This window comes from Tateyamaria sp. LSS28 (genome assembly GCF_059611725.1).
Window position 1 is genome coordinate 167,619 of record NZ_JCAPFI010000001.1, and the last position, 221,853, is coordinate 389,471.

General features: G+C 59.4%; 237 protein-coding genes, 2 tRNA genes and 1 pseudogene (2 of these 240 running past the window's edge). 110 read left to right on the forward strand and 130 right to left on the reverse strand.

Annotation, left to right across the window (positions count from 1 at the left end; genetic code table 11):
• The 4 genes in view from AC53L6_RS00925 to AC53L6_RS00940 are tightly spaced (at most 47 nt apart) and all read left to right on the forward strand, a layout consistent with a single transcriptional unit that may run on beyond the window.
• Positions 1–1,230, forward strand: the 3' portion of a protein-coding gene (locus AC53L6_RS00925) for a DNA polymerase III subunit gamma/tau (protein ID WP_496906470.1). 522 nt of this gene lie to the left of the window's left edge; only the last 1,230 of its 1,752 coding nucleotides appear in the window; its start codon lies beyond the left edge, outside the window; its stop codon occupies positions 1,228–1,230.
• Positions 1,230–1,646 (forward strand): hypothetical protein, encoded by a 417-nt coding sequence (locus tag AC53L6_RS00930; RefSeq protein ID WP_496906471.1) that lies wholly within the window; start codon positions 1,230–1,232, stop codon positions 1,644–1,646. The genes AC53L6_RS00925 and AC53L6_RS00930 overlap by 1 nt, the downstream gene beginning before the upstream one ends.
• A 47-nt stretch (positions 1,647–1,693) precedes the next feature.
• Positions 1,694–2,044, forward strand: coding sequence for a hypothetical protein (locus AC53L6_RS00935; protein WP_496906472.1), 351 nt, complete (start codon positions 1,694–1,696; stop codon positions 2,042–2,044).
• Positions 2,045–2,389: a YbaB/EbfC family nucleoid-associated protein gene (locus AC53L6_RS00940; protein WP_189368109.1), complete on the forward strand. Its 345-nt coding sequence runs from the start codon at positions 2,045–2,047 to the stop codon at positions 2,387–2,389.
• Here the strand turns inward: AC53L6_RS00940 and AC53L6_RS00945 are convergent.
• Complete coding sequence (locus AC53L6_RS00945) at positions 2,386–2,967, reverse strand: hypothetical protein (RefSeq protein WP_496906473.1); 582 nt, start codon at positions 2,965–2,967, stop codon at positions 2,386–2,388. The genes AC53L6_RS00940 and AC53L6_RS00945 overlap by 4 nt on opposite strands.
• A 142-nt stretch (positions 2,968–3,109) precedes the next feature.
• On the opposite strand from AC53L6_RS00945, the gene recR reads away from it, so the two are divergent.
• Positions 3,110–3,703, forward strand: a complete 594-nt coding sequence (gene recR / locus AC53L6_RS00950; protein WP_299208575.1) for a recombination mediator RecR — start codon at positions 3,110–3,112, stop codon at positions 3,701–3,703.
• A gap of 282 nt (positions 3,704–3,985) precedes the next feature.
• A complete protein-coding gene (locus tag AC53L6_RS00955; RefSeq protein ID WP_496906474.1) occupies positions 3,986–4,879 on the forward strand; it encodes a DMT family transporter in 894 nt (297 codons plus the stop codon).
• Here the strand turns inward: AC53L6_RS00955 and ltaE are convergent.
• A complete protein-coding gene (ltaE, locus tag AC53L6_RS00960) occupies positions 4,867–5,907 on the reverse strand; it encodes a low-specificity L-threonine aldolase (protein ID WP_496906475.1) in 1,041 nt (346 codons plus the stop codon). The two genes, AC53L6_RS00955 and ltaE, sit on opposite strands and share 13 nt — an antisense overlap.
• Before the next feature lie 77 nt (positions 5,908–5,984).
• Complete coding sequence (locus AC53L6_RS00965; protein ID WP_496906476.1) at positions 5,985–6,668, reverse strand: isochorismatase family protein; 684 nt, start codon at positions 6,666–6,668, stop codon at positions 5,985–5,987.
• A gap of 141 nt (positions 6,669–6,809) precedes the next feature.
• Here AC53L6_RS00965 and AC53L6_RS00970 point away from each other — a divergent pair, with 141 nt between their 5' ends.
• The gene (locus AC53L6_RS00970) at positions 6,810–7,706 is read left to right on the forward strand and encodes a LysR substrate-binding domain-containing protein (protein WP_496906477.1); all 897 of its coding nucleotides are present in this window, start codon (positions 6,810–6,812) and stop codon (positions 7,704–7,706) included.
• A gap of 20 nt (positions 7,707–7,726) precedes the next feature.
• Here the strand turns inward: AC53L6_RS00970 and AC53L6_RS00975 are convergent, their stop codons facing one another.
• Entirely contained in the window at positions 7,727–8,479 is a 753-nt protein-coding gene (locus tag AC53L6_RS00975; RefSeq protein WP_496906478.1) for a DUF1013 domain-containing protein, read from the reverse strand.
• A gap of 126 nt (positions 8,480–8,605) precedes the next feature.
• Between AC53L6_RS00975 and AC53L6_RS00980 the strand changes: the two genes are divergently transcribed.
• Complete coding sequence (locus tag AC53L6_RS00980) at positions 8,606–9,232, forward strand: ribonuclease T2 family protein (protein ID WP_496906479.1); 627 nt, start codon at positions 8,606–8,608, stop codon at positions 9,230–9,232.
• Here AC53L6_RS00980 and AC53L6_RS00985 read toward each other — a convergent pair.
• From AC53L6_RS00985 to AC53L6_RS00995, 3 genes are all read right to left on the reverse strand, one after another.
• On the reverse strand, positions 9,212–10,081 hold the full coding sequence (locus AC53L6_RS00985) for a sterol desaturase family protein (RefSeq protein ID WP_496906480.1): 870 nt from the start codon (positions 10,079–10,081) through the stop codon (positions 9,212–9,214). The two genes, AC53L6_RS00980 and AC53L6_RS00985, sit on opposite strands and share 21 nt — an antisense overlap.
• The gene (locus tag AC53L6_RS00990; protein WP_496906481.1) at positions 10,078–10,626 is read right to left on the reverse strand and encodes a TetR/AcrR family transcriptional regulator; all 549 of its coding nucleotides are present in this window, start codon (positions 10,624–10,626) and stop codon (positions 10,078–10,080) included. Before AC53L6_RS00990 ends, AC53L6_RS00985 begins: the two co-directional genes overlap by 4 nt.
• Before the next feature lie 350 nt (positions 10,627–10,976).
• The gene (locus tag AC53L6_RS00995; RefSeq protein ID WP_496906482.1) at positions 10,977–11,966 is read right to left on the reverse strand and encodes an NAD(P)H-quinone oxidoreductase; all 990 of its coding nucleotides are present in this window, start codon (positions 11,964–11,966) and stop codon (positions 10,977–10,979) included.
• A 57-nt stretch (positions 11,967–12,023) separates the two neighbouring features.
• On the opposite strand from AC53L6_RS00995, the gene AC53L6_RS01000 reads away from it, so the two are divergent.
• The gene (locus tag AC53L6_RS01000; protein ID WP_496906483.1) at positions 12,024–12,326 is read left to right on the forward strand and encodes a hypothetical protein; all 303 of its coding nucleotides are present in this window, start codon (positions 12,024–12,026) and stop codon (positions 12,324–12,326) included.
• 29 nt (positions 12,327–12,355) lie between these two features.
• Here the strand turns inward: AC53L6_RS01000 and AC53L6_RS01005 are convergent, their stop codons facing one another.
• Entirely contained in the window at positions 12,356–13,051 is a 696-nt protein-coding gene (locus tag AC53L6_RS01005; protein ID WP_496906484.1) for a COQ9 family protein, read from the reverse strand.
• Positions 13,052–13,359: 308 nt separating this feature from the next.
• Between AC53L6_RS01005 and AC53L6_RS01010 the strand changes: the two genes are divergently transcribed.
• The 6 genes from AC53L6_RS01010 to AC53L6_RS01035 all read left to right on the forward strand — a co-directional run bounded on the left by AC53L6_RS01010 (position 13,360) and on the right by AC53L6_RS01035 (position 17,847).
• A complete protein-coding gene (locus AC53L6_RS01010) occupies positions 13,360–14,553 on the forward strand; it encodes a CAP domain-containing protein (RefSeq protein ID WP_496906485.1) in 1,194 nt (397 codons plus the stop codon).
• Positions 14,554–14,652: 99 nt separating this feature from the next.
• Positions 14,653–14,859: a 30S ribosomal protein S21 gene (gene rpsU / locus AC53L6_RS01015; RefSeq protein ID WP_005614280.1), complete on the forward strand. Its 207-nt coding sequence runs from the start codon at positions 14,653–14,655 to the stop codon at positions 14,857–14,859.
• A 358-nt stretch (positions 14,860–15,217) separates the two neighbouring features.
• Entirely contained in the window at positions 15,218–16,327 is a 1,110-nt protein-coding gene (locus AC53L6_RS01020) for an alkene reductase (protein WP_496906486.1), read from the forward strand.
• Between the two features lie 28 nt (positions 16,328–16,355).
• On the forward strand, positions 16,356–16,949 hold the full coding sequence (locus AC53L6_RS01025) for a TetR/AcrR family transcriptional regulator (protein WP_496906487.1): 594 nt from the start codon (positions 16,356–16,358) through the stop codon (positions 16,947–16,949).
• Between the two features lie 2 nt (positions 16,950–16,951).
• Entirely contained in the window at positions 16,952–17,248 is a 297-nt protein-coding gene (locus AC53L6_RS01030) for a YciI family protein (RefSeq protein WP_299208604.1), read from the forward strand.
• Positions 17,245–17,847 (forward strand): DNA-3-methyladenine glycosylase I, encoded by a 603-nt coding sequence (locus AC53L6_RS01035; RefSeq protein WP_496906488.1) that lies wholly within the window; start codon positions 17,245–17,247, stop codon positions 17,845–17,847. The genes AC53L6_RS01030 and AC53L6_RS01035 overlap by 4 nt, the downstream gene beginning before the upstream one ends.
• 184 nt (positions 17,848–18,031) lie before the next feature.
• Here AC53L6_RS01035 and AC53L6_RS01040 read toward each other — a convergent pair whose 3' ends face one another.
• Both AC53L6_RS01040 and AC53L6_RS01045 read right to left on the reverse strand, forming a co-directional pair.
• Positions 18,032–19,927, reverse strand: a complete 1,896-nt coding sequence (locus tag AC53L6_RS01040; RefSeq protein WP_496906489.1) for a PhoX family protein — start codon at positions 19,925–19,927, stop codon at positions 18,032–18,034.
• A 118-nt stretch (positions 19,928–20,045) separates the two neighbouring features.
• Positions 20,046–20,504 carry an Lrp/AsnC family transcriptional regulator gene (locus AC53L6_RS01045; protein WP_299208610.1) on the reverse strand — a complete coding sequence of 153 codons (459 nt, stop codon included), beginning with the start codon at positions 20,502–20,504 and terminating at the stop codon, positions 20,046–20,048.
• Between the two features lie 134 nt (positions 20,505–20,638).
• On the opposite strand from AC53L6_RS01045, the gene ald reads away from it, so the two are divergent.
• Positions 20,639–21,757: an alanine dehydrogenase gene (gene ald / locus AC53L6_RS01050; protein ID WP_299701835.1), complete on the forward strand. Its 1,119-nt coding sequence runs from the start codon at positions 20,639–20,641 to the stop codon at positions 21,755–21,757.
• A gap of 60 nt (positions 21,758–21,817) precedes the next feature.
• On the opposite strand, the gene mscL is transcribed toward ald, so the two are convergent.
• Positions 21,818–22,246 (reverse strand): large conductance mechanosensitive channel protein MscL, encoded by a 429-nt coding sequence (gene mscL, locus AC53L6_RS01055; protein ID WP_496906490.1) that lies wholly within the window; start codon positions 22,244–22,246, stop codon positions 21,818–21,820.
• Positions 22,247–22,392: 146 nt separating this feature from the next.
• Here mscL and AC53L6_RS01060 point away from each other — a divergent pair, with 146 nt between their 5' ends.
• Positions 22,393–23,091 carry a glutathione S-transferase family protein gene (locus AC53L6_RS01060; RefSeq protein ID WP_299208615.1) on the forward strand — a complete coding sequence of 233 codons (699 nt, stop codon included), beginning with the start codon at positions 22,393–22,395 and terminating at the stop codon, positions 23,089–23,091.
• Positions 23,092–23,172: 81 nt separating this feature from the next.
• On the opposite strand, the gene AC53L6_RS01065 is transcribed toward AC53L6_RS01060, so the two are convergent.
• The 3 genes from AC53L6_RS01065 to AC53L6_RS01075 all read right to left on the reverse strand — a co-directional run bounded on the left by AC53L6_RS01065 (position 23,173) and on the right by AC53L6_RS01075 (position 26,035).
• Entirely contained in the window at positions 23,173–24,777 is a 1,605-nt protein-coding gene (locus tag AC53L6_RS01065) for a GMC family oxidoreductase (protein WP_496906491.1), read from the reverse strand.
• Between the two features lie 117 nt (positions 24,778–24,894).
• A complete protein-coding gene (locus AC53L6_RS01070) occupies positions 24,895–25,341 on the reverse strand; it encodes a YtoQ family protein (RefSeq protein WP_299701829.1) in 447 nt (148 codons plus the stop codon).
• Positions 25,342–25,402: 61 nt separating this feature from the next.
• On the reverse strand, positions 25,403–26,035 hold the full coding sequence (locus AC53L6_RS01075) for a class I SAM-dependent methyltransferase (protein WP_366141800.1): 633 nt from the start codon (positions 26,033–26,035) through the stop codon (positions 25,403–25,405).
• An 82-nt stretch (positions 26,036–26,117) separates the two neighbouring features.
• Here AC53L6_RS01075 and AC53L6_RS01080 point away from each other — a divergent pair, with 82 nt between their 5' ends.
• Positions 26,118–26,999 carry a LysR family transcriptional regulator gene (locus AC53L6_RS01080; RefSeq protein ID WP_496906492.1) on the forward strand — a complete coding sequence of 294 codons (882 nt, stop codon included), beginning with the start codon at positions 26,118–26,120 and terminating at the stop codon, positions 26,997–26,999.
• Between the two features lie 65 nt (positions 27,000–27,064).
• Here the strand turns inward: AC53L6_RS01080 and pheT are convergent, their stop codons facing one another.
• From pheT to pheS, 4 genes are all read right to left on the reverse strand, one after another.
• Positions 27,065–29,461 (reverse strand): phenylalanine--tRNA ligase subunit beta, encoded by a 2,397-nt coding sequence (gene pheT, locus AC53L6_RS01085; RefSeq protein WP_496906975.1) that lies wholly within the window; start codon positions 29,459–29,461, stop codon positions 27,065–27,067.
• 91 nt (positions 29,462–29,552) lie between these two features.
• A complete protein-coding gene (locus tag AC53L6_RS01090) occupies positions 29,553–30,374 on the reverse strand; it encodes a CE1 family esterase (protein ID WP_496906493.1) in 822 nt (273 codons plus the stop codon).
• 31 nt (positions 30,375–30,405) lie between these two features.
• Positions 30,406–30,618 carry a phenylalanyl-tRNA synthetase subunit beta gene (locus AC53L6_RS01095; RefSeq protein WP_299744425.1) on the reverse strand — a complete coding sequence of 71 codons (213 nt, stop codon included), beginning with the start codon at positions 30,616–30,618 and terminating at the stop codon, positions 30,406–30,408.
• A 115-nt stretch (positions 30,619–30,733) separates the two neighbouring features.
• Positions 30,734–31,807, reverse strand: coding sequence for a phenylalanine--tRNA ligase subunit alpha (gene pheS / locus AC53L6_RS01100; RefSeq protein ID WP_496906494.1), 1,074 nt, complete (start codon positions 31,805–31,807; stop codon positions 30,734–30,736).
• A 183-nt stretch (positions 31,808–31,990) separates the two neighbouring features.
• On the opposite strand from pheS, the gene AC53L6_RS01105 reads away from it, so the two are divergent.
• Genes AC53L6_RS01105 through AC53L6_RS01115 form a run of 3 tightly spaced genes read left to right on the forward strand, consistent with a single transcriptional unit; the run spans position 31,991 to position 33,246 of the window.
• Positions 31,991–32,200, forward strand: coding sequence for a hypothetical protein (locus tag AC53L6_RS01105; protein WP_299208629.1), 210 nt, complete (start codon positions 31,991–31,993; stop codon positions 32,198–32,200).
• Positions 32,201–32,221: 21 nt separating this feature from the next.
• A complete protein-coding gene (locus tag AC53L6_RS01110; RefSeq protein WP_496906495.1) occupies positions 32,222–33,016 on the forward strand; it encodes an OmpA family protein in 795 nt (264 codons plus the stop codon).
• The gene (locus AC53L6_RS01115; protein ID WP_496906496.1) at positions 33,013–33,246 is read left to right on the forward strand and encodes a hypothetical protein; all 234 of its coding nucleotides are present in this window, start codon (positions 33,013–33,015) and stop codon (positions 33,244–33,246) included. The genes AC53L6_RS01110 and AC53L6_RS01115 overlap by 4 nt, the downstream gene beginning before the upstream one ends.
• Here AC53L6_RS01115 and AC53L6_RS01120 read toward each other — a convergent pair.
• The 5 genes from AC53L6_RS01120 to pyk all read right to left on the reverse strand — a co-directional run bounded on the left by AC53L6_RS01120 (position 33,243) and on the right by pyk (position 36,255).
• Entirely contained in the window at positions 33,243–33,680 is a 438-nt protein-coding gene (locus tag AC53L6_RS01120) for a BLUF domain-containing protein (protein ID WP_496906497.1), read from the reverse strand. The genes AC53L6_RS01115 and AC53L6_RS01120 overlap by 4 nt on opposite strands.
• Positions 33,681–33,828: 148 nt before the next feature.
• Complete coding sequence (gene rplT, locus AC53L6_RS01125; protein ID WP_147110356.1) at positions 33,829–34,194, reverse strand: 50S ribosomal protein L20; 366 nt, start codon at positions 34,192–34,194, stop codon at positions 33,829–33,831.
• A gap of 17 nt (positions 34,195–34,211) precedes the next feature.
• On the reverse strand, positions 34,212–34,412 hold the full coding sequence (gene rpmI, locus AC53L6_RS01130; RefSeq protein WP_027257795.1) for a 50S ribosomal protein L35: 201 nt from the start codon (positions 34,410–34,412) through the stop codon (positions 34,212–34,214).
• A 145-nt stretch (positions 34,413–34,557) separates the two neighbouring features.
• On the reverse strand, positions 34,558–34,779 hold the full coding sequence (locus tag AC53L6_RS01135) for a hypothetical protein (protein ID WP_299208639.1): 222 nt from the start codon (positions 34,777–34,779) through the stop codon (positions 34,558–34,560).
• A 30-nt stretch (positions 34,780–34,809) separates the two neighbouring features.
• Positions 34,810–36,255 (reverse strand): pyruvate kinase, encoded by a 1,446-nt coding sequence (pyk, locus tag AC53L6_RS01140; protein ID WP_496906498.1) that lies wholly within the window; start codon positions 36,253–36,255, stop codon positions 34,810–34,812.
• 99 nt (positions 36,256–36,354) lie between these two features.
• Here pyk and AC53L6_RS01145 point away from each other — a divergent pair, with 99 nt between their 5' ends.
• The 3 genes from AC53L6_RS01145 to AC53L6_RS01155 all read left to right on the forward strand — a co-directional run bounded on the left by AC53L6_RS01145 (position 36,355) and on the right by AC53L6_RS01155 (position 38,093).
• The gene (locus AC53L6_RS01145; RefSeq protein WP_496906499.1) at positions 36,355–37,092 is read left to right on the forward strand and encodes an N-formylglutamate amidohydrolase; all 738 of its coding nucleotides are present in this window, start codon (positions 36,355–36,357) and stop codon (positions 37,090–37,092) included.
• Between the two features lie 76 nt (positions 37,093–37,168).
• Positions 37,169–37,480 carry a DUF1244 domain-containing protein gene (locus AC53L6_RS01150; protein ID WP_496906500.1) on the forward strand — a complete coding sequence of 104 codons (312 nt, stop codon included), beginning with the start codon at positions 37,169–37,171 and terminating at the stop codon, positions 37,478–37,480.
• Positions 37,481–37,490: 10 nt separating this feature from the next.
• Complete coding sequence (locus AC53L6_RS01155; RefSeq protein WP_299599876.1) at positions 37,491–38,093, forward strand: OsmC family protein; 603 nt, start codon at positions 37,491–37,493, stop codon at positions 38,091–38,093.
• 142 nt (positions 38,094–38,235) lie between these two features.
• Here the strand turns inward: AC53L6_RS01155 and AC53L6_RS01160 are convergent, their stop codons facing one another.
• The 4 genes from AC53L6_RS01160 to dgcN all read right to left on the reverse strand — a co-directional run bounded on the left by AC53L6_RS01160 (position 38,236) and on the right by dgcN (position 41,805).
• Positions 38,236–39,099, reverse strand: coding sequence for a D-amino-acid transaminase (locus tag AC53L6_RS01160; protein ID WP_496906501.1), 864 nt, complete (start codon positions 39,097–39,099; stop codon positions 38,236–38,238).
• Between the two features lie 43 nt (positions 39,100–39,142).
• A complete protein-coding gene (locus AC53L6_RS01165; protein WP_496906502.1) occupies positions 39,143–39,778 on the reverse strand; it encodes an exonuclease in 636 nt (211 codons plus the stop codon).
• The gene (gene dgcA, locus AC53L6_RS01170; RefSeq protein WP_496906503.1) at positions 39,775–40,740 is read right to left on the reverse strand and encodes an N-acetyl-D-Glu racemase DgcA; all 966 of its coding nucleotides are present in this window, start codon (positions 40,738–40,740) and stop codon (positions 39,775–39,777) included. Before dgcA ends, AC53L6_RS01165 begins: the two co-directional genes overlap by 4 nt.
• 66 nt (positions 40,741–40,806) lie before the next feature.
• The gene (dgcN, locus tag AC53L6_RS01175; RefSeq protein WP_299208655.1) at positions 40,807–41,805 is read right to left on the reverse strand and encodes an N-acetyltransferase DgcN; all 999 of its coding nucleotides are present in this window, start codon (positions 41,803–41,805) and stop codon (positions 40,807–40,809) included.
• 256 nt (positions 41,806–42,061) lie between these two features.
• Here dgcN and AC53L6_RS01180 point away from each other — a divergent pair, with 256 nt between their 5' ends.
• Entirely contained in the window at positions 42,062–43,021 is a 960-nt protein-coding gene (locus AC53L6_RS01180) for an L-malyl-CoA/beta-methylmalyl-CoA lyase (protein ID WP_496906504.1), read from the forward strand.
• A gap of 63 nt (positions 43,022–43,084) precedes the next feature.
• Here the strand turns inward: AC53L6_RS01180 and AC53L6_RS01185 are convergent, their stop codons facing one another.
• A complete protein-coding gene (locus AC53L6_RS01185) occupies positions 43,085–43,561 on the reverse strand; it encodes a lytic transglycosylase domain-containing protein (RefSeq protein ID WP_299599881.1) in 477 nt (158 codons plus the stop codon).
• Positions 43,562–43,671: 110 nt separating this feature from the next.
• Between AC53L6_RS01185 and AC53L6_RS01190 the strand changes: the two genes are divergently transcribed.
• Positions 43,672–44,139, forward strand: a complete 468-nt coding sequence (locus AC53L6_RS01190; protein WP_496906505.1) for a DUF302 domain-containing protein — start codon at positions 43,672–43,674, stop codon at positions 44,137–44,139.
• A gap of 9 nt (positions 44,140–44,148) precedes the next feature.
• Here AC53L6_RS01190 and AC53L6_RS01195 read toward each other — a convergent pair whose 3' ends face one another.
• A complete protein-coding gene (locus AC53L6_RS01195; protein ID WP_299702305.1) occupies positions 44,149–44,601 on the reverse strand; it encodes an Lrp/AsnC family transcriptional regulator in 453 nt (150 codons plus the stop codon).
• Positions 44,602–44,673: 72 nt separating this feature from the next.
• On the opposite strand from AC53L6_RS01195, the gene AC53L6_RS01200 reads away from it, so the two are divergent.
• Together AC53L6_RS01200 and AC53L6_RS01205 are read left to right on the forward strand one after the other, a co-directional pair.
• A complete protein-coding gene (locus AC53L6_RS01200) occupies positions 44,674–45,267 on the forward strand; it encodes a LysE family translocator (RefSeq protein ID WP_299599884.1) in 594 nt (197 codons plus the stop codon).
• A gap of 58 nt (positions 45,268–45,325) precedes the next feature.
• Positions 45,326–46,288, forward strand: coding sequence for an acetyl-CoA carboxylase carboxyltransferase subunit alpha (locus AC53L6_RS01205; RefSeq protein WP_496906506.1), 963 nt, complete (start codon positions 45,326–45,328; stop codon positions 46,286–46,288).
• On the opposite strand, the gene AC53L6_RS01210 is transcribed toward AC53L6_RS01205, so the two are convergent.
• Together AC53L6_RS01210 and AC53L6_RS01215 are read right to left on the reverse strand one after the other, a co-directional pair.
• Positions 46,289–46,939: a GntR family transcriptional regulator gene (locus AC53L6_RS01210; protein WP_299208830.1), complete on the reverse strand. Its 651-nt coding sequence runs from the start codon at positions 46,937–46,939 to the stop codon at positions 46,289–46,291.
• Between the two features lie 31 nt (positions 46,940–46,970).
• Complete coding sequence (locus AC53L6_RS01215) at positions 46,971–47,663, reverse strand: M48 family metallopeptidase (protein ID WP_496906507.1); 693 nt, start codon at positions 47,661–47,663, stop codon at positions 46,971–46,973.
• Between the two features lie 154 nt (positions 47,664–47,817).
• Here AC53L6_RS01215 and AC53L6_RS01220 point away from each other — a divergent pair, with 154 nt between their 5' ends.
• The 7 genes from AC53L6_RS01220 (at position 47,818) to AC53L6_RS01250 (ending at position 53,292) form a co-directional block, all read left to right on the forward strand.
• Positions 47,818–48,150 carry a TIGR02300 family protein gene (locus AC53L6_RS01220; RefSeq protein ID WP_496906508.1) on the forward strand — a complete coding sequence of 111 codons (333 nt, stop codon included), beginning with the start codon at positions 47,818–47,820 and terminating at the stop codon, positions 48,148–48,150.
• 90 nt (positions 48,151–48,240) lie between these two features.
• Positions 48,241–48,316: transfer RNA gene (locus AC53L6_RS01225), tRNA-Ala, on the forward strand.
• A 319-nt stretch (positions 48,317–48,635) separates the two neighbouring features.
• Complete coding sequence (phnC, locus tag AC53L6_RS01230) at positions 48,636–49,457, forward strand: phosphonate ABC transporter ATP-binding protein (RefSeq protein WP_496906509.1); 822 nt, start codon at positions 48,636–48,638, stop codon at positions 49,455–49,457.
• Positions 49,458–49,508: 51 nt separating this feature from the next.
• The gene (phnD, locus tag AC53L6_RS01235; RefSeq protein WP_496906510.1) at positions 49,509–50,414 is read left to right on the forward strand and encodes a phosphonate ABC transporter substrate-binding protein; all 906 of its coding nucleotides are present in this window, start codon (positions 49,509–49,511) and stop codon (positions 50,412–50,414) included.
• Positions 50,415–50,477: 63 nt separating this feature from the next.
• Positions 50,478–51,359 carry a phosphonate ABC transporter, permease protein PhnE gene (gene phnE, locus AC53L6_RS01240; protein ID WP_496906511.1) on the forward strand — a complete coding sequence of 294 codons (882 nt, stop codon included), beginning with the start codon at positions 50,478–50,480 and terminating at the stop codon, positions 51,357–51,359.
• Positions 51,356–52,675: a phosphonate ABC transporter, permease protein PhnE gene (gene phnE / locus AC53L6_RS01245; protein ID WP_496906512.1), complete on the forward strand. Its 1,320-nt coding sequence runs from the start codon at positions 51,356–51,358 to the stop codon at positions 52,673–52,675. The genes phnE (AC53L6_RS01240) and phnE (AC53L6_RS01245) overlap by 4 nt, the downstream gene beginning before the upstream one ends.
• On the forward strand, positions 52,675–53,292 hold the full coding sequence (locus tag AC53L6_RS01250) for an LbetaH domain-containing protein (protein WP_496906976.1): 618 nt from the start codon (positions 52,675–52,677) through the stop codon (positions 53,290–53,292). Before phnE (AC53L6_RS01245) ends, AC53L6_RS01250 begins: the two co-directional genes overlap by 1 nt.
• Position 53,293: 1 nt before the next feature.
• On the opposite strand, the gene AC53L6_RS01255 is transcribed toward AC53L6_RS01250, so the two are convergent.
• Both AC53L6_RS01255 and phnF read right to left on the reverse strand, forming a co-directional pair.
• Positions 53,294–54,475 (reverse strand): alpha-D-ribose 1-methylphosphonate 5-triphosphate diphosphatase, encoded by a 1,182-nt coding sequence (locus AC53L6_RS01255; protein ID WP_496906513.1) that lies wholly within the window; start codon positions 54,473–54,475, stop codon positions 53,294–53,296.
• Between the two features lie 82 nt (positions 54,476–54,557).
• Positions 54,558–55,271, reverse strand: a complete 714-nt coding sequence (gene phnF / locus AC53L6_RS01260; RefSeq protein ID WP_299208680.1) for a phosphonate metabolism transcriptional regulator PhnF — start codon at positions 55,269–55,271, stop codon at positions 54,558–54,560.
• Between the two features lie 102 nt (positions 55,272–55,373).
• On the opposite strand from phnF, the gene phnG reads away from it, so the two are divergent.
• The 8 genes from phnG to phnN are packed head-to-tail and all read left to right on the forward strand — an operon-like array spanning position 55,374 to position 60,716.
• The gene (phnG, locus tag AC53L6_RS01265) at positions 55,374–55,829 is read left to right on the forward strand and encodes a phosphonate C-P lyase system protein PhnG (RefSeq protein WP_299599891.1); all 456 of its coding nucleotides are present in this window, start codon (positions 55,374–55,376) and stop codon (positions 55,827–55,829) included.
• Positions 55,829–56,389, forward strand: coding sequence for a phosphonate C-P lyase system protein PhnH (phnH, locus tag AC53L6_RS01270; protein ID WP_496906514.1), 561 nt, complete (start codon positions 55,829–55,831; stop codon positions 56,387–56,389). Before phnG ends, phnH begins: the two co-directional genes overlap by 1 nt.
• A gap of 1 nt (position 56,390) precedes the next feature.
• Positions 56,391–57,482, forward strand: coding sequence for a carbon-phosphorus lyase complex subunit (locus AC53L6_RS01275; protein WP_496906515.1), 1,092 nt, complete (start codon positions 56,391–56,393; stop codon positions 57,480–57,482).
• Positions 57,479–58,348 carry an alpha-D-ribose 1-methylphosphonate 5-phosphate C-P-lyase PhnJ gene (locus AC53L6_RS01280; RefSeq protein WP_496906516.1) on the forward strand — a complete coding sequence of 290 codons (870 nt, stop codon included), beginning with the start codon at positions 57,479–57,481 and terminating at the stop codon, positions 58,346–58,348. Before AC53L6_RS01275 ends, AC53L6_RS01280 begins: the two co-directional genes overlap by 4 nt.
• A complete protein-coding gene (locus tag AC53L6_RS01285) occupies positions 58,345–58,683 on the forward strand; it encodes an NIPSNAP family protein (protein WP_496906517.1) in 339 nt (112 codons plus the stop codon). The genes AC53L6_RS01280 and AC53L6_RS01285 overlap by 4 nt, the downstream gene beginning before the upstream one ends.
• Positions 58,680–59,450 carry a phosphonate C-P lyase system protein PhnK gene (phnK, locus tag AC53L6_RS01290; protein WP_299208692.1) on the forward strand — a complete coding sequence of 257 codons (771 nt, stop codon included), beginning with the start codon at positions 58,680–58,682 and terminating at the stop codon, positions 59,448–59,450. Before AC53L6_RS01285 ends, phnK begins: the two co-directional genes overlap by 4 nt.
• A 43-nt stretch (positions 59,451–59,493) precedes the next feature.
• A complete protein-coding gene (phnL, locus tag AC53L6_RS01295) occupies positions 59,494–60,177 on the forward strand; it encodes a phosphonate C-P lyase system protein PhnL (RefSeq protein ID WP_496906518.1) in 684 nt (227 codons plus the stop codon).
• Complete coding sequence (phnN, locus tag AC53L6_RS01300; RefSeq protein WP_299744497.1) at positions 60,174–60,716, forward strand: phosphonate metabolism protein/1,5-bisphosphokinase (PRPP-forming) PhnN; 543 nt, start codon at positions 60,174–60,176, stop codon at positions 60,714–60,716. The genes phnL and phnN overlap by 4 nt, the downstream gene beginning before the upstream one ends.
• Here phnN and AC53L6_RS01305 read toward each other — a convergent pair.
• Positions 60,698–61,378 (reverse strand): DUF1045 domain-containing protein, encoded by a 681-nt coding sequence (locus tag AC53L6_RS01305; protein WP_496906519.1) that lies wholly within the window; start codon positions 61,376–61,378, stop codon positions 60,698–60,700. The two genes, phnN and AC53L6_RS01305, sit on opposite strands and share 19 nt — an antisense overlap.
• A 34-nt stretch (positions 61,379–61,412) precedes the next feature.
• Here AC53L6_RS01305 and AC53L6_RS01310 point away from each other — a divergent pair, with 34 nt between their 5' ends.
• Positions 61,413–62,555 carry an alpha-D-ribose 1-methylphosphonate 5-triphosphate diphosphatase gene (locus AC53L6_RS01310; RefSeq protein WP_496906520.1) on the forward strand — a complete coding sequence of 381 codons (1,143 nt, stop codon included), beginning with the start codon at positions 61,413–61,415 and terminating at the stop codon, positions 62,553–62,555.
• Positions 62,556–62,615: 60 nt separating this feature from the next.
• Here the strand turns inward: AC53L6_RS01310 and AC53L6_RS01315 are convergent, their stop codons facing one another.
• Both AC53L6_RS01315 and AC53L6_RS01320 read right to left on the reverse strand, forming a co-directional pair.
• Complete coding sequence (locus AC53L6_RS01315) at positions 62,616–64,547, reverse strand: fasciclin domain-containing protein (RefSeq protein ID WP_496906521.1); 1,932 nt, start codon at positions 64,545–64,547, stop codon at positions 62,616–62,618.
• 28 nt (positions 64,548–64,575) lie between these two features.
• Complete coding sequence (locus AC53L6_RS01320) at positions 64,576–65,064, reverse strand: fasciclin domain-containing protein (RefSeq protein ID WP_496906522.1); 489 nt, start codon at positions 65,062–65,064, stop codon at positions 64,576–64,578.
• Between the two features lie 176 nt (positions 65,065–65,240).
• Here AC53L6_RS01320 and AC53L6_RS01325 point away from each other — a divergent pair, with 176 nt between their 5' ends.
• Positions 65,241–66,056: a DUF6502 family protein gene (locus tag AC53L6_RS01325; protein WP_496906977.1), complete on the forward strand. Its 816-nt coding sequence runs from the start codon at positions 65,241–65,243 to the stop codon at positions 66,054–66,056.
• Positions 66,053–67,021: a DUF5666 domain-containing protein gene (locus AC53L6_RS01330; RefSeq protein WP_496906523.1), complete on the forward strand. Its 969-nt coding sequence runs from the start codon at positions 66,053–66,055 to the stop codon at positions 67,019–67,021. Before AC53L6_RS01325 ends, AC53L6_RS01330 begins: the two co-directional genes overlap by 4 nt.
• A 3-nt stretch (positions 67,022–67,024) precedes the next feature.
• Here AC53L6_RS01330 and AC53L6_RS01335 read toward each other — a convergent pair whose 3' ends face one another.
• Positions 67,025–67,894, reverse strand: a complete 870-nt coding sequence (locus AC53L6_RS01335; protein WP_496906524.1) for a LysR family transcriptional regulator — start codon at positions 67,892–67,894, stop codon at positions 67,025–67,027.
• Between the two features lie 177 nt (positions 67,895–68,071).
• On the opposite strand from AC53L6_RS01335, the gene egtB reads away from it, so the two are divergent.
• From egtB to AC53L6_RS01350, 3 genes are all read left to right on the forward strand, one after another.
• Positions 68,072–69,343: an ergothioneine biosynthesis protein EgtB gene (gene egtB, locus AC53L6_RS01340; protein WP_496906978.1), complete on the forward strand. Its 1,272-nt coding sequence runs from the start codon at positions 68,072–68,074 to the stop codon at positions 69,341–69,343.
• Positions 69,343–70,305: an L-histidine N(alpha)-methyltransferase gene (gene egtD, locus AC53L6_RS01345; protein ID WP_496906525.1), complete on the forward strand. Its 963-nt coding sequence runs from the start codon at positions 69,343–69,345 to the stop codon at positions 70,303–70,305. The genes egtB and egtD overlap by 1 nt, the downstream gene beginning before the upstream one ends.
• Positions 70,306–70,601: 296 nt before the next feature.
• Entirely contained in the window at positions 70,602–71,408 is an 807-nt protein-coding gene (locus AC53L6_RS01350; RefSeq protein WP_496906526.1) for a phytanoyl-CoA dioxygenase family protein, read from the forward strand.
• 15 nt (positions 71,409–71,423) lie between these two features.
• On the opposite strand, the gene AC53L6_RS01355 is transcribed toward AC53L6_RS01350, so the two are convergent.
• A tRNA-Arg gene (locus AC53L6_RS01355) sits at positions 71,424–71,500 on the reverse strand.
• Positions 71,501–71,542: 42 nt separating this feature from the next.
• Complete coding sequence (locus AC53L6_RS01360; RefSeq protein WP_496906527.1) at positions 71,543–72,004, reverse strand: GNAT family N-acetyltransferase; 462 nt, start codon at positions 72,002–72,004, stop codon at positions 71,543–71,545.
• 239 nt (positions 72,005–72,243) lie between these two features.
• Here AC53L6_RS01360 and AC53L6_RS01365 point away from each other — a divergent pair, with 239 nt between their 5' ends.
• Positions 72,244–74,073: a capsular polysaccharide export protein, LipB/KpsS family gene (locus AC53L6_RS01365; protein WP_496906528.1), complete on the forward strand. Its 1,830-nt coding sequence runs from the start codon at positions 72,244–72,246 to the stop codon at positions 74,071–74,073.
• 51 nt (positions 74,074–74,124) lie between these two features.
• Here AC53L6_RS01365 and AC53L6_RS01370 read toward each other — a convergent pair whose 3' ends face one another.
• The 3 genes from AC53L6_RS01370 to AC53L6_RS01380 all read right to left on the reverse strand — a co-directional run bounded on the left by AC53L6_RS01370 (position 74,125) and on the right by AC53L6_RS01380 (position 77,339).
• Positions 74,125–75,435: an ABC transporter permease gene (locus AC53L6_RS01370; RefSeq protein WP_496906529.1), complete on the reverse strand. Its 1,311-nt coding sequence runs from the start codon at positions 75,433–75,435 to the stop codon at positions 74,125–74,127.
• On the reverse strand, positions 75,432–76,238 hold the full coding sequence (locus tag AC53L6_RS01375; protein ID WP_299208729.1) for an ATP-binding cassette domain-containing protein: 807 nt from the start codon (positions 76,236–76,238) through the stop codon (positions 75,432–75,434). Before AC53L6_RS01375 ends, AC53L6_RS01370 begins: the two co-directional genes overlap by 4 nt.
• A gap of 93 nt (positions 76,239–76,331) precedes the next feature.
• Positions 76,332–77,339, reverse strand: coding sequence for a taurine ABC transporter substrate-binding protein (locus tag AC53L6_RS01380; protein ID WP_299208732.1), 1,008 nt, complete (start codon positions 77,337–77,339; stop codon positions 76,332–76,334).
• Between the two features lie 394 nt (positions 77,340–77,733).
• Between AC53L6_RS01380 and AC53L6_RS01385 the strand changes: the two genes are divergently transcribed.
• From AC53L6_RS01385 to AC53L6_RS01395, 3 genes are all read left to right on the forward strand, one after another.
• The gene (locus AC53L6_RS01385) at positions 77,734–79,128 is read left to right on the forward strand and encodes an aminotransferase family protein (RefSeq protein WP_496906530.1); all 1,395 of its coding nucleotides are present in this window, start codon (positions 77,734–77,736) and stop codon (positions 79,126–79,128) included.
• A gap of 239 nt (positions 79,129–79,367) precedes the next feature.
• Entirely contained in the window at positions 79,368–80,360 is a 993-nt protein-coding gene (locus AC53L6_RS01390; protein ID WP_299208738.1) for a TAXI family TRAP transporter solute-binding subunit, read from the forward strand.
• Between the two features lie 81 nt (positions 80,361–80,441).
• Positions 80,442–82,574: a TRAP transporter permease gene (locus tag AC53L6_RS01395; protein WP_496906531.1), complete on the forward strand. Its 2,133-nt coding sequence runs from the start codon at positions 80,442–80,444 to the stop codon at positions 82,572–82,574.
• Between the two features lie 16 nt (positions 82,575–82,590).
• Here the strand turns inward: AC53L6_RS01395 and acdA are convergent, their stop codons facing one another.
• On the reverse strand, positions 82,591–83,808 hold the full coding sequence (acdA, locus tag AC53L6_RS01400; protein ID WP_496906532.1) for a 3-sulfinopropanoyl-CoA desulfinase: 1,218 nt from the start codon (positions 83,806–83,808) through the stop codon (positions 82,591–82,593).
• Between the two features lie 94 nt (positions 83,809–83,902).
• Between acdA and AC53L6_RS01405 the strand changes: the two genes are divergently transcribed.
• From AC53L6_RS01405 to AC53L6_RS01450, 10 genes are all read left to right on the forward strand, one after another.
• A complete protein-coding gene (locus AC53L6_RS01405; RefSeq protein WP_496906533.1) occupies positions 83,903–84,793 on the forward strand; it encodes a LysR family transcriptional regulator in 891 nt (296 codons plus the stop codon).
• A 235-nt stretch (positions 84,794–85,028) separates the two neighbouring features.
• Complete coding sequence (gene pdxR, locus AC53L6_RS01410) at positions 85,029–86,486, forward strand: MocR-like pyridoxine biosynthesis transcription factor PdxR (RefSeq protein ID WP_496906534.1); 1,458 nt, start codon at positions 85,029–85,031, stop codon at positions 86,484–86,486.
• Between the two features lie 116 nt (positions 86,487–86,602).
• Positions 86,603–88,384: a sulfoacetaldehyde acetyltransferase gene (xsc, locus tag AC53L6_RS01415; protein ID WP_496906535.1), complete on the forward strand. Its 1,782-nt coding sequence runs from the start codon at positions 86,603–86,605 to the stop codon at positions 88,382–88,384.
• Between the two features lie 66 nt (positions 88,385–88,450).
• Positions 88,451–89,380, forward strand: coding sequence for a phosphate acyltransferase (locus AC53L6_RS01420; protein WP_496906536.1), 930 nt, complete (start codon positions 88,451–88,453; stop codon positions 89,378–89,380).
• On the forward strand, positions 89,377–90,447 hold the full coding sequence (locus AC53L6_RS01425; protein ID WP_496906537.1) for an acetate/propionate family kinase: 1,071 nt from the start codon (positions 89,377–89,379) through the stop codon (positions 90,445–90,447). Before AC53L6_RS01420 ends, AC53L6_RS01425 begins: the two co-directional genes overlap by 4 nt.
• A gap of 2 nt (positions 90,448–90,449) precedes the next feature.
• Complete coding sequence (locus AC53L6_RS01430; protein ID WP_496906979.1) at positions 90,450–91,472, forward strand: YeiH family protein; 1,023 nt, start codon at positions 90,450–90,452, stop codon at positions 91,470–91,472.
• A 23-nt stretch (positions 91,473–91,495) separates the two neighbouring features.
• Positions 91,496–94,312, forward strand: coding sequence for a molybdopterin oxidoreductase family protein (locus tag AC53L6_RS01435; protein WP_496906538.1), 2,817 nt, complete (start codon positions 91,496–91,498; stop codon positions 94,310–94,312).
• Positions 94,309–94,518: a hypothetical protein gene (locus tag AC53L6_RS01440; RefSeq protein WP_299208762.1), complete on the forward strand. Its 210-nt coding sequence runs from the start codon at positions 94,309–94,311 to the stop codon at positions 94,516–94,518. Before AC53L6_RS01435 ends, AC53L6_RS01440 begins: the two co-directional genes overlap by 4 nt.
• Positions 94,515–95,273 (forward strand): 4Fe-4S dicluster domain-containing protein, encoded by a 759-nt coding sequence (locus AC53L6_RS01445; RefSeq protein WP_496906539.1) that lies wholly within the window; start codon positions 94,515–94,517, stop codon positions 95,271–95,273. The genes AC53L6_RS01440 and AC53L6_RS01445 overlap by 4 nt, the downstream gene beginning before the upstream one ends.
• Positions 95,273–96,148 (forward strand): dimethyl sulfoxide reductase anchor subunit family protein, encoded by an 876-nt coding sequence (locus AC53L6_RS01450; protein ID WP_496906540.1) that lies wholly within the window; start codon positions 95,273–95,275, stop codon positions 96,146–96,148. The genes AC53L6_RS01445 and AC53L6_RS01450 overlap by 1 nt, the downstream gene beginning before the upstream one ends.
• A gap of 35 nt (positions 96,149–96,183) precedes the next feature.
• Here AC53L6_RS01450 and dapA read toward each other — a convergent pair whose 3' ends face one another.
• Entirely contained in the window at positions 96,184–97,056 is an 873-nt protein-coding gene (gene dapA / locus AC53L6_RS01455; protein WP_496906541.1) for a 4-hydroxy-tetrahydrodipicolinate synthase, read from the reverse strand.
• 137 nt (positions 97,057–97,193) lie between these two features.
• On the opposite strand from dapA, the gene AC53L6_RS01460 reads away from it, so the two are divergent.
• Positions 97,194–99,164 carry a lytic transglycosylase domain-containing protein gene (locus AC53L6_RS01460; protein ID WP_496906542.1) on the forward strand — a complete coding sequence of 657 codons (1,971 nt, stop codon included), beginning with the start codon at positions 97,194–97,196 and terminating at the stop codon, positions 99,162–99,164.
• On the opposite strand, the gene AC53L6_RS01465 is transcribed toward AC53L6_RS01460, so the two are convergent.
• A complete protein-coding gene (locus AC53L6_RS01465; protein WP_496906543.1) occupies positions 99,129–99,998 on the reverse strand; it encodes a DMT family transporter in 870 nt (289 codons plus the stop codon). The two genes, AC53L6_RS01460 and AC53L6_RS01465, sit on opposite strands and share 36 nt — an antisense overlap.
• Complete coding sequence (gene mnmC2 / locus AC53L6_RS01470) at positions 99,995–100,657, reverse strand: tRNA (5-methylaminomethyl-2-thiouridine)(34)-methyltransferase MnmC2 (protein ID WP_496906980.1); 663 nt, start codon at positions 100,655–100,657, stop codon at positions 99,995–99,997. Before mnmC2 ends, AC53L6_RS01465 begins: the two co-directional genes overlap by 4 nt.
• Before the next feature lie 51 nt (positions 100,658–100,708).
• Here mnmC2 and AC53L6_RS01475 point away from each other — a divergent pair, with 51 nt between their 5' ends.
• Entirely contained in the window at positions 100,709–101,746 is a 1,038-nt protein-coding gene (locus tag AC53L6_RS01475) for an NAD(P)/FAD-dependent oxidoreductase (RefSeq protein WP_496906544.1), read from the forward strand.
• 122 nt (positions 101,747–101,868) lie between these two features.
• On the opposite strand, the gene AC53L6_RS01480 is transcribed toward AC53L6_RS01475, so the two are convergent.
• On the reverse strand, positions 101,869–102,666 hold the full coding sequence (locus AC53L6_RS01480) for an HTD2 family dehydratase (protein WP_496906545.1): 798 nt from the start codon (positions 102,664–102,666) through the stop codon (positions 101,869–101,871).
• 29 nt (positions 102,667–102,695) lie between these two features.
• Here AC53L6_RS01480 and AC53L6_RS01485 point away from each other — a divergent pair, with 29 nt between their 5' ends.
• On the forward strand, positions 102,696–103,100 hold the full coding sequence (locus tag AC53L6_RS01485; RefSeq protein ID WP_299773074.1) for a VOC family protein: 405 nt from the start codon (positions 102,696–102,698) through the stop codon (positions 103,098–103,100).
• Here AC53L6_RS01485 and AC53L6_RS01490 read toward each other — a convergent pair.
• From AC53L6_RS01490 to AC53L6_RS01500, 3 genes are all read right to left on the reverse strand, one after another.
• A complete protein-coding gene (locus AC53L6_RS01490) occupies positions 103,097–103,639 on the reverse strand; it encodes an NADPH-dependent FMN reductase (protein WP_299208788.1) in 543 nt (180 codons plus the stop codon). The genes AC53L6_RS01485 and AC53L6_RS01490 overlap by 4 nt on opposite strands.
• A 107-nt stretch (positions 103,640–103,746) precedes the next feature.
• On the reverse strand, positions 103,747–104,415 hold the full coding sequence (locus tag AC53L6_RS01495; protein WP_496906981.1) for a YiaD family glycine zipper/OmpA-like lipoprotein: 669 nt from the start codon (positions 104,413–104,415) through the stop codon (positions 103,747–103,749).
• A 146-nt stretch (positions 104,416–104,561) separates the two neighbouring features.
• Positions 104,562–105,422, reverse strand: coding sequence for a methylated-DNA--[protein]-cysteine S-methyltransferase (locus AC53L6_RS01500; protein WP_496906546.1), 861 nt, complete (start codon positions 105,420–105,422; stop codon positions 104,562–104,564).
• Positions 105,423–105,592: 170 nt separating this feature from the next.
• Between AC53L6_RS01500 and AC53L6_RS01505 the strand changes: the two genes are divergently transcribed.
• From AC53L6_RS01505 to AC53L6_RS01525, 5 genes are all read left to right on the forward strand, one after another.
• Positions 105,593–105,985 carry a GFA family protein gene (locus AC53L6_RS01505; RefSeq protein WP_496906547.1) on the forward strand — a complete coding sequence of 131 codons (393 nt, stop codon included), beginning with the start codon at positions 105,593–105,595 and terminating at the stop codon, positions 105,983–105,985.
• A 133-nt stretch (positions 105,986–106,118) separates the two neighbouring features.
• Positions 106,119–106,640, forward strand: coding sequence for a CBS domain-containing protein (locus AC53L6_RS01510; RefSeq protein WP_496906548.1), 522 nt, complete (start codon positions 106,119–106,121; stop codon positions 106,638–106,640).
• A 124-nt stretch (positions 106,641–106,764) separates the two neighbouring features.
• Positions 106,765–107,409, forward strand: a complete 645-nt coding sequence (gene nth / locus AC53L6_RS01515) for an endonuclease III (RefSeq protein WP_496906549.1) — start codon at positions 106,765–106,767, stop codon at positions 107,407–107,409.
• Positions 107,406–108,395: an adenosine kinase gene (locus AC53L6_RS01520; protein WP_496906550.1), complete on the forward strand. Its 990-nt coding sequence runs from the start codon at positions 107,406–107,408 to the stop codon at positions 108,393–108,395. The genes nth and AC53L6_RS01520 overlap by 4 nt, the downstream gene beginning before the upstream one ends.
• A complete protein-coding gene (locus AC53L6_RS01525; RefSeq protein ID WP_496906551.1) occupies positions 108,395–108,985 on the forward strand; it encodes a GNAT family N-acetyltransferase in 591 nt (196 codons plus the stop codon). The genes AC53L6_RS01520 and AC53L6_RS01525 overlap by 1 nt, the downstream gene beginning before the upstream one ends.
• On the opposite strand, the gene AC53L6_RS01530 is transcribed toward AC53L6_RS01525, so the two are convergent.
• The 3 genes from AC53L6_RS01530 to AC53L6_RS01540 all read right to left on the reverse strand — a co-directional run bounded on the left by AC53L6_RS01530 (position 108,982) and on the right by AC53L6_RS01540 (position 111,379).
• Positions 108,982–109,491 carry a hypothetical protein gene (locus tag AC53L6_RS01530; RefSeq protein ID WP_496906552.1) on the reverse strand — a complete coding sequence of 170 codons (510 nt, stop codon included), beginning with the start codon at positions 109,489–109,491 and terminating at the stop codon, positions 108,982–108,984. The genes AC53L6_RS01525 and AC53L6_RS01530 overlap by 4 nt on opposite strands.
• A gap of 42 nt (positions 109,492–109,533) precedes the next feature.
• A complete protein-coding gene (locus tag AC53L6_RS01535; protein WP_299208814.1) occupies positions 109,534–110,016 on the reverse strand; it encodes an RNA pyrophosphohydrolase in 483 nt (160 codons plus the stop codon).
• Between the two features lie 874 nt (positions 110,017–110,890).
• Positions 110,891–111,379: a GNAT family N-acetyltransferase gene (locus tag AC53L6_RS01540; RefSeq protein WP_496906553.1), complete on the reverse strand. Its 489-nt coding sequence runs from the start codon at positions 111,377–111,379 to the stop codon at positions 110,891–110,893.
• 208 nt (positions 111,380–111,587) lie between these two features.
• On the opposite strand from AC53L6_RS01540, the gene AC53L6_RS01545 reads away from it, so the two are divergent.
• Positions 111,588–113,615: an FAD-dependent oxidoreductase gene (locus AC53L6_RS01545; protein WP_496906554.1), complete on the forward strand. Its 2,028-nt coding sequence runs from the start codon at positions 111,588–111,590 to the stop codon at positions 113,613–113,615.
• Positions 113,616–113,647: 32 nt separating this feature from the next.
• Here the strand turns inward: AC53L6_RS01545 and AC53L6_RS01550 are convergent, their stop codons facing one another.
• Positions 113,648–114,091, reverse strand: a complete 444-nt coding sequence (locus AC53L6_RS01550; RefSeq protein WP_496906555.1) for a DUF4399 domain-containing protein — start codon at positions 114,089–114,091, stop codon at positions 113,648–113,650.
• A 106-nt stretch (positions 114,092–114,197) separates the two neighbouring features.
• On the opposite strand from AC53L6_RS01550, the gene AC53L6_RS01555 reads away from it, so the two are divergent.
• The 3 genes from AC53L6_RS01555 (at position 114,198) to AC53L6_RS01565 (ending at position 116,490) form a co-directional block, all read left to right on the forward strand.
• The gene (locus AC53L6_RS01555; protein WP_496906982.1) at positions 114,198–114,677 is read left to right on the forward strand and encodes an RNA polymerase sigma factor; all 480 of its coding nucleotides are present in this window, start codon (positions 114,198–114,200) and stop codon (positions 114,675–114,677) included.
• Entirely contained in the window at positions 114,674–115,450 is a 777-nt protein-coding gene (locus AC53L6_RS01560) for an anti-sigma factor family protein (RefSeq protein WP_496906556.1), read from the forward strand. The genes AC53L6_RS01555 and AC53L6_RS01560 overlap by 4 nt, the downstream gene beginning before the upstream one ends.
• A 134-nt stretch (positions 115,451–115,584) precedes the next feature.
• Positions 115,585–116,490 carry a LysR family transcriptional regulator gene (locus AC53L6_RS01565; RefSeq protein ID WP_299207672.1) on the forward strand — a complete coding sequence of 302 codons (906 nt, stop codon included), beginning with the start codon at positions 115,585–115,587 and terminating at the stop codon, positions 116,488–116,490.
• A gap of 439 nt (positions 116,491–116,929) precedes the next feature.
• Here AC53L6_RS01565 and AC53L6_RS01570 read toward each other — a convergent pair whose 3' ends face one another.
• Positions 116,930–117,343: an ester cyclase gene (locus tag AC53L6_RS01570; RefSeq protein ID WP_496906557.1), complete on the reverse strand. Its 414-nt coding sequence runs from the start codon at positions 117,341–117,343 to the stop codon at positions 116,930–116,932.
• Between the two features lie 153 nt (positions 117,344–117,496).
• Here AC53L6_RS01570 and AC53L6_RS01575 point away from each other — a divergent pair, with 153 nt between their 5' ends.
• Together AC53L6_RS01575 and AC53L6_RS01580 are read left to right on the forward strand one after the other, a co-directional pair.
• Positions 117,497–120,619 carry a GAF domain-containing protein gene (locus AC53L6_RS01575; RefSeq protein ID WP_299744617.1) on the forward strand — a complete coding sequence of 1,041 codons (3,123 nt, stop codon included), beginning with the start codon at positions 117,497–117,499 and terminating at the stop codon, positions 120,617–120,619.
• Positions 120,620–120,988: 369 nt separating this feature from the next.
• Entirely contained in the window at positions 120,989–122,005 is a 1,017-nt protein-coding gene (locus AC53L6_RS01580) for a hypothetical protein (protein ID WP_496906558.1), read from the forward strand.
• 457 nt (positions 122,006–122,462) lie between these two features.
• Here the strand turns inward: AC53L6_RS01580 and AC53L6_RS01585 are convergent, their stop codons facing one another.
• On the reverse strand, positions 122,463–123,074 hold the full coding sequence (locus AC53L6_RS01585) for a TetR/AcrR family transcriptional regulator (RefSeq protein WP_299599958.1): 612 nt from the start codon (positions 123,072–123,074) through the stop codon (positions 122,463–122,465).
• Between the two features lie 280 nt (positions 123,075–123,354).
• On the opposite strand from AC53L6_RS01585, the gene AC53L6_RS01590 reads away from it, so the two are divergent.
• The gene (locus AC53L6_RS01590) at positions 123,355–124,560 is read left to right on the forward strand and encodes a patatin-like phospholipase family protein (RefSeq protein WP_496906559.1); all 1,206 of its coding nucleotides are present in this window, start codon (positions 123,355–123,357) and stop codon (positions 124,558–124,560) included.
• A 147-nt stretch (positions 124,561–124,707) separates the two neighbouring features.
• On the opposite strand, the gene ccoS is transcribed toward AC53L6_RS01590, so the two are convergent.
• The 10 genes from ccoS to AC53L6_RS01640 are packed head-to-tail and all read right to left on the reverse strand — an operon-like array spanning position 124,708 to position 132,039.
• On the reverse strand, positions 124,708–124,902 hold the full coding sequence (gene ccoS, locus AC53L6_RS01595) for a cbb3-type cytochrome oxidase assembly protein CcoS (protein ID WP_299207693.1): 195 nt from the start codon (positions 124,900–124,902) through the stop codon (positions 124,708–124,710).
• Positions 124,899–126,998 carry a heavy metal translocating P-type ATPase gene (locus AC53L6_RS01600; RefSeq protein ID WP_496906560.1) on the reverse strand — a complete coding sequence of 700 codons (2,100 nt, stop codon included), beginning with the start codon at positions 126,996–126,998 and terminating at the stop codon, positions 124,899–124,901. Before AC53L6_RS01600 ends, ccoS begins: the two co-directional genes overlap by 4 nt.
• Positions 126,995–127,159 (reverse strand): hypothetical protein, encoded by a 165-nt coding sequence (locus AC53L6_RS01605; protein ID WP_299207699.1) that lies wholly within the window; start codon positions 127,157–127,159, stop codon positions 126,995–126,997. The genes AC53L6_RS01600 and AC53L6_RS01605 overlap by 4 nt, the downstream gene beginning before the upstream one ends.
• Positions 127,146–128,027 carry a cytochrome-c oxidase, cbb3-type subunit III gene (ccoP, locus tag AC53L6_RS01610; protein WP_496906561.1) on the reverse strand — a complete coding sequence of 294 codons (882 nt, stop codon included), beginning with the start codon at positions 128,025–128,027 and terminating at the stop codon, positions 127,146–127,148. The genes AC53L6_RS01605 and ccoP overlap by 14 nt, the downstream gene beginning before the upstream one ends.
• Entirely contained in the window at positions 128,024–128,185 is a 162-nt protein-coding gene (locus tag AC53L6_RS01615) for a cbb3-type cytochrome c oxidase subunit 3 (RefSeq protein WP_299207705.1), read from the reverse strand. Before AC53L6_RS01615 ends, ccoP begins: the two co-directional genes overlap by 4 nt.
• Positions 128,182–128,913: a cytochrome-c oxidase, cbb3-type subunit II gene (gene ccoO, locus AC53L6_RS01620; RefSeq protein ID WP_496906562.1), complete on the reverse strand. Its 732-nt coding sequence runs from the start codon at positions 128,911–128,913 to the stop codon at positions 128,182–128,184. Before ccoO ends, AC53L6_RS01615 begins: the two co-directional genes overlap by 4 nt.
• Positions 128,914–128,917: 4 nt before the next feature.
• Positions 128,918–130,540 carry a cytochrome-c oxidase, cbb3-type subunit I gene (ccoN, locus tag AC53L6_RS01625; RefSeq protein ID WP_299599965.1) on the reverse strand — a complete coding sequence of 541 codons (1,623 nt, stop codon included), beginning with the start codon at positions 130,538–130,540 and terminating at the stop codon, positions 128,918–128,920.
• The gene (locus AC53L6_RS01630; RefSeq protein ID WP_496906563.1) at positions 130,537–130,857 is read right to left on the reverse strand and encodes a TehB-like domain-containing protein; all 321 of its coding nucleotides are present in this window, start codon (positions 130,855–130,857) and stop codon (positions 130,537–130,539) included. The genes ccoN and AC53L6_RS01630 overlap by 4 nt, the downstream gene beginning before the upstream one ends.
• Positions 130,854–131,621, reverse strand: coding sequence for a DUF2189 domain-containing protein (locus tag AC53L6_RS01635; protein WP_496906564.1), 768 nt, complete (start codon positions 131,619–131,621; stop codon positions 130,854–130,856). Before AC53L6_RS01635 ends, AC53L6_RS01630 begins: the two co-directional genes overlap by 4 nt.
• 1 nt (position 131,622) lies before the next feature.
• Positions 131,623–132,039 carry a hypothetical protein gene (locus AC53L6_RS01640; RefSeq protein ID WP_299771137.1) on the reverse strand — a complete coding sequence of 139 codons (417 nt, stop codon included), beginning with the start codon at positions 132,037–132,039 and terminating at the stop codon, positions 131,623–131,625.
• 537 nt (positions 132,040–132,576) lie between these two features.
• Here AC53L6_RS01640 and AC53L6_RS01645 point away from each other — a divergent pair.
• On the forward strand, positions 132,577–132,975 hold the full coding sequence (locus tag AC53L6_RS01645) for a group III truncated hemoglobin (RefSeq protein WP_299207722.1): 399 nt from the start codon (positions 132,577–132,579) through the stop codon (positions 132,973–132,975).
• Between the two features lie 219 nt (positions 132,976–133,194).
• Here AC53L6_RS01645 and AC53L6_RS01650 read toward each other — a convergent pair.
• A pseudogene (locus tag AC53L6_RS01650) lies at positions 133,195–133,609 on the reverse strand (transposase); the annotation flags it as partial.
• Positions 133,610–133,729: 120 nt separating this feature from the next.
• Here AC53L6_RS01650 and AC53L6_RS01655 point away from each other — a divergent pair.
• On the forward strand, positions 133,730–134,179 hold the full coding sequence (locus AC53L6_RS01655; protein WP_496906565.1) for an RrF2 family transcriptional regulator: 450 nt from the start codon (positions 133,730–133,732) through the stop codon (positions 134,177–134,179).
• Between the two features lie 246 nt (positions 134,180–134,425).
• Here AC53L6_RS01655 and AC53L6_RS01660 read toward each other — a convergent pair whose 3' ends face one another.
• Positions 134,426–134,959: an Lrp/AsnC family transcriptional regulator gene (locus AC53L6_RS01660; RefSeq protein ID WP_496906566.1), complete on the reverse strand. Its 534-nt coding sequence runs from the start codon at positions 134,957–134,959 to the stop codon at positions 134,426–134,428.
• 47 nt (positions 134,960–135,006) lie between these two features.
• Between AC53L6_RS01660 and AC53L6_RS01665 the strand changes: the two genes are divergently transcribed.
• On the forward strand, positions 135,007–135,945 hold the full coding sequence (locus AC53L6_RS01665; protein ID WP_496906567.1) for an EamA family transporter: 939 nt from the start codon (positions 135,007–135,009) through the stop codon (positions 135,943–135,945).
• 56 nt (positions 135,946–136,001) lie between these two features.
• On the opposite strand, the gene AC53L6_RS01670 is transcribed toward AC53L6_RS01665, so the two are convergent.
• The 3 genes from AC53L6_RS01670 to AC53L6_RS01680 form a co-directional block, all read right to left on the reverse strand.
• Entirely contained in the window at positions 136,002–137,255 is a 1,254-nt protein-coding gene (locus AC53L6_RS01670) for an NAD(P)/FAD-dependent oxidoreductase (protein ID WP_496906568.1), read from the reverse strand.
• The gene (locus tag AC53L6_RS01675; RefSeq protein ID WP_496906569.1) at positions 137,242–139,455 is read right to left on the reverse strand and encodes a TRAP transporter permease; all 2,214 of its coding nucleotides are present in this window, start codon (positions 139,453–139,455) and stop codon (positions 137,242–137,244) included. The genes AC53L6_RS01670 and AC53L6_RS01675 overlap by 14 nt, the downstream gene beginning before the upstream one ends.
• A gap of 77 nt (positions 139,456–139,532) precedes the next feature.
• On the reverse strand, positions 139,533–140,543 hold the full coding sequence (locus AC53L6_RS01680) for a TAXI family TRAP transporter solute-binding subunit (RefSeq protein WP_496906570.1): 1,011 nt from the start codon (positions 140,541–140,543) through the stop codon (positions 139,533–139,535).
• Between the two features lie 120 nt (positions 140,544–140,663).
• Between AC53L6_RS01680 and AC53L6_RS01685 the strand changes: the two genes are divergently transcribed.
• Positions 140,664–141,611, forward strand: coding sequence for a LysR family transcriptional regulator (locus AC53L6_RS01685; protein ID WP_496906571.1), 948 nt, complete (start codon positions 140,664–140,666; stop codon positions 141,609–141,611).
• 16 nt (positions 141,612–141,627) lie between these two features.
• Here the strand turns inward: AC53L6_RS01685 and AC53L6_RS01690 are convergent, their stop codons facing one another.
• From AC53L6_RS01690 to AC53L6_RS01705, 4 genes are read right to left on the reverse strand one after another with little or no spacing between them, the layout of a single operon-like run.
• The gene (locus AC53L6_RS01690; RefSeq protein WP_496906572.1) at positions 141,628–142,548 is read right to left on the reverse strand and encodes an OmpA family protein; all 921 of its coding nucleotides are present in this window, start codon (positions 142,546–142,548) and stop codon (positions 141,628–141,630) included.
• Positions 142,549–142,550: 2 nt separating this feature from the next.
• A complete protein-coding gene (locus tag AC53L6_RS01695; RefSeq protein ID WP_496906573.1) occupies positions 142,551–143,117 on the reverse strand; it encodes a peroxidase-related enzyme in 567 nt (188 codons plus the stop codon).
• Positions 143,114–143,836, reverse strand: coding sequence for a GNAT family N-acetyltransferase (locus AC53L6_RS01700; RefSeq protein WP_496906574.1), 723 nt, complete (start codon positions 143,834–143,836; stop codon positions 143,114–143,116). Before AC53L6_RS01700 ends, AC53L6_RS01695 begins: the two co-directional genes overlap by 4 nt.
• A complete protein-coding gene (locus AC53L6_RS01705) occupies positions 143,833–144,555 on the reverse strand; it encodes a competence/damage-inducible protein A (protein WP_496906575.1) in 723 nt (240 codons plus the stop codon). The genes AC53L6_RS01700 and AC53L6_RS01705 overlap by 4 nt, the downstream gene beginning before the upstream one ends.
• A gap of 60 nt (positions 144,556–144,615) precedes the next feature.
• Here AC53L6_RS01705 and sfsA point away from each other — a divergent pair, with 60 nt between their 5' ends.
• Together sfsA and map are read left to right on the forward strand one after the other, a co-directional pair.
• Positions 144,616–145,320: a DNA/RNA nuclease SfsA gene (gene sfsA, locus AC53L6_RS01710; protein WP_496906576.1), complete on the forward strand. Its 705-nt coding sequence runs from the start codon at positions 144,616–144,618 to the stop codon at positions 145,318–145,320.
• A 49-nt stretch (positions 145,321–145,369) separates the two neighbouring features.
• Positions 145,370–146,194 carry a type I methionyl aminopeptidase gene (map, locus tag AC53L6_RS01715; protein ID WP_496906577.1) on the forward strand — a complete coding sequence of 275 codons (825 nt, stop codon included), beginning with the start codon at positions 145,370–145,372 and terminating at the stop codon, positions 146,192–146,194.
• 138 nt (positions 146,195–146,332) lie between these two features.
• On the opposite strand, the gene rsmD is transcribed toward map, so the two are convergent.
• Together rsmD and AC53L6_RS01725 are read right to left on the reverse strand one after the other, a co-directional pair.
• Positions 146,333–146,878, reverse strand: a complete 546-nt coding sequence (gene rsmD, locus AC53L6_RS01720; RefSeq protein WP_299207762.1) for a 16S rRNA (guanine(966)-N(2))-methyltransferase RsmD — start codon at positions 146,876–146,878, stop codon at positions 146,333–146,335.
• Positions 146,875–148,077, reverse strand: a complete 1,203-nt coding sequence (locus AC53L6_RS01725; RefSeq protein ID WP_496906578.1) for an NAD(P)/FAD-dependent oxidoreductase — start codon at positions 148,075–148,077, stop codon at positions 146,875–146,877. The genes rsmD and AC53L6_RS01725 overlap by 4 nt, the downstream gene beginning before the upstream one ends.
• An 86-nt stretch (positions 148,078–148,163) precedes the next feature.
• Between AC53L6_RS01725 and AC53L6_RS01730 the strand changes: the two genes are divergently transcribed.
• Entirely contained in the window at positions 148,164–148,652 is a 489-nt protein-coding gene (locus AC53L6_RS01730; protein WP_299771115.1) for a peroxiredoxin, read from the forward strand.
• A gap of 81 nt (positions 148,653–148,733) precedes the next feature.
• Here AC53L6_RS01730 and AC53L6_RS01735 read toward each other — a convergent pair whose 3' ends face one another.
• The 6 genes from AC53L6_RS01735 to AC53L6_RS01760 form a co-directional block, all read right to left on the reverse strand.
• Entirely contained in the window at positions 148,734–149,030 is a 297-nt protein-coding gene (locus tag AC53L6_RS01735) for a 4a-hydroxytetrahydrobiopterin dehydratase (RefSeq protein ID WP_299207771.1), read from the reverse strand.
• Positions 149,027–150,214 (reverse strand): GNAT family N-acetyltransferase, encoded by a 1,188-nt coding sequence (locus tag AC53L6_RS01740; protein WP_496906579.1) that lies wholly within the window; start codon positions 150,212–150,214, stop codon positions 149,027–149,029. The genes AC53L6_RS01735 and AC53L6_RS01740 overlap by 4 nt, the downstream gene beginning before the upstream one ends.
• A gap of 65 nt (positions 150,215–150,279) precedes the next feature.
• Positions 150,280–151,047: a glycerophosphodiester phosphodiesterase family protein gene (locus AC53L6_RS01745; RefSeq protein ID WP_496906580.1), complete on the reverse strand. Its 768-nt coding sequence runs from the start codon at positions 151,045–151,047 to the stop codon at positions 150,280–150,282.
• Positions 151,044–151,502 (reverse strand): RidA family protein, encoded by a 459-nt coding sequence (locus AC53L6_RS01750; RefSeq protein WP_299207780.1) that lies wholly within the window; start codon positions 151,500–151,502, stop codon positions 151,044–151,046. Before AC53L6_RS01750 ends, AC53L6_RS01745 begins: the two co-directional genes overlap by 4 nt.
• A 67-nt stretch (positions 151,503–151,569) precedes the next feature.
• On the reverse strand, positions 151,570–152,871 hold the full coding sequence (locus AC53L6_RS01755) for an HlyD family type I secretion periplasmic adaptor subunit (RefSeq protein ID WP_496906581.1): 1,302 nt from the start codon (positions 152,869–152,871) through the stop codon (positions 151,570–151,572).
• A complete protein-coding gene (locus AC53L6_RS01760) occupies positions 152,868–154,604 on the reverse strand; it encodes a type I secretion system permease/ATPase (protein ID WP_299207786.1) in 1,737 nt (578 codons plus the stop codon). The genes AC53L6_RS01755 and AC53L6_RS01760 overlap by 4 nt, the downstream gene beginning before the upstream one ends.
• A gap of 164 nt (positions 154,605–154,768) precedes the next feature.
• On the opposite strand from AC53L6_RS01760, the gene AC53L6_RS01765 reads away from it, so the two are divergent.
• Together AC53L6_RS01765 and AC53L6_RS01770 are read left to right on the forward strand one after the other, a co-directional pair.
• A complete protein-coding gene (locus AC53L6_RS01765; protein WP_299599991.1) occupies positions 154,769–155,530 on the forward strand; it encodes an MlaA family lipoprotein in 762 nt (253 codons plus the stop codon).
• Between the two features lie 7 nt (positions 155,531–155,537).
• Positions 155,538–156,128: an MlaC/ttg2D family ABC transporter substrate-binding protein gene (locus AC53L6_RS01770; RefSeq protein WP_299601109.1), complete on the forward strand. Its 591-nt coding sequence runs from the start codon at positions 155,538–155,540 to the stop codon at positions 156,126–156,128.
• Between the two features lie 88 nt (positions 156,129–156,216).
• Here the strand turns inward: AC53L6_RS01770 and AC53L6_RS01775 are convergent, their stop codons facing one another.
• Complete coding sequence (locus AC53L6_RS01775) at positions 156,217–158,376, reverse strand: transglycosylase domain-containing protein (RefSeq protein WP_496906582.1); 2,160 nt, start codon at positions 158,374–158,376, stop codon at positions 156,217–156,219.
• 252 nt (positions 158,377–158,628) lie between these two features.
• On the opposite strand from AC53L6_RS01775, the gene AC53L6_RS01780 reads away from it, so the two are divergent.
• Positions 158,629–158,967 carry a P-II family nitrogen regulator gene (locus AC53L6_RS01780; RefSeq protein WP_299207794.1) on the forward strand — a complete coding sequence of 113 codons (339 nt, stop codon included), beginning with the start codon at positions 158,629–158,631 and terminating at the stop codon, positions 158,965–158,967.
• A 27-nt stretch (positions 158,968–158,994) separates the two neighbouring features.
• Positions 158,995–160,305, forward strand: coding sequence for an ammonium transporter (locus AC53L6_RS01785; RefSeq protein WP_299599993.1), 1,311 nt, complete (start codon positions 158,995–158,997; stop codon positions 160,303–160,305).
• 399 nt (positions 160,306–160,704) lie between these two features.
• Here AC53L6_RS01785 and AC53L6_RS01790 read toward each other — a convergent pair whose 3' ends face one another.
• The 4 genes from AC53L6_RS01790 to AC53L6_RS01805 form a co-directional block, all read right to left on the reverse strand.
• Entirely contained in the window at positions 160,705–161,379 is a 675-nt protein-coding gene (locus AC53L6_RS01790; protein ID WP_496906583.1) for a hypothetical protein, read from the reverse strand.
• 223 nt (positions 161,380–161,602) lie between these two features.
• Complete coding sequence (locus AC53L6_RS01795) at positions 161,603–161,803, reverse strand: P-loop NTPase family protein (RefSeq protein WP_299706242.1); 201 nt, start codon at positions 161,801–161,803, stop codon at positions 161,603–161,605.
• A 37-nt stretch (positions 161,804–161,840) separates the two neighbouring features.
• Positions 161,841–162,542: an ATP-binding cassette domain-containing protein gene (locus tag AC53L6_RS01800; RefSeq protein ID WP_299773997.1), complete on the reverse strand. Its 702-nt coding sequence runs from the start codon at positions 162,540–162,542 to the stop codon at positions 161,841–161,843.
• A gap of 172 nt (positions 162,543–162,714) precedes the next feature.
• Positions 162,715–163,767: an asparaginase gene (locus AC53L6_RS01805; RefSeq protein ID WP_299706236.1), complete on the reverse strand. Its 1,053-nt coding sequence runs from the start codon at positions 163,765–163,767 to the stop codon at positions 162,715–162,717.
• A 132-nt stretch (positions 163,768–163,899) separates the two neighbouring features.
• Here AC53L6_RS01805 and AC53L6_RS01810 point away from each other — a divergent pair, with 132 nt between their 5' ends.
• The gene (locus tag AC53L6_RS01810; protein WP_496906584.1) at positions 163,900–165,087 is read left to right on the forward strand and encodes an aminotransferase class V-fold PLP-dependent enzyme; all 1,188 of its coding nucleotides are present in this window, start codon (positions 163,900–163,902) and stop codon (positions 165,085–165,087) included.
• 11 nt (positions 165,088–165,098) lie between these two features.
• Positions 165,099–166,169 (forward strand): alanine racemase, encoded by a 1,071-nt coding sequence (locus tag AC53L6_RS01815; RefSeq protein ID WP_496906585.1) that lies wholly within the window; start codon positions 165,099–165,101, stop codon positions 166,167–166,169.
• Position 166,170: 1 nt separating this feature from the next.
• On the opposite strand, the gene AC53L6_RS01820 is transcribed toward AC53L6_RS01815, so the two are convergent.
• The 5 genes from AC53L6_RS01820 to AC53L6_RS01840 are packed head-to-tail and all read right to left on the reverse strand — an operon-like array spanning position 166,171 to position 171,118.
• Entirely contained in the window at positions 166,171–167,772 is a 1,602-nt protein-coding gene (locus AC53L6_RS01820; RefSeq protein WP_496906586.1) for an ABC transporter ATP-binding protein, read from the reverse strand.
• On the reverse strand, positions 167,769–168,653 hold the full coding sequence (locus tag AC53L6_RS01825; RefSeq protein ID WP_299706224.1) for an ABC transporter permease: 885 nt from the start codon (positions 168,651–168,653) through the stop codon (positions 167,769–167,771). The genes AC53L6_RS01820 and AC53L6_RS01825 overlap by 4 nt, the downstream gene beginning before the upstream one ends.
• Positions 168,653–169,051: an ABC transporter permease gene (locus tag AC53L6_RS01830; protein ID WP_496906587.1), complete on the reverse strand. Its 399-nt coding sequence runs from the start codon at positions 169,049–169,051 to the stop codon at positions 168,653–168,655. The genes AC53L6_RS01825 and AC53L6_RS01830 overlap by 1 nt, the downstream gene beginning before the upstream one ends.
• A gap of 45 nt (positions 169,052–169,096) precedes the next feature.
• Complete coding sequence (locus AC53L6_RS01835) at positions 169,097–169,570, reverse strand: ABC transporter permease (RefSeq protein ID WP_496906588.1); 474 nt, start codon at positions 169,568–169,570, stop codon at positions 169,097–169,099.
• Between the two features lie 12 nt (positions 169,571–169,582).
• On the reverse strand, positions 169,583–171,118 hold the full coding sequence (locus AC53L6_RS01840; RefSeq protein ID WP_496906589.1) for an ABC transporter substrate-binding protein: 1,536 nt from the start codon (positions 171,116–171,118) through the stop codon (positions 169,583–169,585).
• 255 nt (positions 171,119–171,373) lie between these two features.
• Between AC53L6_RS01840 and AC53L6_RS01845 the strand changes: the two genes are divergently transcribed.
• Positions 171,374–172,282, forward strand: a complete 909-nt coding sequence (locus tag AC53L6_RS01845) for a LysR family transcriptional regulator (protein WP_496906590.1) — start codon at positions 171,374–171,376, stop codon at positions 172,280–172,282.
• Positions 172,283–172,660: 378 nt separating this feature from the next.
• Here the strand turns inward: AC53L6_RS01845 and AC53L6_RS01850 are convergent, their stop codons facing one another.
• From AC53L6_RS01850 to AC53L6_RS01860, 3 genes are read right to left on the reverse strand one after another with little or no spacing between them, the layout of a single operon-like run.
• Positions 172,661–173,212 (reverse strand): cytochrome b, encoded by a 552-nt coding sequence (locus AC53L6_RS01850; protein WP_496906591.1) that lies wholly within the window; start codon positions 173,210–173,212, stop codon positions 172,661–172,663.
• The gene (locus AC53L6_RS01855) at positions 173,209–173,712 is read right to left on the reverse strand and encodes a cytochrome P460 family protein (RefSeq protein WP_496906592.1); all 504 of its coding nucleotides are present in this window, start codon (positions 173,710–173,712) and stop codon (positions 173,209–173,211) included. Before AC53L6_RS01855 ends, AC53L6_RS01850 begins: the two co-directional genes overlap by 4 nt.
• Positions 173,713–173,767: 55 nt before the next feature.
• A complete protein-coding gene (locus AC53L6_RS01860) occupies positions 173,768–175,108 on the reverse strand; it encodes a lactonase family protein (protein ID WP_496906593.1) in 1,341 nt (446 codons plus the stop codon).
• Between the two features lie 116 nt (positions 175,109–175,224).
• On the opposite strand from AC53L6_RS01860, the gene AC53L6_RS01865 reads away from it, so the two are divergent.
• The 3 genes from AC53L6_RS01865 (at position 175,225) to AC53L6_RS01875 (ending at position 179,456) form a co-directional block, all read left to right on the forward strand.
• Entirely contained in the window at positions 175,225–176,118 is an 894-nt protein-coding gene (locus AC53L6_RS01865) for a LysR family transcriptional regulator (RefSeq protein WP_496906594.1), read from the forward strand.
• Between the two features lie 463 nt (positions 176,119–176,581).
• Positions 176,582–177,517 carry a nuclear transport factor 2 family protein gene (locus AC53L6_RS01870; protein ID WP_496906983.1) on the forward strand — a complete coding sequence of 312 codons (936 nt, stop codon included), beginning with the start codon at positions 176,582–176,584 and terminating at the stop codon, positions 177,515–177,517.
• Positions 177,518–178,118: 601 nt separating this feature from the next.
• Positions 178,119–179,456, forward strand: a complete 1,338-nt coding sequence (locus AC53L6_RS01875; RefSeq protein WP_496906595.1) for a hypothetical protein — start codon at positions 178,119–178,121, stop codon at positions 179,454–179,456.
• Between the two features lie 321 nt (positions 179,457–179,777).
• Here the strand turns inward: AC53L6_RS01875 and AC53L6_RS01880 are convergent, their stop codons facing one another.
• The 4 genes from AC53L6_RS01880 to smpB form a co-directional block, all read right to left on the reverse strand.
• On the reverse strand, positions 179,778–180,959 hold the full coding sequence (locus tag AC53L6_RS01880; protein ID WP_496906596.1) for an amino acid aminotransferase: 1,182 nt from the start codon (positions 180,957–180,959) through the stop codon (positions 179,778–179,780).
• Positions 180,959–181,813 (reverse strand): 3-mercaptopyruvate sulfurtransferase, encoded by an 855-nt coding sequence (gene sseA, locus AC53L6_RS01885; protein WP_496906597.1) that lies wholly within the window; start codon positions 181,811–181,813, stop codon positions 180,959–180,961. The genes AC53L6_RS01880 and sseA overlap by 1 nt, the downstream gene beginning before the upstream one ends.
• 73 nt (positions 181,814–181,886) lie before the next feature.
• Positions 181,887–182,156: a hypothetical protein gene (locus tag AC53L6_RS01890; protein WP_299744727.1), complete on the reverse strand. Its 270-nt coding sequence runs from the start codon at positions 182,154–182,156 to the stop codon at positions 181,887–181,889.
• A 145-nt stretch (positions 182,157–182,301) separates the two neighbouring features.
• A complete protein-coding gene (smpB, locus tag AC53L6_RS01895; protein ID WP_299207814.1) occupies positions 182,302–182,778 on the reverse strand; it encodes an SsrA-binding protein SmpB in 477 nt (158 codons plus the stop codon).
• Between the two features lie 114 nt (positions 182,779–182,892).
• Between smpB and AC53L6_RS01900 the strand changes: the two genes are divergently transcribed.
• A complete protein-coding gene (locus tag AC53L6_RS01900) occupies positions 182,893–183,564 on the forward strand; it encodes an SGNH/GDSL hydrolase family protein (RefSeq protein ID WP_496906598.1) in 672 nt (223 codons plus the stop codon).
• Between the two features lie 51 nt (positions 183,565–183,615).
• Here AC53L6_RS01900 and AC53L6_RS01905 read toward each other — a convergent pair whose 3' ends face one another.
• The 3 genes from AC53L6_RS01905 to AC53L6_RS01915 all read right to left on the reverse strand — a co-directional run bounded on the left by AC53L6_RS01905 (position 183,616) and on the right by AC53L6_RS01915 (position 186,368).
• Positions 183,616–185,019 (reverse strand): PepSY-associated TM helix domain-containing protein, encoded by a 1,404-nt coding sequence (locus tag AC53L6_RS01905; protein WP_496906599.1) that lies wholly within the window; start codon positions 185,017–185,019, stop codon positions 183,616–183,618.
• A gap of 43 nt (positions 185,020–185,062) precedes the next feature.
• On the reverse strand, positions 185,063–185,446 hold the full coding sequence (locus tag AC53L6_RS01910; protein WP_299600001.1) for a hypothetical protein: 384 nt from the start codon (positions 185,444–185,446) through the stop codon (positions 185,063–185,065).
• A 103-nt stretch (positions 185,447–185,549) separates the two neighbouring features.
• Entirely contained in the window at positions 185,550–186,368 is an 819-nt protein-coding gene (locus AC53L6_RS01915) for a sulfotransferase family protein (RefSeq protein WP_299771093.1), read from the reverse strand.
• Positions 186,369–186,508: 140 nt separating this feature from the next.
• Between AC53L6_RS01915 and AC53L6_RS01920 the strand changes: the two genes are divergently transcribed.
• Positions 186,509–188,086 (forward strand): DUF5928 domain-containing protein, encoded by a 1,578-nt coding sequence (locus AC53L6_RS01920; protein WP_299771091.1) that lies wholly within the window; start codon positions 186,509–186,511, stop codon positions 188,084–188,086.
• 51 nt (positions 188,087–188,137) lie between these two features.
• Positions 188,138–189,256 carry a THUMP domain-containing class I SAM-dependent RNA methyltransferase gene (locus AC53L6_RS01925; RefSeq protein WP_496906600.1) on the forward strand — a complete coding sequence of 373 codons (1,119 nt, stop codon included), beginning with the start codon at positions 188,138–188,140 and terminating at the stop codon, positions 189,254–189,256.
• Positions 189,257–189,340: 84 nt separating this feature from the next.
• Here AC53L6_RS01925 and AC53L6_RS01930 read toward each other — a convergent pair whose 3' ends face one another.
• From AC53L6_RS01930 to AC53L6_RS01990, 13 genes are all read right to left on the reverse strand, one after another.
• Positions 189,341–189,988, reverse strand: coding sequence for a DUF1523 family protein (locus AC53L6_RS01930; RefSeq protein WP_299207836.1), 648 nt, complete (start codon positions 189,986–189,988; stop codon positions 189,341–189,343).
• A 10-nt stretch (positions 189,989–189,998) separates the two neighbouring features.
• A complete protein-coding gene (locus tag AC53L6_RS01935; RefSeq protein ID WP_366523101.1) occupies positions 189,999–190,262 on the reverse strand; it encodes a hypothetical protein in 264 nt (87 codons plus the stop codon).
• 4 nt (positions 190,263–190,266) lie between these two features.
• A complete protein-coding gene (locus AC53L6_RS01940) occupies positions 190,267–191,598 on the reverse strand; it encodes a DUF6638 family protein (protein WP_496906601.1) in 1,332 nt (443 codons plus the stop codon).
• On the reverse strand, positions 191,595–191,891 hold the full coding sequence (locus AC53L6_RS01945) for a hypothetical protein (RefSeq protein WP_299207840.1): 297 nt from the start codon (positions 191,889–191,891) through the stop codon (positions 191,595–191,597). Before AC53L6_RS01945 ends, AC53L6_RS01940 begins: the two co-directional genes overlap by 4 nt.
• Positions 191,888–192,181 carry a hypothetical protein gene (locus tag AC53L6_RS01950; protein WP_496906602.1) on the reverse strand — a complete coding sequence of 98 codons (294 nt, stop codon included), beginning with the start codon at positions 192,179–192,181 and terminating at the stop codon, positions 191,888–191,890. The genes AC53L6_RS01945 and AC53L6_RS01950 overlap by 4 nt, the downstream gene beginning before the upstream one ends.
• Complete coding sequence (locus AC53L6_RS01955) at positions 192,181–192,549, reverse strand: hypothetical protein (protein ID WP_496906603.1); 369 nt, start codon at positions 192,547–192,549, stop codon at positions 192,181–192,183. The genes AC53L6_RS01950 and AC53L6_RS01955 overlap by 1 nt, the downstream gene beginning before the upstream one ends.
• Positions 192,550–192,790: 241 nt before the next feature.
• A complete protein-coding gene (locus AC53L6_RS01960) occupies positions 192,791–193,249 on the reverse strand; it encodes a hypothetical protein (protein ID WP_496906604.1) in 459 nt (152 codons plus the stop codon).
• Entirely contained in the window at positions 193,246–195,180 is a 1,935-nt protein-coding gene (locus AC53L6_RS01965) for an AAA family ATPase (protein ID WP_496906605.1), read from the reverse strand. The genes AC53L6_RS01960 and AC53L6_RS01965 overlap by 4 nt, the downstream gene beginning before the upstream one ends.
• A gap of 73 nt (positions 195,181–195,253) precedes the next feature.
• Positions 195,254–196,369 (reverse strand): hypothetical protein, encoded by a 1,116-nt coding sequence (locus tag AC53L6_RS01970; protein ID WP_496906606.1) that lies wholly within the window; start codon positions 196,367–196,369, stop codon positions 195,254–195,256.
• Positions 196,370–196,699: 330 nt separating this feature from the next.
• A complete protein-coding gene (locus AC53L6_RS01975; RefSeq protein WP_496906607.1) occupies positions 196,700–197,038 on the reverse strand; it encodes a hypothetical protein in 339 nt (112 codons plus the stop codon).
• Positions 197,039–197,043: 5 nt separating this feature from the next.
• Complete coding sequence (locus AC53L6_RS01980) at positions 197,044–198,120, reverse strand: hypothetical protein (protein WP_496906608.1); 1,077 nt, start codon at positions 198,118–198,120, stop codon at positions 197,044–197,046.
• 234 nt (positions 198,121–198,354) lie between these two features.
• Positions 198,355–199,563, reverse strand: coding sequence for an aminopeptidase P family protein (locus AC53L6_RS01985; protein WP_299600016.1), 1,209 nt, complete (start codon positions 199,561–199,563; stop codon positions 198,355–198,357).
• A gap of 98 nt (positions 199,564–199,661) precedes the next feature.
• A complete protein-coding gene (locus AC53L6_RS01990) occupies positions 199,662–200,453 on the reverse strand; it encodes a hormone-sensitive lipase (RefSeq protein WP_299744775.1) in 792 nt (263 codons plus the stop codon).
• A gap of 78 nt (positions 200,454–200,531) precedes the next feature.
• Here AC53L6_RS01990 and AC53L6_RS01995 point away from each other — a divergent pair, with 78 nt between their 5' ends.
• From AC53L6_RS01995 to AC53L6_RS02005, 3 genes are all read left to right on the forward strand, one after another.
• Entirely contained in the window at positions 200,532–202,007 is a 1,476-nt protein-coding gene (locus AC53L6_RS01995) for an NAD-dependent succinate-semialdehyde dehydrogenase (RefSeq protein WP_496906609.1), read from the forward strand.
• Between the two features lie 175 nt (positions 202,008–202,182).
• Positions 202,183–202,848, forward strand: coding sequence for a L,D-transpeptidase (locus AC53L6_RS02000; protein ID WP_299207859.1), 666 nt, complete (start codon positions 202,183–202,185; stop codon positions 202,846–202,848).
• 155 nt (positions 202,849–203,003) lie between these two features.
• Positions 203,004–203,711, forward strand: coding sequence for a class I SAM-dependent methyltransferase (locus AC53L6_RS02005; protein ID WP_496906610.1), 708 nt, complete (start codon positions 203,004–203,006; stop codon positions 203,709–203,711).
• Positions 203,712–203,756: 45 nt separating this feature from the next.
• Here the strand turns inward: AC53L6_RS02005 and AC53L6_RS02010 are convergent, their stop codons facing one another.
• Positions 203,757–204,050, reverse strand: coding sequence for a hypothetical protein (locus AC53L6_RS02010; protein ID WP_496906611.1), 294 nt, complete (start codon positions 204,048–204,050; stop codon positions 203,757–203,759).
• A 164-nt stretch (positions 204,051–204,214) separates the two neighbouring features.
• Between AC53L6_RS02010 and AC53L6_RS02015 the strand changes: the two genes are divergently transcribed.
• The 4 genes from AC53L6_RS02015 (at position 204,215) to AC53L6_RS02030 (ending at position 209,647) form a co-directional block, all read left to right on the forward strand.
• Entirely contained in the window at positions 204,215–205,045 is an 831-nt protein-coding gene (locus AC53L6_RS02015; RefSeq protein ID WP_496906612.1) for a CE1 family esterase, read from the forward strand.
• An 18-nt stretch (positions 205,046–205,063) separates the two neighbouring features.
• Complete coding sequence (locus tag AC53L6_RS02020; RefSeq protein ID WP_496906613.1) at positions 205,064–206,032, forward strand: threonine dehydratase; 969 nt, start codon at positions 205,064–205,066, stop codon at positions 206,030–206,032.
• A gap of 85 nt (positions 206,033–206,117) precedes the next feature.
• Entirely contained in the window at positions 206,118–208,289 is a 2,172-nt protein-coding gene (locus AC53L6_RS02025) for an esterase-like activity of phytase family protein (RefSeq protein ID WP_496906614.1), read from the forward strand.
• A 98-nt stretch (positions 208,290–208,387) separates the two neighbouring features.
• Entirely contained in the window at positions 208,388–209,647 is a 1,260-nt protein-coding gene (locus AC53L6_RS02030; protein ID WP_496906615.1) for an Hsp70 family protein, read from the forward strand.
• 3 nt (positions 209,648–209,650) lie between these two features.
• Here the strand turns inward: AC53L6_RS02030 and AC53L6_RS02035 are convergent, their stop codons facing one another.
• The gene (locus AC53L6_RS02035; RefSeq protein ID WP_496906616.1) at positions 209,651–210,145 is read right to left on the reverse strand and encodes a ClbS/DfsB family four-helix bundle protein; all 495 of its coding nucleotides are present in this window, start codon (positions 210,143–210,145) and stop codon (positions 209,651–209,653) included.
• Between the two features lie 158 nt (positions 210,146–210,303).
• Here AC53L6_RS02035 and AC53L6_RS02040 point away from each other — a divergent pair, with 158 nt between their 5' ends.
• Entirely contained in the window at positions 210,304–210,747 is a 444-nt protein-coding gene (locus tag AC53L6_RS02040) for a GFA family protein (protein WP_496906617.1), read from the forward strand.
• Positions 210,748–210,821: 74 nt separating this feature from the next.
• Here the strand turns inward: AC53L6_RS02040 and AC53L6_RS02045 are convergent, their stop codons facing one another.
• The 7 genes from AC53L6_RS02045 to AC53L6_RS02075 form a co-directional block, all read right to left on the reverse strand.
• Positions 210,822–211,286, reverse strand: a complete 465-nt coding sequence (locus AC53L6_RS02045; protein ID WP_299207874.1) for an Hsp20 family protein — start codon at positions 211,284–211,286, stop codon at positions 210,822–210,824.
• 131 nt (positions 211,287–211,417) lie between these two features.
• Positions 211,418–212,221, reverse strand: coding sequence for a trypsin-like serine peptidase (locus AC53L6_RS02050; protein WP_496906618.1), 804 nt, complete (start codon positions 212,219–212,221; stop codon positions 211,418–211,420).
• A complete protein-coding gene (locus AC53L6_RS02055) occupies positions 212,218–213,000 on the reverse strand; it encodes a trypsin-like serine peptidase (protein ID WP_299207878.1) in 783 nt (260 codons plus the stop codon). Before AC53L6_RS02055 ends, AC53L6_RS02050 begins: the two co-directional genes overlap by 4 nt.
• A gap of 90 nt (positions 213,001–213,090) precedes the next feature.
• The gene (gene glcF / locus AC53L6_RS02060) at positions 213,091–214,404 is read right to left on the reverse strand and encodes a glycolate oxidase subunit GlcF (protein ID WP_496906619.1); all 1,314 of its coding nucleotides are present in this window, start codon (positions 214,402–214,404) and stop codon (positions 213,091–213,093) included.
• Position 214,405: 1 nt separating this feature from the next.
• Complete coding sequence (locus tag AC53L6_RS02065) at positions 214,406–214,738, reverse strand: hypothetical protein (protein WP_299207882.1); 333 nt, start codon at positions 214,736–214,738, stop codon at positions 214,406–214,408.
• A 20-nt stretch (positions 214,739–214,758) separates the two neighbouring features.
• Positions 214,759–215,874 carry a glycolate oxidase subunit GlcE gene (glcE, locus tag AC53L6_RS02070; RefSeq protein ID WP_496906620.1) on the reverse strand — a complete coding sequence of 372 codons (1,116 nt, stop codon included), beginning with the start codon at positions 215,872–215,874 and terminating at the stop codon, positions 214,759–214,761.
• Between the two features lie 59 nt (positions 215,875–215,933).
• A complete protein-coding gene (locus AC53L6_RS02075) occupies positions 215,934–217,382 on the reverse strand; it encodes an FAD-linked oxidase C-terminal domain-containing protein (protein WP_496906621.1) in 1,449 nt (482 codons plus the stop codon).
• Positions 217,383–217,466: 84 nt separating this feature from the next.
• Here AC53L6_RS02075 and AC53L6_RS02080 point away from each other — a divergent pair, with 84 nt between their 5' ends.
• Positions 217,467–218,165 (forward strand): DUF599 domain-containing protein, encoded by a 699-nt coding sequence (locus tag AC53L6_RS02080; protein WP_299207888.1) that lies wholly within the window; start codon positions 217,467–217,469, stop codon positions 218,163–218,165.
• 36 nt (positions 218,166–218,201) lie between these two features.
• Positions 218,202–218,558 (forward strand): hypothetical protein, encoded by a 357-nt coding sequence (locus AC53L6_RS02085; RefSeq protein ID WP_496906622.1) that lies wholly within the window; start codon positions 218,202–218,204, stop codon positions 218,556–218,558.
• A gap of 93 nt (positions 218,559–218,651) precedes the next feature.
• On the opposite strand, the gene rlmH is transcribed toward AC53L6_RS02085, so the two are convergent.
• The 3 genes from rlmH to AC53L6_RS02100 all read right to left on the reverse strand — a co-directional run bounded on the left by rlmH (position 218,652) and on the right by AC53L6_RS02100 (position 220,161).
• On the reverse strand, positions 218,652–219,122 hold the full coding sequence (rlmH, locus tag AC53L6_RS02090) for a 23S rRNA (pseudouridine(1915)-N(3))-methyltransferase RlmH (protein WP_496906623.1): 471 nt from the start codon (positions 219,120–219,122) through the stop codon (positions 218,652–218,654).
• 17 nt (positions 219,123–219,139) lie between these two features.
• Positions 219,140–219,499, reverse strand: coding sequence for a ribosome silencing factor (rsfS, locus tag AC53L6_RS02095; protein WP_189370028.1), 360 nt, complete (start codon positions 219,497–219,499; stop codon positions 219,140–219,142).
• 146 nt (positions 219,500–219,645) lie between these two features.
• Complete coding sequence (locus AC53L6_RS02100) at positions 219,646–220,161, reverse strand: hypothetical protein (RefSeq protein WP_496906624.1); 516 nt, start codon at positions 220,159–220,161, stop codon at positions 219,646–219,648.
• Positions 220,162–220,230: 69 nt separating this feature from the next.
• Between AC53L6_RS02100 and AC53L6_RS02105 the strand changes: the two genes are divergently transcribed.
• Together AC53L6_RS02105 and AC53L6_RS02110 are read left to right on the forward strand one after the other, a co-directional pair.
• Positions 220,231–220,764 carry a hypothetical protein gene (locus AC53L6_RS02105; protein ID WP_472729150.1) on the forward strand — a complete coding sequence of 178 codons (534 nt, stop codon included), beginning with the start codon at positions 220,231–220,233 and terminating at the stop codon, positions 220,762–220,764.
• Positions 220,761–220,979 carry a helix-turn-helix domain-containing protein gene (locus tag AC53L6_RS02110; protein ID WP_299552460.1) on the forward strand — a complete coding sequence of 73 codons (219 nt, stop codon included), beginning with the start codon at positions 220,761–220,763 and terminating at the stop codon, positions 220,977–220,979. The genes AC53L6_RS02105 and AC53L6_RS02110 overlap by 4 nt, the downstream gene beginning before the upstream one ends.
• Positions 220,980–221,015: 36 nt before the next feature.
• Here AC53L6_RS02110 and AC53L6_RS02115 read toward each other — a convergent pair whose 3' ends face one another.
• Positions 221,016–221,681 (reverse strand): MBL fold metallo-hydrolase, encoded by a 666-nt coding sequence (locus AC53L6_RS02115; RefSeq protein WP_496906625.1) that lies wholly within the window; start codon positions 221,679–221,681, stop codon positions 221,016–221,018.
• Positions 221,678–221,853, reverse strand: partial view of a mechanosensitive ion channel family protein gene (locus tag AC53L6_RS02120; RefSeq protein ID WP_496906626.1) — the end only. It continues 1,234 nt past the right edge of the window; only the last 176 of its 1,410 coding nucleotides appear in the window; its start codon lies off the right edge, out of view — the gene reads right to left on this strand; the stop codon is at positions 221,678–221,680. The genes AC53L6_RS02115 and AC53L6_RS02120 overlap by 4 nt, the downstream gene beginning before the upstream one ends.

Sequence of the window (221,853 nt, forward strand, 5' to 3'; positions counted from 1 at the left end):
ACCGTTCTGTCGCGGTGCCAGCGGTTTGACCTGCGTCGGATCGAACCGGAGGTGATGATTGCCTTGCTGCGCAAGATCGCCGGCGCCGAAGGGGCCGAGATTGCAGATGACGCGCTGGCGTTGATCACGCGGGCGGCGGAAGGGTCGGCGCGGGATGCGACCTCGCTTTTGGATCAGGCGATTTCCCACGGTGCCGGTGAGACAACGGCCGATCAGGTGCGCGCCATGCTTGGCCTTGCTGACCGGGGTCGCGTGCTGGACCTGTTCGACATGATCCTTAAGGGCGATGCGGCCGGGGCCTTGACCGAGTTGGGGGCGCAATATGCCGACGGAGCCGACCCCATGGCGGTGCTGCGCGATCTGGCCGAGATCACGCACTGGACCTCGGTCGTGAAGATCACGCCTGAGGCTGCTGACGACCCGACCATTTCGCCCGACGAACGCAGCCGGGGCCTGCAGATGGCGGAAACGCTGCCGATGCGCGTGCTGACGCGCCTTTGGCAGATGCTGCTCAAGGCGTTGGACGAAGTGGCAAGTGCGCCCAACGCGATGATGGCTGCCGAGATGGCGATTATCAGGCTGACCCATGTGGCGGACCTGCCCAGCCCCGGTGATCTGGTGAAAAAGCTGCAGGACAGCCGACCGCCTGCCGCGCCCGTTGGGAATGGTGGCGCCACAGGCGCAGGAACGCCATCGGGCGCGCAGGCAGTGCAGCAGGCCCAGACACGGATGGCTACGAACCCATCGGCCCATGGGCAGGCAACCGCTCTGGCGCAGGACCCGGCCGAAGCGCTGGCCCGCTATCCTACCTTTGAACATGTGATTGAACTGATCCGGTCGAACCGGGATGTGAAATTGCTGGTCGAAGTCGAAACGACGCTTCGTTTGGCGGCCTATCAGCCCGGGCGGATCGAATTTCAACCAACCGAGGACGCGCCGCGGGATCTGGCGCAGCGTCTAGGTGCCCGACTGCAGCTGTGGACCGGCAACCGTTGGGGCGTGTCGATTGTCAGTGACGGCGGTGGCAAGACAATTGCCGAGGTGCGCGATGCCGCCGATCTGGAGCTGAAGTCCAAAGCTGAAGCACACCCGCTGGTGCAGGCGGTCATGGAGCAGTTTCCCAAGGCCAGGATCACCGCAATCCGCACACCCGAAGAGATTGCGCAAGAGGCCCATATCGAAGCGCTGCCAGAAGTGGACGATGAATGGGATCCCTTCGAAGAGGACTGATGCACCTCCTGTCCCCGCGGGGACAGGGTTACGGGCTTGGAATCGCTGCAACTATTTTTCCGAACGTCCTGTGGGCAGATGTCTGCGACAAGGTGCGCCCCTATTGGGACGGAACCCATGTCAATATGTTCGAAGAGGTCTTTGGTCAGCTTTCAAAACCATTCACAGCAATCCTAGTAGGTCTTTCGATTGCTCTCGTTTTGCAGAAGAAACTGAAACTTGTGCTTCTCGGCGTGCTCATCATCTCTGGATATGCCTTGCTGTTTGTCGATCCGCTATTTCTGGATGACGCGCGATGGCAGGCGAAGCGTGAGGGCTGCATAGGTAATCAAGAACTTTGGTGGGCCGTGCTCGCAGCAGTTGCTTTGTTTGGCTTGTTCCGCATGGGTCGCACTGTTTTGAGGATGGCAAAATGAAATCGGCATACTTCCTTTTGCACCTCAGCATTTTGCCCCGAGCAGCCATGGCTGAAGTCTGTGACAAGGCGCGCCCCGGTTGGGACGGTGCGCCCGTGGGCGCGGTCGGCGAAGCGATCAGCCTTTTTCTATCGCCAGCCGGCGTTGCCTTGTTGTTGCTGTCGCTCATTGCGCTGCGACTTCGCCACCAGTGGGCAGGCTTGGCCGCGGTGATCCTGTGGACCGTGTTCATCACTGTCGTCACCATGGCGGACCCAACGGGTGTCCGGGGACTGGCGATGGTTGAAGGCTGCATTGGTCCACCCACCTTGTTCATCGTGGCCGTCGCTGCGATATGTGTCGGGATTGTTTTATATACGAAGCCGCGGAAAAGCGGCACAGATGGATCGGAGAGTTAGATGTTCAAGGGACTTGGCGGGCTTGGCGATATGGCCGGGATGATGAAGAAGGCCCAGGAAATGCAGACCAAGATGGCCGAGATGCAGGACGAGTTGCACAACGTCATGGTCACTGGCGAAAGCGGCGCAGGTCTGGTCAAGGCTACAGCCACGGCCAAGGGCGAATTGACCGCGCTCGACATCGATCCATCGATCTTCAACGGCGACGACAAGGAAGTGGTCGAGGACCTGATCCTTGCCGCCATCAAGGACGCGCAAGCCAAGGCGCAAGAGCGCGCGCAGGAAGAGATGGGCAAACTGACCGAAGGTCTGGGCCTGCCACCGGGGATGAAATTGCCGTTCTAGGACGCTTTGGCATCATGCGCTTGCAGCGGTTCTGATGCTGAGGTTGCCTCGGTCGAGCGCTGGCGCAAATGTCTACGCAGTCCGAACAAGAACGCCAAAAACACCATGTAAATGGTGAATGTCAGGCTTAGCCGTTTGACCCCCTCGCGAAATGTGAGGGAGCGTTCGCCCCGATCTGTTGGCCGCGTCACACCATGTTCCGCGCCGTCTGCGTCCTCGCTGCCGCTGACTGCGCTATCACTGCCTGAGCACGACGCGTCAACCGCCTGATCAAGGCGCACAACATGGTCACGCAAACCTTCATCTACGGTCACCCCCCGACCGCTTGCCAAGGCAAGTGCGGTGTCGATTACGGCATGTGCCGCGCGGGCATCTCGACGCCGTGCGTCCTGTGACAGGGTTCGCTTCACCACCTCTGGTGACATCTGCGCCATGGCCCGCGCCAAACGGTCCCGTTGGTGAACAGACACGTTTCCGCCGCCGTCAAGGACAGACAGCAGCGTCCCATTGGCAACCCGCAAGGGGACCGGATAGGCGCACGCCAGTGCCGTACTGTGCCACAGCAGAAGTGCAGTCACTGCAAGCGTTGATCGGGAAAGAGAGCGTTGCATTTGCCTGTTTTCATTGCTGATTTAGCACAGGCTAACTTCATTTCATTTCGAACTGGTGAACCGCAATAGACCCTTTTTGTTCTGCCAAAAGCGCAATAGGATCAAGGAAATGAGCAGCACCCGTGACATAGACAACCTGATCGAGATGATGGCGAAGCTGCCCGGTCTTGGCCCCCGCTCTGCCCGGCGGGCTGTTCTGCACCTGATCCGCAAGCAGGCGCTGTTGCTGACCCCCTTGGCTGACCTGATGCAGACCGTCGCTGCCACGGCGCGAGAATGCCTGAATTGCGGGAACGTCGGCACAAGCGACATCTGCGATATATGCGCGTCAGAAAAACGTGCAAATTCAGAACTTTGCGTGGTCGAGGATGTGTCCGATCTGTGGGCGATGGAGCGGGCGGGTGTGTTCAAGGGACGCTATCATGTGCTGGGCGGAACGCTGTCTGCGCTGGATGCTATTGGCCCCGACGAGCTGCGGATTCCACGGCTAATCGACCGGGTGCAGACCGAGAATATCACCGAGGTCATTCTGGCCCTGAACGCCACGATCGACGGTCAGACGACCGCCCATTACATCGCCGATCAGCTTGAAGGTCAGGTCAAGCTGACGTCGCTGGCCCAAGGGGTGCCGATTGGGGGCGAGCTGGATTATCTGGACGACGGGACGATCACGGCAGCGCTGAATGCGCGGAAAGCGCTGTAGGTCTTAAGCCACCGTTCGGTGGGCCGATTTTGGCGAACTGCGCATTTTGGACCGGAAACTGCATATTTCCAGACGCGATATCCCAAGCAAATTCCGCCCATTTTCAGAAACTGCACATTTTGCCGCGCAAACTGCACCTTTTGCAACATGGCATAGCGTTAACACCCCGTTCAGGATCATGACATCTTAACGTTTCCAAGGGCTTGATAACACTTGATTAAGTTTTGTGCAGTGCCGCGGGAACCGATTGCCCGCCCCACCCCGTTCTGACACACAGCACATATGACATCGCGCAAAGACTTTCTGCAGGGCGTGGGCCTGCGCCTGCTGGCTGCCTTTCTGATGACCGCGATGTCAGCGGCCGTGCATGGCGCAGCTGAAACCGTGCCCATCGGGCAAATCATGTTCTGGCGGTCAGCCGTCGCGCTGGTGCCGATCTGCCTGTACATGATGTGGCTGGGTGACTTTCCCCACGGTCTGCGCACGGACCGTCCGGGCCTGCATGTCACGCGCAGCGTGTTCGGGGCACTTTCCATGGCGATGTCCTTTCTATCGCTGGCCTATCTGCCGGTCGCGAATGCGCAGGCGCTGGCCTACCTCGCGCCCGTGCTGGTTCTGCCGCTGGCCGCCCTGATGCTGAAGGAACGGCTTTCGAACGCCATTTTCATTGCCATCGCCCTAGGCTTTGGCGGGGTCCTGTTGCTGTTGTGGGATGCGTTCGAGCGACCGGGTGATGGAGCGTTGATCGGCGTTGCCGCCGGGCTGGCCTACGCCGTGACCATGGCCTTTGTCCGGGTGCATACGAAGACGATGACGCTGACCGAAAGCTCGTCGACCATTGCGTTTTACTTTGCCGTGGTGTCGGCGGTCATCGGTCTGGCCACCCTGCCCCTTGGCTGGGTGGCGCTGAACGCGGCGGTGCTGGGTTGGCTGGTGCTGGCAGGCGTAATCGGCGGTGTCGGTCACATCGTGGCAAACGAAGCGGTGGCCCGCGCGCCGGTCAGTGCGCTGGCCCCGTTCGATTTCACCGGATTGATCTGGGCCTTGGGCTTTGACCTGATCCTGTTTTCGGTCTTTCCCGGTGTCACCGGCTTGCTGGGTGTGTTTGCCATCACCTTTGCAGCACTGGTTGTGACCTTTGCCGGGTCACGGGCTGTTCGGGATCAATCGAAATAGCTGCGGAACCCGGTGATCGCGGCTTGCAACCCGTCATCGGTGACATCCTTGTGCAGTACGAGCCGTGTTGTGCCGGTGGCCCCGGTCAATTGAACGCCGTGAGCGGCCATGTGATGCGGCAAGTCCGCAGTGACCCCGCCGGGCGGCGTGAAAAAGATCATGTTGGTGGCTTGCTGTACGCTTCCGTACTGTCGCAGGGCGTCGGCGAGTGATGTGGCGCGGGAATGGTCTTCGGTCAGGCGGGTCGTGTTGTGGTCCAGCGCATGAAGGCCAGCGGCGGCAAGGATGCCGGCCTGTCGTGTGCCGCCGCCCAGCATCTTGCGATAGCGGCGGGCGCGGTCGATCAGGTCCTGAGGGCCGACGAGGACAGAGCCGACGGGGGCGCCCAGCCCCTTGGACAGACAGATCGAGACGCTGTCGAACATGTCGGCCAGCGCGGTTTCGGGGCAATTGAGCGCGGCCACGGCATTGAAATAGCGCGCGCCATCCAGATGTACGGCCAACCCCGCGTCGCGGCCTGCCTGCACCGCGTCACCCAGTCGGGTGAGCGGGATCGCCATGCCATTATGGGTGTTTTCAAGCCCCAGAAGCCGGGTGATCGGCATATGGGGGTCATCCTCTTTCACCGCGGCGGCGATGTCGGCAGGGTTCAATGCGCCATCCTCGGCCACGTCGAGCGCTTCGAACCCGATACCTCCGAGGACGGAGGCACCTTTCGCCTCGTATTTGTAGATGTGGTAGGGTCGACCGGTGATGATCTCTTCGCCCCGTGCGCAATGGGCCAGCATGCCCACGAAGTTGCTTTGTGTACCTGAGGTCAGGAACAGGCCCGCCTCTTTGCCCAGACGCTCGGCCAGGGTCGCTTCGAGCCGGTTGACGGTGGGATCATCGCCAAAGACATCATCGCCCACATCCGCGTCGGCCATCGCTTTGCGCATCGCAGCATCCGGCCGCGTGACTGTGTCGCTGCGCAGATCGCAGATGATGTTGGCGGGGCTGTCGCCCTCGACCTGAGCGTATTGGTTCATGGGATGCGCCTTTGCGAAAAACGAGAACGGGCACGCCAATCGTAGGCGCGCCCGCTGAGAACGCAAGATGGGAACGGTCAGTCGAGGATGGCCGGGATTGGTGGATTGCCTGTCAGGCCGACACCTTCGCGCACGGCATCCGCATGCGCCGCAGTCCCGAGGAAGTTGTTCATCGCAGCGTAGTATTGGCCCATATGGTCCCCCAACAGCCGCCCGATATGCTGGCCGTTGACCTCGGTGTTCGAGGCAAGCTCTGCCAGAACGGCGACCCATGTTGTGACGATCACCCCGGCTGCTGCCAGCCGCTGTGCCGTTACCTGCTGGATCATCGGGTTGAAGTCGGCGCAGGCGTCCAGCACGACATAGGTTTCATAGCCGTCGCGCAGGGCCGAGATGGCAGGGAAAGCAGCACATACCTCGGTTGCGAGACCGGAGATGACCAGCTTGCGCCGCCCCGTGGCCTCGACCGCAGCCCGCGAGGTGTCATCCTTCCAGAAGTTCACGAAGGGCCGGTCGATCACGTTCACGTCCGGGAAAAGCGTTTTCAGCTCCGGCATGGTTGGTCCGTTGGGGCCATCGGGCCAGCTGGTGCCCATGATCACGGGGATGTTGAACGCCTTGGCCGTGCGGGCGTGGCCAAGGATGTTGTTCTTGAGTTGCAGCGGGTCGATTGACGGGAGGAACTGCATCAGCCCGACCTGGTGGTCGATCATCAGGAACACGCAGTTGTCGGGGGTCAGGTCGGAAGCGGGTAGTGCCATTTTGGGTCTCTCCTGGGTTCTGTCTTGAATTGACCGGCGGGTCCGTGTCACCAACGCTCTGGCCCCGCCGCGCCATGACATGGCCCGGGATCGTATTGAAACAATTGAACAAATTTGGAATGCAGCAATGGCGGAAATGGGATGATCATCAGCGATCTGGTAGATGCGCGTATTCTGGTCGAGCTGCGTCAGTGCGGCAGTTTTGCTGGCACCGCGCGGGTGTTGAAGGTGCCGACAACAACCGTCAGCCGCCGGATCGCCAAGATGGAGGAGCGCGCCGGTTTGCGGTTGTTCGAGCGCACGTCGCGCAAGGTGTGCATTACCGAAGCAGGTGAGGTCGCGGCGCACGAGGCCCAGCGCATGGTGGCTGCGGCGGAGACGGCAGAGCTGACCATAGATGGGTTGCGCGCAGTCCCAAGCGGGACGGTCAGCATCAGCACGCCGACGATCTTTGGTCAGGCATTGTTGGCCCCGGCCGCGGCGGGGTTTCTGGCGGCCTATCCCGATTGCGCGTTGGAGGTGGATCTGTTGGACCGCCATGTCGACCTGATCGAAGAGCGTTTTGATGCCGTTGTACGTGTCGGGCCGCCTGAAAGTGACGAGATCATCGCCAAGCCATTAGGCACAGTCTTTGCCAGCCTGTTCTGTGGATCGAAAGCTGCCGCCTGCGCAAACCTGGATGATCTGGCGGCTTGCCCGATCGGGCTGATGCATCCCGGCATGTCCGCAACCCCAAGCCTGCACATCACATCCCCTGAGGGGCATGTGCATGAGGTTTCCGTCCAGCCGCGCATGATCGCAATGAACCCTTGGCTGTTGCTGGAAACGGCGGTTCGGTCGGATCTGGTGGTGGTGTTGCCCGACATCGTGGCCGCCCCAGCCGTTGCGGATGGGGCGCTGCGCCACGTACTGCCCGGGTGGCACACGCGCCGTGCGCCTGTGCATCTGGCGTTCACATCGCGCCGGTTGATGCGCCCGGCGGTGCGGGCGTTCATCGATCACATGTCGGACGTCATGCCAGGGCAGTTGCTGCCCTGACCATCAATTGGAGCACTAGATTAGGGCTGTTCGTCTTCTTCGCCGTCGCCTTTGGGCAGGTTGAAGAAGCTGTCGGCATCGACCAGCGTGCTTTCGTCTTCGCTGTCGTCATCATCGTCATCGGCCAGCGAGAACGTTTCGAGACCTTCGATGGCCGTCGGGATCTTGGGTTCGGCTTCCATGCCGAGCGACTGTTCGGTGCTGACCAGTTTGCGGCGCTCGTCATCGGACATCACGCTGCCTTCTGCCGCTTTCTTGGAGGCGGCTTTCTGAACGGCGGCATCCAGTTCGGACTGCTTGGTCAGGCCAAGAGCCACCGGGTCTACTGGCTGGATGTTCGAGATGTTCCAGTGGGTCCGTTCGCGAATCGACTGGATCGTCGGTTTGGTGGTGCCCACGAGCTTCGAGATCTGTCCGTCGGTCAGTTCAGGGTGGAATTTCACCAGCCAATAGATCGCCGCCGGGCGGTCCTGCCGTTTGGACAGGGGGGTATAGCGCGGGCCGCGGCGCTTTTCCTCGCCTACGGCGGCAGCGTTGAATTTGAGCTTCAGCTTGTGCAGCGGATTCTGTTCGGCGGCGTCGATTTCTTCCTGCGTCAACTGGTTGTTGGCAATGGGATCAAAGCCTTTGACACCCGTCGCCACATCACCGTCCGCGATGCCCTGCACTTCCAGTTCGTGCATTTCGACAAAGTCCGCGATCTGCTTGAAGCTGATCGTCGTGTTGTCCACCAGCCAGACGGCGGTGGCCTTGGCCATGATCGGTTTTGCCATTGTCACATGCTCCTATGCATATCTTTCCCGTCGCCTGAAAGAGGCGGCCTTGGGGTCCAAGGCGGGTTTCCGTTGTGGGGGAACTTGGAGGCGATATAGTCGGATCAACGGGAAAAGGGAAGCCTGATGCGTGTTGTTTTGATTTGGCTGGCTATGGCAGCGGGGGCCTGGGCGCAGGATCGATCAGGCGAGTTTGACTATTACGTCCTGTCGCTGAGTTGGTCGCCGAACTGGTGCGCCTACGAAGGGGACGCGCGCGGATCCGACCAATGCGATGCGCGGCATGATCACGGGTGGATTATGCATGGTCTGTGGCCGCAATACCATCGCGGCTGGCCGGAATACTGCCAAACAGCCGAGCGTCCGCCCAGCCGTGCGATGACGCGGGACATGGCGGACATCATGGGCACATCCGGTTTGGCGTGGCACCAGTGGAGGAAACATGGTGTGTGTTCCGGCTTGTCGGCATCCGCCTACTATGCCCTGTCGCGCGAGGCGTATGGCCGCGTGGTGCGCCCGCCCGTGTTCCGCAAACTTGATGAAACGGTCAAGTTGCCCGCATCCGTGGTGGAAGAGGCGTTCCTGCAATCCAATCCGAACATGGAAGCCGACGGCGTGACCATCACCTGTCGCGATGGGCATATCCAGGAAGCCCGGATATGCCTGTCCCGTGATCTTGACCCCGTGCCTTGTGGTCAGGACGTGGTGCGGGATTGCACGGCGCGCGATGCGCTATTCACTCCGGTCCGTTGAGGTCGTGCCGGGCGTCCAGCCCGGGGGCCGCATCAGGTAACGCCATGCCTCGCCCCAGCTGCGGGCGTTGACGACATCGTGCCAAAGACCGGGAAGCTCCGAAAACCAGACGCGGATAGGATTGCGGCTGTCAAAGTCGCGCTTGAGGCCGTAGCGCGGCGTTTCCTCCTCGGCCTGGTAGGTGCCGAAAAGCTGATCCCAGATCACGGTGATGCCGCCGTAGTTCTTGTCGATATACTTATCGTCGCAGCCGTGGTGGACGCGGTGGTTGGCCGGGCTGTTCATAACCTTGTCGAACCATCCCAGCTTGCCGATCACTTCCGTATGAATCCACGTCTGGTAGGCCAGCACCACGATGATGCCGAAAAAGATCATCTCGGGCGAAAAGCCAAGGAAGACCAATGGGATGTGAGCGATCAGGCTCCAGACACCCTCAAGCGGGCCGAAGCGGATGCCAGTGATGATGTTGTAATCGCGCGAGGAATGATGGACCGCGTGTTGGGTCCAGAGCACACGCACCTCATGTGCAATCCGGTGTTCCCAGTAGTAGGTCAGGTCGGCTGCAATCACGGCCAGCAGGATGCCCCACCAAGTCAGCGGAATCTGCCAGGGCTGCGCGATTTCGGCCAAGATATAGTAGACGATGTAGGCACCCGTCAGGATGAAGACCTGCACGGCGATCGACGGTATTTGGGTGCTGGCACTTACCAACATCTCAGCAATCGTGCGCCCCTTGTGGCTGCCTTTGAACAAGACCTCGGCCAGTTCAATCAACAGGATGGCGATGCCAATGAAAAAGAACACTTCATCGATCTGGGTGCCAAGTGTTTCCAGACTTGCAGGGGTCATGGGCAGGTTCCTTTTGTCAGGGTACGCCAGGCCAGGGCGGCGGCCTGTTTCGGAGTTGCATCACCGGCAACGACCGTGGCCCAGCCAGCGTAGATCAGGTTTTCGTAGGCCTGCACGATCCATTCGGTGGGGACATGCGGATCGAAGGTGCCTTCGGCCTTGGCCATGTCGATGTCATGGGCGAGATCGCGTGTTTGCGTGGCATAGACCTCGGTCACACGCGGATCCTGGCTGGCCGGTTCGGTTGACAGGAACATGTGCCGGGCCGCCAGCGGAAGAATGGCCTGCAGCCCGGCTTCCAACCCTTCGGTATAGGTTTGGCAATTGGCTGTTGCGTCCTCCACTGCGGTATCCAGTTCCTTGGCCGCGGTCAGAGTCAGCGCGATCATCAGGTCATCGCGCCCCGCGAAATGACGGTGCAGCGTTGCGCGTCCAACGCCCGCCTGCTTGGCGACATCGGCCAGCGATGCGCCTGGGTTTTGGCTAAAAACCTCGAACGCCGCTTCGAGGATATGATCTATTGTTGATACATCTTTGTCTCGCATGAGACACATATGTCTCGATTCGATTTGATGTTCAAGGAGACCGGATCAATTCATTTTCAGCCTAGGGCGCAGCAGACGCGTGTCGGAGCCTCCGGCGGTGGTATTTTCAGTCAGAAGAAACGAAATCGCCCGCGCCACTCATCCAGTGTGAGCACCGCGGGCGAGCGGGGGAAGCTGCTGCTTCTCCTGACACGGTCATCGGCTCCACAGCCTGTACCGCCTCAAGAAAGGAGCACGTTAACCTTAACGCTTCGTTTCTTCTGACTGAAAATACCACGGGGGAGTCCGAAGGACGGGGGCAGAGCCCCCTGGACAATAGTGTCGCCGACAGGCGGCCTTTGGATCACGCCCTAGCCGCCTGCGACTTCCAAAACAATCTTCCCGATATGACGCGAGCTTTCCATGCGCGCGTGTGCACCCGTGGCATCGTCCAGCGGGAACTCGGAATCCATCACCGGCCTGATCCGACCCGCCGACAGCAGTGGCCAAACCGCTTCCCGTAAATCCTGCGCGATGCGCGCCTTGGCCAGATCGCTTTGCGGTCGCAATGTGCTGCCGGTCATGGTCAGCCTGCGGGTCATGAGCTGGGCAAAGTTGACCTCGGCCTTCGGGCCTTGAAGAAATGCGATCTGCACCAGCCGTCCGTCATCCGCCAGTGCCGACAGGTTCCTGGCAATGTAAGGGCCGCCGACCATGCACAGGATCAGGTGCGCGCCGCCCTCGTCCTTCATCACTTGTTTGAAATCGTCCTCGCGGTAGTTGATGGCCACCTCGGCGCCCAAATCGCGGCATGCCTGGCATTTTTCTTCGGATCCGGCCGTGGCAAACACACGTGCGCCAAAATGATTGGCCAACTGTATTGCGGTTGTACCGATCCCGGATGACCCCCCATGCACAAGAAAGCGTTCGCCGCCCGTCAAGCCTCCGCGGATGAAGACATTGGACCACACGGTGAAATAGGTTTCGGGCAGGCAGGCCGCTTCCTTGAGTCCCATACCGTCCGGAACCGGCAGACAATGGGCGGCGGGTGTCGCAACATACTCGGCGTAGCCGCCACCGGGCAGCAGGGCACAGACCTTGTCCCCGACAGCCCAGCCACTTACGCCCGGACCGACCTCGACAATTGTGCCCGACGCTTCAAGACCCGGCAGGTCACTTGCATTCGGCGGCGGGTTGTACAGGCCAGCCCTTTGGAGCGCGTCCGGTCGGTTCACACCGGCCCAAGCCACTTCAATTACGACCTGGCCGTGATCCGCTGTGGGACGGGGACGGGTGACGGGCTGCAGCACATCCGGTCCGCCGGGTTTGGTGATTTCGACAGCGCGCATGTCCTGAGCCATTCTGATCCCTTTCGTTTTGCCCACCGTATCCCGGCATGGACAAGGAAAGGAACCCACATGCTGGTTGCCGCGCTCGGGTTGAACCTGGTGATCCTGATCCCGGTGATCACTGGGTTGATGAACGGCACGATGGACAGCGCTTTTGGACCGGATACGGATGCACGACGCATTCTTGCATGTGTCTATTTCGGCCTCGCGGTTACGAGTGCTGCACTCATTGTTTTGAACGTGGTGAACCATCCATGGGCCGTGCCCATGACCTTTGCGCTCTTTGGCGTGCAGATTTCCTACAAGCTGGCAAGCGCAGTGGTTGTGGGTGTGGCAAGCCCCGTCATCCTGACAAACCTTTTTTTGTCCTGATCGTGCAGGTTGCCGTGATCCTGGCGTGGTCAGTTACGGGGGGATGACCAGGTTCCGGGCAAGTCTGAATTCGAGCTATGCGACGGCGCCTTGATCTGGTCCAACAGCCAGTTCGGCCCGGCAAAGAGGGTCGACAGCATCTTGCTGTCACGCATGTGCGCCTTGACCTTTTCGATCTGCATCACGTCGTCTATGCGCCGGTCAAGAAAAGCCCAGGTGGCTTGATTGTCTATGCTGTCGTCGCCCAGCCAATACAGTACCGTGGACGAGTAGACACCTGAAAGCGTCGCGCGCTTGGTGTACCAGTTCACGTCGTCTGAAGTGTCCCCCAGCGCATCCCAGATCTTGTCCGCCGTGCCCCAAATGGCCTTGGCGCCGTCCGCCGCATAGACGGGCAGGGCAAACAGGGTGGTGCCACGACGCACCGCTTCCTTGTCCGTTACCGCTTCGATCCGAAACCTGACGCCGGCGGCAATCTTGTCGCGAAAGCGATCCGGCAATGGCTCTGACTTGAGGCGGGCCAGCATCGCTTCATCGCCCTGCGCGTGATAGGCAAGGGCAAGGTCCACTGCCCCGCGGGGACATATGGCGCGGGCCATGGTCAAATCGACATTCGCATCCGTTGCCGCCGCCTTGAACGTGGTTTCGGACCAACCGTCGAATGGGACGTGCATCAGGGCGGCGCCCAGAAGCCTGTCGATCAGGTCTTGCGATGAATCTGTCATGTGAAGAGACCTAGAGCGGGCCTTGCAAGCAGACAAGTGTCTGTGCTGTCGCATCCCAGCAACGGCTCTTTGCGCAACCTCCCGCTGCATAGCGCACCATACGGAAGCGACAGTCAGCCAACAGTGCCCTTTGGCGTTATGAAACGCGGATTGCCGCCGCAAAACACAGCCATTTCCGCGCCGAATTGCTGAAATTTTCAGCGCAAGCTCCTCCGCTTGCCCACACCTTGCTGCCTAACGAGACAGGAGCCGCTACGCACTCAGGAAAGGAACACATGATGTCCGTTGCAAGCAGTTTTGAACGCCAAATGCTCGACCTCATCAACGAGGAACGCACATCTCGCGGCCTTGATCCGCTGACCCTCGAAAGGCGTTTGAACGACGCAAGTGAGGACCACAGCGATTGGATGGATCAAACCGGTAACTTCAGTCATACCGGTATCAACCAATCCGATCCCGGCGACCGCATGCGCGATGCCGGTTTCACATTTTCCGGCAATTGGACCTGGGGCGAGAACATAGCTTTCCAATCCGAACGGGGTGCACCTGGCATCTCGGATGACGTGGTCGATCTGCACACCTCGTTGATGAACAGCCCCGGCCACCGTGCCAACATCCTGAACCCCAACTTTGAACTGATTGGGATCGGAATCGAGGAAGGCGACGGCCCTGGGTATGACGCCGTTTACGTCACGCAGAATTTCGCACGCACGTCCGCTCCGGTAAACCTTGATACCGGAGGCTCTCCGACACCGCCCGTTGACCCGGTCGACGATGATGATGTGCTGGTTGGCACGGGAGGCAATGACCGACTGGACGGCGGGGCAGGCAACGACATGTTGCGCGGTCAGAATGGAAACGACTTCCTTGCAGGTCAGGCTGGCAGTGACACGATTGAGGGTGGTGCCGGACGGGACAACATTTTTGGCGGCGCTGACAACGACGTTTTGAACGGCGGAGGTGACAATGACACCCTGAACGGGGGCGCTGGCAACGACAGGCTGAACGGCGGTGTAGGCGATGACCGTCTCAAGGGCGGTGTCGGCGCTGATGCGCTCTTTGGCACCGGCGGCAACGACACCCTGACGGGTGAGAGCGGCAATGACACTCTTAATGGTGGTTCGGGCAACGATGTCATGGGCGGCGGCGGCGGGCGCGATCTCCTCTTGGGTGGTGCTGGCAATGACCGCATTCTGGGATACGCAGACCGTGACAGGCTGGATGGCGGCACCGGGAATGACGTCGTGACCGGCGGTGCCGGTGAGGATGTATTCGTCTTTTCCGCCGGCCGTGATGTGGTCACAGATTTCAACACTGCGGCCCAGTCGGAAGTGGTCGATCTACGCGCTGTTGCTTCGATCACATCCTACAATGACCTGGTGAACGATGGGCATCTTCGGCAGGCAGGCAGCAACGCTGTAATTGATGATCTGGACGGCAACACCATGATCCTTCGGGGTGTGGACATAGACGATCTTCAGGCAAGTGATTTCCTGTTCTGATCGCCAACGCCTCGCTATGGACAAAGCCGATCTGGTTTGCTATGCGCACATCTCCTGCAAATCCTTGCAACTCTTATCTAGAAAGGTGGTGACAACCACATGCAGGTTAGTGTTCGCGACAACAATGTCGATCAGGCGCTTCGTGCCCTGAAAAAGAAGCTGCAGCGCGAAGGCGTGTTCCGTGAAATGAAGCTGAAGCAACATTTCGAGAAACCGTCTGAGAAAAAAGCGCGCGAGAAAGCTGAAGCGATCCGCCGGGCCCGTAAGTTGGCTCGGAAAAAAGCGCAACGCGAAGGGCTGCTTTAAGCCACCAGCGTGAGCTGACGAATTCAAGGACCCCGTAGCCGCCCGGCTGCGGGGTTTTTTGTTTTTTGGCAATGGCCAATGAGGCGGCGGGTGAACCGGCGCGCAGGGATCACGCTGTTCCAGCGTCCGAGTGGTGACGCGTGCGGCAGACAGACTGTCAGCCGACGATGCCCTTCGCTTCTGCATCTGCCGGACAAATGCCCGATCCCATTCTTCCAAATGACGCGTCAGCACCAAAACCTGCTTCCGTACACCACGCGAACCCGTCGACCCAAGAGGATTCGATTGACAGAATAGGTCAAGCGTCCTATTCATGATTCTAGGACAATCGACCTAATATCACAGGCGGACAAACTGAATGACACAAGACCTCTTTTCAAAGACCTCCTTGGGAAGTTTGCAGCTTCCAAATCGGATGGTAATGGCACCGATGTCCCGCAGTCGCGCCATCGACGGCGGTGTTCCAAGCCAAATGATGGTCGAGCATTATGCGGATCGGGTCACGGCAGGACTGATCATTTCAGAATCTGCGCCAGTCTCTCAGCAGGGAGTGGGCTATCCGAATACGCCTGGCATATTCACCCCACAGCAAACGTCGGGCTGGTTGCGCATTATGAATTCCGTCCGCTCAAAGGGCGGCCGCATGTTCGCGCAGCTTCAGCATTGTGGCCGCATTTCGCACCCCTCTCATCAGGAGGACAATGCATTGCCCGTCGCCCCATCTGCCATGAAGCCTGATGGATTTGCCTTCACTGCCAGTGGTTATCAGGAATTCGAGACCCCCCGGTCGCTTGAGACGTCAGAAATTCCCGATGTTGTCGATCAATTCCGTCTTGCCGCACAAAATGCGAAGGATGCGGGTCTTGATGGCGTCGAAGTGCATGGTGCAAATGGCTATCTGATCGACCAGTTTCTGCGAGATGGGACCAACAAGCGCACGGATGGCTATGGCGGATCCGTCGAAAACAGAACGCGGTTCCTCCAAGAAGTGATCGAAGCGGTCACTACCGTCTTTCCGGCTGACCGTGTCGGTGTGAAGCTGTCCCCTGAAAACACGTTTAATGAGATGAGCGATTCTGAGCCGCAGCAGCATTTCGAAAAAATTGTTGCCGCAATCGCCGACCATGGCTTGGCATACCTTCATGTCACCGAGGCGAGCATGGGGATCACGGGCCATATTGAAGGTTCCGCCAAAGACGTCGACTATCGTAGGCTGCGGAGCCACTTTCCCGGGACTTACATTGCAAATAACGGCTACAGCAAGGCAGACGCCATTGCCGCGATCCAGTCCGGCCACGCTGATCTTGTGGCGTTCGGTGCACCCTTTCTTGCCAATCCCGATCTTGTCCGGCGATATCGCGAAGACCTTCCACTGAACGCCATCGACAAGGCAACGTTCTATGTCGGGGGTAAGACAGGATACAATGATTACCCCTTCGCCGATCGCGATTTGATGTCGGCGGCCTGAGACGGGATTCGATGGGAGGGACCTAAAAATGGCAGCATCCGCCACACGCGAGAAGATCGTCACCGCGGCCGACCGGCTCTTTTATGAACGCGGGTTCGAGGCCACCTCATTTGCGGGTGTTGCCGAATTGGTCGGCATATCCCGCGGCAACTTCTACTACCATTTCAGGACCAAGGACGAAATTCTGGACGCGGTGATTGAGCGCCGCATTAAGGATCGTCATGAAATGCTTGAAGGTTGGGTCGACAGCAACCAGACACCCAAACAATGCATTGCAAGCTTCATTGGCATTCTGGTGATGAACAACATGAAGATCCGGTCATTCGGGTGTCCGGTCGGGACCTTGTTCTCTGAGTTGGCGAAGTTGGATCACCCCGGCGGATCAGGAGCCCGCGAACTGTTCGACCTGTTCCGCATTTGGCTGCGCCGCCGTTTTGAAGAGATGGGCAGGGAACAAGATGCCGATGCGCTGGCCATGCACATTCTGGCCCGCAGCCAAGGTGCCGCAACCCTTGCCAACGCTTATCCTGACGAGCCGTTCCTTGAAACTGAGGTTGCGCAGATGCTGGCATGGCTTGATGCGGTCGCGGGATCACAAGACCAAAATGATGAGAAGGACTGAACATGTACGTTGTCACGCTGACCCTGACCGAACAAAAGTCAAAGGCTCCTGACTTCATGGCCGCCCACAACGATTGGATCGCCCGCGGCTTTGAGGATGGCGTGTTTGTGTTGGTCGGTGGTTTAAAACCGCAAGGTGGCGGTGCCATTCTGGCGACAAACATCGACTTGTCCGCGCTTGAGCAGCGTGTCGCTGCGGACCCATTTGTATCGGAAGGGATTGCAACCCCGCATATCCAGGAACTTGCACCAGCGCGAACCGATCCGCGCCTGGCGTTCTTGAAGGACGACGCCGCATGACAGACTTCGTTGCCGCAGACGGGCTGGCCCGATGCAAGTGGAGCGGCGCGGCCCCCGAGTTTCTTGACTACCACGATCACGAATGGGGATTTCCGGTGTCGGACGACATTCGTCTGTTCGAAAAACTGTGCTTGGAAAGTTTTCAGTCGGGGTTGAGTTGGCGCACGATCCTCACCAAGCGAGAAGGCTTTCGTGCAGCATTCGACGACTTTGATTTTCACAAGATCGCCCGCTACGACGCCCGAGACATCGATCGCCTGTTGAACGATGCGAGCATCGTACGACACGCGGGCAAGATCGCCGCAGTCATCAACAATGCCGCGTGCGCAGTGAAGATGGTCGAAACGGAAGGCACGCTTGCATCGTTTTTCTGGGGGTTTGAGCCAAACGCAGAGGATCTGGGCCCGCCCCAATCGCAATCGACCAGCGAAACCTCAATCGCGCTTGCCCGCGAATTGAAGCGTCGGGGATGGAAATTCCTGGGCCCAACAACTGTGTTTGCGTTTATGCAAGCCATGGGTTTGATCAACGACCATAGCGAAGGCTGTGCCATACGCGCCGCAGCTGACGAGGCGCGTCGCAAATTTCAGCGCCCATAAGTGCATTTGAAACGTCGAAACGGAAACAGGTTAAGTTGTGGTGAAAGCGCACGCTGTCCAGCGAGGCAGTTACAAATAGTAACGCTCAGTGCTTTGCAATGCCATGCAATGAAACCGAAGAAACTGGCGTGCTGCCGGCCCGGGCGTCATTCATAACAGACGCCCGGACCTTGTGCCTTTCGGCCTAGCCGACCAATGCGTTGTCGTCACGTTTGACCACAACGATGGACGAGCGGGGCAGTACCTCCTCGCCATCCGGGAACGTTGCGCCCGGGTGCTGGATGCCCACAAACATGGTGCGGCGATCTGCCGACCAAGTGAGGCCGGTCACTTCGGAGCCTTTGGGACCAGTGAGGAAGCGTCGGATTTCACCTGTCACCGGATCACCTGCCAGCATCTGGTTGTTGCCCATGCCTTCGAATTCACCCTCATTGCTGTCATCCCCGTCGGTCTGGATCCACATCAAACCAGTCGAGTCGATCGCCATGCCATCGGGCGAGTTGAACAGGTTGCCTTCGTTGACGTTGGACGACCCTTTGTAGGGTCCTTCCTGCGCCTTGGGGTTGCCCGCCATCACGTACAGATCCCAGTCAAAGGTGTTGGAGGCATGGTTGTCCCCATGGGGACGCCACCGCACGATCTGACCAAAATTGTTGGCCTCCCGCGGGTTGGGACCGTTGGCCGACGTGTCGTCGCCCCCTGCATTGGGCTGCACGCCACGGTTCTTGTTGTTGGTCAGGCAGCAATAGGCTTCGACCGCCGTGGGGTTCACGGCCACCCATTCGGGGCGGTCCATCGTGGTCGCGCCCACGGCTGAGGCAGCTATGCGGGTGAAGATGGCGATATGCGCCTCGTCCATGCCGGTTGCGTCGGGTGTCAGCGCCACCCATTCGCCCGTCATGTCGTCGTTGAACTTGGCGGCATAAAGCTGCCCGTCGCTCAGCAAGGTCGAGGTATCGCCACCCGGTACGTACACTTCGCGCGACAGCCACTTGTACATGAACTCGCCCCGCTCATCGTCGCCCATGTAGACGACTACGCGACCATCAGGCGCCAAGGCGCAGGCCGCGTTCTCGTGCTTGATACGCCCTAGGGCGGTGTGCTTGACGGGCGTGGCATCGGGGTTGGTTGGATCGATTTCGACCACGTAGCCCACGCGATGCGGTTCATTCGGGTTCTGGCTGACGTCAAAGCGGGCGTCCCACTTGTGATAGTCATAACCCCAGCCATCCGGGCCAACGCCGTAGCGTTCAAAGCCTGCGGCCGTCGTTTCGTCGGTGGGCATGTCGCCCGTTGCACCGAAGTAGCCGTTGAAGTTTTCCTCGCACGTCAGGTAGGTGCCCCAGGGGGTCGGACCCGATCCACAATTGTTCATTGTACCCAGCGATGCGGTGCCCGTGGCATCCGCCTCGGTCTTGAGCAGATCGTGGCCGGCTGCGGGGCCATCCAGCGTCACCGGTGTGTTGTGCGTGATACGGCGGTTGTAGGGGCTGTCGATCACAACACTCCAGCCGTCATTGCCTTCGGCCACTTCCATAATGGTGACGCCCTGCAGGTTCTGGAAGATCAGCACATCGTCTGCCGAGGCAGGCACGCCTTCTGCGTTGTTGGGCAGGTTGGTCTTGCGGTTTGCGTACTCGTTGTTGACCGCGAGGATCTGTTTGTTGCCCACGGTAAAGAGATGCATGCCGTCGGTGTTTTCGGCAAACACACGGTCCGAGCCCGCGACGGGCACACCGTTCGCCGGATCGAATGCGGGTGCGTCCGAGAACAACGGATCGCCCCAACGGACCAGTACGTCCCAGCTGTAGCCGTCGGGCACATGTACGGTGCCGTCGGTTTGTATCGGGATCTGATCAAAGGCAAAGCGTGAGGACTGACCGGCCATTGCCGTTGTCCCCTTCAGCATACCGGTGCCCATCACGGCCGCGCCCGACCCGAAGGCAACCACGCCCCCCAAAAAGCCCCGGCGCGAAATGGCGCGCTCTACGACCTCATCAAAGCCCTGCGTTGTTTTGCGTGGAAATTTCAGCTCGTCCCAATCGTCAAAGGACAACTCCTGAGTATCTGCGTCTTTCATCGTGAACTCCAAAATATGTAGTTGGATTGCGGCGATTCGCGCCCTCCGTGTGCGTGCCTGATGAACATCACCGCTGTATGACGACGGCCAAAATAATGGCGCTATATCGCGGTGCAGGTCAGACCGGCAAAGCCGTTGTTTTAAAAACAGTTCTAAGTGCAAAACTTGACTGCATTTGTGCCACCCCGGGTAAGCGCGCGAGATGTTGACGGTGGATGCGCGCGAAGTCTTCAGTCCCTTCTGCAACTACCTTTAGGATGTAGTCCGCGGTGCCCGCCATCAGATGACACTCTAGCACATCCGGGATGCGCGCGACTGCTTTTTCAAAGGCTTCAAGCACTTCGTCCGCCTGACCCTGCAGTGTGATCTCGACGAAAACTGTTGTCGGCACACCCATCTTTCGAGCGTCGAGCAAGGCCACGTAGTCGCGAATGTACCCCGCTTGTTCGAGCCGTTGCACACGCCGGTGGCATGCAGATGGTGACAGATGCACCGCTTCGCTCAGGTCTGCATTCGATATCCGCCCCTGTTTTTGCAGAGCAGACAGGATACGGCGATCTGTTGAATCAAGTGCCATGCGTGCAGGATCCTTCGTCACAATAGCGTAGGTACGCACATTTCTTCGATGTTTGCGCACCAACACGATCCATTTCTAGTGCCCAATTGCAAGCCAATTGCGCGATTCTGGGCGCAACTGGAGGAGTAACTGCTATGCACATCGGATGCCCAACTGAGATCAAGGCACAAGAATACCGTGTCGGCCTGACACCCAATGCAGCGCGCGAGGCTGTAACTCATGGTCATACTGTCAGCGTGCAAGCCGGTGCCGGAAAGGGTGCTGGTTTCGATGATGCCGACTATGTGGCGGCAGGCGCGCATATCCTGGATACGGCAGAGGAAGTCTTTGCCGTCGCAGACATGATCGTGAAGGTGAAAGAGCCCCAAGCGGTCGAGCGCAAGATGCTGCGCGAGGGACAGTTGTTGTTCACCTACCTGCATCTGGCCCCGGATCCGGAACAGACCCACGACCTACTCGCGTCCGGCTGTACCGCAATCGCGTATGAGACGGTGACTGACACCAATGGCGGGTTGCCCCTGCTTGCCCCCATGTCAGAGGTGGCGGGCCGCCTGGCCCCGCAAGTTGGCGCATGGACCTTGCAGAAGGCAAATGGCGGGCGCGGCGTGTTGATGGGCGGCGTGCCCGGTGTCGGGCCTGCCAAGGTGGTCGTGATCGGAGGCGGTGTTGTCGGCACGCACGCAGCCCGCGTTGCCGCCGGTATGGGCGCTGACGTGACGGTCCTGGACCGGTCCCTGCCCCGGATGCGTTACCTGGATGACGCGTTTTCCGGCCTTTTCAAGACAAGCTACGCCAGTGCGGGCAATACGGCCGAACTGGTGGCGGAGGCCGACATGGTGGTTGGCGCGGTCCTGATCCCGGGCGCCGCAGCGCCCAAGCTGGTGACGCGTGATCAGCTATCGACCATGAAACCCGGAGCTGCCATTGTCGATGTCGCGATCGACCAGGGCGGCTGTTTTGAAACGTCCCGCGCGACCACGCATGACGATCCGATCTACGATGTCGACGGGATCATGCACTATTGCGTGGCCAACATGCCCGGTGCCGTTGCCCGCACATCAACCATCGCCCTTGGCAACGCAACGATGCCGTTCATGCTGGCACTGGCGGACAAGGGCTGGCGTCAGGCCTGCGAGGATGACCCGCACCTGCTGGCCGGACTGAATGTGCATGCCGGGACACTGACCTACTACGCCGTTGGCAAAGCGCTGGGCATCGACGTGGTTGCCCCCAACCTTGCCCTCAAACAATAAGAAAGGGGCCGCTCGGATTGCACCGGGCGGCCCCACTTGGTCTTGTTGCGGTGTTGAGCCTTACTTGGCCAGAGCGTCGCGGATCTCGAGCAACACATCCAACTCGGACGGACCTGCTGGCGCTTCTTCGGCGGACTCTTCCGGTTTCTCTGCTGCCGCTTTGACCTTGTTCACGTAGCGCACCAACATGAACACCACGAACGCGATGATCAGGAAGTTGATCACGGCCATCAGAAACGCGCCATAGGCAAACACGGCTGCCCCGGCTTCGCGGGCCGCTTCCAGCGATGCGCCCTCGGCCACATCACCCGCCAGAACCGCATAGTTGTTAGTGAAATCCAGTCCACCCGTAAACAGACCGATGATCGGATTGATCAGATCACCCACCAGCGATGTGACAATGGCGGTAAAGGCTGCACCGATGATGATACCCACGGCCATGTCCATGACATTGCCCTTGGCGATGAAGTCCTTGAATTCGTTTAGCATATCTAGTCCCTTGTTGGCTTCCGCACGCTCTATTTTGTTTTGATGTGCGCGTGCAAACACTGGTTAACACATCTCCTCACATGACAAAGACTATTTTGGGGGGGAATTTCGCCTATGTCGGACCCATCATTTCAAGGAGACGACCCATGGCTGACCTCAGCGCCTTTCCCATCACACAGAAATGGATCCCCAAGGATCCGTCCGTTCTGCAACTGTTTTCGTTTCCAACACCGAACGGTGTGAAAGCGTCTATTGCGCTGGAAGAGATGGAGATCCCCTACGAGGCGCACTTGGTCACGCTGTCGGATGCGGATGTGAAAAGCCCGGAATTCCTGTCCCTGAACCCCAACAACAAGATCCCGGCGATCATTGATCCAAATGGCCCGGATGGCACGCCGGTCGGCCTGTTCGAATCCGGTGCGATCCTGATCTACCTTGCGGAAAAGTCGGGCAAGCTGATTGGCGAGACGGCCAGCGACAAGGCCCGGACGATCCAATGGCTCATGTTCCAGATGGGCGGTGTCGGTCCGATGCTCGGTCAAATGGGCTTCTTCGTGAAATTCGCCGGCTCCGATTGGGAGGATAAACGCCCACAAGAGCGGTACGTCAACGAATCCAAACGCCTGCTGTCCGTCTTGGACAAGGAACTCGGCGACAAGGACTGGATCACCGGGCAATATTCCATCGCGGATATCGCGATCGCACCCTGGCTCAACGCCCTGAACTTCTATGGTGCAAAGGAGATGATCGGTTGGGACGACCACAAAAACCTTGCAGCCTACCTTGATCGCTTCATGGCCCGCCCGGCCGTGGACAAGGCCAAGAACATTCCGCCACGCCCCTGACCCCTTCTTCTGGCTGAAAATACCTCGGGGGTTTGGGGGCTGGCCCCCAATACGGAATGGTGTCGCGCAGCGTCTATTGGATCACGCTGCGCACATCTCGGCGCTGATCTTTTCTGCCATCATGATGGTGGGGGCGTTCGTGTTCCCGCCAAGCAGGCGCGGCATCAGAGAGGCATCGACAACCCGCAGCCCCTCAACACCATGCACCCGGCCCGCAGCGTCCGTTACTGCCATCTCGTCCTGTCCCATCCGGCACGTGCCAACCGGGTGATAGATCGTGTCTGCGCGCGCCCGAATGTCAGCCTCCAACCCCGCATCGCTGCCGTCATGGGGATAGAGTTGCGTGCCGCGCCACGGCTCCAGCGGTGGTGCGGTCAGTATGCTCTCCATTCGCCGTGCACCTTTCATCATCACATCCAGATCACGCCGGTCGGTCAGGTAACCGGGATCAATCAACGGCGGTTTTGACGGATCAGCAGAGTGCAGACCAACATGGCCGCGGCTGTGCGGGCGCAGCACACAGACATGGCAGGAATAGCCAAACTTCACATGTATCTTGCGCATGTGCTGGTCCACGATGCCCACAACGAAATGCAGTTGCAGATCAGGACGGTCAACAGACGGATCAGAGCGCAGGAAAGCCCCCCCTTCGGCGAAGGGTGATGCGAACATGCCCGACCCGTCCTTGCGCCATTGCAACCCCGCCTTGGCCAACGCCATCAAGCCCTTGGGACCCAGCCCCACAACGTCATCGCGCTTGGAATGGTAGCTGATGATATAGTCCAGATGGTCTTGCAGGTTCTGCCCGACCCCAGGCAGTTCATGGACCGGTTCGATGCCGTGCGACGCCAGTTCATCGCGCGGACCGATCCCGGACAAGAGCAGCAGTTGGGGCGATCCAAATGCACCACTAGACAGGATGACCTCCCGCCCCGCCGTGACCAGCTTCACCTTGCCTTGATGTTTGATGCGTACGCCAACCGCGCGCGTGCCATCTATTTCCACCTTATGCGCCATGGCGCGTGTCAACACGGTCAGGTTCGTCCGCGCCAGAACATTGTCCGGCAGATAGGCCGCCGCAGCCGAGCATCTCTCACCCTTGGCCGTGCCGGAATAGTGCTGCGTCACTTGGTACAGACCCACTCCCGCCTGCTCCGCATCATTGAAATCATCGGTGACACGCAACTGCTGCTGCGCGCCGGCCTCAATAAAGGCATTCGTGATCGGGCGCGGATCGGACTGCTCGGCGACTTGTAACGGCCCACTATCCCCATGCAGATCATCCGCACCGCGTACATTGCCCTCTGACCGTTTGAAATAGGGCAGCACGCTGTCCCAATCCCACCCGTCGGCGCCCAGCTCCGCCCATTCATCATAGTCGCGCTGATGTCCTCGGACATAGAGCATCGCGTTAATGGCGCTTGATCCCCCCAATGCACGGCCACGCGGTTGAAACCCACGCCGTCCATTCAATTCGGGCTGCGGTTCCGTGTTAAAGGCCCAGTTGTTGATCTTGGGTCTGCCAGAGATCATGCCCGCCACCAGCGCAGGCGCGCGGACAAAGATGTCGCGCCCCGAGCCACCCGCCTCGATCAAGCACACCGACACAGCAGCATCCTCGCTCAAACGCGATGCCATCACGCACCCTGCGGACCCGCCGCCAACGATCACGTAGTCAAATTTCATCTGCGCGCCTCCCTTTCAAAAAGGCTAAGAGCGCACCCGGAGCGTTACAAGCGTGACCCAGGGTCGGCGGGTGGGCGCATTCCGGGCCAGAAGCCCGGAACAGTGCCACCAGATGACCTATCCGGGCAAAGACCCCGTCAGGACATAGCGCAAGACATCCACCACCTGCCCGGGCTCTTCGGCCACGGCCAGGGCCGCCGCATCCACCTCTTTCAAGGCATGGGCATGATCGGGGCCATGCAGGATGATCAACGACTTGCCCAGTGCCGCAGCATACCCCGCATCAAAGGCGGCATTCCATTGCTTGTACTGGTCGCCAAAGCGCACAACGACCACGTCCGCATCCGCAATTCCCTTGCGGGTGCGGATGGCGTTCACCATCGCGCCCTTGTGATCATGCCAGTACTTCTTGTCCTCGGACCCAAGGATCGCAACGCCGCAATCATCGCTCGAAGCGTGATCGGTCACCGGCCCGGAAAAGGTCACATCAAGGCCCTGTGCGCCCTCGACAATCTGCTCTCGCCAGTCGGTATGAATTTCCCCGGACAGGTATACGTTCAGCATCGCAGTGCTCCTTTGTTCCCAGCTGGACCTAACCTGCGTCTGACAGCACCAAAAACAAGGGTCAAGGACGCCGGGCCACAACGAAATGACTGGGAGGGCGCAGCGGGTAGTTTCCCGTTTCGACAATCTCGAACCCGGCGCGCGCAATCCGCGCCTCGAGGCTCTCTATCGTTTCGAAGCGGACAAACGTGGCTTTTCCAACAAGTTGCATCAGTGGAATGAACCGCTTCAATAACCCGAACTTCAACCCAAGGGACCGCTCGCCAAGGCAGGGTGTCTTCGAGATGAACACGCCACCCGGCGCCAACAGGTCGTGCACGCGTGCGAGAGCCTCATCAACGCGGTCCACAAGATGGAACAGGTTGAATCCCATAACGACCTCAAACGATCCATCCGCGAGCGCCGGGCTGAATGTATCGGCCTGCAGGAAGCGCACATTATCGACGCCCATCCTGGCCTCTGCCTGCGCAATCATGCCTTCGGAAAAGTCGGTGGCCAGGATTGATCCTGCATGAGGCGCGAGTTTGAGCGCCGTGCTACCTGTACCGCAACCCAGCTCCAGTACCCTGTCTGTTGGCTTGAGGTAAGACACAACCCGCTCAAGTGTCTGTTCATATGCATCCGGGTCGCTGATCGGTTGTGCCGCGTATTTGACCGCCAACTTGTCCCAGAATTGTGCGTTCGGTTTCATCATCTATCTCCTTCACCACTGCATATACAGGTGACTTCAGGCGCAATAAATTGACGAATTTCGCAACATATGTATACAAATTTGCATGGAGCGAGGGTTTGACTGGACGCATCTGCGCGCATTTCTGGCAACGGCCGAAACCGGGTCACTGTCCGCAGCCGCCCGGCAACTTGGTCTGGCCCAGCCCACGATCGGGCGACAGGTCAGTGCGTTGGAGGACGCGTTGCGCCTGACCCTGTTCGAACGCACATCCCGTTCCATGACGCTGACGGATGCAGGCCGTGACCTGTTGATTGAGGCGCGCAAGATGGGCGATGCCGCCGCCCGCATCACCGTCATGGCACAAGGCCGGACGCAAGGGTTGGACGGCATAATCCGCGTCACGGCCTCTGACATGATGAGCGCCTATGTCCTGCCCGATACCTTGCTGAAACTGCGGGACCTTGCCCCGCGCTTGCGCGTTGACGTGATTGCTGCCAACGATATCCGCGATATCCTCAAGCGCGAAGCCGACATTGCCATCCGCCATGTCCGCCCGACCGAACCTGACCTGATCGCGCGCAAGATTGGCGACTCGTCAGCGCATCTTTACGCCTCCAAGTCTTACGTGGCGGCTCGCGGCTCGCCCAAAACGGTTGAGGATCTGAAGGAACACGACTTCATCAGCATGGCCGACGATGACGCCTTTGTCGCGGCCATGGAAGAATATGGCATCCCCGTAAGCCGCGCAAACTTGCGCTCCGGTTCCACCAGCGGAATCACAACATGGGAGCTGTTGCGCAAAGGTTTCGGTATTTTCCCAATGTCGGACCACATTGGTGATCAGTTCGATGATGCAGTCCGCCTGCTGGACGGTGTCACCGACCTCAGTTTCCCGGTGTGGCTGGTCACCCACCGCGAACTGCACACAAGCAAACGCATTCGCCTTGTGTTCGACCTGCTCGCGGAGATGCTGAGCGAAACCTAATCCGCCCCTTCATCTTGCCAGATAAACTTCGGGGGGTCTGGGGGGCTGGCCCCCCAGTGCCGGACCTATCCGCGCAAGCTGCCGCCTGTCGCCTTGGTGACCTTATCGACCACCTTCTGCGCCACTGCTTCGATGTCGGCATCCTTGAGGGTTGCATCCTTGGGTTGCAAGCGCACGGTCAGGGCCAGGGATTTCTTGCCCTCACCCAAGGAGCCGCCGATGAACTCGTCAAAGATGCGGACATCCTCGATCAATGCCTTGTCTGCGCCCATGGCCGCGTTGACCAGCGTCAGTGCTTCGACCTCTGCGTCAACGACAAAGGCAAAGTCACGCTCGACCGCCTGCAGGTCGCTGATGTCCAGCGCGCCCTTGTTGGCCCCTGCCTTGCGCGGCAAAGGCACCTCTGCGGGCCATAGGGTGAAGGCCATGGCAGGCCCTTTCACATCTATCGCCTCAAGGACGCGGGGGTGCAGTTCGCCGAAGATGCCCAGCACCTTCTTGGGACCAAGGCAGATCTTGCCGTGACGGCCCGGGTGCCACCAGCCCTGCGCGCCGCGCAGGATCTGCACCTTGGCCGGTGCGCCGATGGCCGACAGGATCGCTTCGGCATCTGCCTTGACGTCGAACACGTCGACGGGTCGCGACGCGCCGTGCACGTCCTTGGGTCCCGTCCGTCCGACAAGCAGGCCCGAGACCAGCAGGTGCTGTTCCCCCGGCTCACCGCCGTTGAAGGCCGGGCCGACCTCGAACAGAGCAAGATCGGCAAAGCCGCGTGCCTGATTGCGCGCTGCGGCTTGCAGCAGACCGGGCAGAAGTGCGGGGCGCATATGGCTCATGTCGCTGGAGATTGGATTTTCCAGCATCGTCGCATCATCACCGCCGCCGAAGAGTTTGGCGGAGGCCTGATCGATGAAACTGTAGGTGACGCATTCATTGTAGCCCAGCGCCGCCGCCGTTCGGCGCGCGATCTGCTCGCGCCGCTGGATGGGCGTCATCACCGGTTTCGGCACGCCGGGCGTCAGCCGTGGCAGAGGCTTGCCCTCCAGCTTGGTCAGCGACGCGACCCGGGCGACTTCCTCGACCAGATCGGCCTCGCCCATCACATCGGGGCGCCAGCTTGGCACGTGGGCCATGTCCCCTTCGAGCTTGAAACCGAGGGCGGTCAGCGTCTGGCGCTGTTCGCTTTCGTGGATGTCCATGCCGACAAGGCTTTGCACCCGCGCGGCATCGAGTTTGTAAGCACGGCGCGTGTCCGGCACGGCACCCGCGCTGATCATGCTGGAGGCGGTTCCGCCTGCGTGTTCCATGATCATGGCACAGGCATGGTCCAGCCCGACGGGGGTGAAGGCCGGATCGACACCGCGCTCAAAGCGGTAGCGCGCATCGGAGTTGATCTTGAGCGCGCGGCCCGCATAGGCAATCTGCACCGGGTCCCAATAAGCGCTTTCGACAAAGACGTTCACCGTCTCTTCGGTGCAGCCCGTTTCGGCACCGCCCATGATGCCCGCAATGCTTTCGGGTCCATTGTCATCCGAGATGATCATCTGGCCGGGCTGGAACGTGTAGCTTTTTTCATCAAGGGCGGCGATTTCTTCGCCGCCCTTGGCGCGGTGCACGCGCAAATTCCCGGCCACCTTGTCTGCGTCAAAGACGTGCAGGGGACGGTTCAGGTCGTAGGTGAAGTAGTTGGTCACATCGACGAGGAACGAGATCGGGCGCAGGCCGATGGCGCGCAGGCGGTCCTGCAACCACGCCGGGCTTGGTCCGTTCTGAACACCCCGGATTAGTCGCCCGAAGAACGCGGGGCAGCCATCGAGCGTATCGTCGTCAATGCTGATCGTAATGTCCGAGACAAAGGCGCCCTCGACTTCAGGAACCGGGTTCGGACGCATAGTGCCCAAGCCACGCGCAGCCAGGTCACGCGCGATGCCGCGCACGCCCAGCGCGTCGGGGCGGTTGGGGGTGATGGCAATCTCGATCACCGGGTCGACCTTGGCCGGGTCGTTTTCGGCCAGCCAGTCGACAAAACGGTCGCCGACCTCTCCCGAAGGGAGTTCGATGATGCCGTCATGTTCCTCGGACAGCTCCATCTCACGCTCGGAGGCCATCATGCCGAAGCTTTCAATGCCCCGGATCTTGCCCACGCCGATGGTGGTGTCGATGCCGGGGACATAGACGCCCGGCTTGGCGACCACGACGGTGATCCCCTCGCGCGCATTGGGGGCGCCGCAAATGATCTGTTTCTCGCCCTCGTCCGTTGCGACCTGGCACACGCGCAGGCGGTCGGCGTCGGGGTGTTTTTCCGCGCTCAGCACCTTGCCGATGGTAAAATCGGCCAGCTTCGCCCCGCGATCCTCGACCCCTTCGACTTCAAGTCCAAGGTCGGTCAGCGCATAGGTGATCTCGTCCACCGTCGCGGTGGTATCGAGGTGCTGCTTGAGCCAGCTGAGCGTGAATTTCATGGGAGCGTCCCCTGCATTCCAGTACGGGCCTGCAATGGCAAAGATCGGCCCAAGGTGCAAGCGCGGGGCAGTGAACGCCCCGCCTTGCGTGTCAGGGATACACAGGCTCTCGGCCCAGAAGCTCATCCAGCTGCCGTGCGATCCAGCCGTGGGGAATGAAATGCCCGCCCGGATGGACATCCAGCGTCACCTTGATGCCCGCTTCACATTCCTGCCATTCGGTCCGCGAGAGCGAGAGAAATTCGACAACAGCCCAGTCGCCACCATCCGTCTGCGCATTTTTACATCCCAAATGGTCACGCCAGAGCGATACGGGATACGTGGTGTCCCCATCCGGGCCATATGGAAAATCAAGCACGTTGTCGTTGAGCCCATGCACATGGCGCGCCTCGCGCGGGGCCTGCGCGCAGTCTTCGGACAGGTCAATGGTGCCCGAGATCCCCAGAAGCGCCCGCACGTTCATGTCCGTGCCACGATCGCAGGCCACCCGCCACGCCATGATGGAGCCGTAGGAATAGCCCGACAGATAGATGTTGTCGGTGTCCACCGGATAGCGCTTGATCACGTCATCGAGCACGTCGGCTGCGAATTGCACATCCTCGGTTTCCGGCGACCACATGTTCCAGGTCTTGCGATTGCCATTGGGCGCAATCAGAAGGACCCCGCGCCGCCGGGTGGCGCCCGAAATACGCTGGTGCGCTACAGGCAGTGCGCCGGTGCGTTGCCAGCCATGGAAGTGGATCAGAACCGGCATGGGCGTTTCCCCGTCCCATCCGTCTGGTTCTTTGACGTGATAGGATCGGTCACCCAATGCGCACGGCACCTCCAGATGGCAGGTGTCGCGTTGCCAGGGTCCCATGGCAGCGGCGGGCAAAGCCCAAACAAGGGCGAGGAAGAAGATAAGACGTGTCATTCGCCGCACGCTACGCAGATACGGCCCCGTGTCACGTCACATTGTCGTGGTCATCGCGGTTGCGCCTTTGGATGGCGTCGAGCCAACGATCGATCAGCAGGATGGGGGCCAGCACGATGGTCCAGCCGGTGGCATTGATGATCGTGAAGGTCAGCTTGAGATGCGTGGGCATGTCAGAACGCCACAGGAAGATGTGAGCGATCACGATCAGGGTGACGAGAAGGATGACGATGGCGCGACGCATGGGGTCAAGGTAGCGGCACCGTGCTACGAGACAACACCGATCGAAGCGCGCCCCGGTGGCCAATCGGCCCTCCGGGGGGGATTTTTTTTGAAACAGGGAAGGAATGGACCGACTTTTAGCGGCTCAACCCGCCGTGCAATGTGGGAACATCCAGTGCCGCAAAGCCGTAGTGCCGCAGCCAGCGCAGGTCACTGTCAAAGAAGGCGCGCAGGTCCGGGACGCCGTATTTCAGCATCGCGATCCGGTCGATGCCCATGCCGAAGGCAAAGCCCTGCCATTCGTTGGGATCGATCCCGCCTGCCTCAAGCACCTTGGGGTGCACCATGCCGGACCCGAGGATTTCAAGCCAATCGTCGCCTTCGCCCACCTTGAGCGTGCCGCCTTCCCACGAACAGCGGATGTCCACCTCTGCCGACGGTTCGGTGAAGGGGAAGTGCGAGGCGCGGAAGCGCAGGTCGACGCCGTCCACCTCGAAATAGGATTTCACAAACTCTTCCAGCACCCATTTCAGGTTTGCCATCGAGATGTCCTTGTCGATGGCCAGGCCTTCGACCTGGTGGAACATGGGGGTGTGCGTCTGATCATAGTCGGCGCGATAGACACCGCCGGGGCAAATGATGCGGGTCGGGGCGCCTGTTGCCTCCATCGACCGGATCTGCACCGGTGAAGTGTGCGTGCGCAGCACGTGGGGCGGGCGATTGTCGCCCGGCGCCCGGTGCATGTAAAACGTGTCCATCTCGGCCCGCGCGGGGTGGTGGCCGGGAATGTTGAGCGCGTCGAAGTTGTACCAGTCGGTGTCGATCCGCGGCCCTTCGGCAACGGAGAAGCCCATTTCGGCAAAGATGGCGGTGATCTCTTCGGTCACTTGGCTGATCGGGTGGATGGTGCCGCGACGCTGGGTGCGGGTGGGCAATGTCACATCCAGCCATTCAGACCGCAGGCGTTCGTCCAAGGCGGCGTCTGCGAGGGCCGCTTTTTTCGCAGCCAGCGCGCTGTTGATTTCGTCCTTGAGAGCATTCAAGGCAGGGCCCGCCACTTGCCGCTCTTCGGGCGTCATCTTGCCCAGTTCGCGCATCTTGAGGGCGACTTCGCCTTTCTTGCCAACGGCCGCGATGCGAATGTCTTCCAAAGACGTCTCGTCTGCCGCGTCCGCGATCTGTGTCAAATACTTGGCTTTGAGGTCGTCCATGACGTGCTCCTTTATTCGGTGCCCTGCTACCACAACGCAGCGGGATGGCAAACACCGACAAGGTGCATGTAAGCCGTTCAATAACGTGCACAATAATACGATATTTAGCCCAAACTTCTTTTCACAACACTGTATGTGGTGTAGTCAGGATCAGATTGCAAAGACACGCGTTCAGGAAGCTTGATGGCACCCATTATGTATTCGCACCGGCTGAAGTCGGTTCTGCAGCACAGTGTGCGCGACCTTGGGCTGACGGTTGTTCTGGATGATGGCCGATCCGAGGTCAGCCTGAGCGAAAACGAGGCCATGATCCGGGAAACCGCATCGCTTCTTGGCATCCAGGTTCATTTCGAAACAAACGAAAACAGTGTGTCCGTTACGTTTTATCAGTGAGTTTGTCTGGGGGGACAATTGATGAAAGCACGCAAAAAGGGCCAAGATCTTCGCACGCTCAGAGCCGCCGGGCTCACACTGGCAAGCGCGGACCGATTGGCAGCGCAGAAAGGCGGGTCGACTTGGGCCTTGGCCGGTGTCGGTATCGCGGCGATTGGGCTGATGGCTGGCGTCGGCGTCTACACGATGAATTTGCCAACGACCGGGGCGACCGATCTGGCACTGGCATCCCCAACAACCCAAACGGTTGCGCCAGACGTGCAACCTGCCGCAGATGTACCAGCCGTAGAGACTGTGAAGGCCGAGACCGTTGTATCGACCGCCTCCGCCGCTCCCTCTCTGCCGGATGCGCCGAGCGAATTGCCATGGGTTGTTGCCCTTCGAGAAGCCACCAATGAGGCAGCAGCGCCCGCCAAGGTCACGCCCAATCCTGTAAAGGCAACCGACTGCGTGGTTGCGCTTACATCCGATGTCTCGGGCGTGGTTTTGCAGTTTGCCGCTGGCAGCGCGGACATAGATCCGGCGGCGCAACCACGCTTGAGTGAACTGGGTGAGCGCATCAATGCGTGCCCGGAGGCACAGGTTCAGGTGGCCGGACATTCGGACAGCTCTGGCGACGACCTTTCAAACCTGCAGCTCAGTTGGGCACGCGCCGAAAACACCGTGAATGCGATGGCGGCCTATGGAACCGACATCAGTCAGATGGAAGCCGTCGGGTTTGGGTCACGGGTGCCACTGGAACAAGGCAGCGATACCGCATCATCTTTGAACCGACGCGTTGAGATACGCGTCATGCGGGCCGAGGTGCGGCCATGATCAGCGCAAGCCTTGTCATTCAATTCATCCTAGTCATTGCATTCATGGGCGTGGCAGCGGCTATCGGGTTCGTGATGGCGCGCCAAAGGTATCGCAGTGAAAACGCGACACGGACGGCCTTGCTGGCGGGTGAAACTGCCAAATGGCGACGTCGGGCAAACAATGCCGAGGATCGCGCCAAGACCGCCGAAAATGCCCTGACGCGGGAACGGCGTCGGCTACGGCGTTAACCGTTGCTGACGCGTAACCGTGGGGTCATCTCGACGGACAAGTCCTGCAGCACGTCCAATAGGCTTTCCACGTTCACTGTCTCAGGGTTGATGTCGTCCGTGGAAAAGTAGCGCAGGTAGATGCCGCGCGTGCGGTCATCCATGCCCTGATGCATGCCCATGGACCAGTTTGGAAACATGCGTTCACGTACGTCGGTGCACGAGAGCAGAATGATATTGCTGTGCCGCGGGTCACGGGCGATCCGGTGATAGAGCGCCGACACTTCGACCCGTCCGCCCTCTATCACTTGCAGGAAGTGATCGCCGTTGTAGTGCAGCATACCGGTCAGGTTCAGGCGCATGTTGTTACGTTCACAGGTCGCGATCAGATCTTGCGCATCCATGCTCTCGGACGGATTGCGCTGTGAGTAGTAAACAAGGCGCGTCAAATTCATTGGTCGTCCCCCCAGACAAACGGCATATTTAGTATGGTGCGTTCTATGGACCACAGGATCAAGCAAAACCAACCCACAAACGCATCATATCGCACAAAAAAAGACCGCCCTCGAAGTGAGGACGGCCTTAATCAATTCTGACGTGTACTTAGGCGTTCAGCTGAGCTTTGGCCTGGTCCACGATTGCAGCAAATGCATCGGGTTCGTTCACGGCCAGGTCGGCCAGAACCTTGCGGTCCACTTCGATGCCGGCCAGGTTCAGACCGTTGATGAAGCGGCTGTATGTCAGTGCTTCGTCATGGGCGCGAACGGCGGCGTTGATGCGCTGAATCCACAGGGCGCGGAAGTTGCGCTTGCGATTGTGACGGTCACGCGTTGCGTACTGGTTGGCCTTGTCGACCGCCTGACGTGCGACCTTGAAGGTGCTCTTGCGGCGGCCATAGTAACCTTTGGCGGCCTTGATGACCTTCTTGTGACGGGCGTGGGTGACGGTTCCACCTTTGGTGCGGGACATGTATCTGCTCCTTCTTCTTAGCGATCGTAGGGCATGAAGCCCTTGACGATTTTCGCGTCGGGGGCAGACAGGGTCGTAGTGCCACGGGCGTCACGAATGAATTTGCGGGTGCGCTTGATCATGCCGTGGCGTTTGCCGGCCTGACCACCCATCACCTTACCGGTGGCGGTCACCTTGAAGCGCTTCTTGGCGCTTGATTTCGTCTTCATCTTGGGCATTTCCGTCTCCATCGTTTGAGTTCGGTAGATGCGCGACTCGGCATGCCACTTGGGCCGGACGCGCGGAACGAATTGGGCGTATAGGGGCAGATGCGCCCCATGGCAAGTGACTCTTTTCAGGTGCCATGTCGCCGGGGCTGCAACGTCAGATAAGGCGAGCGATCACACGTACAAAAACGTCTGGGATTTCTTCGATTGTGTAACCGCCTGGCTGTGTCTGGATTGCCAGCAGTATCAGCCCCCCCGAGATCAGGATTGTTATCGCGGATGCACGTGGCGCGCGGCGGTCAGAGATCGCCGACAACACGGACGGAATGGAGAATCCTGCTAGCAGAATACCCAGCACCAGATAAAAATCAGGGCTCATGGACGTAACCTTACCTTAAGTCAGGTAACGTTACTCTGGATCAGTTGAGTAAATCAAACGTTCATCACACGGCGCCACGCGCAGGATATTGGTTGTGCCCGGGACGTTGAAGGGAACGCCCGCGGTGACAACGATCTGATCTTCCGGTCCTGCAAATCCACCGTCACGCGCAGCGCGCGCTGCACCAACAACCGCTTGCTTGAAGCGCTCCATGGTTGTCGTGACGTAGCAGTTACAGCCCCAGCTCAACGTCATGCGCCGCGCAGTACGCGCGAGCGGCGTGAGTGCAAGGATTGGCACGCGGGGCCGTTCACGTGCAACCAAAAGCGCTGTGGTCCCACTTTGGGTAAAGCAGCAGATCGCCTTGATGTCGGTGGTTTCTGCAATCTCGCGCGCCGCCGCCACGATGCCATCCGCCACGGATGCGCGGCTGGCGCTGCGGCTGGCCTCGATGATCTGGGTATATGTCGGGTCCTGCTCCACCTCGGCTGCGACCCGGTCCATGGTGGTCACCGCCTCGATGGGATAGCTGCCCGCCGCGCTTTCCGCGCTAAGCATGACCGCATCTGCACCTTCATAGATCGCGGTGGCGACGTCACTGACTTCGGCGCGGGTCGGCATCGGGCTTTCGATCATGCTTTCCAGCATCTGCGTGGCAACGATTACCGGCTTGCCAGCGTGACGACATTTGCGCACCAGGCGCTTTTGAATGGGCGGCACGTTCTGAACCGGCAGTTCGACGCCCAGATCCCCGCGCGCCACCATAATACCGTCGCTGACCTGCAGGATGTGATCAAAGCGGTCGACGGCATTGGGTTTTTCGATCTTGGACAAGACCGCCGCGCGGCCTTTGATTAAATCCTTGGCCTCTTCGACATCTGCGGCACGCTGCACAAAGCTGAGTGCGATCCAATCCACACCCAGATCTGCAACGAAGGCCAGATCTGCTTTGTCTTTCGCAGACAAGGCGGCGAGAGGCAGTTCGACATCGGGAACATTCACACCTTTGCGATTGGAGATCACTCCCCCCGCAATCACCACGCAATCGGCAAAGTCGGGGCCACAATCCTCGACTTTCAGGCGTATCTTTCCGTCATTCACGAGAAGTGTCTTGCCAACTTCCAGTGCCTCGAAAATCTCGGGATGGGGTAGGCAGACGCGGCTGCTGTTACCGTCTTTCTCATTCAGGTCCAGACGAAACTTTGCGCCCTCATCCAGCATTTCGCTGTCACCGGCAAAGACACCAACACGGAGCTTCGGCCCCTGCAGGTCAGCCAAGATGGCGATGGCAGACCCTGTGTCCTCTTCCACTTTCCGGATGATTGCGTGTTTGCTTGCAATCTCTTCGTGGCTGCCATGGGACATGTTCAGACGAAAAACATCCGCCCCAGCCTCGTGCAACGCCCGGATGGTTTCGTATGTGTCCGAGGCCGGACCCAAAGTAGCCACGATTTTCACATTGCGTAGGCGTCGCATGGTCTGGTCCTCTTCTGATACCGCTAACAGCGCCCTTATTGCCCAATTCACATCGCGAGGCAACTGGCCTAAACCTGCGACACAAAAGGTGACAGGCGGATGACACATACTCCCTTTTTTATTGACGGCGTAGACCGAAACGGTGGCTGGGTGATCACCTGCGATCACGCGACAAACACCGTTCCAAATCATGTGAACGGCGGCACGCTGGGCCTGCCGGAAACAGAGATGTCACGGCACATTGCGATCGACATTGGTGCCTTGGCGCTTGCGCATGCGTTGGGCGAGTTGCTGAATGCCCCGGTCGTCAGCGCAAACTTTTCGCGCCTTGTCATCGATCCGAACCGCGGTGCCGACGACCCGACCCTGATCCCGCAGCTTTATGACGGCACGATTATTCCCGGTAACCGAATCCTGCCGGAGACGGAACGCCAACGGCGCATCGATACCCTGTACGCGCCGTACCATGATGCGATTGCCCGCACGGCCGCACAGCGAGACATTGCATTTCTCGCGGTCCACAGCTTCACACCCCAGCTGGTGAACCGTCCGCGGCGACCATGGGAGATCGGAGTTCTTTCAGCCGAGGATCGGCGCATCGCGAACCCGCTTATCGCCGGATTGCAAAGGACCCTAAGCAGCCAGGTCGGCGACAACGCACCCTACGCGGGGTTCTTTCCTGGCGACGCCATGAGCCAACATGCGCATATCCCAGGGCGGCCCAACATCATATTGGAGGTCCGCCAGGATCTTATTTCTGACCCGGCCGGACAACGACATTGGGCGGCGGTATTGGCACATCATCTTGAAGCCGCCAAGACTGACGCCAATCTTTAGTCTAGTTTCGCTCGCGTCAGAAAACTGCAAGGTGGGCACATTCACCTGATCCTGCGCAATCACAAGGATAAGTCACATGGACGATCAAACCCGTATCGAGCTTGAGGCCGCGGCCTTTCGGCGTCTGAGGCAGCACTTGATGGAGGACCGCACGGACGTTCAGAACATCGACATGATGAACCTGACTGGCTTCTGCCGAAATTGTCTATCGCGCTGGTATCAGGAGGCGGGGGCAGAAAAGGGCATTGAAATGTCCAAGGATGAGGCGCGTGAGGCATTCTATGGAATGACCATGGCCGAGTGGAAAGCCAACCACCAGACCGATGCAACGCCCGCGCAGCAGGATGCTTTCCAAACGGCATTCACTGAAAACGTCGAGAAAGGCTAGGGTTTGGCACATGTCTGATGATCAGAGTTACCGCGTCGGCGAACGGGCGAGCGCGGCACCCAAACCAATAGCGTTTACACCCGATCCGTTCCAACGGGCCAGGGCGCCAGACCCGCTGCAATTCGAGGTCAATCTGGTCGCCGAAGCGGGTACGAAGCAGCACAAGACGGGGTCTGTCTCGGTCAACATCCCCGGATTTTCACCGCTTACCCTTTATTGTGATGAACAGCCCCCCGTGGGCGAAGATCAAGCGCCCCCGCCACTTGCCTATTTCTGTGCGGGCATCGGCTTTTGCCTGATGACGCACCTCACGGACATCTATACGGCGCGCAAGATCGAAATCACGTCACTGCGCCTTGAGCAGCGCGTGCGGTTCGCGACGAACCTTGGGCACATGCGGGACTTTGGACACACGACGGATGGCAAGACGGAACTGGTGGAAACACATGTTCTGATCGAAAGCCCCGAACCCCGCGAACAGATCGAGGCCTTGTTGGCCGAGGCAGAAGGCGCGTGCATGGCGCATTTCGCGCTGCGCAACCCGATCCCATGGTCGACGCGCCTGGTGCACAATGGGGAAACAACCGTCGACCGTTCGGGCAACGGCGCGTAAGGCGGAGTTCACTCCGCCCAAGCGGGTGGTTCTGGTAAGGCGGAGGTGTCCTCCGCCCTGCTCAGTCCAAGCGCCGGTGCGCCGCTCCGACGGGCAACCAGTCGTCGCGGCACTCCCAAACGGCAGCAAACAGCTTAAGGCGTCAAACGGCGGCCTTGCGGCTTTCGTCCAGATAGATCTCGCGCAGGCGCGGCGCGACCCGTCCGGGCACACCCTCCCCCAAGGTGACGCCGTCGATCTCGACCACCGGCATTACGAAGGTCGAGGCAGATGTGATAAAGGCCTCGTCCGCTTCCCGTGCCTCTTCGATGGTGAAGTTGCGCTCTTCGACCTCCATCTGTGCCTCAGCCGCAAAACGCAGCACGGCCGCACGGGTGATCCCGTGCAAGATGTCATTCGACTTGGCGCGGGTGATGATCTTGTTGCCCTTCACGATGTAGGCGTTGTTCGATGTGCCCTCGGTCACGAACCCATCCTGGATCATCCAGGCATCGTCGGCCCCCGCCTTCTTGGCCATCATCTTGCCCATGGACGGGTAGAGCAGCTGCACCGTTTTGATGTCGCGGCGTCCCCAACGAATGTCATCAATGCTGATGACCTTCATCCCCTTCTTGGCCGCCGGGTTGTCCGCCAGACCGGGCTTGTTCTGGGTGAACAGCACGATTGTCGGTTCGGTCGTTTCCGGATCGGGAAATACGAAATCACGATCGTCCGGCGCACCACGGGTGATTTGAAGATAGACCATGCCTTCTTCGATCCCATTCTCGCGGACCAGTTCGCGATGGACCTCAAGCAAATCCTCCTTGGATATAGGCGACTGCATTTCCAATTCGTCCAGCGACCGTTGCAAGCGCACGGCGTGGCCGTCGAAATCGATCAGTTTGCCATCCAGCACGCTGGTCACCTCATAGACCCCGTCAGCCATCAGAAACCCACGGTCAAAGATGGAGACCTTCGCTTCCGTTTCGGGCAAGTACTCTCCGTTCACGTATACGGTTCTGGTCATGGCGGGGTTCCTTCTGGCAGAGCGCATTGGCGCTGGCGTTATGTCAGATGTCTTTGGCGTGCAATGGGGCGGACAGCCGCATTGGGTCAAGCTGATCAGTTTGCATGAGGTGGCGTAGCGCTTCGGCGACCATGCGTGCGTCGCCCAGCGCATCATGCCCGCGCGCGTCTGGCAGGCTCAGGCCGAAATGCTCAAGCATAGTGTTGCTGCGCAATCCGTGGATCACGTCCAACGGTACACCCGCCTCAAGGAACAGCTCGGGTGCGTTCCCGAACCGATCTGCCGGGATAGGCGGCACAATACCAGCCACGTAGCAGCTGACGGCGATCATGTTGAATTCATCCTTGCCCCAGGCCCACATCCGATCATCGCCGGCAAACCGGCTGAGCTGGTCCAGAGCATTGGCGAGCGTTACACCCTCCTTCGCCAACCGATCATCGGTCACGCCCGTCAACCTGGCGTTCAACGGATCAAGGGTCAGTGGCGCACCCGAGCGGTCCGTTGGTAGGATGAGCACCTCGAAACGCTCAAGATCCTTGTAGGGTGCTGCCAGGGACATGCGGACGGCACCAATCTGAAAGACAACGGGGTCAGGGTCGTTGGGACCACACCAAAACCGTTGGGGCGCGCCCGGCGCTGTCGCGAATTCACAATCGTAGATGATCGCGGTCCGGCTCATCCCCAAAGCTCTGCTGTTGGTGGATGAACCCCCGCATCATCAAAAACCAAAGGTGCATTGCGATCTTCGGCCAGCAAGAGTGGCCCGTCCAAGTCAGTCACTGCTGCACCTTGGGCCACTAGCGTCGCAGGCGCCATGGCCAGGGATGACCCCACCATGCAGCCCACCATGATCCCATAGCCTTCGGCGCGCGCCGCATCCCGCAGGGCAAGCGCCTCGGTCAGTCCACCGGTTTTATCGATCTTGATGTTGATCAGGTCATACTTGCCTTTCAGCGCAGGCAGGCTGGCCCTGTCATGGCAGCTTTCGTCAGCGCAGACCGGCACTGGCCGTTCCATTCCGATCAGGGCGTCATCCTCGCCCGCCGGCAAGGGCTGTTCGACCAACTGGACGCCGAGACGCACAAGATGCGGAGCAAGGTCGGCATACACCGCCGCTGACCAACCTTCATTCGCATCCACGATGATCTGGGCATTGGGTGCGCCCGCTCTGACGGCCTCCAGCCGCGGCATGTCATCAGGTGTGCCCAGTTTGATCTTGAGAAGCGGGCGATGTGCGTTCTGCGCCGCTTGCGCTTGCATCGCCTCGGGCGTGCCAAGCGACAGAGTGTAAGCGGTGATCTCGGGGCCCGGTGTCTGAAGACCCGCAAGTTCCCAAGCACGCTTTCCGGCACGTTTGCATTCAAGATCCCAAAGCGCGCAATCCACGGCGTTGCGCGCAGCTCCTGCTGGCAAGAGATCATATAGTGCCGCCCGACTGAGCGCCGTTGGCAAAGCCTTAATCTCTGCCGTCACGCTGTCCAGCGTTTCGTCATACCGCGCATAGGGCACGCATTCTCCCCATCCGGTATCCGTGCCATCACTGATCTGGACGGTCAGCACATGCGCCTCGGTCCGCGACCCGCGCGAAATGGTGAACGCTTGCGCCAATCGAAAGACATCACGGGTTATATCAATGCGCATAAGCCCACCATTCTCTGTCTACACGTCCCCTTCTCCGAGGAGCTAACCGGAGACAACGTCGTTGCCTCAGGATGCCAGTGCGTCAACCAGCTTGCCAGCCCCAAAGCGGAACGGATCGGCAGCAGGCAGGCCCATACGGTCTTCTATCTCTGCCAGACATGCGCGTGCCGCGTTGTCGTCGAGTGCCTTTGTGTTCACCGACACACCAGCGACAAAGCAATCCCGGTTTGCAACACGGGCAATCGGCAGCGCCGTATCGCGCAATTGTTCCAGCGAAGGCAGCCCGTAGTGGGGCAGTCCGCGCATGTGGGTGCGGGTTGGTTCATGGCACAGGATCAGCGCGTCTGGCTGACCGCCATGGATCAAGGCCATTGTTACACCGGAATACGAGACGTGGAACAGGCTGCCCTGCCCTTCGATGTGATCCCAGTGGTCATCATCATTGTCAGGTGTCAGATACTCGACCGCACCCGCCATGAAGTCCGCAATCACGGCGTCCAGTGGCACACCTTTGCCCGTGACCAGAATACCCGTCTGACCCGTTGCCCGGAAATCCGAATTCATGCCGCGCTTGCGCATTTCTGCATCCATCGACATGGCGGTGTACATCTTGCCACAGGAGCAATCCGTGCCGATGGCCAATACGCGCTTGCCGCTGCGCTTTTTCCCGTTGGCAATGGGGTAGGCAATCGTGGGAATGCGCACATCGTGCAGCGTGCAGCCATTGACCCGTGCGGCCGCTTGCAATTCATCCTCGTCCCGCAACAGGTTATGCAGGCCAGCGGCCAGATCATACCCCATCTGCAACGCCTTCACGAGCACGACCTTCCAGGCATCAGAGATCACACCGCCGCGATTTGCGACGCCAATCACGAGGGTCTTGGCACCTGCGGCCAGACCTTCCTCGAGGGTCATGTCTGTCAGCCCCATATCGGCGCCGCAGCCCTCCAGCCGGATCTGACCCACGGCATTCTCGGGACGCCAGTCCTTGATCCCTTGTGCCACTTTTGCAGCCAACTGATCCGGCGCATCGCCGAGGAACAATAGATACGGTGTTTGAATCATCTGACATCCCCTTCGTCGTTGCGCGGTATTCTATCGATACCGCACACAATCGCATCGTGAAACTCTCTCATATCTTACAATATGTCGAATAATCTTGCGCGATATGGGGAATGAGAAGCGTTTCTTTCGAATTCGCTTATGAAGGCAGCAGAATCGCCGTGCCATGCTGCACCTGCAAAATGCGCCTTGCGAACCGGTGCGCAATTTAATACCAGCCAAGTAACCTCATACGAAATTATCTTACCAAAGGTGCGCCATGTCTTTTCGCCTTCAACCCACGCCTCCGGCCCGTCCAAACCGTTGCCAACTCTTTGGCCCAGGATCGCGCCCTGCCATCTTTGAAAAGATGGCAGCGTCGGCAGCGGACGTCATCAACCTTGACCTCGAAGACAGCGTCGCACCGAGCGACAAGGACAGTGCCCGCGCGAACGTCATAAATGCCATCGGTGATATCGACTGGGGCACCAAAACCCTATCAGTCCGCATCAACGGCCTTGATACCCCCTATTGGTATCGCGATGTGGTGGATCTGATGGAACAGGCGGGTAACCGGCTGGATCAGATCATGATCCCCAAGGTGGGCAATGCCGCCGACATCTACGCCGTCGATGCGCTTGTGACATCCATCGAGGCCGCCAAGGGACGCAGCAAACCAATCACGTTTGAGGTCATCATCGAATCCGCAGCCGGCATCGCACATGTTGAGGACATCGCCGCCGCCTCGCCCCGGCTGGCCGCCATGTCATTGGGCGCGGCCGATTTCGCGGCATCGATGGGCATGGCCACGACCGGGATCGGTGGGACGCAAGCCAACTACTACATGATGCATGAAGGACAGAAACACTGGTCAGACCCATGGCATTGGGCACAGGCCGCCATTGTCGCCGCCTGCCGCACCCACGGCGTGCTGCCAGTGGACGGACCCTTCGGCGACTTTTCGGACGACGAAGGCTTCCGGGCACAGGCCCTGCGGTCTGCAACGCTTGGCATGGTTGGCAAATGGGCGATCCACCCCAAACAAGTGACGTTGGCCAATGAAGTGTTCACACCGTCCGAGGAGGCCGTGGCCGAAGCCCGCGAGATCCTCGCCGCCATGGAAGAGGCCAAGGCCAAAGGCGAAGGCGCAACCGTCTACAAGGGCCGTCTTGTCGACATCGCCTCGATCAAACAGGCGGAAGTCATCGTGCGGCAATCAGAGATGATCGCTGGCAGCTAGACACCAAACGGGACGGCGGCTGGGGCGCCTTTGCCAACGGCAAACAGCGTCCACCCGGCGTCCTCAATCCGGCCAGACCTTGCGACCATCAACGCCTGTCTCTTCGATCAGACCCAACCGCTTGGCCTCAAAGTAGTATCCACGCGCGTACCACATCACCGCGGCATCCATGTCCTGCCCCGACACCAGCCACGCCCCACGCAGGTAGCGTGTCGCGTATTTCAGGTTCGTTTCCGCGTCGAGCAGGTCGTTCGGTTGCCCCCGAAATCCCATACTGCGCGCCGTGGCGGGCAATATTTGCATCAAGCCGTAGTAAGGCCCGTTCCGTGCCCCCGGCCTGTGTGTGCTTTCACGAATGACGACGCGCTGCACCAAGGCGACGGGCACGTCATTTGCCGCTGCAGCAGCCTCGATCTGTTGTCGCAGTTCGGGCGTTTCATTTGGATAGAGCGGAACCGCAGATACCGGCGGCGCTTCTGGTTCGGGGCTCGAGCAAGCGGCGACCAAGGCCACAATGCACATCAGGATAAATCGTGTCATGAGGGATGACTAATAGCAGTCGGGCTTATGCACCACGCACACAGACGTGATTGGGCAAGTCCTCGCTCACATGCTTCCCTGCTTGGATCATTGTACCATCGGAGACGTCCATGCGCCTGACACTCGCCATCCTCGCACTGATCCTGCCACCACTCGCCGCTCAAGCCGAGATTGCACCGCGCGAAGGTTGGTCCGTCACGCCAACAACCAAGAGCTACGATCAGTTGATCGCGGATGTCAAAACGGCGGCCAAAGCGAATAAAATGGGTGTCGTTACCCAAGCTGGCCCTACCGGAGCTGCAAAGTCCCGGGGGATTACCATTCCAGGCAACCGGGTGATCGGGCTGTTCAACAACGTTTATGCGGTCAACATCCTGAACCTGTCGACAGCCGCAATGATCGAAGCGCCAGTGCGCGTCTACGTGACCGAAAATGCGGATGGGACAGCGACCCTCAGCTATAAGACGCCATCGAGCGTATTTGCGCCCTACACAGAGGAAGCTGGCCCGGAACTCGCAACTCTTGCGCAGGACCTGGACGCGATCTTCGCAGCGATCTCGGACCAAGCCACGCAATAAAGCGTGACGCTAGGCGCGCTCATCCTTCGGTGACCCCATAACCACATAGGATGTAATGGCATTCACCTGCGGCAGTGCGCCCAGCATGTCGGTGTGAAATGTCTTGTAACTGGGCAGGTCGGCACATTCGATGCGCAACAGGTATTCGATTGTGCCTGTGATGTTGTGGCATTCGCGCACCTCGGGCGCGCGCGAGATCGCACGTTCAAATGCTTCCTGACTGGCCTTTGAATGGTCGTTCAACCCAACACCGATATAGGCGACGAAGCCAATGCCCATCTTGGTTCTGTCCAGCACGGCACGGTACCCGGCAATGACCCCTGCCCGCTCCAACTCTTGAACACGCCGCAAGCAAGCGGACGGCGACAGGCCCACGCGATCCGCCAATTCGATATTGCTGATCCGGCCATCACGGCTCAGCTCTTGCAATATCTGGTCATTTATTTGATCGATCTTCATCATTAGTTGCAAAGATAGGCTAGGATTCATTCATTTCGCAATCTATCTCGCCTGATCTTACCGCATTTATTGTGCATGACGTATGATCTCCTCACTGCCTTGGCCACGTTTGCCTTTGTCAGCTCCATCACACCTGGACCCAACAACCTGATGCTTATGGCGTCCGGCGCAAATTTCGGCTTTCGCCGGACGATCCCACATATGCTGGGCGTTGGGTTGGGCTTTGTGTTCATGGTGCTTCTGGTCGGTGCCGGACTTGTTCAGGTGTTTGACGCATATCCCGCCAGCCACACGGTCCTGAAAGTGGCGTCGGTGACCTATCTTCTGTACCTCGCATGGAAGATTGCGACCGCGGCGCCCGTAAAAGATGGCGCTGAAAAGGGTACGCCCATGACGTTCCTCCAAGCGGCCGCCTTTCAATGGGTTAATCCAAAGGCATGGACGATGGCCCTGACAGCCGTGACCGTCTACACGCCTGATACGACACTTTGGGCGATCGCTCTTGTGGCAATCGTCTTTGGCGCGATCAACTTTCCATCGGTCAGTTCATGGACGTTGCTCGGCCAACAGATGGCGCGGGTACTTACAAATCCGGCCCGTCTGACTGCATTCAACTGGACCATGGCTGCGCTTCTGGTCGCGTCGCTCTACCCCGTGATCTTTCCATAACGTTGCAAATGCTGCATCCTGCCGCCATATAGCGAAAAATCGCATCGGGGACGCAGGCGTGACGCAGTATCTTGAATTCGAAAAACCCTTGGCTGAAATCGAAGGCAAGGCAGAAGAGTTGCGGGCCCTCGCACGCCAAAACGAAGATATGGACGTCACCGACGAGGCCGCCGGGCTTGATGCCAAAGCGGTACAGATGCTTGAGGATCTGTATGGTGACCTGACGCCTTGGCGCAAATGCCAAGTGGCGCGTCACCCAGACCGCCCCCATTGCCGCGACTACATCGAGGCGCTGTTCACTGAATACACTCCGCTTGCGGGCGACCGGAACTTTGCAGACGATCACGCCGTTATGGGCGGGTTGGCCCGCCTGGACGATCGGCCTGTCGTCGTGATTGGACACGAAAAGGGCAATGACACCAAATCCCGCATAGAACGCAATTTCGGCATGGCCCGTCCCGAAGGCTACCGCAAAGCGATCCGGTTGATGGACATGGCGGACCGTTTCAACATGCCAGTCATCACGCTTGTCGACACACCCGGCGCGTATCCGGGCAAAGGGGCGGAAGAACGCGGCCAATCCGAAGCCATTGCGCGTTCAACCGAAAAGTGCCTGCAGATCGGTGTGCCGCTGGTGTCCGTGGTGATTGGTGAAGGTGGATCGGGCGGGGCCGTGGCCTTTGCCACCGCGAACCGGGTCGCGATGCTCGAACACTCGGTCTACTCGGTGATCAGCCCCGAAGGGTGCGCCTCGATCCTTTGGAAAGATGCGGAAAAGATGCGTGAAGCGGCTGAAGCGTTGCGCCTAACAGCGCAAGATCTCAAGCAACTGGGCGTGACAGACCGCATCATCCCCGAAGCCGTGGGCGGCGCACATCGACACCGTGACGCAACCATTGCGTCTGTTGGCAACGCCCTGTCCACGATGCTGGATGAACTTGACGGCAAGGATTGCGCGGCACTTGTCAGCGACCGCAGGCAAAAATTCCTGAGCCTTGGCAGCACCGGGCTCGCTGCCTGATCAGCTGGCCAGCATCCGCAGCCCCTGCGTCACGTCAGACCGCACCGCAAGGCGGAGACTGGGTTCGTCACCCGCGCGCAAAGCTGCAATGATCAAGCGGTGGTATCGCGGCGGCTCGGTCCGTCGCAACCGACCGTAAAGCGCCCGCATGGTCGGGCCCATCTGCAACCACACCGTTTCCGCCATTGCCAGCATCGCAGGCGCCTGAGCCCGCAAATAGAGAGTGCGGTGAAATTCGAGGTTCGTACGGATGTAACTGACAGCGTCGCGGTGGGCGACAGCCTCTGCCACGGCGCCGTTGATGCTTTGCAATCGTTCGATCAGGGCAAGGTGCGCGCGCGGCAAAGCCCGGGTCGCCAACTCCACCTCGATTAAAGCGCGCAGGGCAGCGAGCTCTTCGATCCGTTCATTGGATAGTTCTGGCGTCGAGACGCGTCCGGACTGCGACAGGGTCAACGCGCCTTCGGCCACCAGACGGCGTACCGCTTCGCGGGCGGGGGTCATGGATACGTCATACTGCTTGCCGATCCCGCGCAAGGTCAAAGCCTGCCCGGGGGCGATATCACCATGCATGATGCGTGTCCGCAGACGACGATAAACGCGGTCATGGGCGGCGGACGCGGTGTCTCGGGTGCGTGGAACCTGCTGCATCATCTTTTGTGATCACACGACGTGACGCGGGTCAATCGGCAAAACGGAAGCGATGCAGGGTGTTACCTTCAGTCCTCAGCCACCGACGCTGCGCATCATAGGGTCCGTGAATGCGTGACACGGCATTCCAGAAGGCTGGTGAGTGGTTCATCTGTTCCAAGTGGGCCACCTCGTGAGCCGCCACGTAGTTCAAAACCTCGGGCGACGCGAGAATGAGGCGCCATGAAAACATCAACCGGCCTGCCGACGAACATGACCCCCAACGGGATCGCGTATCGCGCAGGGTCAGGCCGTTGTAGGATCGACCAAGTCGCTGCGCATAGTCATCACAGGCGTCGGCCAGCGCATCACGCGCACGCGCCTTGAGAAACCCGACGACCCGAGCAGGGGCCGTCTCTGGCGCGCCGGGAACCAGCAATGCGTCATCCGTCATCACGACCCGCCGACCGGTGCCTTGCGCGATGCTGCGTTGCTGCCCTTCTACCGGCAAACGTGTTCCCGCGCCGACAATCACATCCTCGACCCTTGCCGCCAGATGTTTGCGAATCCAAAGCTCCTTCTGGCGCGCGAAGTCCAACGCCTCTCGCTCGGCGACATGCGTTGGCAAAGTCAACGTGACGCGACCATCCAAGGATGAAATACGCAAGGTAATGCGCCGCGCCCGCGTGGACCGGCGCAACGTCAGAACAATGTCAGGGCGTCCTTGAAGTACCCGTTCAGCCATCCCATCTCCGCATCGCGGGCCAACACCTACCCATAAGGCTTTGACTCCGTCCCGACCTTATGGCACTTGCCCAGAATCGCCGCAACACGAGGCACGCCCTTTTACCCGCTTTCACAGCGCCGGACCGGGCTACGCGCATACAAGAGGATGACACATGCCAAAGGAAGAATGGGGCACGAAACGACTATGTCCGACGACCGGAAAACGGTTCTACGATATGAACTGGACACCCATCATCAGCCCCTACACCGGTGATGCGGTCGAGGTCGACAGCACGAAAACCCGTATGATCGCGGCGGACGCCGAAGATGCCGCATCGGCCAAAAACAAGGCCAAGACCGTCGCGGACGGGGAGGATCAGGTGCTGGACGACGACGATGTCGAGGTCGAGCTGGATGATGATCTGCTGGATGATGATGACGACGACGAAGACAACGTCCCGCTCGACGAGCTGGCAGACGTGGCAGTCGAAGAAGACGAGTCGTAAACGCATGAGCCAAACGGGGTCTTTTTCGCTTGATCCCGTTTGGCAAAGCGCCTAATCAGCAGCGCACGGCTGGAAACAGCCACACAGGATGGGGCATTAGCTCAGCTGGGAGAGCGCCTGCATGGCATGCAGGAGGTCAGCGGTTCGATCCCGCTATGCTCCACCATCCCTCTCTCGCAAATCACGCAGAATGCGGCATCAATGTCAGGCCCTGACTTGCGCGCGTCTGCTGTGCTGCCACTGTGAGTGCAGCGGTTCGATCCCGCCATGGCTCAGCATTCAGTCTTTCTGATGCTGTGCGACGACGCCGATTTTATAAGGATGTTGTCTGCGACGAAGTCAGTCGGAACGCAGGTGTTCAATCAGGCTTTTGGGATGGTCCATCGCTGTAGCGACACGCAGCCGTGTCACAAAAATTTCGCTTATCTGATACATTTTCGAATCCAACACCGCCGATACACCCGGGCATAAAACCGGGGAATGGTATGCTTAAGATCGAACGGCTGACCAAAGCATTTGGGCAGAACATAGCAGTTGATACTGCATCGGTTGAAATCAACCGCCCCCAGATGATCGGTATCATTGGACGCTCTGGCGCGGGCAAGTCGACCTTGCTCCGGATGTTGAACCGTCTCACCGATCACACGTCCGGCACGATCCATTTCGAAGGGCAGGACATCACCGCTCTGAAAGGTGCGGCAAAGCGCGCGTGGCAAAGCCAATGCGCGATGATCTTCCAACAGTTCAACCTGGTCCCGCGGATGGATGTGGTCTCGAACGTGCTTCATGGCACTTTGAACCGCCGGTCGACGGTCGCGACCCTGTTCAATTTGTACCCAACCGAAGACATTCATCGCGCAATCGACATCCTTGATCGGCTGGGCATTGCAGAACATGCACCAATGCGGGCCGAAGCCCTCTCTGGCGGTCAGCAGCAGCGCGTTGCGATTGCCCGCGCGCTTATGCAGGACCCAAAGATCATCCTTGCAGATGAGCCTATTGCCTCTCTCGACCCGATGAACGCACAGGTCGTGATGCAGGCCCTGCGACGCATCCACGAGGAAGATGGCCGCATGGTCATCGCAAACCTGCACACGCTGGATACAGCGCGGCGCTATTGTGACCGCGTGATCGGTATGCGGGCGGGCAGGATCGTATTTGACGCAACGCCTGACAAGCTGACCACATCCATGGCCCGCGAAATCTATGGCGCCGGCGCCGAGTTTTCCGAGAGCGCAACCTCGACCGAGATCGAGACACTCGACGCTTCGGAAAAAGCCAAGATGGAGGCCGAGGCCTACGTCTGACCTTCGTCCCTGCCCATCCGGCGGGGATTTTTCGTTCCAACGGAGAGAACCATGAAAAAGATCACCGCTGCCGCCCTGGCAACCACAGCACTGGCGACAGTCGCCTCGGCTGAAGACATCACCGAATTCCGCATTGGCCTTTTGGGCGGTGAGAACGCTCAGGATCGCCTGAACTCGAATGAGTGCCTGCGCGCCTACACAGAGGAAACTCTGGGCGTTGAAACCAAGCTCTTTGCCCCTGCCGATTATGCAGGTGTGATCCAGGGTCTGGTTGGTGGCACGCTGGACATGGCATGGCTGGGTGCCTCGTCTTATGCAGCGACTTATCTGCAGAACCCCGACGCGGTTGAGCCCGTGCTAGTCAAGATCAACCTCGACGGCTCTTACGGCTATCATTCGATCGGGTTTGCCCGTGCCGACAGCAACATCACCAACCTGGACGAGATGGAAGGTAAAGTGTTCGGCTTTGGTGACCCCAACTCGACCTCCGGTTATCTGATCCCTTCGATCGAAATCCCGCAGGCCGCTGACAAGATCACAATGGAGTCCGGCGACTACTTTGGCGAGGTCAAGTTCACCGGCGGTCACGAGCAAACCATCGTTGCGGTCAACAACGGTGACATCGACGCTGGCGTGACCTGGGCAGACGGCCAGGGCAACTGGGAAGACGGTTACAACTCGGGCGCCTTGCGCAAAGCCGTGGACGCGGGCCTGATCGACATGAACGACCTGGTGCAAATCTGGAAATCTAAGCCGATCCCGGAAGGTCCCATCGTTCTGCGCAAGGACCTACCCGAAGACGTCAAAGCAAAGATGATCGCGCTGGTCGACAACATGTACGACACGGACAAAGACTGCACATACAGCATCTCGGCCGGTGAAAGCCTGGGCTTCGACCCGATCACCCACGAGGCGTACGTCTCTGTCATCGAAGCACGTAAAGCCAAATCAAACTGATTTGAGTGTGTGTCTGCCGGGTCCCCAGAAATTGGGGGCCCGGTAATTTATTGGGGTATGGGCATGGTAGAAACAACTGCGGTCATCCGCGATCTGGGCAGCATCCAAGACGATTACTTGGCGTTGACCCGACAAAAGCGTCTTTATTCCTTTATCCTGTTGATCATATTCATAGCGCTCATGGTCGCCGGGTTCTCTGTCGCGGGGGGCCGCAATGCCGGATCTTTTTGGGGCGGGTTGGACAACTTTTTTGACTACCCTGCGGAGCTGGTGATCGAGGCGAGTGGCAAACTGTCCGAGTTGCCGGGCCATTTCGTGACCTTCTTTCCGGCCCTGATTGAAACGGTGAACATTGCCGCCGCCGCCACCTTGATCGGCGCCATCGCAGCTATTTTCCTGTCCCTGCTGTCGACACGCGGCATGGCGTGTTTCCCCGTTCTGATCCCGGTCTTTCGCCGCATCATGGACATCAGCCGCGCCATTCCCGAGATTGTTGTGGCGCTGGTGCTGATCTTCATCCTGGGCGGTGGCCCGGTTCCGGCGATGATCGCCATTGCACTCCACACAGCGGGCGCGTTGGGCAAGCTGTTCTCGGAAGTGAACGAGAATGCAGACCTGAAACCGCTTGATGGCCTGGCATCGGTCGGAGCCGCTTGGGGGCAAAAGATGGCGCTTGGCATCGTCCCTCAGGTTGCACCCAATTGGCTGAGCTACGCGCTGTTGCGGTTCGAAATCAACGTGCGCGCCTCTGCTATTCTGGGCTTTGTGGGCGCGGGCGGGCTTGGTTACGAGCTCAAGAACGCCATCAGCTGGGGGCAAGGCCGTTACGACGAAGCCGCCGCGATCTTCCTTCTGTTGTTCATCACCATCGTCGTGATTGACCAGACCTCAAGCCACTACCGGGATCGACTGACCCACGGGGCCAAACCGGAGCGCCGCGCATGACCATGCTAGACACCGCCGACCTGAAAGGGTCCGCAGACCGTGTGATGTCCCGCAAGCGGATCGTCAGCTTTGCCCTGCCCGCTCTGGTTCTGACCTATCTGGCCTATGTCTTCTTTGCATTCGGTGTCCCCGACCTGATTGCCAGGGCCAGCGGAGCCAATGCACGCGCGCTGATGGCCGACACCTACAGTCACAAGGTCCATGTGACCCGCGACAACCGAAATGGCACGGTGCGTGTCGCAATCGAGGGCGAAAGCAAAGGGGCCTACGCCGAAGGGGCCAGCCCGGACTGGGTGGCACTTGGCGAAGAGACAATCATTGATCTGGGAGGTGGTCACATCGTCACCTACCTGCCCGCGAACAATGGCGTGACATATAACGTGCCCGGATATGGGCTGATGACATTCGAAGTGTCCCGATCGCAAGGCGTTATCCAGAATTACCCGACGGGCGACATTCCAGACTGGGTTAACGCATCAAAGAACCGCGTGGCCGTGACGACAGAAGCCGGTCGTCTGTCGATCACCCGCAACCGCACCGAGGTGTTCCGGTATTTTGTCGGCTGGGAACTGTTCTTTTTCACACTCGACAGCCCCTACCATGGCCTCGGGTTCCGCGAAGTGGTCGGCCGCGCCTTTGGTGGCGAGGCCGGAGCCATCGCGCAGGACTTCTGGACCAACAAGATGTGGCGGCATGGCGATGTGGCCTGGGCCATTTTTGAAACCATCCTGATGGCCTTTCTTGGAACCATGGGCGGGGCCATCGTCGCGCTTCCTTTGGCTTTCCTCGCTGCGCGCAATTTTGCGCCACTGGTGGCTGTGCGCATGGCAACGCGGCGCTTGTTCGACTTTATTCGCGGGGTGGATGCGTTGATCTGGACGATTATCCTGTCGCGCGCATTTGGCCTTGGTCCGTTGACGGGAGCGTTGGCCATCCTGATCACGGACACTGGCACCTTTGGCAAACTGTTCTCGGAAGCGCTGGAAAACGTGGACAAGAAGCAGATCGAAGGTGTGCAATCGACCGGTGCGAAACCGATCCAGCGCTACCGGTTTGGTGTGATCCCGCAGATCACGCCGGTGCTGATTTCACAGATTTTGTATTTCCTTGAATCCAACACCCGCAGCGCCACAGTTATCGGCGCCATCACTGGCGGCGGTATCGGACTGTTGCTTACACAAGCCATCATCACCCAGAAGGATTGGGAAGAGGTTAGTTACTACATTATGCTGATTGTCGTGATGGTCGTTTTTATGGACTGGCTATCGGGATTGCTGCGGCGCAAGCTGATCAAAGGGGGTAAAGACGGACATTGATCCCACGACTGCGCGAAGAGCCATACTTGCATGAGCAAGTGGAAGCCGTGAACACAACGCTGGGCCGGTACACCCAGATCGGTCAGAACACTCGGCTCGCACAAGTGGAGATGGGTGACTACAGTTATTGCGACAGGTTCTGCGACCTGGCCAACGTGACGGTAGGCAAGTTCGCCAACATCGCCAGCTTCGTCCGCATCGGGGCGACAGACCACCCGTTGGATCGGGCATCACTGCACCATTTTATGTATCGTTCAGCGAGTTACTGGGACGATGCCATGGATGACGCGGACTGGTTCGCACATCGGGCGTCACGGCGCGCCTTTGTCGGGCACGACACGTGGATTGGCCACAACGCGCAAATCAAGCCCGACGTGACCATCGGCCATGGTGCCGTCATCGCATCCGGCGCCATTGTGACCAAGGACGTGGCACCTTACACCATCGTGGGCGGGGTCACCGCCAGCAAACTCCGCGACCGGTATGCGACGGGTGTCGCGGATCGCATGATGGCGTTGGCATGGTGGGATTGGGATCACGCCACCTTGCGCACAAGGCTTGATGACTTCCGCCACCTGAACGCCGAAGCCTTTCTGGAAAAATACGAACGCCTCTGAGTTATTCCGCTGCGACCGACAGCGACGCATGCAGCGCACTGACGCGGTTGGCAACATCACCACACAGATGTGTCCAGCGACCACCCGCCATGGTCGCTTCTATCTGACGTGTGTAGATATTGATGATGGTCAAATCCGCACGCTTTCCGACGTCCAGGGTGCCGCGATCATCCAGCCCCATGATCTGGGCTGGGCGGGACGAAATCATGCCCCAAGCGGAAGGCAAGCTCCGCAGACCTTGGTCGGCCAAGGTAAATGCGGCTTGCGCCAAGGCGGGATAGTAGTAGTCGGACACAAGCGCATCACACGCGCTTTCGCTGATCAGCGTGGCAGCCGCAATGTTGTTTGACTGACTGCCACCACGCACCACGTTTGGAGCGCCCATGAGGATCGGGTCTCCCCATGTGCGGGCGACGACCGCGGCCTTCATGGAGGTTGGAAACTCACAAACCTTTGCCCCGATCATGGAATAGCGTTCACGGGTGGCAGCATCCTGATCATCATGGCTCCCATACGTCACACCGAGACGATCAAAGGCTGAGGCGAGATTGCACAGATACCGGGGAACATCCTTGTCCCGCTCCTTGGCTGCCCTGACCAGGACCATATGCTCATCCGGCGTGCGCCCTGATTTGGCCGCCCAGACGGTTATTGCCTCCGGCTTGGCAGTTGCCAGCTCAACGGCCTCGTCGAGATGGTTGTTGAAGATAACATAGTCGATCCCATGCTCCCGGATCGCAGCCAGCAATCGATCCTGATGGTCCATCGTGTGCGTTTCGCACCGGATCTGCACACGAAGGTCGGTCTGCATCTGCGGGCGATAGGCCGCGAGGGCGGCAAGGAACGCTTCGGCATAGTCAGGGCTGCGGTGACCGCCTTCCCAGCTCCAGCTTTGAGCCATCCAGGCCGTCGTTACGCCATTGGCGGCAGCATCTCGGTCGGTCCCGACGAGGCCGGTTTGCAATGGGAAAGGTGCTGACGGCCGTGGCGCCATGTGATGCTCGAATGCGTCGCCGTGCAAATCAATGATGCCTGGCATAACCAGGTATCCGTGCAGGTTCAAATCACGATCCGCCGCATCGACCAGCATGCCGTCTGCGACACTAACGGGTGCATCGACCAATGCATCACCGCGCAAAACGCGTGCACCGACAAGGCGCATGGAAGGATAAGACTGGTGCATCAATCTGCTCGAACACTTGTGCTGATACTCGTCTGGATAGAATAGCCTGTGGATATGTCAGCGCCGTGACATCGCAGAACTTTCACATGTCGTCTGACAAGGTCAGCGTAACGCGGTCCCCGGCGAACCATGTCCGCCCCAGTTCAATCGGTTGCCCGGTCAGGTCGGCATTCACGCCGACACTGCGCAACAGCGGTGCTCCTTCGGCAAGTCGGAGGTGAAGGGCCTGCGTTGCGGTCGCGGCTGTGGCCGTCAATCGCGTCCATGCGCGTGTGTAGTCGGAGACCTTACCAGACTTCAGCGCCGCGGTGACCGAGCCCGACGCTTCCAAAGCCCTCGGAAGGTCAGGAAACCGCGCAGCGGGGAAGATCGAACAGAACAGCGCGATAGGTTGATCATCGGCAAAACTGAGGCCGTCATAAACATGTACCTGCGCGGCTTCTCCAAGCTGCAACGCCTCCTGCTCTTTCGAGCTGGCAAGGCGGGTAATAACCGACAGAACCTGTTTGCCCGGGGTGCGGCCGGCGGCCCTGAGGTTTTGGTGGAAGCGCACGCGTCGACCAATAGGATAGTCGGTCGGCGTTTGCGCAACAAATGCGCCCGCCCCACGACGTGTGTGTACGGTTCCAGATTTGACCAGGGCAGACAGCGCATGGCGCACCGTATGCCTGTTCACGCCAAACCGGGCCGATAGCTGCGCCTCGGTCGGAAGTTTGTCGCCGGGACTGTACAGGCCATCGGCAATTTCGCCGGAGAGGGTATCCGCAATGGATTTCCAGATGGGCGTGCGCGCCATGTGTCACGGAACTTTCACATCAAGTCGGTGGACGTGGCGAAGCGACTCGCCTATAATTTGTCTAGTTGTATAGGAATCTCAACAACTTCGCAAGGTGTATAGATGGACGGATCAAGCGACCCAAATGCAGCTCGAAAGGCATGGTTATCGGTGTTGTCCAAGGCCCCGGCGACTGACCTTGCAAACCTCTGGACCAAAGCTGGCTACGATCCGGCACACGAGGTGCTGCGTGCCCCGGAGATTGGCGCCGTGATGGTCCGTGGCCGCGCCGGTGCGGTTGGCGCACCGTTCAATCTGGGCGAAATGACCGTCACGCGCTGTTCCATCCGCCTCGCTTCCGGAGAAGTGGGCCATGGCTATGTTCAAGGGCGCGACAAGAACCACGCGACGCAAGCTGCTTTGGCCGATGCTCTCATGCAGACTGTTGATGCAATGGACGTCGACGCCTCAATCATTGCGCCCTTGCGCAAAGCCGCTGAACAACGTCGCGCGACGCGAGGCGCAAAGGCGGCGGCGACCAAGGTGGACTTCTTTACAATGGTACGAGGGGAGGACTGATGGAGCATTCAAGTCTGGCAGGCGGCTTCACCGACCCGCCCCAGGAAAGCGCACAGGCTTTTCGCGGGATCATGCGCGCCATGGCCTGTCCTGGAACGATTTGCGATGTCGCGGGGGCCGTGCCGCCCGCCCCATTGTCCGTCGCGGCAGGGACCGTTCTGATAACCCTCGCCGACCACGACACTGGCATACACTTGGCGGGACATTACAACGTCCAAGCCGTACGCGATTGGGTAACGTTTCAGACGGGCGCGCCTCTGGTTGATGCCGCCAACGCTCAATTCGTTCTGGGAAATTGGGAGGATATCGACCTGTCCAATCTTGCGGTCGGCACCGCAGAATATCCCGACCGGTCGACCACTGTCATTGTCGACCTGCCTGTATTGAAGGCGGAAGGAGCAACACTGCAAGGACCGGGCATCAAGGACGTCGCGCGGCTCAACCTGCCTGGTCTGGAGGCGTTCCAGCGCAATGCTACGCTCTTCCCACTTGGGCTGGACTTCATGTTCACATGCGGGGCGCAAATCGCTGCCCTGCCCCGCAGCACAAAGGTGTCCTGACATGTATGTTGCAGTCAAAGGGGGCGAAAAAGCCATCGACGCAGCCCACGCCTGGCTGGCCGAGGAACGGCGCGGGCCAACAGACATTGCAGAGTTGTCGGTATCGCAGATCAAGGGACAATTGAGACTGGCTGTAAACCGCGTCATGGCCGAAGGCTCGCTCTATGACCCGGACCTCGCTGCGCTCGCAATCAAGCAAGCGCGCGGCGACATGATCGAAGCGATCTTTCTGATCCGCGCCTATCGCACCACGCTGCCCAGAATTGGTGGATCGGCGCCGGTGGACACCGAAAGCATGTCCTGCGACCGCCGCGTGTCGGCCACGTTCAAGGACGCGCCGGGGGGGCAGGTTCTGGGCCCCACCTTTGACTACACACACCGGCTGCTGGACTTCAAACTGGCCGCCGATGGGGATGTGCCCAGCGCGCTCGAACGCCAAAGCGGTGATGGCCCCAAGCCGCACATCATGTCCTATCTGGACCGCGAGGGGTTGATCCAGCCGGAACCGGAGGGCGCGGAAAGTCCGCCGGATCTAACAAGGGAACCCCTCGAATTGCCGGCGGATCGGGCGCTGCGCCTGCAATCTCTGACGCGAGCGGACGAAGGGTTCATCCTTGGCATGGCTTATTCGACCCAGCGTGGATACGCCCGCAATCACGCATTCGTAGCCGAACTCCGCATTGGCACCTGCGCGCTCGAGATGGATATCCCCGAATTGGGTTTTGCGATCGAGATTGGCGAAATTGAACTGACAGAATGCGAGACTGTGAACCAGTTCCAAGGGTCCAAGACGGAGCCACCTCAGTTCACGCGTGGCTATGGGCTGGTGTTCGGCATGTCCGAGCGCAAGGCGATCTCTATGGCGCTGGTAGACCGGGCGCTGCGGTGGGAAGAGCTGGGCGAAGACAATGTGGGGGCACCTGCGCAGGACGAGGAATTCGTCCTGTACCATGCTGACAATATCCAGGCGACTGGCTTTTTGGAGCACATCAAACTGCCCCACTACGTGGATTTCCAGTCCGAGCTTGAACTGATCCGCAAGTTACGGCGCGAGGCAATGGGATGTAACCAGCAGCAGGAGGCCGCCGAGTGACGGACTACAACTTTGCCTATCTGGATGAACAAACCAAACGCATGATCCGACGTGCGATCCTCAAGAGCTTAGCTATTCCAGGTTACCAGGTGCCCTTTGCCAGCCGCGAAATGCCAATGCCTTATGGCTGGGGCACCGGCGGAGTGCAGGTGTCTGCCGCTGTCATGACCCAAGAAGACGTGTTCAAGGTGATTGATCAAGGCGCTGATGACACGACCAACGCCGTATCCATTCGACGCTTTTTTGAACGCACGGCAGATGTCGAAACGACAGAGGCCACAACAGACGCCACGGTTATCCAGACCCGCCACCGCATTCCTGAAGAACCGCTAACAGCAGATCAGATTCTTGTGTACCAAGTGCCGATCCCCGAGCCCCTGCGTTTTCTCGAGCCGTCTGAGGTTGAGACCCGCAAGATGCACGCCCTTGAGGATTACGGCCTGATGCATGTGAAGCTGTACGAAGACATCAGCGCGCATGGAGCCATCGCCACGGCTTATGCTTACCCGGTCGAAGTCGAAGGGCGTTATGTGATGGACCCGTCCCCCATCCCCAAGTTCGACAATCCCAAGCTGAATATGCCTGCCATCCAAATCTTTGGTGCCGGGCGAGAACAGCGTATCTATGCGCTGCCGCCCTACACGCAGGTGGTCAGCCTCGACTTTGAAGACTATCCATTCGAGGCGACCAAAGCCGACCATCCATGCGGGTTGTGTGGATCGACGGACAGTTATTTGGACGAGCTGATCGTCGACGACACGGGCGGGCGCATTTTTATGTGTTCCGACACGTACTACTGCGGCGCGCGCCGGGCCAAGGGTCATGTGGGCGCTGAAGGAACACCCCTTCAGGAGGATGCAGTATGATCAATCAATTGCGTATCTATGACGTTCCACCAGAGAATGCGGGGCCGTTCCTCGACCGTTTTCGCGACCATGCGGCGCGGCTGATGAAGACATATGGGTTTCGTATCCAAGCAATGTGGACAGAGCAAACTGAGGACCGGTTGCGCTTTGTCTACCTGCTGGCTTGGCAGGACGAGGCCGAGATGAAAGATCGATGGGCCGCCTTCATGGCCGATGAAGACTGGGCGCGGATCAAGAAAGAAACTGCTGCACAGCACGGCACATTCGTGCTGGGGATCGAAGACATTGTTTTGACGCCAACCGCGTTCAGCGCAGCGATTGGAGAAGACCAATGACGCCATTGTTGCAGGTCGAAGGGCTGTCCAAGTTCTATGGGCAACGTGTGGGCTGCGCGGATGTAAGCTTTGATCTGTATCCTGGTGAGGTGATGGGCATCGTTGGCGAAAGTGGGTCGGGCAAGTCGACCCTGCTGAACTGCATGGCCGGTCACCTGCCGCCCGACACTGGCCAGGTGCTGTTCAATACGCGCACAGACGGAATGCGCGACACTGTCACGATGAGTGAGCCGGAACGGCGCATGCTCGGCCGTACCGATTGGGCCTTTGTCCATCAGCACGCCCGAGACGGGCTGCGGATGAACGTCAGTGCTGGCGGGAATGTTGGTGAACGCCTGATGGCCGTGGGTGCGCGCCATTACGGCGACATCCGCGATCAGGCCATTGATTGGCTGGGGCGGGTCGAGATTGCTGCTGACCGCATCGACGACCGCCCCCGACAGTTCTCGGGCGGCATGCAACAGCGGCTACAGATTGCGCGCAATCTGGTGACGGGTCCGCGACTGGTCTTCATGGATGAACCAACCGGCGGCCTGGACGTCTCGGTGCAGGCGCGGTTGTTGGATCTGCTGCGCGGGTTGGTGCGCGAGATGGGTTTGAGCGCGATCATTGTGACCCATGATCTGGCCGTTGTGCGCCTGCTCGCTGACCGGTTGATGGTGATGAAGGACGGGCATGTGGTCGAAACGGGGCTGACCGATCAGGTGCTGGATGATCCGCAACACGCCTATTCGCAATTGCTGGTGTCGAGTGTGTTGCAGGTGTGACGAGCAGGACAAACCCGAAGCTTTTGGCAAGAAGAAGATGAACATGATCAGAGTTGAAGACGTCGCCAAATCCTTTGTTCTGCACAATCAAGGCAGCGCAGTCATTCCAGTCATGCACGGCGCATCCCTGACGGCGAGCGCTGGCGAGTGCGTGGCCTTGGTCGGCGCATCGGGCGCCGGAAAATCGACGTTGATGCGCATGATCTACGGCAACTACACCACACAGGCCGGGCAGATTATGGTCGGAGATGTCGATGTCGCGTCGGCCCCGCCACGCGACGTTCTGGCGCTGCGGCGCGAGACGCTGGGCTATGTCAGTCAGTTTTTGCGCGTGGTCCCCCGTGTGCCCACCATCGACGTCGTCAGCGAGCCGTTGCGCGCCGTCGGTGTTGACGCTGAACAGGCTGACGCACGGGCACGCGACCTTCTTATGATGCTGAACATACCAGAACGGCTTTGGTCGCTTAGTCCGACAACCTTCTCCGGTGGTGAACAGCAGCGGGTGAACATCGCGCGTGGTTTTGCATATGACTATCCGGCCATGCTGCTTGATGAACCCACAGCGAGCCTTGATGCAACGAACCGCGCCGTCGTGCTTGAGCTGATTGAGCGCGCAAAGGCACGCGGAGCGGCCATCATCGGCATTTTCCACGATGAAGCCGCGCGCGCGCAGGTCTGTGATCGCGAGGTTGATGTCAGCCTCTTTACGCCGGAGCGGGCAGCATGACCGGGCGTCTCATCGCCGTTGTTGGGCCATCTGGCGTTGGCAAGGACACCGTGATGGACGCCATGTCCAAGGCCGCCCCCAGGCTTGGCCTAGTGCGCAGAGTGATCACCCGCCCCGCAATGTCGGGGGGCGAGGTGTTTGACGGTGTTTCAGAAGCGACGTTTCAGACGATGAAGCACGATGGGGCATTTGCCCTGTCTTGGACAGCGCATGGATTATCCTATGGGATTCCGACATCGGTTGATGCATGCCTCGCGTCAGGTCAGGACATGCTGGCCAACTTGTCGCGCGGAGTGTTAGCGCAGGCGCAATCTCGGTTTCCCGGTTTGATTGTTTTTGCCCTTACAGCAGATCCTGACGTTTTGGCGCGTCGTCTGGCGGCCCGTGGGCGCGAGGACCATGCCGACATTGCAGCGCGCCTTGCACGGGTTGGTGCGGGCCTTCCGGACGGCATCAGGGCAACCATCATCGACAATTCGGGCGCGTTGGAAACCACCGTTCAAAAGGCATTGAACGCGCTTTATCCGGTCAGGGCGTAGCGATGTATCTGATGAAACAGTCCGTTCTCATCTTCTCCCAGCAGGGTCAGGCCGTCTATCCGATAGGGCGACAACTCCAATCCCGCCAAAGCCGGAGTCAAGACGGTCTCTGCTTGCGAAATAGTAGGTTTGTCCAGTTTGCCGGTGAGTGTCAGATGAAACCGGAACTGGTCCAGCACATAAGGGTAGCCCCAGCGCACAAGATGCGCCTCTTGTTCAGCCATCAGGTTTGCACTACGGCGCTTGGCCAGTTCAGCTTCAGTCGGCGGCGCGCGAAAAACGTCAAGCTCTTGCACAGCGCGGGCAGCCAAAACACCAAGGCTACTGGCATCACCACTTGGAACCAGAGCAAGGAAACGCCCGAGGCGCGCCAGTTCAAGGCCATCGAGCGACACGGTCGCGGCATCCGCACACAGCACAGCCAGTGCCGTATTCAATGCATCCAAAGTCTGTCCCTCCGCCAACCTGAAGGGCGGCTTGATCGTCCCGTGAAACCCATACTTACGTGGGGTTTCCGTCACCGCAGCCACATCCAGATCGCCGACGTCAGGGTGCGTGCACCCAACTCCGCTGGCGCTGTCCCATCCCAGCCATCTCGCACCGAAATCAGCCAACGGCGTACCCGGTTCGGGCGTGTAGTAGATGGCGTAGCGCTTAAACATATCCCACCCAATTCCAGTTCGAGATGACAGGCACATGACACAAGACACGATCCTCGCCAACGCCAAGCTTGTGTTACCGACAGAAGTGGTCACAGGGCATGTCGTGCTGCGCGATGGCCTGATTTCCGAAATTGGCACGGGCACGTCAGTGCCTGCAGGGGCTTTGGACTGTGAAGGCGATTTCCTCGCGCCGGGACTGATCGAACTGCATACCGACAACCTTGAGCGACACATCTCACCACGTCCCAAAGTGCCATGGCCGCACGGACCGGCGATCCTGGCACATGATCGGGAACTTGCGGGCACTGGCATTACCACCGTCTTCGACGCCATGCGTGTCGGGTCGATACCATCCGGCAAGGGGCGGTATCTCAAATATGCGCGCGAATTGTCATCCGAAATGCTGGCCCTGCGCGCGCAAGGCGTTCTCAAGATCAGTCACTTTCTGCATTTGCGTGCCGAAATCTGTTCGGAAACCCTTACAGACGAGCTCGCAGAGTTCACGCCCGATGACCGGGTCGGGATCGTCAGCTTGATGGACCACACCCCCGGTCAACGCCAATTCCGCGACATCGACAAAATGAAAGCCTATGTCATGGGCAAGAACAACCTCACCGAAGACGAGTTCGCCGCCCATGTCGAAAAGTTGCAAGATTTGCAGGACAGGCTGGGAGCCAAGCACGAGGCGGCGGCGGTTGCCGAGGCAGGTCGACTGGGCGCGGTCCTTGCCAGCCATGATGATACGACATCTGACCAAGTGACCACTTCCGCAAGGCATGGCGTCGCAGTTGCCGAGTTTCCGACCACCGTGGAAGCCGCAGAAATGTGTCGAGACAAAGACATCGCCATCATCATGGGCGCACCCAACCTGGTGCGGGGCGGGTCCCACTCGGGAAATGTTGCAGCCAAAGACTTGGCTGAACGTGACCTTCTGGACATTCTGTCATCGGACTACGTGCCAGCCGCGCTGTTAATGTCTGCGGTCCAACTCGGGAACATGTGGGGCGATATGGCGCGCGGCATCGCAACCGTCACCCGCACACCTGCCAAGTCAGTCGGGCTTGAGGATCGGGGAGAGATTGTAGTGGGCAAACGAGCCGATCTCGTTCGCTTTGCGCAAATGGATGGCGGTGCCGTAGCCCGCGAGGTGTTCAGCCTTGGGCGGCAGGTGGCTTGACCCGCAAAGTGCGGCCGACACCGAGATGCCGACCGCTTTGGATTTTGACGACCCCGGTGCCTAGAGCAGGAAATCGTCCGTCGACAACAGATCGGCGCTCACCCCTTCCAGCGTGATGGTGGTTCGCCCAAAGCTCACGACCGCGCCGGTTTCACCGTCTTCTACGAAGTCCATGATGTCCCAATGGTCGCGGAAACCGCGCAGCACGATTGTGTCTTCGTCCTGGGTAAAGTCGGTGATGATGTCATCGCCATTGTGGCGGCCGAACACAAAGATGTCTTGGCCCGCGCCACCCGTCAGAACGTCGTCATCCGCCCCGCCGATCAAGCGATCATGCCCGGCACCGCCGTCCAGGGTGTCGTTGCCGCGACCACCTCGCAAGCCATCATGGCCATCACCACCCAGGCCAACATCGTTGCCGCGACCAAGTGCGATCAGATCATTCCCACCTCGGCCAAAGACAAAGTCGTCATTCGCGCCGGTGAAATTGAAGGATCGGCCATCACCGTCGATGATGAAATCGACACGCCCTGGCCCGTTGTCCGGTAGCACATCAACAGGAAGCAACACGCCATCAATCACGTGCGCGATGCCGTTTGAAGCTTCAAGGTTGACCTCGATGATGTTTGGATCGGCCAGGTCAGGGTCGTTGTCGACCAGTTGCGTGCCGTCGACCCCAAGCGTTGCCCCCAGAAGCGTATCCAACGTAGACGCGCCCAGCACGGCTTCTGCATCCTGCGCCCCTGGCGAGACATGATAAAGCAGGATGTCCGTCAAAAGCGGGATTGGATCAGCGCCCGCGCTCAACAACGTCAGCGCATCCACGATGTAGGCAAAGGCGCCACCTTCGTCCGATCCATCAAAGCCCAAGGTTTGCGCCAACCCAACAAAGGCCGCGTCATTGGGGGCAAAGACCGTGAGATCCGCCTCTGGATCATCCAGTGCGCCGGCAAGGCCTGCTGCCTGTACCGCATTCAACAGGATATCAAAGTCTGTGCTGTCTGCGTCAAACACCCCGCCACTCGCCGCAACAAGCCCGGCCAGAGTTGACACTGGCTCCGGTTCCGGCGTGTTCCCCGGAATGTCGATGGGCAAGAGCACACGGTCGATGGCCTGGATCGTGCCATTGGTGGCGGCAATATCGGGCACAACGATGTTGGGGTTTTCGATGTCCGGCTCGGCGTCGATCAATTCACTGCCGTCAGCAGCAAAAGACGCGCCGGACAGAAGAGTGTCAACGGCTCCGGCCGCTGCGATGTCCTCGGCTGACCTGGCGCCCGCTGCCACGTGATAGAGTAGAACATCCGTGAGAAGTGGAATTGGGTCCCCATCTGGGGCCAGCCCGGCCAATGCCTCTGCAATTGCACCGAAGACGGCATTTTCGTCCGACGTGTCGCCGTCAAATCCCAGATCAACCGCCAATTGGACAAAAGCCGCATCCGTCGGTGCAAACACCGTAATATCGTCCAGGTTCTGTACCGTTTCGACAAGGTTCGCGGCGGTCAACGCCTGAACAAGGATGTTGAAATCGTCAGATCCCGCAGCAATCGCAACGATGTTTTGCGTGGTGTCTCCTGCGCCCAGATCTTCGTACCGCACATGGCCGACGTTTACACCGCCTACAACTGTCAGTTCGGTCCCCGCCGGAGGCACGGGCCCGCGATAGGTGAAGAAATCCGTTCTATTATGCTCTTGTTCGATCTCAACCAACGCATACTGGTTGCCGTCTGCGTCCTGAAGATGGAACACCCGCTCAGCATAAAGTCGGCCACCATTGCCGATGTCTTCGCCAGCAGATGTGATCGCTGCGTTCTGTCCGTGGCGATCCAGAGAGAAATCCAGGAAATCGCCACTTAGGAACGGATCATTATCGGACACGGCAAATTCGAGTGTCGCAACAGCCGGCTGCGTGAAAACCGTACCGTGACCCAGATTGCCCTGGGTCAGGTCGCTTTCCGCAAAACCGGTAAAAGTGAACATGTTCATTGACATTTGTCACAGTCCTTCCGGTTTGTGAAAATCAGGGGATGAGCACGCGGTCGATGACGTGGATCACACCGTTCGAGGCCAGAATGTCTGCCTGAATCACGTTGGACTTTTCAACCTTCACGCCGTTGCGACCATCGATGTGGACGTTGGCGCCATTCACGGTGGCGACGCTCAAACGTTGACCGGCAAGATCGGACGACAGGGTTTGTCCCGGCAGAACGTGATAGGTCAGGATGCTGACAAGTTGATCTTTGTTCTCGGGCCTCAACAGATTTTCGACGGTGCCTGCGGGCAGTGCAGCAAACGCTTCATCCGTGGGCGCGAAAACGGTGAATGGGCCGGGGCTCTTTAGCGTATCGACCAGATCGGCGGCCTGCACGGCAGCAACCAATGTGTTAAACGATCCAGCAGCGACTGCGGTATCGACGATATCGGGCTGAGTGTTCGTCTCGGCGCATGCGCCCAGAGTGGCAAGGGCCGCGCCGACGGCGGTCATTTTCATAAAGGAACGGCGTTTCATAGGTGTGTCTCCTCAAAGGTATGGCGCGGGGCCGGATAGAAAGTGGGAATATTTCCCACGCATGGCGAAATGACGCAGGCCCGCCAGATTTCAAGGTTTTACGTGGAAAAATTTTCCACGCGCGATATTGTCGAAGTATGGCAAGAAGCGAGCAAACCAACGCATCCGACGCATTTATGCGTGTTCTCAGGGGGTTACTGCGACCACTGGTGCGCACAATGATTGCACGCGGTTTGACCGCCCCAGCAATCTACAGCTTGCTGAAACGGGTCTATGTCGAGGTTGCAGAAGAGTCATTCCGTCTGGATGACAAACCTTTGACCGACAGCCGGATCGCCCTTTTGACAGGCGTGCACCGCAAAGACATCCGGACCATCAAAGCTGAATACACCGATACGACCGGCCAGACTCGCCGCAACAGTGCGCTTCTTGCGACGGTGATTGGGCAATGGATGTCCGCACCTGATTTTACCGACAAAAATGGCGCACCAATACCACTGCCGCGACAGTCAGATGACGCCGTGAACTTTGAAACGCTTGTGCGATCCGTCAGCCGAGATGTGCGACCGCGAACTGTATTGGATGAACTGCAATTTGCAGGCTTGGTGACCGAAACCAGTGATGGCTTGCTACACCTTAAAGCAGAAGCCGTCGTCGGAACTGGTAACGCGCCGGACAAGGAAGCGTTCTTTGCTGCAAATGTGGGCGACCATTTGGCAGCGGCAACAGAAAACCTGCTTGCCGACACCCCTCCGTTCTTCGAACGTGCCGTGTTCTACAACCAACTTCCACCAGACTCGGTGGACGCGATTGAAACAGCAGCGCGCCAGCAGGCTCAGGCTCTTCTTGAAGACTTGAACAAGCAGTCGAGTGGTTTTCACCATGCCAGCAAAGGGCATGATGGCCCTCGACAACGCTACCGACTGGGCATTTACTTCTATCGAGAAGACGCTGCAGACGCGGAAATAGAAGAGAAGGCCCAAGACACGTGACGCGCTTGACCAGACGGAACACGCTTGGGCTGTTGGGCGGCACCGCACTGACCGCTTGCTCTCCAGCCATCTCAACGTCGCAACTCGGCGACGATCCTTTTGAGGGAGGCATCGGCGGCACCGGGATTGTTGGTTTGATGACAGGCACCGGCAGTGTGCTTGTGAACGGCCTGCGGGTCGAGGTGACATCCGCGACTCGTATTTTTTCCGCAAATGCACGAACCAACGACACTCTGCTCGTACCCGGTCGCACCCTTACAATGCTGGCCCGCGCACGGCTCGGCCGGTTCGAAGCGAAACGCATCGACATCGATGATCCGCTGACCGGGGTGCTGTTGCGCCACGGATCCGGTTTTTCGGTCAACAGCACAACTTTGCACGGTGCTGACAGTGTCAATGCACAGGTCGGCGAGCGGGTCACTGTGAGTGGGATTTGGCAAGCCGATGGATCGGTACAAACAAGCCTGATGCAACGCACATCCAGCCAGGAAGATAGTGTCTCAGGCGTCCTTGAAGGATCAGCGGCCGAGGGGTGGAGTATTGGCCAAACGCCGATTGCTCCACCTCGCGGGCAAAGCTTGATTGCCGGGCAGTTCGTGGTTGCCAAGGGGCAATTCACCCACGGGACCCTTCAGGTCAACTCGCTGCGGTTTGGACGTTTCCGGGAAGGTGGCGGTACTTTGCGACAGCTGTCGGTAGAGGGGTATCTTGAACCGGTGTCAAATGCCCCCGGGTTCCGGTTGGCCGGCTTGGGTCACAGTTTTGACCAACGCCTCCAATTGGCCAGTTTCGCTGACAACCGAGCAGTGTACTTTGGCCCCTACACTGGCCGGTTCGTTGCACGCCGTGCCGTTCTTGTACCCGAGGCGCAAGGCCAGAGGGCGTCACTCTTGCGCCCAGCCGATGGCAAAAGCAGCGCCGCATCGCTTTCGGGTGATCGCGCACGAACAGTCACGACGCGCTGACCGCTAGGCGGTAAACATCGACCTTCGGGCGGCGATCCACTCTGCAATGAAATCAACAAATGCGCGGACACGCGCGCTGTTGCGAAGATCCCCATGCATCAGCACCCAAATACTTCGCCCCGGACCAACCGGCACGCCTGGAACACGCACCAAATCCGGATGCGTGTCACCAAGAAAAGCGGGCACCCATGCCATACCCAAGCCCGCTGCCGCGGCCTCGGTCTGCATAAAGACTTCCGGCAACTTGTGGCGCGGCGTCGCCTTTGGCAGTGGCGTTTGCGCAATCCAAGCATCATCAGACCCCCAACCGATCCAGTGCGCACCCTCTCCGAGCGAAGATACCAAATCAGGATGGGCTGATATGTAATCGGGCCTAGCAAATGCGGCATTGACGTAGTCAACCATCCTGCGCCCCACCAGATCATCATCGATCTGCCTGGCCGCGCGGATTGATACATCTGCCTCTTGTCGCGACAGGTCCGAAATCTTGTTGGTCGCCACCGCATCAATGCGAATATCCGGAAAAAGTTCCGTGAACTCTGCCAGTATCGACACGAAAAAGCCGTGACCAAATGAGGGCGGCAAACTGACCCGCACAATGCCGCTGGGAACACTGTCCAAACCAGTCAGGCGGCGCTGCACTTCCAGCATCCGCTGCTCCATTTCCTGGGCATGCGGAAGCAGTAACTCACCGGGTTGGGTCAAGGCCAAACCGCGTGCGGATCGATCAAACAAGCGGGTACCAAGACTATACTCCGCCCCCTCCAGTGCCCTTGCGACTGTGGCATGATTGACTTTCAACGCGCTTGCAGCACCACGCAGGCTGCCCGCCCGATGAAGTGCCAGCAAGATGCGCATATGATCCCAATTCATCGCGACCTCCATCCAAGCGGATCGTTGCCGATCCGCCATGCTGAACTATTCGCTGCATCGCACGGAAAATCAACGCACTACACTTTCCTGTGTGGCCTGTGGTTCTGTCGCCAATTCCTGACAACATGGGCTCAGACAAACAGATGAGATGAACGTACCCTTCGCCACCCAAGGAACATCGCAGTCATGACCACACTCTCCCCTTCTCTGGCACCAAACGAGGTAACGAACCTGTTTTCCCGCACGCGCGCGCGCACCGACGCGTTGGCTGCCCCCCTAACCGCCGAAGACATGATGCTGCAAAGCATGGAAGACGCCTCACCAGCGAAATGGCACCTCGCCCACACCACTTGGTTCTTTGAAGAGTTCATTCTGAAACCAAGGATGCCGGGCTACACATCCCCCGATGATCGCTTCGCGTTTCTGTTCAATTCGTATTACACGCAGGCCGGACCACGTCACGCGCGTGACCGGCGGGGGTTGGTATCGCGCCCTGGCGTTCAGGAAGTCCAGGCATACCGCGCACATGTCGAAGACAGTTTGGAAGACCTGTTGGCAGCCTCCCGTGATGATGCCGATGATATTGCCGCTCTGGTCGAGTTGGGCTGCCACCACGAGATGCAACATCAGGAGTTGCTGGTCACGGACTTGCTGCACGGGCTGAGCTTCAATCCACTTCTGCCGGTCTACAAAGACCCCGAACCGCTTCCCGTCACATCCGAAGTACCGCTCACCTTTACCCGATATGATGGCGGCCTTGTTGAGATGGGGCATGATGGGATCGGCTTTGCATATGATTGTGAGGGGCCGCGCCACAAAACCTATGTTGCCCCGTTCGACATCGCCGATCGCCCCGTCACCAACCGGGACTGGATCACATTCATGGAAGACAATGGCTATGATGACACCCGGCACTGGTTGATGGAGGGACATGCCGTCGCCCAGCGGGAGGAGTGGTCACACCCCCTGTATTGGTGGCAACAAGACGATGAATGGTGGACCTTCACCTTGCGCGGTCCGCAACCGGTGGCCCTCGATGCCCCGGTTGTACATGTCAGCTACTACGAAGCAGAGGCCTTTGCACGATGGGCTGGCGCACGTTTACCAACGGAGGCTGAACACGAGATCGCCTTTCGCGACACTCCCATCCAAGGCAATCTGATGGGCGACGCAGGCGCGACCGGAGCATTGCGGCCCCTACCAGGTCCAGGCGTCTGGGGTGATGTTTGGGAATGGACTGCGTCGGACTTCAGCCCATATCCGGGCTTCCGACCACCCGAGGGGGCGCTTGGCGAATACAACGGCAAGTTCATGGTGAATCAGCGCGTGCTGCGCGGTGGGTCTTGCGCGACACCACGCGAGCAGATGCGGCCAACATACCGCACATTCTTCTACCCTCATCAACGCTGGCAAATGTTGGGCCTGCGCCTGGCACGGGATGTATCGTAATGGACGGCACACTCCAACTTGCGGCACGTGATTCAACAAAAACCAATGCATTGATCACAGATGCGATTGCAGGCCTGACTGCACCGCAAAAATCACTCAGCCCAAAATGGTTGTACGACCATAATGGCAGTGCGCTGTTTGAACAGATCACGCAGCTGCCCGAGTATTATCCCACACGAACCGAGGCGGGTATTCTCCGCGACAACGCTGCGGCGCTGGCTGCTCTCGTCCCGCACAATGGTGCACTCGTTGAACTGGGATCAGGCGCGTCGGTCAAAACCCGAACATTGCTGGATGTCGGGTCGCATTTCGGCAGCTATGTGCCTGTCGATATCTCGCGGGATTTCCTGATGGAGACAGCGAATGATCTTCAAAACCGCTATCCAGCCTTGAGCATTGCACCGGTGGTTGCTGACTTCTCGGCCCCGGTCACATTGCCTGATGACCTGGCAGGCATTCCCAAAGTTGGCTTTTTCCCCGGGTCGACGATTGGCAACCTCACGCCTGACCGTGCACAGGCTCTACTGACAGGGGTCCGTGCCTGGAATGGGGTCACCGCATTCATCGTCGGCATGGATATGGTCAAAAATATCAGTGATCTTGTAGCAGCGTATGATGATGCCCAAGGCATCACCGCCAAGTTCATCGGAAACATCCTTGTGCGACTGAACCGAGAAGCGGGTGCAAATTTCGACACCCAAGCATTCAAGTACCGAGCCAGCTGGGATCCAGCCTTGGCACGGATCGACATGCATCTTGTCTCGTCCCGCGATCAGAACGTTACACTCGCTGGAACGACCGTCGCATTTGAAGCAGAGGAAGCGATCCATGTCAGCGCGGCCCGTAAATACACACCCGACAGCTTGCGTGCTCTTGCGCTAAGTGCCGGATGGGACGTTGCGGTGCGTTACGCGGATGCGGCCGACAGGTTCTCAGTAGTCGTTCTCACGCCTCGCATGTGACGGATGCACAGCACGCAAACGGTTTGCAAAATCACTTGCACCGGTTATCCACCTCGATCTCATAAAGGTGGGTAACCGCGCTCAGTTGTTCCGTCGATTGTGAACTGAAGTCACGCCATGCTGCGGCTGGCAAGATTTATCGGCGACCAAGGAAAGCCCTATGGCTGTCGTAGGCTGGCATTGGCAGGCACCGCGTGGTGAAGGCCAAGGGGGATTGATGGATCACGGTAATATCCGCCAAGGCTTTTGTATCGTACAAGAGATGGAGACCTTCGCCAAAGACACGGGAAACCGCAATGACGCACCCACTGCTAACAAACTCCGATATCACCGCCTACCAGCGAGACGGCGTTGTTCTGATCCGTGGGCTGTTTGCCCCTTTCGTCGAAACACTGCGCGCAGGCGTGGCAAGCAATATGGAGGAGCCCGGACCCTATGCAGCGGAAAACCTGAAGAAGGGCGAAGAAGGCCGGTTCTTTGACGACTATTGCAACTGGACCCGCATCCCGGAGTTCAAGGAAGTGATCCATGCGTCAGAGGCTGCAGCAGTTGCCGCCGAGCTCATGGGCTCGTCCCGTGTCCAGATGTTTCACGACCATGTTCTGGTAAAAGAGCCGGGAACCTCGAAGCCAACTCCGTGGCATCAGGACGGGCCGTACTACTTCGTAGAAGGACGGCAGACCGTCAGTTTCTGGTCACCGCTCGATCCTGTTGAGGACGCGTCGCTGCGGTGCGTTGTTGGATCACAGCGTTGGAAAAAACCAGTACTGCCGACCCGTTGGTTGGCCGAAACAAGCTTCTACCCGGATGAAGACGCATATCAGCCTGTGCCAGATCCCGATGTCGAGGGTATGGACGTACGCGAATGGCAGATGGAGCCTGGTGATGCTGTCGCCTTCAACTTCATGACGCTGCATGGTGCGCGGGGGAATCAAACCGCCAATCGCAGGCGCGCCTTCTCTCTGCGCCTCGTTGGAGATGACGCGCGTTACGTGTCGCGCCCGGGACCAACCTCCCCTCCCTTCCCAGGCCACAACATGAAGGATGGCGAACGTTTGCGCGAAGACTGGTTTCCAGTCCTGCTTGATCGTGAGATCGCATGACAGCGCTGTGAAGAGTGGCGATCCCTGAAGGACTCGAACCCTCAACCTGCTGATTAGAAGTCAGCTGCTCTATCCAGTTGAGCTAAGGGACCGCTGGTGTTGTCATGCCGCAGTGCGGCCTACAGGGCAAGCGTTCAAAGCTGCCGTGTCATGAAAACACTCAGTGGATCCACAACATAGTCGCCAAAGGGCGGGCACTCGGTGAATCCATGCGCTGCGTAAAGCGCGCGGGCGGGCGCAAACATATCCTCCGATCCTGTTTCAAGGCTGACGCGGGTCAGTTCAATGCCCCGTGCGTGGTCCAGCAACGCCTTCAGCACGGCGCGCGCCACGCCACGTCCCCGCGCTTCGGCTGCCGTGTGCATCGATTTCAACTCGCCATGGCCGGGTTCAATGATGGCCATTGCCCCCACACCCATGACAATCCCACCTTCGCGTGCAGCAAACAGTGCCACATCACGCTCCAGCAAAGTGCCAGGTTCCATAACGTGACAGCTTTCCTCAGGCGACGATGCACGCATCAGCTCAAAATGGCGCAGAAGCAGCGCCTGTACGTCAGCGTTGGCTGGGGTATCCAAATCGATGACAATCATCATGGCGAACGTAGTGAAGGCATCAGGGATTTGAAACTTAAAAAAGTCATGTCCTTCGTCTGACGGCGAACGTTAATGCAGTTTTGGACAGGCAACGCAAAAGCCGCTACTCCAAAGGCAACATCAGTCCAGCACGAGCCAAACGATCCGTAACGTCCAAAGTCGTCCTTCACCTTTCCCACAGGTTTTCGCGAACCTTTTATCACTAGCCATACCTCGGGCTGCATGCGCGTATTCAGGATTTGATCGCGGCAAGAGGGGGCAACATCGAGGTGCGCAGTCGCGACGAACGCCTGCGCGATCCGCTTAGAACGGATTGGTCCGACCTGCTGGAATCGGATTGCTTACACATCGTCGAAAACGGGCTGGTCCAACAACCAGGCGTGCTGAACACTACACTCGCTTACCTGCCGCCGTTCTACCATCTTGATCCGCGCGGCGTGCTGGCCCACAGCTCTGCCGGGCATGCCCGTTTTGATCCAGCGACAATCGATCAAGGGCAAGCAAAAAAACTCTTGGACAATCTGCAACACCGTTTTGTCGAAAGAAGGTGGTCTCGCTATGACCAGCCGAAAGAGCGTAGCGCAATCCCGGAAGGTTGTGTTGCCATCTTCCTCCAAGGTGACACACCACAACGTTGGGGCACCGCACATTGCGATCCTGAGGTCATGGTACGCAGTGTCGCCGCTCAGGCAAAGGATCGGCCGGTGGTGATCAAGGCGCACCCGTCTTTCAACCCCAAGGCTGAACAGCAGATGATCCATGCCCTGCAAGCCGAAGGTTTGAAACTGATCCCAACACACGCAAACATCCACGACATCTTGGCTGCGTGCTCTGTCACAGTAACATTTAATTCGGCCGTGGCACTGGAAGGTTTCCTTCATCACAAGCCCGCCATTCTGTTCGGCAAGTCGGACTTCCACCACGTATGCGAAACAGTAATCGATCCCGAAAAATTCCACGACCATCTTACTCGTGCGCTGTCTGCGCAACATGATTACCAACACTTTCTGTACTGGTACTTCAGCACCTTTTGCCTCGCCCTGGACCATCCCGGTTTGGACATGGATATCCTTCAGGCCTTCACCAATCAGGGTTTTTCACCGGACCGGCTGGGCTTGCGCGCTGGTCCTTGGGAATTCGAACGTGCATCCAATGCGATCAGAGCGGCGAAGACACTAACCCGTTATTTGAAAGATCGTCCCGGTGTCCGATCAGTTCGCATTCTCGAAACCCTCAAATTCTCATCCAAAAGCTGGGTGTTCAGCGCAAAGCTGAATGGCGAAAGGGTCGTGATCAAGCGCTTCTTCAACGAGGCTAGCGCACACACGGTACGCAGTTTGAACGGCGAACTATTCAGACTGGAAAAAACGTTTGCTGATAGCGACTGTCAAGCGAACCGTTGCCTGATAGCATGGCCCGAGGATGGGATCGCAATCCTGTCACACGCTCCTGGTCCTCGGCTTGATAAGAAAATTGCAGGTGCGCAAGGGCGCTCGCGTCAGAAACTCCTGCAACATGCAGGCCGCTGGCTCGCGACTTACCCGGGCGATCGACGACGCAGCTCAACCTTCGGGCCGGGGTTCTGGATCAAGCGCTGCTTGTCCCGCGATCACGATGCAATTGCGCCGGAGGACCGTGCCCTCCTTGATCGAATGATCGCCGCGCTGCGCGTCCAGAACGATCACGTCAAAGGATGTTCAGTGGTTCAAGCCGCGTCACACGGAGACTATGTGGGCATGAATGCGCACTACCACCGCGGCACCATCTGTGGCGTCGACATCCATGGAGAATACTGGGGTGCGTTGGCGCGCGAAGCGGCGCGGTTCCTTGTTTGGCAACAAATCCACGATAGCGCCCGACCCAGCGAGCGAACCCACGGGTTGGCAACGCAGGATGTTCAGGCTTTCCTGTCCAGTGGCGTCCTGCCACAGATCGAACATGACACAACCTTCCCCTTCTTTGCAGGCGAACAACTCTATGGCCGATTTGTCGAGGATTATCACCGCACCGATATTCGGGCGAACACACGGGCAGCAATGACAAGTTACCTGAGCCAACACTGCAAATAAAAACGGCGCCACATCGGGCGCCGTCTTCAAACTCTACCGGTTTGGCCCGGGTCAGACCTTACCCTTCCACGGGATCAGCCAGTTTTCCAGCGCACGCATGCCAACTTCGATGGCAAACCCGATCACACCGATGATAATAATGCCAACGATAATGATGTCGGTCAGCTGAAACTTGGACGCCGTCACGATCATCTTGCCGAGGCCAACATTGGCGGCGACAAGCTCTGCCGCAACAACTGTGCCCCAACACACCCCCATAGCCACCCGCGCACCGGTGAAGATGTCGGGCAGCGAGTTGGGAACAATGACCTTGGACAGAATCTGCCATTTCGACGCGCCCAATGAATAGGCCGCATGGACCTTTGAAATGGCCACACCGGAAACACCGGACCGCGCTGCGATAATCATGATCCACAATGCCGCTAGGAACAGCAAGACAACCTTACCGACCTCACCAATCCCGAACCAGATGATGATCAGCGGGATCAAGGCAAGGGGCGGAATGGGGCGCATGAACTCGACAATCGGATCAAACCAACCCCGCGCCCAGCCCGTCAGACCCATCGCATAACCAATCGGAACACCGACAATTGCACCGATGAGAAACCCTAGAACAACACGCTTCAACGAAAACCAGGTGTGCTCAAGCAGGGTGTAGCCTTGATAGCCTTCCTTGTTCAGCCAGATGAAGCGCTGGAACACGACTTCGGGTGCAGGCAGGTAAAGACGTGCCATGCGCAGACCCACAGCTGGCTCGAACGTGGGCGTACCCTTGTCCGTCAGGCCAATTGTGCCTTCGCCCACCTTGATCGACTCACCAGGCGCGATAGGCTCCCCATTGATGGCAAGGATAGACGAACCGTCTCTCTTCGACACCTCGTCATTGGCCCAAACGTTGACCACCTTGAAAGAATAGCGGGCGACGGTCAGGCTGTCATTCTTGGCAAACCCGTCACCCGGCTCGACCTCGGCCGCTTCGGGCTCGCGTCCCGGGTTACCCTCATCATCAAGGGTTTGTTGAATGTCCTCACGATAAACCCGCATCGTGACAGTCGCGTCGTCGGTGGTGCCATCTTCCAGCTGTGCTGTGTAGGTAAAGCTCATATCACCCGAGAACGGCCCTGGAAATTTGGGCAACGGAATAACAGAGTTGGTGAACGCTACCCACAACCAGAACACCGTGATTACCGAGATGACAGAGGCCACTCGGTTTGCCGTAATCGCGCTTTCGTCACCAAAGGTAACGGTTTTCAGCTTGTTAAAGCCCTTCTTCTCAAAGGCGCTTTTGAACACGGCCTTTGCGAGGAAGAACGATCCGAAAAATGCGCCAACATACAGCGCAAGAACAAGTAACCCAGTCATGCGCTTTCCTCCGTACGGCCCATAATCTCTTCTTCCATGTTCCAGATCATCTCGAGAATTTCTTCCCGCGTCGGCCCATAGTCTTTGTGCTTCTTGACTTCACGTAGATCGTTGCCGACGCCCATATCCGCAAATGGCAGGCGGTATTCTTTGTGCACACGACCCGGACGCGGGGCCATCACCAGCAGGCGTTCACCCAACAGCAACGCCTCTTCGACGGAGTGCGTAATCAGAATGATCGTCTTTCCCGTATCCTTCCACAGGTCCAGCACAAGGCTCTGCATCTTTTCTCGGGTCAGCGCGTCCAACGCGCCCAAGGGTTCGTCCATCAGGATGACATCGGGGTCATTTGCCAGACAACGGGCCAGGGCCACACGTTGCTGCATCCCGCCGGACAGTTCGTAAACCGCCTTTTCCTTGAAGTCCTGCAGGCCAACCACATCCAGAAGGTGTTCCACCTTCTCCTTGCTTTCGGCGCGGCTCATGCCCTTCATGTCAGGGCCAAAACTCACGTTGTCCCGCACGCTCATCCATTCAAACAGCGCGCCTTGCTGGAACACCATGCCGCGTTCCGGACCGGGGCCGTGCACCACTTCTTCGTTCAGCTGAATGTTGCCTTCGGTGGGAGCGAGAAAGCCCGCAACAATGTTCAGAAGCGTGGTTTTACCACAGCCCGAAGGGCCAAGCACGCTCATCAGTTCACCGGATTTGATGTCCAGCGTCACGTTCTTCAACGCCTGCACATGCCCGCCATTCGGCAGATCAAAGCGCATCGAAATATCATTTATGAGAAGTCCAGACAATTGGTGCCCCCTCTTGCCAGGGTGGGTCGCTCTGAGGTCAGAGCGAAAAAGGGTGGGCACTATATCCAGTGCCCACCCCGAAACAAAACGTGATTACTCAGCAGCCGAAAGAGGCTCTGCGTTCACGTTGTCTGTGTAGGAAGCTTTCGCCGCGTCGATCGAACCAGATGCAACAAAGACGTCCGCGACACCCTTCATAAAGGTCGCCGCGTTGCCACCCAGCCATGCACTGCTCAGCTGGTCATCAACAGTTGGGAAGACAAAAGTCGACAACGTGGCCGCCGCGTCATCTTCGGACATACCAGCGTCTTTCGCGATCACAGGCAGCATCTTGGCGTGGTTCGCTTCATCAGCCCACATCGCATTGGCCGCTGCCGTCACCGACAGGAACTGCGACACAAGCTCAGCTTCCTGAGCAACAAAGGATGTCGGACCGGTTGTCGCGTCAAACACCAGGATGCCCAGCTCGGTTTTTTCCGCGCCGGTCAGCAGCACGTTGCCCGAGTTCAGCATGCGGCGCAGCGCACCACCCCAACCACAGGCCATGTCAACCGCACCTTGGCTCAGCGCAGCTTCGCCTTCCTGCGGTGCCATGTCGACGACCTCAAGGCTATCGAGGGAGACGTTGAAGTGCTCCATCTGCTTAAGGAAACCGTAGTGGGCCGCGGTGCCCAGCGGAACAGCTACTTTCTTACCAGCGAGCTCGGCAGTACTGTCCTTGTCAATTTCGAGGTCGGCGCGCACGACGCAGTTGTCGTTGTCCGCATAGGACACAGCCACGTCCAGCACCTGCAGGTCCTGACCGGCAGAGGCCGCGACCACGAAGGGCGGGATGCCTTGGCTTACGGACAGCTGAACGTCACCCGACGCCATGGCCGCCGACATCGCGGTACCTGTGTCGAAGCTCACCCAGTTGATCTTGGTGCCACCCATGGCTTCTTCATACATGCCGGTTTCTTTGGCGAACTGGAAAGGCATCGGCCATTCCAGGAAGTAGGCAACCGTGATTTCACCACCATGGCCCGCTGCCACGGCGCCCTGTGCGCCCGCCAGCATTGCAGTGGCTGCCACAGCACCCATCAGCTTTGTCTTGAATGTCATCTTAGTACTCCCGTGTTTTCCACGAACCTGTCAGGTCCGTTTTTGGATCATGTCGGGCGGTGTTCCGCCTCTGGTCGCACGCGGCCTGCCGCGGCGCTGGCGTGATCCGAGCCGATAATCTCGCCCGGATCAACGTAAAATCGGGACTTCTGTCATAATTCTGTGCAGGTGAACCAAGTCTTTCGGATTCCCAAATTCCGGGCAGCCCCATGAAAACAAGGGGATTTCGAACGGCACCCTTACAAAGATACACCCAAAGCCACATCAACTGGCTTTACTTGTCGGCACAAACTGGCCCTACTGTTACGACCAGATTCTCAGCGATTGTACGCGTCAGCAAGCTTGATTGGCCCTTTGTTTCATGGGCCGCACTCTCTCTCGAAAGGTTGACCCCATGGACGGTACGTTCAACGAAAACGACATGAGCCGCGTGATCGAAGCCGACCGCGCAAATGTTTGGCACCATTTGGTACAGCACCAACCCTTTTTTACCGGTGCTGATCCCAAGATCATCATCGAAGGCAAGGGCCTGCGTGTCTGGGATCAAAAGGGTATCGAGCACATTGATGCGGTGTCCGGTGGTGTCTGGACGGTAAACGTGGGCTATGGCCGCGAGTCGATGGGCGACGCCGTGCGCGACGCCATCGTCAAAATGAACTTCTTCGGCGGCACCGTAGGCTCGATCCCTGGTGCGCTCTTTGCCGAGAAGTTGCTGACCAAGATGCCCGGGCTCGACCGCGTCTACTACGCCAACTCCGGGTCCGAAGCGAATGAGAAAGCCTTCAAGATGGTCCGTCAGATTGCGCACAAGCGCTATGGCGGCAAGAAGCACAAGATCCTCTACCGCGACCGCGACTATCACGGGACCACGATCGCGTGTCTGTCCGCTGGCGGACAGGACGAACGCAACGCGCAATACGGGCCATACACACCCGGCTTCATCCGCGTGCCGCACTGCCTCGAATACCGCAAGCACGAACAAGACGGTGCGCCCGAGGCGAACTACGGCGAATGGGCCGCGAACCAGATCGAAGAAGTTATCCTGCGCGAAGGCCCCGACACAGTGGGTGCGCTCTGCCTCGAACCCGTCACCGCAGGCGGTGGTGTGATCGTACCCCCAGAAGGTTATTGGGAGCGTGTGCAGGAGATCTGCAAGAAGTACGACATACTGCTTCACATCGACGAAGTCGTCTGTGGTGTGGGCCGCACCGGCACGTGGTTCGGTTACCAGCACTACGGCATCAAACCGGACATGGTGACGATGGCCAAAGGCGTCGCCTCGGGCTACGCCGCCATCTCGTGCCTGGCCACGACCAACGAAGTCTTCGACATGTTCAAGGACGATACCACCGATCCGATGAACTATTTCCGCGACATTTCCACCTTCGGCGGCTGCACGGCAGGCCCGGCGGCGGCACTCGAAAACATGCGGATCATCGAGGATGAGAACCTGCTCGAAAACACGACGCAGATGGGCGACTACATGCTCGACAAGCTGGCGGAGTTGAAAGACAAGCACGCAGTCATCGGAGACGTGCGTGGCAAAGGCCTGTTCCTTGGTGCCGAGCTGGTCAAAGACCGCGACAGCCGCGACCCGGCGGATGAGAAAATGGTACAAGCCGTTGTCGGCGACTGCATGAAGCAGGCCGTGGTCATTGGTGCCACCAACCGCTCCCTGCCCGGCAAGAACAACACACTGTGTTTCTCACCCGCACTGATTGCGACCAAAGACGATATCGACCAGATCGTCGGTGCGGTGGATGGTGCACTCACACGTGTGTTTGGCTGATCAAACTCTAAAAGCTTAGTAGAAAGGCGGGGGAGACCCTGCCTTTTTTTGTTGGATGGCGATGCGCGTCCCGCGAACATTGTACCAAGCGCAACAGTGAGTGAACAACACCGGTCAATACCACGTGAAGGCGGCCAGACATCCCCTGTTCCTCTTGTTTTGAACAACCACAGATATACCTTCAATCGATAACAAAAAATAAGCGCCAGCGCATGGCGCCACATTAACTGGAGGAATTAATGACTGCTTTGCTCAAACTGAAGGGCGTCAAAGCCCTTGCGTTCGCCAGTGTGATCGGCCTGGTCGGTACTGTTGCTTCCGCCCAAGACAAGAGCGACTGGCCCGACAGCTTTTCCGTCGGCACAGCCAGCCAGGGTGGCACATACTTCGTGTACGGTGCCGGATGGGCCAATATGGTGTCCGAAGCGCTGGGTATCCCCGGAGGCACAGAGGTGACCGGCGGACCTGTCCAGAACGCCGCTCTGGTGCAAACCGGTGACCTCGACATGGGTATGGTCACCATGGGTCCTGCGTTTGACGCCATCAACGGCAACAGCGCACTGGCCCCCGGCTTGAAACACGACCAGCTGCGTGCGCTCTTTCCCATGTACAAGACAGGGTTCCATGCCATGACGCTTGCGAGCTCAGGCATTACCAGCTTTGCAGATATCCCGGATGGGGCCGTTGTCGGCGTTGGCCCGGCCGGAGGGACACCCGGAACCTATTGGCCGCGTATCCTCACAGATATGGGCAAAGACGTCGAGTTCCGCAATGGCGGGGCCTCTGACCTCGCCGGTCAACTTCAGGACGGTTTGATCGACGTTAAAACATGGGCAGGTGGTCTGCCCTTCCCCGCCTTCAGCCAGTTGGACGCACAAACCGACGTGACTTTCTTCGGCTTCACCGAAGAGGAACAGGCAGCCGTCATTGCATCGCAACCCGTTGCTGACTTCACGATTCCGGCCAACACCTATCCATCGCAACCCGAAGAACAGCTGAGTGTTTCCATGTGGAACTTTGCGGTTGGACATGCAGATCTGCCGGAAAGCATGGTCTACGAAATCGTCAAGACAGTGATGACAAACAACGCGAAAATGGTCGAGATCCACAAAGCCGCAGTTGAAACACTGCCCGAAAACTTCGACAAGAATACCTTCATTCCCTGGCACCCCGGCGCCGTGCGCTGGTTCGAGGAAAACGGGTTCGATATCCCCGACGAACTTGAGGGCTAAGGCCTGAACGCCGATTGACACCGCAGGCGCACCCTGTCTGATGGCAGGGTGCGTTTTTGCATGTGCCGAGGGATACGAAAAATGACCGACACGCAAGCCGCTTCTGACATCAAGTTGCCTTCAGAGGTCGACAATTCGCCAGACCTGCAAAACACAACGTGGCTGGCGAAAGTCGGTTTTTTGCTGTGCGCGCTGTACAGTGCCTGGCACCTCTACGTGCTGAACATCGCCCCGCTCGAAACATGGACATTTCGGATCATGCATGTGGCAGGGGCACTGATCCTCGGTTTTGTATTGAGTTCCGCACTTTCCGTTCGTCCGGCACGAGAAGGTGGCACACCCAGTCGGCTTCCTCGCGCTTTGGGCGCGGTCTCGCTCGTCGCCACGTCCCTTGCGCTTAGTTCTGTTCTGGCGGCCATGTGGTTCTTTGAGCCCGGACAATCCGCTCCACCTGAATGGACCATGGCCATCTTTGGCTGGACGTTGGCGGGTGGAACGCTGTTGGCTGTGGCCACCGGCTGGGTGTATCCCGCGCGCCAAAATCAACTCACCATCTCCGATATCGCACTGATCGTCGCCACAGTCGCGAGCTTCGGGTTTGTCCTGTTCAGCCTCGATACACTGTCACTACGCCTGCGCGCAGGCACCCCGTTTGCCGATCCGAATAATGGCTGGGCAGCCTTTGTTGTCGTCGTGCTGATCGCCGAGATGACGCGACGGGTGGCGGGCATGGCGCTTGTCGTCATCGCCCTTGTGTTTGTGATCTACGCCTTCATGGGGCCGTGGATGCCCGGGTTTCTTGAACATCGCGGCTATGACCCCAAGCGCTTCTTCACCTATGTGTTTACGGACAACGGCGTGTTGGGTCCAACAACGGCGGTGTCCTCCACCTACATCATCCTCTTCATCGTTTTTGCTGCCTTCCTACAAAGCTCCAAGGTGGGCGACTATTTCGTGAACTTCTCTTTCGCCGTGGCAGGACGTGCGCGCGGCGGCCCGGCCAAGGTGTCAGTTCTGGCCTCTGGCCTCATGGGCATGATCAACGGCACATCGGCGGGCAACGTGGTCTCCACGGGGTCGCTAACCATTCCGTTGATGAAAAAGGTGGGCTACCGCCCTCAATCAGCTGGTGCGATCGAAGCGGCCGCTTCTACCGGCGGACAGATCATGCCGCCGATCATGGGCGCCGGCGCCTTCATCATGGCCGAGATCACCGGTATTCCGTACACGGAACTGGTCGTCGCAGCCCTGATCCCCGCCATCCTCTACTTCGCCTCAATCTACCTGATGGTCGATTTCGAGGCGAGCAGGACAGGCATGCGCGGCATGCGGGCAGACGAGCTGCCCAAGCTGAAGGACCTAGTGCGCCAAGTGTATCTGTTCCTGCCCATCGTCATCCTGATCGGGGCGCTTTTTGCAGGTTACTCCGTGATCCGGGCAGGGACACTTGCCATTGCCAGCGCCGCAGTCGTCAGTTGGCTAACGCCATACCGCATGGGCCCACGTCAGATTTATGAGGCACTTGGCCTTGGCGGGCGCATGTGCATTCAGATCATAACAGTTTGCGCCTGTGCCGGTCTGATCGTCGGGGTCATTTCCCTGACAGGCGTCGGCGCGCGCTTTTCCAACCTGCTGTTCGATCTGGCTCAGCAAAGCACGCTTCTTGCGCTCATCTTTGCCATGATGATCGCCATCATTTTGGGTATGGGCATGCCGACAACTGCGGCCTACGCGGTTGCCGCCTCTGTCGTGGCCCCGGGCCTGATCGAGATCGGGATCGAGCCTTTGGTTGCACATTTCTTCGTGTTCTATTTCGCAGTGGTCTCAGCCATCACACCGCCCGTTGCGCTGGCAGCCTATGCAGGTGCGGCCATTGCCGGGTCAGAACCGATGCGCACCTCGGTCACCAGCTTCAAGGTCGGGCTTGCCGCCTTCATCGTGCCGTTCATGTTCTTCTACAGCCCCGGCCTGCTGATGGAGGCACCGTGGTACATCATCCTGCGCAACATGGTGACGGCGCTGGTTGGAGTCTACATGTTGGCAGGCTCCGTACAGGGCTGGTTTATCGGACCGGCCGGTCCAGTGATCCGCCTGATCCTCCTTGCCGGTGCGCTGTGCATGATCTCAGGGTCCTGGCAAACCGACCTGATCGGGATCGCCATCGGTGGCACACTACTGTTCCGCGGACTGCAGATCAGCCGAAAAACGGCCTGAGGTTGCGGGGCGGCTCTTACTCCGCAACAAATCGTGCAACGCTCGGGGACTGCACATATCCACCGCGTGTCTGAGGGGTTTTGATACCAAGGACGTTCCCCGCGATTTGGGTGCGCAGGATCTGTGCCGTTCCCCCACCAATGGTGAACATCCGCACGTCACGATACATCCGCTCCAACGGCTCGCGGTCGCTGTAGCCGCGTGCACCGAACATCTGAAGCGCGTCATTGACAACCTTAATTGCCATCTCAGAGGCAAAGAGCTTGGCCCGTGCCGCCGCCGTCATGTCCGGAAAGAGACTGCCATCGGGTCCGCGCGACCGCGCGGCGTCATGCAACATCAAACGCGCGGCATGGACCTGCGTGTCCATGTCCGCAAGCATCCATTGCAGTCCCTGGAATTCAGCCAACGGGCGGCCAAACTGCTCCCGCTCGAGCAGGTACCGCTGCGCATGGCGCAGCGCTCCTGCCGCGACGCCCATTGCAATCGTGCCAGCACCGACGCGTTGCGAGTTGTACGCGTTCATCAGATCGGCAAACCCACGTCGCAAACCTGACGGCGGGACAAGAAGCCATTTCTCATCCACCTCCACATCCTCGAAACACAGTTCGGCCTCTGGCATCCCGCACAAACCCATTGTGCGCTCGCGCCCCATAACGTGAAAACCGTCGGGCACGTCTCCAGCCAGGTGATCGGCAAAAACAATGAACCCACCGATACCAAGGTCAGTCCCTGCCTCGTCCAACACCCGGGCAAAGACCAGATGAAGCTTCGACACGCCACCCCCGGTGATCCAATGTTTCGTACCGTTCAAGATATATGAGGCGCCACTCTTGCGCGCGGTTGTGCGCATTTCCGTGGCTGCACTCCCCGCTTCCGGCTCCGTGATACAAATTGCGGGTTTATCTCCAGCAAGTACATACGGCGCACAGAAGGTTTTTTGCGCATCCGTCCCGTGTGCCATGACGGCGCTGATCCCGCCCATGTTGGCTTCGACGACGACACGCGCTGTCAGGGTGCAGGCCTTGGCGATCTCTTCGACAACCATGGACACATCAAGGAAATTCGCGCCCCGCCCACCAAACTCTTGTGGGATGGACATGCCCATGATCCCTGCATCCGCAAGCTCTTTCACATTCTGCCAGCAATAGCTGCGGGTCGTGTCCCAATGGGCCGCACGCCTTTCAAAACTGGGCGCCAATTCCTTTGCAACGTCAACAAGCGGATGTGTCATGGAAGGGTCCCTCGGCTTTTGCGCCAAGGGTACGCTTGCCAAAGTTCAGGGCAATCGAATAAGATTTAATAACATATTCAGAGACCCTGAACTTATGCAGACACGCGCGCTTAGAAGCCTGGTCAAGATTTCAACGGTTGGATCATTCGCCAAGGCAGCAGACCAGTTGAACATGACGCTCCCGGCGCTCTCCATGCAGATGAAAGCATTGGAGAGCGAATTGGCGGTGGAGCTTTTTGACAGGTCCGTGCGCCCACCGCGTCTGACACCCATTGGACGGTCCGTCGTTCATGAGGCAGCCGCGCTGTTACAAACAGAGGACAGCCTTATTGAACTCTGCCGCCCAAGCGATTCATTGGTTGGGCGGTTCAGGCTAGGTTTTATCACAACAGCGGCGGTGCGGCTGCTGCCCGGCTTCTTGGACAACGCACAAAAGAATGCGCCACATGCGACATTCGAATTCGAGACCGGCCTCTCAAGAACCCTGCAGAACAGGGTTCTTGCTGGCCAGATCGATGCGGCCGTGCTGACCGATGCTGATGGCCTACCGAACGAACTGTCAGCAACCGTTATCCGCGAGGAGCCTTTCGTTTTTGCAGCCCATTCCATGTTGATGGCTGACGGCATGCGCGGTCTTCTTGCAAAACACCTGTTCTTCCATTTCATGCCAGACACCGGCATCGGAAAACTCATCGCCAACGAAATGGCGCGACATGATCGCCAAACAGCCGCCAATACGGTTGTTCTGGACAATCTCGAAGCCATTATGGAGTGCGTCACGAACGGGCTTGGCTTCACGTTGCTTCCCAAACCGGATGTGGACCGCTATCGAACCGGGTCAGTGCAAAAGATACCTTTACCGAAGCCGCTTCGCCGGGTTCTTGTATTGGCAACCTTGCGACAAGGCGCGCTGTCCTCACGAACGGATACCTTGGCATCGTTGTTGGACAGCACGCACTTGTATAACGCCCATACCAGCCGTTGAAGCCGAAAGCTGACGCCTGAACTGGTTGTTCCAAGACCTTGCCCTTCGTGAGAATCATAACCTGCGCAAGGCATACTAGTGATTGCGCTAAGCATATTGCATTCCTGCAGCGATAATGATACAAATTATCTCATTAATTGCACTTTCTGCGTCTAAGCCTAGTGCAGGCGCTTTTCTTTTCGCTGCATTTTAATGCCAGATTGATTTCTGATTAGGTCCAGAATATCCTTCAGGCATGGCACTCCCAGTCGAAACATTCTTCTTACAGCCCGGACATCAGGGCACGCTGCAAAGCCAGGTGCAGCAGATGATCGCACATGGCATACTGTCTGGGCGCTTCGGATCGGGTGAAAAACTGCCCTCGACCCGCAAACTGGCCACCCATCTGGGCATCAGTCGGATCACGGTGACGCTTGCGTATACTGAACTCGTCGCCTCGGACTACCTGACCGCACGCGGACGTTCGGGCTACTACGTGTCAGCAAATGCACCCGTCCCGCCAAGCTACCAGCCACAACCGGCGTCCGGCGACGCAGTCGACTGGACACGCGCCATCGGACAGCGCTTCTCTGGCGGGCACACGCTCAGCAAACCGCAGGATTGGGCACGCTTCAAATACCCGTTCATCTATGGCCAGACGGACCCGCAACTTTTTGACCACGCAAACTGGCGTCAATGTGCGCTGCAGGCACTGGGTCAGAGAGACTTTGCGGCCCTGACATCTGACTACTTTGATCAGGACGATCCACAGCTCATTGAATTCATCCAGCGCAACACGCTTCCCCGCAGGGGCATCTCGGCCAACGCTGATCAGATCCTCATCACGCTCGGCGCGCAGAACGCGCTGTGGCTTGCCGCGCAAATCCTGCTAACCCAACGACGGACGGCTGCATTCGAAGACCCCTGCTATCCGGCTCTACGCGAGATTCTGAACCAATCCCGCTGCCACCTTGCACCAGTGCGCGTGGATCGGGACGGACTGCCGCCAGACGGCATTCCGCCGGATACGGACGTTATCTTTTCAACACCCAGCCACCAATGCCCGACCACCTCGACGATGCCCGTGGCGCGCAGGCAGGCCCTGCTGGACCGCGCACGCGAGTTGGACGCCCTGATTGTCGAAGATGATTACGAGTTTGAGATGTCGTTTCTCAACCCGCCCTCACCCGCGCTCAAGTCCATGGATACAGACGGGCGCGTGATCTATGTGGGCAGCTTCTCCAAGTCGCTGTTCCCAGGGCTGCGTCTGGGCTATCTTGTTGGCTCGGAGCCCTTTGTACGCGAAGCCCGCGCACTGCGCACATCCGTCCTGCGCCACCCGCCGGGTCACATTCAACGCACTGCGGCCTACTTCCTTTCAATGGGCCACTACGATGCACAAATCCGCAAGATGGGAGCAGCGTTGCACGTCCGCCGGGATGCAATGCAAGCCGCCATCGAAAACCACGGACTGGAGATCGCAGGCCAGGGCGCTTTTGGCGGTTCTTCCTACTGGATGCGCGCGCCAAATGGAGTGGATACACGCGAACTGACGCAACGCCTGCAAGAGACAGGCGTACTGATTGAACCGGGGCACGCCTTCTTTTCCGGGGATGATCAACCCAAGGGCTTCTACCGCCTTGGATACTCCTCAATTCACGTCGATCGGATCAAGGATGGAATTGGACTGATCGCACAAGCACTGCCACACTAGCCTGGACTTATTCGGAGATCACAACTGGCCCTAACCCAGCATCCACCACAACAGTAACGTCTGTTGCAACATTTCCGGGGCGATTCGACGCCCCCGCCTCTATTGGAGACTGCCCCATGAAGATGACCACCGAAGAAGCATTCGTGAAGTGCCTGCAGCGCCACGGGATTGAGCACGCCTTTGGCATTATCGGCTCGGCCATGATGCCCATTTCCGACATCTTCCCCGATGCGGGCATCCAATTCTGGGACTGCGCCCACGAAGGGTCCGCCGGCATGATGTCTGACGGCTACACACGCGCCACCGGCAAGATGTCGATGATGATCGCGCAAAACGGGCCCGGCATCACCAACTTCGTGACTGCTGTGAAAACCGCTTACTGGAACCACACACCGCTGCTGCTGGTCACACCACAGGCTGCGAACAAAACCATTGGTCAGGGTGGTTTCCAGGAAGTCGAACAGATGAAACTGTTCGAAGACATGGTTTCGTATCAGGAAGAAGTCCGTGATCCGACCCGTGTCGCCGAAGTTCTGACCCGTGTGATCAGCCAGGCCAAGCGTCTGTCCGGTCCGGCCCAGATCAACATCCCGCGTGACTTCTGGACCCAAGTGGTGGACATCGAAATCCCCGACCCCATCGAATTCGAAGCGTCCCCCGGCGGTCAAAACTCGGTTGCCGAAGCGGCGGCGATCCTGTCCGCGGCGAAGAACCCCGTCATCCTGAACGGCGCTGGCGTTGTCCTGTCCAAGGGTGGTCTCGCAGCCTCGCAAGAACTGGCCGAGCGTCTGACAGCACCCGTCTGCGTGGGCTACCAGCACAACGACGCGTTCCCCGGCAACCACCCGCTGTTCGCTGGCCCGCTGGGCTACAACGGCTCCAAGGCCGGTATGCAGCTGATCTCGGAAGCGGACGTTGTTCTGTGCCTTGGCACCCGCCTCAACCCGTTCTCGACACTGCCCGGCTACGGCATCGACTACTGGCCTACGGATGCGAAAATCATCCAGGTCGACATCAACCCCGACCGCATCGGCCTGACCAAGAAAGTTACCGTGGGCATCGTGGGTGACGCGGCCAAAGTGGCCAACGGCATCCTGTCGCAACTGGCGGATGATGCAGGCGACGCAGGCCGCGACGCACGCAAGGACAAGATCGCTCAAACAAAATCGGCATGGGCTCAAGAGCTGACGTCGATGACAGAAGAGCAGGACGACCCCGGCACCAACTGGAACGAGCGTGCCCGCGCAGCGAAACCTGACTGGATGGCACCTCGCATGGCGTGGCGTGCGATCCAAGCCGCTCTGCCGGTCGAGGCCATCATCTCCTCCGACATCGGCAACAACTGCGCCATCGGCAACGCCTATCCGTCGTTCGAGGAAGGCCGGAAATATCTGGCGCCGGGCCTGTTTGGCCCCTGCGGCTACGGCCTGCCCGCCATCGTGGGTGCGAAGATCGGCCAGCCTGACGTTCCGGTTGTCGGCTTTGCCGGTGACGGCGCCTTTGGTATCGCGGTGAACGAACTGACAGCGATCGGCCGCGGCGAATGGCCTGCCATCACGCAGATCGTCTTCCGCAACTACCAGTGGGGTGCGGAAAAGCGGAACTCGACCCTGTGGTTCGACGACAACTTCGTCGGCACCGAACTGGATGAACAAGTGTCCTATTCCGGTATCGCGAACGCCTGTGGCCTGAAGGGCGTCGTTGCCCGGACGCAGGAAGAACTGACAGCGGCGCTGAACCAGGCGATCAAAGATCAGATGGAAAATGGCATCACCACGCTGATCGAAGCCATGATCAACCAGGAACTGGGCGACCCGTTCCGCCGCGACGCGATGAAGAAGCCCGTCAAAGTGGCTGGCATCTCCAAAGACGATATGGTTCCGCAAACTGTGGCCTAATCTGCTAAGACCCGAGGGGATGGGCACGCGCCCATCCCCTCTTTTTCATTTTTGAAAGGTGGTTTCGTGCCCCAATCCTTCCTGTCTGACGCCACAGCAATTGCACCTGCGCACATCATCGAAATGGCGCAAAAGGCGGCCAGCCCCCGCGTGGCCATTGCCCGCGCCGGTGCGCCCCTGCCGATGCTGGCGGCCAAGGAAGCAACCGAAGCCAATATGATGATCCCGGTCTTCACGGGTGAGCGTCACATGATCGAGGCCGAGGCTGAAAAGCTGAATTGGGACATCTCGAGTTTCGAGCTGATCGAAGCCGAGGGCGAAGCAGCCTCTGGTGCTGCTGCCGCACTGGCCTGCGGCGAAGGCCGCGCTGATGTGTTGATGAAGGGCCAGCTCCATACCGACGCGTTCATGCGTGCCGCGGTGTCGCGCGATGCGGGCCTGCGCACGGGCCGCCGCTTTGTCCACATCTTCCACATCACCACCCCCGACGGCACCGGGTCGATCACCATTTCCGATGCTGCCGTCAACGTGAGCCCCGACATTGCAACGCGTCAGGATGCGACGGGTGAGGTGGTCAAGCTGTTGCATAAACTTGGCAATGTACGCCCCAAGGTGGCCTTCCTGTCAGCCACCGAATCCGCCATCGAAAGCGTGCCGTCCTCCATGGAGGGGCGCGCGCTGCGCGATTGGGCGCGCGAGAATATAGTGGATGCCGATTTCTCCGGCCCACTGGCCTTTGACCTGATCATGTCGCCGAAATCCGTGGCAACCAAGAAGATGACCGACGACCCCGTCGCTGGCAAAGCTGACGCAATCATCGTGCCTGACATCGTGTCGGGCAACGGGTTATTCAAATCCTTTGTCTACCTTGCCGGTGGCTGCGCAGGCGGCATCGTCATGGGCGCCAAGGTGCCAATCCTTTTGACCTCGCGCGCGGACCCTCCCGCGGCGCGCCTGTCTTCCGTGGCCCTCGGGGCCATCATGGCCGCCGCATGATCCTTGTCGTCAATGCAGGCTCCTCCTCCATCAAGGTCGCGCTGTTCCGGCCGGACCTGACAGAAGTGATGGCAGGACAGGTCAGCGGCATTGGCGGCGCATTGGCCCACCTGACACTTGGGGACGAAGACCAGAACGTCACCGCACCCGATCATGACGCGGCACTGACAACGATCCTCGACAGCCTCACCAGACAAGGCATCACACCGGACCAGTTGACGGCAGCAGCCCACCGCGTGGTGCATGGCGGCACATCACTGGTCGACCCCTGCGTCATCGATGACACCGTGATCGCCGGGATTGAAGCCGCAACACCGCTCGCACCCCTGCACAACCCAAAGAACCTTGCGGGCATCCGCGCCCTGCAAACCCTCGCACCCGCTCTGCCCCAATACGCCAGCTTCGGCACCGCGTTCCACGCGAACCAGCCCGAGGTTGCAACCACCTACGCCCTACCCAAGGAACCCCGCTCCATGGGCATCCGCCGCTACGGGTTCCACGGCCTCAGCTACGCCTGGATTGTCACGCAGTTCGGCGATGCACTGCCTGAGCGGCTGCTTGCTTTCCATCTCGGCTCCGGCGCCTCGCTATGCGCCATTCACAACGGCACCTCGGTCGCGACATCCATGGGCTACTCCCCTCTGGACGGACTGACGATGTGCACGCGATCGGGTGCAATCGACGGCATGGCCGTCCTGCGGCTGGCCGAGATCTATGGCGCGGACGAAGCCGCACATATGCTCAACCACGAAAGCGGGCTCAAGGGCCTGGGTGGCAGCAATGACATGCGCCTCCTCTTGGCCGCTGACACCAAGGCAGCACAGCTTGCCGTCGATCACTTCTGCTACTGGGCGGCCCGCCACGCTGGGTCAGCCATTGTCGCCATGGGCGGCCTCGACTCCGTCGCCTTCACCGGCGGCATCGGTGAAAACGCCGAACCCATTCGCACCCGTATCATGGAGCATCTCAGCCTTTTCGGTGATGTCCCGGTACACGTGGTCAAAGCCGACGAAGAACGCCAGATCGCAACCGACGCACGCGCCCTGATGCAAGGGGCACCGCCGTGACAATAACCGGATCCCCAGGAAACTTCCTCCAAAACCTCCCGGAACGCGCCCGCGTGCTGTTCCCAGGCGTTCTGGTTGCCATCCTTGTCGCCATCACCGCGCAATTCCTAGCCGAACATTACGACACGCCAGCCATGCTGATGGCGCTGCTTTTGGGCATCGCGGTCGCCTTCCTCGGGGACGAGGGCAAAACGGTCGAGGGCATCGCCTTTGCCGCGCGCACGATCCTGCGGCTGGGCATCGCCTTTCTGGGCGTGCGCATCTCTTTCGAACTGATGGCCGGACTGGGGCTGAACCTCGTTCTACTGGTGATCGGCGGCGTCGCGGCGACCATCGGCTTCGGCCTGCTGATCGCACGCTTTTTCGGCCACGGCTGGCGCTTTGCCTTCCTGACAGCGGGCTCCGTCGCCATTTGCGGCGCATCTGCCGCCCTCGCGATCAGTGCGATCTTGCCCAAGGATGAACGGTCGGAGCAGCGCCTGATCTTTACAGTGCTGGGCGTGACCGTCCTGTCGACGGTCGCCATGATCGCCTACCCAATCGTCGTGACGCAGTTGGGCATGGACGACACGGCTGGGGGCATCTTCTTGGGCGCCACGATCCACGACGTGGCACAAGTGGTCGGCGCGGGCTTTTCCATCTCGGAAAGCGCGGGCGACACCGCAACGCTGGTCAAACTGATCCGTGTGTCGATGCTGGCCCCGGTCGTTCTGATTGCGGCCATTCTGATCCGGTCCTTTGTCGAAGCGCCAGAGGATGGCAAACGCCCGCCGCTCCTGCCGGTCTTCGTGATCGGGTTTCTGGCATTGGCAACATTGAACTCGTTCAACCTGATCCCGACCCCGGTCACCGACCTGATGAGCCAGGCCTCGCGCTGGATGCTCCTGGTCGCCATCGCCGCCGTCGGCATGAAAACAAACCTCAAGCGGGTGCTGGCGGTCGGAGGAGCCGCCATCGCTCTGCTTGTCACCGAAACCGTGTTTATCGCAGCGCTGATACTTGCGGGGATTTATTATTTTGCCTGACCAACAGGCGAAGGGGAGGCCAGATGACGTTCCAGCAACCTAAGATCAACACGTCGCCGCATGTTTCGGACGAGGTGCGCAAGACAACATGCTACATGTGCGCCTGCCGTTGCGGCATCAACGTGCACATGAAAGACGGCAAGGTCGCCTATATCGAAGGCAACCGCGACCACCCGGTGAACCAGGGTGTGCTCTGCGCCAAGGGCTCGGCTGGCATCATGCAGGTCAACGCACCCTCGCGCCTGCGCGCACCCCTGAAGCGTGTCGGCGAACGCGGATCGGGCGAATTTGAAGAGATCAGTTGGGACGAAGCCCTGCAAATCGCCACCGATTGGCTGGCCCCCATCCGCAAGGATGATCCCAGCAAGCTGGCCTTCTTCACAGGCCGGGACCAGTCGCAATCCTTCACCAGCTTCTTTGCCCAGAACTTCGGTACACCCAACTACGCGGCCCACGGCGGCTTCTGCTCGGTCAACATGGCTGCGGCGGGCATCTACACGATGGGCGGCGCGTTCTGGGAGTTCGGTCAGCCTGACTGGGACCACACCAAGCTGTTCATGCTGTTCGGCGTGGCCGAGGATCACGACAGCAACCCCATTAAGATGGGGATCGGCAAGATCAAGGCACGCGGTGCACGCGTCATCGGTGTGAATCCGATCCGCACGGGCTACAACGCGGTGGCCGACGATTGGGTGGGCATTACACCCGGCACCGACGGCCTGTTCATCCTGTCGCTTGTCCACTGCTTGATGAAAGCGGGCAAGATCGACGTGAACTACCTCGCCCAATTTACCAACGCGCCCTGCCTGATCAATGGCGATGAAAAGTCGCCCGAATTCGGCCTGCTGTTGCGCGACGACGATGGCAAGGAATTGGTGATCGACCGCGCTACGGGCAAGCTGACCCCCTTCGATCAAAAGGGCGTCAAACCCGACCTCACCGCCACCCACCGTCACGCGGGCATCAGCCACCGCACAGTCATGCAGCACATGGCCGAACGCTATCTCAGCGACGAATACGCACCCGAGGCCGTGGCCGAGCGCGTTGGTATCTCTGCCGAGCGGATCCGCATCCTGGCCGCCGAGATTGCCCGCGTCGCCTTTGACGAAGCGTTCGAGCTGGACCAGGAATGGACAGACTTCCGCGGCGAAACGCACAAGACGATGCAAGGCCGCCCCGTGTCCTTCCACTCCATGCGCGGCATCTCTGCCCACGCCAACGGTTTCCAGACGTGTCGCGCGTTGCACGTGCTACAAATCCTGCTGGGCACCGTCGAAGTCCCGGGTGGCTTCCGCTTCAAACCACCCTATCCAAAACCTGCGACGGCGCACCCCAAGCCCCACTGCGGCGTGCAACCTGACTGCCCGCTCGACGGTCCACACCTGGGCTTCGTGCAAGGCCCTGACGATCTGGCGCTGAAAGAAGACGGTACACCCGCCCGCATCGACAAGGCATTTTCATGGGAAAACCCCATGTCCGCCCACGGCCTGATGCACATGGTCATCTCGAACGCCTATGCGGGTGACCCCTACAAGATCGACACGCTGTTCATGTACATGGCGAACATGTCGTGGAACTCCTCCATGAACACTCGTGGTGTGATCGACATGCTGACGGACAAGGATGAAAACGGCGACTACGTGATCCCGCGCATCATCTATTCGGATGCGTATAGCTCGGAAATGGTCGCTTATGCCGACCTGATCCTGCCCGACACCACGTACCTCGAACGGCATGACTGTATCTCGCTGCTCGACCGTCCGATCTGCGAGGCGGACGCCGCAGCCGACGCCATCCGCTGGCCCGTGATCGAACCCGACCGCGACGTCCGCGGGTTCCAGTCGGTGTTGTGCGAACTGGGCGCAAAACTCGGCCTGCCCGGCTTTATCAACGAAGACGGTAGCCAGAAATATGCCGATTACGGCGACTATATCGTCAACCACGAACGCAAGCCCGGCATCGGCCCACTCGCAGGGTTCCGCGGCGATGGCAGTGATACGGGCCGCGGCGACGTGAACCCGGACCAGCTCGACCGCTACATCGAAAACGGCGGCTTCTTCGTCGAACACATCCCCGATGGGGCCAACTACTACAAACCCTGGAACGCCGCATATCAGGACTGGGCGGTAGGCATGGGTCTCTTTGACAGCCCGCAACCCTACCTCTTCACGCTCTACGTGGAACCGATGCGGCGCTTCCAACTGGCCGCCGAAGGACACGGCGACCGCCAGCCACCGGATCATCTGCGCGAGCGGATCAAGGCCACGATGGACCCACTGCCCATATGGTACGACCCGGCACCAGACAACCACGGCGACCAATACCCGATCACCGCGCTGACCCAGCGCCCGATGGCGATGTATCACTCCTGGGGCAGTCAGAACGCATGGCTGCGGCAGTTGCACGGACACAACCCGCTCTACCTGCCCACCAAGCTGATGCGGGAAAACGGCCTCAGCGACGGCGATTGGGCCAAGGTTACTTCGCCCCACGGCGAAATCACCGTGCCGGTCCTCGAAATGGCCGCACTCAACAAAAACACCGTTTGGACGTGGAACGCGATCGGCAAGCGCAAGGGGGCTTGGGCGCTAGACGAAAACGCGCCCGAGGCGACCAAGGGGTTTCTGCTCAACCACCTGATCCACGAGCTGCTGCCGCCCAAGGGTGACGGCCTCAGATGGGCCAACTCCGATCCGATCACAGGCCAAGCCGCCTGGTTCGACCTCAAGGTCCGCATCGAAAAAGCGCCAGCACCAGCGGAATCCCAACCGGCAATGGAACCCATCAAATCACCCGTGGGCAAAGGGCCAAAGCAACTGGCATGGAAGGTGGGCAAATGACACCGATCCAACGCACCCTCCTCGCCATCGCCGCGTTCATCGCAGTCGCTGTCGGCACCTTCATCTACTTCATCGCCAATTGGGACGCCTCCAAAGCCGAGCCCATCGGGATGAAGCACGACCGTCCACTCTTCCCTGTTTCCAAAAAATCCCGGGGTCTGGGGCAGAGCCCCAGTCCTGCCCTCTCAGTGAGGACAACCGCATGACCACACTTCCCACATCCACAGACCGCAAACTCGGCCTCGTCATCGACCTTGATACATGCGTGGGCTGCCACGCCTGCGTGATCTCGTGCAAAGGCTGGAACACCGAAAACTACGGCGCACCACTGGCCGACACCGACGCCTACGGGTCGGACCCTTCGGGCACCTTCCTCAACCGCGTGCACAGCTACGAGGTGCAACCGGAACAGGGCGAAGCGCAACTGACCCACTTCCCCAAATCCTGCCTGCATTGCGAGGACGCGCCGTGCGTCACGGTTTGCCCCACGGGGGCCAGCTACAAACGGGTCGAGGATGGGATCGTTCTGGTCAACGAAAGCGACTGCATCGGATGCGGCCTTTGCGCGTGGGCCTGCCCGTACGGCGCACGCGAAATGGATGCCGTCGAGAAGGTGATGAAGAAATGCACCCTCTGTGTTGACCGCATCTACAACGAAAACCTGCCCGAGGAAGACCGCGAACCGGCCTGCGTCCGCACCTGCCCCGCAGGCGCGCGCCACTTCGGCGACTTCGCGGACCCCGACAGCAACGTGTCCAAACTGACCGCAGAGCGCGGCGGCATGGACCTGATGCCGGAACAGGGCACAAAGCCAGTCAACAAGTACCTGCCGCCCCGCCCAAAGGACACGCTGTCCGAAGGCGCAGGCGACATCGACATCCTTGCCCCCTACCTCGAACCCGTCGCGCAGGAAGCCTCCGGCTTCCTCGGCTGGCTCGACAAGACGTTGGAGAAACTCTGATGCATCCAGCACCATCCGTCATCTTTTTCACGGTCTTCTCCGGCATCGGTTTCGGCCTCCTGACATTCCTCGGCCTCGGCTTTCCGGCGGTCACGGGCTGGACGGCCTTCGCCTTCTTCGTCATCGCCTACCTGTGCGCAGTAGGCGGGCTGATTTCGTCCACCTTCCACCTCGGCCACCCCGAACGGGCGATGAAAGCGTTCACGCAATGGCGCTCCTCATGGCTCAGCCGCGAAGGCGTCTGCGCTGTCATTGCCTTGATCGTCATGGCGCTTTATGGCGCGGGCCTCGTGTTCTTTGGCCAACGCTGGGGCCTGTTGGGCCTGATCGGCGCGATCTTCTCACTGCTGACCGTGTTCACCACCTCCATGATCTACACCCAGCTCAAGACCATCCCGCGCTGGAACTCGCCCCTCACACCGGTCATGTTCCTTAGCTACAGCCTTGCAGGCGGCGCGCTGTTGGCCGGACAGGTGAAATGGGCCATGGCACTGATCGCCATCTCGGGCGTCATTCAGGTGGTGCTTTGGATGCAAGGCGATGGCGCGCTGAAAAGCTCTGGCACCACGCTCGCAACCGCCACCGGCCTTGGCAATCGGGGAAGCGTGCGTGCGTTTGAACCGCCACACACCGGCACCAACTACCTGCTGCGCGAATTTGCATTTGTCGTGGGGCGCAAGCACAGCATGAAACTGCGGATCATCTCATTCGTGCTGATGGTGGTTCTGCCGGTCCTGCTGCTGGCGGCCGCGCCATTCTCGCATGGCCTCGCGCTTCTGGCAGTGATCAGCCACGTGGCAGGTGCACTCGCCTCACGTTGGCTCTTCTTTGCGGAAGCCGAGCACGTGGTGGGCCTCTACTACGGCAAACGATAAAAACAAGGCGGGCCATGAAGCCCGCCTTTTCACTTTCAGAGAAGCCCTGCGTGCACCAGGGCCGCGTCGACCAGGGCCTTGGTCTCGTCCGCCAAGCCGGTCAGCGGCAAACGCACTTCGTCCGAACACAGGCCCAGACGGGACATCGCGTATTTCGCACCCACCAAGCCAGGCTCGGTAAAGATCGCCTTATGCAGCGGCATCAGCTTGGTCTGTAAGTCCAGCGCGGTTGCATAGTCGCCTGCAAGGCACGCTTCCTGCATCTGGCTCAACAGCTTTGGCGCCACATTGGCGGTCACGGAAATGCAGCCCACACCGCCCACGGCGTTGAACCCATGCGCCACCGCATCTTCAGCGCACATCTGGATGAAATCATTGCCACAGGTGATACGCGTGTCGCACACACGGGCCATATCGCCGGTGGCATCTTTGACGCCGACAATGCGGGGCAGTTTGGCCAACTCGCCCATCGTCTCGGGCGTCATGTCGATCACCGACCGGCCCGGAATGTTGTAGATGAAGATCGGGATATCAGCGCAATCATGCAGCGCCGTATAGTGCGCAATCAAACCACGCTGCGTGGGCTTGTTGTAATAGGGCGTCACGACCAAAGCAGCATCGGCACCAACGCGCGCGGCATGCTCGACAAAACGGATGGCTTCCACCGTGTTGTTCGACCCAGCCCCGGCAATCACCGGCACCCGACCCGCAGCAGCCGTCACAACGGTTTCAATCACCGTCTCGTGCTCCTCATGGCTCAGCGTGGGGCTTTCGCCCGTGGTCCCCACAGGCACCAACCCGTGCGATCCTTCACCGATATGCCACTCGACCAGCTTCTTGAGGGTTTCCAGATCCAAAGCGCCGTTACGAAACGGCGTGACGAGGGCAGGCATAGAACCTTTAAACATTCTCACGCTCCTTTTTTACGTTTGGCAGGCAGAGGGCCTGGGATGATTTTCGCATATGCCCGGAAACGTGAGTTGAAACGTCACGCCCAGAACATATGCTCTAGGCTCTAGCCACGCGACGACAGGAATTGCAAGACATGACCCGGATTGCCCTCGCCTTGGCCCTGTTTTTTACACTGTCTGTGGCGGCTTTGGCCGAACGACCCCGCCCGCTTGGCTGGGCGATGGAGGCGCTGCGCGCAGGCAATTGGGACAGTGCCGCAGCCCTGGCCGCACGCGACGGTGAGGTGGCCGCAGATGTTATCGAATGGCAACGCCTGCGCGCTGCACGCGGAACCTATGCCGACGTCGTCGCTTTCCTTGAGCGACGCCCCGACTGGCCGGGCGAGGCGCTGCTGCGCGAACGATCAGAAGAGGTCGTGGCCGACCAACCCGACGCTGACATCCTGTCCTTCTTCGAAAATATCGGCCCACAAACGCCCGAAGGCGTGCTCGCCCACGCCACCGCCCTGATCCGTGCGGAGCGGGTGGGCGAGGCAGAGGCGAACCTCGTGCTGGCATGGCGCACGATGCCCATGGATAACACCGCCCAGGCGCGCTACCTCGCCGCACACACCGACCTTCTGAAACCCCATCACGCCGCACGTCTCGACTCGCTGCTCTGGTCCGAAGACTTGACCAGCGCCCGCCGCATGTTCGACCTCGTGGACAAGGGCCAAAGCGCCCTCGCCCGCGCCCGCATCGGCCTGCGCGCGCTGGCAGACAATGTCGACGGCCTGATCGAAGCTGTGCCAGACGCATTGCAGGACGATCCCGGCCTCGCCCACGCCCGCTTCGAATGGCGGCTGCGCAAAGGGCGCTGGGACGACGCCAAGGAACTTCTCATGGACCGCTCCCGCTCCGTTGAAGCCCTCGGTCGACCCGACGAATGGTCCAATCGCCGCCGGGCCCTTGCACGCGACGAGATGCGGGACGGCGACGCCGCCCTTGCCTACCAGCTTGCCACCCGGCACTTCCTGACCGAAGGGTCCGCCTATGCCGATCTGGAATGGCTGTCGGGCTACATCGCCTTGCGTTTGCTCAAAGACCCCGAGGTCGCACTCGGCCACTTCCAGAACCACCGCAACGCCACCCGCTCCCCCATCTCGCGCGGACGCGCAGGTTACTGGATCGGCCGCGCGCACGAAGCGATGGGCAATACCGAAGAAGCCCAAGCCGCCTATGCCGAGGGGGCGCAATACCAGACCTCCTTCTATGGCCTCCTCGCCGCCGAAAAGGGCGGCCTCCCCATTGAGCCCGGCCTTGACGGTTCCGAGCAATTTGAACCTTGGCAGGACAGCCCCCTCGCCACCCGCGACCTGTTCGAAGCCGGCCTCCTGCTGCAAGCCTCCGGAGAACTCTCACTGGCTGAACGGTTCTGGACCCACCTCGCCGAAAGCCTCGACCGAGCGGAAGCCGGTCAGCTCGGCCAAGCCGCCGTCGACGCGGATCAGCCACATCTCGGGGTGATGATCGGCAAACGCGTGGCGCGACGGGGTATCACGATCCACGCGTCCTACTACCCGCTGCATCCGTTGGCCGAGGCCGACCTGCCCATGGCCCCCGAAATGTCGCTCGCCATCGCCCGCCGCGAATCCGAATTCGACCCGGTTGTTCAATCCAGCGTCGGTGCGCGCGGGCTGATGCAGGTCATGCCCGGCACCGGGCGCGAGGTTGCGGCCAGCCTTGGCCTGTCCGCCGGCCACACAACAGGGCGCATGATCTCTGATCCCGCATACAACGCGAAACTGGGGGCCACATATCTCAGCCAACTGGCGCGGCGCTTTGACGGCAATGTTGTCCTGATGTCTGCCGCCTACAACGCGGGTCCCTCGCGCCCCAACCAGTGGATGCTGCGCTATGGCAATCCCCGCGCGGAACGCGACGATTTCGACGTCATCGACTGGATCGAACACATCCCCTTCCGCGAGACCCGCAACTACGTCATGCGGGTGACCGAAAGCCTGCCGATCTACCGCGCGCGTCTGGGTAAAGACCCTCTGCCGATCCCGTTCAGCGAGGAACTCGTGGGCTCAACCCTGCTGTCGTTCGCGCCACAGGGTGAATAGGCCCGCCGCCACAATGATGGCAGCCCCGATGATAACGTTGATCTCAAGCACCTCGCCAAAGACAGAGATGCCCACCAGCGCGGCAAAGACCATCTGAAAATAGGCAAAGGGCTGTACTGCGCTGGCCTCTGCCACCTCGTAGGTGCGGATCAGCAGCCAGTGTCCCAAGGCCCCCGTCAGGCATAACGCCGCCATCCAGCCCCAATCCGGGCCGGTCATCGGCTCCCAAAACCAGACGCCCACACAGGTCATCGCAACAGCCCCCGTGGTCCCGGTCCAGAAAAAGCTGGTCGCCGTGCTGTCATCCCGCGCGACATAGCGGGTCAGCAAGCCATAGACGGCAAACATGATGGCCGAGGCCAGCGGGATCACCGCCGCCGGGTCAAAGACACCCAAGCCGGGTTTCAGAATGAACAAAACGCCAATGAAGCCCACCCCGATAGCAGCCCAGCGCCGCCACCCAACATGCTCGCCCAATATCGGCCCAGACAGGGCAGCAACCAGCAGCGGATAAGCGGCAAAGACGGCATGGCTCTCCACCAGCCCCAACACGGTAAAGGCCGTGACCATCACGCAAATCTCAGCGGCCAATAACAGCCCACGCAGCCCCTGCACCACGGGCTGCCGCGTTTGCGCCGCCGCCCGCACACCGCCCGCCTTGCGCGCAGCAATGGTGATGACAAAGGCAGCAAAGAACCAATACCGGATCATCACCACCATGAAGACGTTGTACTCCCCGGCCAAGTGGCGAGAGATACCATCCTGGCTCGCGAACACCACCGACACTGCGATCATCAGCGCAATGCCCAACCGCGTGTTGTTGCCTTGGCTCACCCCAGTACCGCGCGTGTCATATGCCGCTTGCGGCCAAAGCCGGGTGCGCGGGTGACGGCAAATCCCGCCTCCTCCAAACCACGGCGCACGAAGCCCGCGGCCGTATAGGTGGCCGCTGTCCCCACGGGTACAGTATGACGCCCCACTTCGACCATCAGATCCGCGCCCCACAGCTCGGGGTTTTTGGCGGGCGAAAACCCGTCCAGAAACCACGCATCCGCCTTGCCCTCCCACTTGGGCAGCGTCTCGCGCGCATCCCCTTCGATCACGGTCAGCGTTGCATCCTCAAATGCAGCCGACCCACCGCCCGCAGCCAAAAGCTGCGCCGCCAGATCAGCCACTTCGGGAAATGCCGCCAAGGCCTTCTCCATCGCAGCCCGCTCCATCGGAAACGCCTCGAAACTGGTGAAGTGCAAGCGCCCTTCAATGCCCGCCGCCCGCCATGCCGCCCACGCGGTCAAAAAATTCAGCCCCGTGCCAAACCCCAGCTCTGCAATGTGAAACCCGTCCCGAAACCGGGCCGGCAGGTCGTTGCCATCCAGAAACACATGCCGTGTCTCGGCCAGCCCGTTGTCGAGCGAAAAATACGGATCGTCAAAGCGCGTGGACACCGGCACCGCCCCGTCACGCCACTCAAGCTCTGCCCGCTGGTCCTGCATCATCCGCCCCTGTAGAAGGTGTCGCGGCGACCTTGGCGAAAGGCATCTGGAATGGCAACGGCAGACATCACCGTGTGCGGCGCGGGCATCTTCGGCCTGTCGATTGCATGGATTCTCGCCCAGCGTGGCGCGCGGGTGCAGGTGGTCGATCCCAATGGCCTTGGCGCAGGGGCATCGGGCGGGATCGTGGGTGCCCTTGCCCCGCATGTGCCGGAAAACTGGAACCCGAAAAAGCAGTTCCAACTGGAAAGCCTGCTGATGGCCGAAACCTTCTGGGCCGAGGTCGAGGCCGCAAGCGGTCAGTCCCCCGGCTATGCCCGCACAGGCCGCTGCCAACCCATCGTGGACGATACGGTGCTGACGCTCGCCCGACAACGCGGCGAAACGGCCAAAACCCTCTGGGGTGACGCGGCCACTTGGACCGTCCGGCCCATCGCAAACCCCAACTGGGCGGCGCACAGCAAAACAGGCATGGAAATCTTCGACACGCTCAGCGCCCGTATTCATCCGCAGCAAGCGTGCGCGGCCCTCGCCGCCGCGCTCAAAACCCAAGGCGTCGACATCCAAAGCAAAGCGCCCGAGACCGACACCACTATCCACGCCACCGGCGTCGCAGGCCTCGAAGAGCTGAACGCAAGCCACACCCGCATGGTGGGCGCCGGGATCAAGGGGCAAGCGGCCCTTCTGGATTTCACCGCACCAGACGCCCCCCAACTCTTCGCTGACACACTGCACATCATCCCGCATGCCGACGGAACGACGGCCATCGGATCGACAACGGAACGGGACTACGACAGCCCCACCGCCACAGACACGCAATTGGACGACATCCTGACCCGCGCCCGCGCCGCCATCCCGGCGCTTCAGGATGCCAAGGTGCTTGCCCGATGGGCAGGCCTGCGCCCCCGCAGCCGCAGTCGCGCACCCATGCTGGGACCATGGCCCGAAAGGCCAGGGCACTACATTGCGAACGGAGGGTTCAAGATCGGTTTCGGCATGGCCCCCAAGGTCGCCCAGACCATGGCCCACCTCATCCTCGACGGACGCGATACCATCCCGCAAGGGTTCGAGGTCGCGGCTTCGCTTTAGCGACGCGTTGCCGTCAATGATTTAGACTGAGGGCAGCGTCGACCCGCGGGTTGGCGTGATAGCACCGCCCCATGGGGGCGGGTCGGCGCTGCCCGGCCCAAAGGCCGGGCGAGACCCCAGCGTCAGGCCTCCGCCTCCATGCACTGCCGCCCGTCCGGGCCGCGCACCCACAGCTTTCGACCCCTCCGGCAAAACGTCCCCACCTCGTGATGCATCAGGGGCGAGGTCGCCCGAAACCGAAACTGCTCAAGTGGCCCCAGCCCTGCCTCAGCCAACAGCATCAAGTGCTGCGCGAGTAACGGACCATGCACAACCAACCCGTCATACCCCTCAACATCGCGGGCATAGGGCTGATCATAGTGAATGCGATGACCATTGAAGGTCAGCGCCGAGTAGCGAAACAACAGCGTCGCATCAAAGCTGTGCGCCTGCGCAACATCCTCATCCGTCGCAGCAACAGGCGGCACCGGACGCCGCGCGCTCGGATCAGGGTCGTGACGATACACAAGGTCCTGCCACTCGGTCACGCACAGTGCGCCACCCTGCCAAATCTCGTGCCGCAAGGTGACAAAGGCCAGCGGCCCGGTCCGCCCCTCCTTGCACGTCGCACTCTCGCACAACGTCACCTTCTCCGCCCTCATGCCAAGCAACAGCGGCGCATGGAACTGCAACCGCCCCCCGGCCCACATGCGGCGGGGCAATCCCATGTCAGGGATGATCCCACCCACTTGCGGATGCCCATCCCGGCCCAGACGATCCGGCGGCTCGGGGGACCAGAAATAGAGCTGGTGAAAGAACGGCGGCATCGGCGCACCGGCCACAAGGTCCGGCACACGCCCCAAAGCCACCTGCATGGCGCGGGCGCGGGCGGGGTCCATCACATCGCTTTGACGAAGGATATCACTCTTGGCACTCTGCATGGGTGCACCCTGCGCGACGGAACCGGAAAATGGAACAACCCACTCTCTACAGCCTCGATCATCTTGTCATCACCGCGGCAGACATGAATGCCACAATCGCGTTCTACACCAAGGTGCTCGGCATGACGCATCGCGTGCTCGAAACCCCCGGCGAACGCCCACGCCACGCGCTGTTCTTTGGCGCGCACAAGATCAACCTGCACCAGTTGGGGGCAGAGTTCGAACCCAAAGCGCACAAGGCCGATGTGGGCACAGCCGACCTATGCTTCCTGACCGAAACATCGCTCAGCGATTGGCAGGCGCATTTGGAAGCGACAGGCACAGCGATCGAGCTGGGGCCTGTCCCGCGCACCGGGGCACAATGGCCGATGCAATCGCTCTATATCCGCGACCCCGATGGTAACCTGATCGAAATCGCCGTGCGGGCGGACTAGCGCCCGATCTCGGCACGCAGGGATTGCATCAGCTGGGTCAACTCGCGGACATAGATCTCGCCCGTCAACTGGCCGTCATCGTCAAACTGGCTGGATGACGCGGCCAGATGAATCTCCGGCCCCTGCAAGATACACGGACGGAACGGCACCATGTAGCCACGCAACACCATCTGCGCGCGCTCACCCCCGGCTCGTCCGGCAGCTGCAGACATCACGGCGACGGGTTTATCTGTCCACGGACGCCCCTCGACCCGGCTGACCCAATCCAGCGCGTTCTTCAATACACCGGGGGGCGCCTTGTTGTATTCAGGCGTCGAAATCACAACCGCATCAGCCTCTGCGATCTGACGGGCGATCAGCTGGGCCGCCTCGGGCACCCCTTCGGACGCTTCCACATCACCGTCATACAAAGGCATATGCAGATCGGCCTCGACATAGGTGCAATCGCCAAACAATCGGGCGGCTTCGCGCACCAGCTTGGTGTTGGTGGATGCCTTGCGCATCGACCCCGAAATGCCGAGGAGTGTTGGCGTCGTCATGATCTGTCCCTTGTATCGTTATCGCGGGTAACATGGCGCGATCACCCCATAACGCAAGAGGCCCCGGAACATGTCCGGGGCCTCTGATACTGAATTGTCGCTGGTGATTACTGCGAATTGGGCAGGATCACGATCTCGACCCGACGGTTCTGCTGCTTGCCTTCTGGCGTCAGGTTCGTCGCGATGGGCTGGCTTTCGCCGCGGCCAAAGGTCTGAACGCGGTTGAACGGCACGCCCTGGTTCAGCAGCACATCGGCGACCGCATTGGCGCGGCGCTCGGAAAGCTGCTGGTTGAACGCGGCATCACCGTCGCTGTCGGTGTGGCCGACGACCTGCACGGTCGACGCCGGGTAGCGCTCAAGGCTGCGCGCCAGCGCCGCCATGTCCGAATTCAGACCCGGACGCACGGTAAAGCTGTTGACGGCAAACAGGATCGCTTCGGGGAAGGATACGATCAGACGGTCGCCCGTGTTGGTGATGGTCACACCGCTGGCCAGCTCGCGCCGCAGCTCGGCCTCTTGCTGGTCAAGGTCATAGCCGATGGCACCACCCACAAGGCCGCCCACGACGGCCCCGGCAATCGCGGTGTTGCGGTTGCCTGTCACGGCCCCGATCACGGCCCCTGACGCGGCCCCGATGGCAGCGCCCGTGTTGCGTTTCTGGTTGATCGGCTCGCCGCTTGGTCCAACGGTGCCCAAGGCGCCGGGATCAGTACACGCGCTCAGCGCAACAACGGCGCCCATGGCGATGACGGTGGGGAATTTAAGCATATCTATGGTCCTACTGCCTTCCAAAACGGGGCCATGTTCGGGCATGACCCTTTATGGGAATGCAAGATAGGTGCGTACGGCCCCCATAAATAGGGGGAAAATATGATAAGCAGCATCCTGCCCATCATTGTGATCAACGGGTTACCGGAAACTCAGGCCTCAACGCGGGCAGATTCATAGGCCAGCAAGGCCCGCTTGACGGGCAGACCCCAATGATAGCCCCCAAGCCCACCGGATTTGCGCAGCGCCCTGTGGCATGGGATCAGCCAGCTGACCGGGTTGCGGCCCACCGCCGTTCCCACGGCACGCACGGCCCGTGGATTGCCAATGCTCTCCGCGATCTCGGAATAGGTGGTGACATGCCCCGACGGGATCTGCAGCAACGCCTCCCACACCTTGATCTGGAACGGGGCACCGATCAGGTACAGCGGCGCCTCCTTCAACTCCGCATCCTCGGCCCCGAACGCGGCCAGAACCCAAGGGCGCAACCGCATCGGATCCTCGACAAAGGTTGCCTTGGGCCAGCGGCGGACAAGATCCTCCATGGCCCAGTCCTCGCCCGTCTCGGCAGCGAAGCCCAGACCGCAAATCCCCTTGTCGGTGCCCATAACAAGGGCAAGGCCAAACGGGCTGTCGAACCACCCCCAATAGATGATCAGCCCCGCGCCACCCTTGGCATAATCTCCGGGGCTCATGGCCTCCCATCGCAGGAACAGATCATGCAGACGACCCGACCCGCTCAGGCCCGTGGCATGTGCGGTATCAAGGGTGGTAAAACGCTCATTCAGCAACGCCTTTGCATGGCCCAGCGCCAGGTATTGCTGGAACCGTTTCGGCGACACCCCAACCCAACGCGAGAAAATGCGCTGGAAATGCGCGGGGCTCATGCCCATCTCGGCGGCCAGGGCATCCAGGCTCAACGGCCCGTCAGCGCTGTCGATCAGATCGATGGCGCGCCGCATGACATTGAAGTGGTAGCCGGTTTCGGCGTCGTTGTGCTGTATCTGTTCCATGATGGAAATGTAGGGGATGGGCGCACGGCATGCGACCCGTTTCCTGTGCAAATCGGGCGCGCGCGGACATCGCAGATTTGGTGAACTAGCGCCGCTGACTTGGACCTGTACCGGTCCGCTCCCAAATATGCCTCAAGCACTGCTATTACTCGAACCACAAGGGGGACATCATGTCTGACATAGCCGTTCATACAGGCGGGTGCCTCTGCGGCGCAATCCGGTTCGAGGCGACTGGCCCAGCCCTCAAACCACACACCTGTTCCTGCAAGATGTGTCAACGCCATAGCGGAGCGCTGACAACAGCTTGGGTGGAGTTTGCCGCGGACAAAGTGTCGTGGACCGGCCCGGGCGGGGCACCGGCAACCTACCGCTCGTCAGACTATTCCAGCCGTGCCTTTTGCCCGACCTGCGGCAGCACACTGGGTGCGATCGACGACGACCCGGTGATCGCTTTGCTGGTCGGTGCATTCGACGACACTGGACGCAACGATCTGGTGCCAACCGCGCATTCCTACCGGGGCGGTCGACCACCTTGGTGGCGCATATCCATCTCGAGTCAGTAGCGAACTATAACCACCTACTGCGCAATCCCGGCGATGATCTACCGAAGCGCGAATTTCATTCGGCCCTGCCGCACTTTTTTGCTACCGTGAAAAAAGACACTGTTTGCATCGTCAGTAAAAAGGACCTCCAGACATGCCCGCATCATATCAGGCCCCAATGGTTGGCGACAAAGCCAAGGACAAACATGCAAGCCAGTCGGTGTCATCCAACATGACAACAGAAACCGCCCGGGTCGAACATCTGCTCCAAAGCAAGGGCAGCGACGCGATCGCGATTGCTGAAACCGACACGATTGCCACCGCCGTCGGCATTCTCCGTGACAAGCGCATCGGGGCGTTGATCGTGTTGGACGCCAATCACGCACTCGCCGGCATCCTGTCGGAACGCGACATCGTGCGCAAACTGGCCGAAACCCCCGGCCAAACACTACCACAGACCGTGGCCGAGAATATGACGCGCGACGTTGTCACGTGCGAGCCCGAGGACACGTTGATCAAGGTGCTGCGGCGCATGTCCGAAGGGCATTTTCGGCACATGCCGGTGGTCAAGGGCGGCAAACTCATGGGCATGATCACCATTGGCGACGTGATCAACTTCCGCCTGAACGAACTGGAACATGAAGCGCTGCAACTCAAGCAACTGATCGTCGGCTGACCGGTCGCCCAACGAGTGGCAACAAACACAAAGAGCAATGAACCGATGGCCGCACCGGCACGACGGTGCGGACACCGCAACCATGGCTTGCCCACTCCTCAAATCTCCACCATAACCCCGCGCCATGGCAAAACAGCTCGACTACCATACGATCCGGCAGATCTTCACCCGCTTCCAAGAGGCGGACCCAGAACCCAAGGGTGAGCTGGAGCACGTCAACGTCTACACCCTCGTCGTGGCCGTGGCGCTGTCGGCGCAGGCCACGGATGCGGGCGTGAACAAGGCGACCCGGAAACTCTTCCAGATCGCCGACACGCCACAAAAGATGCTCGATCTGGGCATCGAAGGACTGACCGAGCATATAAAAACCATCGGCCTCTTCCGCCAAAAGGCCAAGAACGTGATGAAGCTGTCGCAGATCCTTGTCGACGACTACGGCGGCGAAGTGCCCAACAGCCGCGCCGCCCTGCAATCACTGCCCGGCGTCGGGCGCAAGACGGCCAATGTCGTTCTGAACATGTGGTGGAGCCACCCGGCCCAGGCCGTGGACACCCACATCTTCCGCCTCGGCAACCGCACCGGCATCGCGCCGGGCAAAACCGTCGACGCGGTCGAGCGCGCCATCGAAGACAACATTCCAGCTGATTTCCAGCTCCACGCCCACCACTGGATGATCCTGCACGGGCGCTACCACTGCAAAGCGCGCAAGCCGCAATGCCCCACCTGCATCATCAAAGATCTCTGCCCGTTTGAGGACAAAACCGAATGACCAAATACACGCTCGCTGGCATCGGCAACGCCGTTGTCGATGTGATTTCCCACGCCGATGACAGCTTTCTCGACCTCATGGGGATCGAAAAAGGGATCATGCAGCTGATCGAACAGGACCGGGGCGAGGTGCTCTACGCCTCCATGACCGAACGGCTGCAAACACCGGGCGGGGCCGTGGCCAACACGATCGCCGGAGTCGGCGCACTGGGTCTGCCCACAGCGTTCATCGGGCGGGTCCATGACGACGCGCTCGGGCGCTTCTATGCAGAGTCGATGGCCGAAAGCGGCACCGATTTTGTCAACGCCCCGATCCCCGACGGTGAATTGCCCACATCCCGCTGCATGATCTTCGTCACACCCGACGGCGAACGCTCACTCAACACCTATCTCGGCATCTCGACGGAACTTGGCCCTGATGACGTTCCCGAAGAAGTCGCCAGCCAGGCAGAGATCATGTTCCTCGAAGGATACCTCTTCGACAAGGACAAGGGAAAAGAGGCCTTTCGCCAAGCCTCCCGCCTCACCCGTAGCGCAGGTGGCAAGGCAGGCATCGCCATTTCTGACCCGTTCTGCGTGGACCGCCACCGCCCCGACTTCCTCGACATGATCGGGAACGAGCTGGATTTCGTCATCGGCAACGAACACGAGATCAAATCCCTGTTCGAGATCAACGACCTCGAAACGGCGCTGAACAAGACAGCCGACATGATCGACCTGCTGGTCTGCACCAAGTCCGGCGATGGGGTCACCATCATCGGCAACGGCGAACGCCACGACATCCCGGTCGAGACGATCACCCCGGTGGACGCCACGGGCGCAGGCGACCAGTTCGCCGCCGGGTTCATCTATGGCCTCGCCACAGGGGCAGGGCTGCACACGGCTGGACGCATGGGCAACCTTTGCGCTGCCGAAGTGATCAGCCATATCGGCCCCCGCCCGCAGATCGACATGAAACAGCAATTTGCATCCGCAGGCCTGCTCTGATGCTGGAAAACGGCCACTACAATGTGCCACCGGGCAAGGTGGCAATGGTGGTCACCGATCTCGAAATGACCACGCCGCAATTTCGCGGCGTGCCCTGCCCCGACGGGCTGACCTTCACCACATTGTCACGGGACACGACCGCCTATCTCGAGCTGTTCCGCCGGGTTGGCGCGCCGTGGCTGTGGTTCGGGCGCACGCTCATGAACAAGCAAGAGCTGTCGGACATTCTCAATGACGAGAAAACTGGTCTCTTCACACTTGAAAAAGACGGGCAGGCCGAAGCGCTGCTGGAATTGGACTTCAGCGTGGAAGGCCAGTGCGAGCTCGGCTATTTCGGCCTGACACCCGCGCTGATCGGGTCCGGAGCAGGCGCGTTCCTGATGGATCAAGCGATCAGAGAGGCCTTTGACCGGGGCATCAAGCGCTTCCACCTGCACACCTGCACAATGGACAGCCCGCAAGCCCTTGGGTTCTACCAACGCTCAGGCTTCACGCCGATAGGACGCAGGATCGAAATCGCGGACGATCCGCGCGTGGCCCACGGCTATGACCGCGATCTGGCCCCGCACATCCCGGTTATCGACCCCTAAGGCAGCTTACGCGCCTCACAAGACCGACCGCCAAGACAGTCCTTGACCTGCTCGACCTGTTCCTGTGTCGGACGTCCAAACAGGAACCCGCCACAGGCATTGGTGTGCAGCACATAGCTGTGGTCCGTCTGGCGCAGGAAACCCAGCATCTCACCCGGCTGCGGTTGCGGGCACCACGGGCCAAAGCACTGCACCTCAAGCACCACATCCGTCTCAAAGGGCTGACTCACCCCCCGCACGGTCAGGGCATCGCCCTTGAAGGTCGCCGGGATCAGGGTCACCGGCGGCACCTCGCTCTGGCCTGACAGGTCCATTTCCGGCAACAGCTCCTCGTCGAAGTCGAGCGTGCCCAAGACCGGCACATACCCCTCTTCCGCCTCGGCCGCCTCCTGATAGGCGTTGGTCACACCATGCGGCATGCAGGACAGGGCAAGGGCGGGCAGCGGGGCACAGGCCAGAACAGCACTCAGAACACGCAACATCGGCAAACCTTTCAGCGAAACCATGTCACCGATCTGGGGACGCCGCTGCCTGTTATGCAATAGCACTCACAAATGCGGCGCGAATTCCGCCAGAACCCGCATATAAACATCGCGCTTGAAGGGCACGATCGCCTCCGGCAACTCTGCCGGGGTCATCCACTTCCAGTTGGAAAACTCTGGATGCGCGGTCTCCAGATCAATCTGGTCATCCGACCCGTTGAAGCGCAGCAGGAACCACTTCTGCTTTTGCCCCCGATACTTGCCCTTCCAAAGCTGCGGGATCAGGTCATGGGGCAATTCATAAGGCAACCAATCGGCGGTCTCGGCCACCACATCGACCAAAGCCGCAGAGATCGAGGTTTCCTCCTCCAACTCCCGCAGGGCCGCCGTCCGCGCATCCTCGCCCTTGTCAACACCGCCCTGCGGCATCTGCCAGGCCTCCCTGTACCGGTCCCGGCGCTGACCGACCCACACCAGACCATCGGCATTCATCACCATGACCCCCACATTCTTGCGATAGGGCAGCTTCTCGATCTCTTCGGGGGTCATCTTGGGTGTCTCCGGCAGTTCCGCATTCGGAAAATACTATTCTCCCGATGATGTGAAGAGGGTGTTTCGTTTCCAAGACTGAAGCGTGGTCGGCTGCGCGGACGAAAGCGCCATTTATCGAACGCGCTGGCAGGACCGGAAGCAAGCCAAAAGCGCATGTCCAGCACAAGCCCGTCCCGACGGGCTGCTGTTTTGGTTGCCCTGCCGAACAGAATTTCTATGAGATGTATTTGGCCGCCATAGAGTGTTGCTGAAGATCAGGCGCAACACCAGCCCACGGGCCTGTATTGGACAGGCCGCATGTCGGTTATACGAACGAATTGGACGCTACAGCTCAGCAGAGTCGGACAGCGGCTTGCGAGCTCTGGATAGCCAATATGCTAGCGCAAGAATGGACCCGACTATTGCGCCGCCGATACTAAGCGCCTCAAACGATCCAAGAAACGAAACGAAGCCGCACCCGTTATCGCTCTGACCGTCGAGCGGCAAATTACAGTCGTTTCCGCTCCGAAATAGCCAAAAAAACAAAGCTATTAACCATAGGCTTCCAGACATCGCCAATGGCCGAAAACCATGTGCCAGTGCCAAAAATCGGAACACAACAAATGCTAGAATTACCACGACCAACGGTACAAAAAGCAAAACTGCAAAGGCGCCAGCCAACTTGAACTCCTTTTTCGCAAAGTGGATCCACCGAGTAGTCTGCTATCAGATGCTGTGTCAAGTTGGGCTCAAAAGCGGACGGCCGCCGTGTCCGAGAGACGAACAGTCATTCATATTTGGGGTCAGCGTTTAAAACGAAGATCGAAGCCATCTCGTGCTAGGTTCTGACAAGCCTACCGATCGTCGTAACACTGAGCGCCACCCTTTTGCTCTAGGTCAGCCCATCAAACACTTTTTCCATCTCCGCCCGGTCCAGTGTTTCCCCGTCCCGCGCAACCGTTTCGTGCCGGACAACAGCAAACCCCTTGGCCGCAAATGCGGGCTGGGCCATCAGCGACGCATGCACCCACAAACGACGTAGCCCCGCCACGCGGGCGTCCGCTTCGGTTCTGTCATATAACATCGAAAACACGCCGCGCCCCTGCCACCCAGGCAGGACAAACGCCAGATTGACATACGCGCGGTCGCGGCTGATGAAGCCCACGGGTGCGCCCAACGCTTCGGCCACACGAACATCTTGCGCCGCAAGTTTCGCGGCCCAGCCCTCGCCCTCAGGCGGCATGGCACACCACGCAATCCTCTGGGCCTTGGTGTAGTCGCTGTATCCATCGTGAATCGCCCGAAACATGACCCGCCCCAGCGCATCCGCCTCGCCCGTGATCATCCCGCGCAGGTGCATATCCGTTGCCTCGTCCATCATTTCACCGTCCGTTCCGTTATGTTGATGGTAAGAAACCAGGCCTCTGCGCGTCCCATATTTGCACCCACCCCCAACACCCTGTGACAAGAGCAAAAAACCGCACAAACCTGTCCCCGCGGGGACACCCGTCACCGCATGACGCCGCGTTGCGCGTGACATCACACGATCTATGTCTGAAACCAAGAGAACACACGCTTGGGAGGACACCATGACAGCCTATCCACACATGCTCGCACCGCTAGACCTCGGGTTCACGACCCTGAAGAACCGCGTGCTCATGGGCTCCATGCATACCGGGCTGGAAGAGACCAAGGACTGGAACCGCGTCGCCGAGTTCTACGCCGAACGCGCGCGGGGCGAAGTCGGCCTGATGGTGACAGGCGGCATTGGCCCGAACCTCGAAGGCTCCGTGCTTCCCGGTGCCGCGATGCTGTCCAACGACGAAGAGATCGCCAACCACAAGATCGTCACGGACCGCGTGCATGAAAACGGTGGCAAGATCGCGATGCAGATCCTGCACGCAGGCCGCTACGCCTATGGGCCGATGTGCGTCGCCCCCTCGCCCGTGAAATCCCCCATCTCCCCCTTCCCGCCCGCCGAGCTGGACGAAGAAGGTATCGAAAAGCAGATCAGCGACATCGTCGCCACCGCGACCCGCGCCAAGGAAGCAGGCTATGACGGGGTCGAGATCATGGGCTCCGAAGGGTATTTCCTCAACCAGTTCCTCGTCACCCACACCAACAAACGCGAGGACCGCTGGGGCGGCTCTTATGAGAACCGCATGCGCCTGCCCATCGAAGTGGTGCGCCGGACGCGCGAGGCCGTGGGCACAGACTTCATCATCATCTACCGCTTGTCGATGATCGACCTTGTGCCCAACGGCTCGACCTTTGAAGAGGTCGTGCAACTCGCCCAAGAGATCGAGAAAGCAGGGGCGACGATCATCAACACCGGCATCGGCTGGCACGAAGCGCGCATTCCCACCATCGCCACCTCCGTGCCTCGCGCAGCCTTTGCGTGGGTGACCAAGAAACTGATGGGCAAGGTCTCGATCCCCCTCATCACATCCAACCGCATCAACACGCCCGAAGTGGCCGAGGAAGTGCTTAGCACCGGCTGCGCCGACATGGTGTCGATGGCCCGCCCCATGCTTGCCGATCCGCATTTCGTCAGAAAAGCGATTGAAGACAAGGCGGCTCACATCGCACCCTGCATCGCCTGCAATCAGGCGTGCCTGGACCACACCTTCTCAGGCAAGATCAGCTCGTGCCTCGTCAACCCGCGCGCATGCTATGAAACCGAACTGGTCGTGGCCCCCGCGGACACCAAGAAAACCGTCGCCATCGTGGGCGCGGGACCGGCAGGGCTTTCCACCGCTTTGACTGCCGCCGAGCGCGGGCACGAAGTGACCATTTTCGACCGCGCCGACGAAATTGGCGGCCAGCTTAATATGGCCAAGCAGGTGCCGGGCAAGGAAGAGTTCTGGGGTTTCGTCGACTGGTATCGCAACATGGTGGCAGAGGCCGGGATCACCGTTCACCTGAACACCGAGGCGACCGTCGACACGCTGAAGGGTTATGACGAGGTTATCATCGCCACCGGTGTTCTGCCCCGTGATCCTGAAATCCCCGGTCAGGATGGTGACAACGTGCACTCCTATATCGACCTGCTGCGCCACAAGGTGGACACGGGCAAGAAGGTTGCTGTCATCGGCGCCGGGGGCATTGGGTTCGATGTCTCGGAATACCTCGTCCACGAAGGCGAAAGCCCGACCGAGAACCTGCCCGAATGGATGAAGGAATGGGGTGTCGCAGACACCGAAGAACATCGCAGCGGATTGTCCCCGCAGGGACCACAACCCGAAGCACCTGCACGCGCGGTTACCCTGCTGCAACGCAAGGCCGAGAAGCACGGCAAACGGCTGGGCAAGACAACCGGCTGGATCCACCGCGCGGCACTCAAGATGAAGGATGTCGAGTTTGTCGGCGGCGTGAACTACGAAAGCATCGACGACAAGGGCCTGCACGTGTCCTTTGGCGATGCGCGCGAGAATCCCACGTTGATCGAGGCTGACGACATCATCCTGTGCGCGGGCCAGGTCCCTGAACGGTCACTGGCCGATGCGCTGGAGGCCGAGGGCATCACCTGCCACGTGATCGGCGGTGCCGATGTAGCGGCCGAACTGGACGCCAAGCGCGCGATTGATCAAGGCACAAGGCTGGCCGCCACGCTCTAAGGCGGACGTGTCGTCCGCCCGCCGGAACGGTGTTATTCGACCGTGATCGTGATCACTTCGCTTGTGACAGGCGTTGCATGTGGCACGTGGTTCAGATCGCCCATCACCAACTGCATCGTGTGCTGGCCCGCCGGCAGGTCAAGAGTCACCTGCGTTTGCCCACCACCGAAGTGAATGTGATTGTCATCAGCGGGCAGACCATAGGCTAATTCGTCCGCTCCCTCCGGTCCCTCGCCCAATGGTGGACGGTTGAGCAGCAGGTGATGATGGCCCGTATTTTCCTTTTCCGTCCCGGCGGGGGCGACGCCCATGCCGTCCAGGCCAAAGACAACGGTGACCGGTGACGACAGCGTGTCACCATCGGATATGTTGACGAAATAGACTTTGGCATTTGCGGGTGCGGGCGTGTCCTGAGCATAGACAGGCCCAGCAGCAAGCAGTGTTGCAAAAGTCACGACTTTGACAAATGAGTTCATTTCTATTCTCCTCCGAGGCATGGTGGGTAGACAACAAATGTAGCACGTCGGGACAATTTCCATTCAAACCTCGTCTGAAAATTCTGCCAGCATCGTTCGGAGCGGTATCCCAGCCGTCTATCCGCGGCTGTGGCGTTATGCTGTTTCACTGACCGGTCGGCGGGACTGGGCGGATGATCTGGTGCAGACCACGTGCCTGCGCGCGCTCGACAAGGCTGATCAGTTCGAACCGGGCACACATCTGGATCGCTGGATGTTCCGAATGGCCCAACGCGTGTGGTTGAACGAGCTGCGCTCGCGCAAGGTTCGGACGGGGGGCGGATTGGTCCCGGTAGAAGAAATCGATCTTCCTGACAAAAAAAATGAACCAGAAACGAATATTCTGGCACGTGACGTGTTGAATAGGGTGAACAGACTGCCCGAGGCGCAGCGTCAGGCGGTGGTTCTGGTTTATGTTGAAGGGTACGCCTACAAGGAAGCGGCTGAAATAATGGAGATTCCCATCGGCACAGTGATGAGCCGGTTGGCCGCCGCCCGCAAGCGGCTGAACTCCGAGATGGCCGAGGACAAGGCGAAGGTGCAATGACGGACGTGCGAGCCTTTTCGGATGAGGAATTGACCGCTTTCCTGGACGGGGAAGCGGACGATGCCCTGCACGCCGAAATCGAAGCGGCGCTGGAGCAGGACGCGGCCCTCGGCGATCAGCTTGCCGCACTTGATGTGCCGCTTGCTCCGATTACCGAAGCTTATGAGGCGCTGTTACAGGACGCACCGCCAATGCCTGCCCTGCCCGAACCTGTAGTCGCCCCTGCGGCTACACCTGCCCCGCGGGGACGTTGGGCATGGGGCGTGGGCACTTTCGCGACAGGGCTGGCCGCCGGATTGGCCGTGGCGATGTTCACCGGGTTCGGCACGCCGGAACCGGCCCCTAAGGGGTGGGTGAGTTTTGTTGCCTCTTATCAAGCGCTTTATACGCCGGACACGCTGGCCCTTGCCGATCCATCTTCGTCCGATGCGGCCCTGCAATTGGCGAGTGTATCCGACGCGCTGGGACTGGACCTGAGCGGATTGCCGCAAGCCGAGGGCCTGACCTTCAAACGCGCGCAGGTGCTGGGCTTCAATGACAAGCCACTGATCCAGATTGCCTTTGCCCGTGCCGATGGCACGCCTGTTGCCTTGTGCATCATTCCCGCCGGTCCCGATGCGAAACCGGTGAACATGGGGCAGGCCGAGGGCATGGAACTGGCCCGGTGGAACACGCCCGGCTACGGCTTTCTTCTGATCGGTGGGTCGGACAATGCCCCGCTGCAGCAAGAGGCGGAAACCTTCCAAAACTGGAGCGCGGATATCGCTACCTGAAGATTAACAGATCGTTTCCATGCCATAAACGATCCCCGCAATCTCCCCGATATTATCCAACCCTCGCCAAGATCGTGCCTTTATTCGCCACCATACCTGAGCCTCAACAACGCATGGATTGAGAGGCAGCAGGCATGGATCGCCTTACCGAGATGGAAGCATTCGCCACGGTCGTGGACCAGGGTGGCTTTACCGACGCGGCAAAGAAGATGGGGATTTCGAAATCCGCCGTCTCCAAGCACGTGTCGTCGCTGGAGGCTCGGCTTGGCGCCCGACTGTTGAACCGCACCACACGGCGCGTCAGCCCGACCGAGATTGGCCTGGCCTATTATGACCGCGCCCGCCGCGTTCTGAATGATGCCGGTGAGGCGGATTCCCTTGTCACGTCCATGCAATCCGCCCCCTCTGGTCTGCTGCGTATCTCGGTTGCGACGGATTTCGGGGTCAATCACCTGTCCCCACGCCTGTCCGAATTCCTGGCGGATTTCCCGGACATCACGGTGAACATGGTGCTGAACAACCGCTATGTTGAACTGATTTCCGAAGGGTTCGACATGGCCATCCGCATTGGTGAGCTGGAAGACAGCACCCTGCGGGCCCGCAAGTTGACCGAAACGACGAAGCGCATGATCGCCTCGCCCAAGTATTTCGAGCAATATGGCCGTCCGGAAAAGATCGACGATCTGAACGAGCACAAGCTGCTGCACTATTCCAACCAATCGTCGGGCAACGTGTGGAAGCTGACCGCCCCGTCGGGTGAAAAGCGTCAGGTGCGCACGGCCGGGTGGCTGAGCGTGAATGACGGGCAGTCGTTGCTGAATGCGGCCATCTCGGGCCTTGGCATCGCGTATCTGCCCAGCTTCCTCTATGCCGACGCGCTGGAGCAGGGTCTGGTTGCGGATGCGATCCCTGATTTGCCGATGGAAACGCAAGGCATCTATGCGGTTTACCCGCCCGGTCGCTTCACGCAGCCCAAGGTCCGTGCATTCATCGATTTCCTGGTCCACGCCTTTGCCGAAAAAGGCCCGACAGACTGGTAAGAATTAACCAACCTCCCTCGGTTATGTAACTGCCCCGGTGCGCAAGCGCCGGGGTTTTTTGTCGGTTGAGTTCCGGTTTGCACCCGTTTTACAGGATGCAGCGCTGTGGACAGCGGCAGCTACGCGCAGGAAGCGGACTTTGCAAAGTCCAACGTCGGCCCTGAGCCCACCTTGGAGCTCACACCGGTCGCTGCAATGCCGCTTCCTTAAAGCAGACATCTAGTTAAGGTGATGAATTTGATGGATATGGAAGAGTTTCGACTTGGCTGAAACTGCTCTAAGCGAGTTACTTGCGTTAAAGAGGTTAGCAGCTTGCGGACGTGTGAAGCGATCCGGCTGGACGCGGCAAGCTGAGGGCGCGCATAGAGTTGAGTTATTCGGGAGCCAATAGCGTCTATAACACCGAAAGGGACGGAACATCCGCCCCTTCCCGCTTACATCATGCCCAGCCAAGCTGTGTGAGCGCGTGACCATCGTTCCAAATCTTGGTCATATGCGTGATTTTACCACCCGCAAATTCCAGAGCGTACACGTAATCTGACGCCACTTTAGCACCGGTCGCGTCGACGGGGCCACCGGGCCCGGACTGCGTGCCGTGGAAAACCGCAAATGCAAGAACGATACCCCGGTCTTCGTCGGATGCGAACCCTTTCAGTTCGTAGTGACCATCTGGGATGGGTGTCAGCAGCCCCTTCATCCATTCTGCGTATGCCGCCAGCGTGAGTGTATCCTCCAGCGCGCTGGACTGGCACGAAAAACTGGCATCTGCGCTGCAATACTCGGCGCATCCATCCCAGCCTTTGCCGGTTTCACAGGCTTCGAAAAACTGTCGTGCGGTCACTGTCATACTCATTCTGCCATCTCCTTGCATGCGGCACCGGGGACAATCCCCAAAGCGCCATGCGTTACAGTTAGGCAAGCTTGCGGTGTAGAGATATCGTTCAAATGAACCAGTTGATGCAGGAGGCATGTAGGGTATGGTTCTCTACATTTAGCCGAGGAAATTATGTCGGACGCCGCACAAATTGTTGAAACACTGTCCAAACGAGAAGCGGAGGTAGCGGCTGCCTACGCGGACGGTGCCAGCTACAAGATCATTGCACGCGAACTTGGCATTTCTCCCACGACAGTTCGGTCTCACTTGCGCACAGTCTATGGCAAGCTGAATGTCACGTCGAAAATCGCATTGGCGCAAGCGCTGGCCGATCCACACGCATCATCGACCGAGGACCAGAATACAACAGGCCTGTTGGCTGATCTGGCACTTGAGCTGGACGAAGCCATACGGCGAGAGCGCGCGATGACCCGCGTTTTGCGGATCATCAATGACAGCAGCGGAAACCTTGATGAGGTGATTGACGAGGTGCTGGAGCAGGCCCTTGAAATCTGCGAGGCGGAATTCGGCATTCTAATGGAGCATCACGGGAATTTCACGTTCACGGAAATGCGTTCCAGCAACATCAGTGCGCCTTTTTCGGATTGGCTGTCGACACAAGGAGCGTTCAACCCCGGGGCCGACACCGCCGTAGGCCGAGCGGCCAGATCTTTGAAGCCAATCAGCGTTGTTGATGTAAATGCAGATGAGGTTTCTTACGAAGATAACCCGCTTCGTTTTGCGACCGTGAAGTTTGGTCACGCGCGATCCTTGGCTGCGATCCCGATGACGGCGGGTGGGCGTTTGATCGGCGTCTTTAGTGTTTACCGGACCCGCGTGCATCCGTTCAACGACCGTGCTCTGGAATTGGCGCAAGCCTTTGCAGATCAAGCTGCCATCGCGATTGAAAACTCTCTTCACATTAAGGAAATGGAGACGCGCCTGGACCGGTCAGCCGCCTCCCGCGAAATTCTGGACGCCATCAGCACATCCAGCGATGACGAAGGGCCAGTTTTCGATGCCATCCTGCGCAATGCCGCCAAACTCTGCAATTCCCCGATGGCCCGACTGGAATTGGCCGACAGCGCGCGGCAAAATCACTATTGTGCTGCCGCTTGGGGTGACAAGATGCGGTCGTTCAAGATTGGCGAGGTATTGCCGCTTGACCAACCGAACGACCTGCCGACCGCCATTCGCGAAGGTGTGGTGCGCCACGTTCACGACCTTTCGAAATCGGATCTCTATCTAAGCGGCAACCCGACCCGCGTCAGAATGGTAGAGGAAGAAGGTTACCACACCTATCTATGCGTCCCCTTGATCGCGGCAGGCAGAGGCATCGGCGCGATTGTCCTAAGCCGCCGCGAAGTGGCGCCTTTCTCGGACGAGAGTATCGCGTTGGTCGAAAACCTTGCCAAACAGGCGGTGATCGCAATCGAGAACGTCCGCCGGTTTCGCGCGTTGCGCGATCGTCTGGATCGAGCTGCGGCCACGCGTGAGATTTTGGAAGCGATTAGCAACGCCAGTGACGACGAGGGACCGGTTTTTGACGCTATTCTCGGCAACGCGCGCAAACTCTGCGATGCCCCTTTCGCAGCGCTGATACTGGGGCGTGCGGCGGACGAAATCCAAACCATGATCGCCCATCATGGGGCCCTACAAAGTACAGAGGATTTCTACAGCCAAGGCAAGGTACCGATGGACCCGGACCAATCCTTTGCGGCACGTGCAATCATCGAAAAGCGCCCTGTGCATCTGCACAACATGATGGACACAGAGCAGTACCGTGCTGGTGTGCCAAACGTTGTCGAATTGTGCGATGTCCAAGGCATTCGCACGAACCTTTTTGTCCCGCTTATTCGGGATGGCGAGGGGATCGGCTGTTTCATCATCTTTCGCCACGAAGTCAGGCCCTACAGCGACGAGCAGATCGCGTTGGTCGAAACTTTCGCCACGCAGGCCGTCATCGCGCTGGAAAACGTCCGCCGGTTCCGCGAAGTAGAGACACGGCTAAAACGCGAAAAAGCCTCCAGCGATATCCTGACTATGATTAGTCAAAGTCGCGACGACGAGGCCCCGGTGTTTGACCTGATCCTTAGAACGGCTGCGGACTTGTGCAGTGCGCATGCTGCCGCGCTTGCGATGGGCCAGGTCGGCGACAAACATCAGACGATGGAGGCGTCCTACGGGCTGGATGCCGCCACCGTCAAAGTCTATGACGATGGTCTTGTCTCAATGGACCCCGACCAATCCGTTGGTGCGCGTGCCATCGTGTCACAAGAAACGGTTCATATCCACGACATGGCCGAAACGGATGCTTACAAGAGTGGCGTAACCGTATTTGTTTCGGTGGTCGAAGAAACCGGTATCCGGTCCAACCTGCTTGTTCCGCTGATCACGAGTGAAGGCGCCATCGGGGTTTTGATTCTGTTTCGCAAGGTGGTGAAACCCTACACCCCAGACGAAATCGCGCTGGTCGAGACCTTTGCCGCCCAAGCCGTCATCGCAATCGAAAATGCGCGTCAGTTCAGGGCGTTGCAGGCGCGCACGTCCGAAGTACAGGAATTAAACGCATCGCTCGAGGCGAAGGTCGACGAACAGGTCGTTGAAATTGAGCGGATCGGACGGTTGAAACGTTTCTTGCCGTCTGCTGTCGCGGATACAGTCGTTTCCTCGGGTTCAGAGCAGATGTTGCAAAGCCACCGCGCGCTACTGGGTGTTCTGTTTTGCGACATCCGCGGTTTTACCGCCTTCTGTGAAACGGCGGAGCCCGAAGAGACGATCGAGGTGCTCCAGACCTATCACGAAGAGATGGGTAAGCTTATCAACCAGCACGGCGCGGGCGTTGATCTTCGGATGGGTGATGGCATCATGGTGTTGTTCAATGACCCCATCCCTTGTGATGATCCTGCAGGGGACGCGGTTCGGCTTGCAATTGCGATGCGCGCGCGGATGGTTGAGCTATGTACGGTGTGGAAGCGGCTAGGCCACCGTCTCGGGTTTGGAGTCGGCGTCTCCCTTGGCTATGCAACTGTGGGCCTCGTGGGATTTGAGGGCCGTTTTGACTACACCGCATCTGGAACTGCGATCAATCTTGCATCGCGGCTGTGCGATGAAGCGGATGATGGGGAAATCCTGCTTAGTACGCGAGCAGGAATTGCGGTTGAGGATACCTTCAAGGTTGAGACGAGAGGAGAACTCAGTCTCAAGGGAATTCGTGAACCCATAGAAGTGTTCAGGCTCGCGAGCGATGTTTGATTGATTTGTTCGCCTGATGCCGGATGCAATTGAAGTGCATCGACGTAGTGTCGGCCCATTGCCGACATCTGAGACGGTAAAATCTCGACCCGTGGGCTTCTCCGAACCGGACATTATGCATCGCGCAGCATTTCTTCTGAAAGGTATCCGGATCGCGGCCCATTTTGAGCGTTTGCGTCGCTATTCACCTGGAGCCGTTTTGACAAAGCATACATCGCGAACGGCGTCTCGTGGCCAACAAGTCGGCAAGCCTGGGGCCCGTCCCATGCCAGCTTTCCCAATTACGTAACCCCGGGGGATATCCGCTGGTCGGGTGTACGATGCCCTGTGTCGATTGACAGCTTCCGCAGTTCCGGCTTCGCTGGTGTCATGATGAAACCCCTTGCAATTGCTCTGTCGTTGGCCGTCTTTGGAGCACCTTTCGCCGCCTCGGCTCAGGAAACAACTCGGCAACCCATGCCTTCGGCTTACTTCGCGCTTCGCAATCAGGGCGGCGCCTTTGATTTTTCAGAAGCGGATTGGCGCATCGCCGTTTCGGAGGCCAGCGAACGGATTTACTGGAAGATCGGGAAGGATCCAACCACAATGGAACGCGTGGCCGAGGTCGCGGCTTCTGTTGAAGGCGACCCACCGTTCGCTTGGCTCTTTACTGTCAACCTGCGCCCCGACCAAGCCGGACAGTTTGACACCCTGCTCGACACACTTGTTGCCTCTGAGAAGCCCCCTTTTGATGGCGCCGAGACGATCCTGCGAGCACCCCTCTGCCAATTGATCCGCAGCGCCAAAGATGCGGATGTCGCAGTGCCCGTTTACTACGTCGCGACCGTTGAAGGCGCCCCTGAACGCAGCGCCTGCTATACGAAGGTGGTTGAGCACGTCCTAGATGCGCCCGCGGAGTTCCAGGCACCGCCCCTTAAGCAAATATCCATCGACGGTGCAGCCCTCGCAACACAAGCGACGATGCCAGGTATGATTGTCGTTTCCAACAACTTGATCGTTCCCGATGCATGGACGGGCGAGCGACAAGTCGTACCTCGCGACAGCACAACCTTTGCCCAGGGCGAGATGATCATGCTCCATGCGATGCTGGACTATGTAGGGCGCTACCTGCCCGGCACACCGCTTGCGAGCTACGAGGTCAGGTTGGATATTGAGTTGCGGGACGCCGAGGGCAACGTGATTGGCGCACAGAACGATGCCATGCGGTTTACCGGGCAGCCAATCCATAGCGTCCCCATCCGTGACGACTACTGGCGCACCGGAGTTGTAACGGGCTTTCCGCTGCAAGAGCCCGGGCAGTACGAGATCAGATATCGCCTGACCGATCTCAACCGGCCTGAAACGGCTGGGCAGACCGAGATCATCAAAACCGTTTTGATCGAATGATCGCTCGTTGATCTCGCGTCTCGTCAAAGCGTCTCATTGGTGCGGCGAAGCAGTGTCAAATGTGGGCTCTTTCCAGACCTCGGATTCGGCGCAGACTTGCCTCTCAATCTACCCGTCTGACAAGCGCTCACCACCCATACCAGACATTTGGTTCAGCTCGCACTCGCAACCACCGGTTCCCAAAGCCACACGTTCATGCCTTGTGCGAGATTGTGGGGCAACTAACGACTGCAGGCGTGGCATAAAACGCCATTTAACTGCACACCCATCAATGACGGTTTCTGGGATAGCACTGAGGAAGCTAAAAATCGCTATCCAAGCTAGATGAATAGGTGGATTTGGGCAACTGGACGGCGCAGCTGCGCCGCGTTGTCCAGGCAAATCTCGGGGCTGCAAGGGGTGACCAATATCACCGCCAAACCATGCTTGCGCGCTCGTCAGACACAGTTTCCGCAATTCATTTTGTTAGCAAGAAATGCATGACTTCGGCAGTGTCCTGGATCATGGCAGCCTCGTCCATGCCGGGATTTTCCACCACCATTTCCACCACTGAATTGCCGATTTCGATCAGCAGACGTACCCTTCTACGAAGTTCAGGTTCCGCGAAGCCGAGGTCCAGATTCATGAGCGAGGACGTCAGTCCGTCCGTAAGCTCTTCGTGAGACTTCAGTCGAACCTCAACGAGCTGCGGTGTCGCATACATCGTTTTCAACACGGCAACGCCGCCAGGGAAGTCGCGTGTGATTTGAACTTGTCCAGACAGGGTCCTGACGGTTCGGTCTACATTGAGGCCATCGTGTTTCATATCAACTGAACTCTCTGCCACCGCCGTGTTCTGCAAGTGCATCAGTTGCTTGGCCAGCTCAGACACAATGGCGTATTTGTTCGGAAAATATCGATAAAGAGCGGGAGGGGTCAGCTCTGCCGCTTTGCAGATCTTGTTGGTTGTCAGCTCTTCAAAGCCAATTTCCTCTAGCAGCTTAGCCGCTGTTTCCAAGATCAGTCCAACAGTCTTGTTCGCCCGCGTCTGCAAAGGCGTGGTCCGTCTCTCGAGCCGTTTCGACGTCATAGCAATCTCCTGTCAGCTGCGGGTCCGGAGGCACCAACCCAGACAGGTGGATGTATAGTATTTACTATATATTTTTGGGGTGCTACCAAAGCTCGTAAATTCGTTATGCCCTAAGCCTGAACATTCTGCTCCAAACTTGATCAGATGCCAAGCAGGGACATTTGCAATCATGAGACCAAATGAGCCACCGCTGTTGCGGTTCTCATCCAACGTGATCGCCTTTTGGGACCATTGACTATAAACAAAAGGTAGCGGTTCAGCGAGACATCTCACGCAAAAATTGGACAGAACGTGGTGGCGATCCCGATTTCTCGGCGGTCTTTTCCTGATCGCGATTCTGGCTGCAGGGTGCGCGACGCATGATCGGGCGTCTGTTGCGCCGTCCGGGGATGACTATGAAAGCTTCGCGCCCCTGGGTGTGCCGTCAGATGTTCGAACTTTTGGCGACATTTCAGAGATCGATGAAGAGTCCATTGTCACTGAGTTCAAATCCGTTTTTGCAAGGCCGGGAAAACAGGGCAGCGTAAACATCCTCGCGCTTTCCGGTGGCGGGCCTGACGGTGCGTATGGCGCAGGGGTTCTGAACGGATGGACCGAGACAGGACAAAGGCCTCAGTTCGATGTTGTGACAGGAATTTCCACCGGCGCGATTATAGCGCCCTTCGCGTTCCTGGGGCCGGAGTATGACGCAGCCATTCGTCGGTTCTATACGACAACAGACACGACACGCGTTGCCAGGTTCAGAGTCGTTGGTGCGCTAGTCGGAGGGGGCGCGCTTGCTGACAACAAGCCATTGGCTGATGCCATCGCCGAAGAACTGACGGATGCCATTATCCGGAAAATCGGTCAGGAGCATCAGAAGGGCCGCCGCCTTATCGTTGGCACCACCAATATCGACGCTGAACGTCCGGTCCTCTGGGATATCGGGGCACTTGCCAGCGCAGACACACCAGAGAGCTTTGCATTGGTCCGAAAGGTCATTCTTGCCTCCGCAGCAATACCCGTGCTCTTCACGCCGGTTCGAATTCCTGTAACCGACGGGCTCACAACCAAAGAAGAACTTCACGTCGACGGGGCATTGACCCAACAGATTTTCGTATACCCGGCCAACTTGCCGATGAAACGCACCCTTGCAGAGGTCGGTTTGGCAAACGCAGAGAACACAATCTGGCTCATCCACAACAAACGCTTGGAGCCCCGCTTTGAAGCTCAAAGTACACGTTTGGCAAGCATGGCAGGTCGGACATTGTCCACTCTGATCCGGTCGCAAAGCTATGGTGACATCGCGTTCATCATTGCGCTGGCCAAGCGCGACGGGCTGCGTGTGAACGGACTGGCCGTCCCAAAGCGATTTAGCGAAAAACCGACCCAAGCCTTTGATCCGGCCTATATGAAGAAGCTTTATGAGCTGGGTGTTGAAGACGGTCGCCAAGCCAAATCGTGGCGTCCTGATCTGCAAGAGGAACTTTTTGCCATCGGCAATTAAAGTGGCATGAGGTCATCGCCAAAATCCTGAGAGCGTTGCGCGGGTTATTGGAGGCTCAGGCTCTTTTGGGTTTGTTGGCGTTTTTCGTCCGAGAGAACTTTTCCAAAGCGGATCGGGGCCGCGCCTCAGAATAACGGACCGAGAGCTTTAAGAGTCTCCACTCAACTCGTTAAGGGCACGGCGCTGAGCGTCGCTCATCGGCTTGTCTTCGGCCTCGAGAATGCGATGCGCATCACTCTCCATGTTATCGTATTGGCTCGCACGCACGGACCAGAAGAACCCGAGAAGGGCGCAAAGCCCGAGGCCAATAGAGATCGGGATGAGATAAATGATAGCGGTCATTCGGGCACCCTGAGGCGGAGGCCGTTCGCAAGAACTACAATGGAGGAAGACGACATCAGGATCGCGGCGACAAGCGGGCTGAGATAGCCGGCAAGGGCAAGTGGCACCGTCACGATGTTGTAAACGGCTGAGAACGTCAGGTTCTGGCCAATCAGGTCGCGGGCGGCCCGGGCAACCTGAATTGTCCGCGGTACCAATGTGAGGTCAGGTTTGACGAGGACGACGTCTGCCGCAACCTGGGCGACCTCTGTGGCACCAGCGAATGAGATCGAGACATATGCAGCCTTTAGCGCAGGCGCATCATTGATCCCATCCCCCAGCATCAAAGGTTTTTTGTCAGCTTCCATCGCCGTTCTCAGAAATGAAAGCTTGTCATGTGGTGCAGCACCGCCACGGTGCGACGGGATTGCATTGCTGTGAGCGAAGGCTGCGACCGAGGGCTGCGCGTCACCGGATAAAAGGGTCAGTGGCATGTCCAGAGCGTCCAACGCCCCGAGCATATCTGGCAATCCAGCGCGGGCGGTTTCGCGAAAGCGGAAACCATGTATTTGACCTGCAGGAGAGCGATACCACAGGGTCGGAAACTCCGTTGTCTCCGCCCCCCCAACGAATTGTGCAGAGCCGAGCCGCGCGCCATCGGGCGCTTCAATTCCCTGCCCTGGAATCTCTCGCAGATCAGGCAACGGCATCACGTCCAGCCCGTCGCACAACATCTTGGCCAATGGATGCGCGCTGCCAGCTGCAAGCCTTGCGGCGGCGTGACGTACGGCGGCGTGACGTACGGCGGCATCGGGCGCCTGCAGCACCGGAAGCGGCTCGGACAGCGTGCCAGTCTTATCAGCAACCACGACGTTCGCGTCACTCAGCCGTTCCAATGCATCACTTGATTTCACGACGATGCCTGCGCGCATCAACATGTTGACGGCCCGCGCAGAAACCGCAGGGGTCGCGAGCCCGGCAGCGCAGGGGCAGGTTACAACCAGCACGGCAACGGCGATCATCAACGCGTCGGCAAAACTGGCGCCCAAAAGAAAGTACCACAGAGCAAAACCTGCAACACCGCCGCCCAGCACCAGCGGAATATACCCGCGCGCGAATTGGTCGGCCCGTTGTTGCGCTGCACTCTTGTTTGCAACGACATCCGTGATCATTTGGGAAATCTTGCCGATCTGCGCATCCTCACCGATATGGGTGACCTGCAGTCTTGCCGGACCGGTATGCACGATGGCCCCGGCCACAACGGCTTGGGATTTGGTGACCTCCCGTGGAAGGGTTTCGCCCGTTATGACACTTTCATCCACCTGTGCATGGTCCGACAACAGCGCCCCATCGGCAGGCACCCGCTCGCCACTCCCAACAAGGATGACATCGCCTGGAAGCAGATCACCCGCGGCAACAGTTTCTATGCGCCCATCCGCCCCTTCGCGCCTTGCATCAATCTGCATGAGGTTGCGCAGGTTCTCTGCCGCATCCCCTGAGCGTCGTTTCAGCGCACGCTCAATCACGCGGCCGATCAACAGGAAGAAGACCAACGTCGTAACAGCGTCAAAATAGACGTGTTCGGTACCGCGCAGGGTTTCAAACAGGCTGGCCAGATAGGTGATCGCGATGGCGATGGAGATCGGCGTGTCCATCGTCATCGAGCCATGGCGCAAAGCGCGCAGCGAGGGCGCGTAAAAGACCGCACCGGAATATAAGACGACAGGGGTGGCAAGGCCGGCTGAAATCCAATGCAGAAACTGCATACTGCCCGACCCCATATCAGTGGCGACACCTGCCCAGACCGCAAATGAAATTGCCATGATGTTCATCATCGCAAAACTGGCCAATCCCAGTTGCGGCAGCAAGGAAGGCTCGACCGGTGCTGCATCTCCTATCTGAAACGGCAGGGCGTCGTAGCCAATCGCGCGGATTTGGTCGATCAGCGTATCTGCGGTTTGCAGGGCGGGGTCCCAGACCAGCCGAATGCGTTTGACGGTGGCATTGCCGCGGGCGAGCACAACCCCCTGCTGCGCGCCCAAATGGCGTTCGATCTTGGCAATGCAGCCTGCGCAATTCACGCCATCCAGGGCAAAGGTCAGGCTTGCCTGTGTCACTTCGCGGCCCCCTTGATGCTGCGTTCCAGAACCTGCCCTTGGTAGGCGTCAATTGAGATATAGATGTGCCAGGACTTGATCCCGATATAGCCCAGCAACAGCAGTCCGATCATTGCGAACATCTTGTTGCGGAACTGCGGCTCTTTTTCAGTTCGAGGCATCGTCCTTGTCCTCATCCTGACCAGCCCACAGCACATACATTGTCAGCTTCTTGATCTCTTCTTCGGTCAACCGTCCCGACCAGCCCGGCATGACACCTCGGCGTCCGTATTTGAGGGTCTGGGTCAGCACCTCGCGCGACCCGCCATATATCCATGCGTCGTCCACGAGGCTAGGCGCTCCGCTTTCCATGCCGCCAATGCCACCCTCCTCGTGGCAGCTGGAGCAATTGTCCTCGAAAACAGTTACGCCGGTTTTCGCCAGTTCTGTGTCATGCTTAGAGCCGGAAATCTGGAGGACATATTCCACCACAGCTTTCAGATCAGAGCTTTCGATCATACCATCACCAAAGGCTGGCATTTCCGCCCAACGGGTATCGTCATCAAGGTGGTTGATCCCAACTTGCAGCGTGTATTCAATTTCCTCGGGCGTGCCGGACCAAAGCCAATGATCATCTGTCAGATTGGGAAAGTTTGTCTGCCCTTTCAGGTCGCGCCCATGGCATGCCGCGCAATTGTCGCGATAAAGCACGCCAATGGCCTCGCCATACTTGGCCTCAAGCGTTGTATCCTCAGCCAATGCGGTAACATCGAGTTCGGCAAATTCTGGCATTTGCATCAGGCGGAGATCCTGGCGCGCGTCCACGGCAACGGCAACCCTGTCACGCGACGAATATCCCGCAATACCCTTCACATATCCCGAGATGCCAGGCCACGAGGGATAGAGCACCCAAATGATGACTGAGACAATGATTGTCAGCCACAGCGAGATCCGAAAGACCAGTGGCACAGGCGTGTTCAGCTCCTTCAGCCCATCCCATTCATGGCCGGTGGTTTCCTGTCCGCTCGTCTCGTCCAGCTCAGATTTCATCGTTTGATTTCCTCGTCGCTGAGAGGGGATTGTGCTGCCTTGTCGTAGGTTTTCTTATGTGACGGCCAATAGACCCAGAGAGCGGCCAGCAAGAACACGACCAGCAGGTAAACCGCCCCCCAGGTCTTGGAGAAAACAAGGACTGTATCATGGGTCATCTGTTGTTTGCCTCCGCATCGAAGCTGTCAAAATCAACGAGTGTCCCCAGCATTTGCAGATATGCCACAACCGCGTCCATTTCGGTCAACTGGTCGGGCTGGCCATCAAAATCGCGGACCTGCACATTCTCGCCATAGCTTTCGCGCAGATCATCCTCGTAATCCGCAAGTGGGTCGGCCTGCCGCAAGGCGTCTCTTGCCGCATGGTTGATCTGGTCATCCGAATAGGGCACGCCAACGCGCCGCAATGCAGTCAAGGCGCCGCTCAGCTGCTGCGTATCAAGCCTGTTTTCCAGCAGAAAGCTGTAACCTGGCATCACTGACCCTTCGACGAAAACACGCGGATTGGTCAGATGTGCCACATGCCAGATGTCGGAGTATTTCGCACCCACACGGGAGAGATCCGGCCCGGTGCGCTTTGATCCCCATTGGTGCGGGTGATCGTACATGCTTTCGGCGGCAAGGCTGTAATGACCATACCGGTCCACATCCGAGCGAAGTGTGCGGATCATCTGGCTGTGGCAGGCGTAGCACCCTTCGCGCACATAGATATCGCGCCCGGCGCTTTCCAACGGCGTGTAGGGGCGCATCCCATCGACCTTCTCCACGGTGTTTTCAATGGTGAACAGAGGGGCGATCTCAAAGAGGCCACCCAGTGAGGCCACGAACAGGATCATCAGCGCGAACCCGATGCCATTACGTTCCAACCGTTGGTGTGGTGTGCTCATTGCTTTATTCCCCCGGCTGCAGAATTGGACGGTTTGCATCAGATACGGGTGCCATGCGGGGCCCGTTGACGGTCATGTAGATATTGTAGGCTCCGAGACAGGCCCCGATCAGATAGAGCAGCCCGCCGATGGCCCGGGCAAAGTAGTAGGGGCGCATTGCATCCACCGTATCAATGAAGGCGTAGACAAAATTGCCGTCTGGATCATAGGTCTGCCACATCAGCGCTTGGGTGATGCCACTGTTCCACATCGCGCCGACGTAGATCAGCGTGCCGGACAGGGCGAGCCAGAAGTGCCAGGCCTCAAGGCGCAGTGAATAAGTACCTTCTCGCTTCCAGATCCACGGCACCATCTTGTACATCGCCCCAAAGCTGATGAAGGCGACCCAACCCAGCGCGCCCGCGTGCACATGACCCACGGTCCAATCTGTGTAGTGACTGAGCGTGTTAACAGGACGAATGGCGAGGAAGGACCCCTCGAATGTCGCCAGCCCATAAAACAGGATCGCGACCATCATGAAGCGTACGGCGGGATCGGTGCGCACCTTGTCCCAGGCACCGTTGATGGTCAGGATCCCGTTGAACACCGACCCCCAGCTGGGCACCAGCAGGATGACTGACATGGTCATACCCAGATACTGCACCCAATCGGGCAGCGCCGTGTAATGCAGGTGGTGAGACCCGGCCCAGAGGTACAGGAAGGTGATGCCCCAGAACCCGATGATCGACAGGCGGTAGGAATAAATCGGCCGGTTCACCGCCTTGGGCAGGAAGTAGTACATCATCCCGAGGAATCCGGCGGTCAGCAGGAAACCAACGGCGTTATGACCATACCACCATTGCGTCATGGCATCCTGAACGCCGGAAAACAGTGAATAGCTTTTGGGATAGGCAATGCTGACCGGCATTGCGAGGTTGTTGACCACGTGCAGCATCGCGATCACCACGATAAAACCCATGTAGTACCAGTTCGCGACGTAGATGTGTGGCTCTGCCCGGTTGGCAAGCGTGCGCATGTAAATCCACAGGTAACCTACCCATGCAAAGGTCAGAACCAGATCGGCGTACCACTCTGGCTCGGCATATTCCTTGGATTGGGTGATGCCCATCGGGTAGCCTGTGACCGCCAACAGGACGAACAGATTGTAGCCGAAGAAGACAAACCATGGAGAGACTTCACTGGCCAGCCGGGCCCGCGATGTCCGCTGCACAACATAGAATGATGTGGCCATCAGAGCGTTACCACCAAAGCCGAATATAACGGCAGTGGTGTGCATGGGTCGGATACGTCCAAAGTTGGACCATGACATGTCGCCATTCCAGGACGGGATCGCCAGTTGCCACGCCAGGATGTCACCGATGGTGAAGCCGATCACGCCCCAGATAAAGGTCGCCCCAACACCCCATTTGATAACTGTGTCACTGTATTCATGGGGGATATCGGGTCGCGTGTCGTTCAGCCGGTTGATCAGGTTCATTAACCCCCAGCCGGCCACAATTGCGATCAGCCAGCCGTGAAAGACATATCCAGCCTCCCGGCCAAACCCCAGGATCGCAACGCCGAGGAGGAACACCAAGAACGTGACAGCGAAGATGACACCGATTTCGACGCGTTCAGAGTTGGTCATAGCGCAACCTCCTCGTTGTCACGGTCCGCGTCCTTGGTCGCGGGATCATGGTAGAACTCAATGTGGAAACGGACCGACCCATCCGGCGCAATCTTGTGCAGTTCTCCGGGCAGTATCACGCCCGTGTTTTCGGGAGCCAAAAGCTGCGGCTCCCGGTCAATGCGCGTGTACAGCAGCTGGCCACTTTCGATCACGATCAATCCCCAAGAGTTAGGCTTGGTACTGTGATTGCTCAGAAGTGGCTGGGGAATGGTCGTCTCATCAAAGGTTTTGGTCTGCGCATACTTAATTGCGTCGTGAGGCAAAGAAACAGTCATGCGCGCGCTCCTTTGAAGAGGTCGCAATAGGCATGCCATGTGGCAAACCCGAGAAGCGGGAAAATGAAGATGAGGCCCAGAAGACCAGTGAGCAGGCCGATCAGAATGCCTGCACAGACAACAACCGCCCAGCTGATCATCAGGCGGAAGTTATGTGTGGTTGCGTTGAAGCTGAGGCCCATGGCAGAGAAACAATCGATCTTGCGATCCACCAACATTGGAATAGAGAAAACGGAGATCGCAAAGCCAAGCGCCGCAAACAGCCCGCCAAACACACTGCCAACCACAATCGTGGCAATCCCTTGAGGGCTTGACAGCAGTGTCGTCATCGTCTCGACAAACCCCGCGAAGGGCAGAAGGCCGAAGAAGATCGCAAAAATGAGTGTTGCGGCGCGAATCCAGGCCAGAGCGAAAACCATCAAGATGATGCCGATCAGGATGACCTGTTCAGGGGACGCCACATCAGTTGCCCCCCCGTCCTGACCGCGACGGCTCATGCTATAAAGTCCGACGGTCGCCAGTGGCCCTACCAACATGCCTCCCGCCAGAATTGGCAGCAGCGCCCATTCGAGGTCGAAATACCAAAGCAGCAGTATTGTCACCCATCCGGCGGCACAAAGAGCGATGCCGTAGCAGACCGCCGTAGTTGGGTGCCGCTTCAGATCTGATACTGCCAACTGCAGCCAGCGCTTGATCACCGCGGCGATTGGTTCCTCAACCCGGCGCGCTTTCCAGGGGGGGGTGCGGGCTGCTGCAAGATCCATATCAAATCCGTCCTGTCTGAAGTGTGGGAGAGAGCAATGCCATCGCTGCGGCCAGCAACAAGGCAAGTAGTTTTGTGCATTCCAGCGCAATGAAAACCAGATGCAGCTTTGAGCCGCTCAATGCGGTGCCGGCGATCACTTGATCTGTGAGCTCTGACAGCTGTGGCAGAACGACAAAGCGTTGGACGACAAAGACTGACAGGGCGACAAGGACCCATGTTTGCACACGGCGCGTTTCGATCGCGATGGCAAGCGCGGCAAATGCAGCGAGGACCATCTCCAGATACCCCACCCATAAGAACTGCACGCGCCCGACTTGCAGGGCAACTGGCCGCGTCAAGTCGGCCACCTGAAACTTCGCAGGCGCCGCAATCATATTGGCTGAAATTGATGCTCCGGCCCAAATGAGCAGAGACATTACGATTAACAGTCGCGCGGCAATCAGCATGTACAAATCCCTGTTGCCCACTGACAAGCAAGGGGCATGAGGCCGGAGAGGCATTTCTTTGATCTCAAGCAGATTTTTGGGCGATGGCCGCCTGGAAAGTGGATGGCGACCGCGCGCGGTGATGGCCAAATGTGCATTGATCCCTGACTGCGGCTATTCCAGTTAGGGCTGCCGCAAACTCATCGCCCTATCGGATGCCTGACGCAGAGAGGTCAGGCAAAACACTGTTTTTGTCGCTTCACTCCTTAGCTGCCCCGACCACGAATTCTGTGAAAGTATTTTAGAGCTATTAAATGGTATTTACAATACCTATTTTAAGCGTATGATTTAAAGCATGAAAAACCAGAAGTATGTGCCGGCACTTTGGGTATGCTCACTTGATCTCAGCTCGGGTGCTTCGCGCTTGTCAGAATCATCTACATCAAAAAAATAGCTTTAACTAGCTTCTTGAGTGATGCACCAAAAAAGTAGCTTCATCCTGCCTGCCATCGAATGGAGACTTGCCAAGTGACCCCACCCCGCATTGATGTTGATCGGAAGGCTATCGCAGACGTGGTGGCGGTATTTTACCAGCGCGTCCGGAAGGACGGAACGCTCGCCCCGATTTTTGCTGAGCGTGTCAAAAACTGGCCAGAGCATGAGGAAAAGATCACCCGTTTCTGGGCGAATGCACTGCTGTTTGAGCGGTCTTATTCCGGCAATCCGATGCGCGCGCACATGGATGCAGGAAACGTTCGACCGGAACATTTTGAGGGGTGGTTGACCCTTTTTGACGAGGTCCTGAAAGAACACATCAGCTCGCCGCAACGTGAGCAATGGTCCACGTTAGTGCACAGGATTGGTCGCGGATTGTCCTTTGGTTTGACCGAATTCCAGAAAGCACCGGGTGATCCGCCAAAACTCTGACACAGGATCATAGCCCCAAAAGCAGTACGATCCTGCTGTCGCAGTCATTCGGTCAGGGCAATCGCAGTTTCCATAGGGAAATGATCAGCCCCATCTGAATAGTCCGGTTTGATTCTTGGTTCATGATTGGCCGGGCTTCCTCCGGAACAATGGTTTCCAGGGTTGATGGGCGGTAGCCCAGAGCCCTGTGGGGTCGTTCGGTGTTGTAGTGCCTCCTTCCACTGTTCTATCAGGGTTTCTGCCGCACGGACCCCGCGACAGCTTGCCTTGTGTCGAGCGATGCTGGCGCAGTACCCGGCAGGCACGCCGCCCCGAAGCACCCACGAGGTCGATGCAGGCTCGACGGCCGCCGGGGCTCAGAAGTTTCCCATGGCGGCCTCGGTCAGGATCAACTTGTCGAACGTCAGGTCACGTATCGTTTTCCTTAGCCGCTCATTCTCCTTCTGCAGTCGTTTGAGTTCCTTCAGTTGGTGGTTCCCATCCCGCCATACTGCTTGCGCAAGCGATAGTATGTCTGCTCGATGATGCGCACTTCACGGATCGCGTCGACCCACAGCACTCCTTGCCTTACAAACACCTCAACCTGCCGAAACTTCGTGAAAATTCCGTCTCGCTCGTGCCTCTTCGTAGCCATCTTGATCTTCTGTTTTTCTAAACATATCAGCGGACCAATTCCGGGGGGAGGATCAGAAATACTGTGATGAAATTTATATTTTGCATTTGAGTTACCAATAAAATGCAATAGGTATCAGATATGCAGCTTTCATCATTCTCTGACTACGCGATCCGCACGCTCATGCATCTGGCGGTGGCGGATAGACACATGCTGACAACGCGTCAGATTGCAGTCATTCACGGGGCAAAATACAATCATCTTGCAAAAGTCACCCAGTGGCTTGTGCGGGAAGGCTATGTCGTTTCGATGCGCGGCAGAGCGGGTGGACTGAAACTTGCCGTGGATACGAAAGACATTAATGTGGGTCTTGTTTTGCGAGACCTTGAACGTCAAAGCGTGCTTGTTGAATGCATGAGGGCCGATGGCGGATCCTGCATTTTGTCGCCGTTGTGTCCGCTTACAGCGGCTTTGAAGGCTGCACAGACAGCTTTCTTTGACTCCCTTTCCCAACTCACACTCCACGACCTGACAAATGAGAACCGCCCAATTGGCCATTTGCTGTCGCGACTTAATGATGACGTAGCCTAGAGATAAAAAGCGAACGTGGACCTTAACCTCAACTCACTGAGCCGGACCGTTTTGGTATAGAATCCATTCCTGTTTTTTTCTGTTTATTGGCTTGCGGTCAGCTAGGAATTTGCAGGCATGCACAGGCAAACTGTCGAATGTCCGCTTCCCGCCGTTGGTGTTGAATTGCCATGTCCGCCTTGGGCTGGATCCAGTCAACTAACCAAAGCCGTCAAACGACCGCTCCGAGCCTATTCTGCACATCCATCAGGTTGCACCGAATGACAGCTCGTGGCGACACAGCTCGACCAACCGTTCTTCGACTGGCGAGGACTGTACTATGGACGAGTTGGTCGCTCCGAATGGCACGATCCGGTCGATGACCGCTTCCATTTCCGCCACGTCGCGGACGTGCGCGCGTGCAACGAAGCAATCCTCCCCGGAGACGCGATCACAGGCGACGATCTGAGGCGTGTTCTGAATCGCTTCGATCATGTTCTTCATCTCACCCGGCAGAGGTCTTGCGCGGATCAGGAGCGTCAGGCCATAGCCGAGGCGAGCGGGATCGATGCGCGCGCCGTATCCGGTGATGATGCCCACATCCTCAAGACGCCGCACACGGTCCGCGACGCTGGGAGCGGAAAGGCCCACGCGGCGGGACAGTTCTGCGCGGGGAATGCGCGCGTCTGCGCACAGCTCTCGCAGAATCGCGGCGTCGATGCTGTCGAGACCTGTTTCGTCAGATCGAAGGTTTTTGGGCACTTTTTCCTTCGTTTCTGAGAATTTTTCCGCCACTGACATACTTGGTCTCCATATCGTAGGCCGCTCTTACCTTGCATCATGATATCATGTCGGATCGCATCCCAGCAAAATCCACCCTGACCAGCGCCCCGGGCGCCATGTCGCGCATGTCCGAGGCTGTTCCGCCTCATGCATGGTTCGGCGTCTCAGCCGTTTTCCACTATCTTGGCCCCGCCTTTGCGGTCCTGTTGTTTCCGGTCGTCGGGGTGCTGGGCGTCGCCTGGTTCCGCATCGCTTCGGCCGCCCTGATCTTTGCCCCCATCACGAAGCCGTGGCGCACCTTCAAGACATCGACGCCCCGCGAGCGCGTTCTTCTGCTCGCGCTTGGCGGTTGTCTTGCGGTGATGAACAGCTCTTTCTACCTGGCGCTCGACCGGCTGCCGATCTCGCTGGTCGCCGCCATCGAGTTCGTTGGCACGATCGGGATCGCACTCTGGGGTCTTCGCACGGGGCGAAACTGTCTTGCCTTCGCCTTTGCCATCATCGGTGTGGCCCTTCTGATCGACGTGCCGTCGCTTCTGGCGGTGGGCGGACCCGCCCTTACGTCTGACCTTCTGGGCTTGTTCTGGGCTGTGCTGAACGGCTCCCTGTTTGTTCTCTACATCATCCTCGGCCACAAGATTTCCGAAGGTGGCGCATCAGGCGGCGTAGAACGTCTGGGGGCTGCCATGACAGCGGCGTTCATCTTCGTCATGCCAATCGGGTTCTTGCAGGCGCTTGAGGCCTTCGGTGCGCCGTTGCTGGTTTTGGCCGGGATCGGCGTTGGTATCTGTTCCTCGGTCATCCCATATGTCTGCGACCAGCTTGCCATGGCCCGCCTGCCCCGCGCCAGTTTCGCACTTTTGTTGGCCCTGTTGCCTGCGACCGCCACAATGATTGGTGTGATAGTGTTGCGGCAGATTCCGAGCGCCACCGACATGCTTGGTGTGGCTTTGGTTATGATCGGCGTTGCCGTCCATAAACCCGCTCCCGTGTTGTCGCGGTAGCGGGTACCTGATCGAATGGCAACTTTTGCCGGGATTGGAGACCGGGTTTGCGCGGTTCAGAAGCGATCCAGCGCGTAGGCGCTGAGGCTGATGTTCTCCGGTTCGCTGCATACCGTTCTGGCAAGTATGTCACCTGACTTGGGAGCCATCATCAGGCCATAATGCGAGTGGCCAAAGTTCACGAAAAGCCCTGGCTGATCCGTGACTGGCCCGAGCGCGGGCAGGCTGTCTGGAAAAGATGGGCGTCGGCCCATCCAGAATGTTGTGTCATCCGTGCGCAAGTTCGGGAACGCGGACACGGCTACGTTAATCAATTGCTGTTTACGACGTTTCGTCGGTGGTGCGTCAACAGGTGCAAACTCAGCCTGACCGGCAACACGCACGCCGTTCTCCATACTGCTGGCCACGAATTTCGCGTCTACATCCATAACCGAATTGTTGATCTCGATGCCGGGATCGCAGAACTCGACATGATAGCCACGCTCGGCCATCAGCGGAACGGACATGCCAAGATCGGCCAGGAGACTGGGGCTCCATGCACCCAGACAAAGAATGATGCGCTGTGCCCGGAGAATTCCGTCGTCGCACTCAACCTCCCAGTGGCTCTTGTCAGTGCGATGGATCCGCTTGGCCATTGTCCGTTTATACGCCGCGCCCATCTCAAGGGCCTTCTCTGCCAATACATGCCCCAATCTGCCTGGCGAACGCATGCGCGCTTGCCCTTTTATCAGGACGGCAGCGTTAAAGTCCGGACCGAGTTCGGGTTCGATTTCAGCCAGCCGGTTCTTTCCAACAAGCTCCAGATCGGCGCCCATCTCGCTCCGAATAAGATAGTCGATGGATTGCAGATTGGCACGGCCGCCATCACGAAACGCATGTACATACATGCTGTCAGTAATCAGCCCCTCGTGCCCAGTTCCCGCCAAATGCCTTTGATACAGTTCGATGGATGGTCCGCAAAGATGGGACATAGCCTCGGCGCTGGCACGAACATTTTCTTCACGCCCACCGCGAAGGAAGCTGAGGCCCCACGGGATCATTTTCAGCAGGGACCTTGGGTGGATGGACAAAGGTCGCCCGTAGCCAAACATGAGTTTTGGGATCGATTTCCACGTGCCGGGCAACGACTGCGGGATGATCGACCAGGGTGATACCACCCCTGCATTGCCCATCGAAGTTTCCTGGCCGGGCTCGCCCTTGTCTATCAGCGTGACCGGAACGCCCTTTTCAAGCAGCGATAGCGCTGTGCAGATACCGACAATGCCTGCACCGAGGACAATGACAGGCGTTCTGTTGTCAGGCTGCGGCATTGGCGCTTCTTCGTGCGATAGCCTGACTAATGATTGCGGGCGCCGCGATCAAAAGTGCGACCAGATCGGCCTGGAGGGAGGGCGCGATAAACACCAAGCCAGCGATGGCCAGCAGAACACGGAAAATCGCGCCCATTGGTGCAAGCCAATAGCCCACGACCGCGGCTGACAAAGAGATAACACCTGCGATGCAGCTTGCGGCGGTGTAGGAGAATTCCCATAGGTCGAAGCCAGTGGACGACACGAAAAGCAGCACGGGTGCATAGACGAATGCCATTGGCGCGACGACCTTTCCAAGGCCGAGTGTGAAGGCGCTGATCCCCGTTCGGAACGGGTTTGAGTTTGCGATCGCTGCGGCGGCGTAGGCCGAGGTGCAGACCGGCGGCGTAATCTCGGCCACCACGCCGTAGTAGAGCACGAACATGTGCGACGCAATCGGCGGGATACCAAGCTGTGCCAATGCCGGTTGGGCGACCGATACGAGCATGATGTAGAGCGCAGTTGTCGGCACGCCTGCACCCATCAGGATGCAGGCCAGTGCAATAAAGACGAGGCTAATGAACAGTGTCAGGTCTTCGACAGTAAAAAGTTCATAGGCGCCGAACTGGAACAGCCAGATCAGGTCATTGCCAAGGTTGGTAGCCGCCTGTGTGACCATGAAGCCGATGCGGAAGCCGACACCCGTTGTGTTGATGACACCGATGACAATGCCCACCGCTGCCGAGGCTGCGCCGACCGCTAGCGCATATTTTACGCCGGTCTCGAACGTGTCCGCCATTTCAGACAGCGTGGTGCGATGTTGCGGATTGAGTGTCGCAAGGACCGCACCGCCGATCAGGATGATCGACATGGTCAGGTCAAATCCGCCGCCCAAGTATTTCCAGGCGACGAAGGCGATGAAAGCGGCGGCGTAAACCAGTGTGATCGGCACTTTCATCCGGCTCATCCCCGCGATGATGGCCAACGAGATGCCGCAGAACGCCGACATATAGGGTGTGTAGCCCGAAAACAGCACGACCAGCAGCCCGACCAGCGGGACGATGTTGGCCCAGCCGTCACGCCAGACCGCGCCAAGCTGCGGCAGTGCGTCCTTCGTCAGCCCCTTCAGCCCGAGGCGGCGGGCCATCAGGTGGACAACAGTAAAGACGCCGACGTAGTGCAGCAGGGCCGGGAAGATCGCGGCGATGACGATCGTGGTGTAAGGCACCTCGAGAAACTCTGCCATGATGAAGGCCGCGGCCCCCATGATGGGCGGCGTGATCTGACCGCCTGCCGAGGCCGCAGCCTCGACACCACCTGCAAAGTGGCCCGGATAGCCCAGCCGTTTCATGTTCGGGATGGTCAGCGCACCAGTGGAAACCGTGTTCGCGACCGATGAGCCAGAAATGGTACCGAAGAAGGCCGAAGACACGACCGACACCTTCGCCGGACCGCCGGTATAGCGGCCTGCGAGGATGGTGGCGTTGTCGATAAAGAGCTGCCCGAGACCGGTGCGTTGGGCGATTACGCCAAAGAGCACAAAGTGGAACACGATGGTCGATACGACCCAAAGCGTGACACCAAAGATGCCTTCCTGCGGGAAGTACATCGACGAGACGAACGTGTTGAACTTCACGCCCGGGTGTTGAAGCAGGCCCGGAAAGATCGGCCCGAACAGCGCGTAGCAGATGAAAACGCTGATGATCAAAGGCAAGATCCAGCCCAGGGTGCGTCGCGCAATGTCGAGGACAAGCACGATCAGGATGCAGCCGAACAGCATGTCAAAGCCGTTCGGATTGCCCATCCGGAAGGTCATCTCCTCAACCCCCAGCCAGGCGACGCCGCGCCACGCAAAGCCAAGGTATAGCGCCGATGCGACGCCGAGGATCATCAGGATGATGTCAAGGTAAGGCACGCCGCCAAGGCGCAAGGTGCCGGTATTCAGATCAAATGAGGTCTTCGTTTTGATCAACGGATAGAAGGAATAGGTTAGAATAAAGAGACCCGATAGATGCCAGCCCATGTGCCAATAGTCCGGCGGGAGCGCGAAACCTGCGGTAAGGTAGTGGTACACGGCGAAGGTGAGGGCGACGTAGCGAAGGAATTTGCCGAAGACCGGTGTGACCGAGCGGGTTGCGGCCCCTTCATCGTATTTTTCTTCGATCGCTGCGAGCTCAGCTTCCGTCAACTCGCGCACGTCTTCTGATCGCGGATCGCTCATGACGCGCCCTCCTTAGGTCGAATGTCGTTGATCAAAAAAGAAACGGACGGCTATGGCCGTCCGTTTCTGTTGGGAGGTTATTCGAGAAGCCCGGCTTCCTTGTAGAACTTCTCTGCACCGGCATGCAGCGGCACGCCCAGAGCAGCGATGCCGTCAAGCGCCGTGTCCGGTGTGATCTGCTTGCCCTTCGCGTGCCCGTTGTCCAGGAGCTTGCGCGTGTTGTCGTTCCACAGCGCAGCAGTGATGCCGTAAACAAGCTCTTCGGATAGGTCGGACGACACCACCAGAAGCGCGGACACCGCAGGCGTTTTCACATCGTAGTCGATGCCTTCGTACACGCCTGCCGGGATCATCGACGGGATGTAGGCCGGGATGACCTCGTTGATCTTGGCGAGATCCGCTTCGGTGAACGTGTGAAGCTCCATGCCCTTGGTTGTGGCCAGTTGAACCATCGCCGAGACGGGCCAGCCCGCCGCGTAGAAGTAGGCGTCCAGCTGACCATCGGCGAGACGTTCAGCGGATTGCGAGTTGTTCAATTCAGCCTCGTCGTAGTTGTCGCGGTTCAGGTCCCATTCGGCCAGCATCATCTCGACAGCGACCTGCGTGCCAGAACCAGCCTGCGCGATGCCGACGCGCTTGCCTTCGAGATCGGACAGTGACGCGATGCTTGCACCTTCGGGCAGAACCAGATGGAGGTCTTCGGGATAGAGGTTCGCAACGACCCGCAGCTTTTCATGCGGCTTGCCGTCGAACTTGCCCTCGCCCAAATACATCGAGCGCGTCACGTCCGCGGCGGCCATACCCGCCTCCAACTCGCCGTTCTGCACGGCGGTGTTGTTGAAGACCGACGCCGTGGTCGACTGAGCAATTGCGATCAGGCCCGGCACGCCGCATTGGCCGCCTTCATCGCAGGGCCGCGATCCCGGAGGCGCTGAAATGCCGTTTGCGATGGTGCCCCCAATCGGGAAATAGGTGCCGCCCGCACTGCCTGTGCCGATCCGGAAAAATGTCGGGTCCTGTGCAAAGGCTGTGCCTGCACTCAACGTTGCGGCGACAGCAAAAGCCAAAAGTTTTGATGATTTGTTCATTATATACTCCCTGTGAACAGACTTCTGAAAGCGTGTCATGCGAAGAAGCCTAGACAGCCGAATAAATAAATTCCAATTTTATTAATCTGTGTTTTGATAGATTTAGTTTATAAGGTGACTATGAACTTTACCCAGATATCGACATTTCAAGCCGTCATGACATCCGCCTCGTTGTCCGACGCGGCAACCAAACTGGGCCGGACGCAGCCCGCAGTGAGCGCCGCAATAAAGGCGCTCGAAGATCAACTTGGACTGCAACTCTTTGAAAGACGAGGAAGAAAACTGATCCCGGTGCCGGAAGCCCAGTATCTTCTGACCGAGGCCGACGCAATTCTTTCGCAGCTCAACCGCGTGCGGCAGACCATGCGCAGTCTTTCAGACGGTCACAGCGGGACTCTGAAAGTGGCTGCCATGCCAGGCCCGGTCTCGCTGATCTTTCCGAAATTCATTGCTTCAAATGTAAGCGATACTGAGGGCATCTCCATCTCGATCCAGGCCCGAACGTCCAACCAGATCGCTGAACTCACGCGCGCGCAGTCCATCGACTTTGGCTTTGCCGATGCCGCAAACACTGAACCCGAGGAAAACCTGTATCGTTCAGTTGTCATAAGCGCCGACTGCCCGGTGGCCGTGCCGGAAAACCACCCGCTCGCGCGAAAATCCGAAATCAGTTTTGCGGACCTTGATGGTCAGCCACTGGGCACCTTGCCGCAATCGCATCGGCAGACCCAGGATCTTGCGAACCGATTTGCAGCTGAAAGCTTGTCGCTGCGGGCAACGATTGAAAGCCAAACTTTCTTGCCAATCCTGCATTTCGTCACTGCGGGCCGTTGCTGCACCGTGTTGGACCCGCTGTCGGTTTTTCTTGTCAATGCGGATGCACCAATGGTCGGGGGCATTGCAATTCGTCCGATGGCAGACCCGATCAGGTACTACTATGCGATCTACTCTCCTCGCTATCGACCGATTTCGGTAATCGCCAGGAACCTGCTCGGGGCATGGCAGGCAGAAGTTATGAAACTGCTGGACAGCTCTGGGTTCAATCCACGATTTGAAGGTAAGGCTTAGCCCAGAGAGTGGCCCCTCAGTTTTCCTCCCCCACCACAATCACCTCAACCCGCCGGTTCGCTTCGCGCCCCGCTGCGGTGAGGTTGCTTGCCACCGGTGACAGATACCCCATGCCGCCTGCCTCGATCCGGTTTGGTGAGACATCATAACGTTCGATCAGGCGATCCCGGACCGCGCTCGCCCGGGCGCGGGAAATGGCGATGTTCGCTTCAAGCCCGCCGACAGTATCCGTATGCCCGACGATGGCGATGCGCAGGTTGGGGCGGTTCTCCATCAGCTGGGCGATCTGTTCGAGCTCGGGCGCACGCCCTTCACCAAGGTCAGTGGTGCCAGTTGCGAAGTCGAGGCTGCGCAGAATGGCCGATCCGGACGTGAGAAGGGATTGACCCAGATTTGCGGTTGGAGCCACGGGGATGTCTGCAGTCGGGGATGGGGTCGTTGGTACGGCAGCCTCTTGCGCGCCCACCTGCACCACTTGCAGATACCCCGCATCAGGCGCCGTGCTGGCCAGCAGCCACACGGCATCCCCTGTGCGCGGATGGCGCGCACTTAGGAAGTGGTAAGCGCGCACATTCACATACATGTTGGGCGCGGGCAGCACATCAATTCCAAAACGGAAATCAAAACCGCCGCATGCATTCGCGTCGCAATCGAGCAAAGTGTCATAGCCCGCATCAGCCAATTGCGCGCGCAGCGGAGCCAGGATTTGCAGGGGTGTCAGCCCCGGTGACGGAATACGGTAGCTGCGCCGCTGCACGGGACCATCAATGCGTTCCGCTGCCACCTGCCCGTCTGCATAGGGCGCGGTGGCGACCGACACGCGGTCCAACACGCTGTCGCGCGCAGCCGTCTGGCGGGCGTTTGAGGGCAGTTCGAGTTGCAGGGCGAGGACGGGCCCTGCCAGTATGCATCCCAAAGCCGTCAAGCAGACCCGCATGTTCAACGCGCCTGCCCATGGTATTCGGGGTTCGGCCTCATAGCAGTAGCACTCGCCACGCGGTTGGACATGTTGAAGAAGGCCGCCACGTTGATCAGGTCCCAGATGTCACGATCACTTAGCCCGTGATCGCGCAAGACCTGTCTGTCCAGTTCCTCGATCCGGGCGGAGACTACGGTGACCTTTTCCGCAAACTCCAGCATGGCGCGCTGGCGTGGCGTGACATCCGCTACACGCCAGTTCATCACCAGTTGTTCGCCCAGTTCCGGGTTTCCCGACAGTTGGCGCACCGCTGCCCCATGGGCCGTCAGGCAGTAGTAGCAGCGGTTCGTGGCACTGACGACGACGGCCACCATCTCGCGTTCGAGCTTTGACAGCCCGCTATCGGCCAGCATCAGGTCGTTGTAGAGCCCGGTAAAGGCATTCAGCTTGTCGATGTCGAACGCATGCGCTTTCAACACATTCGGGACCATGCCCAGCTTGTCCATGCACACATCGAAATACTTCTGCGTGGCCTCGGGCAGGGGATCGACCATGGGCAGGTCGAGGGCGGTGGGCTGGTGTGTCATGTGGTCTCCGGCGCTGTGCGGTAATGATAGCCACAGACCTGTCGGAACCCCAACCCCCGATAAAGCGCATTGGCGGGACCATTCGCCGCTGTGGTCAGCACGGCGATCCGATCTGCGCCATTTTCCGCCGCCCAGAACGCCGCGCGCCGCATGATCCACTGCGCGACGCCCTGTCGGCGCTGGTGGGCCAGCACCTCAACCGCGTGCACCATGGCGATGCCATCGTGGATGGCTGCGAATGCGGTGCCCGCCGGTTTGTCCTTGTGCCGGGCGAGGATGGCTGTTTTTGTCTTGGTCCTGTGCATCACAGCCAGGCGGGCGGGACCGATGCCGCCTGCGGCCCAGATGTCTTCCATGATCGCCAGGGGTTCCCAGATGGAGAAGGCGGTGACGCGCGGGATGGGGATATCGGTCAGCGTCGCAACAGGTGCAATGTAGCCGTTCGTGGGGTCAACAATGGTGTAGCCGTGGGCGTCGAGCAGATGGTCAAGCGCGTCCTCATCCTGTCGCACCATGAAAAGCGGGGCCTGACCAATATCCCGCATTGCGGCTTCTGCAACGGCGAGGTCAGGTTTGGCTACCGGCCCCTCAGCCGTTGCCGCAGACACCCGTTTGCCACCGCCCTGACCATCGCGGATAGCCCACGGTCCGGCGCGCGTTACCTTTGCCGCAGGCCATGTGCCATCAATGGCAGCGTAGAACGCGGCCGTGTCAGTCATGCCGGGAAGTGATCCGACAATGTGCTGAGGGCCGCATCCACTTCGGCCCCATCTGTGCCGCGAATGACGACATTGGCCCCAAAGCGCCCGTTCTGGATAAAGGGATATGAGCCGATGCTGAGATCAGGGTGGGCCGCCGCCAATTCGCCCAATGGACCCGCGATATCGCCCTCACCCCGCTCGATCCGCAGGGTTTTCGAAATGAGGGGCGCGCCACCCGTCAAGGTCGGCAGGACAGAAGCGACCATGGCCTGAAACACCGATGGCACGCCCGCCATGACGTGAACGTTCTGGATTGTGAAGCCCGGCGCGGCGGACACCGGATTGTCGATCAGGGCAGCTCCATCAGGGATGCGCGCCATGCGCAGGCGCGCGGTATTCAGTTCAGTGCCGGATTTTGCATAGTGTTCGGCCAGAATGGCACGGGCGTCATCACGGATGTCGATATGCGTGTCAAAGGCCGCCGCGATGCAGTCAGCCGTGATGTCATCATGGGTGGGGCCAATGCCGCCGGACGTAAATACGGTATCGTACGCGCCTGACAAAGCACGGACCGCTGCAGCAATCGCGTCTTGGTCATCGCTGACGACGCGCACCTCTTTCAGGTCGATACCGTGTTCGGTCAATTGGCCGGCAAGATGGTGCATGTTGGCATCGCGGGTGCGGCCCGAGAGGATCTCGTCTCCGATCACCAGCATGGCGGCGGTGGGGTTCGGCATCTTGTGCTTCCTTCTTGACCCGTCTTGTTGAGGGGCCAGTCACGGTATAGGCCTGCCCCCATGCGCTTTCAAACCGAACTTGTGCCCGCCACCCTGATCCGCCGCTACAAACGCTTTCTGGCCGATTGCCGGTTGGAGGATGGGCGCGAGGTGGTGGCGCATTGCGCCAATCCCGGCTCGATGATGGGGCTGGCCGACCCAGGCATGCGGATCTGGCTGGAACCCAATGACGACCCGAAAAAGAAGCTGAAATTCGGCTGGCGCTTGGTTGAACATGAGAGCGGGCACTTCACCGGCGTGGACACATCGGTGCCGAACAAGGCCCTGCGTGCCGCGTTTGAAGCACGCGAGGTGCCGGGTTTTGATGTGTACACAACGGTGCGACCCGAGCAGAAATATGGCGAGGGCAGCAGGATCGACTTTCTGCTGCAAGGCGACGGGGTGTCGGACGCCTATGTCGAAGTGAAGTCGGTGACCCTGTCCCGTCAGAACGGTCTGGCTGAGTTTCCCGATTCCGTAACCGCCCGTGGGGCGAAGCACTTGCAGGAACTATCCCGCATGGTGGGCGCCGGGCATCGGGCGGTGATGCTGTATCTGGTGCAGCGTACAGATTGTGATCGCTTCACCCTCGCCAGCGACATCGATCCGGGATATGCTGCTGCGTATGCGGCCGCATCCGGGGCGGGGGTGGAAACCCTGTGCCTTGGCTCCCATATTACGCCCGCCGGCGTACAATTGGGTGGGCCGTTGGCCGTGGTCATCTGACCCACTGGCCCTTATTGCCGCAGTGCAGTATGTTTGACAGGTGAACGCTATGGAGCGCGCTTTGGACCATGATACTCGTGGCCGTCTGACCAAGGACGGTATACGCATCTATGACCCTTCGGACTTTGCCGGGATGCACGCGGCAGGGCGGCTTGCGGCCGAGATTCTGGACGCAATGTCGGCCCACGTGTTTCCGGGTCAAACGACGGGTGCCATCGACAAGACCATCACCGACTTGGTCGAGGCGGCTGGCGCAACCTCGGCCACCATCGGGTACAAGGGTTATCAGCACGCCAGCTGCATCAGTGTGAACCATGTTGTCTGCCACGGCATTCCCGGCGACAAGGTTCTGAAAGATGGTGACATTCTGAACATCGACGTAACGGTCATTGTCGATGGCTGGTACGGTGATACGAGCCGCATGTTCGTGGCGGGCAGACTGCCCCGCAAGGCCGAGCGCCTGATCGAGGTCACCCATGACAGCCTGATGCGCGGGATCGAAGCGGTGAAGCCCGGCAACACCTTTGGCGACATTGGCTATGCCATCCAGAGCTTTGTCGAAAGCCACCGCATGTCCGTCGTGCGCGACTTCTGCGGGCACGGGCTGGGCCGCGTGTTTCATTCACCGCCCAACGTGCTGCACTATGGCCGTCCGGGAACGGGGGCCGTACTTGAGCCCGGCATGTTCTTCACCATCGAACCGATGGTGAACCTTGGCCGTCCGGAGACCAAGACGCTGGCTGACGATTGGACTGCGGTGACCCGCGACAAATCCTTGTCGGCGCAGTTTGAGCATTCCGTGGGTGTGACCGAGGACGGGGCTGAGATCTTTACCCTGTCGCCGGCAGGCACATTTCACCCGACCTATGGTTAAGTGTAGGGCGGACGACACGTCCGCCTTACCAGTCATGTAAGGGGCAGCTTGCTGCACCTGAAGTACATCTGCATGACGCGCTGATAGCCACATCTGTAAGGCGCACCTGTGGTGCGCCGGGCGGAGGTTACCTCCGCCTTACTGCCTCTCAAGCAGCGTGACGTACGTGCTCCCGAACCGCCGTTGGTCCAGCAACCCGTAACCCGCAGGCGCGGTCATCGGGGTACTTTCTTCCCACACGATCACGGCCTCGGGCGCGCACCAGTCCCGAACCGCGTTCAACGCCTTCTCTCCCATCCCCTTGCCATATGGTGGGTCGAGGAAGACCAGATCAAACGGAGCGCCAGCCCAGGCCATGGGCCGCGTTGCATCGCCGCGCATCAGCTGCGCTTGGTGACCCGCCTCCAGCTTCTGGATGTTCTGCGTGATCAGCTTTTGTCCGACCCGGCCGTTTTCCACGAACACCGCTGCCTTCGCCCCGCGTGACAATGCTTCGAACCCCAGGGCGCCCGTCCCGGCAAATAGGTCCAGCACATGCGCCCCTTCGATCACCCCGCGATGGGTCAGCATGGAAAACAGGCTTTCGCGCACACGGTCGGGCGTTGGACGCAGATGCGCGCCCGGATCGCCCTTGCCCACGGTGGCCAAAGGCACACCGCGCCACCGGCCCGCGATGATCCTCACTTCAAGAGCGCCTTGAGATCACCATCGGGGTCTGCGACCACCGCCGGGTCCGCCGACTTACCAGCCTCGATCAGTCGTTTGCCGATCATGTAGGCGCGCGGGTCATTCGCCGCATCCACGGCCAGCAGCCTGTCACCGGCGTAGTACCAGAAGGACTTTGCTGCTCCTCCATCCCGCGTTACGACCCGGTCGTAACCGGTGTTCAGCCCGGCGATCTGCAGCTTCACGTCGTACTGATCGGACCAGAACCAGGGGCGTGCGACATAGTCCTTACCTGCCCCCATGATGTTTTCCGCCACGCATTCCGCCTGATCAATAGCGTTCGGGACGCTTTCCAGCCGGATGCGGTCGCCGTGATAGGGGAAGGATGCGCAATCGCCCGCGGCCCAGACATGGGGCGCAGAGGTGCGGCCCTGGGCATCGGTGGCGATGCCATTGTCGATGGTGATCCCGGCGGCTTCTGCCAGTTCGGTGCCCGGCGAAATACCAACGCCGACAATCACAACGTCCACATCCAGCGTAGTTCCGTCTGTCAGCTCTGCCCCCGCAACCGTTCCGTCGCCGGTCAGCCGGGTCAGGCCGACCCCTTCGCGCAGATCAACGCCGTGACCCTTGTGCAAATCCCTGAAGTAGTCGCTGGTCTGTGGTGCCGCGACCCGTTGCAAGATGCGATCCGCCATTTCGACCTGAACCACGTTCAGGCCAAGCTTGCAGCACACCGCTGCCGCCTCAAGCCCGATATAGCCGCCGCCGACGATCAATGCCGTCTTACCCGCCTTGCACCACGGCGCCATCGTGTCCACATCTGCAAGATCACGGACAGTAAACACACCTTCCAGATCACCACCGATGGACGCGGGCAGCCGTCGCGGAGCAGACCCGGTGGTCAGCACAAGGTCGGTATAATCCAACACCTCGTCCCCAACCGTAACGGTCTGGGCTGCAGTATCGATCGCCGTCACGGTCTGCCCGGTCCGCAGATCGATTTTGTTGTCGGTATAAAAGCTGCCGGGCCGCAGGAACATCCGCTCAAGCGGCATCTCACCCAGCAGATAGGCCTTGGACAGGGGGGGGCGCTGATAGGGCAAAGCGGGCTCGGACCCGATCAGCGTCACGCGCCCGTCGAACCCACCATTGCGCAGCTTAGCGACGCAGGACGACCCCGCCTGCCCTGCTCCGATCACCACTACATGGCTCATGTCATCCACCTTTACCCTCGCCCTTTGCCGTAGCGCAGCCTATATCGCAGAGGAAGACAGACGCAATTCCAAGAAAGGCGCAAACAATGGCAATTTCTGTAGGCGACACGCTGCCCGACGCGACACTTGTTCACTTGGGTGATGAAGGCCCCGAACAGGTTAAACTGAGCGACAAGACCAAGGGCCGCAAGGTTGTGATCTTTGCCCTGCCCGGCGCCTATACCGGCACCTGCAGCACCGCACATGTGCCCAGCTTTATCCGGACCAAGGATGGCTTTGCCAACAAGGGTGTGGACGAGGTGATTTGTGTTTCGGTCAACGACCCCTTCGTCATGGGTGCCTGGGGCGAGGCAACAGGTGCCACCAAGGCGGGCATCACCATGCTGGGTGATCCCGATGCGACCTTCACCAAGGCGATGGGCCGTGCGTTCACGGCCCCGCCCGTGGGCCTCTATGACCGTTCGACACGCTACGCGATGGTTGTCGAAGACGGCAAAGTGACCGTTCTGCAGGAAGAAGAGAATCCCGGCGTCTGCGACGTATCCGGCGGTGAGGCTCTGCTGGACGCGATCTGAGCCCGCGCAAAATCAATATGACGCAAAAGGCCCCCGATCCGGGGGCCTTTTTTCATTTGGATCACATTGGCCTCGCCCGCGCTACTCGACCAAGCTGTCCAGTTTGCGCGCCAGTTTCACGTCTAGCGGGCTCAGCCCACCCACGTCATGCGTGGTCAGGGTTACCTCGACCCGCTTGTAGACATTGAACCACTCCGGGTGGTGATCCCACTTTTCCGCCCAGATGGCCGCGCGGGTCATCCATCCAAACGCATCCACAAAATCAGCGAATTCAAAGGTCTTGTGGATCGCATCGCGCCCGTCGGTTACCGCCCATCCGGTGGCAAGCAGCGGGTCCAGCAGCGTGCTCCGCGTCTCCTCGCTCAGCTTTTCCATCATTCCTGTTCCTCGATCTGGACCTTTTTGAAAGGTCCGTAGTCCGTGAGGATTTCGATCTCCTCTTCCACCGCCTCACGTTCGGCTTCGAGGTAGCGGGCGACCGCGTCGGCAAAGCCCGGGTCCCCCAACCAATGCAGGCTGTGGGTCTGCGTCGGCAGATAGCCCCGCGCCAGCTTGTGTTCGCCCTGTGCCCCTGCCTCGACACGGGCCAGCCCGTGTTGGATGGCGATGTCGATGGCCTGATAGTAGCACAGCTCAAAATGTAAGCAGGGGTGATGCTCGATACATCCCCAATAGCGGCCAAAGAGTGCCTGAGCGCCAAAAAAATTGAGTGCGCCCGCAACATAGCGCCCGTCACGTTCGGCCAGCACCAGCGCCATGTCATCGGCCAACGTCTCCTGCGCGATGTCAAAGAAGCGGCGGGTCAGGTAAGGCGTGCCCCACTTGCGCGCGCCGGTGTCCTGGTAGAAGTGCCAGAATGCATCCCAATGTTCAGGCCGCAGGTCATCACCCGTCAGCACGTGGATGGTGCCGCCGAACTCCTGCGCCCGCTGCCGCTCCTTGCGGATGTTCTTGCGCTTGCGACTGGAGAGCGAGGCGAGGAAATCGTCGAACGTGTCGTAGCCGTCGTTCAGCCAGTGGAACTGCTGCGTGGTCCGGGCCATCAGACCAAGGTCAGCCCCGAAATCCCGCTCAGTTTCCGTGCAAAAGGTCACGTGCAGCGAGCTGAGATTGTTGTTTTCCCCCAGTTGCACCGCGCCCGAGATTAGCCCGCGCATCCCCAGTTCGGGAAAGTCCGGGTGGGTCAGGAACCTCCGGCCCGTTGCGGGCGTGTGGGGGACCGCGATTTGCAGCTTGGGATAGTACCGCCCGCCGGCCCGTTCGAACGCGTGCGCCCAATTGTGGTCAAAGATGTATTCGCCCTGGCTGTGGCTTTTGGCGTACATGGGTGCAAAGCCGATGGTCTGCCCTGCCGCCATGGCCTGCAGGTATTGCGGTTGCCAGCCTGTGCCGGGCCCGACCGAGTTGCTGTCTTCCAGTGCTTTGAGAAAGCGGTACGTGGTGAAAGGGTCGTTTGGCCTGCCTCCGTTTGCTGCCTCGGGGCAGGCGCAGGCATCCCATTCCGTTTCCGAGACGGCGGACAGGCTGGGCAACACGCGGATTTCAATCTCTTGTTCGGACACGTGAGTCTTTCCTGGGGCCTTCCCCTGCACTTCGACCACTGAATGTGTGCCGCGCGCGGCGCGGTTCAACCGGGATGCGGGGCGAGGTAGCCTTCAAAGGTCACATTTTGTGCGACCTCGCGCGCTTGTGCTTCTTCCGCGAGCGACCGGATAGTCCAACAGAGGATGTTGGCACCGGCTGCTTTCAGGTCTGCGACACGTTGGCGGGCAAGGTCTGCTGCCTCATGGCTGATGAAGGACGCGCCGACCCGGTCAAAATCCGGGATGCCGCGCAAATGATCGCGTGTCGCTGCGTTCAAAGGCCAGTCATCGGCGGCATAGGCACCGGTTACCAATCCGCGTGGAATATCCGGGCAAAGCGCGGCCATGCGCGCCACGCTGTGCGGGTTGAAGGACATGAGGGCGACGGGTCCATCATAGCCATTCAATGCGGCAGCCGTTGCCTGCTCCAGCGGGCCAATGTCGTCGCCCATTGCGCCGTCCTGATCCTTGATCTCGATCAGCAACGGGACTTGGCCTGCCACGATCTCAAGCACTTTGGGCAGGGTCGGGATACCTTCGTCCCCGCCTTTCAGCGGTGTCTGCGCAAGTGTCCCCGCGGGGACAACGCGCACTGGTCCTGTCCCTTCGGCCAGACGGTCCAGCGCATAGTCGTGAAACACCATGGCCTGATTGTCGGCGCTGAGCTGCACGTCAATTTCGATCCCGTAGCCATGGTCGATGGCCGCGCGAATGGCGGCGCGGCTGTTTTCAGGGCGGCCATCTGTGACATCGTGCAGGGCGCGGTGCGCCAGTGGCGCACCTAGGAATGCATCGGGCAAACGAGGGATCATTTGATCTGAAAGATACCTTCGATCTCGACCGCCACGCCCAGCGGGAGAGCCGCGGCAGAGACAGCAGAACGGCTGTGGCGACCTGCATCACCCAGCGCTTCGACCAGGAAGTCCGACGCACCGTTGATGACTTTAGGCTGGTCCGTGAAATCGGCTGTCGAATTGACGAAGCCGGTCAACTTGATCACGCGCACAAGCCGGTCGATATCGCCACCGCAGGCCGCCTTGACCTGTGCCAGGAGGCTGATGGCGCAGGTTTTTGCTGCTGCCGCCCCGGCCTCGACGTCCATGTCGGCGCCGAGCTTGCCCAGGATCAGGCCATCCGGTCCGTTCGAGATCTGACCAGAGACATAGACGATGTCGCCCACCTGCACGAACGGCACGTAATTGGCAGCGGGTGCGGGGGCGTCTGGTAGGGTCACGCCCAGCTCGGACAAGCGGGATTCGATGGACATGGGATGTCTCCTTTGATCGGTTTGCGCGGACGCTAGACCGCCCGCGCTGCCGTGAAAAGGCCCGATGTCAGGATTCGCGGAACGCGCGGTTGAAGTAGTCCGCCATCGGCTTGATCAGGTAGGCCAGCGGCGACCGGTCGGCGGTGCGAATAAACGCCTCGACCGGCATCCCAGGGACCAGCACCTGTCCCTCCTTCAGCTTGTCGATCTCTCCAGGGCTCAGCACGATTTCGGCCCGGTAGTAGCTGGCGCCGACATTCTCGTCCTCGAACGCATCCGCAGATACCAGCGCAACCTCGCCCACCAGTTCAGGCGTGGTGCGTTGGTCGAGCGCTGAGAACCGCAGATTCACCGACTGCCCCGTCACGATCTGGTCGATGTGAATCGGGTCCACCCGTGCAGCGATGACAAGTGGGCGGTCTTGCGGGATCAGGAACAGGACCGGATCGGCGGCCCGCACGACCGAGCGCGGTGTTTGCACCCGCATATTGTAGACAATGCCTGAGACAGGCGCGCGGATCTCCATCCGTTCGATATCGGTCAGCAAGGCCAGCCGCTGTTCGATCAGTTCCAACTCGCGCGTGCGCAGGTCGCGCAATTGGGTGATGGCCTCTTCGCGCCGCCCGGACGTTAGGCGCAGCACTTCGATTTCGATCTCGGTGATACGTTGTTCGGATTGGGCTTTGGACGCCGCAAGCTCACCCAATTGCCCTTCAAGCGAGGCCTGTTGTCGTTGCAAAGCCAGAACGCCAGAGGTCTGTGCTAGCCCCCGCTCCAGCAGGATTTGCTGCGCCTCGAGTTCCTGTTCAATCAAGTCAAGTTGCCGGGCCAGCGACACCTCTTGTGCCTCGATCCCCTTGATCTGATTACGGGTTTGCGCCGCGCGTTCTGCGAGCTGTTCGGATTGGTTATCAATGGACTCGCGCCGGGCGTAGAAGAGGTTTTCCTGCCCAGTCACCAATTCTTGTACGTCTGGCCAAGTTGCAGCGACAGACAGCAACTTGGACTCGAACGTGATCTCGTCCTTGTCGTCCCGTTCGGCTTCAAGCCGCCCGCGGCGGGCCATGAATTCGTACAGCTGCCCTTCGACGATGGCCTGGCTGGAGCGCATCTGTTTGACGTCTAGCTGAACCAACAGGTCACCCGCTTCGACGCTGTCGCCCTCTTTCACTTCGATCTTGGACACGATGCCGCCGGTCGAATGCTGTATAACCTGCCTGTTCTGGTCGACTTCGATCCGGCCTGACGCAATCACAGCCCCTGCGATTTCCGTCAGGGTTGCCCACGCAACCAGACCGCCCAAAAGACCAAACAGACCAAAGAAGCCAATGACCAGCGGCTTGGTTGCAGACCAGCGTTTGTTGCTCATGATACCCCTCCTGCGCCCGCGGGCGCGCGCTGGATCTGTTCGTGGTTCTTGACCATGGATTTCAACACTTCGTCCTTGGGCCCGAAGGCCGTGCGCACGCCGCCGTCAATGACCAGCAGCAGGTCGCATTCCTGAATGGCGGCGGGCCTGTGTGCCATGATGATGACGGACCGGCCGTCGGCCTTGGACGTGCGAATGGCCTGGTTCAGCGCCATGGTCCCCTCGTTGTCGAGGTTGGAGTTGGGTTCATCCAGAACAAGGATCACCGGATCGTCGTATAACGCCCGTGCAAGGCCGATACGCTGTATCTGCCCGCCGGAAAGCCGCTGCTGGCCTGCGTCGATCCGTGTATCGTAGCCATCCGGCAGTTCGAGGATCATCTCGTGCGCGTCCGCCTTTTGCGCGGCGGCCACAACTTTTTTATCATCGGGCGACGTCGAGAGCCGCGCGATGTTTTCGGCAATCGTGCCGTCAAACAACTGAACCCGCTGCGGCAGGTAGCCGATATGCATGCCCAGAACGTCAGGCGCATATTGATCAAGCGCCGCAGCATCCAAGCGGATGGATCCGCCTGCGGGCCGCCACACGCCGGTCAGACAGCGGGCAAGCGTGGACTTGCCTGCCCCTGACGGGCCAATCACGCCCATGGCGTGCCCCGGCGGCAGGTCGAAATTGAGGCCGCGCAGGGCCGCAGACTTTTCGCCGGGTGGCACCACTGTCAGGCTTTTGGCCACAAGTCGGGCCTTGGGTTTTGGCAATTCGGTTCGTGTTGGTTCAGGGCCGACTGCCCCCAGCAACTCGGCCAGTGCGCCCCACCCCTTGATCGCGCGTTGCACAACGGGCCACTGGGTCAGCATCAATTCGATAGGCGCGAGCGCCCGACCCAAAAGGATGGAACCCGCAATCATCGCACCGGGCGTCATTTCATTTTGGAGAACCAGATACGCCCCCACCCCAAGCATCGCGCTTTGCAAAAACAGACGCAACGTCTTGGTCAACGAGGTAAAGCCCCCTCCGATATCCGTCGCCTTGATTTGTTCATCAAGGGCAGCGCCGCGCGCCTTTTGCCACCGGTCAAAGGCCGAGTCGCGCATGCCCATGGCCTGCACCATCTCTGCTTCAATCCGAAGCTGGTCCGACATCGAAGCCGCCACCTGCCCCGCCTGCCCGGCGCGCAACTGCGGCAGACGCGACAAGAGTTGGTTGGCCAGCGCAATAAGAATCAACACGGCGCCACCGCCCAGCGCCAAAAAACCCAAGACAGGATGGAAAATAAAAATTGCACCGATGAAAATTGGCGTCCACGGCAAATCAAAAAACGCCATCAACACGGGCGACGTGATAAATCGCTGAACCCCTTCGAGGTCTGCAAGGCCCGTCTGCGTGCGTAAGTCCGGCGCAACAGCAGATTTGCGGACCACCGCATCGAACACCCTGCGATCCAGGTCGTTCTGAAAACGTGCCCCCACCCGCGCCATGATCCGACCGCGCGTGAAGTCGAGAATGCCCATCACACCGTACAGAAAGACCACCAGAAGCGACAGAGCGATCAATGTTTCTTCGCTTCTGCTGCCCAACACACGGTCATAGACCTGCAGCATGTACATTGGTCCGGTCAGCATCAAAAGGTTGGCAAACAGGCTGAACAGCCCGACAGCCCAATATAGGCCCCTGCTCTTGCGGCGCGCCGCGTACAGCTCTGCCTGTCCTCTTTTCGTCAGTTCACTTTGCATCGGCACCATTTCGCTTGTTCACTGCTCGACTTTGTTTTCTTGACACGATGGCGTATTTTGCCTGTCACGCAAGTGCCACATGTACAAGGTTACCCAAGTGGCGCTATGGGCATTTAGAATAACTGCATTAATTACATGCCAAGAATATCCAACGGAGATTTGCATTGTCTCTTTTTTGTCGCGCTCGGCGCGCAGCCCTTCTTCTCATCGCCGTCGGATCGCTGGCGGCCTGTGCTACGTCGGACCAACGGCCCGCGCAACCTGATGGCGTCTTCGATCCGTATGAGGCGCAAAACCGCCGGGTTCACGCATTCAACCGTGGCCTTGACCGTGCCGTGGTGCGTCCAGCAGCCGTAGGTTACTCGACCGTGCTGCCAGACGAAATCGAGGACAGCATCAGCCACTTTGCCAAGAATCTTGGCGAGCCTTCAGTCGTGGTGAACAGCCTGCTGCAGGGTGACGCCCGTGGGGCTGGCATTTCGACCGTGCGGTTCCTGACCAACTCGGTTCTGGGCATCTTTGGTCTGTTTGACGTGGCAAGCGACTTCCAAATTCCGCAGCACGACACCGACTTCGGCGAAACGCTGTATGTCTGGGGCGTGGGCGAAGGCGCTTACATCGAGCTTCCCCTTCTTGGTCCGTCGACTACACGCAACACGACCGGCAAGGTTGTTGACCTGTTCACCAACCCCCTGAGCTACATGGTCGAAAGCCCTGAACAGTATTATGGCACCGTCGCGGCGGCGGCTTCTGGCCTATCCCGCCGTGGCCGGTTTTCAGACACGGTCGATTCGATCCTATATGAAAGCGCTGACAGCTACGCGCAGGCACGCCTGATCTGGTTGCAGAACCGCCGCTTTCAATTGGGCGATACGGGAACTGCAGCCGCGATTGATCCGTTTGCCTTGGATACAGAGGGTTTTTAGTATGATGATGTATCGACGCCAATTCATTGCCGCAGCGACCAGCGCTGCCGCAGTTCTTCCCGCCGTGCCCGCCTTTGCCCTGAACGAAGCCAGTGCAGAGCGGCTGATCAATTCGCTTGTCGGCGACATCAACAACGTCATCGCCTCAGGCAAAGGCGAGAATGCGATGTTCCGCGACTTTGAACGCATCTTTGCCAAGTACAGCGACACATCCTACATCGCGGCCTACGCCATGGGTGTGGATGGCCGCCGCGCCAGCAACGGGCAGAAACGGGCATTTTCGAAGGCGTTTCAGGGCTATATTTCGCGCAAATATGGCCGCCGCTTTCGTGAATTCATCGGCGGTCGCCTGGAAGTCAGAGGCGTGCGGCAGGTCAAGAATTGGTTCGAAGTCGAAACCACGGCTTTTCTGCGTGGCGAGTCCCCGTTTGCGGTGACCTTCCACGTATCGGACAGATCCGGCCGCGACCTGTTCTTCAACATGTTCATCGAAGGTGTGAACCTGCTGTTGACCGAGCGCACCGAGATTGGCGCACTGATTGACCGCAATGGCGGCGACATCGACGCCATGATCTCGGATCTGAGCAAGCTAAGCTAGCAGGCTCCAAGCAGAACAACCAAGTACAGGCTCCGCTGCATGCGGGGCCTTTTTTTGTTCACTTCCGCCCTCAGGCTTCTTCATCGTCTTAGCGTGACCGGCCACCACCCAGAATATCGCGCACCAGCATCTCGATCAGACCTTCGGTCGTGCGCGGCACTTCCTGTTGTCGCGGGGCAGGTTGTGGTGCAGGCGCAGGGGCGGCCTGCCGCTTTGCACGTTCCGGCACTTGCAGCGGCAAGGGGCTAGCTGGCACACCTTCGTGTATTCTTACCATCGTTTCGCGCCAGATCTCGGCAGGCAACCCGCCCCCGGTTACACCGGTCAGGGGTGTATTGTCGTCATAGCCCATCCAGACACCAGCAACGTAGTCTGCTGTGAACCCGACAAACCAGGCATCTCGTGCCGCTTGCGTTGTCCCCGTCTTGCCCGCGATTTCACGAGCACCGAACTGCGCGCGCTGGCCTGTTCCTTCACTAACAACCTTTTCCATCATCCAGATCAGCTCTCTCGCCGCCCCTTCCCGGATCACACGTTCACCGATGCCGCCGCCGGTGCCCATCAAAGGCTCGTCATCGCCCTGCAGGCGCAGGTCGATCAGACCGTAGGGTGTCACCGAGGACCCGCCATTCAGAATGCCGGCATAGGCACCGGTCATGTCCAGAAGCGTGCTTTCCGACGCGCCAAGGGCCAAAGCAGGTCCATCGGCCATGTTACCATCGATACCAAAGTCGCGCGCGACGCGACGGACGAGGTCTCGGCCCACGCTTTCAGAGACTTTGACCGCCGGGATGTTCAGCGATTCCGCCAGAGCCTTGGTCAAGGTTACGCGACCTGAATAAGTGTTGGTGTAGTTGCGTGGGGACCAGCGACCCGATCCGGGGATATCGAGGGTCAATGGGTCATCATCCACAAAATCGAGCGGGGAGTATCCCAATTCCAGCGCCACTGCATAGACAAACGGCTTGAAGGCCGATCCGGTTTGCCGTTGCGCCTGGATCGCGCGGTTGAAAACGCCTGCGACCCGCGTTTCACGCCCACCGACCATGGCACGCACGGCTCCATCCGCGCTCATCACCACGATCGCAGCTTGAGCCTTGGACCCTTCGCGCACCTTGGTTTCAAATACCTCTTTCAGCGCGTCTTCGGCAGCGCTTTGCAAGCGTTGATCCAGCGTAGTGCGGATGATCACGTCTTCGGTCGTGTTGCGGGTGAAGAATTCCGGGCCGGTCGACATGACCCAATCCGCAAAGTAGCCGCCGGCCTTGCGCCGCGCTGCGGGCGACAGGTTTGCAGGGTTCTGTTGCCACTTGGCAACCTCGGCGTCCGACAGATAGCCTTGTTCACCCATCAAGCGCAGGACGGTTGCCGCCCGCTCTTGCGAGCGCTGCAGGTTGGATGTGGGTGCCATGCGCGAGGGCGCAGTCAAAAGCCCGGCAATCATCGCCCCTTCGGACGGGTTCAGATCAGTTGCGGGCTTTCCAAAATACCGCTGCGCAGCCGCTTCGGCCCCATAAGCGCCGCCGCCCATATAGGCGCGGTTGAGATAGATCGACAGAATCTCGTCCTTGGAGTACTTCGCCTCCATCGCCATGGCATAGATGGCTTCCTTGGCCTTGCGCTGAAGCGAGCCGCGGCGGCAATCCGCGACATAGGCGGCTTCGGACTCCCACTCGCTTGGCTCGTATTCAACGCCAAGGCACAGCAACTTGGCTGTCTGCTGCGTGATGGTTGAACCACCGTGGCCCTGCAGCGGGCCGCGCCCCTCGCGCAAGTTAATGCGCACAGCACTGGCCACGCCGCGCGGACTGACGCCGAAATGCCGGTAGAACCGCTTGTCTTCGGTGGCGACCACCGCATTCTTCAGGCCCGGCGCCACGGTGCCAGCCATGACCGCCCCACCGAATTGATCGCCGCGCCATGCAAACCGGTCGCCTTCGCGATCCAGCAATGTGACCGATCCACGTGCCCGCCCATCCAACAGTTCATTCACATCCGGCAGCGTGGTCCAGAAATAGCCAACGGCCAAGGCGACGACCGCTGTGACCGTCAGCCCAACACGCCAGGTGATCCACCAGATCAATCGCATCATCCAGCGGAACAAACGGACAAAGATGTTGCGCTGAGGCTTCTTAGGCGCTGCCCTGCGGCGCTTGGCGGGCGCCTTACGCGCGGGCTTCTTGGCCGCTTTTTTTGGATAGCGGCGATCAGCCACCAAAGGGCGTTTGCCCTTTCTTGAATCACTCATGCTTGACCCCTGCCCGGCCTTATGTTTCCAGCAGTGTATCCCGTTTCAATCGCTTTGCCACGCCCCTTGATGGCGCAGGTACGGGATTCCTTACCGTCTATTTTTTAAGCATCTGCGAGAGATTGCGCATTTTTTATGCACAACACGGCGCCGCGCGCAGGCTTTACTCGGCCGAAATCTTTGCCCTGTCCACTCGATGCTCTCTCTTCCCCGCATATCGCAGGGCGACCTGCCAATCAAAGGGGACATGTGGTGAAACTCATCATTGCTACGATCAAGCCGTTCAAGCTGGAAGAGGTTCGCGAAGCGCTGACCGAAGCCGGTGTGCGCGGCATGATGGTTACGGAAATCAAGGGCTTCGGTTCGCAATCGGGTCACACGGAAATCTATCGCGGCGCGGAATACGCGGTGAACTTCGTACCCAAGGTCAAGATCGAGATCGTGGTCGCCGCCGCCATGGCTGACCAGATCGTCGAGACCATCACCAAAACCGCCCAGACGGGCAAGATCGGGGACGGCAAGATCTTTGTTCTCGACGTCCAGCAGGCCGTGCGCGTTCGCACCGGCGAAACGAACGAAGACGCCATCTGAGCGCCAGCCATAGGAAGAACACGGACAATGAAACTTACGAAATCTCTGATTGCCGGTGCCGCGCTGACCGCGCTGCCGACGTTGGCGCTGGCGCAGGACGCCGCCCCGGGCTTTGACGAAATCGGCCCCTACATCATGACCACCCTGCTGTTCTGCATGGCTGGTTTCCTTGTCTTCTTCATGGCGGCAGGTTTTGCCATGCTTGAAGGCGGTCTGGTGCGTTCCAAGAACGTGACCATGCAGATGACCAAGAACATCGGCTTGTTCTCGATTGCAGCCATCATGTACTGGCTCGTCGGCTTCAACACGATGTATCCTGGCGAGTTCAACGGCTACTTCGCCATCGGCGGCCAGACTGTCCTTGACCCCGTGGGCGTCGCGGCAGCGGACGCCGCGCTGGATTATGCATCTGTCGGTTCCGACTTCTTCTTCCAGCTGGTGTTTGTCGCAGCCACTGCGTCCATCGTCTCTGGTGTCTTGGCTGAACGCATCAAATTGTGGCCCTTCCTGATCTTTGTCGTTGTTTTGACAGGGTTTATGTACCCGATTTCCGGTTCCTGGAAATGGGGCGCTGGTTGGCTTGACGCCGCCGGTTTCCAAGACTTTGCCGGCTCGACCGTCGTGCACTCTGTGGGTGGCTGGGCCGCTCTGGCCGGCGCCATCGTGCTGGGTCCACGTCTGGGCAAGTACAAAGACGGCAAGGTCAATCCGATGCCCGGTTCGAACCTCGCCCTTGCCACGCTGGGCACGTTCATCCTGTGGCTGGGTTGGTTCGGTTTCAACGGTGGTTCGCAACTGGCGATGGGCACCGTGGGTGACGTGTCGGACGTGTCCCGCATCTTTGCCAACACAAATATGGCCGCCGCTGCCGGTGCTGTGACTGCCCTGATCCTGACGCAGGTCCTGTACAAGAAGCCTGACTTGACCATGGTGCTGAACGGCGCGCTGGCGGGCCTTGTGTCCATCACGGCAGAACCGCTTGCACCCACCCTGTTCGGTGCGCTGTGGATCGGTGCCATCGGTGGTGTGATTGTGGTCTTTACCGTGCCGCTTCTGGACAAGTTCAAGATCGACGACGTGGTTGGTGCGATCCCGGTTCACCTGTTTGCCGGTATCTGGGGCACCATCGCCGTTGTCTTCTACAACAGCGATGCGAACCTTGGCACGCAGCTGCTAGGCATCATCGCATACGGTGTGTTCACCTTTGTCGCTTCGCTGATCGTGTGGTTCATCCTCAAGGCAGTCATCGGCATCCGTGTCGGCGAAGAGGAAGAGATCAACGGTCTCGACATGTCGGAACTGGGCATGGAAGCCTATCCGGATTTCTCGAAAGGCTGAGACTCCTTCCTCTCAGTTAGAGAACCGACTGACCGGGCGTTCGCGCCCGGTCTTTTTCATTTGTAAAGGGTGCGTACGAGGCGTTAACCGAGGTTGCGCGCCCCCCATCGGTCGGCGTTTGCCCCGTCAAAACTGCACATTTTCAGGCTGAAACTACGTGTTTTGCAGCGCACGATTTGGGTGGATTTCGGTGTGGAATCTGGAAACTGCGCATTTTGAGGCCGAAACTGCACAGAATGACCCGGCGCACGGGCGGGGCGTAGTTAACGCAACAGGTTTCGCCTGAAATTTGTGCGGCGCTTTTGAATGGTTAAGTGACCTGTCTGGGTCGCTGCGGGTCAGGCACATGCCCTGTTCACACCCAGTTTCGCGATGCCGCGGCCCGAGCGGGTGGCGAGGTCAGAGGTCGGATGATTGTACCCCCTTTCCAAAAAACCGCTCGCCGACACGTCGCATCAAATCGGCCTCGGATGACACCACATCAACCGCCAAGGCAAAGAGGTCACTCTGATGGCATTCCGCCTGAACGCGATCCGTAAACATCGCATCCCGAGCCAGCAGGTTGGCAAGGGCGCGTTCCGGATCGCTCGTCCGGTTCGGTATGTCCCATGTGGAGCCACGCGCGTCGAAGGCCTGACGGCGGAAGGCCGGTGTCGGCAAGAACCACAGCGCGTGGCGACAGTCAGAAAGCAGCGGCGCAACCAGGCGAGGCAAGAGGCGGAAGCCCTCGGCAATCACCGGCGTGTTCCGGGGTAGAGCAAGCAGGTCTTGCACGATGAGCTCAAAGCCCTCGCCTGCGAACCAGTGAAAGCTGTCCAGCATGTCCCGGGGCGATCGGTTCACCCAACGGTCATCCATGTTCATTCGTTTGAATGCGTCGAGACGGGGGCATATCGCAGCCCGGCAACGGGCGGCGTGATCCTGCATGGTGTCGTCGCTGGAATAAAGGTGGGCGCCGTGGGTCTGTGCCAAGCGCTTGGCGATGGCTGTCTTACCGGCGCCGCTGCCCCCGCCCAGCCAGCGGACATGGGACAGTGCAGCGCGAAGTTGATCGGGAGAGTCCGGAGCAGGCATTGTGGGTTCGTATCAGGAATGACCAATGTGTGGCTGCCCGCGCGATGACGCAGCTGGACACAGGCTGATTTCTGCGCACAGCACGCGAGGTCCAGCCCAAGTGTCTTTGGGCCAGCATGTCTGCGTTACAATTCGGGGAACCGGTTTGGAGGGCAGCTTTGAGCCCCTTACCGACTTTCTGCAATGCCGCGAATGGCGGCTTCGAAGAGTTCGATCTGAAGCGTCAAAGTGAATAGCTCCGCTCGATTCCAATACGTTCCAAAAAGTCCACGTCATGGCTGACGACGATAAGTGCGCCGTCGTAGGCGTTTAACGCCGCCTCCAGCGTCTCAACAGCTTCGATATCAAGATGATTGTTCGGTTCATCCAGAAGCAGAAGCTGCTTTTTGCTGGCTGTGGCATAGAGTGAAGGCCAAACCGGCACGCAAACGCTGTCCTCCGCATAGCGTGCCGATCTTTTGCTAGGCGTCATTGCCCCGGAACAGGAAATGCGCAAGCACCGCTCGTCTGTCGTTCTCGCTGGCCTCCGGGTCCAGACGCGCAAAAGCTTTGGTGAAAGTTTCATCGTCACCAAACATGCTCATGTCCTGGTCCAACCGCGCTGCTGGAACATGTAGGGCCACATCCCCTGTCCAGCCCGTCAACTCACCCATAGTGCAGCCTAGAAGCGTTGATTTGCCGGAGCAGTTTGACCCCTCAATCGCAATGCGCTCGGGGCCACGAACACTAAGTGAGACATCGCGCAAGACAGGGTGATCGTTCCCATAGCCAAAAGTCAGGTTATCTACCTGCAAAACATCGCGGCCCTTGGCCAAACCGGATTCGGGGATGGCAATGACAAGAAGTTGGAGAACTACTATCGCCTCTTGGGCAGCGTTTACCTCGTTCTGGGCAGCGTCCATTCGGCGTGCGCGCAATCGCACATCAGAACCTCCAGACACCTCGCTACGCTCTTTGGCGGTATCAAGCACGATCTTTGCCTGACTGCCGGTGGTGCGCATTTTTTGGCCTTGCCGATCCGTGCGGGCCTTGCGCTTTGCTGCCTGTCGCGCACGCGCGTTAGCCTCCGCCACACCCCGTTCCGCACGTGCAGGTTCGCTTTCAGCAGATGCAAGCTCGGCCGATTTCATGGCGCGATACGGGTGCATTCGGATAAATGCCATTGAGGCATAGAGGTTGCATGCCATTCGTGGATTTTTGGTGCTCTGAAGGACTGAAAATCCTGAGCAGTGTTGCCATGTTATTCAATAATTTGCCGAAACACCGAAAAGCAGCAAGGGTGCAAAACGGAAGTTCGCTGCTGAGCGCACAAAGGTCAGCTATAAGGGACTTCAGTTAGCTTCTTCCCTCTAGGGTTCGGTCTGAAAGCCATGCAGCAGTAGTGTCACTTTCCTTGCTCAAGGTATCCGCAGCTTGAATATGGCCAATTGCGCCACCCCTGGAATCGTAGATTGATGGGCGGCCAAGACTGGCAAGCAATGCGGTGGCATCTTTGTCGAGAACACCTAGCTGATTTAGGATTGCGACTAGAGCAGGAAGACGAGCGCGGGAGTTCCCGTCGGCGACCTTGAGTGCAACGGCGAGACCATCCTCTTCGAGAAAGGCCAGAAGAAAGGCTTCGGCACCGCCCTTGAAAACGACTTGTCCTTTCGTGGCCGTTATCACTTCACCCATCGGGTGTGCTGTGCCTGAGGCGTATTCGGGGTGTTCTCGCATTGCAGCCAACAACCGCTTGGTTGCCTTTCTGCGCCGTTCCGGGCCTTTGTTTACCATGAAGCGTGCGCCAAGCCGCGCGACGTCCCCGATTGTCAACGCTGGCGTCGGCAAAGTACATCCATCGACGCCCCAATCCTTCACTGAAGCGTCAAACTGATCAAGGGTTTCAGCGTAGGCTTGCTGGGTGGGATGCTCTAGGTGTTGATAGCCTTCAACCGAATGGCCGCAATGTCGGCAAACGCTAAGAAAGCCTGTGTGTTTGCCAGAGCAGTTATGATGCACTGAACTTGGCTGGACGCCGTTTGCGATCATCGTATGCTTGGTTTCCAGATGCTTGGGGTACTCGGGCCCACAGGCAAGTGCCTCTGACGTGTAGTCAAGGGTTCCAAGCCACTCCTCTACCATCCCGATGTGATGCGGTTCACCGCGATGGGATGCGCAAGCCAGCGCGATATGCCGAGACGTCAAACCGTAAGCATCGGCAGCACCAGTCTCGATCAAGGGCAGGGCCTGAAAAGGTTTCATGGACGACCTTGGATAGGTGACTGTAGAGACATCCCCCCACCCCTCGATCACCTCGCCTTGCGTATTGGCGACTGCCGCGACGCCCCAATGACGACTTTCCAAGACGCCACCACGCCAGATTTCCGCGAGTTCTGCAAAGTCTTTCATTGAACCCCCATTCTTTCGGTCAGCGTAGTGAACATGGCGAGCCGAAGCGAAAAGATAAAACGCCTTCTGTCATGCCGAAACGGCATGGGCCAAGGACTTCCATCGGTATTGGCTTTGAATATGATCGTGGCCATGACACAACCGCCGATCCATCCAATCCAACCTGACTGGCGCGCCATGTTCCCTGCCGCCGAGCGCCAAACCTATCTCAATATCGGCTCACGAGGGATCATATCCGATGCAGCGAAGAAGGCTGCGGAACGGATGATCGAAGGGCACTGGCTTGCGGATATGTCGAAAGAAGAGCGACAGCCGATGAAGGTTGGGTGTCGCGAGAAATTCGCGCGTTTGATCCATGCGGATGGGCCGCATGAGGTGGCGATCCTCAAGAACGTCTCGGAGGGGATCAACCACATTGCTACAGCCATTGAGTGGAAGGCCGGTGACAATGTCGTCCTTACTCCAGAGCTGGAGCACAGCAACAACATATACGCGTGGATGGCGCTGCGTGCGAAAGGTGTGGAGCTGCGCGAGATCGCGCATTTGGATGGTCATATCGATCCAGCACGCATGATCGCGGCAATCGATGAAAAGACCCGTCTGGTCACGGCAGCGTCGGTGACTTTCACCCCCGGTTTCAGGACAGATCTGGCAGCAATCGGCCAAGCCGCGCGGAAGGTGGATGCGTTCTTCATGGTCGATGCCGTTCAGAGCTGCGGTATTCTGGAGCTGGACGTCAATGAGGTCATGGCGGACGGTGTCGCGGTATCGACATCCAAGGGGCTGTTGGGGCTGATGGGCCTTGGCTTTCTATACGTCCGGGAGGATTGGCTGGACCGGTTGCGGCCGTCTTTCGTGGCGCGGCACTCCGTCAAAGCCGATGGGCATGAGAGCGAGTATGAGGGCGCCAACTTCGAATATGCGCCCGATGCGACACGGTTCGAGATAGGCAATTACAACTGGACAGGAATTGCCGTATCGGACGTCGCGCTTGGTGAGCTTCTTCAGATCGGTGTGCCGAACATCGAGCGTCATGCTCTTGGTCTAGCCGACGCCTTGCGCGATGGGCTTCGGGATGCCGGTCTAAAGGTCGCGACCGCGGAGGACCCGGCCCGGAGATCCCATCTGGTCATGATTGGTGAGATGGGTTCGGGCGACACTTACACAACGGGCGATCCGCGTTTGAACCAGATTGCCGAGGTGCTGACCGAGGGACATGTGAAGTTCACCATCCGACGCGGTATGCTGCGCTTTGGCTTTCACCTTTACAATGACATGACAGATGTCTCACGCGTGTTGGAGATCGTAAGATCAGTTTGATATTCCACGAGATGGAGACGCCAGCGCTGATCCTCGATATCGACCGTTTGCGGATCAACGCAAAACGTATGCTGGATCATTGTGCCGCGCGTGGGATCATGTTGCGCCCTCATGTGAAGACACCGAAATCAGTTGATGTGGCGAAGCTCGCCACTGGCGGACGTATGTCCACAATCACAGTTTCTACGTTGGCTGAGGCAGAGCATTTTGCACAAGCCGGGTTTACTGACATTCTCTATGCCGTTGGGATTGCGCCAAACAAGTTTGACCGCGCGAAGCGGATCGGGCCGACGCTGACTGTGGTCGTGGATTCCGTTGAGATGGCGACCGCCGTCGCCCAGAGTGATCTGTCAAATCCGGTCCTGATCGAGATCGATTGCGGTGAGCATCGTGGTGGATTACCAACGAATGATCCCGAGCTGGAGCACATCGCGCAGAAGCTTGACGCACAATTTGCGGGGATCATGAGCCATGCCGGTCAGTCCTACGCAACCGATGAACTGGCGGTTGTGAAGGACATCGCAGCTCGGGAAGTGAAAGCCGCCCGACTTGCGGCAAACCGGCTAACGCAGATCGGGTTGACAGTTGGAACTGTCTCTATCGGCTCCACACCGACCGTCCTGCATGGCGATGACCTGGACGGTATCACCGAACTGCGGGCTGGCATCTATCTGTTCCATGACCTTTCCCAGGCAGCCCGGAACATTTGCAGGTTTGATGACATCGCACTAACTGTGCTGGCCAGCGTGATAGGGCATAACCGTGCGGCGGGTGTCCTGACCCTCGATGCGGGTGCCTTGGCGATGTCGAAGGATATCGGCGCGCAGAAGCATCTGCCCAATGCGGGCTACGGATGGCTTTGTGATGTTGAGACGGTGAAGCCGCTTGGTTTGAGCATCGATACCGTCCACCAGGAACATGGCACGGTGAAGGTGAGAGATCCGGTCGTTTATGATCAACTACCGATTGGATCCATGGTGCGTGTGATGCCGGTTCATGCCTGTCTGACCGCGGCTGGAGGATATGGACGTTACTATCTGACCGATGGTCACATCTGGCCACGTATCGACGGCTGGGACTGAGTCACAACTTCGGCACAGACGCCAGAAGTGTCCGCGTATATTCTTGCGTCGGGGCTGCAAAAAGATCGGCTGTCACACCTTCTTCGACGATCTGACCTTGCTGCATCACGATCACCCGGTCCGCCATCTGCCGGACGACGCCAAGGTCATGGGTGATCAGAAGCAGCGTCAGGTTCAGTTGATCTCTCAGCCCCTCAAGAAGGGTCAGGATCTGGGCCTGAATGCTGACATCCAACGCACTTGTCGGTTCGTCGCAAAGGATGATGCGGGGCTGCAGGATCAAGGCACGTGCTATAGCCACACGTTGGCGTTGCCCGCCTGACATCTGGTTGGGGAACGCGTGAAAGAACCGCGGTGACAGCCCGGTTTGTTCCATGACTTCACGAGTGCGGGCGATGCGCTCGGTCTTTGTTCCGATGCCGTGGATATCGAGGGGACGTCGAATGATCTGATTAACCGACATGCGCGGATTGAGTGAGCCATAAGGATCTTGGAAAATCGGCTGGATCAGGCGGGCACGGACAGGTTCGGGAACCTGTGAGATGTCTTCTCCGTCAAGAAAAACCTGACCCTGCGTCGAGGTCTCCAGCCCAAGAACCATGCGCGCCAGTGTCGATTTTCCGGATCCGCTTTCACCGACAACTGCAAGTGTTTCGCCTTCACAAAGCTTGAAGCTCACATCCTTGACAGCTTCAATCTTGCGGGTTGGTGCAAAGAGCGCGCGGCGAAAGTGATAGGTCTGACTGAGGCCCATGGCGTCAACCAGCACTTTGCCCGAGGGTCGCGGTGGTCGGGAATGTGCTTTAGGCAGACTACCGATCAGACGCTTTGTGTAGTCATGCTGCGGATCACCCAGCACAGTGCGCGTTCGTCCGGTTTCGACAACCTCCCCTTTCAACATGACCATCACACGATCAGCATGATTTGCCAGAACACCGAAATCATGGGTGATCAGGATGACCGCGATCCCCAGTTTCTCTCTCAGGTCCTTCAGAAGATCGAGGATCTGGGCCTGTATTGTCACGTCCAACGCGGTCGTCGGCTCATCAGCGATCAGCAGATCGGGGCTGTTCATCAGCGCCATTGCGATCAGGATCCGTTGCCTTTGCCCCCCCGAGAACTGATGGGGATACTGGTTGAAGCGGTCTTCAGGATTGGACAGGCCAACCGCATTTAGCAGTTCTATCGCCCGTTCCCGCGCGGCGGAATGCGTGCCGCCATGCACCGTCATCGTCTCAGTCAGTTGGCGCCCAATCGAGTAGACGGGGTTAAGCGTTGTCATGGGTTCCTGAAAGATCATCGCGGCTTTCGCGCCACGAATGTCGGCTGAGAGCTGTCGGTCGGACATCGACAGGATATCGGCGCCACCGATGCACATCCGATCCGCCTGAACGATTGCGCCAGGCGGCAGCAGGCCCATCAGCGCAAGCGCTGTCATTGATTTACCTGAGCCGCTTTCTCCAACGATCCCGAGAGTTTCGCGAGGCCCCAGGGCAAGCGACAAATCCTTGACCGCAGTCAGCAAGCCACCGGGCGTCGGCAGGGAGATTGTCAGATTTTCGATCTTGGCAATCGGGTGCGTAAGAGGACTTTGATGGTTCATTGACGCGCCTCCGGGGCTGTGACGTCGCGCAGGCCATCCCCCATCAGGTTCACGGCGATGACGAGAAGGAACAGTGCCCCGCCGGGAATGATTACGAGCCAAGGCTGAAAGAAAAGCGCGTTACGCCCTTCGGCGATCATCAGGCCCCAGGATGGCGTCGGTGCAGGGATACCCACACCAAGAAAGCTCAGCGTTGCCTCTGCGAGGATCGCTTTGCCGAATTCGAACGTATAGATGACGATGATATGGGGCATGACGTTGGGCAGAACATCCCGGGCCAGGATCGAAGTGGACGACGCGCCAAGGGCGCGTGACGCCTGTACGAACTCCATCTCGCGCACCCGCATGGTCGCCGCACGGGTCACGACCAGAAACAGGTTCCAATGCAGAATCCCAACGACGCAGATCACAACAAGTGTCGAAGGTCCGATGATGAAGACCAGCGCCATACCCAGAAGGATCGTGGGCATGGCAAGCTGACAGGCAAGAAGAAAGCTGACAACGCGGTCCACGCGTCCACCCCAGTAGCCAGCCGCCAGCCCGAGACCGACCCCGATGACGCAGCCGATGGTCGAGGCGCCAATGCCGACGATCACGGAGATCCGTGTGCCGTAAAGAAGCCTTGTCAGATAATCGCGGCCCAGATGATCGGTGCCAAACGGATGCGCCCAGTCCCCACCGGCCCAGACCGGCGGAACCATCCGGTTGGCGATGTTCTGCGTTGCATAGTCGTAAGGCGTCAGAAGCGGTGCGAAAAGTGCCAAAAGGATGAAGAACCCAACCACCAGGCCGCCAAAGACGATGCCCTTGTGACGTCGCATCCTGCGGAGCGTTGCGTGGAGCGGTGGCTCTCCTTCGAGATCAAGGTCGACTGTGCTCATCAGGTCAACCTGATGCGTGGGTCAAGCCAGGCGTTCAGAAGGTCGGCCAGAAGGTTGGCGAAGACAAAGAACATCGCGAACAGAAACAGTAGCGATTGGACAACGGGGACATCCCCGATCAGCACGCTTTCCACAGCCAGCCGCCCAATGCCGTTGATGGCAAAAACGGTCTCCGTAACGATCGCTCCACCGAGCTTCTCGCCGAATTGGACTGCCAGGACACTGACAACTGGCAGCAGGGCATTGCGCATCGCATGGCGGCGGAGCAAAGCGCCACCTCGATACCCCTTCGCGCGGGCGGCGCGGATATAGTCTGTTCCCATAACCTCGAGAAGACCGGTACGGGTCAGACGCATGATTGATGGGACAGAGGACAAGCCCAGAACAATCGCCGGCAAAACAAAGTGCCAGATCGTATTGTTGCCCGATACAGGGAAGATCGGCTAGATCACCGCAAGCAACAGGATTGCCATCATTCCCAGCCAGAAATTCGGGATCGCCTGTGCTGCGACCGCGATGGAGAGCGCACATCTGTCAATCAATGTGTTCGGGTTCATCGCGGCGAGGACGCCAAGCGGGACTGCCACAACAATCGTCACCGTGAGCGACATACCCGCTAAAAGCAGGGTGACGGGAAAATGCCGTGCAACCAGCTCGCCCACGGGCACACGCCAATGCACGCTCTGACCAAAATCCCCGCTGAAGAAGCTGACCAGCCAGTCGTAGTATTGAACGTGCAAAGGTCGGTCGAACCCATAAAGCTTTCTAAGCCGCTCAATCTCTTCTGTCGTTGCCTCTTCTCCGGCGATGGTCACTGCAGGATCAGTGGCAAAGTTCAAAAGGAGGAATGCCACCAGACTGATGGCAAACCCCACTGCAAGCGCAAGCCCGCATCTTCTGAGAACATATTCAAGCACGATGATCAGACCCTAGTTGGCATGCTTCCATCGCACCATGAACAAGCGTGGCATTCCGTCTTCGGGTTGCACATATTCGATGTCATTGGAGAGCAGGAAGTTCTGCGAATACTTGTGAACAGGGACCCAATAGGCCTGATCAGTGATCATTGCGATTGACTCACGAAAGCGTTCTTGGCGCAGATCCTGATCATAGGTGCTGTTGGTCGATGCGACCAGCTCTGACAGTGTGTCGTCCCCGGTGTACACACGGGCCTGATCTGTGATGAAACGGTCGGGCATGATCGCCCCGGCGTCCGGAATAGAGAACGAGCCGGACGAGCCATAGAAAGCCATCAGTTCACCAGCGTTCCGGGGCGTTGCAACGCTTCTGAGATAGTCAAGCCGCGCGTTCAGGCCGATCGCGTTCCAATAGCCGACCAACGCCTCCATGACATCCCTGTCGCGCGACGCGGTCAGGACCATATCGAACCCGTCAGGGTAGCCTGCTTCGGCCAATAGGGCGCGGGCACCATCGGGATCATAGTCATAGGTAACAGCTGCGCTCTCGTCGCACCCGAACTGGATCGGCTGGCAAGGTGTGACAAGTGGCGCAGAGCTTCCCCGCACGATGTTATCGACGATCGCCTGGCGATCTATCGCGTGGTTCAAAGCGCGACGCACGCGGATATCGGTCATCGGACCGTCGGGATCAGACCGACCGGCCGCGTCCAACGCCACATAACCCACCCGCATAGACGGGCCCGCCACAAACTGCGCTCGACCTGAATTCCCAACATTCTCGGCGATGTCGGTGGGCACGTTGAACGCCCAATGGACACCGCCCGCCATGACTTCAGCTGCTTGAGTCGAATAGTCACCGATGATGCGAATGGTCATGTTCTGGATGGATGCGACAGATTTCGGGCTGTCGGGACGGTACCCCTCATAGAGCTCGATGGTGACCTGCTGGCCCGGAATGTACTCCAGAACGCGATATGGTCCGGATCCCAGCGCCAGCTCGCGCTGTGCGTCGGGCACTGTCGCACCGTCGACCTCATAAGAGCCTTCTTTGCGGATCTTGGTGTAGTATGAGAAGTCATAAAGGACCATTGCGTAGGGATACTTCATGTTGAACTGGACCCGGCGTTCGTCCAGCGCTTCAACATTGTCCAGCCAGCGATCAATGCGGGCATGGAACCGGGTCTCGGTCGTTTCATCCAGAATGTGATTGAACGAATAGACCACGTCGGCGGATGTCATCTGGCTGCCGTCATGAAAGGTCACGTCATCGCGCAGGGTCACGACAAGCGTCGTGTCATTCACGAACTCATGCGACTGCGCGGACAGCGGCACCGGCTTTTGTGTTTCGGGATCAACGTAATACAGCGCGTCATCAATGAGCAGGCCCAGAATATCGTTCTCCCGCCGGGTGTTATAGAGCCCATCAGTGGTGTTGATTTCGCGGGGAAACGCGACGATGAGGGTGTCATCCTGCGGAGAAGCCACGACGGGTGGTGTCGCCATGAGCGTTAATGTCATGCACAATAGGAAGGGCTTGAGGTTCATGTCATTCGATCCCTGTTGTTGATTATCATTAGGTCAACATGAGACGCGGGCGACGCCCTAACTGTCCAATACCATTGCCGTGGATAGTTATGCTTTTTTTGCATTGGCAGCTGGGGCCATGTCAGGGTCGATTCATCGCAACGAAAAACGGACGGAAAAGGGGTCGCGTGTGCTGAAGTTGTACTGGCAACGGGTCGGGTCCAATCAAAACCATGTTCAAACGCGTTGGCCCCGCTTGCTTGGGATGATCATGACATGGAGTTGAAATGGCTCGAAGATTTTGCAGCACTCGTGCGAACCGGAAATTTCAGCCGTGCCGCAGAAGAGCGGCATGTCACGCAGCCCGCTTACTCCAGACGTATTCGAGCGCTTGAGTATTGGCTGGGTGTCACGCTCTTTGACCGTTCCTCTTTCCCTGTGCAATTGACCTCTGCGGGAGAGGAGTTCTTACCAAAAGCGCAGGCGCTTATCGCTGATATCAACCTGTCGCGTCAGGATTTGCGACTGATGCATGCGCAGGACAAGACCTCCGTTCGCATCGTTACGCTGCACACTCTTTCGATCAGCTTTCTTCCCCCAATCGTCCGCGATTTTGTGCGCGAAAACCCGGAGGCTTCAATATCGATTCTCCCCTCTGTCCAAGGAGTAGAGCAGTATTTTGAGGCCCTTTTGACGGGCGTTGCCGATGTTTTGCTGACCTATGACACCGGCGATACGGTTCTGGACGCTGATGCCTTAAGCCAGATCGAAATTCGTCAGATCGACGCTGACCGATTGATCCCCGTAATGTCTCCGTCACTGCGGGCAACGCTGCCTCGTGATTGGATCGAAGCGCAGAAGCCGATCCCTCTATTGGCATATAGCAGTTTCTCTTTTTCCGATCGGATCGTGCAGCCTGTTTTACCAAGGTTGCAATGCAGTTTCCGCAAGGTCTTTGAAAGTCCGCTTAGCGAAAGTCTCCGACGTGTCGCACTGGATGGCACGGGCGTCGCATGGTTGCCAGAACGGCTTGTTCGGCAGGATCTCAAAGCAGGTTCACTGATCGAGATGGAAGGCGCTGACCTTGCACCGGTTGTGACGATCTCTGTCTATAAGTTACGCGCAACCCGCAGCGACCTTGTGGAGGCTGCATGGGAAGTCTTATGTCGGCAATCAGGCGCTTGAATAATCAAGTGGCCGCTCAAGTAGGTGCGGTCTATCACAAGCGTCTCTATACAGGCTGAATTGTCACCTTCATCTTTTTAAAATAGTTGCCCTTGTGACATGGGATGGTGCGTTCGGAAGGCGAATTTCCGTCCGATAGCTACGGCGTGGCTAAGTGTGGTGTTTCCATGACTGATCCTCCGATCCGCCATGCCCTCCTACGACGACAACCCAACGTTGACGAGGGACCATGTCACATCATGCTGAGTCGCCTCTGAGGTCTGATTTGAGCCCATTTAGGCCGATGCTGCAGCTGGTGAGCAGGGCTGCTTCTGCGGCTGAGCGACTTGGCTCAAGCAAGGAGCATTTCGTGCAACCGTGGCGCACTAGGGAGGCACATCACCTGCTCGGTCCGAGGCCGATCCGGTGCATGACATGTTCCCCAGTCAGTCGGCGGTGAAGTAGAGCGCCGACAACATGGACCAGTATCGCGGCCATCAACATGATTGCGACGGCGTTGTGCGCGGCTCCAGCCCGTAACGAAAGCTCCGGTGCTAACGACAGAGTGGGAAGGGTGATTACACCAAATAATTCGATGGGGAAACCCAATGCGGCGAGACGAACGTAGCCTGAAACCGGAAGAACAAGCAAACAGAAGTATAGACATAGCTGCACGGCTCCCGCGACCCACTGTCCGATCGAACTGCTTGTAAGAACACTATCACCGAAGGTACGCACTGCGATACGTATGATTGTCAGAGCCAGGAGAACGGCACCAGAAGAGATATGGGCTTGAACCAGCGCTTCCGCGAGGATGGGTCTCGGCTCATAAAGCCAAGCGTTCAGTCCGGCTAAAGCGAATTGTACAGATACGAGGGCGACGGTCAGCCAATGCAGCCAACGCACTGCGTCCCCATGTCGATCTAAATGTCTCTCAGTCGAAAAGCTCAACGCGTAGCACCGTTGATGTAGACATGTGGATCACAAGGCGACCGTCCACTGCGATTACATACGAAATTCGATAGACCACCTTGGGACGCGAAGTCCAGTGACGGGCGCGTGAAAGTGAAGTCCGTCGCGGCCGCTGTCGCGTGGCACGACAGGCACGAGGCTTGCGGCCGTGTTTCGAAACGCGGTTCGCCTGCGCCAGAGAAGGACCCGTATTGCCATCGGCCGTCCACCCTTTGCTTGTGGAATACAGTCCCGACTTCACCCGGCGAGTAATAGGACTCCATCAGAATGCGCGTGCCATCTGGGAGCGGCTCGCCCGGGCGCACTGCAGTGAGCGTCTCGGGTGTCACGAGCATTCTGCGATAGGTGCCATTCGGGCGATCGACCTGGGCATAAGCAACGTAAGCCTCGCCATAACGGTCTGTCTCCGGAAGGCTCGTGGCGCCGAAAGCGGCCATTCCGATCGCCGCTGCCGCAATTGTGATGAGTGTTCGGCTCATTGAGCCCTCCTCTTGGGTTGCGTCCGACCAGGAACTGACCGGGCGCGCTTTTTTGTCAGCGTGCGACCTTCGTGAGGAAGTGTACGCCGCGCGGCGCCGGTATCGCATCGCCGACCCGGGCGAACGGCTCATCGGCATCAGGTGTGAAAGACCAGAACTCTATCTGCCCTGGTCCGGCATCCGGTCCCTGGTAGCTCGTGACCGCAACGTGACGTCCATCATCGTCAAAGACGATGCCTTGCGGCAGGGTCACGTCCGGCAAACGTGTAGAGCCCTTCACCTCGACCGCGCCTATTTCTTCCCCGATTGCGAGGACCGTCAACTCGCTATAATCCGTGTAACCGGGATGATCCCTCGGCAGCCAGGATGCGACCATGTTCAAACCGACGACATGCGTACCGTCCGGAGAGATCGCGAAATTCTCAACATAGCCCATCCCGAAAGGGACGACGGCAGCGACTGCATGCTGAACAGGATCACTGTCGTAGGTCGGTGAGCGATCGTTGGCGCGACGCGGCGCGGAGTCGGGTTCTTCAGTATCGTCAAAGCGGACAATTGTGAGAAGGCTGCTGCTCCGACCATAGCCAAGCTGTGCGAGATCGCCGGTGATGTTTATGGTTGTGACGAGGAAATGTCTCCCGTCAGTAGTCCACTGTCCCTTTCCCGGAAGCGGCGCTGTGGAGATCGGTGCACCCCATGGCTCCAGCACACCATCTGTATATCGGAAAAAACCGACCTTCGCAGCGCCACCAAGCGTTACGGCCGCGAACTCTCCGGACGGATGCCACTTGATCTCCGGCACGAAGATATTGTCCAAGTCTTCGATCCCGAGGTCTTGCACGGTCGGTTCACCGAGCTGTCCGTTGTCAAGCGGATAGAGAGCAATCTGACCCAAGGCGGCATAAGTCACCGCGACCACGCCGCCGGACGGATGGATGTCGATGGCGGTTGGCGGACCCGCGGCTTCGATTGTCTGCCGCACCGTCGGGTTGGTACGATCGGACAGATCGACGACCGTCAGCGTGTTGCCTTGCTCGATCTCGCTGAACTCGCGCGCATCTTCTGCTGGCTGGGCGAAAGGTTCGGTCGATATGGCGGTTCGGCCGTCCTCAGTCACGGCAAGCACATTCGGCCAAGTCGCGACTGAGTTGGACACGTTGACATCGCTCCGGGTCCACATACCGTCCTCGGCGCGGCTCAGAACACTGAGAAGGTCTGGCTCGCGAGGCCCAAGCAGGCCGTCGATATAGCCTGTGGCGACCATGGCGCCGTCAGAGAGCGCGACCAAGTCGGTGTTTGCGAAAGGCGGGTCTTGCGCAGCCACGACCGACTGTGACGCCAGAAGGCCGATCGCAAGGGCTACGGTGGTGCGTTTGAGAGTATGTATGGGAGACATGAACGGACTTCTCTACTTGTTGGATTGATGCTGGATATGGGGCGCTGGGTTGATCCGTTCCAATAAAGATATGATTGTAATTGATAACCTGAATTTATCAGCTGGAGGTGTCATGTATGGACCTTCGCGGTCTTGAAGCTTTCTGTACGTTGGCGCGCACGCTCAACTTCCGGTCCGCTGCTGCGGAACTCGGCGTGAGCCAGCCTGCCTTCAGTATCCGGATCGCCCGCTTGGAGGACGAACTTGGCATGCGGCTGTTCGCCCGCTCGCGCGCCGGTGTCTCGCTTCTGGAGACTGGACGGCAGTTCCTTCCACACGCATGCCATCTGCTCGAACGTTCGACCGTCGTACGGGAAACAGCATTGAGCATCGCGAGCGGCCGATCCGGACAGCTTCGTGTTGGCTACACACCGGTTTCATTCATGGGAGACGTTCCGAAGCTGCTTCGGAGCTACGCCCTTTTGCAACCAGACGTTCGCGTTGAACTGACGGAGGGCCTTTCAGGCGAGATCGAGGAAGGGGTCGCGACCGGGCGGCTCGATGCGGGCTTCGTGCATCCCCTTACCGCAACGCCCTACCTTCAGTTTCACCCGATCACTGTGGACAGCTATGTGAGCGTGCTGCCTAGTGATCATCCCTACGCCGACCGGAAGAGCATCCGTATCGCAGATCTGGCGGATGAGGAGTTCGTTTTGGTCGAGCGCAACACAGGCCCGATTATCTACGATCGCATCATCACAATGTGTACCCAGGCTGGCTTCTCGCCTCGCATTCGGCAGGAGGTCGTCAACTCGATCGCCGCCATAGGTCTCGTGGGTGCAGGCTACGGCGTCGGGTTCGTAGTCGGTTCGATGAGAAAGCTGGGCCGCGACGATGTGGCGTTCATACCGATCGAAGGCAAGTCGCCAGAGCTACCGCTGGCCCTCACTCGCGACCCAAAGAAGACATCGCCGGCGCTCGACGGCTTCGTTGAGTTCGTTGAGGCGAGATCGCTGAAAATGAGTGACTAGCGACACGCTTTGGGAGAAGTGTTCAATATCGCCTTAGGAATAAAGCGGATGAGGTGTAGAGATCAGATTGCTTTGACCGCTGACCCGTTCCATCGGATGATTGCGAAAAAACATGGCCATGTCGTCCGACCGTATGACAAGACGCTTAGCTGACATATTCTAGATAATCTTCTCCATTAGCAGACTGTTGACGAGGGCAATCAGATGGACCTGCAAGCCTTGCTATTGGCAAACTTTCGCAAAAGCCGAAAACTCAATGCGATAGTGTCCGAAGACGAATACTACGCGCGTGCGGAGACGAAAAGCTTCCGGGTCGCGAAAGCCATGACAGACGCTATGTTAAAGCGAGCATGCAAGGTGATCGAATATCTCAATGGTCCGAGGATGACGGCCGCGAGTTCAACAACAACTGGATATCGACGTGGAGCAAAGCGACTCTGATCAGAGAGCGGCAGTTTTGGAAGTGATCGAGGCGGAAACGGATGCCTACCTTCGTTGCGATTTTGACCGGTGGGAACAATACTGGCTCGATACGCCCGAAATCCGTCGGATACATAGTCATGTCGGCACAGGAGTCACCGTTGTCGAAGGCGCGGAAGTTCGTGCACGGATGCGCCGTGTTATGTCAAAGGGCATCAAAGGGCGAGTTGGCGCGCCGATAAGTCGGGAAAACGTCAACATCGTTCTCAGCCAGGAGATGGCTTGGGTTACATACGAACAGGTCGGTGAAATTGCTGGTGAGCTTGGAGAACTAGCCGGGCGTTACCATGAGCTAAAAGTCCTGCACAAGATCGCGGGCTGCTGGAAGATCGCTTGCATAGCAGGGCATCAAATTCGCGTCGATCACGTTGTATCACCGCTGATCGAAATTGATCCAAACGGTGTCATACTTTGGATGAATGATGCTGCGGAAAAGCGACTTATGACGCATCCTAAGTTGGGCGTCTCGGGCGCAAGACTTCAGACAACAGATAGTGATGCTCAATCGGAACTCTTGTCAGCTGCAAATTGGATCGCTGAGATCCGCGACCGGCATTCGCCTTGCTCAACCGCAGAGGCTGTCACTCGCGGTATTGCGCTTGGACAAGATGACTACGGACTCATGCACGTATGCTGGGTAGTCCTTAAAGATGGCAAGTGTCTCATTGTTCTAGACGACGTAGATCGATTGCAAAGGCAAATGGCTGTCGCAATAGAGATCTATTCCTTGTCTGAAGCCCAAGGAAAACTGGCCAAACGCATAATTGAAGGAGATGATCTCGCCACTGGTGCACAGGCGTTAGGCATAAGTCCAAATACGGCAAAGACGCACAAGCAACGCATTTACGACAAGACGGGGGTGCGAACTCAATCAGCTCTGGTGCGACTATTGTTGAACGCGGAGCCCACCACAGTTTAGGGCCGGTAGGCTAACGAGAAGCCCTGAAAACGGTCATTTGCGCAACTGCAGCGAACGGCAGGTTGGTCCGCGGACCCGTCGCTAAGTGCTTAAGCCGAACGGCGGCTAAGGGCTGCAGGGTGACCCTGGACCCAAACGCGGCGGAGGTCAGCAGCGAGCCCAGTTTGACCGATGCTGCAATGCGCATGAGTGGGTGCTTCAGTTTTTGAAATCTGCTAGCGCCCGATGAGCGGATGTTCTTGAAACCTCTAGATCACGCGCGATTTGAGGTTTTGGAATGATGGCTCGTGTTGAAAGCTTTCAGCGATTCTTTGGTCGCGTCCATCCCCAGATCACTCCTAACCAGCCCCGGCATTTTGCAGCCATCCCTTCCTGATGCTCTCAGCATTCTCATGCTCAGTACGACAAGCCGCTGTTGCATCAGCATTTCAGCGCTGACTCGTATTTCCTATATCAGCACGAACTTGCTGAATAACAGCACGTGCAAGAAGGATGGCGCAACTTCCCGTCACCTCAAGCACCTGTACGAAAGCGATATTCAACTTTCGCGCGAACCGACGAGGGCCGGAAACTCAAGGCACTCTCAAACTAGGAGACCAGTATGGCACTCGATCAAATACGTCTTTACGATGATAACTTTATCTTCGAGTCCACCGAGAATTCGAAAAAACCGGTGGCAACACTGGATAGTCAAACCGCGCTTGAACAATCACTGGTGGCTCGCGGTGTCGACACGGACGCGCAGACCGAAGATCAGATCGGAACCCTTACAAATTCCGCCGCTTGGCTCGACACAGCAATGTCGGCTGATCTGACCACGGGCCAAGACGCTGTGGCACTACTTGGCAGTGAGTTGGACATCACGCTTGTCGAGGACTTCCGCACAACCGATGGGCAAAAACTCAATGGTGCCGCCACCGAAGATGGCCGGATTTACCTTGATGCAAATCTTAGAGAAGAAACACTGGTTGATACGCTTGTCGAGGAAATCGCCGAGGCTGCATTTTACAATGCATTCGACAGAGCGTCACAAGGTGATTTTGGCGCGGAAGTTGTCGCGCGAATGTCAAAGGCTGAAGACTTGCCATCGCTTGGACGTTTCGTGAACCCGGTCGAGGACGATACAGTGCAAACGGAGTTCGGTGCGGCAAAAGCAGCCGTCCAACCATCAGATTTCATGACCGGTCCCTTTGGAAGCGATCTTATCAAAGCAAATGGCCTCATCGGTTTGACGGATGTCACCACAAAAAATGGCGTACTTGAGAACCTCAACAACACGCCGTTGGTTACCCCCAAGGCCAGCGATTTCGATCTGGAGAGTGTTCAGGGCAAATACGACCTGAATTTGGATGGAGTCTTGGACGAATACAAAATGAAAGCTGTATATCCCGCCCGCGACGTATCAGTCCTTGAAGTGACGCCAACGAGACTTATCCCGACTTCTGAATCGAAGACAGTTCTGATTGGCAAAGGAGAGGCATCAACGACTTGGGTGTTGCGAGAGGAAGAATCACACAGCACAGATGTCCAATTTGGCTTCAGTTCTTCGGTTGCACTTGAACTCAGCGCATCCGGCGAGTTTCTTGGCATAGGTGCGTCATCATCACTCACAACCACTGTAGAGACCAATGAGTCGGTTACAACTAGCAACAGTTTTACTGTCGCAAATGAAGTCCGCGACTCATACACGATCCCGGCAGGTGCATATGAAGAAGGCACACTGGTAAACTATGGGTTTCACATGATCGTTGCCGATGTCTCGGTTGTGGAAGAAACGCAGTATCTCTTGGAAATCACGAATTCAGAAAATGGACAAGACCACGCTGATTTCAGGGCTCAGGATACCGGTGTGGTAAAGGATCACTATGCTGGCCTGGTTGTGACCGACTATGATGTGACAGATGCACCAAACGGTGATGAGATCCTTGGTTTCGTTTGAGAGGTAGGTCTACGACAGAAGGGAGCGGCGTGCCCGCTCCCTACAAGCGCATAGGCACTATACAATGAATTCCATAAGGTACTAGATCCCTAGAGCGGACCTTGACGAAAGCCGTTCAAACGGCAGCTTTGTCCCGCACTGCGGCAGCGCCGCAGAACTGTCTTGCAGCCGATGCAGCGTTCAAATTCAGGCGTGTGGACGCAGTATGGAAACACGTTGCGGGAAAACGCCGGCCTTTGTCGAAAACGGGCCCAACACAGCAGGCCCGTTCTGCGGCGTCGTCAGATCATACGCCTTTGCGTTGGCCTGTTTGCCCCCGCCTCAGACCCCGGCCTTGACGATGGCTTCGGCGAGGATCGGCACCGTTTCGGCGTTTAGCCCCGCGATGTTCATGCGGCTGTCGCCGACCATGTAGATGCCTGAGTCTTCGCGCATCTTGACCACCAGTTCGGGCGATGCACCAAGGCGTGAGAACATGCCGCGGTGCTGGGCGAGGAAGCCGAAGCGGTTAGAGCCGGAACGTGTCTCAAGCTCTTTGGCGAGTTGTTCGCGCAAGGACAGCATGCCGAGGCGCATGTCTTCGAGTTCCGTCATCCAGTCGGTGCGCAGGGCGTCGTCGTTCAGGATCATCGTCACCAGACGTGCGCCGTGGTCGGGCGGGAAGCTGTAGTTCTGGCGGTTGAGGAAGTTCAGCGTGCCTTGGGCAATCGCCTTGTCCGTGCCGTTGGCCACAAGCATCAGGATGCCCGTACGTTCGCGGTAGATCCCGAAGTTCTTGGAACAGCTGGCCGCGATCAGGCATTCGGGTACAGCCGCTGCAACAGCGCGTGTACCGGCTGCGTCCACATCCAGACCGTCGCCAAACCCCTGGTAGGCGATATCGATCATCGGGGTCGCGCCGGTGTCTTGCAGGACCTTGATCACCTCATCCCATTGCGGGCCGGTCAGATTGGCGCCCGTCGGGTTGTGGCAGCAGCCGTGCAGCAGGATCACATCGCCCTTTTTCGCAGTTTTGAGGTCGGCGATCATACCGTCGAAATCGACACCACGCGTTTCGTCATCGAAATAGCGGTACATCACTTTCTCCAGCCCAAGGTAGTCGAGGATGGACAGGTGGTTCGGCCAGGTCGGGTTCGACACGAAGATACGTGCGTCGGCATTGGCCATGCGGATCAGTTCAAACGCCTGCCGCACGGCACCCGTCCCGCCGGGGGTTGCGACCGAGTTGACCGAACTGCGCGGCACGGTGGTGCCCAGCACGAGGTTCACCATGGCGTCGTTGAAGTCGGGCGCCCCGGCGAGGCCGACATAGCTTTTGGTGTCTTCGATTTCCCACAGCTTTTGCTCTGCCGCCTTGATCGCGCGCATCACGGGGGTGTTGCCTGTCGCGTCCTTGTAGACGCCGACCCCAAGGTCGACCTTGGCGTCGCGCGGGTCCTCGCGATACATCTGCATCAGCATCAGGATGCCGTCGGGTTTCTGCGCAGTCAGGTGTTCGAACATCAGGCGTCTCCGGTTGCGACGGGGACCATGGGCGACATGCCCCATTCGGCCCAGCTTCCGTCATAGAGGGACCAACTGTCATGCCCCATACGCTCAAGCGCGAGGGCGAGGATGGCTGCGGTGATCCCGGAGCCGCAGGTGGTGATGATGGGTTTGTTCAGATCGACGCCCGCGTTTTCAAAAACGGCGCGCGTTTCGGTGGGGGATTTCAGTGTTTTGTCACCGTTGAGCAGCGTGTCATAGGGCAAATTGCGCGAGCCCGGGACATGCCCGGACCGCACACCTTCGCGCGGCTCTGGCGCCTCGCCGCTAAAACGTGCCGCGGCGCGGGCATCAACAACCTGGGTCGAGCCCAGCTTGGACGCCTGGCTGACCTGCGTGACATCCCGCACAAGGTGGTTCTGGAACCGCGCCGTCAGGTGCCGGTCCTTGATGACAGGGCCAATGTCTTCGATTGGGCGCCCTTCGGCCTGCCATTTCGGCAAACCACCATCCAGCACGGCCACATCGTGATGCCCCATCAGCCGGAACAGCCACCAGACGCGCGGCGCGCTCAGAATACCAGCACCGTCATAGACAACGACCTGGTGTCCGTCGCCCACGCCCATGGCCCGCATGCGCGACATGAACTTTTCTGGCGGGGGGGCCATATGCGGCAGGTCCGAGCGGGCATCGCTGATTTCGTCAATGTCAAAGAAGCGCGCGCCGGGGATATGGGCCGCCTCGTATTCGGCCCGGGCGTCGCGACCTGCATCCGGCAGATACCACGACGCATCCAGCACCCGCAGGTCGGGATCCTTGAGATGCGCTGCCAACCAATCGGTCGATACAAGCGTCTTTGGATCGTCAGACATGGGTGAGTCCCTCCGGGCGGTCAAAAACGCCTTTGACTAACGCCGGAGGGACCAGATTGGCAAGGCCTGCGCGTCAGCGACCGAGTTGCTGGCGCAAGGCCCCCACGATGGCCAGAACAGCGCCACCACCGATGCCACCACCGGCAACCTGTTGCAGGATGCCTGCCAGATCCATGCCACCGCTGGCATCGCCGCCCAGCATCGACAGGACCGTGCCGCCGATGCCGCCACCAACGATGCCGCTGAGCGAGTTGACCAGAACCCCCTGATTGAGGTTTTTGAGCATACCGCCCGCAGCGTTGCCGCCGACTGCGCCGGCGATCAGGCCTATAATGAGTTCCATGTGTTCCCTTCCCTGCGGGGGCCTTATCCAGGTCCGACCCGCACCCCCTTTGCGCACCGGCGGCACGGGGATAGCGCAGTTTCGCTGGACCACATCAGGGGAAAGCACAGCCAGTTTTCCCATGGCTGAACGGAAACGTATGGCGTTACCCGCGTTCCTTGAGCAGGCGCTGCTTCTGGCGATTCCAGTCGCGCTTGGCCGAAGTGTCGCGCTTGTCGTGCAGCTTCTTGCCCTTGGCGATGCCGATCTTCAGCTTCGCGCGGCCCTTGTGGTTGAAGTAGAGCACGATGGGCACCAGCGTCATCCCCTTGCGCTGCGTGGCGTTCCAGAGGTTCGACAGTTCCTTGCGGCTGACCAGCAGCTTTCGGGGGCGGCGTTCTTCGTGCTTGAACGATTTGGCCTGGTCATAGGGCGCGATGTAGCTGTTGATCAGCCACAATTCCCCATTGTCCACATGAGCATAGCTTTCGGCAATGTTGGCACCACCGGCGCGCAGGGACTTGACCTCGGACCCTTCCAGCACGATGCCGCATTCGAGGTCATCCTCGATCGCGTAATCAAAGCGGGCTCGCCGATTTTCGGCGGCCACCTTGTAATTGGGGTCTGATTTACCTTGAGCCATGGGCGATGGATGTAGGGGGTTGGCCGGGTGCAGGCAAGGGCTCTGCAGGAGTTCATGGAATCTTGGGATTTGGGCGAATAAGCTTCGCGGCGGGGAAAGAAACGGAGAATTGGTATGCGGGTCTGGATGGTGCTGGCGGCATTTGCCGCCCTGTTGGGCTGTGCCGAACCTGTCCCATCCTCAGGTGCGGCCCGGATCATCGCCACGGGTGACAGTCTGCTGGCATGGAACGCAGCATCCAACCGATCCGTCGTGTCGGTTTTGGAAAAGCGGTTGAGCGCCACGGTTGTGGATCGGTCCGTCGTTGGCGCACGCTATCACTATGTACTGCCTATCAGCGGCAGCCTGGGCCTGCGGATCGGCAGCCAATACGCCGTCGGTCGCTGGGATTGGGCGATCATGAATGGAGGCGGTAATGACCTATGGCTGGGCTGCGGGTGCCGCAAATGCGACGCCCAGCTGAACAGGCTGATCAGCGCGGACGGCACGAGCGGCACCGTGGTGGATACGGTGCGCCGGGCGCGGGCCGATGGCGCGCGGGTGATTTATGTCGGCTACCTGCGGACGCCGGGCCAACCGTCGATGATTGATCACTGCCGCGACATCGGCGATGCCTATGAGGCGCGGCTGGCACGGATGGCAGAGGGTGACGCAGGCATCACCTTTGTCTCGATCGCGGATCTAGTGCCCCATGGCGATCTGAGCTTTCACGCAGCGGACCGCATTCATCCCTCCCCCAAGGGCAGCGCGGCCATCGCGGCCCGGATTGCGGCCGTGATGCGGTAAGGCGCACGTGTTGTGCGCCCGCCCCGGCAGTTTCAGGGCAGGCGCGTTGGATCAGGAAAACGCCTGTTTCAGTGCCGGAATGCGCGACAGGATCAACCAGTCAAGCGCCAGAACCGTCAACAGCGTGATCCCGGCCATCGGAAAGGCCAGCGAGATGGCAAGCCCCACAAGCACGGCCCCCTGCCAAAGCGGCATATCGCGTGGCAGCGCGGGCGCGGCCAGTCGCAACCCGCCGGGTCGCCGTTTCCACCACATCACCACGCCCGAGACACACAAAAGCAGCACCGACAAGCAGATCAGGGTGTTGGCCAGCACGCTCCACAGGCCCAGCGTGCCCATGTGCAGGGCGATACCCACGGCCATGGCCTTGCCCGCCAGCGAGTAGTCGGCGAACTGCACATCGGCGAGGATTTTGCCCGTGTACCGGTCGATATGCGTGGTCCGGTCCGCCACGGGGTTTTCATTGTCATTGCTCATGCTGTCGCGCGACAGGGTCCAGACACCATCCGCACCGCTTGGCAGGTTCAGCTGATACCGCGCATCGAACCCGATCTGGCGGGCCAGCATGTCCACTGTGTCGAGCGTCACGGGCGTCCCTTCGGGCAGCCCCGTGATCCCGGCCTGGCTGCCGGAGGCCGGCATGGGCGTCTGCTCCAACGCCCAAGGCACTTCCTTGGGGCCATGGTTCATTGAGGCGTGGATGTCGTCCGACAAGGGCACGTTGTCCCATTTCTCGGCCGGGAACTGGCTCCAGGCCTGGACCATCTTTTCGCCCCAGACGCCTGCCCAGGCGAGGCCGGAGATCAGGAAAAACACTAGAAACATCGAGATCCAGATGCCGAAAACGCCATGCAGGGATTTCCAGGTGGCCCGTCCGCGCCCGAAGGATGGGACAAGCGCCGCGCGCCAGCCGGCGCCACGGGGCCACCACATGTAGAGGCCCGTGGCGATCAGCACCATGCCGAGCGACGCGGCAATCTCGATCATGCGGTCGCCGGTGACGCCCAAAAGCAAAGTGCCATGCACATTGTCGGCAAAGTCATACCAGCCCGAGCGGCGCGGGAAGGTTTCAAGCACTGCCCCGGTATAGGGGTCGATGGCCACCATGGTGGCTGCGCCTTCGGCGTCCACGCGGAAGATGGCGGCGCGGTCGTCACTGCGGGGCGCCACGTATTGGCGCAGCGCGCCGCCGGGTATTGCAGCAACGGCTGCGTCGGCCTGTTGGGAAACGGCCAGCGCTGCCCCTTGCGGGATCACTGGAATGCGGTCGCCGTCGCGCCCGTCAACAAAGGCGATCCAGAGCATTGCCATGCCGGTGATGGCGAGCATCGCAAAGAAGGGGATGACGTAGAGACCGGCATAGAAATGCCAGCGCCATGCGGCGCGATAAAGCTTGGAGGACGCGGTCGCGTCTTGCGCCTGTGCAGGCGCCTGGGTTGGGTCGATAGAGACCATTGGGGAACTTCCTCTGTCAGATCAATGTTTTGGATTGGGTCTGTCAGAGGTGTGCGGGCGGCCCCCTTGGCCGGGTGCGGTCGGGGCGCAGCTGCGCAAGCGCTTGCGAGACGCGGGTCAGTTTCGGCGTGAAGGCAGAGATTTGGGCCGCGTGTGCCGGGAAGTCGATGGCGGGCGCACGGTCAAGCGTCGCTTGCCCGGCCCAGTCGCAGAGCTGGTGCTGTGCCTCGACCGGGTTGCCATCAGCATCAAGCGTGACAGTCGTTGTGTCCAGCCCGGTACAAATCACCATCGTGATTGTCCCCGCCTGCGCCTCGGGCATGGTGCCGGGCGCGATGAGCGAAAACAGCATGAAAAGCAGTGTGATCGCGGCGCGCAGGCCGACCCGGGCCAGCGAGATCAGGTTGTTGAAAGGGCGCGCGCTCATGCGCACCGCTTATAGAGCAGTCTGTTCAAAGCCTACACGCAAAACTGTCGCAGTCATCGACGGCAGTGCTGTCCAGCGCTCAAAACCGTAAATCTACCGCCCGTCAGTCGCCAAGCTTCTTGTGCACTTCGTCGAGGTCGATCTCGCCTATGGGCATCTTGTTGGACGGATCCTCGAAATCGTATTTGAACACTTCGAAATCGCGTTTGTAGATCTCGTAGACCAGATGCATCGACAGATCGTCGAAGTAATCCTCGACCGGGTGAGCGCGTTTTGGGCCATGCCCTTCGCTTTCGTTGAAGCGGGGGATGTCGGCGATGTTCACGCTGGTGGGCGTGTCGATGGCCTGCATGACCTCTTCCATGCCCTCGTTGAACTTCTCGGTCCAGATGATCTTGTCATACTGCCCGCCGTTCACGATGAAGGTGCTGACATGGCCCGACATGGCGGACCAGTGAATGTCAGGCTCCATCGGGCGGCGCCAGCGGATCGTGTCCCGGGCAAAGAGCAGAAAACGGCGGAACGACTGGATCTGGTCAAACTCCTGCTTGCCATCATCGCCCCCGACCTCGATCCCGTATTTCTGGATCAGGAGCGGGACGAGGTTGCCGCGATAGCGTTTGCCGTTGCGCTGGATGCCGCAGATCTTGTCAAAGAAGGACGACAGGATGCGGGTGTAGGGGTTGCGTACGCAGGTGAAGGCGTAGGAACCATGGGATTTCACGTTGTCGGTGATGATCGGCTGGCTCGCCTCAAGCGCCCATTTGTGCATGCCGCCTTGGGCATCGTGAATGTCGCCATCAAAGAATTCGCCGTGATCCGAGTAGAACATAATCTGCCCGATGGTCGAGCAGGCGCATTTCGGCACCACGCGATACACAACACTTTCGCTTTCCGTCATCCAGGTCCCTGGGAACCCCATACCACTTGCCCTTTTTACCTGCTGCGATCCTTGCCGCCCGCGTTGTGGCGCAAAAAAGCAAATAAATCCTGTTTATTCAATCTCTCCTTAGCTTTATCACCGTAAACAATCGCACGCTAAGAGGCAGTAAAGTTTCCTGAATGGCAAAAATCGCCTACATCCTGCTGTGTCACAAGGACCCGGAGGCCATCATCAAGCAGGCCGAACGCCTGACGGCTGCGGGCGACTATATGGCGATCCACTTTGATGCCCGCGCGAGCGGTGTGGCGTTTGCCAAGATTCGCGCGGCCCTCAAGGACAATCCCAACGTGGCCTTTGCCAACCGCCGAATCAAATGCGGGTGGGGAGAATGGAGCCTTGTCCAAGCCACACTCTATGCCGTTGAAAGCGCTGTTGAGGCGTTTCCCCGCGCGACCCATTTCTACATGCTGTCCGGCGATTGCATGGCAATCAAGTCCGCCCAGTACACCCACCGCTTCCTTGATGACAACGACGCCGATTTTATCGAGAGCTTCGACTATTTCGAGAGCGACTGGATCAAGACCGGGATGAAGGAAGAGCGGTTGATCTACCGCCACTTCTTTAACGAGCGCACGCAGAAATGGCGGTTCTATACCAGCTACCATTTACAGCAACGCTTTGGGATCAAACGTGAAATTCCGGCCGACATACAGGTACAGATCGGCAGCCAGTGGTGGTGTCTGCGGCGTCGGACTATCGAATGGGTCCTGGACTTCACCCGCCAACGCAAGGACGTGATGCGGTTCTTCCGGACAACCTGGATCCCGGACGAGACGTTCTTTCAGACCATCGTGCGCCATGTGGTGCCGGAGGACGAAATTCGCACGCGAACGCTGACCTTCCTGATGTTCACGGATTATGGCATGCCGGTGACATTCTATGACGATCACTATGACCTGCTGCTGAGCCAGGATTTCCTGTTTGCCCGCAAGATCAGCCCGGAAGCGCGGGATCTGAAACGCCGCCTTGGCCTGCTGTACGCGGCGGAGAATGTGCAGTTCCAGATTTCGAACGAAGGGGCGAGCCTGTTCAAGTTCCTGACCGGACGGGGCCGGATCGGGCGCCGTTTTGCGACCCGGTTCTGGGAAACCGAAAGCACCTTGGGGCGCAACCGCGAACTGCTGATCATCGTCTGCAAGAAGTGGCACGTCGCCAAGAGGCTGCTCGAACGCATCCGGGTGACAACCAACGTTCCTGCGATCGAGTATCTGTTCAACGAAGAGCATACGCCCCTGCCCGATCTTGGTGGCATCCAGACAACCTTGGAAAAGCGCACGCGCCACAGGCGTGCGTTGATGCGGATGCTGTTTGACTATTTTGACACCGATCGCCTGATTGTATGCATGGATCCGGGCAACCTGGACCTGTTGCAGGACTTTGCGGGCGATCGGTCAATCACGCGGATGCTGGAAGTTCAGTGCGCTTTTTCCGATGACTACCTGATTGGGCATGCCATGCGTGTGGGGCTTGCCGGAGAACAGACAAGCACGGAAACCCTGGAACGATTGTTGCCCACGATCCGCAACGATATGACGTTCGAGTCTGATCGCATCCGCGATGCGAATTTCGAACACTTGGATCGGATCCAGGAAATTGCGGATCTGGATGACAACGCGTCTGCACTGTCTCACTTTTTGAGCGTCCCGCCTGAGAAGGCGCGCGAGATCGCGTCTGTCGACTACCTGTTTTCGGACTAGTTTGCGGCTTTGCGGTCGCACTGGCCGGGCCGCTTGCCTATAGACGCTGTCATGTCCACGCAAACCACAGCCCCGATCTTTGCCATCACCTTGCCCGGGATGGAGGATACGCTTGCCGACGAGGCGCGTGCGCATGGCTTTGATGTGCAAGGCGTGACACCGGGTGGCGTTCATATCGGTGGCGGGTGGCCCGAGATTTGGCGCGCCAATCTTGAGCTGCGCGGTGCAACGCGGGTGCTGTGGCGCATGGGGTCCTTCATGGCGTTCCATCTGGCCCAGCTGGACAAGCGGGCCCGCAAGTTTCCATGGGCAGAGGTGTTGCGCCCGGATGTGCCTGTGCGGGTTGAGGTTGCGACCTCGCGCAAATCCAAGATTTATCATGCGGGTGCTGCGACCAAGCGGATTGAAACGGCTTTGGTTGAAGGCGCGGGCATGACCGTGGCAAGTGACGCGCCTGTCACCTTGAAGATACGCATTGACGACAACCGGGTGACGATCAGTGTCGATACGTCTGGCGAGCCTTTGCACAAACGCGGCCACAAGGAAGCGGTGGGCAAAGCCCCCATGCGCGAGACGCTGGCTGCGCTGTTTCTGCGCCAATGCGGCTATGACGGGACGCAGCCGGTTTTTGACCCGATGTGCGGATCGGGCACTTTTGTCATCGAAGCCGCAGAGATCGCTGCCGGGTTGCAGGCCGGGCGGGCGCGGAGTTTTGCCTTTGAACATCTTGTTGGCTTTGACGCAGGCGCCGTGTCGGACGTGCGCACGTTTGAGCGGCGGGGCGCACCACAGGTGCGCCTTACCGGGTCGGACCGGGATCAGGGTGTGATCGCGATGGCGCAGGCCAATGCCGAACGGGCCGGTGTTGCGGACCTTGTGCAATTTGAGACAGGCAGTGCAGGTGACATATCCCCGCCCGATGGGCCGCCCGGCCTCGGCATCGTGAACCCGCCCTACGGTGCGCGGATCGGCAACAAAAGGGCGCTTTACCCGGTCTATGGCCGGTTGGGACAGGTGCTGGCCGAACGGTTTTCGGGCTGGCGTGTGGGCATTGTGACCAGCGAGGCATCATTGGCGAAAGCAACCGGTTTGCCGTTTGAACCCGAAGGACCAAGCATCGCCCATGGCGGGTTGCGGGTGAAGCTGTGGCGCACCGGACCTTTGCCGTAAGGCGCAGGTATCCTGCGCCGGGCGCGGCGGATCGAGATCCACCTTACGGGGCATTTCACCTGTCAGGCGGAGGTGTCCTCCGCCCTATTTCGATTTCCACGTGTCCAGCCAGCGCCGGATGCGTCCGCGCCGCTCAGACACGGCATCGCCTGCCGCTTCCCAGCTGTCTTGAATCTCTTCCAGTCGCGGATCGATCCGTGACCTGCGGAAGCGCCGCCAGCGCACCCAGATCGCGTAGAAAATCGCAGCGATGACCATCAGGACGAGGATATTGACCCACGGAATACCCTTGGACGCATCCGGCCCCTCGATCTGGCGCAGGGATATGGCGTTGGGGAAAATCGTGAGAAATTCGTTCCGCCATCCATAGTGCGTCAGCAGGTACCATTCCGGTGCATCCCGGGTCGAAACGGAATCCGCCGCCTCGGTATAGAGGTTCGAGGTATCGAACTTGAAATAGGGCGGCCAGCTCCAGCCTGTATCCTCGTTCCGGTACACCATGGGCCGCCCGTTGGCGCGTACCGTCTGGATGAACTGCACATCGCGGTTGATCAGCCCGTCGGACTGCGTGTCGGGCCGGGACCAGAACATGCGCGTCCAGTCCCCCAGCTCTTGCCGTTCTTCATAGGTGTTCACGATCCGCACGATGTCACGCTGGGGCAGCGTGTAGTGCAGGAACGCCCCCACCACGACCCAGAAGGCAATCAGTAATGTCCAGCCGATGTAACGCATAACGTCCCCTTCAGGCGAAATTCACAAGATAGATGATCAACCCCACAAGGAAGATCGGCACGATATAGACCCCGAGGATCAGCTTGCGCCTGAGCGATCCATTGTAGTCGGCCAGCCCGTCTTGCACGTAGGCCTCGCGCGGGCCGGGCTTGTCGCCGGTATCCCATTCCTCTTCCAGCCGGTCGCGCGCCCGCGCCCGCGAGTAGAGCGACAGACAGACATAGATCACCGTCAGCACGACAAACGCGATCAGGAACAGTCGGGCCAATACCATAATCTTACCTCCTCACCGCGCCCCAGGGGCCAACCCGCGCGATCAGGTCGCGGGGCTGTGGGGCCGGGTCCATGGGCGCGTCGTGACCAAACAAAGCCTGCCGCGCGCCAACCTTGTCGGCCTTGTACTCGGCTTCGAGATATTGCGCGACATATTCCTTTTTCGCCTCGGGCCATGTGCCATAGGCGGCATAGAACGCCTGCTTGTGGCAGATAAAGAGCTGGCGCACGTCGCGCGGGCAAAGCTCGGCCAGCAGCATGTTCACCAGATCGGCATCCGGCGTGTCGGCGGCACGCAGCGTGTAGAAATAGGCGGGATGGTCCGAACTGATCCGGGGCCACTTGCCCCCGTTCTCTGCCCAGTTGACCAGATCGGCCAACCCGCGGAATTCATCCGGCAGCAGGTGCGCATGTTCGCGGGCCAGCCTGCGCATGTCACGCCGGCTTGTTCCAGCCAGATCCACGCCCACCTCTGTCACGGTCGAGACCAGAATGAAGTCCATCTTCTGCCGCAGGATTGCAGCCCCGTTGATGCCGCGCGCCTTCACGACCGGTTCAACCAGATCGTTGTATTCGAGGAATTTGGCGATCCGGTTCCGGTCGGTCAGGTCGAATGTGTACTTGGTCGGCACGCCTTCGGGCTTGTCCCCCGCTGCGATGGTGGCCGGATGGTCGAGCGTCTGGAAGATATAGAGCCCGCCGAAATGCGCGGTCCAGAAGTTGCCCTTGTCCATCTTCAGCGGTTTCAGCTTGACCGGGTTGCGCGTGACATCGCCCGTTTGCCCGGCAAGCTGGATCATCTCACCGATCAGCACATCATCGAACCACGCGTCGTCTTCGCTTAGGAACCTGTCGACCTTGCCCGCAAGCCTGTCGGCATTGCGCACTGTGCCGCGGGTCGTGTCCGCCTCGACCGTGATGGCGCGCAGGTCAAAGAGCCGAGCGGGGTGGCTGATATCGTAGACCGTGTTGATCAGTTCGCCCGCCACGGCATCGCGGGCGGTGAGGGCAAAGAGGGCGGCCTCGTTTTCCGCGATGAACCGTTTGAGGATGCCATGCGAGGTGGAGAATTTCGCATCAAGCAGCGGGCATTTGCGTTGCTCGGTCGAAAGCAGGATGAACTGCCGGTTGACCCCATTGTGGTTGAGGTAGAGCGGATCTCCCAACTCGTTGCCGACCTCGGGCGAGTAGCCGGAGATGTCGATGTAGAAATCGTTGAGCCCCGTGCGCTTGCCCGTCAGATATTCAAGCGCGCGGTTGTACCGTTCGACCAGCGCGGGCGAGGCCACATAGAACAGGTTGCCGAACATCAGGCCACGTTGAATGAGGCGGATCATGAGCGGTCCCTTCTGAGTTGCGCAAGCCGCACAACCAGCACGCCGACGCTGGGCATCGACAGCGACAGGAGCGCGTTGGCAAACCCGGCTTCCCCGCTTGGGCCGAGGATGGGGAGCGGCAGGCCCATGGCTTGGATAACAAGCACGAGGACAGCCGCGATACCGATGATGATGCTGGTGCAGAACATGCCAAACAGGAAGTCGGGCAGCGGGAGTGCACGTTTGAGCATCGCAGGCAGGACCCATGCGGCGGCCACGACAAGGCCCATGGCGATGATGCCTGTGATGATCATGGCGCGGCCCTGCCCAGACGGAAGATCAGCGGTGTCGCGAGGGCCAGAAGCGGCAGGGCGAAGCTGCGGAAGGTGATCTGGAGGTTGTAGCCGATATAAGCAGGCCAGGAGTTGTTGAAGAGCAGCATGGTTTCGGAGAGCGGCGTGCCTTCGAAGCCCATGGCGGTGTGGATGGCGGCTTGGGTGAGGAACAGGAGCGCTGCGGCGGCGAGGAAGCCGAAGACGCTCCAGCGGAGGGGGAGGACGGAGCCGAGGATGAGGGCGGCAATGGTTATGATGATCAGCAGCATCAGCTTTCCCTTTCTGCCATGTCCTTGCCCCGCCACTGTTCGACCCGCTGTGCGAGGTTCAACCAGCAGAGCAGTATGATCGGCAACCATGCCACTGCGAACAAGAGCGAGCCACGGACCGCAATCTCGATTGCAAGGAAAAGGCCGCCCATTTCGGCTGTACGGGCGAATTTGTCGGGTTGTAGAGCAGCAAAAAGACCTGCGGAAAGGAAGACGAGTACGGCCGCCGATACGGCGATAGCGATCATCACCTTGAGATGTGAGCGCGTGTCAGACGGTGCTATGAAACGCGGCACCAACCAGCCCAGCACACCCGCAATCAAAAGCGGCAAGCCTGTGTTCCAGAAGGTGATGCTGTCGGAGATCATATGGCAGCCTCACATGCAAAGCTCGAACGCTGCGAAACCGGTGCATCATGTGAACTGTAGGTGCCCGGCATCGCCGGGCCGCGCCCGACCTCCCCCCCGGGAGGGCGCATTGGTGATGTCACGTGCCGAACGGTCGAAATACATGCTTCTCTTGCCCCGCCCAGCATGTCTGCAGCGCGCGCCCACCCGAGGTCGGGCACGTCCCGGTTTGTGTCACGCATTACTTCAAGCAACATAGTATTCACTTGCTGCTTTCGAGAATTTCTTTGACGTGGTCCCATCGAACTCTCAAGAACGCTTGCGATTCTGACAAAATAAGGGACAACTCTTTCGCCCGTTCATCTTCGGATCCCGTGATACTCTCCAGCATTATTGATTGTAGCTCCTTGGATTTTTCTTGGTCGCTCACAAACATCAACACTCGATTCATCGCTGCAATTGCCTCCATCGAATCCTCTTGTTGGCCTGCGAGAGTTATGAAATTTGAAAATGCCTCCCTCAATTGAGCATTTCGCTCATTCATCATGCTAGCCAACTGTACGTCTCGCTCGAGTAACCGGTTCTCACTAGCTCTTTTTTCTTCACGACTAGATTGAGCATTTGATACCAAGCAGGTCACCAAAAGTGTGAGACAGGGAATTCCAACAGAAATAACAAGCGCTTGGTTGCTCACAATCCACGCGTTGATTTCCTCAATCACCCCTTCCCTCCCAAATACCGCTTCTTCGCTTCTTCCTGCCTTCCGAAATCACGCACCATCGCCTCGATCGCCACTTCATCCGACTTGTCCGCGTACCGGAACTCGGAATCTGCGTAGCGGTTGATTTCCTGCACCACCATGTCGACCGTGATCGGCACGCGCAGCTCTTCGATCATCGCTTTCTTTTCGTCATAGGCTTTGAACAGGAACAGCTCCGGCTCCTCCATCCACTCATCGGGCAGTTCGAAATCCATGGCGCGGACCTTCACCGCATCCGTGATGTTCTTGATCGCACGGCCCGTAAACCGCTCGTCCGCTTGCTGAATGCCCTTCAGATACGTCCCCAGCTTGGCAATCGTGTCCAACGCGCCGATATCCGAATGCACGCGGTCAAAAACCTCCATCAGCCCCGGTTCATGCGGGCGGGAGTGGCTGTCGAAACTGGCGGCGACGGCCTTTTTGATCTCTTGGGCCGAGAACAGTTCGTGCGCGCCCATGGGGATGTCGTGGTTCTTGCCCATCAGGAGCGCAAGGATGTCGATGTAGTCTTCGCGCGTTTGCGGCCCGTCCACCAGGAACCGCGCGCCCGCCCGCTGGCGCAAGGCGTCGTCCACATTCTCGGGGTAGTTCGAGAACATACCGAAGGTGCAATTGCCGCGCACGACGGTGTTGGCCCCGGCAAAGCTTTCCATCAGCACAGCGGTGATTTCGAGTTGCCCGGCCGATGACTGCCGGTCGCCGCGCTTGCCCGCAAGCTGGTCGATGTCGTCGATGGTGCCGAAGCCGATGACGTTCGGGTCGATGACATTGTTGATGAACGCCTTGGCGTTCTGGCCCGACTTGCCCTGATAGCTGTCGATGTTGTCGGTGCTCAGGTTCTGGTAGCGGAAGGCATAGCCCGCGACGCTGCAATAGTCGTTGATCAGCCCGGCCATCATCTGGATCAGCGTGGTCTTACCCGTCCCGGGCGCGCCGTCCCCCATGAAGGTGAAGATGAAGCCGCCCAGTTCGGCAAAGGGGTTAAGCCGCCGGTCGAAATCATAGGCCATCAGCATCTTGGCGAGCTTCATGGCCTGGTATTTGGCGATGTGATTGCCCACGACCTCATGCGGTTTTTTAAAGGTCATGGTAAGGGTCTGGGTCTTGGCCTTGGTCGCGGGGGTGAAGCCCTGGACGGTGAAGTCATCGGCCTCCACGTGCCAGCTGGCACCGGTGAACGGGGCAAGGCGCGGGGCGTTCTGGGCGCGCAGGGAGACCTTTTCCATCAGCGCCTCGGCAAAGGCGGTGATGGTGGCGACAAGGTGCGTATCGTCGGGGGCGTGCGTGGCGATGTCCTGATCAAGTTCCCAGAGGGCCCCGTGCAGGGCGGTCTGGCCGTTGTCGGTGAGGATCTCCTCGACCTCGCCGACTTCTGCCGTGACTTCGGTCTGGTGGGCGGAGAGCAGGTAGGCGGTGGCGTTTCCAAAGACGTAAAGGGTAATGAGCGCTTCTGCGGCCAGCAACTCGGCAAACTCAGTCTTGCGGGCGGCGGATAGCGCCCCTTCGAGGTTAGCGCGCTTCAAGTCCCCAAGCCCCGAGACCGAAGCGTAGTTCTCCGCCACTGCAAGCGCGATAGAGATGGCGCGACGCAGAGCGTTCAGCGACGTGGCTTGCACGGGCGACATCAGCGCATCATCGTCATCGGCCCCTTCAATGGTCGCCATCATCTGAACAGCCCCAGTGGGCACTGTGCGGCGCGTCACAAGGCCCGGCGTCGTGGTGCGGAAGCGACGGCGGGTGCCAATGCCCGCAGAGCGTTCTTGCTGTGGTGCAGCCTTTCCTTTGCCGATACGAGGCGCGTGGTCAAAGCCCTGCAGCATCGACAGCGCCATGGGGTAGTGCGCCGTGATCTCGGCCTCACGCAGTTCCATTTGATCAGACGTTTGGCTCATATCACTGACCTGCTCTCTTCATCTTGCAAAACATACTTCTCCCGGAGGGCCGATATACCATCTCGCCGCGCCCTCAGTACCGCAGCACCCGCCCTGACGGGCTGACTACAAATTTGCGGACGGAGCCGAAGCCGGGCGGGTTCATCTCTTCGAGCGCCTGGAAGGCACGTTGCGGCAGGACGATGCTGCGTTCCATCCGCGTGGCCCCTAGGTCGGCGCCGCGGCCCGAGAAGGGGTCAAGGGCAAAGACCTCGCGTTCGACGGACGAGAACCAGCCCGAGCGTTCCTCGATCACGCGTTCGGAGTGCAGATCTTCTTCGGTCCAGACCAGTGCCCAGTCCTGCCCTGCGGGTGCGCGGGCGGCTTTCAACACGTCTAGAATCGGCCCCGATTGTTCCGTGAAGGCCGAGGAATACATCGGCCCCGCATAGAAGCGGCGCAGGCGTTTGGGGTGGATGTCGTCGAAATCCTCGTCGAACCCCTTGGCGATGGTCACCAGCTTCAGCTTGCCGAGCGATTGGGCCATCAGATGCGCTTGGGCTTCGGGCCAGCGGCGGGGGTCTTTGGGCAGAGCGGTGCGGCCCGTGTCCTCGACCTCCATCATGTAGATGACGGGTAGGTTCAGTTCGGTGTCGTAGACGGCCCAGTGGATGCGGAAGCTGCGGCGGTCGTCACTCAGGTTGCCGGTCCAGACGATCTGTGGGTCGTTGCGGGGCCAGAAGAGTTGTCCCTTTTGCAGGTCTTCGTAGTAGAGCCGCTGGGACAGGGCGAATTGTAGTTTCGTGGGCACCTGGCGGTCGCCGATGATGACCTCGACCATCTGTTTTTTCAGCTCATCCGCGGTTTCGATGCGATCGAGATGGCGGTCGGCCTGCAACGCATCGGAGGCCATGGTCAGCAACTCTTCAGCCGCCGGAAAGCCGCTGTAGCGCGTGTCGATGGCGAGGCTGCCAAAAAAGCGGCCGGTGTCGCGGCCAACCAGCAGGTACTTCTGGCTGAGCGCACGGAAGGTGAAGGTCAGTTCGGCGATGTAGCGGGTGAGGATCTTGACCTCGTCCCGGTTCAGATCGCCCTCGGCTTCCATCACGCCTGCCACGCGGGCGAGGTGGCCGGTGATCGTCTCGAACTTCTTGAAGTAGCGGCGCGAGGCGAAGAGGTCGGTGAGGCCGGAGGTTTCGGGTTTGGTCATTCGCCTGCGCCTCCACCCGAACCGTCACCCCACTTTTGACGTCCTGTCCGGTCAACTGCCACGTCATATGCACCGATCCAAGCTAGCGCAATGAGGATAGGTGAAGGGCCAACAGCGTAGGCCCACCATGGGCCATGAAAATAGTATATGATGACAAGACAGACTACGCCGCCGATTATCAGACCAATCTTCCGCCGCATCAGTTCCAACCGTTTTCAGGTAAAGGCAAGGGCAGTCCCCGGCCGCGGGTGGGGGTGTAGCCCCCGCCCGGGGGGGCGGTCGGGGGCTGCCCGGCGGTGCCGCCGGGCAAGAACGTTGCTACAGTGTTGATCATCGGCGCTGTTCATTCCAATCGAGATGAAACTCCAACCAGCTTTCCATTTTTGCATGTTTGAGCGCCAATTTAGGAAAAGGACGCAGCAGCAATCCTACAAGAGCGGAGTAGTTTTTGGGGTGCAAGCAATACCAGCCAACGAGACAGGCGAACAAAAGGCTGGCAACAGCCAGTAGATGAAAGTTCCCACTCTGAAAGAAAACAAAGGCAAACTGAAAACAGAGAGAAGCAATCAGTGCCCACTTTCGTGTTCTGACCCAGCGGGGTTGGAATCCGGGGGAGAGCTCATCGACGCTCTTGATGCGCAAAGGTCGTGGCCGTTCTTCAAGCCACATTGACCTCAACCACCATACGCATTGCTGTCGTGCTTCTCGACGATCTGAGCGAACCGCCTTGCAAACCGCTCGTCCGCCTTGGCCTTCTGCTCCAGCACGTCGCGGGCAAAGACCATCTGGTCTTCGTGCGCTTCCAGCATGTCGGCCATGCGGGCGTTGGTCGCCGCACCGATCCCGGCCATGGCCGTCTGCGCCTCTTGGTCCGTTTGCACGCCGATTTCGTTGATCCGGTGGGCGACGTCCTGTTGCTGGGCCGTCTTGAGCGATTTTGTCAGCGCATCATACAGCACCACGCGCTGCTTGGTGTCTGTTTGCAGCTTGTTGATCAGCACCATCTGGGTCGCAGCCTGGTTCTGCAGAGAGTCCACCCACGTCTTGCCCTTATCGATATAGCGCTCAAGCGTCTGGGACTTGGCCACCTTGACCTGCTCTTCCTGCACCATCTCGTTGTATTTCGAGTTCATGTCGGCCAGTTCCGTCTCAAGCGCGGTGCGCTTGGCGGCGTCGGTTTCGGACGCGATCTTGTTTTCCAGCGTGATGATCTGCGGATCCATCGCCTGAATGTCACCTTGCAGGGCCGAGAGTTCCTGCACCGTCAATTCGCGTTCGTCCAACGTTTCGGTCAGGTTCGCTTCGACCTTGGTCTTCTGCTCTTCCAGCATGGTCAGCTGGCCTTGTAGCAGTTGCACGATCACGTCGGATTTCGAGATCAGGTCTTGCAGCTTGTCGTCAATGGATGCGCTGCGCACCCGCTCTTGCCGCATGCTTTCCGACTTCGCCTTGGCAAAGATGCCGACGAAGCTTTCCCAGCCCGTTTTGGACCGCATCTCGTCAAAATCCTTGGAGAACGCCGCCGTGACATCGTCCAACCCCATGATCAGCTCGGCAATGTTGGCATTCATCACGTCCGTATGGGCGTGCACGTCTTCGAGCGTGGCATTTTCGATATCCATCGAAATGTCATCGCCCGATTTCATCTTGGCGCGCGCCATTTCGATCCGGCTGGTCAGCTCAGCGATCTTTTCCTGTGCCTCTGCCACCTGGGATTGAGATTCCTCAACCTGGCTCGCGAAATCCGCCATGAAATGTCCCTTCCACTCAATGCGTTGCGACAGATATAGTCAATGTAACACGCATTTACATCTGTCTGCGTCCATATTTGAGGGGATAGTTGCAAAAACACAGCGTCATGGAAAGGCGGGCTTGTATCGAATGCAGATTAGCGACGAAAGCCTGTGCTTTCGCCGCCCACATGTGAAGTGGTCCGCCCTGCTGAGCGGTGCAAGTGCGTGGCGGGACAGGGCCCGCCGCGCGTGTCAGCCAACGACGTTGCTGTCCGGTCCGTAGGGAAAGCCGGTGATGTTCTCGTTACCGTCCTCAGTGATCACGAGGATGTCGTGCTCGCGATAGCCGCCGGCGCCGGGCTGCCCGTTCGGAATGGTCAGCATCGGCTCCATCGAAATGACCATCCCCGGCTCGAGCACCGTGTCGATGTCTTCGCGCAGTTCCAGCCCTGCCTCACGGCCATAGTAGTGGGACAGCACACCGAAAGAGTGTCCGTAGCCAAAGCTGCGATATTGCAGCAGGTCGTGTTCGCGAAAATAGGCGTTCACGCCTTCAGTCACCTCGGCACAGGTCACGCCGGGTTTCAGCAGCGACATGCCCAGCTCGTGCGCCGCCACGTTGTGGTTCCAGATTTGCAGGCTGGCGTCATCCACTGTTTCAACAAACAGCGTCCGCTCTAAAGCCGTGTAGTAGCCCGAGATCATGGGGAAAGTGTTGAGCGACAGGATATCGCCCCGTTCCAGCACGCGGCCTGTGACCGGGTTGTGTGCGCCGTCTGTGTTGATGCCCGACTGGAACCACACCCATGTGTCGCGGTATTCGGCGTCGGGGAAACGCTTGGCGATCTCCATCTCCATCGCGTCGCGGCCTGCCATGGCCACGTCAATCTCGCGCACGCCTGCCTTGATGGCGTCACGGACAGCATAGCCACCCACGTCGGCCACCTGGGCGCCGTGGCGGATCAGGGCAATCTCGGCCTCGGACTTGTGCATGCGCTGAAGCATGGTTGTCTCGTACAGGTCGACGGTTGCGACGGGCTTGAGGAAATCCTCCATCTTGGCCTGTTGCAGCAGCGTCAGGTGATCGGATTCAATGCCGATCACGGCGCTCTCGCCTGTCACCTCGCGCACGGCGCGCCAGAAATTGTCGCGCTGCCAGTCGGTGTAGGTGATGTTGTCGCCATGGCTGCGCCGCCAGGGCTGGCCCGCGTCGATGCCCGCGCTGATGGTGACACATGCATCTTCGGTCACGACACAGGCGTAAGGACGGCCAAAGGCGCAATAGAGGAAGCCCGAGTAGTAGGCGACATTGTGCATCGAGGTGAAGACGGCGGCGCTGGCGCCTTGCGCCTCCATCCGTTCACGCAGCTCGGTCAGGCGCGCGTCATACTCGGCGGCGTCGAACGGCAATGCGTCCTTGGTGCCGTTGTGAAAGCGGTAGAAATCGGGGCGAGCGGTCATCCTTGACCCTCCTTTTCAGAAAGGTCCCGGCGTTCAGGACGGTTTGGGCTGGAAATGCGGGCGACGCCATCGCCCGCGGCCACGCCACATCTGGCGCGTCACGGTGTCGTCGTCAAGCGCTGGATCATGTCACTGTCCGGGTTCGCCAGTGCATCAATGACGTTGAAGTGGTGTTCGCCCTTGGTGACGACATGATCGGCGCCCCATGCCTTGGCCAACCAACGCGCCTGATCAAGGAAAACAGGCCGCTCGTCCGCCCCGACCCACACCGTGACGGGCGTGTCGGGTTTCGGCTGGCGCATGGGACTTTCGGCGCGCGCCATGGCCGCATCCATACCGAAATCTGCGTTCATCGACGTTTCCAGAAGTGGTTCGAGGTCGGACACGGGCGAGATGGGCATCACGTGGGTCAGCCGCGACAATACGGATGCAGGCAGCATCCCCGGAGCAAGCATACGCGCAACAAGATGTCCGCCCGCTGAGTGGCCTGCCAGGCTGATCGGCCCCATGCTGCCCTCGGCCACCGCCATCACGGCCTGTGCGATTTGCTGCGTGATCCCCGCGATCCGCACGGTCGGACACAGATCATAAGAGGGCATTGCCACGCACCAGCCGTGGGCCAGCGCCCCCGTCGCCAGATGCGACCAGTACGATCGGTCGAACTTGAGCCAATAGCCGCCATGCACAAAGATCAGCGTGCCCTTGGCCTCGCCCTCGGGCATGAAGTGATCAAGGGCCATCCGGTCGGAGGGACCATAGCTCAGGTTCAGGTGCGCGCGCGTGCCAAGACCATCCCGAAACGCTTGCGCCGCCTCTGCCCAGCGTGGTGGATAGTCAGCGGCCCCGTCGATATAAGCGCCGTTGGCATAGGCATCGTCCATGTCTGGCATCATGACCCTCCTGACTTTGGAACTGGACAAGCCTACCCCGTGTCGTTTGACATGCAACAGACCCGAAAAGGACGCACCATGCTTGATCAAATCACAGACCTCAAATCCATGCTAAAGGATCGCTCGCTGCTGGAAACCCGCGCCTATGTGAACGGCGCGTGGATCAGCGGGGACGCAGGCACGTTCGATGTGACCAACCCCGCCCGCGGCGATGTCGTGGCCGAAGTGGCTGACCTGAGCCGCGCGCAGGTGGCTGAGGCCATTGCCGGCGCAGATGCCGCGCAAAAGGACTGGGCGACGTGGACCGGCAAGGAGCGCGGCGCCGTGCTGCGCCGCTGGTTCGAGTTGATGATGGAGCATCAGGACGATCTGGGTACCATCCTAACCGCCGAGCAGGGCAAGCCGCTGGCCGAGGCCAAGGGCGAGATCGCTTATGGCGCTTCCTTCGTCGAATTCTTTGCCGAAGAAGCCAAGCGCATCTATGGCGAAACGATACCCGGCCACCAGCGCGACAAACGTATCACGGTATTGAAACAGCCCATTGGGGTGGCGGCGTCGATCACGCCGTGGAACTTTCCCAACGCCATGATCACCCGCAAGGCGGCCCCGGCGCTGGCGGCGGGTTGTGCCTTTGTCGCCCGTCCGGCGGAGCTGACTCCGCTGTCCGCCATCGCCATGGGTGTGCTGGCCGAGCGGGCCGGTATCCCGGCGGGCGTGTTCCAGGTGGTGACAACCTCGAACGCCTCTGAAACCGGCAAGGAGTTCTGCGAGAACCCTGCTGTGCGCAAGTTGACCTTCACCGGATCGACCCAAGTGGGTCGCATCCTGCTGCGGCAGGCCGCTGATCAGGTCATGAAATGTTCGATGGAGTTGGGCGGCAATGCCCCCTTTATCGTCTTTGACGATGCCAATCTGGACGCTGCCGTCGAAGGCGCGATGATCTGCAAGTTTCGCAATGCGGGCCAGACCTGTGTCTGTGCCAACCGGATTTACGTGCAGGCAGGGGTCTATGACGCCTTTGCCGCGAAGTTGAAAACTGCCGTAGAGGCGTTGAAAGTTGGTGACGGGCTTGAGGACGGTGTCACGACCGGGCCGCTGATCACGGACAAGGCAGTTGAGAAGGTTCAGGATCATCTGGCCGACGTGATCAACAACGGCGGCGCGATCCTGACCGGGGGCAAGGCCCATCCGCTGGGTGGTACGTTCCTGGAACCGACCGTGGTGACGGGGGTGACGCAGGATATGAAGGTCGCGCATGAAGAGACCTTTGGCCCCCTCGCGCCGCTCTTTAAATTCGAGGACGTGGACGATGTGATCGCGATGGCCAACGATACGATCTTTGGTCTGGCCGCCTATTTCTATGCCAACGATCTGAGCCGGGTCTACAAGGTGGCGGAAGAACTGGAATACGGGATGGTCGGGGTCAATACCGGCATCATCTCGACCGAGTTGGCACCCTTTGGTGGGGTCAAGCAATCGGGGCTTGGTCGCGAGGGGTCGCATCACGGGATCGAGGAATTTCTGGAGATGAAGTATATCTGCATGAGTGTTTGATGTCCCATGATGGGACAGAGCATGGCCTTTGAGATTTCAAGGGTTTACCGGGGCGCATTTACCAACGTTTAAGAATTGCGCCCTCACATGGTTGTGACCTCAGGCGGGTATGATTGCCCGAGGGTGGGCATCTGTTCTATTCATGTTTCACCCGAGTGCGAGGAATTTTTGATTCATGTTGACCAGACGCCATTTCGTAATGACAACCGCCGCCCTTTTTTCGGCACCCATTGCCGGGCCTGCATTGGCACGCCCTATTTCCGATCAATCAAAATGGTCCGCGTGGGACTCCCAAGTCACCCCGGCCAATTTCGACCTGACAACATCGAACCCCTGGGGTGTGCACCGCCGGTTCCTGCCGCAGCGCGTGCAGGCCAATGACGGGTTGAAACCTGGCGACATCCACGTCGATGCGGTCGCCCGGTATCTCTACCACATTCAGGCGGACGGCACGGCCATGCGCTATGGTGCGGCCATTGCGCGGGGCAACCTGTATGAGCCGGGCACCTACACGATCAAGCGCAAGACCAAGTGGCCGACATGGACCCCGACCAAGGCAATGATAGAACGCGATCCGGACTTGTTTGAAAAACATGCCGATGGGATGAATGGCGGTCCCACGAACCCGCTTGGGTCGCGCGCGCTGTATCTGTTTGTCGGCAATCGCGACACGTATCTGCGTATTCACGGCACGCCCTACCCCCGCTCGATCGGCGGGCGGGCCAGCTCGGGCTGTGTGCGCATGATCATGGCGCATATCAACCAGCTTTATCCAAGCGTCACACCCGGCGCGACGGCGTTCCTGTACCCGTCCGAAGACGGTACGACGGCGGCGAGCTAGGGTCTGCGTTTCAGGCACTTGCGTCGGTTCTTACGAAGGGGGCCGTCGCCAGGCTTGGGCACCCCAGTCGTGTTGGTAACGTCTGGAAACTTGGCAAGGAACCGCCCTTGCGGGACGTCGCATTGCCCCCATCACCGTGCTATTGCGTGAGCGTGATGGATTGGGACCGCTCCGCACATGCCTGGATTGAGGCACAAGGCACGCATGGTGACTTCAGCCGTCGGCGCGTTCTGGACGTGCCGATGCTGGACCGCGTACACGCCTTTGCACCGCGCGCGCTCCTTGATCTCGGCTGCGGCGAGGGACGGTTTTGCCGCCTTCTTGCCGACAAGGTCGAGACGTTGGTCGGGTTGGATCCTTCCAAGGCGCTGTTGTCCTGGGCACGCGAACTTGGCGGGGCGCAGTTCGTTCATGGCCGCGCTGAGGCGCTGCCGTTCGAGCGTGCCACGTTCGATATGGTCGTGTCTTACCTCAGTCTTCTCGACATCGAGGGCATCGAAGTCGCACTTGACGAGGTGAAGCGCGTCTTGCGCCCGGGTGGTCGCTTTCTATTTGCGAACCTGACAGGCTTCGCGACCGCCTCGGACATCAAAAGCGGCGGCTGGCGTGTCCAGCCTGATGGGGCGCGCAAGATCATCGTGCGCCGCTATCTGGAGCCCCATGCTGTCAAGGCGGAGTGGAAGGGCATCACGGTCACCAACTGGCACAGGCCCCTGTCATTTTACATGACGCACCTTCTGGAGCGTGGGATGACATTGACGCATTTTGATGAGCCAGCCGTGCCGGAGCCTGCCGACCTGAAGGAACAGGCTTACAACAATGCACCGTACCAACTGATCATGGAATGGCAGGCACCCGGCTAGATTCAGCGCCTGCTGGACAGACGCCCATATGATGCAGCGGGCTGATCAGGTGGCGGCGGGGGTCGCTTCTGCCTCAACCTGCGTGCAGATGGGGCGCCCGTCGCGGGTGCGCAGCGGCAGGAAGGTCGTCTCGACCGGGCCGACATGGCGATAGACAAGGCACCCATCCACCGGGTCGACCTTGACCGCGTTCAGGTCCTGTTTTGGATCGGCCAATGTCAGGATGCGCTCTGGCAGGGGCGAGATGAACGGCCCGCCTGCTGCGCCTGATTGCGTGGTCTCGTCACAGGCGGCCAGCATTATCATCGCCGCTGCAAGCATCACTCCGGTCCGTTTCATGTCCATCCCCCGTGACATTGGTCGCTGGTCTTTGCCAAGCGTCTGCCCCTGTTATCGTGGCATGTGTCCCCGCCTGCAACGGGCTGATCATCTGACGCTGACGTGAGTTGCGCGCCCGCAACGATTCCTGTGTGTTGGCGGGACCCAACACCCGGAGCGCAACCATGTCCCGTTTCCTTGTCGTCTTGTTTGCCCTTGTCCTGTTCCCGCTGCCCGCGTTGGCCTGCGGGGGGCGTGATGAGCCCTGTGCCCTGCCCAGCGGCAATTACCATATGGCCGTCCCCGAGGTGGCAGCGCCGCGGGGCATTGTCATGCATCTGCATGGCGGCGGAGGACGTGGGCGCGGATTGCTCAATTCCGGCCTCGCGCGCGAGGCGTTGGCCCGTGGGTATGTCTTTGTGGCGCCCGATGGCGATCAGCCGAACCGCCGGTTCAAGCAGGACTGGTCAGTGCGGGGCAAGAACCTGGACTATGACCGGCAGGATTTCGGCTTCCTGCCCGAGGTGATGGCCGACGTGCGCGCGCGGACCGGGCTGGAGGGGGGCACCGTGCTGCTGGCCGGTTTTTCGCGCGGCGGGTCGTTTGTTTGGGACATGGCCTGCCAGATGCCTGAATTTGCCGATGCTTATGCCCCGCTTGCGGGTGCATTCTGGGACGATCTGCCAACCGACTGTGCGGCCCCGGTGCGCCTGTTTCATACCCATGGCTGGAATGACCGGACTGTCCCGCTGGAAGGACGCTCTTTTGCCGATGGGGCGGTGGTGCAGGGCGATGTCTGGGCGTCGTTGAAAATTCTGCGCGAGACCAATGGTTGTGACGCGCGCCAGCCTGAACGCAACAGTTTCGAGGGTGATTTGTGGTTCCGCCACTGGACCGATTGCGCCGCTGGCGACATCCGCCTGATGCTGCACAAGGGTGGGCATGGCGCGCCGCAGGGTTGGGCCACGCGCGTCATGGACTGGTTCGAGGGCAAGGGGCTGGACGCCGAGGGGTGATCAGGGTCAGATGCGCCCATGCTGACCCGTTCCGATCTTGAGACTGCCGCCGCCTTTGTCCACGCCCGCATGGCCCAAACGCCGCAGCACCATTGGCCACTGTTGAGTGCCGCCACGGGGGCCGAAGTGTGGGTGAAGCACGAGAACCACACGCCCACCGGGGCCTTCAAGGTGCGGGGCGCGCTGACCTTTATGGATTGGTTGGTGCGCACGCACCCGGATGTGCCGGGCATCTGCACAGCGACGCGTGGCAATCATGGGCAAGGGCAGGCTTGGGCCGCGACGAATGCCGGGCTGACGGCCAAAGTCTATGTCCCGCGGGGTAATTCGGTCGAGAAGAACGCGGCGATGCGCGCCTTTGGCGCGGAGTTGATCGAGTTTGGCGACGATTTCGATACGGCACGTGTGGAAGCCTATCGCGTGGCCGAGGAAGAGGGGCTGTTCATCGTCCCGCCCTATCACCCCGAACTGGTGCGCGGTGTTGCAACCTATGCCTATGAGCTGTTCCGTGCGCGACCTGACCTCGATACCGTCTATGTCCCCATTGGCTGCGGATCGGGCATTTGCGGGACGATCATGGCGCGCGACGCGCTGGGGTTGTCGACCAAAGTGGTTGGCGTGGTGTCGGATCAGGCGCAGACCGCGAAATTGTCCGTAGATGCGGGGCGGTTGGTCGAGACGAATTCAGCCGCGACCTTTGCCGATGGCATGGCCGTGCGGGTGCCGGTGCAGGAGGCGTTCGACATCTATTCCAAGGGGGCCGAGCGGATCATTGCGGTCAGCGATGACGAGGTGGCCGACGCCATCCGTTTGTATTTTACCGCGACCCACAACGTGGCGGAGGGCGCAGGGGCGGCCCCATTGGCCGGGTTGATGCAGGAGCGTGCGCAGATGGCGGGCAAGGCCGTGGGCGTGATCCTGTGCGGCGGCAATATCGACACGGGCTGGTTCCGCACCGTGCTGGACGGCCATACGCCGCAGGTCTGATTTTACAAAACTGACACATCACTGTTACGTCGCCGTCAAGCAAACGCGCCACTTCGTGCGGGATTTGATCCCGATGGAGTGTCTGATGACCAAACCCCTTATGTGCATGACCTCGGCCCTGGCCCTGATTGCAGGTGCCGCTGCTGCCGACGGCCATGCCGAAAAGAATTTTAACCGCATCGCGTCTTTCCCGGTCGTGACCAACATGGCCGAGGGCGAGGATACATCGCGCGAAACGTCGCCCGAGATCATCGATGTGACAGCCGATGGCATGACGCTGGTTTACACCGACAGCCCGCTTGGAGCTTTGGGGCTGGTGGACATCACTGACCCGGCGGCCCCTGCCCCGCTGGGCAACATCGCTTTAAGTGGCGAGCCGACGAGCGTTGCCGTGATCGGATCGACCGCTTTTGTCGGCATCAACACCTCTGTATCCTTCACCGAACCGTCGGGCCAGTTGATGGCGCTGGCTGTCCCTGCGGGGACAGAGTTGGCATCCTGCGATCTGCCGGGTCAGCCCGACAGCGTGGCCAAAGCCCCCGACGGATCCTTTATCGCCGTGGCGATTGAGAACGAGCGGGACGAGGACCTGAACGACGGTGTGATCCCGCAGCTGCCCGGCGGTGGTGTGGTGCTGGTGAACATGGTTGATGGCACTCTGGATTGCGCGTCACTGCAATATGTGGACCTGGCTGGTTTGGCCGAAATAGCGCCCAGCGACCCCGAGCCGGAATATGTGTCGATCAACGCCTTGGGTGAGACGGTGGTGACCCTGCAAGAAAACAACCACATGGTTGTTGTTGCCCGCGACGGGTCGATTGTGAACCATTTCCCCGCTGGTGCCGTGGACCTTGAAGGCATCGACGCCACGGATGAACGTGGCGCGCTGATCTTTACCGAGAGTCAGATGGGCCGTCTGCGCGAACCCGATGCGGTGACGTGGATTGATGACGAGCATTTCGCCACCGCCAACGAGGGCGACTACCAGGGCGGGTCGCGGGGCTGGACGATCTTCCGCAAGGATGGACGGGTCGTGTACGAAAGCGGCGTGAGCTTTGAACATGCGCTTGTCCAGATCGGCCACTACCCGGACAAGCGGTCGGACGCCAAGGGCATTGAGCCGGAAAGCGTGACCTTTGCCGAATTTGACGGCACGCCGTTTGTGTTTGTCGGCTCCGAGCGCGGCTCAATCGTTGGGGTCTATGATGTGACCGACCCTGCGGCTCCGGTGCTGAAGCAGATGCTGCCTTCGGGTGTCGGGCCGGAGGGCTACGTCACGATCCCCGCGCGCAACCTGCTGGTGTCGGCCAATGAAAGCGACCTGATCGAGGATGGCGGCGCCCGGGCGCATGTCATGCTGTACGAATTTGCAGAAGGTCCGGCGGCCTATCCGCACCTGACCTCGGCCGGCATGGAGGAACTGACCGGTTGGGGTGCCTTGTCCGGCATGGTCGCGGATGAGGATGGCATGATCTATGCCGTGTCCGACAGCTTCTACGGCTTTCAGCCGCGCATCTTCAAAATCGACCCGTCCCAGTCCCCTGCCCGGATCGTCGAGGCCATCGACGTGACCCGCGCAGGCCGCCCAGCGCAGAAGTTGGACATGGAAGGCATCACGCTGGATGGCGATGCGTTCTGGATCGCGTCCGAAGGGCGCACGGACCGGGTCATTCCCCATGCGATCTACAAGGTCGAGGCGGATGGGAACATTGACGAAGAGATCGGCCTGCCGCCGGAGTTGATGGCGGTTGAGAAACGCTTTGGCTTTGAAGGGATCACCAAGGTGGGCAACACCCTGTGGATGGCCGTGCAGCGCGAATGGAAGGACGATCCGGCGCACCACGTGAAGCTGGTGGCCTACAACATCGAAACCGAGGAATGGGGTGCTGTTCACTATCCCAAGGCCGAGCCCGCCAAGGGTTGGGTCGGCTTGTCCGAGATCGTGGCCCATGGCGACTATGTCTATATCGTTGAGCGCGACAACCTGCATGGGATCGAGGCGGTCACGAAGAAGGTCTACCGCGTGCCGCTGGCCGACATGCAGCCTGCGCCCCTGGGTGGTGAGCTGCCCGTGGTCAGCAAGGAAGAAGTGCGCGATCTGATCCCCGACCTGACATCGACCGGCGGCTATGTGCTGGACAAGGTCGAAGGGCTGGCGATCACATCCGATGGCACTGCATGGATTTCGACCGATAATGACGGGGTCGATGACCATTCCGGCGAGACGATGTTCTTTTCCATCGGCCAGGTGAACTAACCCACACAGCATGATCTGGAAGGGCGTCAGGCATCCGCTTGACGCCCTTTTTCTTTGCGCATACACCCCGCGCCTTTCCGCATGGTCAGGGGGACGGTATGGCACACACGTTGGGCATTGATTTCGGCACCTCGAATTCGGCCGCGGGCTATGTCCGGGACGGCAAGCCGCATCTGGTGACCATGGCACCCGGGCAGATGACGCTGCCGACGACCGTGTTCTTTGACTATGACGCGCGCAAGATGCTGATGGGGCATCCGGCAAACGATGCGCTGCTTGATGGGATCGAGGGGCGGTTCATGCGGGCGCTGAAGCGCGTGCTGGGCACATCAATCATGCATGAAAAGCGGCAGCTGCTGAACGCGCGGATGACCTTTGTCGATATCATCGCGCGCTTTCTGCGCGAAGTGAAACGGCGGGCCGAGGCGGAGGCGGGACACCCCTTTGACCATGCGTTGTCCGGGCGGCCCGTGGTGTTTCATGGCACCAATGATCCGCGTGAGGCGCAGGCCGAGGCGGATTTGCGCGCCTGCTATCTGGCCGCGGGGTTCAAAGACGTTTCGTTTCTGCCTGAACCCGAAGCGGCAGCGATTGCGTCGGGCGCGCTGGACCATCCTGGTGCGACGGGCCTGATCGTGGATATTGGCGGTGGGACGTCCGACTTTTCGGTCTTTCGCACCGGCAATGATGGCGTGACGATCCTGGCCAATCACGGCGTGCGGATTGGCGGCACCGACTTTGACCGATCCATCAGTATCGACCGTGTCATGCCCCTGCTTGGGGCAGGCACCCTGATCCGCAATGCCATGGGGCCGGGGACCCTGCCCGCGCCCAAGGGCATCTTCAACGATCTGGCGACATGGGAGAAGATCCCGTTCCTTTACACCGCCAAGACGCGCCGCATGGTCAGCGACATGGTGCAGTTGTCGGAAGAACGGGACAAGATGGGGCGGCTGGGTACGGTGCTGGAGCATGAGTTGGGCCACGATGTCGCCTTTGCCGTGGAGCAGGGCAAGATTGATGCCAATTCCGGGCGCGACGATGCGGTGATTGCGCTGGCTCAGGTGGCAAGCGGCCTGACTGCCGCCCTGCCAGTGGACGCTTTGCGCGGCATCCTTGACCCGCATGCCGCCGCCTTGCGCCTTGGCGTGGCCGAGACGTTGGAGATGGCGGGCATAGAGGCAGGACAGATCGATCAGGTGATCTATGTCGGTGGGTCCAGCCTGATGTCGATGGTGACGGACACAATGCGCGGCAGCTTTCCTGACGCGCGGCATTCGTTTTCCGAGGTATTTACGGCCGTGGCGGATGGGTTGGCGTTGGCTGCCGATCGGCATGATGCGCCAGTGGTGACATGACGTTCACCCCCGTGCCCTGAGTGCGGCGCGGATGTACTTGGCGGCAGACCGGTAATGGCTGGGCCCCGCGGCTTCGGCCCAGCGCCCCGACCGCCAGTCATTCTGTGCCCCTTTCATGGGACCGCCATACAGCTCATCATTCGAGCGATCATTGATGAAGCCCGTCAGTTCGCCGTGCTTCTTTTTCAGCAAGGTAACGGCTTGTGGCCAGTCCAAGTGGGATTGCCGCTGCCTGAGGTCCGCGTTGTAGCGTTTGAGTTCACTCCACTTGTACCCTTCCGCCGGGAAATGAACGGTTTTTCCCGCCTGCCCATCCCAGTACCACCCCAGGAACAGGTCGATCCAATGGGCGCGGTGGGCGATGACGTCCTTGATCGAGGTGTCGTCGGCGTCCTTTTTTAGCGCGACATCGGGGGGGATGGTTTCGATCAGCTTTTCCAGCTTTCCGAAGTCCTTTTGCGTGATGTCGATGAGTTCCGTTTTGCTGTGTGCGGGCATGTCCAACTCCTTTCGACGCCATCGAAGCAGACTGCGCGGCGTGACGCTTTGCGATGGATCAGTTGAGCAGGCGTGTTTTTGGGGACGTTGCAGCCGGGCCGGTTGCTGCCAGTGCCGGGTGCCGTATCATGACCGCGTGGGTTAGAGGGGGCAAAGACATGGCCGGCACGATCACCGGAGGATGCCAATGCGGCGCGGTGCGCTTTGCGATTGACCGTTTGGGCATGGCGAGCATCTGCCATTGCCGCATGTGTCAAAAAGCCTTTGGCAACCTCTTTGCCACGCTCGTCCATGTCGAAGGCGTCACGTGGACGCGCGGGGAACGGGCCATCTTTCACAGCTCGGACACGAATTGGCGCGGGTTCTGCAAGGATTGCGGCACGCCGCTGACCTATGAGTTCGACAAACATATCGAGATTGCGGTGGGTGCGTTGGACAATCCGAATCTGGCCGCGCCGACGGTGCAGGTGAACGCGCAATTCCAGCGCAGGTGCTTTTCCGATCTGAGTACCCTGCCCGAAAAACCGCCCGCTCAGCAGGCCGAGGATGCGCAGTGGAATGCGTCCGTCGTGTCGCATCAGCACCCGGATTACGACACCTGATCACATGAAAAACCCCGAGGCGCGCAAGCACCCCGGGGCCGTCCGACAGGGAGGAGAAAGTCGGACGTTAGGCCTTAGTTCACGGCCTTGGCGTCAACCACGTCGGTTTCGATCGCCTTCTGGCTGGCAATCTCGATCCGGCGGGGTTTGAGGGCTTCGGGCACCTCTTTCACCAGGTCGATATGCAGCATGCCGTTTTCGTGGGAGGCACCCGTCACGACGACATGGTCGGCGAGATGGAACCGGCGTTCGAATGCGCGGGTGGCGATGCCGCGGTGGAGGTAGGTTGTGTCCTGTTCGTCAGCCTTGCGGGCCGAGACGATCAAGCTCTTTTCCTTGACCTCGACACCCAGGTCGGCATCCGAAAAGCCCGCAACGGCGATTGAGATGCGATAGGCATCTTCGTCGGTCTTTTCGATGTTGTAAGGGGGGTAGCTGTTGGCGTTGCTGTCCGTCGCAAGGACCCGGTCCATCAGGTCGGCAATCTGGTCAAAACCAACGGTTGCGCGGTAGAGCGGTGCAAAATCATATGTACGCATGTCATCCTCATTCAGAGCGATTAACGGCGGGCCCTCCATCCTTGGACAGACCCGCAGGGTTGCTATGGTCGGACCCCGTCAGGGCATCCGATACCATCAATGTGGTGAGGATTTTTGTGCGTTCAAGCCCCCTAGGGCCGGACGAACTTGGCACCCGTATTGCCCCGGTTGCCACCGCCAACGGTGATGCGACGCACCTTGGCAACCGGTGCTGCCACCTGCATCCGCATTTGGCGCTTCAGTTCTGTCACGCGATCCGGCAGAGCCATCCCGATGGCACGTTTCTGTCCTTGGATCCGCACCATGCCCGAAATGACCGACATGATCTGTCCGCGCCCGTTGCGATGGGTGAACACCGGCGCACCAGATGACCCGAAGGTCACATCGCAGTCGAACACCATCGCGTCACCCGCCCGGTCCAGCATCTGGCACTCCTTTTGCCGGGACTGTGCGTTTTCACGGCCCCTGCCATAGCTGACAACGCTGACGGGCCCCGGCGAGATGCGCCCGTCATGGACGTAGAACGGGGGCACTTCGAATGTCGAAATAGGCTCGGCCAGCTTGATCAGACCAACATCGTAGGTGGCGTTCTGTGCCGTCAGGGCGCCGACAGGTTCGAACCCCTCATGTGCGGCGGCATCCGCTGCGCGACGTGTCGCCACAGCCTTCCCATCACGAAACCCGGCGCTGAACCGGATACCATCGGTCGGCCACAGTTTGTCAGTACCCGGTTGATACAGACAATGCGCGGCAGTCAGTACAAGATCACGGGCAATCAGCGTTCCTGAACAAAAAGCGCGCCCGCCAAAATCAATGCGGCCGACAGCTTTCCAGCTTGCGGCGGCATAGTCGGTATCAAGCGTGCGCAGCTGCGTGGTCTGCGCCACGGCCATTGGCGCCCATAACAGGGCCAATATCAGCGTCAAACCCTTCATGGCTTGACGAATTTCGCCCCAGTCTCGCGGCGCATGCCGCCCAAGATACGTGGGCTGACATCATCGCGCTGCGCCACCAACTCGGCTTGCAAGAGTGCCAAAGGCGTGCCGAGCGACGTCCCAAGCGATACCGCTTCGCCCTCGACCTCGGCCTTGGCCGATACAACTGAAACGATCTGCGCGCGGCCTTCATCAATGACAAAAATCGGCGCGCCGGAACTGCCGAAATCGACAGAGCAGGATGTCACCAGCAGCCCATCCTGCTGCGCCAATACCCGGCACAGCTCTTGCAGGGACGGCGCTTCGGATCGCCCGGTGCCATAGCTGACCACGCCGACCTTTGCACCGCGCCGGGGCTGTGCCGCCGTTTCAAAGGGGATGATCTTGCCATCACGAATGGGGTGATCAAGCTCGAGCAGGGCCAGGTCATTGCGCACGGCTTTCGAGCCTACGTGCCCGACATAGGTGTAGTCCGGGTGCACAACAGCCCGGCGTACATTGCGGTAAGCGGACGCGCGCCCGTTGCGCCATCCGGCCAGAAATTCGACCCGCGTGTGATCGATACGCTCACCGTTGGTCTTGTCGAACAGGCAATGCCCGGCCGTCAGGACAAGGTTCGGCGCAATCAGAGCACCCGTGCAAAATCCGGTGCCGCCAATGTTGAGACGCCCGACTGCTTCCCAGCCGGCGGCATCCGCGCCCGACTCAAGTCGGCGCAGTTGCGCATCCTGTGCCAGAGCCGTCGATGCCAAAACCAAAGCCGCAAATGAAAGGGCCATCCATCGGCGCATACTCATAACTCTCCGATCCCAGGGGGGGTTCGAACGGTCTAGGTGAGAATGGCGGCAAAACTAAGGCAAAGATGCAATTTAGCGCAAAATTGGAACATCGTCCGGATGCCGATCCAAAGCAGGCGGGCGTGGCCCTCCGGATGCCCAATCCAGCAACTCGACTGTGTGCACAACGGGCACGCCCGCTGCCGACCCGATCTGCATCATGCAACCGATGTTCCCGGCAGCGATGATATCGGGGTTCTTGGCCTCCAACGTGCGCACTTTGCGTTCTTTCAATTGCTTGGAAATCTCGGGTTGCATCAGGTTGTATGTGCCCGCCGATCCGCAGCAGAGATGACTGTCTGCAGGCTCTACCACGTTGTAACCTGCGCGCCTCAACAGGTCTTTTGGAAAGGTCTTGATCTGTTGCCCATGCTGCAAGGAACAGGCCGCGTGATATGCGACGGTCATAGTCTGGGCCTCTCCTTCGGGGAGGTCCAGCTTCATCAGAACCTCGCTCACATCCATGGCGATGTCCGCAACCCGCGCCGCGTCCTTGGCCAGCGGGTCATTGCGGAACATGTGCCCATAATCCTTGACCGTGGTGCCGCAGCCAGACGTGTTGATGACAATGGCATCCAGGCCGTTGCCGTCCATCTCGGCCACCCAGGCGCGGATGTTCTTGGCCGCATTGGCATGGCTTTCGCCCGCCTTGCCCATGTGGTGGGTGAGCGCACCGCAACAGCCAGCCCCCTCGGCCACTACAACCTCGCATCCCAAGCGGGTGAGAAGGCGGATCGTAGCATCGTTAATATCGGTGTTCAGCGCCTTTTGCGCACACCCCGTCATCAGGGCCACACGCATCTTTTTCTCGGCCACCGGCGCAAAGCTTTGTGGATCATCGTTGCGGCTGACAGGCGGAATGTAATCCGGCGCCATTTCCAACATGGCGCGCAGACGGGCATCCGGCATCAGACGGGCGAAGGGGCGTCCGATCTTGGCCCCAAGCAGCGCCACACGGAACCGCATCGGGTATGGCAGGATACGCGCCAGCACCCAGCGCAGCGCGCGGTCGGTAAAGGGGCGCTTGTACCGGTTCTCGATATACTCGCGGGCATGGTCGACAAGGTGCATGTAGTGCACACCCGAGGGGCAGGTCGTCATGCAGGCGAGGCACGACAGGCAGCGGTCGATATGCTTGACGACCTTTTCGTCCGGGTCGCGGTCGTTTTCGAGCATGTCCTTGATCAGGTAGATGCGCCCGCGCGGGCTGTCCAGTTCATCCCCCAGCACCTGGTAGGTGGGACACGTGGCCGTGCAGAACCCGCAATGCACGCAATTGCGCAAGATCTCGTTCGACCGTTCGATTTGCGGATCGGTCAACTGTTCCGGGGTGAATGTCGTTTGCATGCTATCTCGCGATCATTTGGGCCGCGGCAAAGCCGAACCACGGGACGGTGGTGCCCATGGCACCTGCCACACGGACAAAGCGCCGCGCACGAAGAGATGGAAGCGCCTGGCGCACGGCGCGCGCGGCCAGGACCATGACCAGCACCCAAGCCAGCCATATGAACAGCACGCTCAGAAAGGTGCGGGTGACGTCGGTTGAAAAGGCCAGGCTGGCCTCGCTCCGCAACACGAAGCTGGCCAGCACGAGGACCGATGCGACCAGCGCCAGTGGCCAATGCTTTCCAACCACGCGATCCAGGGCAAAGAACAAGGCCGGACCGATCACAAAAGCCATGATAAACAGGAGGATAAGCATCACGCGGCCATCAGCCCCGGATTGAGGATACCCTTGGGATCGAACCGCTGCCGCAAGGACGCAGACAGGGCGGCGACACCGGGTGCTTCGGGTTGGAAGACCGGCACGGCTGTGCGCACGGCTTCCGGCCCTTTGATCATGGTTGCGTGACCACCCAGCCCGGCCACGGCCGCCTGCACCCCAGTATGGGCCGCAGCAATGTCGCCACCGGATAGGCCCGCCCAGATCAGACCGCCACCCCAATCCATCATGGCATCGCACCCGTCGGGCAAGGCACCGATCACCGCCGGGCCATCGCTTGGTTTGACCGAGATGCGCCAGACGGCCTCTGCCCCGTGCAGCGGAGCGGCATCGCGCACGATGCGCCAGTCCGCGTCCGTTTCCACAATGTCGCCAAACGAGGACAGAAGGGTCTTCAACTCCCCTGCCCGATAGGCAACCGAGCTTTCGAAGCCTTCCAGGCGCAACCAGACCTGACCGCCTGTCCACGCCGCGCCAGACACCTCGAAGGGCGATGCCAGCGCGCGGCTCATGGCGTCGACCGCACGGGCCGGATCCAAACCATTGATAACGAGTGTTGTCACCGCGTCGACCCCGGGCAGTACTTTAAGGCTCACTTCGGTCAACACACCCAGCGTCCCCCAGGACCCGCACATCAGTTTGACAAGATCGTAGCCGGTGACGTTCTTCATCACCCGCCCGCCGTTCTTGATGACCTGCCCCGCCCCGTCGACGAACCGCACCCCCAAGGCAAAATCACGTGCCGCACCCGCCATAATGCGACGCGGGCCGCTGGCGTTCGTTGCGATGACCCCACCAATCGTCGAGGCACCGGGCGTGCCCAACATCCCGGTCAGATCGTAGGGTTCAAAGGCGAGGCGCTGGTTCTCGGCCGCGAGTGTCTTCTCAATCTCGGCCACAGGCGTTCCTGCCTGCGCCACAAGGGTTAGCGCGCCCGGCTCATACAAGGTCACCTCAGACAGGCCCGATACGTCCAGAACCTCACCCACGACGGGACGACCCACTGACCGCGTTCCACCACCACGCACGGCCAACGGCCCTCGGGCTCCGGCAACGGCAGCGGTCACCTCATCTTCGGTCTTCATTTTGCTCATCTTCATCTTGCCCAATAAACTTCGGGGGTGAGGCCGTTAGGCCGAGGGGGCTGGCCCCCTTACTCGGCCGCAAACTTGGTCGCGCGGCGGGGTTCGGACACCGCCAATGGAAATACCTTGGCAGGGTTTAACAGCCACTTAGCATCGAACACGTCTTTGACCGCCATCTGCGCCTCGAGATCGGCAGGCGCATATTGACGGGTCATCAAATCACGCTTTTCGATCCCGACACCATGCTCGCCGGTGAGGCAGCCGCCCACTTCGACACACAGCTTCAGAACCTCGGCGCCGAACTCTTCGCACAGTTCCAGATCACCGGGTTTGTTCGCATCATAGCAAATCAGTGGATGCATATTACCATCACCCGCGTGGAACACGTTGCCCACCGGCAGATTGTATTTGTCGGACATCTCGCCAATGCGGCGCAGGACATAAGGCAGCTCGGACACGGGGATCGTGCCATCCAGACACATGTAATCGCTGATCCGCCCAATGGCTGAGAACGCCGCCTTGCGACCCGCCCAGATGCGCGCGCTTTCATCGGCAGAGGCGCTTTCACGCAAGGCAACCGGGTTGTGCCGCTTGGCAATATCCATGATCAGGGCCAGCTGCGCATCAATCTCTGCGTCTGACCCTTCGACCTCGACAATCAGGAGTGCACTGCACATCGGATAGTCAGCCTTAGCAAAGTCCTCGCACACCTCGATCAGCATCTTGTCCATGAACTCGATCGCAACTGGCAAGACACCTGCCTTGATGATGTCGGCCACGCAGGCCCCCGCAACCTCGGCACTGTCAAAGCCCATCAGAACGGGTCGCGCGCCTTCGGGCTTGTGCAGGATGCGCAGGGTCGCTTCGGTTACGACACCCAATTGCCCCTCCGACCCGCAGATCACGCCCAACAAGTCCAAGCCACCCGCATCCAGATGCCCGCCGCCAATCTCGACGACCGTGCCGTCCATCTGAACCAGTGTCACGCCCATCAGGTTGTTGGTGGTCACACCGTATTTAAGACAATGCGCCCCGCCCGAGTTCATCGCGATATTGCCTGCAATGGCACAGGCCAACTGGCTGGACGGGTCAGGGGCGTAGAAAAAGCCATCTGCTTCGACCGCACCGGTCACGCTCAGATTGGTTCGCCCCGTCTGCACCCGGATAATGCGGTTGTCATAGTCGGTTTCCAGAACGTCATTCATGCGTGCGACGCCAAGGATCACGCAATCTGCCGTGGGCAAGGCCCCTCCGGCCAAGGACGTCCCCGACCCGCGCGGCACCACTGGCACCCCTTCGTCATGGCAGATGCGCAGCACTTCCGACACCTCCGCCGTGGTTGATGGCAGCACGGCCACCATGGGCGGGCAGCGATAGGCGGTCAGAGCATCACACTCATAGGCGCGCGTCTCTGAAGGATCATCAATGACGGCATCGCCGGGCAACACATCCCGCAAACGCTCCACCACCCGCGCCTTGCGCGCCAGCACATCAGAATCAGGAACAGGCATTTCCATGGGGCGTCCTCCAGTTATTGGTAAAATAATATGACCAATTTGGCCGGGATGCAATCTGAATCACTGCGGTGTAAGACCGCACATATGACATGGCTTGACCGCATCGCCCTTTTTACACCGCTCGATTTCGGCGCCCTTGCCCTCTTATTGCTGGGCTGGTTGGTCATCGGATGGCGGATCGAACACCCCGCAACGAAGCACCCCTCGACCTCGCAGATCATGGCCGGGTTCCGACGCGAATGGATGCAGCAGATGATCACGCGCGAACCGCGAATCTTTGATGCCCAAGTCGTGGCCAGCCTGCGGCAGGGCACGGCCTTCTTTGCCTCGACCTCGGTCATCGCAATCGGCGGCACGCTGGCGCTGATCGGTAATGCGGAACGTCTGACGGGTATCGCGAACGAATTGGTCCTGATGGACAGCCCCGCCTTCGTGTGGGAGGCCAAGATGCTGACGGTGGCCCTGTTCCTGACCAACGCCTTCCTGAAATTCGTCTGGGCGAACCGGCTGTTCGGCTATGCCGCCGTGGTCATGGCGGCCGTGCCAAATGATGTATCAGATCCGGCATGCGCCCCGCGCGCCACGCAAGCGGCCGAGATCAACATCACCGCGGCACGGTCCTTCAACCGGGGACTGCGATCCGTCTATTTCGCACTCGCGTGTGTGGCCTGGTTGGCCGGACCCATGACATTGATCGTGGCAACCATCTTTACCCTCGCTGTCATCTGGCGCCGTGAATTCGCCTCGAACTCGCGCACAATTCTGTTGGGCACGGACACGTGACATGACAACGACACAACCGGGACATAGCCTAAGCCCATGAAACGATTGATCCCTCTGCTGCTGATCGCAGCCCCCGCCTTCGCCGAAGAACCGGTGATCGAGAATGTGGACGTGTCCAAAACCGGCACCGACACCTATCGCTTTTCGGTGACCATCCGCCATCCGGACACCGGGTGGGACCACTACGCGGATGGCTGGCGCGTGCTGGACATGGACGGGAAAGAACTGGGCATGCGCGTCCTGGCCCACCCACATGTCGATGAACAGCCCTTCACCCGCAGCCTTGGTGGCGTTGTGATCCCGGCAGGCACGACCGAAGTACAAGTGCAGGCCCGCGATCTGCCCGCAGGCTGGAATGAAGGCACAACAATCGTCACACTTCCAACAGACTAAGCCATTCTTCTGGCTGGAAATACCTCGGGGAGCTCGAGGGGCAGAGCCCCTCGTCAGCAAAAAAATGAATCGCGTCGCGCAGCGGCCATTGGATCACACCCGATGATAAGGCGATCCAGCCAGGATCGACGTGGCTCGATACAGCTGCTCGGTCAGCATCACGCGCACCAACATATGCGGCCAGACCATCGCCCCGAAAGACAGCAGATGATCCGCCTCCGCCCGCAGGCTTGGATCAATCCCATCCGCACCGCCGATGACAAAGGCCACGTCGCCGCGCCCATTATCCCGCCACCCGCTCAACCGCTTGGCAAAGGCAGGTGAGGTCTCGACCTTGCCCCGCTCATCCAGGCAACACAGCACCGCCCCTTTGGGCAGGGCACGACGCAGCAGATCAGCTTCCGCCGCCATGCCACCGCCCTTGCGGTCTTCAACTTCGGTGAGGGTCAGGGGGCCAAGGCCAAGGGCCCGGCCCGTGCGGTCAAAGCGGGTGACATAGTCAGACACCAAATCGCTCTCGGGACCGCCCCTAAGGCGGCCCACCGCACAGATATGCACACGCATAAGCTCAGCGCGCAGAATCAGTTGGTTGCAGCAGCGCCCGGCTGCCACATTTTCTCCAGCTGATAGAACTCGCGCACCTCGGGCCGGAACACATGGACAATCACATCGCCCGTGTCGATCAAAACCCAGTCGCCGGTATCCTTGCCCTCGACCCGGGTCGAGATGCCGAACTTGGCTTTCAGCCGTTCCACCAGCTTTTCCGAGATCGCCGCCACCTGGCGCGACGACCGGCCCGAGCAGATCACCATGTAGTCACCCATGGCGGTCTTGCCGCGCAGATCGATCTGCACAACATCTTCGGCTTTGTCGTCGTTGAGGGAAGACAGCACAGCCTCAAGGATACCATCGCTTGTGGCTTGCGTTTTGGGGGCGGCCATCACAGCCGCGGCTCCATCAGCGGTCTGAACCGCGTCAGCAGAGAATGACAGGACATTGTCCTCCTTTGTCAGCACGCCGTCCAAATCCCCGGCGCTGGGATACCTAGATCGTAACAACGCGCGCATGACATTTCAATGAAACGCGTTCACGCGCAGGGTTTCAGAGGGTCTTGTGCAACACTTTCCAGCGCTTCGTCGATGGGCGCGTCTTTTACCAGCGGCAGAAAGGGACCGTCCGCGGCAAGCCGTATGTAAATGGACAACTTGCCTGCTTCGGGCAACGCGACGCCAATCCGGCAGGGTTCAAAATCCACGCTGAGGCTGCCCGTGGTCCCGTCCGGGTCAGCGGCCTTCCATGCCGTGATCTCTGCCTGCAGCGCACGCAGATCCGCATGTGCCGCCGGGGCCACTTTCAATACATCCCCTGCCATCTCAACCGGGAAACTGCCGGACGTTTCAGCCCCGTCGCCGCGTTCGGCGCGCAGGTCCAGCGTGCCGGACCCCGGCAACAGGGCCACACCGTCGGGCAGGTCAACTTGCAACGCAATATCGGCCGGGTCGGCCGACAGCGGATTCAGCCCTTTCAGTTGCAGCAGCGTGCTGGGCACGATCGAGGTACAGGCACCAAGGCAAATGGATACGGCCAACAGAACATCTTTCACAAAATTTGTCCTTTCGAATCATTTTTTATTGTTTTACGTTAAACTTTAGTAGCCATATAGGAAACGCAGATGCAAGACACTTTGATCGCCCGACGGGCACGACAATTCGAATGGGCAACGATCGGCCTGTTTACGCTGCTGGTCGTTGCAGCCGTCATTGCCATTGTTGACGGGGGGCTGTCCGTTGCCGACCTGCGCGAAGAATTTGACACCAAGAACTTCCCAGAAACGCCCAGCGCCTGGGCGGTCACCCTGTGGCGCACAATTGAAATTGCGTCTTATGCCCTGTTGCTGTGGGTGCTGTGGTGCGTCCGGGGGTGGTTGGCCGCCTGTGCCAATGGCGACACGTTCCAAATCGATACGGCGCGGCGTGTGTTGCGCATTGGTCAAGGGCTTCTCGCCCTCGCCATTGTCGAGATTGTGAGCAACACCGTGATCATCCTGGCCCTGACCTGGAACAACCCCGCTGGTCAACGCACCTTGTCCATTGCCATCGATGGCGGGGGGCTGTTCCTGTTGCTGGCCGCAGCGCTGTTAACCATGTTTGGATATATTCAGTCAGAAGCGGCCCGACTGATGGCTGAGAACAGGGAATTCATATGACCGGAATCATTGTCCGCCTCGACGTGATGATGGCCATGCGCAAGGTGAAGGGCCGCGACCTTGCGGCCCGGATCGGAATCACAGAACAGAACCTGAGCCTGCTGAAATCCGGCAAGGTCAAAGGCATCCGCTTTGAAACACTGGCCAAGCTGTGCGAAGCGCTGGACTGTCAGCCGGGCGACTTGTTGGAGGCCACAACGCCGGATACGTCCTGACGGCATTTCGCCTCGCCGTCAGGACCAAACCAACGTCTAACCCAGTTGCACGGCAAACTCTGTGAAAACGTCTCCACTGACCGCCGGACCATGCCCGAACGCCACCCGCTTCGGCCCCAGCGCCGCCAACTTACGGATCGAGGCGCGTGCAGCGTCCATGTCCCACGTTGCGATCCCCAAGGGCAATCCAAGGCGCGGTGTGGTAGTGAACAGGTTCATGCCCACCGCTGCATCACCTGCGATCAACACCCCATCGGACGCACGCCAGAACGAGATGTGACCCTTGGTATGCCCCGGCGTTTCAATCACCTCGAACCCGCCAACCCGGTCCCCTTCGATCAACGTCCGTGCCACGGGATGCCCTTCGCCAGCAAAGAACCTTTGCTGCATCCGCGCCATCAGCGATCTGGGATTTGGAAACGAGCCCAGAACATACCCCGTTTCCGCCGCCTCCCGTTCCGCCGGATGACACATCAACGACAGGTTCAAAGCCCGGCACACCTCGGCCGTGGCGCCCTGATGATCCGGGTGGGCATGGGTCAGGGCATGACCCGACATCGCCTTTCCGCGCAGGGCGCGCAGCAGCTTGGGACCGGACCGCTTTATCCCGGCATCCACCAACACGTCGCCCAACAGATAGCAATTCACTGACTGGCGCGGCATCACCGGAATTTGCCACGCCCCTTCCCCAAGCTGAATCATAACCCTTCGCCCTCGTCACTGCCCTGCCCCAACAGCCGCACTTCGCGCTGCGGGAAGGGGATAGAGATGTTGTTCTCTTTGAAAATGTCCCACAGCGCCAGATACACGTTGCCGCGGATGTTGGTCAGGCCCCCTGTGGGGTCTGTGATCCAGAAGCGCAGGATATAGTCGA

What these genes read in the sequence shown, in the direction of transcription:
- AC53L6_RS00930 (WP_496906471.1), top strand. Translation starts at nt 1,230, where the DNA reads ATGCACCTCCTGTCCCCGCGGGGACAGGGTTACGGGCTTGGAATCGCT.
- AC53L6_RS00935 (WP_496906472.1), top strand. Translation starts at nt 1,694, where the DNA reads ATGGCTGAAGTCTGTGACAAGGCGCGCCCCGGTTGGGACGGTGCGCCC.
- AC53L6_RS00940 (WP_189368109.1), top strand. Translation starts at nt 2,045, where the DNA reads ATGTTCAAGGGACTTGGCGGGCTTGGCGATATGGCCGGGATGATGAAG.
- recR (WP_299208575.1), top strand. Translation starts at nt 3,110, where the DNA reads ATGAGCAGCACCCGTGACATAGACAACCTGATCGAGATGATGGCGAAG.
- AC53L6_RS00955 (WP_496906474.1), top strand. Translation starts at nt 3,986, where the DNA reads ATGACATCGCGCAAAGACTTTCTGCAGGGCGTGGGCCTGCGCCTGCTG.
- ltaE (WP_496906475.1), bottom strand. Translation starts at nt 5,907, where the DNA reads ATGAACCAATACGCTCAGGTCGAGGGCGACAGCCCCGCCAACATCATC.
- AC53L6_RS00965 (WP_496906476.1), bottom strand. Translation starts at nt 6,668, where the DNA reads ATGGCACTACCCGCTTCCGACCTGACCCCCGACAACTGCGTGTTCCTG.
- AC53L6_RS00970 (WP_496906477.1), top strand. Translation starts at nt 6,810, where the DNA reads ATGATCATCAGCGATCTGGTAGATGCGCGTATTCTGGTCGAGCTGCGT.
- AC53L6_RS00975 (WP_496906478.1), bottom strand. Translation starts at nt 8,479, where the DNA reads ATGGCAAAACCGATCATGGCCAAGGCCACCGCCGTCTGGCTGGTGGAC.
- AC53L6_RS00980 (WP_496906479.1), top strand. Translation starts at nt 8,606, where the DNA reads ATGCGTGTTGTTTTGATTTGGCTGGCTATGGCAGCGGGGGCCTGGGCG.
- AC53L6_RS00985 (WP_496906480.1), bottom strand. Translation starts at nt 10,081, where the DNA reads ATGACCCCTGCAAGTCTGGAAACACTTGGCACCCAGATCGATGAAGTG.
- AC53L6_RS00990 (WP_496906481.1), bottom strand. Translation starts at nt 10,626, where the DNA reads ATGCGAGACAAAGATGTATCAACAATAGATCATATCCTCGAAGCGGCG.
- AC53L6_RS00995 (WP_496906482.1), bottom strand. Translation starts at nt 11,966, where the DNA reads ATGGCTCAGGACATGCGCGCTGTCGAAATCACCAAACCCGGCGGACCG.
- AC53L6_RS01000 (WP_496906483.1), top strand. Translation starts at nt 12,024, where the DNA reads ATGCTGGTTGCCGCGCTCGGGTTGAACCTGGTGATCCTGATCCCGGTG.
- AC53L6_RS01005 (WP_496906484.1), bottom strand. Translation starts at nt 13,051, where the DNA reads ATGACAGATTCATCGCAAGACCTGATCGACAGGCTTCTGGGCGCCGCC.
- AC53L6_RS01010 (WP_496906485.1), top strand. Translation starts at nt 13,360, where the DNA reads ATGCTCGACCTCATCAACGAGGAACGCACATCTCGCGGCCTTGATCCG.
- rpsU (WP_005614280.1), top strand. Translation starts at nt 14,653, where the DNA reads ATGCAGGTTAGTGTTCGCGACAACAATGTCGATCAGGCGCTTCGTGCC.
- AC53L6_RS01020 (WP_496906486.1), top strand. Translation starts at nt 15,218, where the DNA reads ATGACACAAGACCTCTTTTCAAAGACCTCCTTGGGAAGTTTGCAGCTT.
- AC53L6_RS01025 (WP_496906487.1), top strand. Translation starts at nt 16,356, where the DNA reads ATGGCAGCATCCGCCACACGCGAGAAGATCGTCACCGCGGCCGACCGG.
- AC53L6_RS01030 (WP_299208604.1), top strand. Translation starts at nt 16,952, where the DNA reads ATGTACGTTGTCACGCTGACCCTGACCGAACAAAAGTCAAAGGCTCCT.
- AC53L6_RS01035 (WP_496906488.1), top strand. Translation starts at nt 17,245, where the DNA reads ATGACAGACTTCGTTGCCGCAGACGGGCTGGCCCGATGCAAGTGGAGC.
- AC53L6_RS01040 (WP_496906489.1), bottom strand. Translation starts at nt 19,927, where the DNA reads ATGAAAGACGCAGATACTCAGGAGTTGTCCTTTGACGATTGGGACGAG.
- AC53L6_RS01045 (WP_299208610.1), bottom strand. Translation starts at nt 20,504, where the DNA reads ATGGCACTTGATTCAACAGATCGCCGTATCCTGTCTGCTCTGCAAAAA.
- ald (WP_299701835.1), top strand. Translation starts at nt 20,639, where the DNA reads ATGCACATCGGATGCCCAACTGAGATCAAGGCACAAGAATACCGTGTC.
- mscL (WP_496906490.1), bottom strand. Translation starts at nt 22,246, where the DNA reads ATGCTAAACGAATTCAAGGACTTCATCGCCAAGGGCAATGTCATGGAC.
- AC53L6_RS01060 (WP_299208615.1), top strand. Translation starts at nt 22,393, where the DNA reads ATGGCTGACCTCAGCGCCTTTCCCATCACACAGAAATGGATCCCCAAG.
- AC53L6_RS01065 (WP_496906491.1), bottom strand. Translation starts at nt 24,777, where the DNA reads ATGAAATTTGACTACGTGATCGTTGGCGGCGGGTCCGCAGGGTGCGTG.
- AC53L6_RS01070 (WP_299701829.1), bottom strand. Translation starts at nt 25,341, where the DNA reads ATGCTGAACGTATACCTGTCCGGGGAAATTCATACCGACTGGCGAGAG.
- AC53L6_RS01075 (WP_366141800.1), bottom strand. Translation starts at nt 26,035, where the DNA reads ATGATGAAACCGAACGCACAATTCTGGGACAAGTTGGCGGTCAAATAC.
- AC53L6_RS01080 (WP_496906492.1), top strand. Translation starts at nt 26,118, where the DNA reads ATGGAGCGAGGGTTTGACTGGACGCATCTGCGCGCATTTCTGGCAACG.
- pheT (WP_496906975.1), bottom strand. Translation starts at nt 29,461, where the DNA reads ATGAAATTCACGCTCAGCTGGCTCAAGCAGCACCTCGATACCACCGCG.
- AC53L6_RS01090 (WP_496906493.1), bottom strand. Translation starts at nt 30,374, where the DNA reads ATGACACGTCTTATCTTCTTCCTCGCCCTTGTTTGGGCTTTGCCCGCC.
- AC53L6_RS01095 (WP_299744425.1), bottom strand. Translation starts at nt 30,618, where the DNA reads ATGCGTCGCGCCATCGTCATCCTTCTCGTCACCCTGATCGTGATCGCT.
- pheS (WP_496906494.1), bottom strand. Translation starts at nt 31,807, where the DNA reads ATGGACGACCTCAAAGCCAAGTATTTGACACAGATCGCGGACGCGGCA.
- AC53L6_RS01105 (WP_299208629.1), top strand. Translation starts at nt 31,991, where the DNA reads ATGGCACCCATTATGTATTCGCACCGGCTGAAGTCGGTTCTGCAGCAC.
- AC53L6_RS01110 (WP_496906495.1), top strand. Translation starts at nt 32,222, where the DNA reads ATGAAAGCACGCAAAAAGGGCCAAGATCTTCGCACGCTCAGAGCCGCC.
- AC53L6_RS01115 (WP_496906496.1), top strand. Translation starts at nt 33,013, where the DNA reads ATGATCAGCGCAAGCCTTGTCATTCAATTCATCCTAGTCATTGCATTC.
- AC53L6_RS01120 (WP_496906497.1), bottom strand. Translation starts at nt 33,680, where the DNA reads ATGAATTTGACGCGCCTTGTTTACTACTCACAGCGCAATCCGTCCGAG.
- rplT (WP_147110356.1), bottom strand. Translation starts at nt 34,194, where the DNA reads ATGTCCCGCACCAAAGGTGGAACCGTCACCCACGCCCGTCACAAGAAG.
- rpmI (WP_027257795.1), bottom strand. Translation starts at nt 34,412, where the DNA reads ATGCCCAAGATGAAGACGAAATCAAGCGCCAAGAAGCGCTTCAAGGTG.
- AC53L6_RS01135 (WP_299208639.1), bottom strand. Translation starts at nt 34,779, where the DNA reads ATGAGCCCTGATTTTTATCTGGTGCTGGGTATTCTGCTAGCAGGATTC.
- pyk (WP_496906498.1), bottom strand. Translation starts at nt 36,255, where the DNA reads ATGCGACGCCTACGCAATGTGAAAATCGTGGCTACTTTGGGTCCGGCC.
- AC53L6_RS01145 (WP_496906499.1), top strand. Translation starts at nt 36,355, where the DNA reads ATGACACATACTCCCTTTTTTATTGACGGCGTAGACCGAAACGGTGGC.
- AC53L6_RS01150 (WP_496906500.1), top strand. Translation starts at nt 37,169, where the DNA reads ATGGACGATCAAACCCGTATCGAGCTTGAGGCCGCGGCCTTTCGGCGT.
- AC53L6_RS01155 (WP_299599876.1), top strand. Translation starts at nt 37,491, where the DNA reads ATGTCTGATGATCAGAGTTACCGCGTCGGCGAACGGGCGAGCGCGGCA.
- AC53L6_RS01160 (WP_496906501.1), bottom strand. Translation starts at nt 39,099, where the DNA reads ATGACCAGAACCGTATACGTGAACGGAGAGTACTTGCCCGAAACGGAA.
- AC53L6_RS01165 (WP_496906502.1), bottom strand. Translation starts at nt 39,778, where the DNA reads ATGAGCCGGACCGCGATCATCTACGATTGTGAATTCGCGACAGCGCCG.
- dgcA (WP_496906503.1), bottom strand. Translation starts at nt 40,740, where the DNA reads ATGCGCATTGATATAACCCGTGATGTCTTTCGATTGGCGCAAGCGTTC.
- dgcN (WP_299208655.1), bottom strand. Translation starts at nt 41,805, where the DNA reads ATGATTCAAACACCGTATCTATTGTTCCTCGGCGATGCGCCGGATCAG.
- AC53L6_RS01180 (WP_496906504.1), top strand. Translation starts at nt 42,062, where the DNA reads ATGTCTTTTCGCCTTCAACCCACGCCTCCGGCCCGTCCAAACCGTTGC.
- AC53L6_RS01185 (WP_299599881.1), bottom strand. Translation starts at nt 43,561, where the DNA reads ATGACACGATTTATCCTGATGTGCATTGTGGCCTTGGTCGCCGCTTGC.
- AC53L6_RS01190 (WP_496906505.1), top strand. Translation starts at nt 43,672, where the DNA reads ATGCGCCTGACACTCGCCATCCTCGCACTGATCCTGCCACCACTCGCC.
- AC53L6_RS01195 (WP_299702305.1), bottom strand. Translation starts at nt 44,601, where the DNA reads ATGATGAAGATCGATCAAATAAATGACCAGATATTGCAAGAGCTGAGC.
- AC53L6_RS01200 (WP_299599884.1), top strand. Translation starts at nt 44,674, where the DNA reads ATGACGTATGATCTCCTCACTGCCTTGGCCACGTTTGCCTTTGTCAGC.
- AC53L6_RS01210 (WP_299208830.1), bottom strand. Translation starts at nt 46,939, where the DNA reads ATGCAGCAGGTTCCACGCACCCGAGACACCGCGTCCGCCGCCCATGAC.
- AC53L6_RS01215 (WP_496906507.1), bottom strand. Translation starts at nt 47,663, where the DNA reads ATGGCTGAACGGGTACTTCAAGGACGCCCTGACATTGTTCTGACGTTG.
- AC53L6_RS01220 (WP_496906508.1), top strand. Translation starts at nt 47,818, where the DNA reads ATGCCAAAGGAAGAATGGGGCACGAAACGACTATGTCCGACGACCGGA.
- phnC (WP_496906509.1), top strand. Translation starts at nt 48,636, where the DNA reads ATGCTTAAGATCGAACGGCTGACCAAAGCATTTGGGCAGAACATAGCA.
- phnD (WP_496906510.1), top strand. Translation starts at nt 49,509, where the DNA reads ATGAAAAAGATCACCGCTGCCGCCCTGGCAACCACAGCACTGGCGACA.
- phnE (WP_496906511.1), top strand. Translation starts at nt 50,478, where the DNA reads ATGGTAGAAACAACTGCGGTCATCCGCGATCTGGGCAGCATCCAAGAC.
- phnE (WP_496906512.1), top strand. Translation starts at nt 51,356, where the DNA reads ATGACCATGCTAGACACCGCCGACCTGAAAGGGTCCGCAGACCGTGTG.
- AC53L6_RS01255 (WP_496906513.1), bottom strand. Translation starts at nt 54,475, where the DNA reads ATGCACCAGTCTTATCCTTCCATGCGCCTTGTCGGTGCACGCGTTTTG.
- phnF (WP_299208680.1), bottom strand. Translation starts at nt 55,271, where the DNA reads ATGGCGCGCACGCCCATCTGGAAATCCATTGCGGATACCCTCTCCGGC.
- phnG (WP_299599891.1), top strand. Translation starts at nt 55,374, where the DNA reads ATGGACGGATCAAGCGACCCAAATGCAGCTCGAAAGGCATGGTTATCG.
- phnH (WP_496906514.1), top strand. Translation starts at nt 55,829, where the DNA reads ATGGAGCATTCAAGTCTGGCAGGCGGCTTCACCGACCCGCCCCAGGAA.
- AC53L6_RS01275 (WP_496906515.1), top strand. Translation starts at nt 56,391, where the DNA reads ATGTATGTTGCAGTCAAAGGGGGCGAAAAAGCCATCGACGCAGCCCAC.
- AC53L6_RS01285 (WP_496906517.1), top strand. Translation starts at nt 58,345, where the DNA reads ATGATCAATCAATTGCGTATCTATGACGTTCCACCAGAGAATGCGGGG.
- phnK (WP_299208692.1), top strand. Translation starts at nt 58,680, where the DNA reads ATGACGCCATTGTTGCAGGTCGAAGGGCTGTCCAAGTTCTATGGGCAA.
- phnL (WP_496906518.1), top strand. Translation starts at nt 59,494, where the DNA reads ATGATCAGAGTTGAAGACGTCGCCAAATCCTTTGTTCTGCACAATCAA.
- phnN (WP_299744497.1), top strand. Translation starts at nt 60,174, where the DNA reads ATGACCGGGCGTCTCATCGCCGTTGTTGGGCCATCTGGCGTTGGCAAG.
- AC53L6_RS01305 (WP_496906519.1), bottom strand. Translation starts at nt 61,378, where the DNA reads ATGTTTAAGCGCTACGCCATCTACTACACGCCCGAACCGGGTACGCCG.
- AC53L6_RS01310 (WP_496906520.1), top strand. Translation starts at nt 61,413, where the DNA reads ATGACACAAGACACGATCCTCGCCAACGCCAAGCTTGTGTTACCGACA.
- AC53L6_RS01315 (WP_496906521.1), bottom strand. Translation starts at nt 64,547, where the DNA reads ATGTCAATGAACATGTTCACTTTTACCGGTTTTGCGGAAAGCGACCTG.
- AC53L6_RS01320 (WP_496906522.1), bottom strand. Translation starts at nt 65,064, where the DNA reads ATGAAACGCCGTTCCTTTATGAAAATGACCGCCGTCGGCGCGGCCCTT.
- AC53L6_RS01325 (WP_496906977.1), top strand. Translation starts at nt 65,241, where the DNA reads ATGCGTGTTCTCAGGGGGTTACTGCGACCACTGGTGCGCACAATGATT.
- AC53L6_RS01335 (WP_496906524.1), bottom strand. Translation starts at nt 67,894, where the DNA reads ATGAATTGGGATCATATGCGCATCTTGCTGGCACTTCATCGGGCGGGC.
- egtD (WP_496906525.1), top strand. Translation starts at nt 69,343, where the DNA reads ATGGACGGCACACTCCAACTTGCGGCACGTGATTCAACAAAAACCAAT.
- AC53L6_RS01350 (WP_496906526.1), top strand. Translation starts at nt 70,602, where the DNA reads ATGACGCACCCACTGCTAACAAACTCCGATATCACCGCCTACCAGCGA.
- AC53L6_RS01360 (WP_496906527.1), bottom strand. Translation starts at nt 72,004, where the DNA reads ATGATGATTGTCATCGATTTGGATACCCCAGCCAACGCTGACGTACAG.
- AC53L6_RS01370 (WP_496906529.1), bottom strand. Translation starts at nt 75,435, where the DNA reads ATGACTGGGTTACTTGTTCTTGCGCTGTATGTTGGCGCATTTTTCGGA.
- AC53L6_RS01380 (WP_299208732.1), bottom strand. Translation starts at nt 77,339, where the DNA reads ATGACATTCAAGACAAAGCTGATGGGTGCTGTGGCAGCCACTGCAATG.
- AC53L6_RS01385 (WP_496906530.1), top strand. Translation starts at nt 77,734, where the DNA reads ATGGACGGTACGTTCAACGAAAACGACATGAGCCGCGTGATCGAAGCC.
- AC53L6_RS01390 (WP_299208738.1), top strand. Translation starts at nt 79,368, where the DNA reads ATGACTGCTTTGCTCAAACTGAAGGGCGTCAAAGCCCTTGCGTTCGCC.
- AC53L6_RS01395 (WP_496906531.1), top strand. Translation starts at nt 80,442, where the DNA reads ATGACCGACACGCAAGCCGCTTCTGACATCAAGTTGCCTTCAGAGGTC.
- acdA (WP_496906532.1), bottom strand. Translation starts at nt 83,808, where the DNA reads ATGACACATCCGCTTGTTGACGTTGCAAAGGAATTGGCGCCCAGTTTT.
- AC53L6_RS01405 (WP_496906533.1), top strand. Translation starts at nt 83,903, where the DNA reads ATGCAGACACGCGCGCTTAGAAGCCTGGTCAAGATTTCAACGGTTGGA.
- pdxR (WP_496906534.1), top strand. Translation starts at nt 85,029, where the DNA reads ATGGCACTCCCAGTCGAAACATTCTTCTTACAGCCCGGACATCAGGGC.
- xsc (WP_496906535.1), top strand. Translation starts at nt 86,603, where the DNA reads ATGAAGATGACCACCGAAGAAGCATTCGTGAAGTGCCTGCAGCGCCAC.
- AC53L6_RS01425 (WP_496906537.1), top strand. Translation starts at nt 89,377, where the DNA reads ATGATCCTTGTCGTCAATGCAGGCTCCTCCTCCATCAAGGTCGCGCTG.
- AC53L6_RS01435 (WP_496906538.1), top strand. Translation starts at nt 91,496, where the DNA reads ATGACGTTCCAGCAACCTAAGATCAACACGTCGCCGCATGTTTCGGAC.
- AC53L6_RS01440 (WP_299208762.1), top strand. Translation starts at nt 94,309, where the DNA reads ATGACACCGATCCAACGCACCCTCCTCGCCATCGCCGCGTTCATCGCA.
- AC53L6_RS01445 (WP_496906539.1), top strand. Translation starts at nt 94,515, where the DNA reads ATGACCACACTTCCCACATCCACAGACCGCAAACTCGGCCTCGTCATC.
- AC53L6_RS01450 (WP_496906540.1), top strand. Translation starts at nt 95,273, where the DNA reads ATGCATCCAGCACCATCCGTCATCTTTTTCACGGTCTTCTCCGGCATC.
- dapA (WP_496906541.1), bottom strand. Translation starts at nt 97,056, where the DNA reads ATGTTTAAAGGTTCTATGCCTGCCCTCGTCACGCCGTTTCGTAACGGC.
- AC53L6_RS01460 (WP_496906542.1), top strand. Translation starts at nt 97,194, where the DNA reads ATGACCCGGATTGCCCTCGCCTTGGCCCTGTTTTTTACACTGTCTGTG.
- mnmC2 (WP_496906980.1), bottom strand. Translation starts at nt 100,657, where the DNA reads ATGCAGGACCAGCGGGCAGAGCTTGAGTGGCGTGACGGGGCGGTGCCG.
- AC53L6_RS01475 (WP_496906544.1), top strand. Translation starts at nt 100,709, where the DNA reads ATGGCAACGGCAGACATCACCGTGTGCGGCGCGGGCATCTTCGGCCTG.
- AC53L6_RS01480 (WP_496906545.1), bottom strand. Translation starts at nt 102,666, where the DNA reads ATGCAGAGTGCCAAGAGTGATATCCTTCGTCAAAGCGATGTGATGGAC.
- AC53L6_RS01485 (WP_299773074.1), top strand. Translation starts at nt 102,696, where the DNA reads ATGGAACAACCCACTCTCTACAGCCTCGATCATCTTGTCATCACCGCG.
- AC53L6_RS01490 (WP_299208788.1), bottom strand. Translation starts at nt 103,639, where the DNA reads ATGACGACGCCAACACTCCTCGGCATTTCGGGGTCGATGCGCAAGGCA.
- AC53L6_RS01500 (WP_496906546.1), bottom strand. Translation starts at nt 105,422, where the DNA reads ATGGAACAGATACAGCACAACGACGCCGAAACCGGCTACCACTTCAAT.
- AC53L6_RS01505 (WP_496906547.1), top strand. Translation starts at nt 105,593, where the DNA reads ATGTCTGACATAGCCGTTCATACAGGCGGGTGCCTCTGCGGCGCAATC.
- AC53L6_RS01510 (WP_496906548.1), top strand. Translation starts at nt 106,119, where the DNA reads ATGCCCGCATCATATCAGGCCCCAATGGTTGGCGACAAAGCCAAGGAC.
- nth (WP_496906549.1), top strand. Translation starts at nt 106,765, where the DNA reads ATGGCAAAACAGCTCGACTACCATACGATCCGGCAGATCTTCACCCGC.
- AC53L6_RS01520 (WP_496906550.1), top strand. Translation starts at nt 107,406, where the DNA reads ATGACCAAATACACGCTCGCTGGCATCGGCAACGCCGTTGTCGATGTG.
- AC53L6_RS01525 (WP_496906551.1), top strand. Translation starts at nt 108,395, where the DNA reads ATGCTGGAAAACGGCCACTACAATGTGCCACCGGGCAAGGTGGCAATG.
- AC53L6_RS01530 (WP_496906552.1), bottom strand. Translation starts at nt 109,491, where the DNA reads ATGGTTTCGCTGAAAGGTTTGCCGATGTTGCGTGTTCTGAGTGCTGTT.
- AC53L6_RS01535 (WP_299208814.1), bottom strand. Translation starts at nt 110,016, where the DNA reads ATGACCCCCGAAGAGATCGAGAAGCTGCCCTATCGCAAGAATGTGGGG.
- AC53L6_RS01540 (WP_496906553.1), bottom strand. Translation starts at nt 111,379, where the DNA reads ATGATGGACGAGGCAACGGATATGCACCTGCGCGGGATGATCACGGGC.
- AC53L6_RS01545 (WP_496906554.1), top strand. Translation starts at nt 111,588, where the DNA reads ATGACAGCCTATCCACACATGCTCGCACCGCTAGACCTCGGGTTCACG.
- AC53L6_RS01550 (WP_496906555.1), bottom strand. Translation starts at nt 114,091, where the DNA reads ATGAACTCATTTGTCAAAGTCGTGACTTTTGCAACACTGCTTGCTGCT.
- AC53L6_RS01560 (WP_496906556.1), top strand. Translation starts at nt 114,674, where the DNA reads ATGACGGACGTGCGAGCCTTTTCGGATGAGGAATTGACCGCTTTCCTG.
- AC53L6_RS01565 (WP_299207672.1), top strand. Translation starts at nt 115,585, where the DNA reads ATGGATCGCCTTACCGAGATGGAAGCATTCGCCACGGTCGTGGACCAG.
- AC53L6_RS01570 (WP_496906557.1), bottom strand. Translation starts at nt 117,343, where the DNA reads ATGAGTATGACAGTGACCGCACGACAGTTTTTCGAAGCCTGTGAAACC.
- AC53L6_RS01575 (WP_299744617.1), top strand. Translation starts at nt 117,497, where the DNA reads ATGTCGGACGCCGCACAAATTGTTGAAACACTGTCCAAACGAGAAGCG.
- AC53L6_RS01580 (WP_496906558.1), top strand. Translation starts at nt 120,989, where the DNA reads ATGATGAAACCCCTTGCAATTGCTCTGTCGTTGGCCGTCTTTGGAGCA.
- AC53L6_RS01585 (WP_299599958.1), bottom strand. Translation starts at nt 123,074, where the DNA reads ATGACGTCGAAACGGCTCGAGAGACGGACCACGCCTTTGCAGACGCGG.
- ccoS (WP_299207693.1), bottom strand. Translation starts at nt 124,902, where the DNA reads ATGACCGCTATCATTTATCTCATCCCGATCTCTATTGGCCTCGGGCTT.
- AC53L6_RS01605 (WP_299207699.1), bottom strand. Translation starts at nt 127,159, where the DNA reads ATGCCTCGAACTGAAAAAGAGCCGCAGTTCCGCAACAAGATGTTCGCA.
- ccoP (WP_496906561.1), bottom strand. Translation starts at nt 128,027, where the DNA reads ATGAAATCTGAGCTGGACGAGACGAGCGGACAGGAAACCACCGGCCAT.
- AC53L6_RS01615 (WP_299207705.1), bottom strand. Translation starts at nt 128,185, where the DNA reads ATGACCCATGATACAGTCCTTGTTTTCTCCAAGACCTGGGGGGCGGTT.
- ccoO (WP_496906562.1), bottom strand. Translation starts at nt 128,913, where the DNA reads ATGAGCACACCACACCAACGGTTGGAACGTAATGGCATCGGGTTCGCG.
- ccoN (WP_299599965.1), bottom strand. Translation starts at nt 130,540, where the DNA reads ATGACCAACTCTGAACGCGTCGAAATCGGTGTCATCTTCGCTGTCACG.
- AC53L6_RS01630 (WP_496906563.1), bottom strand. Translation starts at nt 130,857, where the DNA reads ATGACTGTTTCTTTGCCTCACGACGCAATTAAGTATGCGCAGACCAAA.
- AC53L6_RS01635 (WP_496906564.1), bottom strand. Translation starts at nt 131,621, where the DNA reads ATGGATCTTGCAGCAGCCCGCACCCCCCCCTGGAAAGCGCGCCGGGTT.
- AC53L6_RS01640 (WP_299771137.1), bottom strand. Translation starts at nt 132,039, where the DNA reads ATGTCTCTGCTCATTTGGGCCGGAGCATCAATTTCAGCCAATATGATT.
- AC53L6_RS01655 (WP_496906565.1), top strand. Translation starts at nt 133,730, where the DNA reads ATGCAGCTTTCATCATTCTCTGACTACGCGATCCGCACGCTCATGCAT.
- AC53L6_RS01660 (WP_496906566.1), bottom strand. Translation starts at nt 134,959, where the DNA reads ATGTCAGTGGCGGAAAAATTCTCAGAAACGAAGGAAAAAGTGCCCAAA.
- AC53L6_RS01665 (WP_496906567.1), top strand. Translation starts at nt 135,007, where the DNA reads ATGTCGGATCGCATCCCAGCAAAATCCACCCTGACCAGCGCCCCGGGC.
- AC53L6_RS01670 (WP_496906568.1), bottom strand. Translation starts at nt 137,255, where the DNA reads ATGCCGCAGCCTGACAACAGAACGCCTGTCATTGTCCTCGGTGCAGGC.
- AC53L6_RS01675 (WP_496906569.1), bottom strand. Translation starts at nt 139,455, where the DNA reads ATGAGCGATCCGCGATCAGAAGACGTGCGCGAGTTGACGGAAGCTGAG.
- AC53L6_RS01680 (WP_496906570.1), bottom strand. Translation starts at nt 140,543, where the DNA reads ATGAACAAATCATCAAAACTTTTGGCTTTTGCTGTCGCCGCAACGTTG.
- AC53L6_RS01685 (WP_496906571.1), top strand. Translation starts at nt 140,664, where the DNA reads ATGAACTTTACCCAGATATCGACATTTCAAGCCGTCATGACATCCGCC.
- AC53L6_RS01690 (WP_496906572.1), bottom strand. Translation starts at nt 142,548, where the DNA reads ATGCGGGTCTGCTTGACGGCTTTGGGATGCATACTGGCAGGGCCCGTC.
- AC53L6_RS01695 (WP_496906573.1), bottom strand. Translation starts at nt 143,117, where the DNA reads ATGACACACCAGCCCACCGCCCTCGACCTGCCCATGGTCGATCCCCTG.
- AC53L6_RS01700 (WP_496906574.1), bottom strand. Translation starts at nt 143,836, where the DNA reads ATGACTGACACGGCCGCGTTCTACGCTGCCATTGATGGCACATGGCCT.
- AC53L6_RS01705 (WP_496906575.1), bottom strand. Translation starts at nt 144,555, where the DNA reads ATGCCGAACCCCACCGCCGCCATGCTGGTGATCGGAGACGAGATCCTC.
- sfsA (WP_496906576.1), top strand. Translation starts at nt 144,616, where the DNA reads ATGCGCTTTCAAACCGAACTTGTGCCCGCCACCCTGATCCGCCGCTAC.
- map (WP_496906577.1), top strand. Translation starts at nt 145,370, where the DNA reads ATGGAGCGCGCTTTGGACCATGATACTCGTGGCCGTCTGACCAAGGAC.
- AC53L6_RS01725 (WP_496906578.1), bottom strand. Translation starts at nt 148,077, where the DNA reads ATGAGCCATGTAGTGGTGATCGGAGCAGGGCAGGCGGGGTCGTCCTGC.
- AC53L6_RS01730 (WP_299771115.1), top strand. Translation starts at nt 148,164, where the DNA reads ATGGCAATTTCTGTAGGCGACACGCTGCCCGACGCGACACTTGTTCAC.
- AC53L6_RS01735 (WP_299207771.1), bottom strand. Translation starts at nt 149,030, where the DNA reads ATGATGGAAAAGCTGAGCGAGGAGACGCGGAGCACGCTGCTGGACCCG.
- AC53L6_RS01745 (WP_496906580.1), bottom strand. Translation starts at nt 151,047, where the DNA reads ATGATCCCTCGTTTGCCCGATGCATTCCTAGGTGCGCCACTGGCGCAC.
- AC53L6_RS01750 (WP_299207780.1), bottom strand. Translation starts at nt 151,502, where the DNA reads ATGTCCATCGAATCCCGCTTGTCCGAGCTGGGCGTGACCCTACCAGAC.
- AC53L6_RS01755 (WP_496906581.1), bottom strand. Translation starts at nt 152,871, where the DNA reads ATGAGCAACAAACGCTGGTCTGCAACCAAGCCGCTGGTCATTGGCTTC.
- AC53L6_RS01760 (WP_299207786.1), bottom strand. Translation starts at nt 154,604, where the DNA reads ATGCAAAGTGAACTGACGAAAAGAGGACAGGCAGAGCTGTACGCGGCG.
- AC53L6_RS01770 (WP_299601109.1), top strand. Translation starts at nt 155,538, where the DNA reads ATGTATCGACGCCAATTCATTGCCGCAGCGACCAGCGCTGCCGCAGTT.
- AC53L6_RS01775 (WP_496906582.1), bottom strand. Translation starts at nt 158,376, where the DNA reads ATGAGTGATTCAAGAAAGGGCAAACGCCCTTTGGTGGCTGATCGCCGC.
- AC53L6_RS01785 (WP_299599993.1), top strand. Translation starts at nt 158,995, where the DNA reads ATGAAACTTACGAAATCTCTGATTGCCGGTGCCGCGCTGACCGCGCTG.
- AC53L6_RS01790 (WP_496906583.1), bottom strand. Translation starts at nt 161,379, where the DNA reads ATGCCTGCTCCGGACTCTCCCGATCAACTTCGCGCTGCACTGTCCCAT.
- AC53L6_RS01800 (WP_299773997.1), bottom strand. Translation starts at nt 162,542, where the DNA reads ATGGCATTTATCCGAATGCACCCGTATCGCGCCATGAAATCGGCCGAG.
- AC53L6_RS01805 (WP_299706236.1), bottom strand. Translation starts at nt 163,767, where the DNA reads ATGAAAGACTTTGCAGAACTCGCGGAAATCTGGCGTGGTGGCGTCTTG.
- AC53L6_RS01810 (WP_496906584.1), top strand. Translation starts at nt 163,900, where the DNA reads ATGACACAACCGCCGATCCATCCAATCCAACCTGACTGGCGCGCCATG.
- AC53L6_RS01815 (WP_496906585.1), top strand. Translation starts at nt 165,099, where the DNA reads ATGGAGACGCCAGCGCTGATCCTCGATATCGACCGTTTGCGGATCAAC.
- AC53L6_RS01820 (WP_496906586.1), bottom strand. Translation starts at nt 167,772, where the DNA reads ATGAACCATCAAAGTCCTCTTACGCACCCGATTGCCAAGATCGAAAAT.
- AC53L6_RS01825 (WP_299706224.1), bottom strand. Translation starts at nt 168,653, where the DNA reads ATGAGCACAGTCGACCTTGATCTCGAAGGAGAGCCACCGCTCCACGCA.
- AC53L6_RS01840 (WP_496906589.1), bottom strand. Translation starts at nt 171,118, where the DNA reads ATGAACCTCAAGCCCTTCCTATTGTGCATGACATTAACGCTCATGGCG.
- AC53L6_RS01845 (WP_496906590.1), top strand. Translation starts at nt 171,374, where the DNA reads ATGGAGTTGAAATGGCTCGAAGATTTTGCAGCACTCGTGCGAACCGGA.
- AC53L6_RS01855 (WP_496906592.1), bottom strand. Translation starts at nt 173,712, where the DNA reads ATGAGCCGAACACTCATCACAATTGCGGCAGCGGCGATCGGAATGGCC.
- AC53L6_RS01860 (WP_496906593.1), bottom strand. Translation starts at nt 175,108, where the DNA reads ATGTCTCCCATACATACTCTCAAACGCACCACCGTAGCCCTTGCGATC.
- AC53L6_RS01865 (WP_496906594.1), top strand. Translation starts at nt 175,225, where the DNA reads ATGGACCTTCGCGGTCTTGAAGCTTTCTGTACGTTGGCGCGCACGCTC.
- AC53L6_RS01875 (WP_496906595.1), top strand. Translation starts at nt 178,119, where the DNA reads ATGGCACTCGATCAAATACGTCTTTACGATGATAACTTTATCTTCGAG.
- AC53L6_RS01880 (WP_496906596.1), bottom strand. Translation starts at nt 180,959, where the DNA reads ATGTTCGAACACCTGACTGCGCAGAAACCCGACGGCATCCTGATGCTG.
- sseA (WP_496906597.1), bottom strand. Translation starts at nt 181,813, where the DNA reads ATGTCTGACGATCCAAAGACGCTTGTATCGACCGATTGGTTGGCAGCG.
- AC53L6_RS01890 (WP_299744727.1), bottom strand. Translation starts at nt 182,156, where the DNA reads ATGGAACTCATTATAGGCCTGATCGCCGGCGCAGTCGGCGGCAACGCT.
- smpB (WP_299207814.1), bottom strand. Translation starts at nt 182,778, where the DNA reads ATGGCTCAAGGTAAATCAGACCCCAATTACAAGGTGGCCGCCGAAAAT.
- AC53L6_RS01900 (WP_496906598.1), top strand. Translation starts at nt 182,893, where the DNA reads ATGCGGGTCTGGATGGTGCTGGCGGCATTTGCCGCCCTGTTGGGCTGT.
- AC53L6_RS01905 (WP_496906599.1), bottom strand. Translation starts at nt 185,019, where the DNA reads ATGGTCTCTATCGACCCAACCCAGGCGCCTGCACAGGCGCAAGACGCG.
- AC53L6_RS01910 (WP_299600001.1), bottom strand. Translation starts at nt 185,446, where the DNA reads ATGAGCGCGCGCCCTTTCAACAACCTGATCTCGCTGGCCCGGGTCGGC.
- AC53L6_RS01915 (WP_299771093.1), bottom strand. Translation starts at nt 186,368, where the DNA reads ATGGGGTTCCCAGGGACCTGGATGACGGAAAGCGAAAGTGTTGTGTAT.
- AC53L6_RS01920 (WP_299771091.1), top strand. Translation starts at nt 186,509, where the DNA reads ATGGCAAAAATCGCCTACATCCTGCTGTGTCACAAGGACCCGGAGGCC.
- AC53L6_RS01925 (WP_496906600.1), top strand. Translation starts at nt 188,138, where the DNA reads ATGTCCACGCAAACCACAGCCCCGATCTTTGCCATCACCTTGCCCGGG.
- AC53L6_RS01930 (WP_299207836.1), bottom strand. Translation starts at nt 189,988, where the DNA reads ATGCGTTACATCGGCTGGACATTACTGATTGCCTTCTGGGTCGTGGTG.
- AC53L6_RS01935 (WP_366523101.1), bottom strand. Translation starts at nt 190,262, where the DNA reads ATGGTATTGGCCCGACTGTTCCTGATCGCGTTTGTCGTGCTGACGGTG.
- AC53L6_RS01940 (WP_496906601.1), bottom strand. Translation starts at nt 191,598, where the DNA reads ATGATCCGCCTCATTCAACGTGGCCTGATGTTCGGCAACCTGTTCTAT.
- AC53L6_RS01945 (WP_299207840.1), bottom strand. Translation starts at nt 191,891, where the DNA reads ATGATCATCACAGGCATCATCGCCATGGGCCTTGTCGTGGCCGCCGCA.
- AC53L6_RS01950 (WP_496906602.1), bottom strand. Translation starts at nt 192,181, where the DNA reads ATGCTGCTGATCATCATAACCATTGCCGCCCTCATCCTCGGCTCCGTC.
- AC53L6_RS01955 (WP_496906603.1), bottom strand. Translation starts at nt 192,549, where the DNA reads ATGATCTCCGACAGCATCACCTTCTGGAACACAGGCTTGCCGCTTTTG.
- AC53L6_RS01965 (WP_496906605.1), bottom strand. Translation starts at nt 195,180, where the DNA reads ATGAGCCAAACGTCTGATCAAATGGAACTGCGTGAGGCCGAGATCACG.
- AC53L6_RS01970 (WP_496906606.1), bottom strand. Translation starts at nt 196,369, where the DNA reads ATGACCAAACCCGAAACCTCCGGCCTCACCGACCTCTTCGCCTCGCGC.
- AC53L6_RS01975 (WP_496906607.1), bottom strand. Translation starts at nt 197,038, where the DNA reads ATGTGGCTTGAAGAACGGCCACGACCTTTGCGCATCAAGAGCGTCGAT.
- AC53L6_RS01980 (WP_496906608.1), bottom strand. Translation starts at nt 198,120, where the DNA reads ATGGCGGATTTCGCGAGCCAGGTTGAGGAATCTCAATCCCAGGTGGCA.
- AC53L6_RS01985 (WP_299600016.1), bottom strand. Translation starts at nt 199,563, where the DNA reads ATGACCGCTCGCCCCGATTTCTACCGCTTTCACAACGGCACCAAGGAC.
- AC53L6_RS01990 (WP_299744775.1), bottom strand. Translation starts at nt 200,453, where the DNA reads ATGCCAGACATGGACGATGCCTATGCCAACGGCGCTTATATCGACGGG.
- AC53L6_RS01995 (WP_496906609.1), top strand. Translation starts at nt 200,532, where the DNA reads ATGCTTGATCAAATCACAGACCTCAAATCCATGCTAAAGGATCGCTCG.
- AC53L6_RS02000 (WP_299207859.1), top strand. Translation starts at nt 202,183, where the DNA reads ATGTTGACCAGACGCCATTTCGTAATGACAACCGCCGCCCTTTTTTCG.
- AC53L6_RS02005 (WP_496906610.1), top strand. Translation starts at nt 203,004, where the DNA reads ATGGATTGGGACCGCTCCGCACATGCCTGGATTGAGGCACAAGGCACG.
- AC53L6_RS02010 (WP_496906611.1), bottom strand. Translation starts at nt 204,050, where the DNA reads ATGAAACGGACCGGAGTGATGCTTGCAGCGGCGATGATAATGCTGGCC.
- AC53L6_RS02015 (WP_496906612.1), top strand. Translation starts at nt 204,215, where the DNA reads ATGTCCCGTTTCCTTGTCGTCTTGTTTGCCCTTGTCCTGTTCCCGCTG.
- AC53L6_RS02020 (WP_496906613.1), top strand. Translation starts at nt 205,064, where the DNA reads ATGCTGACCCGTTCCGATCTTGAGACTGCCGCCGCCTTTGTCCACGCC.
- AC53L6_RS02025 (WP_496906614.1), top strand. Translation starts at nt 206,118, where the DNA reads ATGACCAAACCCCTTATGTGCATGACCTCGGCCCTGGCCCTGATTGCA.
- AC53L6_RS02030 (WP_496906615.1), top strand. Translation starts at nt 208,388, where the DNA reads ATGGCACACACGTTGGGCATTGATTTCGGCACCTCGAATTCGGCCGCG.
- AC53L6_RS02035 (WP_496906616.1), bottom strand. Translation starts at nt 210,145, where the DNA reads ATGCCCGCACACAGCAAAACGGAACTCATCGACATCACGCAAAAGGAC.
- AC53L6_RS02040 (WP_496906617.1), top strand. Translation starts at nt 210,304, where the DNA reads ATGGCCGGCACGATCACCGGAGGATGCCAATGCGGCGCGGTGCGCTTT.
- AC53L6_RS02045 (WP_299207874.1), bottom strand. Translation starts at nt 211,286, where the DNA reads ATGCGTACATATGATTTTGCACCGCTCTACCGCGCAACCGTTGGTTTT.
- AC53L6_RS02050 (WP_496906618.1), bottom strand. Translation starts at nt 212,221, where the DNA reads ATGAAGGGTTTGACGCTGATATTGGCCCTGTTATGGGCGCCAATGGCC.
- AC53L6_RS02055 (WP_299207878.1), bottom strand. Translation starts at nt 213,000, where the DNA reads ATGGCCCTTTCATTTGCGGCTTTGGTTTTGGCATCGACGGCTCTGGCA.
- glcF (WP_496906619.1), bottom strand. Translation starts at nt 214,404, where the DNA reads ATGCAAACGACATTCACCCCGGAACAGTTGACCGATCCGCAAATCGAA.
- AC53L6_RS02065 (WP_299207882.1), bottom strand. Translation starts at nt 214,738, where the DNA reads ATGGCTTTTGTGATCGGTCCGGCCTTGTTCTTTGCCCTGGATCGCGTG.
- glcE (WP_496906620.1), bottom strand. Translation starts at nt 215,874, where the DNA reads ATGAGCAAAATGAAGACCGAAGATGAGGTGACCGCTGCCGTTGCCGGA.
- AC53L6_RS02075 (WP_496906621.1), bottom strand. Translation starts at nt 217,382, where the DNA reads ATGGAAATGCCTGTTCCTGATTCTGATGTGCTGGCGCGCAAGGCGCGG.
- AC53L6_RS02080 (WP_299207888.1), top strand. Translation starts at nt 217,467, where the DNA reads ATGACATGGCTTGACCGCATCGCCCTTTTTACACCGCTCGATTTCGGC.
- AC53L6_RS02085 (WP_496906622.1), top strand. Translation starts at nt 218,202, where the DNA reads ATGAAACGATTGATCCCTCTGCTGCTGATCGCAGCCCCCGCCTTCGCC.
- rlmH (WP_496906623.1), bottom strand. Translation starts at nt 219,122, where the DNA reads ATGCGTGTGCATATCTGTGCGGTGGGCCGCCTTAGGGGCGGTCCCGAG.
- rsfS (WP_189370028.1), bottom strand. Translation starts at nt 219,499, where the DNA reads ATGGCCGCCCCCAAAACGCAAGCCACAAGCGATGGTATCCTTGAGGCT.
- AC53L6_RS02105 (WP_472729150.1), top strand. Translation starts at nt 220,231, where the DNA reads ATGCAAGACACTTTGATCGCCCGACGGGCACGACAATTCGAATGGGCA.
- AC53L6_RS02110 (WP_299552460.1), top strand. Translation starts at nt 220,761, where the DNA reads ATGACCGGAATCATTGTCCGCCTCGACGTGATGATGGCCATGCGCAAG.
- AC53L6_RS02115 (WP_496906625.1), bottom strand. Translation starts at nt 221,681, where the DNA reads ATGATTCAGCTTGGGGAAGGGGCGTGGCAAATTCCGGTGATGCCGCGC.